220 protein-coding genes and 1 pseudogene (1 of these 221 cut by a window edge) are annotated in these 227911 nt (G+C 59.1%); 104 read left to right on the top strand and 117 right to left on the bottom strand.

Annotated elements, in window-relative coordinates:
• The 10 genes from HNQ50_RS18015 to HNQ50_RS17970 form a co-directional block, all read right to left on the bottom strand.
• A protein-coding gene (locus tag HNQ50_RS18015; RefSeq protein ID WP_184102589.1) for a pseudouridine synthase crosses the window boundary here: on the bottom strand, positions 1-817 show its 5' portion. 89 nt of this gene lie to the left of the window's left edge; 817 of the gene's 906 nt are visible here — the first part of the coding sequence; the start codon lies at positions 815-817; the stop codon falls past the left edge of the window.
• Positions 814-1041 (bottom strand): hypothetical protein, encoded by a 228-nt coding sequence (locus tag HNQ50_RS18010; RefSeq protein ID WP_184102588.1) that lies wholly within the window; start codon positions 1039-1041, stop codon positions 814-816. Before HNQ50_RS18010 ends, HNQ50_RS18015 begins: the two co-directional genes overlap by 4 nt.
• Before the next feature lie 28 nt (positions 1042-1069).
• Positions 1070-1858 carry a flagellar biosynthetic protein FliR gene (gene fliR, locus HNQ50_RS18005; protein ID WP_184102587.1) on the bottom strand — a complete coding sequence of 263 codons (789 nt, stop codon included), beginning with the start codon at positions 1856-1858 and terminating at the stop codon, positions 1070-1072.
• A gap of 9 nt (positions 1859-1867) precedes the next feature.
• Entirely contained in the window at positions 1868-2137 is a 270-nt protein-coding gene (gene fliQ, locus HNQ50_RS18000; RefSeq protein WP_184102586.1) for a flagellar biosynthesis protein FliQ, read from the bottom strand.
• Between the two features lie 183 nt (positions 2138-2320).
• Positions 2321-2983, bottom strand: coding sequence for a flagellar type III secretion system pore protein FliP (gene fliP, locus HNQ50_RS17995; RefSeq protein WP_281386220.1), 663 nt, complete (start codon positions 2981-2983; stop codon positions 2321-2323).
• A gap of 95 nt (positions 2984-3078) precedes the next feature.
• The gene (gene fliO / locus HNQ50_RS17990; protein ID WP_246428775.1) at positions 3079-3525 is read right to left on the bottom strand and encodes a flagellar biosynthetic protein FliO; all 447 of its coding nucleotides are present in this window, start codon (positions 3523-3525) and stop codon (positions 3079-3081) included.
• Positions 3526-3610: 85 nt separating this feature from the next.
• Positions 3611-4039: a flagellar motor switch protein FliN gene (gene fliN, locus HNQ50_RS17985; RefSeq protein ID WP_184102584.1), complete on the bottom strand. Its 429-nt coding sequence runs from the start codon at positions 4037-4039 to the stop codon at positions 3611-3613.
• Positions 4032-5045 carry a flagellar motor switch protein FliM gene (fliM, locus tag HNQ50_RS17980; protein WP_184102583.1) on the bottom strand — a complete coding sequence of 338 codons (1014 nt, stop codon included), beginning with the start codon at positions 5043-5045 and terminating at the stop codon, positions 4032-4034. The genes fliN and fliM overlap by 8 nt, the downstream gene beginning before the upstream one ends.
• A gap of 78 nt (positions 5046-5123) precedes the next feature.
• Positions 5124-5636, bottom strand: coding sequence for a flagellar basal body-associated FliL family protein (locus tag HNQ50_RS17975; protein WP_184102582.1), 513 nt, complete (start codon positions 5634-5636; stop codon positions 5124-5126).
• 496 nt (positions 5637-6132) lie between these two features.
• Positions 6133-7320: a flagellar hook-length control protein FliK gene (locus tag HNQ50_RS17970; RefSeq protein WP_184102581.1), complete on the bottom strand. Its 1188-nt coding sequence runs from the start codon at positions 7318-7320 to the stop codon at positions 6133-6135.
• Positions 7321-7444: 124 nt separating this feature from the next.
• Between HNQ50_RS17970 and flhB the strand changes: the two genes are divergently transcribed.
• Both flhB and flhA read left to right on the top strand, forming a co-directional pair.
• Entirely contained in the window at positions 7445-8605 is a 1161-nt protein-coding gene (gene flhB, locus HNQ50_RS17965; protein WP_184102580.1) for a flagellar biosynthesis protein FlhB, read from the top strand.
• A gap of 33 nt (positions 8606-8638) precedes the next feature.
• Positions 8639-10723 (top strand): flagellar biosynthesis protein FlhA, encoded by a 2085-nt coding sequence (gene flhA / locus HNQ50_RS17960; protein WP_184102579.1) that lies wholly within the window; start codon positions 8639-8641, stop codon positions 10721-10723.
• 77 nt (positions 10724-10800) lie between these two features.
• Here the strand turns inward: flhA and HNQ50_RS17955 are convergent, their stop codons facing one another.
• The 3 genes from HNQ50_RS17955 to aroA form a co-directional block, all read right to left on the bottom strand.
• Positions 10801-11451 (bottom strand): HAD family hydrolase, encoded by a 651-nt coding sequence (locus tag HNQ50_RS17955; RefSeq protein WP_184102578.1) that lies wholly within the window; start codon positions 11449-11451, stop codon positions 10801-10803.
• 147 nt (positions 11452-11598) lie between these two features.
• Positions 11599-13488 (bottom strand): molecular chaperone HtpG, encoded by a 1890-nt coding sequence (htpG, locus tag HNQ50_RS17950; protein ID WP_184102577.1) that lies wholly within the window; start codon positions 13486-13488, stop codon positions 11599-11601.
• A gap of 683 nt (positions 13489-14171) precedes the next feature.
• Positions 14172-15476: a 3-phosphoshikimate 1-carboxyvinyltransferase gene (gene aroA / locus HNQ50_RS17945; RefSeq protein WP_184102576.1), complete on the bottom strand. Its 1305-nt coding sequence runs from the start codon at positions 15474-15476 to the stop codon at positions 14172-14174.
• Positions 15477-15591: 115 nt separating this feature from the next.
• Here aroA and HNQ50_RS17940 point away from each other — a divergent pair, with 115 nt between their 5' ends.
• Complete coding sequence (locus HNQ50_RS17940; protein ID WP_184102610.1) at positions 15592-16446, top strand: 23S rRNA (adenine(2030)-N(6))-methyltransferase RlmJ; 855 nt, start codon at positions 15592-15594, stop codon at positions 16444-16446.
• Between the two features lie 6 nt (positions 16447-16452).
• On the opposite strand, the gene HNQ50_RS17935 is transcribed toward HNQ50_RS17940, so the two are convergent.
• The 3 genes from HNQ50_RS17935 to HNQ50_RS17925 all read right to left on the bottom strand — a co-directional run bounded on the left by HNQ50_RS17935 (position 16453) and on the right by HNQ50_RS17925 (position 17868).
• Positions 16453-16869: a carboxymuconolactone decarboxylase family protein gene (locus tag HNQ50_RS17935; RefSeq protein WP_184102575.1), complete on the bottom strand. Its 417-nt coding sequence runs from the start codon at positions 16867-16869 to the stop codon at positions 16453-16455.
• The gene (locus HNQ50_RS17930) at positions 16829-17263 is read right to left on the bottom strand and encodes a MerR family transcriptional regulator (protein WP_184102574.1); all 435 of its coding nucleotides are present in this window, start codon (positions 17261-17263) and stop codon (positions 16829-16831) included. Before HNQ50_RS17930 ends, HNQ50_RS17935 begins: the two co-directional genes overlap by 41 nt.
• Before the next feature lie 203 nt (positions 17264-17466).
• Positions 17467-17868 (bottom strand): DUF1398 domain-containing protein, encoded by a 402-nt coding sequence (locus tag HNQ50_RS17925; protein ID WP_184102573.1) that lies wholly within the window; start codon positions 17866-17868, stop codon positions 17467-17469.
• Positions 17869-18123: 255 nt separating this feature from the next.
• Between HNQ50_RS17925 and HNQ50_RS17920 the strand changes: the two genes are divergently transcribed.
• The 9 genes from HNQ50_RS17920 to HNQ50_RS17880 all read left to right on the top strand — a co-directional run bounded on the left by HNQ50_RS17920 (position 18124) and on the right by HNQ50_RS17880 (position 25165).
• On the top strand, positions 18124-18693 hold the full coding sequence (locus HNQ50_RS17920; protein WP_184102572.1) for a cysteine dioxygenase family protein: 570 nt from the start codon (positions 18124-18126) through the stop codon (positions 18691-18693).
• A 42-nt stretch (positions 18694-18735) separates the two neighbouring features.
• Positions 18736-19401 carry a Crp/Fnr family transcriptional regulator gene (locus HNQ50_RS17915; protein WP_184102571.1) on the top strand — a complete coding sequence of 222 codons (666 nt, stop codon included), beginning with the start codon at positions 18736-18738 and terminating at the stop codon, positions 19399-19401.
• A gap of 112 nt (positions 19402-19513) precedes the next feature.
• A complete protein-coding gene (locus tag HNQ50_RS17910) occupies positions 19514-20170 on the top strand; it encodes a peroxiredoxin (protein WP_184102570.1) in 657 nt (218 codons plus the stop codon).
• Between the two features lie 80 nt (positions 20171-20250).
• Complete coding sequence (locus HNQ50_RS17905; protein ID WP_184102569.1) at positions 20251-21315, top strand: MBL fold metallo-hydrolase; 1065 nt, start codon at positions 20251-20253, stop codon at positions 21313-21315.
• Positions 21316-22159: 844 nt separating this feature from the next.
• Positions 22160-22438: a translation initiation factor IF-1 gene (gene infA, locus HNQ50_RS17900; protein ID WP_184102568.1), complete on the top strand. Its 279-nt coding sequence runs from the start codon at positions 22160-22162 to the stop codon at positions 22436-22438.
• 268 nt (positions 22439-22706) lie between these two features.
• Complete coding sequence (locus HNQ50_RS17895; RefSeq protein ID WP_184102567.1) at positions 22707-23096, top strand: TOBE domain-containing protein; 390 nt, start codon at positions 22707-22709, stop codon at positions 23094-23096.
• Entirely contained in the window at positions 23090-23758 is a 669-nt protein-coding gene (modB, locus tag HNQ50_RS17890) for a molybdate ABC transporter permease subunit (RefSeq protein WP_308419181.1), read from the top strand. The genes HNQ50_RS17895 and modB overlap by 7 nt, the downstream gene beginning before the upstream one ends.
• Complete coding sequence (locus HNQ50_RS17885; RefSeq protein ID WP_184102566.1) at positions 23755-24615, top strand: sulfate/molybdate ABC transporter ATP-binding protein; 861 nt, start codon at positions 23755-23757, stop codon at positions 24613-24615. The genes modB and HNQ50_RS17885 overlap by 4 nt, the downstream gene beginning before the upstream one ends.
• 58 nt (positions 24616-24673) lie before the next feature.
• The gene (locus HNQ50_RS17880; RefSeq protein WP_184102565.1) at positions 24674-25165 is read left to right on the top strand and encodes an MgtC/SapB family protein; all 492 of its coding nucleotides are present in this window, start codon (positions 24674-24676) and stop codon (positions 25163-25165) included.
• Between the two features lie 15 nt (positions 25166-25180).
• Here HNQ50_RS17880 and HNQ50_RS17875 read toward each other — a convergent pair whose 3' ends face one another.
• Together HNQ50_RS17875 and HNQ50_RS17870 are read right to left on the bottom strand one after the other, a co-directional pair.
• Positions 25181-25627 carry a MarR family winged helix-turn-helix transcriptional regulator gene (locus HNQ50_RS17875; protein ID WP_184102564.1) on the bottom strand — a complete coding sequence of 149 codons (447 nt, stop codon included), beginning with the start codon at positions 25625-25627 and terminating at the stop codon, positions 25181-25183.
• Positions 25620-27221, bottom strand: coding sequence for an MDR family MFS transporter (locus tag HNQ50_RS17870; protein ID WP_246428774.1), 1602 nt, complete (start codon positions 27219-27221; stop codon positions 25620-25622). Before HNQ50_RS17870 ends, HNQ50_RS17875 begins: the two co-directional genes overlap by 8 nt.
• A gap of 205 nt (positions 27222-27426) precedes the next feature.
• On the opposite strand from HNQ50_RS17870, the gene HNQ50_RS17865 reads away from it, so the two are divergent.
• From HNQ50_RS17865 to HNQ50_RS17825, 9 genes are all read left to right on the top strand, one after another.
• Positions 27427-27744 carry a hypothetical protein gene (locus HNQ50_RS17865; RefSeq protein WP_184102563.1) on the top strand — a complete coding sequence of 106 codons (318 nt, stop codon included), beginning with the start codon at positions 27427-27429 and terminating at the stop codon, positions 27742-27744.
• A 292-nt stretch (positions 27745-28036) separates the two neighbouring features.
• Positions 28037-28549 carry an RDD family protein gene (locus HNQ50_RS17860; protein ID WP_184102562.1) on the top strand — a complete coding sequence of 171 codons (513 nt, stop codon included), beginning with the start codon at positions 28037-28039 and terminating at the stop codon, positions 28547-28549.
• Between the two features lie 79 nt (positions 28550-28628).
• A complete protein-coding gene (locus tag HNQ50_RS17855) occupies positions 28629-29192 on the top strand; it encodes an RDD family protein (protein ID WP_184102561.1) in 564 nt (187 codons plus the stop codon).
• A complete protein-coding gene (locus HNQ50_RS17850; protein ID WP_184102560.1) occupies positions 29192-29890 on the top strand; it encodes an RDD family protein in 699 nt (232 codons plus the stop codon). The genes HNQ50_RS17855 and HNQ50_RS17850 overlap by 1 nt, the downstream gene beginning before the upstream one ends.
• The gene (locus HNQ50_RS17845; RefSeq protein WP_184102559.1) at positions 29887-30840 is read left to right on the top strand and encodes a stage II sporulation protein M; all 954 of its coding nucleotides are present in this window, start codon (positions 29887-29889) and stop codon (positions 30838-30840) included. The genes HNQ50_RS17850 and HNQ50_RS17845 overlap by 4 nt, the downstream gene beginning before the upstream one ends.
• Entirely contained in the window at positions 30830-32362 is a 1533-nt protein-coding gene (locus tag HNQ50_RS17840; protein WP_184102558.1) for a hypothetical protein, read from the top strand. The genes HNQ50_RS17845 and HNQ50_RS17840 overlap by 11 nt, the downstream gene beginning before the upstream one ends.
• On the top strand, positions 32359-33552 hold the full coding sequence (locus tag HNQ50_RS17835; protein ID WP_184102557.1) for a DUF4350 domain-containing protein: 1194 nt from the start codon (positions 32359-32361) through the stop codon (positions 33550-33552). The genes HNQ50_RS17840 and HNQ50_RS17835 overlap by 4 nt, the downstream gene beginning before the upstream one ends.
• A complete protein-coding gene (locus tag HNQ50_RS17830) occupies positions 33536-34528 on the top strand; it encodes an AAA family ATPase (protein ID WP_184102556.1) in 993 nt (330 codons plus the stop codon). The genes HNQ50_RS17835 and HNQ50_RS17830 overlap by 17 nt, the downstream gene beginning before the upstream one ends.
• Positions 34525-35838, top strand: coding sequence for a DUF58 domain-containing protein (locus tag HNQ50_RS17825; RefSeq protein WP_184102555.1), 1314 nt, complete (start codon positions 34525-34527; stop codon positions 35836-35838). The genes HNQ50_RS17830 and HNQ50_RS17825 overlap by 4 nt, the downstream gene beginning before the upstream one ends.
• Before the next feature lie 351 nt (positions 35839-36189).
• On the opposite strand, the gene HNQ50_RS17820 is transcribed toward HNQ50_RS17825, so the two are convergent.
• Together HNQ50_RS17820 and HNQ50_RS17815 are read right to left on the bottom strand one after the other, a co-directional pair.
• A complete protein-coding gene (locus HNQ50_RS17820; RefSeq protein ID WP_184102554.1) occupies positions 36190-36702 on the bottom strand; it encodes a DUF934 domain-containing protein in 513 nt (170 codons plus the stop codon).
• Positions 36699-38375 (bottom strand): nitrite/sulfite reductase, encoded by a 1677-nt coding sequence (locus HNQ50_RS17815; protein WP_184102553.1) that lies wholly within the window; start codon positions 38373-38375, stop codon positions 36699-36701. The genes HNQ50_RS17820 and HNQ50_RS17815 overlap by 4 nt, the downstream gene beginning before the upstream one ends.
• Before the next feature lie 917 nt (positions 38376-39292).
• Here HNQ50_RS17815 and pepN point away from each other — a divergent pair.
• The 5 genes from pepN to HNQ50_RS17790 all read left to right on the top strand — a co-directional run bounded on the left by pepN (position 39293) and on the right by HNQ50_RS17790 (position 45265).
• Positions 39293-41935: an aminopeptidase N gene (gene pepN / locus HNQ50_RS17810; RefSeq protein ID WP_184102552.1), complete on the top strand. Its 2643-nt coding sequence runs from the start codon at positions 39293-39295 to the stop codon at positions 41933-41935.
• A 255-nt stretch (positions 41936-42190) separates the two neighbouring features.
• Positions 42191-42775, top strand: coding sequence for a TetR/AcrR family transcriptional regulator (locus HNQ50_RS17805; RefSeq protein WP_184102551.1), 585 nt, complete (start codon positions 42191-42193; stop codon positions 42773-42775).
• An 89-nt stretch (positions 42776-42864) separates the two neighbouring features.
• Positions 42865-43026 (top strand): hypothetical protein, encoded by a 162-nt coding sequence (locus tag HNQ50_RS17800; protein WP_184102550.1) that lies wholly within the window; start codon positions 42865-42867, stop codon positions 43024-43026.
• Positions 43027-43132: 106 nt separating this feature from the next.
• Positions 43133-44233 carry an alkene reductase gene (locus HNQ50_RS17795; protein WP_184102549.1) on the top strand — a complete coding sequence of 367 codons (1101 nt, stop codon included), beginning with the start codon at positions 43133-43135 and terminating at the stop codon, positions 44231-44233.
• 222 nt (positions 44234-44455) lie between these two features.
• Positions 44456-45265: a Cof-type HAD-IIB family hydrolase gene (locus tag HNQ50_RS17790; protein ID WP_184102548.1), complete on the top strand. Its 810-nt coding sequence runs from the start codon at positions 44456-44458 to the stop codon at positions 45263-45265.
• 78 nt (positions 45266-45343) lie between these two features.
• Here the strand turns inward: HNQ50_RS17790 and HNQ50_RS17785 are convergent, their stop codons facing one another.
• Complete coding sequence (locus HNQ50_RS17785) at positions 45344-45991, bottom strand: carbonic anhydrase (RefSeq protein WP_184102547.1); 648 nt, start codon at positions 45989-45991, stop codon at positions 45344-45346.
• Positions 45992-46329: 338 nt separating this feature from the next.
• Between HNQ50_RS17785 and HNQ50_RS17780 the strand changes: the two genes are divergently transcribed.
• The 3 genes from HNQ50_RS17780 to HNQ50_RS17770 all read left to right on the top strand — a co-directional run bounded on the left by HNQ50_RS17780 (position 46330) and on the right by HNQ50_RS17770 (position 48165).
• Positions 46330-46866: a cytochrome b gene (locus HNQ50_RS17780; protein ID WP_184102546.1), complete on the top strand. Its 537-nt coding sequence runs from the start codon at positions 46330-46332 to the stop codon at positions 46864-46866.
• 75 nt (positions 46867-46941) lie between these two features.
• Positions 46942-47511, top strand: a complete 570-nt coding sequence (locus HNQ50_RS17775) for a YceI family protein (RefSeq protein ID WP_184102545.1) — start codon at positions 46942-46944, stop codon at positions 47509-47511.
• Positions 47512-47598: 87 nt separating this feature from the next.
• The gene (locus HNQ50_RS17770; RefSeq protein WP_184102544.1) at positions 47599-48165 is read left to right on the top strand and encodes a YceI family protein; all 567 of its coding nucleotides are present in this window, start codon (positions 47599-47601) and stop codon (positions 48163-48165) included.
• Positions 48166-48272: 107 nt separating this feature from the next.
• Here HNQ50_RS17770 and HNQ50_RS17765 read toward each other — a convergent pair whose 3' ends face one another.
• Positions 48273-49193: a LysR family transcriptional regulator gene (locus HNQ50_RS17765; RefSeq protein ID WP_221303243.1), complete on the bottom strand. Its 921-nt coding sequence runs from the start codon at positions 49191-49193 to the stop codon at positions 48273-48275.
• Positions 49194-49302: 109 nt separating this feature from the next.
• Between HNQ50_RS17765 and HNQ50_RS17760 the strand changes: the two genes are divergently transcribed.
• Positions 49303-50007 (top strand): pirin family protein, encoded by a 705-nt coding sequence (locus HNQ50_RS17760; RefSeq protein WP_184102543.1) that lies wholly within the window; start codon positions 49303-49305, stop codon positions 50005-50007.
• Between the two features lie 208 nt (positions 50008-50215).
• The gene (locus HNQ50_RS17755; RefSeq protein WP_308419182.1) at positions 50216-50827 is read left to right on the top strand and encodes an HdeD family acid-resistance protein; all 612 of its coding nucleotides are present in this window, start codon (positions 50216-50218) and stop codon (positions 50825-50827) included.
• A gap of 82 nt (positions 50828-50909) precedes the next feature.
• Here the strand turns inward: HNQ50_RS17755 and HNQ50_RS17750 are convergent, their stop codons facing one another.
• The gene (locus tag HNQ50_RS17750; RefSeq protein WP_184102541.1) at positions 50910-53585 is read right to left on the bottom strand and encodes a bifunctional acetate--CoA ligase family protein/GNAT family N-acetyltransferase; all 2676 of its coding nucleotides are present in this window, start codon (positions 53583-53585) and stop codon (positions 50910-50912) included.
• A 268-nt stretch (positions 53586-53853) separates the two neighbouring features.
• Here HNQ50_RS17750 and ppa point away from each other — a divergent pair, with 268 nt between their 5' ends.
• The 3 genes from ppa (at position 53854) to HNQ50_RS17735 (ending at position 55975) form a co-directional block, all read left to right on the top strand.
• Positions 53854-54381, top strand: coding sequence for an inorganic diphosphatase (gene ppa / locus HNQ50_RS17745; protein WP_184102540.1), 528 nt, complete (start codon positions 53854-53856; stop codon positions 54379-54381).
• Positions 54382-54608: 227 nt separating this feature from the next.
• Positions 54609-55208 (top strand): hypothetical protein, encoded by a 600-nt coding sequence (locus tag HNQ50_RS17740; RefSeq protein ID WP_184102539.1) that lies wholly within the window; start codon positions 54609-54611, stop codon positions 55206-55208.
• 119 nt (positions 55209-55327) lie between these two features.
• On the top strand, positions 55328-55975 hold the full coding sequence (locus HNQ50_RS17735) for a DsbA family oxidoreductase (RefSeq protein WP_184102538.1): 648 nt from the start codon (positions 55328-55330) through the stop codon (positions 55973-55975).
• Between the two features lie 611 nt (positions 55976-56586).
• Here the strand turns inward: HNQ50_RS17735 and HNQ50_RS17730 are convergent.
• Entirely contained in the window at positions 56587-57219 is a 633-nt protein-coding gene (locus HNQ50_RS17730; RefSeq protein ID WP_184102537.1) for a flavin reductase family protein, read from the bottom strand.
• 280 nt (positions 57220-57499) lie between these two features.
• On the opposite strand from HNQ50_RS17730, the gene HNQ50_RS17725 reads away from it, so the two are divergent.
• Positions 57500-59092: an EAL domain-containing protein gene (locus HNQ50_RS17725; RefSeq protein ID WP_184102536.1), complete on the top strand. Its 1593-nt coding sequence runs from the start codon at positions 57500-57502 to the stop codon at positions 59090-59092.
• Positions 59093-59099: 7 nt separating this feature from the next.
• Here HNQ50_RS17725 and HNQ50_RS17720 read toward each other — a convergent pair whose 3' ends face one another.
• The 9 genes from HNQ50_RS17720 to HNQ50_RS17680 all read right to left on the bottom strand — a co-directional run bounded on the left by HNQ50_RS17720 (position 59100) and on the right by HNQ50_RS17680 (position 66127).
• Complete coding sequence (locus tag HNQ50_RS17720; protein ID WP_184102535.1) at positions 59100-59834, bottom strand: substrate-binding periplasmic protein; 735 nt, start codon at positions 59832-59834, stop codon at positions 59100-59102.
• 173 nt (positions 59835-60007) lie between these two features.
• Positions 60008-60385 (bottom strand): DUF3597 domain-containing protein, encoded by a 378-nt coding sequence (locus HNQ50_RS17715; protein ID WP_184102534.1) that lies wholly within the window; start codon positions 60383-60385, stop codon positions 60008-60010.
• A gap of 58 nt (positions 60386-60443) precedes the next feature.
• Entirely contained in the window at positions 60444-60908 is a 465-nt protein-coding gene (locus HNQ50_RS17710; RefSeq protein ID WP_184102533.1) for a hypothetical protein, read from the bottom strand.
• Positions 60909-61065: 157 nt separating this feature from the next.
• The gene (locus HNQ50_RS17705) at positions 61066-61908 is read right to left on the bottom strand and encodes an AraC family transcriptional regulator (protein ID WP_221303242.1); all 843 of its coding nucleotides are present in this window, start codon (positions 61906-61908) and stop codon (positions 61066-61068) included.
• 449 nt (positions 61909-62357) lie between these two features.
• Entirely contained in the window at positions 62358-62516 is a 159-nt protein-coding gene (gene cydX, locus HNQ50_RS22565) for a cytochrome bd-I oxidase subunit CydX (RefSeq protein WP_184102532.1), read from the bottom strand.
• A 29-nt stretch (positions 62517-62545) separates the two neighbouring features.
• Positions 62546-63685: a cytochrome d ubiquinol oxidase subunit II gene (gene cydB / locus HNQ50_RS17695; RefSeq protein WP_184102531.1), complete on the bottom strand. Its 1140-nt coding sequence runs from the start codon at positions 63683-63685 to the stop codon at positions 62546-62548.
• Complete coding sequence (locus HNQ50_RS17690; RefSeq protein ID WP_184102530.1) at positions 63678-65255, bottom strand: cytochrome ubiquinol oxidase subunit I; 1578 nt, start codon at positions 65253-65255, stop codon at positions 63678-63680. The genes cydB and HNQ50_RS17690 overlap by 8 nt, the downstream gene beginning before the upstream one ends.
• A complete protein-coding gene (cydP, locus tag HNQ50_RS17685) occupies positions 65252-65464 on the bottom strand; it encodes a cytochrome oxidase putative small subunit CydP (protein ID WP_184102529.1) in 213 nt (70 codons plus the stop codon). The genes HNQ50_RS17690 and cydP overlap by 4 nt, the downstream gene beginning before the upstream one ends.
• A gap of 108 nt (positions 65465-65572) precedes the next feature.
• The gene (locus tag HNQ50_RS17680; RefSeq protein ID WP_184102528.1) at positions 65573-66127 is read right to left on the bottom strand and encodes a GbsR/MarR family transcriptional regulator; all 555 of its coding nucleotides are present in this window, start codon (positions 66125-66127) and stop codon (positions 65573-65575) included.
• Between the two features lie 201 nt (positions 66128-66328).
• Between HNQ50_RS17680 and HNQ50_RS17675 the strand changes: the two genes are divergently transcribed.
• The 4 genes from HNQ50_RS17675 (at position 66329) to HNQ50_RS17665 (ending at position 68526) form a co-directional block, all read left to right on the top strand.
• The gene (locus tag HNQ50_RS17675; RefSeq protein ID WP_184102527.1) at positions 66329-66598 is read left to right on the top strand and encodes a metal-sensing transcriptional repressor; all 270 of its coding nucleotides are present in this window, start codon (positions 66329-66331) and stop codon (positions 66596-66598) included.
• A gap of 49 nt (positions 66599-66647) precedes the next feature.
• Positions 66648-66782, top strand: coding sequence for a hypothetical protein (locus HNQ50_RS22405; protein WP_281386219.1), 135 nt, complete (start codon positions 66648-66650; stop codon positions 66780-66782).
• Positions 66779-67666, top strand: a complete 888-nt coding sequence (locus tag HNQ50_RS17670; protein WP_221303241.1) for a cation diffusion facilitator family transporter — start codon at positions 66779-66781, stop codon at positions 67664-67666. Before HNQ50_RS22405 ends, HNQ50_RS17670 begins: the two co-directional genes overlap by 4 nt.
• Before the next feature lie 107 nt (positions 67667-67773).
• On the top strand, positions 67774-68526 hold the full coding sequence (locus HNQ50_RS17665) for an SDR family oxidoreductase (RefSeq protein ID WP_184102525.1): 753 nt from the start codon (positions 67774-67776) through the stop codon (positions 68524-68526).
• Between the two features lie 735 nt (positions 68527-69261).
• Here HNQ50_RS17665 and HNQ50_RS17660 read toward each other — a convergent pair.
• Both HNQ50_RS17660 and HNQ50_RS17655 read right to left on the bottom strand, forming a co-directional pair.
• Entirely contained in the window at positions 69262-70134 is an 873-nt protein-coding gene (locus tag HNQ50_RS17660) for a hypothetical protein (protein ID WP_184102524.1), read from the bottom strand.
• Between the two features lie 235 nt (positions 70135-70369).
• Positions 70370-71737 carry a cell envelope integrity TolA family protein gene (locus tag HNQ50_RS17655; protein ID WP_184102523.1) on the bottom strand — a complete coding sequence of 456 codons (1368 nt, stop codon included), beginning with the start codon at positions 71735-71737 and terminating at the stop codon, positions 70370-70372.
• 142 nt (positions 71738-71879) lie between these two features.
• Here HNQ50_RS17655 and HNQ50_RS17650 point away from each other — a divergent pair, with 142 nt between their 5' ends.
• Positions 71880-72293 (top strand): YybH family protein, encoded by a 414-nt coding sequence (locus HNQ50_RS17650; RefSeq protein WP_221303240.1) that lies wholly within the window; start codon positions 71880-71882, stop codon positions 72291-72293.
• A gap of 77 nt (positions 72294-72370) precedes the next feature.
• On the opposite strand, the gene HNQ50_RS17645 is transcribed toward HNQ50_RS17650, so the two are convergent.
• The 3 genes from HNQ50_RS17645 to HNQ50_RS17635 form a co-directional block, all read right to left on the bottom strand.
• On the bottom strand, positions 72371-73072 hold the full coding sequence (locus HNQ50_RS17645) for a dienelactone hydrolase family protein (RefSeq protein WP_184102522.1): 702 nt from the start codon (positions 73070-73072) through the stop codon (positions 72371-72373).
• Positions 73073-73144: 72 nt separating this feature from the next.
• Complete coding sequence (locus HNQ50_RS17640; RefSeq protein ID WP_184102521.1) at positions 73145-73654, bottom strand: YaiI/YqxD family protein; 510 nt, start codon at positions 73652-73654, stop codon at positions 73145-73147.
• A gap of 104 nt (positions 73655-73758) precedes the next feature.
• Entirely contained in the window at positions 73759-74004 is a 246-nt protein-coding gene (locus HNQ50_RS17635; protein ID WP_184102520.1) for a hypothetical protein, read from the bottom strand.
• Between the two features lie 495 nt (positions 74005-74499).
• On the opposite strand from HNQ50_RS17635, the gene HNQ50_RS17630 reads away from it, so the two are divergent.
• From HNQ50_RS17630 to HNQ50_RS17620, 3 genes are all read left to right on the top strand, one after another.
• Positions 74500-74967, top strand: coding sequence for a DUF2844 domain-containing protein (locus HNQ50_RS17630; RefSeq protein WP_184102519.1), 468 nt, complete (start codon positions 74500-74502; stop codon positions 74965-74967).
• A gap of 14 nt (positions 74968-74981) precedes the next feature.
• Complete coding sequence (locus tag HNQ50_RS17625) at positions 74982-76250, top strand: DUF3443 family protein (RefSeq protein WP_184102518.1); 1269 nt, start codon at positions 74982-74984, stop codon at positions 76248-76250.
• A gap of 281 nt (positions 76251-76531) precedes the next feature.
• Positions 76532-77659, top strand: coding sequence for an ABC transporter substrate-binding protein (locus tag HNQ50_RS17620; RefSeq protein WP_184102517.1), 1128 nt, complete (start codon positions 76532-76534; stop codon positions 77657-77659).
• A gap of 616 nt (positions 77660-78275) precedes the next feature.
• Here the strand turns inward: HNQ50_RS17620 and HNQ50_RS17615 are convergent.
• Entirely contained in the window at positions 78276-78599 is a 324-nt protein-coding gene (locus tag HNQ50_RS17615; protein ID WP_184102516.1) for a hypothetical protein, read from the bottom strand.
• Positions 78600-79922: 1323 nt separating this feature from the next.
• Between HNQ50_RS17615 and HNQ50_RS17610 the strand changes: the two genes are divergently transcribed.
• Complete coding sequence (locus HNQ50_RS17610; RefSeq protein WP_184102515.1) at positions 79923-80465, top strand: hemerythrin domain-containing protein; 543 nt, start codon at positions 79923-79925, stop codon at positions 80463-80465.
• Here the strand turns inward: HNQ50_RS17610 and HNQ50_RS17605 are convergent.
• The 5 genes and pseudogenes from HNQ50_RS17605 to HNQ50_RS17580 form a co-directional block, all read right to left on the bottom strand.
• The gene (locus HNQ50_RS17605; protein ID WP_184102514.1) at positions 80462-80848 is read right to left on the bottom strand and encodes a DUF488 domain-containing protein; all 387 of its coding nucleotides are present in this window, start codon (positions 80846-80848) and stop codon (positions 80462-80464) included. The genes HNQ50_RS17610 and HNQ50_RS17605 overlap by 4 nt on opposite strands.
• A 149-nt stretch (positions 80849-80997) precedes the next feature.
• Positions 80998-81813 (bottom strand): formate dehydrogenase accessory sulfurtransferase FdhD, encoded by an 816-nt coding sequence (gene fdhD / locus HNQ50_RS17600; RefSeq protein ID WP_308419180.1) that lies wholly within the window; start codon positions 81811-81813, stop codon positions 80998-81000.
• Positions 81804-82031, bottom strand: coding sequence for a hypothetical protein (locus HNQ50_RS17595; protein ID WP_184102513.1), 228 nt, complete (start codon positions 82029-82031; stop codon positions 81804-81806). The genes fdhD and HNQ50_RS17595 overlap by 10 nt, the downstream gene beginning before the upstream one ends.
• Positions 82032-82048: 17 nt before the next feature.
• Entirely contained in the window at positions 82049-84322 is a 2274-nt protein-coding gene (locus HNQ50_RS17590) for an FdhF/YdeP family oxidoreductase (RefSeq protein WP_184102512.1), read from the bottom strand.
• A gap of 171 nt (positions 84323-84493) precedes the next feature.
• Positions 84494-85927, bottom strand: a pseudogene (locus HNQ50_RS17580) (L-lactate MFS transporter).
• 646 nt (positions 85928-86573) lie between these two features.
• On the opposite strand from HNQ50_RS17580, the gene HNQ50_RS17575 reads away from it, so the two are divergent.
• The 6 genes from HNQ50_RS17575 (at position 86574) to HNQ50_RS17550 (ending at position 90766) form a co-directional block, all read left to right on the top strand.
• The gene (locus HNQ50_RS17575) at positions 86574-87089 is read left to right on the top strand and encodes a lipocalin family protein (RefSeq protein ID WP_184102509.1); all 516 of its coding nucleotides are present in this window, start codon (positions 86574-86576) and stop codon (positions 87087-87089) included.
• A gap of 31 nt (positions 87090-87120) precedes the next feature.
• Positions 87121-87402, top strand: a complete 282-nt coding sequence (locus HNQ50_RS17570; RefSeq protein ID WP_184102508.1) for a DUF427 domain-containing protein — start codon at positions 87121-87123, stop codon at positions 87400-87402.
• 361 nt (positions 87403-87763) lie between these two features.
• Positions 87764-88582, top strand: coding sequence for a class I SAM-dependent methyltransferase (locus HNQ50_RS17565; protein WP_184102507.1), 819 nt, complete (start codon positions 87764-87766; stop codon positions 88580-88582).
• 117 nt (positions 88583-88699) lie between these two features.
• Positions 88700-89230: an ester cyclase gene (locus HNQ50_RS17560; protein WP_184102506.1), complete on the top strand. Its 531-nt coding sequence runs from the start codon at positions 88700-88702 to the stop codon at positions 89228-89230.
• A 20-nt stretch (positions 89231-89250) separates the two neighbouring features.
• Complete coding sequence (locus HNQ50_RS17555) at positions 89251-89646, top strand: VOC family protein (RefSeq protein ID WP_184102505.1); 396 nt, start codon at positions 89251-89253, stop codon at positions 89644-89646.
• A gap of 22 nt (positions 89647-89668) precedes the next feature.
• The gene (locus HNQ50_RS17550; RefSeq protein WP_184102504.1) at positions 89669-90766 is read left to right on the top strand and encodes an alkene reductase; all 1098 of its coding nucleotides are present in this window, start codon (positions 89669-89671) and stop codon (positions 90764-90766) included.
• 16 nt (positions 90767-90782) lie between these two features.
• On the opposite strand, the gene HNQ50_RS17545 is transcribed toward HNQ50_RS17550, so the two are convergent.
• Complete coding sequence (locus tag HNQ50_RS17545) at positions 90783-91661, bottom strand: LysR family transcriptional regulator (protein WP_184102503.1); 879 nt, start codon at positions 91659-91661, stop codon at positions 90783-90785.
• A gap of 139 nt (positions 91662-91800) precedes the next feature.
• Entirely contained in the window at positions 91801-93003 is a 1203-nt protein-coding gene (locus HNQ50_RS17540; RefSeq protein ID WP_184102502.1) for an MFS transporter, read from the bottom strand.
• 294 nt (positions 93004-93297) lie between these two features.
• Between HNQ50_RS17540 and HNQ50_RS17535 the strand changes: the two genes are divergently transcribed.
• Positions 93298-95127, top strand: a complete 1830-nt coding sequence (locus HNQ50_RS17535; RefSeq protein ID WP_184102501.1) for a carbohydrate-binding protein — start codon at positions 93298-93300, stop codon at positions 95125-95127.
• Between the two features lie 561 nt (positions 95128-95688).
• Here the strand turns inward: HNQ50_RS17535 and HNQ50_RS17530 are convergent.
• Together HNQ50_RS17530 and HNQ50_RS17525 are read right to left on the bottom strand one after the other, a co-directional pair.
• Complete coding sequence (locus tag HNQ50_RS17530) at positions 95689-96756, bottom strand: Gfo/Idh/MocA family protein (RefSeq protein ID WP_184102500.1); 1068 nt, start codon at positions 96754-96756, stop codon at positions 95689-95691.
• The gene (locus HNQ50_RS17525) at positions 96756-97562 is read right to left on the bottom strand and encodes a ThuA domain-containing protein (RefSeq protein ID WP_184102499.1); all 807 of its coding nucleotides are present in this window, start codon (positions 97560-97562) and stop codon (positions 96756-96758) included. Before HNQ50_RS17525 ends, HNQ50_RS17530 begins: the two co-directional genes overlap by 1 nt.
• A 162-nt stretch (positions 97563-97724) precedes the next feature.
• Here HNQ50_RS17525 and HNQ50_RS17520 point away from each other — a divergent pair, with 162 nt between their 5' ends.
• On the top strand, positions 97725-98666 hold the full coding sequence (locus HNQ50_RS17520) for a helix-turn-helix domain-containing protein (protein WP_246428773.1): 942 nt from the start codon (positions 97725-97727) through the stop codon (positions 98664-98666).
• A gap of 18 nt (positions 98667-98684) precedes the next feature.
• On the opposite strand, the gene HNQ50_RS17515 is transcribed toward HNQ50_RS17520, so the two are convergent.
• Positions 98685-100034: an ATP-binding protein gene (locus HNQ50_RS17515; RefSeq protein ID WP_184102498.1), complete on the bottom strand. Its 1350-nt coding sequence runs from the start codon at positions 100032-100034 to the stop codon at positions 98685-98687.
• 258 nt (positions 100035-100292) lie between these two features.
• Between HNQ50_RS17515 and HNQ50_RS17510 the strand changes: the two genes are divergently transcribed.
• From HNQ50_RS17510 to HNQ50_RS17500, 3 genes are all read left to right on the top strand, one after another.
• Entirely contained in the window at positions 100293-101045 is a 753-nt protein-coding gene (locus tag HNQ50_RS17510; protein ID WP_184102497.1) for a glycosyltransferase family 2 protein, read from the top strand.
• Complete coding sequence (locus tag HNQ50_RS17505) at positions 101042-102148, top strand: glycosyltransferase family 4 protein (RefSeq protein WP_184102496.1); 1107 nt, start codon at positions 101042-101044, stop codon at positions 102146-102148. Before HNQ50_RS17510 ends, HNQ50_RS17505 begins: the two co-directional genes overlap by 4 nt.
• Positions 102149-102800: 652 nt before the next feature.
• Positions 102801-105359, top strand: a complete 2559-nt coding sequence (locus tag HNQ50_RS17500) for a pectate lyase-like domain-containing protein (RefSeq protein ID WP_184102495.1) — start codon at positions 102801-102803, stop codon at positions 105357-105359.
• Between the two features lie 167 nt (positions 105360-105526).
• On the opposite strand, the gene HNQ50_RS17495 is transcribed toward HNQ50_RS17500, so the two are convergent.
• Positions 105527-107152 carry an EAL domain-containing protein gene (locus HNQ50_RS17495; RefSeq protein ID WP_184102494.1) on the bottom strand — a complete coding sequence of 542 codons (1626 nt, stop codon included), beginning with the start codon at positions 107150-107152 and terminating at the stop codon, positions 105527-105529.
• Positions 107153-107665: 513 nt separating this feature from the next.
• On the opposite strand from HNQ50_RS17495, the gene HNQ50_RS17490 reads away from it, so the two are divergent.
• Both HNQ50_RS17490 and HNQ50_RS17485 read left to right on the top strand, forming a co-directional pair.
• A complete protein-coding gene (locus HNQ50_RS17490) occupies positions 107666-108370 on the top strand; it encodes a glutathione S-transferase N-terminal domain-containing protein (RefSeq protein ID WP_184102493.1) in 705 nt (234 codons plus the stop codon).
• A gap of 914 nt (positions 108371-109284) precedes the next feature.
• On the top strand, positions 109285-110655 hold the full coding sequence (locus tag HNQ50_RS17485; protein ID WP_184102492.1) for a GGDEF domain-containing protein: 1371 nt from the start codon (positions 109285-109287) through the stop codon (positions 110653-110655).
• Positions 110656-110699: 44 nt separating this feature from the next.
• Here HNQ50_RS17485 and HNQ50_RS17480 read toward each other — a convergent pair whose 3' ends face one another.
• Both HNQ50_RS17480 and HNQ50_RS17475 read right to left on the bottom strand, forming a co-directional pair.
• Positions 110700-111314 carry a peptidylprolyl isomerase gene (locus HNQ50_RS17480; protein ID WP_184102491.1) on the bottom strand — a complete coding sequence of 205 codons (615 nt, stop codon included), beginning with the start codon at positions 111312-111314 and terminating at the stop codon, positions 110700-110702.
• 127 nt (positions 111315-111441) lie between these two features.
• Positions 111442-111813 carry a hypothetical protein gene (locus tag HNQ50_RS17475; RefSeq protein WP_184102490.1) on the bottom strand — a complete coding sequence of 124 codons (372 nt, stop codon included), beginning with the start codon at positions 111811-111813 and terminating at the stop codon, positions 111442-111444.
• A gap of 434 nt (positions 111814-112247) precedes the next feature.
• On the opposite strand from HNQ50_RS17475, the gene HNQ50_RS17470 reads away from it, so the two are divergent.
• From HNQ50_RS17470 to HNQ50_RS17460, 3 genes are all read left to right on the top strand, one after another.
• Entirely contained in the window at positions 112248-113606 is a 1359-nt protein-coding gene (locus tag HNQ50_RS17470) for a DUF2252 domain-containing protein (protein ID WP_184102489.1), read from the top strand.
• A gap of 148 nt (positions 113607-113754) precedes the next feature.
• Complete coding sequence (locus HNQ50_RS17465) at positions 113755-114372, top strand: TetR/AcrR family transcriptional regulator (RefSeq protein WP_184102488.1); 618 nt, start codon at positions 113755-113757, stop codon at positions 114370-114372.
• Between the two features lie 101 nt (positions 114373-114473).
• On the top strand, positions 114474-115190 hold the full coding sequence (locus tag HNQ50_RS17460) for an SDR family oxidoreductase (protein WP_184102487.1): 717 nt from the start codon (positions 114474-114476) through the stop codon (positions 115188-115190).
• Between the two features lie 629 nt (positions 115191-115819).
• On the opposite strand, the gene HNQ50_RS17455 is transcribed toward HNQ50_RS17460, so the two are convergent.
• From HNQ50_RS17455 to HNQ50_RS17390, 14 genes are all read right to left on the bottom strand, one after another.
• Positions 115820-117439 carry a methyl-accepting chemotaxis protein gene (locus HNQ50_RS17455; RefSeq protein ID WP_184102486.1) on the bottom strand — a complete coding sequence of 540 codons (1620 nt, stop codon included), beginning with the start codon at positions 117437-117439 and terminating at the stop codon, positions 115820-115822.
• Between the two features lie 177 nt (positions 117440-117616).
• Positions 117617-118840: an HD-GYP domain-containing protein gene (locus HNQ50_RS17450; protein ID WP_184102485.1), complete on the bottom strand. Its 1224-nt coding sequence runs from the start codon at positions 118838-118840 to the stop codon at positions 117617-117619.
• A 114-nt stretch (positions 118841-118954) separates the two neighbouring features.
• Positions 118955-119362 carry a nuclear transport factor 2 family protein gene (locus HNQ50_RS17445; protein WP_184102484.1) on the bottom strand — a complete coding sequence of 136 codons (408 nt, stop codon included), beginning with the start codon at positions 119360-119362 and terminating at the stop codon, positions 118955-118957.
• 38 nt (positions 119363-119400) lie between these two features.
• Positions 119401-119841, bottom strand: coding sequence for a flagellar export protein FliJ (gene fliJ, locus HNQ50_RS17440; RefSeq protein WP_184102483.1), 441 nt, complete (start codon positions 119839-119841; stop codon positions 119401-119403).
• Positions 119842-119893: 52 nt separating this feature from the next.
• Positions 119894-121306 (bottom strand): flagellar protein export ATPase FliI, encoded by a 1413-nt coding sequence (gene fliI / locus HNQ50_RS17435; RefSeq protein ID WP_184102482.1) that lies wholly within the window; start codon positions 121304-121306, stop codon positions 119894-119896.
• Positions 121290-122195, bottom strand: coding sequence for a flagellar assembly protein FliH (locus tag HNQ50_RS17430; protein ID WP_184102481.1), 906 nt, complete (start codon positions 122193-122195; stop codon positions 121290-121292). The genes fliI and HNQ50_RS17430 overlap by 17 nt, the downstream gene beginning before the upstream one ends.
• A gap of 15 nt (positions 122196-122210) precedes the next feature.
• A complete protein-coding gene (gene fliG, locus HNQ50_RS17425; RefSeq protein ID WP_246428772.1) occupies positions 122211-123218 on the bottom strand; it encodes a flagellar motor switch protein FliG in 1008 nt (335 codons plus the stop codon).
• 113 nt (positions 123219-123331) lie between these two features.
• A complete protein-coding gene (gene fliF / locus HNQ50_RS17420; RefSeq protein ID WP_184102480.1) occupies positions 123332-125053 on the bottom strand; it encodes a flagellar basal-body MS-ring/collar protein FliF in 1722 nt (573 codons plus the stop codon).
• A 37-nt stretch (positions 125054-125090) separates the two neighbouring features.
• Complete coding sequence (fliE, locus tag HNQ50_RS17415) at positions 125091-125414, bottom strand: flagellar hook-basal body complex protein FliE (protein ID WP_184102479.1); 324 nt, start codon at positions 125412-125414, stop codon at positions 125091-125093.
• Between the two features lie 168 nt (positions 125415-125582).
• Positions 125583-126926 (bottom strand): sigma-54-dependent transcriptional regulator, encoded by a 1344-nt coding sequence (locus tag HNQ50_RS17410; protein WP_184102478.1) that lies wholly within the window; start codon positions 126924-126926, stop codon positions 125583-125585.
• A 51-nt stretch (positions 126927-126977) separates the two neighbouring features.
• A complete protein-coding gene (locus HNQ50_RS17405; protein ID WP_281386218.1) occupies positions 126978-127655 on the bottom strand; it encodes a chemotaxis protein CheB in 678 nt (225 codons plus the stop codon).
• A gap of 127 nt (positions 127656-127782) precedes the next feature.
• On the bottom strand, positions 127783-129498 hold the full coding sequence (locus HNQ50_RS17400; RefSeq protein WP_184102477.1) for an ATP-binding SpoIIE family protein phosphatase: 1716 nt from the start codon (positions 129496-129498) through the stop codon (positions 127783-127785).
• An 18-nt stretch (positions 129499-129516) separates the two neighbouring features.
• Positions 129517-129843: an STAS domain-containing protein gene (locus tag HNQ50_RS17395; protein ID WP_246428771.1), complete on the bottom strand. Its 327-nt coding sequence runs from the start codon at positions 129841-129843 to the stop codon at positions 129517-129519.
• Between the two features lie 58 nt (positions 129844-129901).
• Positions 129902-131086, bottom strand: a complete 1185-nt coding sequence (locus HNQ50_RS17390) for a sensor histidine kinase (RefSeq protein ID WP_184102476.1) — start codon at positions 131084-131086, stop codon at positions 129902-129904.
• A gap of 220 nt (positions 131087-131306) precedes the next feature.
• On the opposite strand from HNQ50_RS17390, the gene HNQ50_RS17385 reads away from it, so the two are divergent.
• From HNQ50_RS17385 to HNQ50_RS17360, 6 genes are all read left to right on the top strand, one after another.
• The gene (locus HNQ50_RS17385; protein WP_184102475.1) at positions 131307-132266 is read left to right on the top strand and encodes a chemotaxis protein; all 960 of its coding nucleotides are present in this window, start codon (positions 131307-131309) and stop codon (positions 132264-132266) included.
• Positions 132267-132295: 29 nt separating this feature from the next.
• On the top strand, positions 132296-133240 hold the full coding sequence (locus HNQ50_RS17380; RefSeq protein WP_373282240.1) for a chemotaxis protein: 945 nt from the start codon (positions 132296-132298) through the stop codon (positions 133238-133240).
• A 164-nt stretch (positions 133241-133404) separates the two neighbouring features.
• Positions 133405-133791 (top strand): chemotaxis response regulator CheY, encoded by a 387-nt coding sequence (cheY, locus tag HNQ50_RS17375; protein ID WP_184102599.1) that lies wholly within the window; start codon positions 133405-133407, stop codon positions 133789-133791.
• A 60-nt stretch (positions 133792-133851) separates the two neighbouring features.
• Entirely contained in the window at positions 133852-134619 is a 768-nt protein-coding gene (gene cheZ, locus HNQ50_RS17370; protein ID WP_184102473.1) for a protein phosphatase CheZ, read from the top strand.
• 189 nt (positions 134620-134808) lie between these two features.
• Entirely contained in the window at positions 134809-136743 is a 1935-nt protein-coding gene (locus tag HNQ50_RS17365; protein ID WP_184102472.1) for a chemotaxis protein CheA, read from the top strand.
• A 104-nt stretch (positions 136744-136847) separates the two neighbouring features.
• The gene (locus tag HNQ50_RS17360) at positions 136848-138068 is read left to right on the top strand and encodes an EAL and HDOD domain-containing protein (protein WP_184102471.1); all 1221 of its coding nucleotides are present in this window, start codon (positions 136848-136850) and stop codon (positions 138066-138068) included.
• Between the two features lie 98 nt (positions 138069-138166).
• On the opposite strand, the gene HNQ50_RS17355 is transcribed toward HNQ50_RS17360, so the two are convergent.
• The 10 genes from HNQ50_RS17355 to HNQ50_RS17310 form a co-directional block, all read right to left on the bottom strand.
• A complete protein-coding gene (locus HNQ50_RS17355; protein ID WP_184102470.1) occupies positions 138167-138787 on the bottom strand; it encodes an SEN1982 family lipoprotein in 621 nt (206 codons plus the stop codon).
• An 849-nt stretch (positions 138788-139636) separates the two neighbouring features.
• Positions 139637-140035 carry a peptide-methionine (R)-S-oxide reductase MsrB gene (msrB, locus tag HNQ50_RS17350; RefSeq protein ID WP_184102469.1) on the bottom strand — a complete coding sequence of 133 codons (399 nt, stop codon included), beginning with the start codon at positions 140033-140035 and terminating at the stop codon, positions 139637-139639.
• A gap of 117 nt (positions 140036-140152) precedes the next feature.
• Positions 140153-143560: an ImcF-related family protein gene (locus HNQ50_RS17345; protein WP_184102468.1), complete on the bottom strand. Its 3408-nt coding sequence runs from the start codon at positions 143558-143560 to the stop codon at positions 140153-140155.
• A gap of 27 nt (positions 143561-143587) precedes the next feature.
• On the bottom strand, positions 143588-144115 hold the full coding sequence (locus HNQ50_RS17340; protein WP_184102467.1) for a KPHS_23130 family T6SS system protein: 528 nt from the start codon (positions 144113-144115) through the stop codon (positions 143588-143590).
• Positions 144103-144858: a hypothetical protein gene (locus HNQ50_RS17335; protein ID WP_184102466.1), complete on the bottom strand. Its 756-nt coding sequence runs from the start codon at positions 144856-144858 to the stop codon at positions 144103-144105. The genes HNQ50_RS17340 and HNQ50_RS17335 overlap by 13 nt, the downstream gene beginning before the upstream one ends.
• A gap of 3 nt (positions 144859-144861) precedes the next feature.
• Positions 144862-145119: a PAAR domain-containing protein gene (locus HNQ50_RS17330; RefSeq protein WP_184102465.1), complete on the bottom strand. Its 258-nt coding sequence runs from the start codon at positions 145117-145119 to the stop codon at positions 144862-144864.
• 56 nt (positions 145120-145175) lie between these two features.
• A complete protein-coding gene (locus tag HNQ50_RS17325) occupies positions 145176-146549 on the bottom strand; it encodes a hypothetical protein (RefSeq protein ID WP_184102464.1) in 1374 nt (457 codons plus the stop codon).
• A 63-nt stretch (positions 146550-146612) separates the two neighbouring features.
• Positions 146613-146759, bottom strand: coding sequence for a hypothetical protein (locus HNQ50_RS17320; protein ID WP_184102463.1), 147 nt, complete (start codon positions 146757-146759; stop codon positions 146613-146615).
• 46 nt (positions 146760-146805) lie between these two features.
• On the bottom strand, positions 146806-147480 hold the full coding sequence (locus tag HNQ50_RS17315; RefSeq protein WP_184102462.1) for a contractile injection system protein, VgrG/Pvc8 family: 675 nt from the start codon (positions 147478-147480) through the stop codon (positions 146806-146808).
• Between the two features lie 180 nt (positions 147481-147660).
• A complete protein-coding gene (locus tag HNQ50_RS17310; RefSeq protein ID WP_184102461.1) occupies positions 147661-148479 on the bottom strand; it encodes an alpha/beta hydrolase in 819 nt (272 codons plus the stop codon).
• Positions 148480-148580: 101 nt separating this feature from the next.
• On the opposite strand from HNQ50_RS17310, the gene HNQ50_RS17305 reads away from it, so the two are divergent.
• Both HNQ50_RS17305 and HNQ50_RS17300 read left to right on the top strand, forming a co-directional pair.
• Positions 148581-149096, top strand: coding sequence for a TIGR00645 family protein (locus HNQ50_RS17305; protein ID WP_184102460.1), 516 nt, complete (start codon positions 148581-148583; stop codon positions 149094-149096).
• A 166-nt stretch (positions 149097-149262) separates the two neighbouring features.
• Positions 149263-150192, top strand: a complete 930-nt coding sequence (locus HNQ50_RS17300; protein ID WP_184102459.1) for a TraB/GumN family protein — start codon at positions 149263-149265, stop codon at positions 150190-150192.
• Positions 150193-150279: 87 nt separating this feature from the next.
• Here HNQ50_RS17300 and HNQ50_RS17295 read toward each other — a convergent pair whose 3' ends face one another.
• Both HNQ50_RS17295 and HNQ50_RS17290 read right to left on the bottom strand, forming a co-directional pair.
• Positions 150280-151032 carry a DsbC family protein gene (locus HNQ50_RS17295; RefSeq protein WP_184102458.1) on the bottom strand — a complete coding sequence of 251 codons (753 nt, stop codon included), beginning with the start codon at positions 151030-151032 and terminating at the stop codon, positions 150280-150282.
• A 9-nt stretch (positions 151033-151041) separates the two neighbouring features.
• The gene (locus tag HNQ50_RS17290; protein WP_184102457.1) at positions 151042-152217 is read right to left on the bottom strand and encodes a UbiH/UbiF family hydroxylase; all 1176 of its coding nucleotides are present in this window, start codon (positions 152215-152217) and stop codon (positions 151042-151044) included.
• 128 nt (positions 152218-152345) lie between these two features.
• Between HNQ50_RS17290 and HNQ50_RS17285 the strand changes: the two genes are divergently transcribed.
• A complete protein-coding gene (locus HNQ50_RS17285) occupies positions 152346-154628 on the top strand; it encodes a DNA internalization-related competence protein ComEC/Rec2 (protein ID WP_184102456.1) in 2283 nt (760 codons plus the stop codon).
• A 49-nt stretch (positions 154629-154677) separates the two neighbouring features.
• Positions 154678-155463: an MOSC domain-containing protein gene (locus tag HNQ50_RS17280; RefSeq protein ID WP_184102455.1), complete on the top strand. Its 786-nt coding sequence runs from the start codon at positions 154678-154680 to the stop codon at positions 155461-155463.
• 21 nt (positions 155464-155484) lie between these two features.
• On the opposite strand, the gene HNQ50_RS17275 is transcribed toward HNQ50_RS17280, so the two are convergent.
• Positions 155485-156399 (bottom strand): response regulator, encoded by a 915-nt coding sequence (locus HNQ50_RS17275; RefSeq protein WP_184102454.1) that lies wholly within the window; start codon positions 156397-156399, stop codon positions 155485-155487.
• A 37-nt stretch (positions 156400-156436) separates the two neighbouring features.
• Positions 156437-157207: a ParA family protein gene (locus tag HNQ50_RS17270; protein WP_184102453.1), complete on the bottom strand. Its 771-nt coding sequence runs from the start codon at positions 157205-157207 to the stop codon at positions 156437-156439.
• Between the two features lie 209 nt (positions 157208-157416).
• Between HNQ50_RS17270 and HNQ50_RS17265 the strand changes: the two genes are divergently transcribed.
• Complete coding sequence (locus HNQ50_RS17265; protein WP_184102452.1) at positions 157417-158475, top strand: porin; 1059 nt, start codon at positions 157417-157419, stop codon at positions 158473-158475.
• Positions 158476-158580: 105 nt separating this feature from the next.
• Here HNQ50_RS17265 and HNQ50_RS17260 read toward each other — a convergent pair whose 3' ends face one another.
• The gene (locus HNQ50_RS17260) at positions 158581-159438 is read right to left on the bottom strand and encodes a helix-turn-helix domain-containing protein (protein ID WP_184102451.1); all 858 of its coding nucleotides are present in this window, start codon (positions 159436-159438) and stop codon (positions 158581-158583) included.
• 115 nt (positions 159439-159553) lie between these two features.
• On the opposite strand from HNQ50_RS17260, the gene HNQ50_RS17255 reads away from it, so the two are divergent.
• On the top strand, positions 159554-160552 hold the full coding sequence (locus tag HNQ50_RS17255) for a phytanoyl-CoA dioxygenase family protein (RefSeq protein ID WP_184102450.1): 999 nt from the start codon (positions 159554-159556) through the stop codon (positions 160550-160552).
• 129 nt (positions 160553-160681) lie between these two features.
• Here HNQ50_RS17255 and HNQ50_RS17250 read toward each other — a convergent pair whose 3' ends face one another.
• Positions 160682-161716: a CDP-6-deoxy-delta-3,4-glucoseen reductase gene (locus tag HNQ50_RS17250; protein ID WP_184102449.1), complete on the bottom strand. Its 1035-nt coding sequence runs from the start codon at positions 161714-161716 to the stop codon at positions 160682-160684.
• On the opposite strand from HNQ50_RS17250, the gene HNQ50_RS17245 reads away from it, so the two are divergent.
• Entirely contained in the window at positions 161709-162677 is a 969-nt protein-coding gene (locus HNQ50_RS17245) for an NAD-dependent epimerase/dehydratase family protein (protein WP_246428770.1), read from the top strand. The two genes, HNQ50_RS17250 and HNQ50_RS17245, sit on opposite strands and share 8 nt — an antisense overlap.
• Positions 162678-162826: 149 nt before the next feature.
• Entirely contained in the window at positions 162827-163849 is a 1023-nt protein-coding gene (gene adhP, locus HNQ50_RS17240; protein WP_184102448.1) for an alcohol dehydrogenase AdhP, read from the top strand.
• A gap of 81 nt (positions 163850-163930) precedes the next feature.
• Here adhP and HNQ50_RS17235 read toward each other — a convergent pair whose 3' ends face one another.
• From HNQ50_RS17235 to queA, 10 genes are all read right to left on the bottom strand, one after another.
• On the bottom strand, positions 163931-164701 hold the full coding sequence (locus tag HNQ50_RS17235) for a flagellar brake protein (protein WP_184102447.1): 771 nt from the start codon (positions 164699-164701) through the stop codon (positions 163931-163933).
• 6 nt (positions 164702-164707) lie between these two features.
• Positions 164708-165295 carry an SCO family protein gene (locus HNQ50_RS17230; RefSeq protein WP_184102446.1) on the bottom strand — a complete coding sequence of 196 codons (588 nt, stop codon included), beginning with the start codon at positions 165293-165295 and terminating at the stop codon, positions 164708-164710.
• A gap of 60 nt (positions 165296-165355) precedes the next feature.
• Positions 165356-166042, bottom strand: coding sequence for a dethiobiotin synthase (gene bioD, locus HNQ50_RS17225; RefSeq protein WP_184102445.1), 687 nt, complete (start codon positions 166040-166042; stop codon positions 165356-165358).
• A complete protein-coding gene (gene bioC, locus HNQ50_RS17220) occupies positions 166042-166929 on the bottom strand; it encodes a malonyl-ACP O-methyltransferase BioC (RefSeq protein ID WP_184102444.1) in 888 nt (295 codons plus the stop codon). The genes bioD and bioC overlap by 1 nt, the downstream gene beginning before the upstream one ends.
• Positions 166926-167561, bottom strand: a complete 636-nt coding sequence (locus HNQ50_RS17215; protein WP_184102443.1) for a DedA family protein — start codon at positions 167559-167561, stop codon at positions 166926-166928. The genes bioC and HNQ50_RS17215 overlap by 4 nt, the downstream gene beginning before the upstream one ends.
• A gap of 198 nt (positions 167562-167759) precedes the next feature.
• A complete protein-coding gene (secF, locus tag HNQ50_RS17210) occupies positions 167760-168695 on the bottom strand; it encodes a protein translocase subunit SecF (RefSeq protein WP_184102597.1) in 936 nt (311 codons plus the stop codon).
• Positions 168696-168716: 21 nt separating this feature from the next.
• Positions 168717-170543, bottom strand: a complete 1827-nt coding sequence (gene secD, locus HNQ50_RS17205) for a protein translocase subunit SecD (protein WP_184102442.1) — start codon at positions 170541-170543, stop codon at positions 168717-168719.
• Positions 170544-170601: 58 nt separating this feature from the next.
• A complete protein-coding gene (gene yajC / locus HNQ50_RS17200; RefSeq protein ID WP_184102441.1) occupies positions 170602-170943 on the bottom strand; it encodes a preprotein translocase subunit YajC in 342 nt (113 codons plus the stop codon).
• A gap of 144 nt (positions 170944-171087) precedes the next feature.
• Entirely contained in the window at positions 171088-172233 is a 1146-nt protein-coding gene (tgt, locus tag HNQ50_RS17195) for a tRNA guanosine(34) transglycosylase Tgt (RefSeq protein WP_184102440.1), read from the bottom strand.
• Between the two features lie 115 nt (positions 172234-172348).
• Positions 172349-173374, bottom strand: a complete 1026-nt coding sequence (gene queA / locus HNQ50_RS17190) for a tRNA preQ1(34) S-adenosylmethionine ribosyltransferase-isomerase QueA (protein ID WP_184102439.1) — start codon at positions 173372-173374, stop codon at positions 172349-172351.
• A gap of 207 nt (positions 173375-173581) precedes the next feature.
• On the opposite strand from queA, the gene aroQ reads away from it, so the two are divergent.
• From aroQ to HNQ50_RS17155, 9 genes are all read left to right on the top strand, one after another.
• Complete coding sequence (gene aroQ / locus HNQ50_RS17185; protein ID WP_221303236.1) at positions 173582-174037, top strand: type II 3-dehydroquinate dehydratase; 456 nt, start codon at positions 173582-173584, stop codon at positions 174035-174037.
• Positions 174038-174089: 52 nt separating this feature from the next.
• On the top strand, positions 174090-174551 hold the full coding sequence (gene accB, locus HNQ50_RS17180; protein WP_184102437.1) for an acetyl-CoA carboxylase biotin carboxyl carrier protein: 462 nt from the start codon (positions 174090-174092) through the stop codon (positions 174549-174551).
• Between the two features lie 79 nt (positions 174552-174630).
• Positions 174631-174759: a hypothetical protein gene (locus HNQ50_RS22400; RefSeq protein WP_281386217.1), complete on the top strand. Its 129-nt coding sequence runs from the start codon at positions 174631-174633 to the stop codon at positions 174757-174759.
• The gene (accC, locus tag HNQ50_RS17175) at positions 174752-176122 is read left to right on the top strand and encodes an acetyl-CoA carboxylase biotin carboxylase subunit (RefSeq protein ID WP_184102436.1); all 1371 of its coding nucleotides are present in this window, start codon (positions 174752-174754) and stop codon (positions 176120-176122) included. Before HNQ50_RS22400 ends, accC begins: the two co-directional genes overlap by 8 nt.
• Before the next feature lie 147 nt (positions 176123-176269).
• Entirely contained in the window at positions 176270-177163 is an 894-nt protein-coding gene (gene prmA, locus HNQ50_RS17170; RefSeq protein ID WP_184102435.1) for a 50S ribosomal protein L11 methyltransferase, read from the top strand.
• A 180-nt stretch (positions 177164-177343) separates the two neighbouring features.
• The gene (nirK, locus tag HNQ50_RS17165) at positions 177344-178363 is read left to right on the top strand and encodes a copper-containing nitrite reductase (RefSeq protein ID WP_246428769.1); all 1020 of its coding nucleotides are present in this window, start codon (positions 177344-177346) and stop codon (positions 178361-178363) included.
• 10 nt (positions 178364-178373) lie between these two features.
• Positions 178374-178763 carry a c-type cytochrome gene (locus HNQ50_RS21975; RefSeq protein WP_221303234.1) on the top strand — a complete coding sequence of 130 codons (390 nt, stop codon included), beginning with the start codon at positions 178374-178376 and terminating at the stop codon, positions 178761-178763.
• A gap of 1 nt (position 178764) precedes the next feature.
• On the top strand, positions 178765-179556 hold the full coding sequence (locus HNQ50_RS17160; protein ID WP_184102434.1) for a formylglycine-generating enzyme family protein: 792 nt from the start codon (positions 178765-178767) through the stop codon (positions 179554-179556).
• Entirely contained in the window at positions 179543-180172 is a 630-nt protein-coding gene (locus tag HNQ50_RS17155; RefSeq protein WP_184102433.1) for an SCO family protein, read from the top strand. The genes HNQ50_RS17160 and HNQ50_RS17155 overlap by 14 nt, the downstream gene beginning before the upstream one ends.
• Positions 180173-180249: 77 nt before the next feature.
• On the opposite strand, the gene HNQ50_RS17150 is transcribed toward HNQ50_RS17155, so the two are convergent.
• From HNQ50_RS17150 to HNQ50_RS17140, 3 genes are all read right to left on the bottom strand, one after another.
• Positions 180250-180516, bottom strand: a complete 267-nt coding sequence (locus HNQ50_RS17150) for a DUF2249 domain-containing protein (RefSeq protein ID WP_184102432.1) — start codon at positions 180514-180516, stop codon at positions 180250-180252.
• 71 nt (positions 180517-180587) lie between these two features.
• Positions 180588-182852, bottom strand: coding sequence for a nitric-oxide reductase large subunit (locus HNQ50_RS17145; RefSeq protein ID WP_184102431.1), 2265 nt, complete (start codon positions 182850-182852; stop codon positions 180588-180590).
• Between the two features lie 145 nt (positions 182853-182997).
• Positions 182998-183465 carry an Rrf2 family transcriptional regulator gene (locus HNQ50_RS17140; RefSeq protein ID WP_184102430.1) on the bottom strand — a complete coding sequence of 156 codons (468 nt, stop codon included), beginning with the start codon at positions 183463-183465 and terminating at the stop codon, positions 182998-183000.
• Between the two features lie 87 nt (positions 183466-183552).
• Here HNQ50_RS17140 and HNQ50_RS17135 point away from each other — a divergent pair, with 87 nt between their 5' ends.
• Entirely contained in the window at positions 183553-183864 is a 312-nt protein-coding gene (locus tag HNQ50_RS17135) for a metal-sulfur cluster assembly factor (RefSeq protein WP_184102429.1), read from the top strand.
• 1 nt (position 183865) lies between these two features.
• Positions 183866-184981 carry a DUF8744 domain-containing protein gene (locus HNQ50_RS17130; RefSeq protein ID WP_184102428.1) on the top strand — a complete coding sequence of 372 codons (1116 nt, stop codon included), beginning with the start codon at positions 183866-183868 and terminating at the stop codon, positions 184979-184981.
• Here HNQ50_RS17130 and HNQ50_RS17125 read toward each other — a convergent pair.
• The gene (locus HNQ50_RS17125) at positions 184902-186236 is read right to left on the bottom strand and encodes an MATE family efflux transporter (protein WP_221303233.1); all 1335 of its coding nucleotides are present in this window, start codon (positions 186234-186236) and stop codon (positions 184902-184904) included. The genes HNQ50_RS17130 and HNQ50_RS17125 overlap by 80 nt on opposite strands.
• A gap of 139 nt (positions 186237-186375) precedes the next feature.
• Here HNQ50_RS17125 and HNQ50_RS17120 point away from each other — a divergent pair, with 139 nt between their 5' ends.
• Positions 186376-187635 (top strand): DUF3426 domain-containing protein, encoded by a 1260-nt coding sequence (locus HNQ50_RS17120; protein WP_184102596.1) that lies wholly within the window; start codon positions 186376-186378, stop codon positions 187633-187635.
• A 172-nt stretch (positions 187636-187807) separates the two neighbouring features.
• Positions 187808-188308: a thiol peroxidase gene (gene tpx / locus HNQ50_RS17115; protein ID WP_184102426.1), complete on the top strand. Its 501-nt coding sequence runs from the start codon at positions 187808-187810 to the stop codon at positions 188306-188308.
• Positions 188309-188365: 57 nt separating this feature from the next.
• On the opposite strand, the gene nudK is transcribed toward tpx, so the two are convergent.
• The gene (nudK, locus tag HNQ50_RS17110) at positions 188366-188959 is read right to left on the bottom strand and encodes a GDP-mannose pyrophosphatase NudK (protein WP_184102425.1); all 594 of its coding nucleotides are present in this window, start codon (positions 188957-188959) and stop codon (positions 188366-188368) included.
• A 96-nt stretch (positions 188960-189055) separates the two neighbouring features.
• Here nudK and HNQ50_RS17105 point away from each other — a divergent pair, with 96 nt between their 5' ends.
• The gene (locus HNQ50_RS17105) at positions 189056-189811 is read left to right on the top strand and encodes a DeoR/GlpR family DNA-binding transcription regulator (protein WP_184102424.1); all 756 of its coding nucleotides are present in this window, start codon (positions 189056-189058) and stop codon (positions 189809-189811) included.
• Between the two features lie 696 nt (positions 189812-190507).
• Here HNQ50_RS17105 and kdpE read toward each other — a convergent pair.
• The 6 genes from kdpE to kdpF form a co-directional block, all read right to left on the bottom strand.
• Positions 190508-191206: a two-component system response regulator KdpE gene (gene kdpE / locus HNQ50_RS17100; RefSeq protein ID WP_184102423.1), complete on the bottom strand. Its 699-nt coding sequence runs from the start codon at positions 191204-191206 to the stop codon at positions 190508-190510.
• A complete protein-coding gene (locus HNQ50_RS17095) occupies positions 191203-193851 on the bottom strand; it encodes a DUF4118 domain-containing protein (protein ID WP_184102422.1) in 2649 nt (882 codons plus the stop codon). Before HNQ50_RS17095 ends, kdpE begins: the two co-directional genes overlap by 4 nt.
• A 645-nt stretch (positions 193852-194496) precedes the next feature.
• Positions 194497-195087 (bottom strand): potassium-transporting ATPase subunit KdpC, encoded by a 591-nt coding sequence (gene kdpC / locus HNQ50_RS17090; protein WP_281386216.1) that lies wholly within the window; start codon positions 195085-195087, stop codon positions 194497-194499.
• 67 nt (positions 195088-195154) lie between these two features.
• Positions 195155-197269: a potassium-transporting ATPase subunit KdpB gene (gene kdpB / locus HNQ50_RS17085; RefSeq protein ID WP_184102421.1), complete on the bottom strand. Its 2115-nt coding sequence runs from the start codon at positions 197267-197269 to the stop codon at positions 195155-195157.
• 196 nt (positions 197270-197465) lie between these two features.
• Positions 197466-199253 carry a potassium-transporting ATPase subunit KdpA gene (gene kdpA / locus HNQ50_RS17080; protein ID WP_184102420.1) on the bottom strand — a complete coding sequence of 596 codons (1788 nt, stop codon included), beginning with the start codon at positions 199251-199253 and terminating at the stop codon, positions 197466-197468.
• A complete protein-coding gene (gene kdpF, locus HNQ50_RS17075; protein ID WP_184102419.1) occupies positions 199250-199342 on the bottom strand; it encodes a K(+)-transporting ATPase subunit F in 93 nt (30 codons plus the stop codon). The genes kdpA and kdpF overlap by 4 nt, the downstream gene beginning before the upstream one ends.
• Before the next feature lie 775 nt (positions 199343-200117).
• Between kdpF and HNQ50_RS17070 the strand changes: the two genes are divergently transcribed.
• The gene (locus HNQ50_RS17070) at positions 200118-200960 is read left to right on the top strand and encodes a hypothetical protein (RefSeq protein WP_184102418.1); all 843 of its coding nucleotides are present in this window, start codon (positions 200118-200120) and stop codon (positions 200958-200960) included.
• Between the two features lie 97 nt (positions 200961-201057).
• Here HNQ50_RS17070 and HNQ50_RS17065 read toward each other — a convergent pair whose 3' ends face one another.
• A complete protein-coding gene (locus HNQ50_RS17065; protein ID WP_184102417.1) occupies positions 201058-201621 on the bottom strand; it encodes a gamma carbonic anhydrase family protein in 564 nt (187 codons plus the stop codon).
• 144 nt (positions 201622-201765) lie between these two features.
• Here HNQ50_RS17065 and HNQ50_RS17060 point away from each other — a divergent pair, with 144 nt between their 5' ends.
• On the top strand, positions 201766-203793 hold the full coding sequence (locus tag HNQ50_RS17060; protein ID WP_184102416.1) for a M3 family metallopeptidase: 2028 nt from the start codon (positions 201766-201768) through the stop codon (positions 203791-203793).
• An 82-nt stretch (positions 203794-203875) separates the two neighbouring features.
• Here the strand turns inward: HNQ50_RS17060 and HNQ50_RS17055 are convergent, their stop codons facing one another.
• From HNQ50_RS17055 to fur, 3 genes are read right to left on the bottom strand one after another with little or no spacing between them, the layout of a single operon-like run.
• Positions 203876-204649 carry an arginyltransferase gene (locus tag HNQ50_RS17055; RefSeq protein ID WP_184102415.1) on the bottom strand — a complete coding sequence of 258 codons (774 nt, stop codon included), beginning with the start codon at positions 204647-204649 and terminating at the stop codon, positions 203876-203878.
• Position 204650: 1 nt separating this feature from the next.
• On the bottom strand, positions 204651-205352 hold the full coding sequence (gene aat / locus HNQ50_RS17050; RefSeq protein WP_184102414.1) for a leucyl/phenylalanyl-tRNA--protein transferase: 702 nt from the start codon (positions 205350-205352) through the stop codon (positions 204651-204653).
• A 30-nt stretch (positions 205353-205382) separates the two neighbouring features.
• Positions 205383-205799 carry a ferric iron uptake transcriptional regulator gene (gene fur / locus HNQ50_RS17045; protein ID WP_184102413.1) on the bottom strand — a complete coding sequence of 139 codons (417 nt, stop codon included), beginning with the start codon at positions 205797-205799 and terminating at the stop codon, positions 205383-205385.
• Positions 205800-205968: 169 nt separating this feature from the next.
• On the opposite strand from fur, the gene HNQ50_RS17040 reads away from it, so the two are divergent.
• The 3 genes from HNQ50_RS17040 (at position 205969) to HNQ50_RS17030 (ending at position 207930) form a co-directional block, all read left to right on the top strand.
• Positions 205969-206433: an outer membrane protein assembly factor BamE gene (locus HNQ50_RS17040; RefSeq protein WP_184102412.1), complete on the top strand. Its 465-nt coding sequence runs from the start codon at positions 205969-205971 to the stop codon at positions 206431-206433.
• A 30-nt stretch (positions 206434-206463) separates the two neighbouring features.
• Complete coding sequence (dapB, locus tag HNQ50_RS17035; protein WP_184102411.1) at positions 206464-207264, top strand: 4-hydroxy-tetrahydrodipicolinate reductase; 801 nt, start codon at positions 206464-206466, stop codon at positions 207262-207264.
• A 138-nt stretch (positions 207265-207402) separates the two neighbouring features.
• The gene (locus tag HNQ50_RS17030; protein ID WP_184102410.1) at positions 207403-207930 is read left to right on the top strand and encodes a cytochrome b; all 528 of its coding nucleotides are present in this window, start codon (positions 207403-207405) and stop codon (positions 207928-207930) included.
• Between the two features lie 67 nt (positions 207931-207997).
• Here the strand turns inward: HNQ50_RS17030 and HNQ50_RS17025 are convergent, their stop codons facing one another.
• Positions 207998-209212, bottom strand: coding sequence for a BaiN/RdsA family NAD(P)/FAD-dependent oxidoreductase (locus HNQ50_RS17025; RefSeq protein ID WP_308419179.1), 1215 nt, complete (start codon positions 209210-209212; stop codon positions 207998-208000).
• Positions 209213-209316: 104 nt separating this feature from the next.
• On the bottom strand, positions 209317-210339 hold the full coding sequence (trpS, locus tag HNQ50_RS17020) for a tryptophan--tRNA ligase (protein WP_184102409.1): 1023 nt from the start codon (positions 210337-210339) through the stop codon (positions 209317-209319).
• 301 nt (positions 210340-210640) lie between these two features.
• On the opposite strand from trpS, the gene HNQ50_RS17015 reads away from it, so the two are divergent.
• A complete protein-coding gene (locus tag HNQ50_RS17015) occupies positions 210641-211285 on the top strand; it encodes a DUF924 family protein (protein ID WP_184102408.1) in 645 nt (214 codons plus the stop codon).
• A gap of 28 nt (positions 211286-211313) precedes the next feature.
• Here HNQ50_RS17015 and HNQ50_RS17010 read toward each other — a convergent pair whose 3' ends face one another.
• Genes HNQ50_RS17010 through HNQ50_RS16995 form a run of 4 tightly spaced genes read right to left on the bottom strand, consistent with a single transcriptional unit; the run spans position 211314 to position 214570 of the window.
• On the bottom strand, positions 211314-211916 hold the full coding sequence (locus tag HNQ50_RS17010) for a hypothetical protein (RefSeq protein WP_184102407.1): 603 nt from the start codon (positions 211914-211916) through the stop codon (positions 211314-211316).
• A gap of 58 nt (positions 211917-211974) precedes the next feature.
• Positions 211975-212772 (bottom strand): ABC transporter ATP-binding protein, encoded by a 798-nt coding sequence (locus HNQ50_RS17005; protein WP_308419178.1) that lies wholly within the window; start codon positions 212770-212772, stop codon positions 211975-211977.
• Positions 212765-213595 (bottom strand): ABC transporter permease, encoded by an 831-nt coding sequence (locus HNQ50_RS17000; RefSeq protein WP_184102406.1) that lies wholly within the window; start codon positions 213593-213595, stop codon positions 212765-212767. The genes HNQ50_RS17005 and HNQ50_RS17000 overlap by 8 nt, the downstream gene beginning before the upstream one ends.
• 6 nt (positions 213596-213601) lie before the next feature.
• Positions 213602-214570, bottom strand: a complete 969-nt coding sequence (locus tag HNQ50_RS16995; protein ID WP_184102405.1) for an ABC transporter substrate-binding protein — start codon at positions 214568-214570, stop codon at positions 213602-213604.
• Positions 214571-214647: 77 nt separating this feature from the next.
• Here HNQ50_RS16995 and HNQ50_RS16990 point away from each other — a divergent pair, with 77 nt between their 5' ends.
• Positions 214648-214794, top strand: a complete 147-nt coding sequence (locus HNQ50_RS16990) for a hypothetical protein (protein ID WP_184102404.1) — start codon at positions 214648-214650, stop codon at positions 214792-214794.
• 56 nt (positions 214795-214850) lie between these two features.
• Here HNQ50_RS16990 and hslO read toward each other — a convergent pair whose 3' ends face one another.
• The 4 genes from hslO to orn form a co-directional block, all read right to left on the bottom strand.
• Positions 214851-215717 carry an Hsp33 family molecular chaperone HslO gene (hslO, locus tag HNQ50_RS16985; protein ID WP_184102403.1) on the bottom strand — a complete coding sequence of 289 codons (867 nt, stop codon included), beginning with the start codon at positions 215715-215717 and terminating at the stop codon, positions 214851-214853.
• A gap of 50 nt (positions 215718-215767) precedes the next feature.
• Positions 215768-216343 (bottom strand): MFS transporter, encoded by a 576-nt coding sequence (locus HNQ50_RS16980; protein ID WP_184102402.1) that lies wholly within the window; start codon positions 216341-216343, stop codon positions 215768-215770.
• A complete protein-coding gene (locus HNQ50_RS16975; protein ID WP_184102401.1) occupies positions 216340-216843 on the bottom strand; it encodes a CinA family protein in 504 nt (167 codons plus the stop codon). The genes HNQ50_RS16980 and HNQ50_RS16975 overlap by 4 nt, the downstream gene beginning before the upstream one ends.
• Positions 216844-217480: 637 nt before the next feature.
• Positions 217481-218050 (bottom strand): oligoribonuclease, encoded by a 570-nt coding sequence (gene orn, locus HNQ50_RS16970; protein ID WP_184102400.1) that lies wholly within the window; start codon positions 218048-218050, stop codon positions 217481-217483.
• A gap of 84 nt (positions 218051-218134) precedes the next feature.
• Between orn and HNQ50_RS16965 the strand changes: the two genes are divergently transcribed.
• The 9 genes from HNQ50_RS16965 to HNQ50_RS22395 form a co-directional block, all read left to right on the top strand.
• On the top strand, positions 218135-218617 hold the full coding sequence (locus HNQ50_RS16965) for a DoxX family protein (RefSeq protein ID WP_221303232.1): 483 nt from the start codon (positions 218135-218137) through the stop codon (positions 218615-218617).
• Between the two features lie 134 nt (positions 218618-218751).
• On the top strand, positions 218752-219291 hold the full coding sequence (locus HNQ50_RS16960; protein WP_184102399.1) for a sugar dehydrogenase complex small subunit: 540 nt from the start codon (positions 218752-218754) through the stop codon (positions 219289-219291).
• A gap of 14 nt (positions 219292-219305) precedes the next feature.
• On the top strand, positions 219306-220928 hold the full coding sequence (locus tag HNQ50_RS16955) for a GMC family oxidoreductase (protein WP_184102398.1): 1623 nt from the start codon (positions 219306-219308) through the stop codon (positions 220926-220928).
• Between the two features lie 15 nt (positions 220929-220943).
• The gene (locus tag HNQ50_RS16950) at positions 220944-222389 is read left to right on the top strand and encodes a cytochrome c (protein WP_184102397.1); all 1446 of its coding nucleotides are present in this window, start codon (positions 220944-220946) and stop codon (positions 222387-222389) included.
• A gap of 81 nt (positions 222390-222470) precedes the next feature.
• Positions 222471-223718, top strand: a complete 1248-nt coding sequence (locus HNQ50_RS16945; RefSeq protein ID WP_184102396.1) for a M48 family metallopeptidase — start codon at positions 222471-222473, stop codon at positions 223716-223718.
• A gap of 3 nt (positions 223719-223721) precedes the next feature.
• The gene (gene rsgA, locus HNQ50_RS16940) at positions 223722-224600 is read left to right on the top strand and encodes a ribosome small subunit-dependent GTPase A (RefSeq protein ID WP_184102395.1); all 879 of its coding nucleotides are present in this window, start codon (positions 223722-223724) and stop codon (positions 224598-224600) included.
• 155 nt (positions 224601-224755) lie between these two features.
• Entirely contained in the window at positions 224756-225502 is a 747-nt protein-coding gene (locus HNQ50_RS16935; RefSeq protein ID WP_184102394.1) for an RNA polymerase sigma factor FliA, read from the top strand.
• A gap of 84 nt (positions 225503-225586) precedes the next feature.
• A complete protein-coding gene (locus HNQ50_RS16930; protein WP_184102393.1) occupies positions 225587-226324 on the top strand; it encodes a flagellar motor protein in 738 nt (245 codons plus the stop codon).
• Between the two features lie 157 nt (positions 226325-226481).
• Positions 226482-227911, top strand: a 1430-nt coding sequence (locus HNQ50_RS22395; RefSeq protein WP_184102392.1) for a DNA translocase FtsK, incomplete at its 3' end; no start/stop codon positions are given.

Raw genomic sequence — 227911 nt, 5'->3', positions numbered from 1 at the left:
GTTGCAGCGGCCGAGTGAAGTCATCCGGCGCATCGGCCTGGACCTGCGGGTACCAGGGGTCGTTACAGATGGGAATGCCCAGTGCAGACATATGCGCCCGCAGTTGATGCTTCTTGCCGGTATGCGGTTCCAGCTGGTACCAGCCCAACTGGCCGTCATCCTGCAGCAGCGAGAGTCGCGTTTCGCTATTGGGCGCTCCCGCGACCTCTTGCGAGGTAAAGAAATGGCTCCCCTGCTCCAGCCGGCTGCGATGTACCAAAGGCAAAACCAGCGCGGGATTGAGCGGCGCCACGGCTTCATACACCTTGCTCACCTGGCGGGATTCAAACAGGGATTGATACAAGCCCCGGCTGGGCGGGTGCAGACAAAACATGACGAGGCCAGCCGTTTCCCGGTCCAGCCGGTGTACCGGGGTCAATTCCGGTAAATCCAGATCCCGGCGCAGGCGGTTGAGCAAGGTTTCCCGCAGACGCCGCCCGGAAGGCACGGTAGCCAGAAAATGAGGTTTGTCCGCCACCAGAATACGTTCATCCCGGTACAACACCTGGGCTTGAAACGGGACAGGCTCTTCATCCGGGACTTCGCGGAAATACCATAATCTTGAACCGGGCTGGTAGGGGTCGCCACCGGACACCGGCAAACCCGCGTCGTCCATGATTTCGCCGGTGGCCAGGCGCGTGGCGATAACGTCTGCCGGCAGGTGTGGAAACCGGTGCAACAAAAAGGATTGCAAGTCTGGCCAGTTGCCCTGCTCAGGCAGCAGAACAAAACTGGGGGCGACGCCATCGCGCCAGGGAATGGAGGGCTTGGGCTTCATAACGCCTCGGGCGGTTGGGCACCCGGCGTTGGGTCAGGTTGTGACTGAGCGAGTTCTGCCTGGCGCTCGGCACGTTTGATCTGCCCTGCCCGTTTGAGCCACAGGATCAACCAGGTGGGCAATACGCCCAGCACCACCACAAAGAACCCACCCAAAGCCACGCTGCCGGAACACACCGCCAGCATGCCAATCACGTAGAGATAGCCAATCAACAGAATGTACATGTTCTTATATATATAAGTGCTGCGCCGTTCACTGGGGCGCCAGCGTCTGCATCAGGCTATTCACGAAGCGGGTGAACTCGTTGATCATGCCGCCAACAAACTGCGGCAGATACGGCAGCAACATATACAGTGCGGCAGCACCAATCGACAACATGATGGGAAAGCCAATCGCAAAGACGTTCAATTGCGGCGCCGCACGTGTCATCACGCCCACGGCCAGGTTGGTCACTAGCAAGGCGCCCACCACCGGCATCGCCAGTTGCAGCCCGGTGCTAAATACCATGCTGCCGTGTTCGGCGATCATGCGAAACGCGCCGCTGGCCAGCGGGGCATCGGTAGGTGGCAATTGGGCAAAACTTTCGATCAGCGCCCGCAGCACAATCAAATGACCATTCATGGCCAGAAACAGCAGCAGTGTGGCGGCGCTTAAAAACTGGGCAACCAGCGGCACGTTGCCGGCGCTTTGCGGGTCGTAAAACGAGGCAAAACCCAGGCCCATCTGCAGACCGGCAATGTTGCCCCCCATTTCTACAGTACTGAAAATGAGCTGCATGCACATGCCGATCATCCAGCCAATCAGCAACTGGTTAATGCCAATCATGATGCCCTGAGCCGAGAGCACCGGGACATTGGGCATGGCGGGCAGAACAGGGGCGATCAGGAGGGTAAGCAGCAGGGCCAACCCCACCCGCACCGTCGTGTTGATTGCGGCGTTGGAGAAAAACGGGTCTGCCATCAGCACGCCGAAAATACGCAAGAACGGCCAGAGAAACAGCGCTAGCCAGCCGTTGATTTGCGCATCGGTAATCGTGAACATAGGGCGGCTTTAGCCAATCAGGGTCGGAATACTTTGAAACAGGCGCGTGGTGTAGTCCGTGATGATGCCGATCATCCACGGCCCCGCCAGCACAAACACCAGAAAAGCCACCAGCAGCTTGGGGATGAACGATAACGTGGCTTCGTTGATCTGGGTGGCCGCCTGGAATACCGACACAATCAGACCTGCCGCCAGCACTGACAACAGAATCGGTCCGGCCAGCAGCACCAGGACTTCCATGGCGCGCTGGATCAGGGTGATGACGGTTTCAGGAGTCATTGGGCTGCGCCTGTGAGGAGTAAGGGGTGAGGCGTGAGGGGAAAAACCGCACATGGCTGTTTTGCCACGCACTCAGTCCTGTTCACCCATTATATAAATACAAGAATGCCGATGTCGGCAGCAAAGCAAGAGGCTGCAGGCAGGCGTGGTTTTTCACCTCACCCCCTCACACCTCACCCCGGATCATCCGGTATAAAAGCTCTGCACCAGTGAGCCCATCAAGAGCGTCCAGCCATCCACCAGCACAAACAGCATCAGCTTGAAGGGAAGCGAGATCGTCACTGGCGAGACCATCATCATCCCCATGGCCATCAGAATACTGGCCACCACAAGGTCAATAATCAGGAACGGGATGAACACCATGAAGCCGATCTGGAACGCCGTCTTCAGTTCACTGGTGACAAAGGCTGGCACCAGCACACGCAGGCTGACGTCTTCCGGACCGTTGGGTTTTTGCGAACCGGATACATCAATGAAGAACGCCAGATCGCGCTGGCGTGTCTGCTTCATCATGAAGTCTTTGAGCGGCACCGATGCCTTGTCCAGCGCATCGTTGAAGGTCATTTTTTGCTGGGAATACGGGGTGTAGGCCTCGGTATAGATCTTGTCGAACACCGGTGACATCACAAAAAACGTCAGGAACAACGAAAGACCAATGATGACCTGATTCGGCGGAGTCTGCAGCGTACCCAGTGCCTGGCGCAGCAAGGACAGCACAATCACGATGCGGGTAAACGCCGTCATCATCAACAGCACCGCCGGTAAAAAGGTCAGCGCGGTCAGAAACAGCAGGGTCTGGATCGGCAAGGAATACGCCGTACCACCAGCACCTGATGTGGCGGTCATGAACGGAATGCCGGCAGCATCTGCCGCCTGTGCAGCTACAGGCACCGCCAGCAATATCAAAGCGCCAGCCCCACGAGCAAGAGACAACCGGAATTTCATGCTTGAGGCCTCTTGCCAGCCAGAATCTGTGCCAGTTTCGAGGCAAATTGCGGCGGCGCCGGTGGCGCGGGCGCATCAGCCGGTCGCGGTTGGGTATGCAGGAGATTCACATTCTGCGGCGTAACGCCGACCACCAGCCAGGTGTCATCCAGCTCCACGATGACCACGCGTTCTTTGGGGCCCACCATCGCGCCCGAGACCACGCGCAGGCGGTTGCCGGCAGCCATGCCCGGCAGCAGCGAAAAACGCCGCATCAGCATGGCGGACACAAAAATCAAACCCAGCACGAACACCAGCGCAATGACCACCTGCGCCAGTTGGGCAAACGACCCGGCCGAGGTTGCGGCCGGCACGATGGCAGACTGGGGAGACGAGGCGGCAGCCAGCGCACTGGCCGCACTATTCATGAGCAGCACGCCCAAGGCAAAACGTCTGGACCACATGGAAGAAATACACCTGGGCACGTCTGCCCCGTCTGGAGTGGTTGGGATGCGCGGACGGTATCAACACCGTCCGCCAGCCGGCTGTTTACTTGTGCAGCCGGCGAATGCGTTCTGCCGGGGTGATGATATCGGTGAGACGGATACCAAACTTGTCATTCACCACCACCACTTCGCCTTGCGCAATCAGACAACCGTTGACGAGCACATCCATAGGCTCGCCCGCCAGGCCGTCCAGCTCAACCACCGACCCTTGCGCCAGTTGCAGCAGGCTGCGAATGGCAATCTTGGTCCGCCCCAGCTCCACGGTCAAGGCGACCGGGATATCCAGGATCATGTCGATGTTGTTGGGCGCACCAGCCGGTACGGTCTGCGGCGCATCAAAGCGTTCAAACATATCGGCGGCGCTTTTGACGTCGGCCTGATTGTCGGTCGCTTTGCTGTCGGCTTCGGCCTGTTCGGCCATGGCGGCCGCCCAGTCGTCCAGCGCTTCTTCCGGGGCGCTATCCTCAGCCATTGGTCTCTCCCTGGTCTAGCTCGCCGCCTTTGAGTGCGTCGGCGTTACTGAGTATTTTATTGACTTTGAGTGCGTACTGGCCGTTGAGAATACCATAGTTGCATTCCAGCAACGGCACCCCATCCACGTCGGCCACAATGGCCTGCGGGATCTCCAGCGAGATCACATCGCCCGACTTGAGATTCAGAATGTCACCCAGCGTGACCTGGGTGTTGCCCAGCGTGGCCACAAGATCCACCTCCGCGTTTTGCACCTGTTTCTGCAACAGTTTCAACCAGCGATTGTCTGCCTCGATCCGGTCCGCCTGCATGGAGCTATACAAGAGATCACGGATCGGCTCGATCATGGAATACGGCAAACAGACGTGGAAATCACCGCCGCCCGCACCCAGTTCGATCTTGAACGTATAGGCCACCACCACTTCGGTGGGGGTGGCGATATTGGCAAACTGTGTGTTCATTTCCGAGCGCACATAACCAAATTCGCACTCAAACACGGGCTTCCAGGCCTTCTGGTATTCCTCGAACACCACGTCCAGCAGGCGCTGGATAATACGTTGTTCGGTTGGCGTGAAATCACGGCCTTCCACGCGGACGTGATAACGACCATCCGAGCCAAACAGATTGTCGACCACCAGGAACACAAAATCCGGATCAAAGATAAAGAGGCCGGTGCCACGCAGCGGCTTCATCTGGATCAGGTTCAGGTTGGTCGGCACCACCAGGTTGCGGATGAACTCGCTGTACTTTTGTACGCGCACCGGACCCACGCTGATTTCAGCGTTGCGGCGCATGAAATTAAACAGGGCAATACGCAGGTTACGGGCAAAACGCTCATTGATGATTTCCAGCGTGGGCATACGCCCGCGCACAATGCGTTCCTGCCGGCCAATGTCGTAGGCGCGCACCGATCCCGCGTCAAGGTTCTCCTCTTCGGAGTCCTCCTCGCCGGTCACACCGCGCAGTAGCGCGTCGACCTCTTCCTGGGAAAGGATATCGTCTGCCATTGATACTTGTCGTTTGCCTGTGGCGGCCTGATTGCGCCGTTATGCCCTGATCTGACTGTTTTCTGGTTTATTTCTGGTTTATTGCACGATGAAGGTGGTGAAGTTCACCGACAGTACACCTTCATCATCGGAACTTACGCCCAGAACTTTATTGATGGCGGCACGAATTTCGCTCGCCAGCTTGTCGGTGCTGTTGGGCGCACGCATGTAATCCGGTGATTTGCTGCGCAAGAGCTTGTTCACTTCATTCTGGATTTTGGGCAGCATGTTCTTGAGTGTTTCTTCGGTTTCAGCGTCAGCGACTTCTACCGTGATATCCGTCTGCAGCATGGTCTCCTGATCCGGCGAATTGAGATTCACCGTGAACTGGGACAATTTTTCGAAGATAGGCGGATGCTCGTCCTTCTTCTTGGCTTTCTTTTTGGTTTGATGCGCAGGCGCTTCAGCGCTGTCGCCACCACTATCGTCACTGCTGCTATGCACGAGCAGGAACCCCACTACCCCACCGGCAATGAGCAGGACCAAAACCACGCCCAGAATGATGAACAGCAACAACTTGGATTTCTTTTTGGGCGCAGCTTCTTCGGCCATGGTGTTCCTCGAGTTTTGGTACTTGTTGCGGCCGGACCGATCCGGCGACGTATCCAGTGATGGGCCAGTGCCTCAGCGCGATGGCCTCATGTCTCATTTATGCATTATCGCGTGTGATTCTTACAGAATCCAGGCGAAATCAAATGCATACGACATTTACATCTGCGGCGCTGATCTCCAGCCCCATCGCCAGACCGGCGACCTGCGCGCCTTGCGTTGCAAGGAGGCAAGCGGCATTGACCCAGCCTGCGCGGGTTATACCCATAATCGGCGCAGAAAACAAGCTCAAGCTTACGCGATTGCGGCGCAATGATCCCAACCGGATTGATTCGTGTCGCTTTTAGGCTGATCACCAGGCCAGGCCCCCGCCCCGCCGGATAGAACAAAGCCACCGGTGCCCCAGACAGGGAACAGCCGATGGCTATTATTCATGTCATATTCATGTCGATGAAAGCGCGGCCTGCGACACCGGCCGGCCAGCATCAATCACACCCGCTCACGCCCAGAGATTAAGCCCCGAACGCGCTACCGGAATACGCATGGTGGTCGATACCTGAGTCACACCAGAAACACTGTTATCGGCATCCCCCGACCAGTTGCCGTTGCGCGCCTGGTTACCATCAAACTGGCGTTGGGCTTGTTGTTGTGCTTGCTGGTTCAGGGAATCCGATGCCACCTGCACATTGGTCAGCGTAATGCCCTGATCGGCCAGCAGCGCGGTCAGGCGCGGTGTCGCGGCGGCCAACGCTTCACGCACATTGGCGTGCTGCGAGGTAAAGATCACGCTGGCCTGATCCTGCGCCATGGACAAACGCACTTCCATCGGGCCCAGATGGGGCGGGTTCAATTGCATGTCCAGTTGTTGTTCCTGCTTGCCGACCATCAGCGATACACGCTGGGCCACGGCGTCACTCCACTTATTGTCGGTCACTGGCAGATCAATCTGGTGGGATGGCACCACTTGCTTGCTGGCATCCGCCTGGTTGCTGGCCTGGCTGGCATGTTGCTGAGTGGCGGACAGTTGTGCGATTGCCGCAGCGTCAGTGTTCTTGTCATCGCTGGTTTGGTTATCCGTGATGGCGGTTTGCAGCAGCGGCAAAAAATTGCCGTCGTCAGCGGCAATATCCGCCGTGTCTTTGCCGTTTTTACCGTTGGCCGCTTGCAAGGCCTGGGCCAGCGTCTGGACATCATTGCCTTGCGTGGTGTCGGCGTCGCCGTTCTGATGGGCAGACAACCAGGCGCTAAGTGACGACAACGCAGAGGTCGCATCTTGCGAACTCGTACTACTGGTATCGGTGGTGGTGGTCGGTTGCACCTGGGTCTGGGTCTGACCGAGCATGGATTGCAGCATGGCCAGCCAGGCCGCCGTGCCGCTATCGGGCTCGGCATCCTGCTTGTCTTGTGCGGCAGCCACGCGGGCCGCGGCTTTGCTGGCGGCGGTAGCGCTATCTGTGCTGTTGTCCGAGTCCTGGTTGCTGCTTTTCTGGGTCTGGCTTTGCGCCTGCTGCGTCTGGTTCTGACTGCTCTTTTGTGTGGACTGGTTGCTACTGCTATTGCTGGCAGACTGTCGCGCGTCGGACAGGGTCGCGCCAAAGTCGACACCGCTGCCATTATTGTTCTGCTGGGACGTGCCAGACGTACTATTGGCAGACATCTGGAATGGATTAATGGCGCTGGCTGGCATGGTGCAGTCTCTGGTTTTGAAGCAATTGATATACAGTCTGAGACCATAAAAGCAAAAGCAGTGCCAGCCTGGCTGATGGCGCTGTTAAACTCTGCAAACAGCGCACCTCATCACGCAGACAGACATGGCAGAAGATTCAGATCTCGAAAAAACCGAACCAGCCACGTCCAAACGGCTGGAAGAAGCCCGCAAGCGTGGGCAAGTACCGCGCTCCCAGGAACTGGGCTCGTTTGCCATCATGATGACCGGGCTGCTGGCCACGGTCTCGATGGGCCCGGCGCTGGCGCAGGTGCTGGTGCATATCTTCACCCAGGCACTGAGTTTCGATCATGCCTCGGTCCAGGATGCGACCCGGTTGTTTCCCCTGCTGGTCGATGCGCTGCACAGCGCGTTATTTGCCGGCCTGCCCATTGCCGCAGCCTGCGCGGTAGCCGGTTTGCTTAGCCCCATGGTGTTGGGGGGCTGGCTATTCACCACTGAAACGCTCGCCCCCAATTTTGGCCGGCTTAATCCAGGTTCTGGCCTGGGACGGCTGGTCTCGGTCCGTGCGCTGGTCGATATGAGCAAAGCCATTCTCAAATCGGGCCTGATTGGCGGGGTGGCCTGTGTGGTTCTCTGGCGGGAACGGGGCGAGATGGTGCAACTGGCCGTCATGCCCGAGCGGGTCAGTTATATCTATCTGTGGGAAATGACCCGCCATACCTTGCTGCTGGTGATCGGCGGCATGGGCTTTATTGCCGCCATTGATGTGCCCTACCAGCTGTGGGACTACTACAAGAACCTGCGCATGACCAAAGAAGAGGTCAAGCAGGAGCACAAAGAGTCTGAAGGCGATCCGCACGTGAAGGGGCGTATCCGCCAACTGCAACGTGAAGCCGCCCGCCGGCGCATGATGTCGCGCATTCCCAAGGCGGATGTGGTGGTGACCAATCCGACCCATTACGCCGTGGCATTGCAATACAACGAGCGCATGCGCGCGCCGCAGGTCGTCGCCAAGGGGGCTTACCTGCTGGCCGAGCGCATTATTGATATTGCCAAAGAGAACAAGGTGATTGTGGTACGCACGCCACCATTTGCCCGCGCGCTCTACCATCACACGGAATTGGATCAGGAGATTCCAGCCGCGCTGTATACTGCGGCTGCCGAGGTTCTGGCGTATATCTACCAGTTGAAAAACTGGCAGAGCCACGGCGGCCACCAGCCGAAACTCAATAACGATCTGCCAGTGCCCACCGAGCTAGACCCTGAACACGATCGCGGTAACGAAGACGGAAGCACCTTCTGACTATGAACACCCTGGTAAAAGCCACCTGTCATCATGTGGCGTAAAATCAATCTGAACCTGCTGGCGGTGCCGGTCCTTGTCCTGATGATTCTGGGCATGATGATCCTGCCCCTGCCACCCCTGGTGCTGGACTTCTTCTTTACCTTCAACATTGCCATGTCCATCGTTGTCTTGATGGTGGGCCTGTATACGCGCGAGCCGCTGGAATTCTCGGCCTTCCCGACCGTGCTGCTGTTCACCACCTTGCTGCGCCTGGCGCTGAACGTGGCGTCAACCAAACTGGTGCTGACCGAGGGGCACACCGGCGCAGATGCCGCCGGCAAAGTGATTGAAGCGTTTGGTCACGTGCTGATTGGTGACAACCTCACCGTGGGTATCGTCGCCTTCGTGATTCTCACCATCATCAACTTTGTGGTGATTACCAAAGGTGCCGGCCGGATCGCCGAAGTGAGCGCGCGCTTCACCCTGGATGCCATGCCCGGCAAACAGATGGCCATTGATGCGGACTTGAACGCCGGCCTGATTGGCGAAGACGAAGCACGCCGCCGCCGCCGCAACATTGCAGATGAAGCCGACTTCTTCGGCTCTATGGATGGTGCGTCCAAATTCGTTCGCGGCGATGCCGTGGCCGGTATCCTGATCATGGTCATCAACATTGTCGGCGGCCTGATCGTGGGCATGGTCCAGCATGACATGGCCTTTGCCGACGCTGGCCGCACTTATACCTTGTTGACGATCGGTGATGGCCTGGTCGCGCAGATTCCGTCGCTGATCATTTCCATGGCGGCCGGTATTGTCGTCTCGCGCGTCGGGTCAGACACAGACCTCTCGCAACAGTTGCTGGGTCAATTGTTCTCGCGCCCGCAGGTCATGTACATCACCGCTGGCGTGTTGGGATTGATGGGGATTGTCCCCGGCATGCCTCACGTGGCCTTTTTGACCCTGGCCGGTTTGCTGGCCGGGGTGGCGTACTCGCTGGAAAACCGCACCAAAAAGAGCGCGCAGGCCGAAAAAGCCGCAGAGATTGCCCGCGCCAATGCCGCAGCCGCTCCGGCGGGCCCGGCCGCAGAGCAACCCTTGCAGGAAGTCAGTTGGGCCGACGTGCAACCGGTCGATCCGATTGGCCTGGAAGTGGGCTACCGGTTGATTCCGCTGGTCGACCGCAATCAGGATGGCGAGTTGTTGCGGCGGATTCGCGGCATTCGCAAAAAGATTGCGCAGGACCTGGGTTTCCTCGTCCCGGCAGTGCATATCCGCGATAACCTGGAACTCAAACCGAACCAGTACCGCATTCAGCTCAAGGGTGTGGATGTAGGCGCAGGCGAAGCGTTTGTCGGGCAATGGCTGGCCATCAACCCAGGTAGCGCCAGCGGGCAACTGGCCGGCACGCCGACCAAAGACCCGACCTTTGGGCTGCCTGCGGTATGGATTGAAGGCAGCCTGCGTGACCCGGCGCAAGCCATGGGTTATACCGTGGTCGATGCTTCTACCGTAGTCGGCACACATATCTCCAATGTGTTGCAAAGCCACGCGGCAGAATTGCTGGGTCGCGAGGAAGTCCAGCAACTGGTAGACCACTTTGCCAAAGAGGCCCCCAAGCTGGTGGAAGACCTGGTGCCCAAGCTCGTACCTGTGGGTACGGTGCAAAAAGTGCTGCAAAACCTGCTGGACGAAGGCATGCACGTGCGTGACCTGCGGACCATTCTGGAAACGCTGGGTGAGCATATCGGCCGCACCCAGGATATCGACGATCTGACCGCCGCCGTGCGCGTGGCGCTGGGCCGCGCCATCATCCACCAGTTGTTCCCTGGCGAAACCGAGTTACCGGTGATTACGCTGGAACCGCATCTGGAAAACATCCTGGTCAACGCCGCCTCTGGCAAGTCGCAAGGCGGGCTGGAGCCAGGCCTGGCAGAACGTTTGCTCAAGCAGGCCTCCAACGTGACCGAAGAACTGGAAGCGCAAGGTTTCAATCCGGTCCTGATCACGCCAGGCAACCTGCGTCCGATGCTGAGCCGTTTTTTGCGCCGCTCCATCCCCAATCTGCGGGTGATCGCCCACAACGAGATTCCGGACACCAAGTCCATCCGTATTGTCGGTGTGCTGGGCGGCGCCTGAACAAGCAGGTGATCGGGCAGGCAACAAAAAGGCCGGCGTGCAATGCACCCCGGCCTTTTTAACGGGCTAACCCCGGCTTAGACGGTTTCGGTCTGGCGCAAAGCCGCCAGCAATTGCCCGGGCTGATCAAACAGGAAACGCGGCTTGTGCGCGGCCAGTTCATCCAGCGAACCATAGCCCCACAACACGCCGGCCGCGGTCAGCCCGTTGCGATGCGCCGCGATCATGTCCACACCCCGGTCGCCGACCATCAGCGTGTTCTCTGGCACTTTGTTGGCGGCACGCATGGCAGCAATCTGTTGCCACTTCTGTACGCCAATGTCTCCGCCGTCGACAAACTGGAAGTAATCTTGCAGGTCAAAATGCACCAGGATTTTCTCGGCAAAATCCCGGCGTTTGGAGGTACATACCGCCATGGGAATGCCCTCCTCTGCCAGCCCCGCCAGCATGGCAGGTACTTCGCCGTACAAGCGGTTTTCCAGATGCCCGTAAATGGCATAACGCTCGCGGTAACGCTCAATCAGCGCAGCAATATGCGCCGGGTCTTTGCTACCGGTTTCTTTGGCAAAGTTGATGTCGATCGGCGGACCAACGTAACGCGATAACTCAGACTGACTGCGCGCCGGATAACCAAAGTGGACCAGTGCATGGTTCATGCAATTGGCAATGCCTTCGAGCGGATCACTCAAGGTGCCGTCGAGGTCAAACAGGATGAAATCGGGTCGCATGGCGGGCTCTTTACAGTCAGGAGCCACTATTATCAGGAATATCCGATTGTTTGAGGCATGAAAAAGAGCACGCCTCAGCGTGCTCTTTTTACCTGGCAATATGACATCGTATTTGCGAGGGGTGGTGGCACGCGGCCACCCGCCCCATTACAAGCCGGCCATCAAGCCATTCAGGCGCTTCACAAACCCGGCCGGATCTTCCAGTTGTGCCCCTTCCGCCAGCACTGCCTGGTCGTACAAGAGATGCGTCCAGTCCTCAAAGCGCTCACCACCCATCTGTGCCTTGAGCTTTTTCACCAGCACGTGTTCCGGGTTCACTTCCAGAATCGGGCGCGTGGCTTTGACATCCTGGCCAGCCGATTTCAGCAGACGTTCCAGATTGGCGCTCATGTCAAAGTTCTCCACCACCAGACACGCCGGGCTGTCGGTCAGACGGTGCGTGACACGCACGTCTTTAACCTTGTCGCCCAGCGTGCTCTTGAGCTGTTCGATCACGTCCTTGAACTCTTCCACCGCAGCTTGTTGCTGCTGCTTTTCTGCCTCATCTTCAAACGCGGTCAGATCAAGCTCACCCTTGGCGACCGATTGCAGTGGCTTGCCTTCAAACTCGGTCAGGCTGGAGGTCAGCCACTCGTCCACGCGATCAGACAGCAACAGGACTTCAATGCCCTTCTTGCGGAAGATTTCCAGATGCGGGCTGTGCTGCGCGCCGGCAAAGGTATCGGCCGTGATGTAGTAAATCTTGTCCTGACCTGCTTTCAGACGGCCCACATAATCGGCCAGCGAGACATTTTGCTCGGTGCTATCGTCGTGGGTCGAGGCAAAGCGCAGCAACTTGGCAATGCGTTCCTTGTTGGCGAAGTCTTCGCCCGCGCCTTCCTTGAGTACCTTGCCAAACTCGGTCCAGAAGGTCTTGTAATCCTCAGGCTTGTTTTCGGCCAGGTCTTCCAGCACGCCCAGTACTTTCTTCACGCAACCGGACTTGATGGTTTCCACTTCACGGCTGGCTTGCAGAATCTCACGCGAGACGTTAAGCGGCAGATCAGCAGAATCAATCACCCCACGCACAAAGCGCAGATATTGCGGCATCAGCTTTTCCGCATCTTCCATGATGAATACGCGCTTCACATACAGCTTCACGCCGTGGCGACGGTCGCGCTCATACAGGTCAAACGGCGCGCGTTTGGGGATGTACAAGAGTTCGGTGTATTCCTGACGACCTTCAATGCGGGCGTGGCTCCAGGCCAGCGGCTCATCAAAGTCGTGCGAGACGTGCTTGTAGAATTCCTGGTACTGCTCGTCGGTGATTTCAGACTTGTTACGGGTCCACAGCGCGTTGGCCTGGTTGACCGCTTCTTCGCCCTCGGCCGGTTCGATATTGCCGTCCTTGTCGTAGCCCGGCTGTTTGGCCATCAGGATGGGCAGGCTGATGTGATCCGAGTATTTGCGGATGATGCTGCGCAGGCGCCAGTCGTCCAGAAACTCGTCTTCGCCTTCTTTCAGGTGCAACACAATCTCGGTACCACGACCGGCCTTGGTGACGTCTTCCAGCGTGAAATCGCCCTCGCCGCCAGACTCCCAACGCACGGCTTGATCGGCTGCCACACCAGCGCGGCGGGTGGTCAGAGTGACCTTGTCTGCCACGATAAAGGCCGAGTAAAAACCTACGCCAAACTGGCCGATCAGGTGGCTGTCTTTAGCGGCATCGCCAGACAGTTTGCTGAAGAATTCTTTGGTGCCGGAGCGGGCAATGGTCCCGATATTGGCAATGACTTCATCGCGCGTCATGCCAATGCCATTGTCAGCAATGGTGACGGTACGGGCGTCTTTATCAAAGGACAGGCGGATATTGAGATCACCGTCGCCTTCGTACAGATCGCCATGATTGATGGCCTCAAAGCGCAGCTTGTCGCACGCGTCGGAGGCATTGGAGATCAACTCGCGCAGGAAAATCTCTTTGTTGGAGTACAGGGAGTGAATCATCAACTGCAAGAGTTGTTTGACTTCGGCCTGAAAGCCCAGTGTTTCTTTACTCATGGATCTAAAGCTCCGGTGTCGATCTGATGTGTCGATGCCGCGTGCGGCGGATGGGCGTTGAGATGGGGACGGGGAAAACCGCTTTCAAGGTGGGGGTATTTGTTATTTGCTGCGCGGGAGAGGAGTGACTTGTTCTTCACAAACTCTTCGTTTCCGCGGGGGCAGGAATCCAGCGTGGCCATTGCGGGCGGCCTTTGCGGCCAAGAACCACGCGTAGCCCGGATGAAGCCGAAGGCGGGAGTCCGGGGTCGCAACCTTTGCCGGAGCGGATTCTTCTCCGGCATTGCCACCCCGGATTCTCGGCCGTTAGCCTTCATCCGGGCTACGTTTCTATCGATTACAACAGCCAGTAGGCCCCTATTCCCCAAATGCTTCCAGCGAGGACCAGGAAGAAAGCCTGTTCCAGTCCGGTCAATGACCCAGCCTCGATATACCAGCGAACCAACCAGGGCGAAGCGGATGCGTTGCTAGTCGCGTCAAGTTCCACAATGCCTGTACCGCGACTTGCGCCGAGGGCGATAAGGCAGCCCAAGGCAAAGCACCCAAACCCAACCCACGGGCCCTGCGCTACGAACTCGCCAAGGGCACGGCCGTGCCTGAACAGGCCTACCGCAATGGTTGCCAACAATTCAAGACCAAGCAGCCCAAGCAGTAGACGTAAAAACGATCGCAGCCCCATAGCGTCAAGCCTGGCTAATCCCTGCCAGCACCTCAAAATAGGTCGGGAACGTCTTCGCCGTGCATTTCGGATCATTGATCCGGACCGGCACGCCGCCCAGCGCCACCAGCGAAAAACACATCGCCATGCGGTGATCGTCATAGGTGTCGATTGCCGCATGCGGGATCAGATCGGCCGGCGGGGTGACGCGGATGTAATCCTGGCCTTCTTCCACCGCTGCGCCCACTTTGCGCAATTCGGTCGCCATGGCTGAGAGGCGATCGGTTTCTTTCACGCGCCAACTCTCGATATTGCGGATGGTGGTGGTGCCTTCGGCAAACAGCGCAGCAACGGCAATGGTCATGGCGGCATCCGGAATGTGATTCAGATCGACATCCAGCGCTTTGAGTTTGCCGGTCGCAGGTGGCGCAGCTTCAATGTGGTTGGCCGCCCAGGTGATCTGCGCGCCCATTTGTTCCAGTACCTCGGCAAAGCGCTTGTCACCCTGAATGCTCTCGCTGCCCACGCCTTCCACCCGCACCAGGCCACCGCCAATCGCACCAGCGGCAAGGAAGTAAGATGCGCTCGAGGCATCACCTTCCACGTGCACCACACCGGGGCTTTGGTAAATCTGGCCGCCACGAATCACAAACTCGTTCCAGCCATTGCGTTCTACCTTCACGCCAAAGCGCGCCATCAGGTTCAGCGTGATTTCAATGTACGGCTTGGAGATCAGTTCGCCGATCACTTCAATGGTTACGTCTTCGCCCGTCAAAGGCAGCGCCATCAACAAGGCCGTGAGGAACTGGCTGGAGACATTGCCCTTCACCGGCACGCGGCGACCCGCACTGATGCTGGCCGGGCGCAATTGCAGCGGCGGGAAACCTTCATTACCCAGATATTCAATATCCGCACCAACCACACGCAGGGCGTCCACCAGATCGCCAATCGGGCGCTCGTGCATGCGCGGCACGCCGTGCAGTTTGTAGCTGCCGCCAGCCAGCGCCAGCGCGGCGGTCAGCGGGCGAAACGCGGTACCCGCATTACCCAGAAAGAGGTCAGCCTGTTTCACCGCAAACTGGCCACCCACGCCCTCCACCACAAAATCACGTGTGCCGGGTGTTTGCGTCCACTTCACACCCAGGGTCGTCATGGCTTCCAGCATGCGTTCGATATCGTCGCTGGCCAGCAGGCCTTTGACCTCGGTTTTGCCGCCTGCCAGCGCGGCCAGCAAGAGGATGCGGTTGGAAATGCTTTTGGAACCGGGCAGCACCACGGTGCCATTCACGCGGGAGATGGGGGCTAAGTCGAGGTATTCGGCAGTGGTCATAGTCTGGACGGCTACGTGCGGGAAAACCCCCATGATAACAGCCCTGGCGCCAGCGGCACGCGATTCTGCCGTCACCATCCGGTACAATGGCGAATTGACCTTTGCTGCGCCTGCCATGCTGAGCTATCGCCACGCCTTTCACGCCGGTAACCATGCCGACGTACTCAAACACACCATCCAGATTGCGTTGCTGCGCTATCTGAACCAGAAAGACAAACCGTATACCTACGTGGATACCCACGCTGGCGCGGGGATGTATTCGCTGGTGGAAGGCTATGCCACCAAAAATGCCGAGTTCACGGGCGGCATTGAACGTTTGTGGCAGGACACCGATTTGCCCGACGCGCTGGCCGATTACGTAGACGTGATCCGCCAGTTCAACCCCAATGGCCAGTTGCAGTTCTATCCGGGCTCTCCGGCTTGCGCGCTGCAAGTACTGCGCGAACAAGACAAGGCGCGGCTGTTTGAACTGCATTCCAGTGACAGCAAATTGCTGATCGGCAATATGGAACATTACGGCCGGCAAGCCCAGGTGGACGTCGGTGACGGTTTCGCCGGCATCAAGGCCGTGCTGCCGCCACCCTCCCGCCGCGGCCTCACGCTGATTGACCCGCCGTATGAGGACAAGGGCGACTACCAGCGCGTGATTGATGCCCTGCAAGACGCCCTCAAGCGCTTTGCCACTGGCACATACGCCATCTGGTATCCGCAATTGCAGCGTGAAGAAGTGCGCACCCTGCCGGCCAGGCTCAAAGCTTTGCCGGCCAAGTCCTGGCTGCATGCCAGCCTGACCGTGCAATCTCCTTCTGCCGATGGTTTCGGCATGCATGGCAGCGGCATGTTCATCCTCAACCCGCCGTGGACGCTGAAAGAGGCGCTGACCCCGGTGATGCCGTTACTGGTCAAGAAGCTGGGGCTGGATACCGGCGCGCGTTATGTACTCGATTACCACGAAAACGCCGCCGGCTGATCCGGGTTACGCTGCCGCATCCCGGGTGGCAAAGACCTCCTGCGCCGCAAACAAGCCATTGAGCGCGGCGGGGAAACCGGCGTAGACGGACATCATCATCAGCACCTCCAGGATTTCATCCCGCGTCACGCCCACGTTAAGGGCCGCATTCAGATGCACCTTGAGTTGCGGCGTGGCATTGCCCAGCGCGGTCAGCGCGGCGACCACGGCGATTTCCCGGTCCCGCAGATTCAGGCCGGAACGGCTATAGATGTCGCCAAAACCGTACTCCACCAGATAGCGCGCAAAATCCGGCGCAATGGCACCCACGCGGGCCACAACGGCCTCGCCCGCGTCGCCATCAATCTGGGTCAGTTTAACGAGGCCGCGGGCAAAACGGTCGTCACGGGTTTCGGTCAGACCGGGTTGGGTTGGGCTGTTCATGGCGGGTTTCCTCACAAGATGGTGGCTGGAGGGAGACCTGCTCGTCATAGATGGCAATCTTCTGGCGCAAATAACCGGCGGTTTGCGCCAGCTCGGCCAGTTGCTTTTCCACCTCTTCCAGATGCGCTTGCAACAGCGCATGCCGGGCAACGAGCGTACTCTCCCCTACGCTGCGCATGTGTGCGTAAACCTGCATTTGCCGGATCGGCATGCCGGTATTGCGCAAGCGCAGCAGGAACTCGATCCATGTCAGATCAGCCGGCGCGTAGCGACGCTGCCCGCCCGGTGCGCGCTGCACCGGAGCGATCAGGCCAATCCGCTCGTAATAGCGCAAGGTATGAGCGGTGAGGCCCGTGCGTTGCGCCATGTCTTCGATCTGCATGAAAGGGTCCATGTCGACATCCTGCAAGTTAGAGTGCGCTCCAGGTCAAGCACCCTGCATGATATTTTTTGCGGGCAATCAAGTCCAGGTCAGCGGGGTGCGTTGGGCAAACGGCAGGCGGCAATCCCGGGGGCTGCGCAGACCATCAGCAAGATATGCGCGCTGCCAGAGCAGAGGCACCGGCGACGTCGGGACAGCCTGCCTGTTGGGCAGACTCAATCCGAGCCCAGAAACGGATCAACGTAGGCCACACCTTTGCGGCCCAGATAGCTGACGTGCTGACCGACCAGCCAGACCAGATAACCGACGCACCCTGCGGCCATCGACCTGGCCACAAACTCCGGGTATTTCACCGCCCCACTCCGTGCGCTGCGAATGGCGGCGATCAGGGCAGGCTGGTCGAACAGGCGTGAGATGGGTTGCGCCGGGACAACCATGGTCAAGGTACAGGTTTCATCGTCAGGCATGTAATAGGTCACGGTCCGCAGACGATAATCAACAAAATACGATTCGACGCCAACCAGCATCAGGCTGCCCACCTCCGCACCAAAGCCAGACTGGCCGGTGAAGGCATTGTGGTTACTCTGCTCAATGACTTGCCGGACTGCGCCATCCATGACGAACTCCTTGCCTCAACCCCGTTTCAGTTTATTGATAGCCGGAATCCATCCGCAGTAAATGGAAAGGAAAGAAATCTTGACGTCGGCAGCACGGCCAGGCCTGTGCGGTTGTTGCACGGTCGTCTTTTTTGTAAGAATGCGCCGACAACACCGTTGACCCCTATCAACACGCAAGCGGGTTTGCCAGTCTTGCGCCAAGGCACTAGTCTGAGCGCAGCAATACCGTGGCCCCACTTTTTGCCGGACATATCCATGACTTCTACCGCCCTGGCTGCGTTCATCAACGCAGCGTCCGCCTGTAGCCATGATGTACCCGAACCCGCCGACTGCGTGCTGGCCCTGGCGCCACTCATGCTGGATCTGATCGAACACGCCGGCACCTTTCTGGAGCCGCAGCATTTTCGCAGCGATGCAAGCAGCTATACGCGCAACCTGGTCTACAACGCGCCAGATGCCGGCTTATCGCTGTACGCGCTGGTCTGGCTGCCCGGGCAATGGACGCCCGTGCATGACCACGGCAGCTGGGGCGTGGTCGGCGTGGTGGAAGGCGTGCTGGAAGAGCGCAGCTACGTGCGCTTGTCTCCCGATCGCAGCGCCGACTCAGACATTGAACTGGCCCGCGGCGGCACGCTATTGCTGGGTCGCGGTGCGGTAACCAGTTTTGTGCCTAACCCGGACCACATCCACGTCACCGGCGTGCCGGTCAATCGGGAGCGCGCCGTCAGTCTGCATTTGTATGGCCGCACCATGAACAGTTTCAATATCTACGATGTCGCCACCCGCACACGCCAGCGCATCGATGTGTCGCACAACGAGAGTTAACCCACGTCGCCTGCCGGCGTGTCACCCGGAAAAGGTACTCCCTTGCTTGATCCTGCTATCCAGTCCCGCGTACTGAGCCTCTACCCTTTGCTGGGCGAGTTGCCCGAGGCCGAACGCCATACGCTGTTTGCCAATGCCACGTATATGAAAGTGCCGGCCGGGGCGCTGATGTTTGACGAAAACCAGCCCTGCATGGGCTTTCCGCTCTTGCTCTCGGGCAGCGCGCGGGTGATCAAGTCCTCCCCCAGCGGGCGGGATCTGTACCTGTATCAGGTGCTACCGGGCGAGACCTGTATTTTGACCAGCAGTTGCCTGCTGGCCAATGCGCCCTATCAGGCGCGGGGCGTGGTGCAAGACGAGCTGGAACTGGTGGTCCTGCCACCGGGCAGTTTCAAGCAGTTGTTCGGACAACTGGAGCAATTTCGCGGTCAGGTCTTCAACCGCTTTTCAGAGCGTCTGACCGAGTTGATGAATCTGGTCACCGCCGTCGCTTTCCAGAAGCTGGATCAACGCCTGGCGGCCTTGCTGGTCGCCAAGCCCAACCCGGTGGAGATGACCCACCAGGCCATTGCCGACGAGCTGGGGAGCTTTCGGGAACTGGTCAGCCGCTTGCTCAAAGATTTTGAGCACAAAGGCTGGGTGCGGCTGGAACGGGGCCAGGTTTTGGTGCTGGATGTCCCCGCCCTGAAAAAATTTGTCATTTTGTGAAAGCCCGGTGATTTTTATCACCAAGTTTTTTCATATGCATACGGGATACTTGCCGCCAGATCAGGTTCAAGTCGTCCCTTTGCCAACCTCTGTCTTTTCACTGGAGAACGTCATGTCTTTGCGCATCAACGATATTGCCCCCAATTTCACGGCACGCACCACGCACGGCATCCTGGATTTTCATAGCTGGATTGGCGAGCAGTGGGCCATCTTGTTCTCGCACCCCAAGGATTTCACCCCGGTGTGTACTACTGAACTGGGCTACATGGCCAAAATCGAGCCCGAGTTCACCAAGCGCAATGCCAAGCTGATCGGCCTGTCGGTGGACGCCGTGGAAAACCACGAAAAATGGGCCGCTGATATTGAAGAAACCCAGGGTGCCGCCGTCAAATACCCGATGATTGGCGATACCGATCTGGCCGTAGCCAAGCTGTACAACATGCTGCCTGCCGAAGAAGAAGGTACTGCTGAAGGCCGTACCGCCGCCACCAACGCCACCGTGCGTTCCGTCTTCATTATCGGCCCGGACAAGCGCATCAAGCTGATGCTCACCTACCCGATGACCACTGGCCGCAACTTTGATGAAATCCTGCGCGTGCTCGATTCCATGCAACTGACTGCCAAACACAAAGTGGCAACGCCGGTGAACTGGAAGCAAGGCGACGACGTGATCATCACCCCGGCCGTGAGCAATGAAGAAGCCCAGGAAAAATTCCCCGGCTTTACCACCATCAAGCCGTACCTGCGTACGACCAAACAGCCGCAGTAAACCGAGCCGACGCTGGCGCGGTCACCTGTTACAGCGGCCGCGCCAGCCTGCACACCAGACCTTTTTCGGGGGAGCGCAGCATGATCTTCCGCCAGCTTTTCGATGCCACCTCCTCCACGTACAGCTATCTGCTGGGCGACAGTGGTGAAGCGCTGCTGATAGACCCTGTCTACGAACAAGCGCCACGTGATATGGCGCTGCTCAAGGAACTGGGCCTGTGGCTGGTCGCCACGCTGGATACCCATGTGCATGCTGACCACGTCACCGGCGCCTGGCGCCTGCGCCAGCGCTGCGGTAGCCGCATTGCACTCTCTGCCGCGACCGAAGCCGTAGGGGTTGACCAGCCACTACGTCATGGTGACCCCATCAAATTTGGTCAGCGCTCGCTGAACGTGCGCGCCACCCCCGGTCATACCAGCGGTTGCCTGACCTATGTCCTGGATGATGAAAGCATGGCCTTTACCGGCGACAGCCTGTTGATCCGGGGCTGCGGTCGTACCGACTTTCAGGGCGGCAGCCCGGAGCAATTGTTTACCTCGGTGCGTGAACAGATCCTCACCCTGCCCACGCATTGCTTGTTGTATCCCGCCCATGACTACCGTGGTATCACGGTGAGTACGGTGGCGGAAGAAAAACGCTTCAACCCGCGCCTGGGCGGCGATGCCGACATTGGCGATTTTGTCGGCCACATGAACAACCTGAACCTGCCGCACCCCAAGCTGATGGCGGTTGCCGTGCCCGCCAACCTGCGTTGCGGTCAGCCCGAGGGTGATACGCCACTACCGGAAACCCCGGACTGGGCCCCGCTGACCTTGCGCTTTAGCGGCGTTTGGGAGATCGAGCCCATTGCCTTGTTTGAACACGCGGCTGATGTGCAGATCGTGGACGTGCGGGAAGCCCCGGAATTCATCGACAAACTGGGGCACCTGCCGGATGCCAGACTGATCCCGCTGTCACAACTGATGGCGCGGCAGACTGAGCTGGACCCTGCGCGGCCGGTGGTGGCGGTATGCCGCTCGGGGATACGCTCCGCCCAGGCCTGTGTACTTTTGTCCAAGGCAGGGTTTGAAAAAGTGGCGAATCTGGCGGGGGGCATGTTGCGGTGGAAGATTGAGGCGTTGCCGGTGGCACCAGGGAGTGTTTGATTTCCGGGCAGGCAGGTGGGCGTGCAAGCATGTGGATACAGCATCCGGGCCACGGATTCGTCATTCCGGCGAACGCCGGAATCCAGCCGGCCACCGCAGGTGGCCTTTGTTGGCAGGCGCCACTGTGTAGCCCGGATGGAGCGATAGCGGGAATCCGGGGTAGCTGGCCTGGCTAATATTGTTGTGGGTTGTTAGCGCCTGACGGCGCGAGTTTAAAAGGCATTTCATACCCGGGGTGCCGGGCCCACGTTACTTTCTTTGGGGCCGCCGAGGTGCTTCGCCAAAGAAAGTAACCAAAGAAAGGCGACCCCAGCCGGGCGGCCCTCCGGGCTGCCCTCAGTCGGTCGGGAGCCTGAGGTCTCCCTCCACTCCTTCGGCGCTGGGCTTTAACGGGGAGGGAAAGTCAAAAACAACCCCAACTGCAACAGCAACGGCAACAACGACAACAGCAACAGCAACAGCAACAGCAACAGCAACAGCAACAGCAACAGCCTCCAGAATCATCACCAGCGCCGTTTTCAGGTTACTACTTGTATCGCCCGCCCCTTTTGCCCGCCACTTTCTTTTAACATCTGACCCGCAAACGACCGCGCCAATGCCCCAAAACCGGATTTACCGTCAACCGGTCAGGAGCAATGCAGCAAAAAGGCGTATAATTATCAAGGTTTAATGTCCGTTTCGGGCATCAATCCTTTTTTGCCGCTCGTATGACCCCAGTGTTCTGGACCGTTCCGGGTGGCCTTTAAAGCAGCAAACCCGAGCAAAACCGGCGTGTGCGCACCAGTCTGGCCAAGGGCTGGCGGGCGGCATTGCGGTTTTTTGTATAGCCCTGACTGGAGCAACAATGGCTAAAGAAGATTTGATTGAAATGGAAGGTACCGTAGCAGAAGTTTTCCCGGAATCGCGTTTCAAAGTGGTTCTGACCAATGGTGTAGAAGTAATTGCCTACGCATCGGGCAAAATGCAGAAAAATCGTATCCGCGTGCTGGAAGGCGATCGCGTCACGGTTGAAATGTCGCCGTACGATCTGACCAAGGGCCGTGTGAGCTTCCGTCACAAGGATGAACGTGCACCCGGACCGACTGGTGGCCAGGGTAACCGTCCGCAGTTCCGCCGCCGCTAAGCGCGCACTCATCAAAACCGGCTGGCGTCTTGCCAGCATGGTTGTATCAGGCTGAGTCTTTTTACCTGGTATAGAGCTCAACTACTCCGTAATGATTATCGTTTTGTCATTTTTGCCTCGGTTATACTGGCGGCGACCGACAACCCGACAAGACGGAGTAGTTGATGTTCACCTCCCCCCGCTTCACCCCCATCTCCCCGTTTTCTATCGTTGTTGTCGCGCCCCCACTGCAATCCCCGTTGATTGAACAAAATGGTCATTGCGCACCATGAACCGCATTCCCGCCCGGCTGTTGACGCTGGAACATGAACACGGCGTTACGCTGATTGAGGCCGAAGCGCAGGGACAGGTGTTTTCCGCCATGCTGGTTGGAGACCCGCCCGACCTTGCATCTGGCGCGCCCGTCACGCTGGCTTTCAAGGAAACCGAAGTGGCCATTGCCCGCAATCTGGGCGGCGAAATCAGCTTGCGTAACCGGATTCCCGGCACCGTGCTGGCGCTGGAAGAAGGCAACTTGCTGACCCGCGTGCGCTTTGCTTTTGCCGGCCAGGATGTCCATGCAGTCATCACCACCGGCTCTGCCTGCCGCCTTGCACTTGCACCGGGCGTGGCGGTGGAGTGGTTGGTCAAAGCCAACGAAATGGGGATCGAGTGCTGAACAATATCGACCCGCAACCGCTGTTGCTGACGCTTAAACTTGCCACGCTGACCACGCTTATCCTGCTGATCCTGGCCGTGCCCTTGTGCGCCTGGCTGGCGCGCGGACGCAGCCGTGGCCGCACGCTGGCAGAAGTGCTGATCAGTCTGCCGCTGGTGCTGCCCCCCACGGCTCTGGGCTTTTATCTGCTGATTACCTTGAGTCCAACCTCGCTGATCGGTGGCTGGCTGCTCAATCATTTTTCGCTACGGTTGGTGTTCAGCTTTAACGGGCTGGTGCTGGGCTCTGTCTTGTTCAGTTTGCCGTTCATGGTGCAACCGCTGCTGGCGGCCTTGCGCCAGACCCCCATCAATCTGCTGGATGCTGCCCGCACGCTGGGCAAGCGGGAAGCGGTGATTTTGTGGCGTGTCTGGCTGCCGCATGCGCGCCACGGCCTGTTTGCCGGGGCCATTCTGGCCTTCGCCCACACAGTGGGTGAGTTCGGGGTGGTGCTGATGTTGGGGGGCAATATTCCGGATCAGACGCGGGTGGCGTCCATTGCGCTGTACCAGGAAATGGAGGCACTCAATTACCCGGCTGCCCACACCTATGCTGCTATCCTGGTGGTGTTCTCATTCCTGGTTCTGTTAACGCTGCAACGCGTGCAAAGGCGAGCCGCATGAGTCTGCAGATTGAAATTTCGCTGGCTTTGCCCGGCCGTATTCTGGACATCCATACCGACTTGCCCAAGGGCGGTTGCCTGGCGCTGTATGGGCCCTCTGGCGTGGGCAAGACCACCTTGTTGCGGGTCCTGGCGGGTCTGCAACAACCGCAGCGCGGCAGTGTGCTGTTTGATGGCAAACCCTGGCTGGATACCGACCAGCGCCTGCTGGTTCCGCCACGGAGCCGCCGGGTGGGTTTTGTGTTCCAGGACTTTGCGTTGTTTCCCAACATGACGGTAGAGGGCAACCTGGCCTTTGCCCAACCCAGACCTGATGCCGCCCGCCGCGCGTATTGGCTGGCCTTGACCGGCATGACCGCTTACGCGCAGCGCTCCCCGCGTGAACTCTCTGGCGGTCAGATGCAGCGCGTCGCGCTGGCGCGGGCGCTGGCCAGCGAACCGCAATTACTGCTGCTTGATGAGGCCCTCTCTGCGCTGGACAGCCGTCTGCGGGCAGATCTGCAAGACGCGCTGGCGGACATCCTGGCCGAAACGCATCTGACCACGGTGCTGGTCAGCCATGATCCGGGCGAAGTATTCCGCCTGGCCACCCAGGTTGCCCATTTGCAACCAGATGCCCCTACCCGCTACGGCACCCCGCGTGAGGTGCTGCTCAAGACCAATACCCTGGGGCGCTATGCCCTGGCCGGCCAGGTGCTATTGATTGAACCGGCAGGCGTACAGGCGCGCGTGGTCATCGCCATCGGAATTGAAACGCTGACCACGCTGCTGAACCATGACGAGGCCGCCGCCCTGAAGGTCGGCCAGCGGGTGAGTGTTGCGCTCAATGGTGCCAGCGCCATGGTCAGCGCAGCCTGACTTGAGTTGCCCGCCTTGCCCACGCACAATGCTGGCACACTGCATATCCAGGACGACCATGTCTGCCGTATTGATCCCGTTACCTGATGCCCTGACCAACCTGGTCGCCGCTGCACTGTGTGGCGCGTTGCTGGGGTTGAACCGGCAATTTCATCGCAAACCCGCGGGGTTGCGCACGCACGCCATGGTGGCGCTGGGCGCGGCGCTGGCGGTACTCACCATCAGCCGTGTGGCCGGCGCAGATTCGGGCGATGTCAGCCGCATCATGCAAGGCACAGTCACCGGGATCGGGTTTATCGGGGCGGGCGTGATCATCCATCACACCGAGAAAGACCGGGTTGAAGGGCTGACCACGGCGGCCTCCATCTGGCTGGCCGCCATGCTGGGGCTGGCCTGTGGTGCGGGCCAGTGGCAGTTGGCGGGCGGCGCGCTGGTTCTGGCGCTGGTGATCCTGATGTTTGGCGGGCGGCTGGAAAAAACCCTCACCCGCAAACTGGTCAGCACCGAAGAGCGTGGCGGTGCCGCCAACGATCCGGGACACACGCCCTGATGGCCGGCGTCGACCTCAGTCTGAGGTGGCGCCCCGGCCACTACTCATGGCGCGCAAGCGTTCTTCCACCTCTTTGAGCACGGTCTGGGCAATCGCCACCCGTTCCGGGTCAAGCCCGGCGAGCGCTTTCTCAAAAAACGCATGACGCTGCGGTTGTGCCGCCATGATCATGGCCGTGCCAGCGTCAGTGAGCTTGACCCGGGTCAGGCGGTTATCTTGCGGGTCGGTATGACGGCTGATCAGTAACTCGGCCTCCATCTGCTTCATGTGCCGGGTCAACGCGCCCGGATCAATCAACAAGCGGTGTGCCAGTTCTTTCTGTGTGGCCTCTTGCATATCCATCAGCGCTTGCAGCACGCGCCAGCGCGGCATGGCATGGCCGACCTCGGCCTCAAAGGCAGCGTACAAGGCACGGCTGGTCGGGCCGATCTGCTGCAGCAAATTGCGTTCGCCCTCAATCATGGCTGGCCTCCACTTTCACCGTGCGGCGCTTGAGTTGCAGCGGCGGCACACGGTGCACCATATACAGTGCGAATACCATCAACACCACCACCACCCATTGGCCGGAGTGAATGGCGCTGACCAGTTGCTCACGCGCGGCAATCAGCATCTGGGCGGCATTGGCACCCGTCGCCGTCACGGCACTGGTGAACTGCTGCGCCACAGTGTGATTCACCAGAATTTGCGGGTCGGCCAGGGTGGTGGTCCACTGGCTTTGTGCAGGCGTCTGCGCGGCCAGGTAATCGGCCACGCCGGCGCTGTAATGATGGCTGACAAAGGTGCCGATCAACGCCGTGCCCAGCATGCCCCCAACCATACGCATCGATTGCAGCATGGCGGTGGATACGCCCAGTTGCGTGCGGGGCGCGGTTTCCTGCGCAAAGATGGTCAGGTTGGGCAGCAATAAGCCCAGCCCCAGGCCACCCAGCATCATGATGATCACAATCAGCCAGTGCGGTGTCGCCAGCGTGGTCTGGGTCAGGCCAAAAGCCGCTACCCAGAAAAAACCGAAACCCACATACAAAATGACATTGGGTCGCGGCAGGCGGGTGACCACGCGCCCGTTCACAATGCTGCCCACGGTAATGAACACCACCAGCGGCGTAATCAGCAAACCCGCCTGGTTGGGCGAAAGCCCAAAGCCGCCCTGGAACATCAATGGGGCGTAGTACATCACTGCAAACATGCAAAAACCCATGACCAGCGAGAGTACAAACAAGGGCTGCAGGCTGCGGTGTGTAAACATGTCCAGCGGCAAGATCGGGTTGGCGCAACGCCGCTCCCACCACAGCAAGACAATCAGCGCGCCAATTGCCACCGCCGCAATCAGGGCCAGCAAACCGGGGGCTTTGTGCTGGGGCAACCATTCCACCAGCAATTGCATACCCCCCAGAAACAGCGCAATCAGCAAGGCGCCCGGCCAATCCAGGCGTGAGGGCTTGTGTTCTGCATGCCGAATGCGGGGCAGATAGCGCCAGACAAACCATACGCTCAACAGACCCACCGGCAGGTTCACAAAAAACACCCAGCGCCAGCCGCAGTATTCGGTCAGAAATCCCCCCAGCGACGGCCCGATGGCGTTGGCCAGACCAAATGCGCTACTGAACAAAACCTGCCAGCGCAGGCGCTCGTGCGGGTCCGGGAACAGATCCGGCACCGAGGCAAACGATGTTGCCACCAGCATGCCGCCGCCAACGCCCTGCAGGGCGCGCGCCAGCACCAGCTCAATCATGCTGTGCGCCATGCCGCACAGCATGGAGGCCACGGTAAACAGAATGATGGCGGCAATCACAAACGGCTTGCGACCGTGATCGTCCCCCAGCCGGCCAAAAATCGGCACGGTAATCACGGAGGTCAACAGATAACTGGTCCCCACCCAGGCGTACAGACTAAAGCCCTTGAGCTCCGCCACCACGGTGGGCAAAGCGGTGCCGACCACGGTCTGGTCCAGCGCCACCATGACCAGCACAAAACACAGACCCAGCATGGCCATCAACCGCTGGCGGAAAGTCTGTACGGGCAGCGCACCGGGCGCGGCAGATGGGGTAGCGACCATATCTATTGCTTTATCAATCGTTGACAAGTCAATTATTATGCAAAATTGCGCCGGAAATGTCCAGTCTGCCTGTCGTCGCCCGGCGGCTTATCTGCTCACCCTGCGGCAGGCAGACCTGCCAGGATGGTCATATGCCAGCCCGGCGGCGGCGTAAAAAATGGTAAGATCGCCGCCCTTTTTGCGTCTTGAATACAGGAACACCGCCATGATCGACCCTCTGCGCCCTACGGCACCGGATGACGAGACCCAACTTTCCGAAGGCGAAGCGCAAGCCGCCATCAATCATCTTGAGTCGGTATCCGGCGTGGTACTTAGCCCGGCCCAGTTGACCGATCTGCTGGCAGACTGGACCCACGTTCGCGAGAACATCATTGATTGGGGTATTGATGATCCGGCTGCGGCAGAAGACCTGAACAACACCCTGGCTTCTGAGTTGCTGGATGAACCCTGGCAAGAAGGGGATGACGATTTCCTGGCGCGCCTGAAGGCCGCTGCCGGGCAGCGCGGATATATCGTGCGCTGACGGGTTGCACTGGCCCGATGCAAAAAAACCGCCCTTGAGGCGGTTTTTTTATGCGTGCCCCGGTTCTGGCGGGCATGTCAGGAATATGAAACATTGTAAGAATTTGACCCAATCCCGCCCCTGAGACTTACCTGTTGTTACCAAAACACAGTATCACCGCGCATTAAGCTGTCCTTGTACGTCAGATGTATCTGGATGAATTATTATCATGCGCGCAGAACCATGATTCTTTTCTAATGGATCAGTCTGCACCGCTCTGGCGGACACATAACCAAAAGCAAGGAATCAGGGAATGACTCAGGTGAATCCGTATCAAGCCCCGGTTGCCAGTCTGGAACTGGGTGTCGAAGAATCTGGTGAACTGGCCACACGTGGCCAGCGCTTCAAAGCCGTACTGGTCGATCTGTTGACGTTTGTGGGTTGCGGTCTGATCGCCGGGATTGGTGTGCCATTGCAGAAAAACGGCTCAACCATGGCGGGAACGCTGTTCGTGAGCCTTGCCGTGCTGGCTGGCGTTGCCATTCTGATTTACAACCTGGTCCTGATGAGCCGTAACGGCCAGACCATTGGCAAGCGCTCAATCGGCATCCGTATCGTGCGCCAGAACGGCGATGACTGCGGCGCCTTGCGCATTATCTTCATGCGCGCACTGCCTATTGCGTTGCTGGCCGGCCTGGCTAACATCGTTACCCACACCCAGGGTGCCGGGCAACTGGTGAACCTGATCGATGTGCTGCTGATTTTCCGCGCCTCGCACCTGTGCCTGCACGACAATATTGCCGACACCATGGTGGTCGTGGCCTGAGTCACCACCGCACGCCAATCTGCAGCATGTGATGTGCAGCAGATTGGCGCCTTCTTCCCGCTCTTGATCCACAAAAAGCATGGACTTGCACAATCCTTATCAGGCACCGGGTGCCAGCCTGGACATTCCCACAGCTGGGCACGCCACTGATCTGGCTCCGCGCAGCAAACGTTTGTATGCCGCGTTAGTGGATCGGTTGCTGGTGATCGGGGGGGCTGTGATTGGCCTGACCACAGGCACATCCATTGCCCTCTCCAAAGGTGAGTTCAATCTGCCCAATTTTCTGCCCTTTCTGCTCTCACTCAGCGTCGGGCTCATCAATTTGGTGTTGCTATCCAGATCGGGGCAAACCATAGGCAAATGGCTGTTTCGTATCAAGATCGTACGTCAGTCCGGCGAGCGTTGCGGCCTGCGACGCTACCTGTTTCTACGGGCATTGCCGCTGGGGATACTGGTCGCAATCTTCAATTACGCTTTATCTCACCGCTACAATTCCTATCCGGCAGTCTCAGTGACGGCGGTGCTTAGCTTTCCCCAACTGAGTAAATGCGCAGCAGACATACTGGACGCGTCCTTTATTTTCCGCGCCTCCCGCAAGTGCCTGCACGACAACATTGCCGACACCAAAGTCGTGCTTGCCTGATGCTTGATCCCTATTACCGCGTCACCACCCCTGAGGGCGTCGAGCTGACCTTCACGCCGGCTGGCCCGGTGCGCCGCGCACAGGCCTGGCTGGCGGATGCCGCCATTTGCGGCGTCCTGCAAATCGTCCTGGGCATTTTCTGTACCTCGCTACCAGGCGGCGCCGGCACCGGGGTATTTCTGATCGGATTTTTTCTGATCAATTCATTTTACAAAGTGCTCTATGAAGTACGCGGCAAAGGCATGACCCCCGGCAAGCGCTGGATGGGCCTGAAGGTGATCCAGGACGATGGCACACCGTTGTTGTGGCGCGCCGGCATGATCCGCAACATTGTCCGCTTTGCCGACCTGTTGCCGGCCTGCTATGGCGTCGGCCTGATCAGCATGCTGGCAGATGGGCGCTTTCGCCGCCTTGGAGATATCGCCGCTGGCACCATCGTGGTTTACCGCCCGGAACTCACCCGCGCTTCACCCGCCCTGGATGACGTTACCCCGCTGGCCCCGCCGACCGCACTGAGCCACAGCGAACAACGCTTGCTGCTCAATCTGGCCGAACGCGCACCGCAATTGCCGCCAGCACGGCTGATAGAACTGTCAGACCTGGCCCGCCCGTTAACGGGCCGCACCGGCGAATCCGGCTGGGAACGCTTGCGCGCCATGATCGCGTGGCTTGCCGGCAACAGAGGCGCAGAACCATGAAGCAACTCCAGTTTGAAGCCGAAAACCAGGCCACCTGGAAAATGCTGGAGCGTGAGCTCAAAGGCCGGCCATCCCGCGCGTTACCGGGTTTATACCGCACCGCTTGCCTGCATCTGGCTCTGGCCAGAGACCGCCATTACGCCGTGACACTGCAGGACCGTCTGCATGATCTGGTCGTGCGCACGCACGAGGCCATGTATGGCGAACGCCCCTCACGCATGAGCGTGGCCGAATTCCTGCTGCGCGTATTCCCGCGCACAGTACGGGCGCAGTGGCGCGTGGTGGCCTTGTCCATGTTGCTGTTGTTTGGTCCCTTTTTCTTGCTGAACTGGCTGGTCTCCCACAATCCGGACCTGGCCGCATCGTTCTTGAGCCGCGCCAAACTGAACCAGATGTCCGCCATGTACAGCCACGATGCCGCCCACTGGGGCCGCCAGCGCGGGGCAGATAGCGACGTACAGATGTTCGGCTATTACATCTACAACAACATCAGCATCAACTTTCGCACCTTTGCCAGCGGCATTTTCTTTGGTCTGGGGTCGGTGTTCTTCATGGTGTTCAACGGTATTACCGCTGGCGTGATTGCCGGCTACCTGAGTGCGACCGGCAGCGGTGATGTGTTCTGGCCCTTTGTCTGCGGCCATAGCGCGCCAGAGGCGACGGCGGCAGCGCTGGCCGGGGCATCCGGCCTGCATCTGGGCGCGGCCTTGCTCTGGCCGGGCCGTTTGCCGCGCCTGCAAGCCTTGCGGGTGGCTGCGCAAACCGCGTTTATCTTGCTGGGTGGTGCGGCGCTGATGACCTTCTTTGCCGCCTTCATTGAAGCGTTCTGGTCATCTCGCGTGGATATCCCGGCACAAGCCCGGTTTGTGGCTGGCGCGGTCTTGTGGTCTGGCATCTGGCTCTGGTTGCTGGTGGGTGGACGGCGCAAGGGGAAACCCGATGCGTCTTGACCGGCTTAATGTTGATCTGCGGCCACGCGGATCCGGGCAGGCTGCCGATACCGGCATCCATATGCTGCGCGCGCATTGGCGCACCACATTTGCAGCCTGGTGGTGCATCTGGCTACCGCTGGCGGTGCTGTGCGGCATCTGGCCGGGAGCCGTCAGCAATGGCTGGGGCGCCTTGGCACTCTGGCTTTGCAAACCGCTGGCCGAGCGCATGCCGGTGTTTGTACTCAGCCGCGCCATTTTTTCCGAACCGCCTACCCTGCCCGAATGCCTGCGCGCCTGGCCCGGACAAATCCGCCCGGGTTTGATCGCCAATCTGACGATCTGGCGCGTGATCAGTATCGGCCGGGCTTTCATGCTGCCGATCTGGCAACTGGAGGGGTTGACCGGACGGGATGCCGCGCAACGCCGCAAAGACCTGGGCGGCAAAGGCACGGAACGCGCGGCCTCCTGGTTAGGCGCCTGGTGCGCGCAGTTTGAAACCTTGCTGGCGATCAACCTGATGGCACTCTACGCCTTGCTCAACCCGGTACTGCAAGGTGCCGGGCTGGATGGGCGCGGATTTCTGGGCTGGTTTACCTTCAACACCTGGCCGGGGTACCTGTCTATCGTGATTGCCGGCGGCATCATTGGCCCGGTGTATGTCTCGGGTTGCTTTGCGCTTTACCTTAACCGTCGCAGCACGCTGGAAGGCTGGGACCTGGAACTGGGGCTGCGCCGGCTGGCCGACCGCTTGCAATCTCACGGGCAAACCGGGGCTGACCCGCGCGGCGCCCGCAAACACACCGTCACCATGCTGTTGCTGGGTGCCGTGCTGGCCAGTACCTTTCTCATTACGCCGCGCCCGGTTTTGGCAGCGGCCCCTGCTGCGGATGCGCGTGCGGCGCAAGCCTACATCCGGCAGACGGCGTCGGCCGTGGTGCATGCGCCCCCGTTCGAGGTCTATCGCACCACCACCCACTGGGCCCTCAACGACACGGGCACTCATCCCAAGCCCACACCAGCCCCAACCCCGCACTTTGGCGCACCGGAAATCAATGAATCCCAGGCGGCGCTCATCAAATACATGCTGATTGGCCTGTTGGTGGTCGGGCTGCTGTACCTGCTGTACCGCACACGTCATTTGTGGCCAGATCGGTTCGACACCCCGCAGGTGGCGTTTGAACCGGCGCGCCGGATCGGCGGGCTGGATGTACGACCGGAATCCCTCCCGGCCGATCTAGCGCGGGAAGTAGAAACCCTCTGGCAGCAACAGCGCCAGCGCGAAGCCATGGCCTTGCTGTATCGCGGCACGCTCACCGGTGCCATCAATCGCTATGCCCTGCCCTTGCGGGAAAGCGACACCGAAAGCGATTGTCTGCTGCAGGCCCGCCGCACGCTGGCCAGCCCGGTATTCACGGGCTTTGACACCATCACCCGGGCCTGGCAGCAATCGGCATGGGGCGGGATCTGGCCGTCAAGCCAGGAGGTCAGCCGGCTGTGTCAGACCTGGCAACAGCACTTTGCATTGCGAGGCGACGCATGATGGATCGCCGCACCTTGTTCGTATTGGCATTGGTTGGCGCTGTGCTGGGCCTTGGCACATGGTGGTTCCTCACCAATATGCACGAGGTCACGCAGCAGGTACGGGCACCGCAGGGCGCTGCCGCCCAGAACAACCGCTGGCTGGCCGCCGGCACCCTCTTGCAACGCACCGGCCTGACCGTGCGTTATGTCGAAGATGCCACATTGGCCATGCCTGCCGCCCATGACGTACTGATTGTGCCAGTCGAAGACGAGAGCGTGACGGTAGAGGTGTTTAATCAGCAAATGAACTGGTTGCGCCTGCAGGGCGGCACGCTGATTCTGGGCGTGCAAGGCAACGAATTTGTGTACCGTTCCCTGCTGCGTGATGCCGGTATCACCCTGTCCAGCAGCAAGCAGCCCACGCAAGACGCCCCAACTTTGGCGGGCAGCGTTTTGCCCCCCGGCAAAGTAGACCGGGCGCAACTCCAGCTCAAAGGTCTGGATTACCCGCTGAGCCTGACCCGCTTGCCGGCCAAAAGCCTGCATGTTGAACATAATGCCATGGTGATCGGAAGCGACGGGCCAGATGGCCAGACCATGATCATGCAGACCCGCAATAGCGTGTTCGCCTTTGTGGCCTCGGGCCAGCTTTTCAGCAACAGCCTGCTCAACCAGGAAGATCACGCGGAACTGCTCTGGCGACTGATGTATGCCAATGGGCAGCCTGGTACGATCTGGATTGTCACCGGTGGCCGCGCCCCCCCCTGGTACGTGCTGCTCTGGCGCAATCTGCCCGGCACGCTGATCCTCTCTGCCCTCGCCTTGATCTTGCTGATTGTCCGCAGCTTGCCGCGCTTTGGCCCGCTGGCACCCGAGGTACAAACCGTGCGGCGCGGGCTGGTAGAGCACCTGGCCGCCAGTGGCCGCTGGTTGTTCCGGCATGATGAAGCCAACCTGATCGCCGCATGCCAGGCCAGTTTGCGCGCCGCCCTCAAGCGGCATCAGCCCCGCCTTGCCTTACTGCCGACCCCCAGGCTGGCCACCATGCTGGCCCGGCTTTCCGGCAAAGATGAAAAAGACATTGCCCTGGCACTCAGCCAGGGTGCGGGTCATGACCCGCGTGCATTCACCCAGTGTATTGCCTTGCTGCAATCGCTGACCCTGATGATTGAAAACCCGGCAGGCCCCGCTTATGACCACGCAGATTGAATCCCAGACCGCTGACGCCCGTTTCAAGCAGGGCGTGGATATCCTGTTGCGCATTCGCGCAGAAATCGGCAAGGCCGTGATTGGCCAGCAACAAGCCATCGACCAGACCCTGATCTGCTTGCTGGCAGGTGGTCATGTGTTGCTGGAAGGCGTACCCGGCCTGGGCAAAACGCTGCTGGTCAAAGCACTGGCGCGGACGTTCTCCGGCGACTTTGCCCGTATCCAGTTCACACCAGACCTGATGCCAGCCGACGTCATGGGGCACGCCCTGTTCAATATGTCCACGCAGAGCTTCACCATCCGCAAGGGGCCGATCTTTACCCACTTGCTGCTGGCCGATGAAATCAACCGGGCGCCCGCCAAAACCCAATCGGCCCTGCTGGAAGTCATGCAGGAACGCCAGGTCACCATTGAAGGCGAAGCGCACGAACTGGCCGCCCCCTTCATGACGCTGGCCACCCAGAACCCGCTGGAGCAAGAAGGCACGTACCCGTTGCCGGAAGCGCAACTGGACCGTTTCTTGCTCAAGGTGGTGATTGGGTATCCATCCGAATCGGAAGAAATCCGCATGCTGACCGAGATCACCAGCGGCAAGCTGGCCGATCAGCTGGATGTGATGAATGTGCAAGCCGTGGTGCGCCCGGTCGCGGTGCAGACCCTGCAGCAAATGGCCGCCAGTGTGCGGGTAGACCCGCAAATTGTAGAGTACGCGCTCAAGGTAGTTCGCGCCACGCGCAACTCGCCGTCCCTGACGGTGGGTGCCGGCCCGCGTGGCGGCATTGCGCTGATCCGTGCGGCCCGCGCCCATGCCATGCTGCAAGGCCGCGCCTGGGTCACGCCAGACGACGTCAAAGCCATGATTGTCCCGGCACTGCGGCACCGTATTACCCTCACCCCGGACATGCAGATTGAGGGCCGCGATGAAGCCGACGTGCTGCGGGAAATCACCGGTCAGATCGCGGCACCGCGCCAATGATGATTCCTGGCAAGCGGCTGGTGCTGCTGGTGGCCTTGCTGGCCGCCCTCAGCCTGCCCCTCCCCTGGCTGATCGCAGACGATCTGGCCTTTGCGCTGAGTGGCGCGGCATTGCTGGGCGTGCTGCTGGCCTCGCTGGTCGACCTGGCCCGGCTGCGCCGCATCAGCGCGCCCAGGCTGGAACGCCAGACCGCCGGGACCTGGCCGCATGGTCGCTGGCAGCAAGTGGTGCTCAGATTCAGTGCAGCGCAGACCGGACTAAAACTAAGCGTGTTTGATCACTACCCGGCCGATTGCCAATTACGCGGCTTGCCCCAGGCGCTGACGTTGCAACCCGGCCACTGGCAAGAACTGGTGTACGAGGTCAACCCTGGCCGCCGTGGGGATCATGATTTCGGCCAGGCGGACGTGCGCGTAGAAGGCCCGCAGGGACTATGGCAGCGCCGTTTCTGGTGTGGCGAGCCGCAACAGGTCCGCGTCTACCCGGATTACGCCCGCGTCGCCGGTTACGCGCTGCTGGCGGCCGACCAGGGCCTGCAACGCAGCGGCGTGATCCAGAAACGGCAGCGCGGCGAAGGCACGGATTTTCACCAGTTGCGTGAATACCGCGCGGGCGACGCCATGCGCGCCGTGGACTGGAAAGCCACCGCACGCTCTGGCCGCGTCATCAGTCGCGACTATCAAGAAGAACGTGACCAGCAACTGGTTTTGCTGCTCGACTGCGGCCGCCGCATGAACGCCCAGGATGAAGGTCTGGCGCATTTCGACCATGCCCTCAACGCCGCCATTGTCCTGGCCTGGGCCGCCCAGCGCCAGGGTGACGCGGTGGGCCTGCTGACCTTTGCCGGCCCCACGCGCTGGTTACCGCCCAAGCGCCAGGGCACCGACCTGAGCGTGCTGCTCAATACCATTTACGATCTGCAACCCACCCTGCAACCCTCAGACTACCTGGCGGCGGCCGAGCAACTCATGCACCGCGTACCGCGCCGCGCGCTGGTGGTGTTGATCACCAACCTGAGGGACGAGGACAGCGAGACATTGCTGCCGGCCATCCAGCTTTTGCGCACCCGCCACCAGGTCATGTGCGCCAGTTTGCGCGAACATGTGCTGGATGATCTGCACACGCGCCCGGTTGAAACGCTGGACGACGCGCTGGTGTATGCCGCCGGGCAGGAGTACCTGGGCCTGCGCAAAGTGCATTTCAGCCGCCTGCGCGCCAACCGGGTGGATGCGCTGGATGTCACGCCACGGCAGTTGCCGTTGCACCTGGTGAACCATTATCTGGCGCTCAAGCGGAGCGGGAAGTTGTGACGGGGTTTGTGGCCAGGCCTGGCAGATGCATGCATTGGCCTGCGGTGGCGGGGGCCACTACGTAGCCAGGCCACCAGGCCGGGAATCCGGGGTGGCGGCACTGATTCACATCGTTGATAGATTTTTGTTGTGCTGGCGAGTGGGCCTGTAGGGTGGATTCGGAACGAAGCGACAATCCACCATGGCTGCCACGAAACCTTGAACCCCTGTTAGCGCCTTTGGCGCGGGTTTGAAAAGCATTTGATACCGGCGGTGGCCGGAGCACGTCACTTTCCTTGTTCAGCTTGTTCCTCAGCACCAACAAAAAAAACCGCCCTCTCAGGCGGTTTTTTGTTGACCTACTCAGCACACTTAATGCGCCGCGCTGCTCCGCCGACGGAACAGCGGCAGCGGCTGGTCGGTCGCGCCCTGGTAGTACTCGGTAAAGTCATCCAGGCCTTTCAGCGCCTCATTGATGTCTTTATCGGCACGCACCGCAAACGCGTCAAAGCCGCAACGCTTCATGAACAAGAGTACATCCTTGAACACGTCGCCAATCGCGCGCAGTTCGCCCTTGTAGGCAAAACGGTCGCGCAGCAGGCGCGCATTGGAGTAGCTGCGGCCGTCGGTAAAGGCCGGGAATTCCAGAGCGATCAAGGCAAAGTGCGCCAGGTCGCCCGCAATGTCTTCGGCTTCTTCATCTGTCGCCAGCCACACGCCCACATGACCACGGGCAATCAGCGTATCCCGCTGGGCTTGCCATTGCCTGAGCGGCACCAGCACGGTGCCACTGGCCGGCACGTCGGCAAAGCTGCCGTCTTCGTTCACGCGTAGCAGGGTGGCGTTGTCTTCAACAATGGCACGACCTTTAATGATCTGGCTCATTGTGCGGCCTCCGCACGGGTTCTGCCGGCATAGACACGTTGTTTGAACGGGTCGATACCCAGGCGGTCCACCACATCAATAAAGTGTTCGTCATCCTGCCGCGCTTCGACATACACCTTGATGATCTGCTCAATCACACCTGGTACATCGTCTTGTGCAAACGACGGGCCAATCACTTTACCCAGGCTTGCGCCAGCACCCTGACGACCACCCAGTGAAATCTGGTACCACTCGCTCCCGCTCTTGTCGACACCCAGGATACCAATGTGGCCCACATGATGGTGACCACAGGAGTTCATACAGCCCGAAATATTGATATCCAGTGCGCCCAGATCAAACAGGTAATCCAGGTCTTCAAACTGCTGCTGGATGCTTTCGGCAATGGGGATGGACTTGGCATTGGCCAGCGAACAGAAATCGCCACCGGGGCAGCACACGATATCGGTCAAGAGGCCGATGTTCGGCGTCGCAAAGCCAATGGCCTTGGCCTTTTCCCACAGTGCAAACAGATCGCTCTGCTTCACGTAGGGCAGGATCAGGTTCTGTTCGTGCGAAACGCGGATTTCACCCAGGCTGTATTCATCCGCCAGATCTGCCACGGCGTCCAGTTGGGCGTCCGTTGCATCGCCCGGCGGCACGCCGGTTTTCTTCAGCGACAGCGTCACGGCAGCGTAGCCCGGCTTCTTGTGGCCGAACACATTGCGCTCTGCCCAGCGGGCAAAGGCCGGATGGCTAGCCTTGGCTGCCAGATAAGCCGCGTCGTCACCCGGCAGGGTTTCATAAGCCGGATCGACAAAGAACCTGGAAACACGGTTGATTTCCGCATCGGTCAGCGTCATCGGGCCGTTTTTGGAGTGTTGCCACTCTTGTTCCACCTTGGCGCCAAAGGCTTCCGGCGTCATGGCCTTGACCAGAATCTTGATCCGCGCCTTGTATTTGTTGTCGCGGCGACCGTAGCGGTTGTACACACGCAGTACGGCATCCAGATAGGACAACAGGTGGTGTTTTTCCAGCCACGGCTTGATCAGTGCGCCAATGATCGGGGTGCGGCCCAAGCCGCCGCCCACGTACACGGCAAAGCCAACCTCGCCTGCTTCGTTCTTGAGCGCTGTAATGCCAATGTCGTGAACCAGAATGGCCGCACGATCTTCTGCTGCGCCATTGACGGCAATCTTGAACTTGCGCGGCAGATGGGCGAATTCTGGATGAAAGGTCGACCACTGACGGATGATTTCGCACCACGGGCGCGGATCCACGATCTCGTCATGCGCCACGCCCGCAAACTGGTCGCTGGTGGTATTGCGGATGCAATTGCCGGAGGTCTGGATTGCGTGCATCTGCACCGTAGCCAGATCGGCCAGGATATCCGGCACGTTTTCCAGCGCGGGCCAGTTGTACTGGATGTTCTGGCGCGTGGTGAAATGGCCGTAACCACGGTCGTACTTGCGGGCAATGTGCGCCAGCATGCGTACGCGCTGGCTGGTTAACTCGCCATACGGCACCGCCACACGCAGCATGGGCGCATGGCGCTGGATATACAGACCGTTCTGCAACCGCAGCGGACGGAATTCGTCTTCGGTCAATTCTCCGGCCAGAAAGCGGCGGGTTTGATCGCGGAACTGCGCAACGCGCTGATCCACGATTTTCTGGTCAAAATCGTCGTAAACGTACATGCAAGCCACTGCCATTGTGTATTTAGCGTAATCGCCAATCATACCAGTGCGGGTTTTGCAGGCGAAGATTGTTTTAAGCTATTGAAATCGTAGGGTGGAATATAAAAAAGGCTTATCGGTTTTATGGATAAGGGCGGCGTGACGGCCAGGTGGGATTCGGTCGGGGTTCGGTGATTTTGGTTGGGTGATGAGTGAGGCCAGTGTCGCCGCTGGATTCCCGCCTTCGCGGGAATGACGAAGTGGTGTGCAGGGTAAATCACTTCTTGCGAGCAGATGGTTTACAGGATTGGGCTTGGGCTTTTTGATGTTGCCGTTGCTTTTGACTTGCCTCCCCTCCGGCAGCGCCGAGCATCGCAGTGAGGGCCGGGGTTTCGGCGCAAGGGTGTTTGAGCGTAGCGAGTTCCCTGGAGCCAGCCGGCCCTCACGAGAAGCGTAGGGAACCCCGAAAGGGGCGCTGTCGCAGGGTCGCCTTTCTTTTGGTTACTTTTCTTTGGCGAAGCAAAGAAAAGTAACGTGCTCCGGCCACCGCCGGAATCCAAACATCCGCGCCGCAAGGCGCTAATACGCCCACAACAATATTAACCAGCCCCGCCACCCCGGATTCCCGCCTGGCGGCTCCATCCGGGCTACACGGTGGTTCTTGCCAGCAAAGGCCATCTGCGACGTCCGCCGGAATGACAAGATGGTGGACACGCTAGCGAGCAGCCAGTGCCGCCTCTCCCCCCAAAAGGCCCCCCCTTATGCGTAACACCCCTGATGCCTGAAAATCTTGATTTTCAGTACCATCGCGCCCATATAAGGCAAAACCTAATCCGCGCGTGGTCACAAGCCGCTGCGTGGGCCCGATTCCAACAAAGCGTCCGCCGTGAATACCCCGGCAGTGATGCCCGAGCCACCCGTTCAGGTAAGCATCTGTCATGCAAGAACAACGTCAAGCCATTCAACGTCTGGATTACACCCCGCCCGCCTTTCTGATCGACCGCGTCGATCTGACTTTTGAGCTGGAAGAAACCAATACCCGCGTGCTGTCACGCCTGGTACTCAAGCGCAATCCAGCACACCCCAATGCCAGCGCGCCGCTGGTGCTCGATGGTGAAGAACTCACGCTGGAGAGCATCAAACTGGATGGCAAGGCGCTGGATGCCAGCGCGTTTGTGCTGGCTGATACCAGCCTGACCATCCCGACCCTGCCGGATGAGTGCATTCTGGAAATCGCCACGCGCGTCAATCCGCTGGCCAATACCGCGCTCTCCGGCTTGTATGTGTCCAACGGCAACTTCTTTACGCAGTGCGAAGCCGAAGGTTTCCGCCGCATCACCTGGTATCTGGATCGCCCGGATGTCATGGCCAAGTTCACCACCACCATCATTGCGGACAAAACCCGCTACCCGGTGCTGCTGGGCAACGGCAACCGCGTGGATCAAGGCCAGATGGACCGCAATCGCCATTGGGTGAAATGGGTTGATCCGTTCAAAAAGCCGGCGTACCTGTTTGCGCTGGTGGCCGGCAAGCTGGTAGTGCTGGCGGATCGCCACACCACGGCCAGCGGCAAGAATGTGAACGTGGAAGTCTGGGTTGAGCCGGGCGATGTCGAAAAATGCCACCACGCACTGGCGTCCGCCAAGGCGGCCATGCAGTGGGACGAAGAACGGTTTGGCCTTGAATACGATCTGGATACCTACATGATCGTGGCCGTGAGCGACTTCAATATGGGCGCCATGGAAAACAAGGGGTTGAACATTTTCAACACCAAGTACGTGCTGGCCCGGCCCGAAACCGCCACCGACGTGGACTTTGACGGCATTGAAGCCGTAGTCGGCCACGAGTATTTCCATAACTGGACCGGCAACCGTGTCACCTGCCGTGACTGGTTCCAGTTGTCCTTGAAAGAAGGCCTGACCGTGTTCCGCGATCAGGAATTCTCCAGCGATATTGGCAGCCGCGCCGTGCAACGGATCGGCAATGTGCGCACGCTGCGTGAGTACCAGTTCCCGGAAGATGCGGGCCCGCAAGCGCATCCGGTGCGGCCTGATTCTTACCTTGAAATCAACAACTTCTATACAGCCACGGTGTACGAGAAAGGCTCTGAAGTGGTGCGTATGATCCAGACCCTGGTGGGCCGTGAAGGCTTTCGCAAAGGCATGGATTTGTACTTCAAGCGCCACGATGGTCAAGCCGTCACCTGCGACGACTTTGTCGCAGCCATGGCGGATGCCAACAACGCGGACCTCTCCCAGTTCAAGCGCTGGTACAGCCAGTCCGGCACACCCCGGCTGGATGTCGAAGGCGTCTACGATGCCGCAGCCCGCACCTTTACGTTGACCGTGAATCAAAGCTGCCCGGCCACGCCTGGTCAGCCGGAAAAGCAACCGTATCTGATCCCGTTTGCCCTGGGCCTGATCGATCGCACCACCGGCGCAGAACTGCCGCTGACGCTGCAAGGCGAAACCGGGCCAGGCGCCACCAGCCGTGTACTGCAACTGAAAGACGCCACCGAACGCCTGGTGTTCGTGAATGTCGCCAGCCACCCGGTACCGTCTTTGCTGCGTGACTTCTCTGCCCCGGTCAAACTGGATTACCCCTACACGGACGAGGATCTGGTCTTCCTGATCGCCAACGACACCGATCCGTTTGCCCGCTGGGAAGCCGCCAATACCTACCTGACACGCCTGTTGCTGCAGCGTTACCAGCAAGAAGGCGGCAACACCGCCGCCCCGGCGCAACTGGTCTCGGCTTTCGAAAAACTGCTGACGCAGGATCGGCTTGATCCGGCGCTGGTGGCGCTGATGCTGCAATTGCCGAGCGAGCAATTCCTGTTCGAGTCCCTCTCTGACGTGGACCCGAGCCGCCTGCATGCCGTGCGCCTCTCGCTCAAGCAATCTTTGGCCCGTGAACTGCGCGGCCCGTTGCTGGCGACGTATCAGCGCCTGCACAGCACCGCGCCGTATGTGTACAACGCCGCCGAAGCCGGTCGTCGCAGCCTGCAGAACGTGGCGCTGGATTATCTTGCCGAACTGGACGAACCGCGCATTACCGAACTCTTGACCAACCAGTATCGCCATGCGGACAACATGACCGACAAACTGGCCGCGCTCTCTGCGTTCAGCCAGCGCGAAGGCGGCGATCAATACCTGGCCGACTTTGCCACCATGTGGCAAGACGACCCGCTGGTGATGGACAAGTGGTTCACCCTGCAAGCGTTGTCTGACCGCCCCGGCGCGCTGACTCGCGTGCAGCAGTTGATGAACCATCCGGCCTTCGCACTGACCAACCCGAACAAGGTGCGCTCGCTGATTACCGCGTTCTGCAACCGCAACCTGGCGCATTTTCATGCTGCGGACGGTTACGGTTATGCCTTTGCCGCAGACCGCGTGCTGGACCTGGACAAGATCAACCCGCAAATTGCAGCCCGCCTGGCCGCGTGTTTCAACCGCTGGACCCGGGTTGAGCCGCAACGCCGCGCCATGATGAAGGCGGAACTGGAACGTGTTGCCAGCCAGCAAGGTTTGTCGCCAGATACTTACGAGATTGTATCCAAGGCGCTGCAAGCCGGCGCGTAAGGGGTGAACGGCCAGCCTGTCAGGCTGGCCGCACCAGCATGGCTCACCCAGGCATACAAACAACACCGTCGTCTGGCTGTACGTGGATTTGATTCACAGCGGCCAGCAAAACGGCTATTTTGCACTTGCATAAAACTGCAAGAACGGTGCTTCAACGATGGCGCCGGTCAACTGCATTTTTTGCGTTTTTCCATAAACATCAACAAGATAAAGTTGTGGTTACGTCGTTGAACTTACCCGGAATCCTGCCACGTCATGGTCAAGAAGCGTTTTGAAGACACGCGTGAGCATTTGCTCGCAATTGGTGAACACATCATCCTCGGCAAAGGCTTTGCCGCGGTGGGTCTTGCTGAAATCCTGGCTACGGCAGATGTGCCCAAGGGTTCGTTCTACCACTACTTTGCCTCGAAAGAAGCGTACGGCGTAGCCTTGCTGGAACGCTATTTCGCCAACTATCTGGAAGACGCCAAGCTGCGCCTGAATGCGCCCAACGGCACGGCGCACGACCATCTGCTCGAATTCTTTGACGCCTGGCAGGGCAAATCCTGCGGCAATACCGTGCCCTGTCTGGTGGTGAAACTGGCGGCCGAAGTGGCCGACCTGTCTGACACCATGCGCGCTGCGCTGCAAAGCGGCTGTAATCACATTGTGGCCGCGCTGGAACGCACGGTAGTCCGTGGGCAGGAAGCAGGCGACATCAACAAGCAGCAACCCGCCGCCGTGCTTGCGCTGGCCATTTACGAAATGTGGCTGGGCGCCAGCCTGATGACCAAGCTACGCCGCGACCGCGTGGCGCTGGAAACGGCCATGGCGGTGACCCGGCAGCTGATTGCAGTGTGAGCTCGTGCCCGATTTGGCGTGCAAGAACACCCTGTTCTCTGGCACACCACCATTTCGTCATTCCTGCGAACGCAGGAATCCAGGTTGTAATGACTGTGCTGAAGGCACTGAAAATGGTTTGCCGCCCACCCACGGTGGGCGTCGCCTCGGCGGCCCCCAGCCTGCCCGCCTGCGCGGGCATGACGAGTCAAAGAGACATCACCCTCAATCTGCTTTCTGCTTTTTCCCGCTATCGTTATTCCAAAAAATAATTGACCGGTCTAATTGAAAACACATGATGCCGCGCGCATCTAAAACCGCGCATAGATACCCCACCCCGGTTTCTTTACCCTTACCCCTTCTACCAAAGGAAGTCTCATGTCTCTGGATAAACTGCTCACGCCGGTCAAGGTCGGCCATGTTGAACTGGCTAACCGCCTGGCCATGGCCCCGCTGACCCGCTCGCGCGCCAGCAAGCCGGGCGAGAACCCGACAGAACTGAACGCCACGTACTACGCCCAGCGTGCCAGCGCCGGCCTGATCGTGACCGAAGCCACCCAGATTTCGCAGCAAGGCCAGGGCTATGCCTGGACGCCAGGCATCTATACCGATGCACAAGAAGCTGGCTGGAAAAGCGTGGTAGACGGCGTGCATGCCAAGGGTGGCAAGCTGTCCCTGCAACTGTGGCACGTGGGCCGCATCTCTCACCGTCTGCTGCAACCTGACGGCCAGGCGCCGGTCTCGGCCAGCGCGATCCAGGCCTCAAACTCCACTTGCTTTGTCGTGCAAGAAGACGGTACCCCGGCCACCGTACCGTGCGATGCCCCGCGCGCGCTGGAAACCGCGGAACTGCCGGGAATTGTTGCCTCTTACGTGGCCGCGACCCAGCGTGCCCAACGCGCTGGCTTTGATTTTGTAGAAATCCATTCCGCCAATGGCTATCTGTTGCACCAGTTCCTGGCAACGGGCACCAACCAGCGTACCGACCAATACGGTGGCAACCTGGAAAACCGCGCCCGCCTGCTGCTGGAAGTGCTGGACGCGGTTGTTGCCGAGATCGGTGCAGATCACGTTGGCGTGCGCCTCTCTCCGGCTTTCCCCGGTCACGACATTATCGATACCGAATCCGAAGCCATGACGCTCTATCTGGCGACCGAATTCAGCAAGCGCGGCATTGCCTACCTGCATATTGCCGAGCCGGACTGGGTCGGCGGCAAGCCGCTGTCTGATGAGTTCCGCCGTGGTATCCGCCAGAACTTCACCGGTGCCATCATCACTTGCGGCGGTTACACCGCCGAAAGCGGCGAAGCCCGCCTGGCGCAAGGTGTAGCCGACGTCATCGGTTACGGTCGCCCTTACATTGCCAACCCGGATCTGGTCGAACGTTTCCGTCTTGGCGCGGCACTCAATACACCAGATCAATCCACCTTCTACGGTGGCGCAGAAAAGGGTTACACCGACTACCCGTTCCTGGGCTAATTCACCCTCTCCTCCTGGCCGGCCGCTGTTCACACGGCCGGAAACACCGTCCAGTGTCGGCTTTTCCATCCCCGGAAAAGCACGGCCTGGCGGTGTTTTTTTTGGCGATTGACCAGCGTTCATCCGGTTTTTGAGCAAAAGACCGCAAGCCAGGCACTATCCCCAATCGAAACGAGGGGTCCAGTTCGCGTAGAATCCGCTTTTACGCTCAAGGAATGCTTCATGTACCAGGTTATTGCTTCCGATCTCGACGGCACCTTGCTCAATGCCGATCACATGGTCGATGCCTACACGGCAGAAACCCTGCGTCTCTTGCAAGCGCAAGGCGTGCATTTTGTGATCGCCACCGGCCGTCATTACCTGGATGTGCGCGGCATTCGTGACGTACTGGGCGTGCGGGCGTATCTGATTACCTCCAACGGCGCGCGCGTGCACGATTGGGATAACCGCCTCGTCTACGCAGAAAACCTGGAGCCGGAAGTCGCCCGCCAGTTGCTGCAACCCGAATTCTCTGAGGGCACTCATCTGAACGTGTATCTGGATGAGCAATGGCTGGCCGGTTCCCAAGCGCAATGGCTGGCCGACCTGCACCAGGACTCGGGCTTTAGCTATGAACTGGCCGATCTGCCCAATCACTCCGGCGAAGGCATCGCCAAGGTGCTGTACATTGCTGAGCACGAACACCTGCTGACCGTTGAAGAAAAACTGATCGAACGCTTTGGGGATGAGTTGTACGTCACCTTCTCCATGCCCGATTGCCTGGAAGTGATGGCGCCTACCGTCTCCAAGGGCCACGCGCTGACCGCCGTGCTGGCGGAGTTGGGCATCCCGGCCGCAGACTGCGTGGCTTTCGGCGATGGCCCCAACGATATCCAGTTGCTGCAAACCGCCGGCCACCCGTTTGTCATGGGCAACGCCAACCCGCGCCTGACCGATGCCCTGCCGCACGTGCCGCAAATTGGTTTGAACACCGACGCCGGTGTGGCCCATCAGTTGCGCAAGCTGTTTCATATGGCAGAACCCAAGAACTAAGAACGGGTAACCGCCAGACGCAAAAAAGGCGCGGAAAATTCCGCGCCTTTTTGTTTGCCGCCCTGACAGGTGATGGATTTACTCCGCCAGCGAACCCACCAGCGAGCGGAAATTACCCGTAGCAGCGTCATACTGATATAACTCGCCACGTTCAATATCAAAGTACCAGCCGACCAGGAACAGCTTGCCCTGGGCGACGGCTTCGGCAATGAACGGAAAGCTCATCAGATTATCCAGCGAGACCACGATCGCCGCCATTTCGCAGGCACGAACCTGTTCGGCCAGCGGTTTGTCGCCGTAGTTGTCCAGCACGTACTGGCGAGCGCTTTCGGCCATGCGCACCCAGCGACCGACAAAATTGGCTTCCGTCTTCGGGTTGTAACCCTTGAGCAACGCGCCAATACCGCCGCAGGACGAATGCCCCAGCACGATGATGCGTTTGACTTGCAGATCACACACGGCAAATTCAATCGCCGAGGACACACCATGATAGGTGCCGTCTTTTTCGTACGGCGGCACCAGGTTGGCCACGTTGCGCACCACGAACATGTCGCCCGGGTTGCAATCGGTCAAAAGGGCCGGGTCCACGCGGGAGTCCGAACAGCCAATCACCAGCGAAGTGGGGCTCTGGCCACGCTTGAGTTGTTCAAAAAGATTGGTGTCCTGCCCAAAATATTTGCCCTGGAAGCGGTGAAACCCGTCTACCAGTTTTTTTAGTTCGTCCATGCCATCTCCCGGGTCTGGTACAGCGCGCCCGCAGGCGCAGCACATTTTGCGGGTCGATTCTAACTGAGTAGTGTTTGAAACATGGCTACAGCTCGCGCAAAAAATCGAAACATTCGTTCTTTTCTTATAGCCGGAATGGAATAAAACAGACCCTTTGAACGTTCCCTTCACGGGCGACCAAAGGCTTGTAAACTGCCTTCAGCGGCGCATTCGGCTCATATTCAAAATTATTGAACAAATTGGCCTGAACTTTTCGCTGGCATCAGGTACCAACCCGCCGATATAGTGCAACTCGATTCGATTTTTGATAACCACTCACGCATTGAGGTATCCGGACAATGAAACGCACGCGTTACGACGGCTTTCATATCGCCTTGCACTGGCTGATCGCCGCACTGATCGTGGCCGCGTTTGGTCTGGCGCTCTATATCGACACGCTGCCACTGTCGCCACTCAAGTTCCGCCTGTACTCGTATCACAAGTGGATGGGCATTTCGGTACTGATCCTGGTGGCTGTACGCGTGATCTGGCGGCACACCAAGGGCGTACCGGCGCCGCTACCCAACCAGCCGCGCTGGCAGGTGGTCGTGGCCAATGCCACGCATCATTCGCTCTATCTGCTGATGTTTGTCCTGCCTCTGGTGGGCTGGGCCATGAGCTCGGCCAAGGGTATCCCGGTGGTATTGTTCGGCGTGCTGCCGCTGCCCAACTGGGTGCCGGTGGATCACGATCTGGGCGAGATTCTGGAAACCGCACATAAAACCCTGGCCTGGATTCTGGCCGCGCTGGTGGCCATGCATGCTGCCGCTGCCATCAAGCACCATGTCATCGACAAGGACGACACCCTGCGCCGTATGTTGCCGGGTAAGTCCTGAAGCCCGTATTCCCGCTGTTACATCCAGTCCGACGACTGATTTGACTGATCGATTTGATTTATGTGGAACCCGACAATGAAAAAACGTTTTCTGACCTCCGTGATCCTGGCTGCCGGCCTTGGCCTTGCCAGCGTGTCTGCTCTGGCAGCGCAAACACTGGTGCCGGCACAAAGCAAAATCGGCTTTGCCTTCAAGCAAATGAACGTGCCGGTAGAAGGCAGCTTCAAGCGCTTTGATGCCAACGTGAACTTTGATCTGGCCAAGCCGGAAAAAACCCAGGCTACCATCAATGTCGATCTGACCAGCATTGACGTGGGCAGCGCCGACGGCAACAAGACCACCCAGGGCAAAGACTGGTTCAACACCACTGCCACCCCTAAAGCCACCTTTGTCGCCAGCAGCGTCAAGGCGCTGGGCGGCGGCAAGTTTGAGGCGCGTGGCAAGCTTACGATCAAAGGCGTCAGCAAGGACATCGTGGCCCAGCTGACCGCCAAACAGGACGGCGCCAATCTGGATGTGGAAGGCAGCTTCCCCATGATGCGCCTGCAATACAAGATCGGTGATGGCGAATGGGCTGACACCGGCACCGTGGCCGACGAAGTCACAGTGAAGTTCAAGCTGGTTCTGGCGGGCAAGCCCAACTGAACCAGACTTCAACCCGGCCAGCCTCACCGGCCGGGTTAAAACAAACCATCAACACGTAGTTTATTTACTCTCTACTCAGGAAAAACCATGAAACTGAAACTTGCTGCCATCGCCCTGGCTTGCGTTGCCTCTGCAGCTTTTGCTGCCCCGCAAACCCTGGAACTGGATTCCTCCCACACCCAGCCGTACTTTGAAATTGGTCACTTTGGTTACTCCAACCAGATGGGTCGTTTCGACAAGGCCACCGGTACGGTTGTGGTTGATCTGGAAAAGAAAACCGGTTCGCTCGATGTCTCCATCGACGTGAGCAGCCTGTCCACCGGCTGGGCCGCACGCGACAAGCACCTGAAGAGCCCGGATTTCTTCAACGCCGAGAAATTCCCGGCCATGACCTTCAAGTCGACCGATTTCAAGTTTGACGGCGACAAGCTGGTGGCCGTGAACGGTAACTTCACCCTGCTGGGCGTGACCAAGCCGCTGACCCTGAACATCGCCAACTTCCATTGCGGCGATCATCCGATGATGAAGAAGTACTGGTGCGGCGCTGAAGCCACCGCCACCATCAAGCGTAGCGACTTTGGCATGACCACCTTCGTCCCGGCCGTGTCGGACGAAGTGAAGCTGACTATTCCGGTTGAAGCTGGCGCCAAGTAATTTGCACGGCGAAGAGGGCCCCCCTTCACCACGCACTTTCGCCACGCATTGGTCGCAAAAAAGCCCACGCAAACACGTGGGCTTTTTTCATCATGCCTGCGCCGCCGTCAGCACTCCAGCCGTCCAGCCAGCCAGTCAGAGATGCGCGTATCCGTGCGCAGCCGGTCTATCCACCAGGCCAGCGCCCTGCCCGGCTGGTTGTTGCGCCAGACGGCGTGAAAACGCGGCACATGCTGCGGCCCAGCCGGGGTTTTCTCGATCAAGCGCCCTGCTGCCAGCTCCTGCCGGATCATGCAGCGCGGCAAATAACCGCAGCCCAGACCCGCCAACTGGGCCTGCAATTTGGTGCGGGCATCATGCACCGTGAGCGTTTCTTGCCCTTGCAGAATATTGACCGTCCGCGGCACCAGCGAGCGCGAGCTATCGGCCACGGCAATCACCCGGTATTGCTGGATCAGATCGGCCGGCAAGGGATCAGGCACTTGCGCCAACGGGTGCGTGGGCGCCACCGCAAACACAAATTCGACGTCGCCAATATCATGATTGGTAAAGCCGCTGCCGTGCGCCGTATCCATAGAGACACCAATGGCCAGGTCAGCGCGGTGATCAATCAGGGCGTCCCACATACCGGCCAGGGCTTCGTGCAAAAACCGCAGCCGCGTACCAGAATTGCATTGGTCAAATGCCTGAATCCACGGCGTGATGACGGAGAACGGCACCATGGTATCGATGGCGATACGCAGCTCTGGCTCCCAGCCGGTCGCCACCCGTTTGACGCGGTACTCCAGGTCCGATGCTGCCCGCAGCAAATGGCGGCCTTGTTCCAGCAGGGTTTCCCCGGCCGGGGTCAGCCGCGCGCGGTGGCCGGAACGGTCAAACAGTTGCACGCCCATCTCATCTTCAAGTTTTTTGATGATATAGGTAACGGCCGAGGGGACGCGGTGCACCTCTTCCGCCGCAGCGGCAAAGCTGCCTTTGCGGGCAATGGCATCGAGTATTTCAAGGGCTTCCAGATTCAGGCGCAACATGAATAATTATCCCGAATTACGCAATAGAGTTATGCAGATCGGCGCTTATCTTTGCCAATATCTTGAATATAATACATCACATGTTCAACGCAACTGAAGGAGCTACACCATGATCACGCTACGCAAAGCCCAAGACCGCGGCCACGCCAACCACGGCTGGCTGGATAGCTGGCACAGCTTCTCGTTTGCCGGTTACCAGGATAACAACCACGTGCACTTTGGCCCCTTGCGCGTTATTAACGAAGACCGTGTCGCCGCCGGCCAGGGCTTTGGCTCTCACCCGCACCGCGATATGGAAATCATCAGCTACGTACTGGAAGGCGAGCTGGAGCATAAGGACAACATGGGCAATGGTTCGATCATCAAGCCGGGCAACGTGCAGCGCATGAGCGCCGGAACTGGCGTGGTGCACTCGGAATACAACCCGTCCAAAACCAACGGGGTGCATTTTTTGCAAATCTGGATCATCCCGAACAAGGCTGCACCGGCTTCTTACGAGGAAAAAACCTTCCCGGAAGAAGACAAGCGGGGCAAGTTGCGATTGGTAGCCAGCGAGACTGGCGAGAATGGCTCAGTCACGATCAATCAGGATGCAAAGCTGTACATTGGCCTGTTTGACGGCGCAGAAACCACCACGCTGCCGGTGAACCCGGAACGCCTTGTGTACGTGCATGTGGCGCGCGGGTCAGTGACGGTGAACGGCCAGGCGCTGACGACCGGAGACGCCGCCAAGCTGCGTGCGGAAAGCGCGGTAACGCTGAGCCAGGGGACCGATGCTGAAGTGCTGGTGTTTGATTTGCCGCAATTGCAATAAGCCTGAACACGCAGAGTTGCAACTCAAAACCGACCGTTCCTGATGGAACGGCCGGTTTTTTTATGGTCGTATTCCACCCTCCAAATACCGCATTGGTATTCCCTGGCTCCGGGGTTCGAGACATCGCAACGTCAGCCCCGTCTTGCCTGCTTGCCCTCACACCCAATCCACAACAGGCATGGGGCGGGCGGCAAAAACGCACTTGCTGGTGCCGGTTGTGCTTTTCCCTTTTGAAATAGCGAACGCGGCGCTGAAAACCATTTTATGGAAAGGATATTCAATGACCCAATGGCATCAGGCAAAACGCTCCTGGTGGCTGTTTGTCGTTTTTGGCGTGATTTCAGTCTTGTTTGGCCTCAGCACGCTCTCCTGGCCGCTGGAATCCGGCATCGACCTGGCTTGGGCTTTCGGCTTTGTAGCAATGGCAGAAGGCATTGCGGGTATGTTTGCCCTCTATGATAACGAGGCGCACGCGTGCAACGGCTGGTTGCTGATTTACTCGGTCATTTCCATGCTGTTTGGCATTATCGCGATCACGCAACCCGAGGCAACCGCCGGTATTTTGTTCATATGCCTGTCAGTGTGGCTACTGGCAGCCGGTATTTACCGCCTGGCATTTGCGCTTGCGGTGCGCAAAGATATCAACGGGAAATGGCTCGTTATCCTCAGCGGCATTCTCTGCATCGCCCTGGCAATCTTGATGCTGACCTCGTCCACGGCCAGTTTGCTGACAGTCACACCCTGGATTGGGGGGGCCACCATTGCGTATGGCCTTATCCAGATCACTGCCGGCCATTGTCTACACAGATGGCGCCTCTGACATCGTTGTGAACTACCCGGCCCCGGCGTTTAACGCCGGGGAACTGGAAAGGCGACACAACCCGGATGTGCGGTGGTCCAATCTACAAGGGTTTGACCACCCACTTCAACCCGTCATCCTCGGGATGTTTGTGGATCTCAAAACCCAGACGCCGCATGAAGGTCAGCATATTGCTGTTGCTGCTCAGCACTTCGCCTTCTACCGTCGATAAACGCATATCCCGCGCGGCATTGAACAGCACTTCCATCAGCCGTCCGCCCAGGCCCTTACCCTGCCACTGATCGTCAATCACGATGGCAAATTCGCAGCTATCGTTATCCACATTCACCACAAAGCGCGCCACGGCGACAATCATCTCGCCCTTGTCACCTTGTACGGTGGAGACCAACGCCATTTCGCGGGCGTAATCAATCTGGGTAAAGCGCACCAGTTGCGATTGGGAGAGCGCCTTGAGCGTGCTCATATAGCGGTTGTAACGGGTTTCTTCCGATAGCCCGTCCACAAAGCGCACGATCATTTCCGCGTCTTCCGGGCGGATGGGGCGGATAGTCATCGGCATGCCGGTTTTCAGTTGCGTGACCTGAACCAGATGCGAGGGGTACGGGTGGATGGCCATATGGCCGTAGCGGCGCGCTTCAGATGAGACGGGGGCCAGCAAAATGCGGGCATCCAGCGCAATGGCGCCGTTTTCGTCGGCAATCAGCGGATTGATATCCAGGTGCTGTACCTGCGGGAACTCGCACAGCATCTCAGAGATACGCAGCAGGATATCCTTCACGCTTTCCACGTCGGCGGGTGGCCGGTTACGGAATTCGCCCAGCATGTTCTTCACGCGGGTGCGGCGGATCAGGTTATCGGCCAGGTAATCATTGAGCGGCGGCAGTGCCACGGCCACATCGTTAAAGACTTCTACGCCCACGCCGCCCGCCCCAAAGCTGATGACCGGACCAAAGGCCGGATCATGCGTGGCCCCGACCATCAGCTCCCTGCCGTTTTTGCGGCTGATCATGGGTTGCACGGTCAGGCCGCGCACCCGGTCGCCAAAACGCTCTCGGGCGCGGGCCAACATGCGCGTGGCTTCGGTCGAGACGGCCATCAGCGTGGTCAGATTCAGCACCACGCCATCAAAATCAGTTTTGTGGGTCAGGCCCACCACATCGAGCTTGAGTACCACCGGCAGACCCACGCCCATGGCGGCAGTCACGGCGGCTTCTGCGGTGGCGGCGCGCACGGTGGTGGTGACGGGGATATGAAACGCGCGCAACAAGGCTTTGGATTCAAGTTCATCGAGCATATCCCGGCCGTTGCCAATGGCCGCGTCGACGATCATGCGGGCGGACTCCATATCCGGCGCGTCCCACTCACCCAGCGGGCCTGGGGTTTGCAGCAAGAGTTGCTGGCTGTATTGCCAGGATGCCAAAGACCAAAAGACTTCGACCGCGTGTTCTGGCGTGCTGAAAAACGCCATATTATGTTTGGCCAGCAATTTGCGGCTGGCCTGCACTTTCTTGCCGCCAATCCACGCCAGCAACAGCGGTTTGTCGGTGGCTTTGGCCAGGGTAATCATGGCCTCCGCCGTGGCCATATGGTCGGTGCCCATTTGCGGCGTGAACACGACCAGCACGCCATCGATGTTTTCGTCTTCCAGCGCGGCTTCGGTCGCGGAATGAAAACGGGCAGCAGAGGCATTACCCAGAATGTCGATCGGGTTGTCGTGGCTGGATTGCGCCGGTAAAAAGCCATCCAGCCGGGTGATGGTGGCCGGGCTCAGGCGCGGTAGCGGAATATGCAGATCGCCCGCCCGGTCCACCGCCATCATGCCGGCGCCAATGCCGTTGGTAATGACCGCCAGCCGACGGCCGCGCGTGCGGTAGTTGCGTGGCAACACGCGCGCAGCAATGAACAATTGATTGATGGAGCGCAAACGCAGCACGCCAGCACGGCGCAAGGCGTTGTCGAACACCTCATCGCTGCCGATCAGCCGCTCTGAATGAGTGCGCCCCAGTTTCTCGCCACCATCGTAGCGCCCCACTTTGAGCACCATCACCGGTTTGGTCCGCGCCGCCGCCCGCAAGGCAGACATGAATGTGCGTGCGTCGCTGACATCTTCGACATACAGCAAAATGCTGCGGGTTTTGGGATCAGAGACGAGGTAATCCAGCGTCTCGCCCACATCCATATCCACAGCCGAACCCAGCGAGATGACCGACGAGAACCCCACATCCTGGGACTCGGCCCAATCCAGAATGGCCGAAGCCACGGAAGAAGATTGGGACACCAGCGCCATGCTGCCCGGCTTGATGGCACCGGCGTAATTGCCACTATTGAGCTTGCTGACGGGCCGCGCCTGACCAAACACGGTCGGGCCCAGCAAACGCACGTTGTATTGGCGGCAAATGACCAGAATCTTGTCGAGCAGATCACGGGATTTATCCGCCGTACCAACAAAGTCACACGACATGATGACAATGCCCTTGACGCCATGGCGGCAGCTCTCGGTCACCATGTCGATCAAGGTACGCTGCGGCGTGGTGATGATCACCAGATCTACCGGCTTGGCAATCTTGCTGATGCTCTTGTGCGCTTTGTGGCCCTGGACTTCCGGGTGTTTGAGGTTCACCGGGTACAGCAAGCCCGGATAACCGCCCTCCAGCAGGTTGGCGAACACCGTAGTGCCCACCGCGCCCTCGGTGGCCGACGCGCCAATGACGGCAATCGAGGCAGGTTCAAACAGCGGCGTGAGATAGTGTTGTTTCATGGGGTCTGGGCCTGGGCATGCATATACTGACGCGCCGCGAGCAAGGGGTCGCACTCACTCGTCATGATATGCGAAAAACCCCACCCGCCTGCGCCGTCGGGGATCAGGTAAAACGGCTACTTGAAGCATATTCCATGCCCATTTCTGCCCCATGACCCTGCGCAAATGGTCGGACTGACCTGCACAGTTGGGCGCACGCCGTTATAATCACGCGGTTTGTATTTATTCTTTCATTACTCCACCCACTGAACATTCAGGATTGTTACTCATGGATATCAGCAAGATTCCCGTCGGCAAAGACGTGCCGAACGATTTCAACGTCATCATCGAAATCCCGGCCAACGCAGCGCCGATCAAGTACGAGCACGACAAGGAATCGGGCGCCGTGTTTGTGGACCGTTTCATGGGCACCTGCATGTTCTACCCGATGAACTACGGCTACATTCCGCACACCCTGGCCGAAGATGGTGATCCGGTAGACGCCCTGGTGTACACCCCGTTCCCGCTGATCCCGGCGGCCGTGATCCGTTGCCGCGCCATTGGCATGCTCAAGATGGAAGACGAATCCGGTATCGATGCCAAGCTGGTGGTGGTTCCGGTCGACAAGCTCTGTCAGATGACCAAGGGCATCCAGAAGCTGGAAGACCTGCCGGCCCTGTTGCTGGAACAGATCAAGCACTTCTTTGAGCACTACAAAGATCTGGAACCGGGCAAGTGGGTCAAGGTACAAGGCTGGGGCAACAAGGAAGACGCTCACGCCGAGATCGTGGCCGGTATCAAGCGCGCCGAAGGCTGATTACCCACGCCTTTGTGTGCTGATGCGATTTAGCCGCACAGTCAAAAGCCAGTCACCCGACTGGCTTTTTTCATGCCCGCCGCCAGGCCAAACCCGCACCTGGTCGGAAACGGCCCTTCCTGACGACCAAATAAGTATTTCTTAATATAACGGTAAAATAAATCGCCTACCCTCTTCGCCAGCCGACTACCCCATATTGCAACGCACCATAGGACCGGGAGAGGAAGATGATGACTGCTACCGCCTCCAGAAGTGTCTTTACCAAGACAAACAAAGGTTCGCTTGAAATCACCGAGCGCGCCCACGGCCTGCCCGCGCGTTTGCGCCGTGCGTTGATCCTGGTGGATGGTGCGCGTGATACCTCGGCCATCAGCGCCATGATGCCCGGTGAGGATATGGAACGCATGCTGGGAGAGTTGCACAGCATGGGGTTTATCCAGGGGGGCAGCAACGCGGCAGCGCGTGCCCCGCAAAGTGCACCTGCAGCGCGCCCCACACCCGTCGCAGCGCCCGCCCCTGCCCCGGTTGCCGCCCCGGTAGTGGATGCTGCGCCGGCCGCCGAACCCGTCGCTGCGACACCCGCGCCAGCCGGCCACGCACTGGATACCGCGCTCATTCATCAGGTCAAAGTATTGATGATTGAAAGCGCCCAGCAGTTTCTGGGCTTGATGGCCAAGCCGCTGATTGCGGAAATCGAATCTGTGCACGATGCCGTTTCACTGAAAACGGCCATTGCCCGCTGGAACATCAGCCTGCGCCAGTCGCACAAAGCTGCGCAACACGCGGACCAATACGTATTGGCCGTCAAGACCCTGGTCGGCATCTAGGCTGGCGTATTCACACGCCGCGGTTCGGGCAGGCTTGAAGCGCGCGCCCCTGGCACTCATCTAACAACGATAAGCGGCATGCCGGCGCGTGGCCGGGACCGCCAACCGGGGCAATGACGATGACTTCCAGACTGAAAATTGATTTTGTATCCGATGTGTCTTGCCCATGGTGCGCCATTGGGCTGAACGCGCTGGAGCGCGCGCTAGCGCAGATCGGGCCTGAGATTGAAACCGATCTCTATTTCCAGCCGTTTGAGCTGAACCCGCAAATGGTGCCGGAAGGCCAGGACATTGGCGAGCATCTGGCGCAGAAGTACGGTTCAACACCAGAGCAATCGGCCAAAAACCGCGAAGGCATTCGTGCCCGGGGTGAAGAAGTGGGCTTTGTGTTCAACATGGATAAGCGCGGCCGGATCTACAACACCTTTGATGCGCACCGCCTGTTGCACTGGGCGGGTGAAGAGGGCAAACAGCGCGAACTCAAGCACGCGCTGTTCAAGGCGTATTTCACCGACGGCCAGAACCCTGGCGATCACGCCTTGCTATTGCGCGTAGCCGGTGAAGTGGGCCTGGATACCGAACGCGCCCGGGCTATCCTGGCATCTGATGAATTTGCCAGCGATGTGCGCCAGGCGGAGTTGTTTTATCAGCAAAACGGTATTCATGCCGTGCCTGCGGTGATCATTAATGATCGACATCTGATTCAGGGCGGGCAACCGGTAGAGGTGTTTGAACAGGCTTTGCGGCAGATTGCGGCAGGGGCGTGAGGCTGCTTGGGCAGCCGGCTTTGTTCCACTGTCTTGTCATTCCTGCGGAGGCGAGAATCCAGCTACGCCACAGGCTAAGGCCCTGACCGCTTATCCTGCTCCACTGACTCTTCTCTGCTGACTCGTCATTCCTGCGGAAGCAGGAATCCAGTCCGGCCACCGCAGGTGGCCTTTGCGGAAAGGAGCCACTTCGTAGCCCGGATGAAGGGCGCGCCCCTCGGTGGGTGCCCCCACAAAGCCACTTGATGTACCAAATGGCGGTTGCAGCGGGGTGGCCGGGAATCCGGGGTAGCTGGCCTGGTTAAGATTGTGATGGGTGTTAGCGCCTGACGGCGCGGTGTTTTGATACCGGCGGTAGCCGGAGCACGTTACTTTCTTTGGGGCCGCCGAGGTGCTTCGCCAGCCTCGGCGGCCCCAAAGAAAGTAACCAAAGAAAAGGCGACCCTGCGACAGCGCCCTTCGGGTTCCCTACGCTTCTCGCAAGGCGCGGCGCTGCCAAAAGGGAGGCACGTCAAAAACAACAGCAACTTCAAAAACACCCCCAACCCCGCTGCCTGCAAGAAGCAGCAGACTCTGCTTCTCTCTCCTCTCTCGCAACGGAACAACCAAACCTACCGCGGCTCTTGCCCCGGTCGGTACATCCGGAACAGCATCTCTGGCTTGATCTCAAAATAATCCGCCGGGCCACCCCCACGTAAAACAGGGCTGGCCGCCGCCGTGTCGTACACCCCGTCTCGCAGCAGATGGCGGGCAATGTAAACGCCCACCACCTCCCCCAATACCAGCCAGGTATTGGTCTCGACCCCGCCGGCCGAGGCCAGCCGGATAATCTGGCTCACCCGGCATTCAAACGACACCGGGCTTTCGGCCACGCGGGGTACTTGCACCAGCTTTGAGGGTGCGGCGGTCAGCCCGGCCAGTTCAAATTCGTTCACCTCTGGTGGCACGGCAGCGCAGCTTTGGTTCATCTGTTCCGCCAGTTCACGCGTGGCCAGGTTCCAGCAGAACTCACCCGTCTGCTGGATATTGGCCAGCGTGTCTTTGGCGCCCACGCTGGCAAAGCCAATGATAGGTGGTGTGTAGTTGAAGGCGTTGAAAAAACTGTAGGGCGCCAGATTCAGCGTGCCATTGGCCGCGCGGGAAGAAATCCAGCCGATCGGGCGCGGGCCGACAATGGCATTGAAAGGGTCATGGGCCAGGCCGTGCCCGTCTTTCGGTTCGTAAAAATGACTATCCGCCTGCATGCGGCCTCCGACGGGCAAAGTGGGCGTTAACGATACACCTCCAACCCGCATATTGTGGTGTCCTGACGGCTTTTCCTGCGCCTGTCAGGGCAAAACAACACCCGCCTGCCGTGGCAGATTCCATATGAGTCGATTGTCATATACTCGTTGGAAAACAGGCGACCGGCGGTCAAGCCGGCATTCATCGCTCAGAGATAAATATCGTCCGCACTCGCTGCGAGACGATAAGGGGTCAGGGTTTCTGCGAGCAACGACTCCGCAGGAAACCAAAGGGGGAGTTTTGCATAAGCGTCTGGCTTTCAGCTTGATCACGCTGATCGCCATCATTGCCGTGGTCGGCCCGATCTTTGCCGCGCTCAGCATTGCCCGTTCACGCGGGCTGGAGGCGCAACAGGCCGAGGCCCTGAAACTGGCAACCAATGTACAAGTGCGGGCCGACAGCGTGGCAAAGCAGTTCTTTGACATGCACGATGCGCTCGTCAAAGCGCATGCCGACAATCCTTGCTCTGAAAACAGCATTGACCTGATGCGGCAACTGGCCTTCAGTTCCAGCTATCTGCGGGCGGTGGGTTTTGTGGCCGGCAACAGCCTGGTGTGCTCGTCGCTGGGCATTCAGGGCAACGGGTTGTCGATTGGCGAGCCGGATATGATCACCCCCAAGGGTGTGTCGATCCGCAAGGCGGTGCGCTTGCCCATTGCCACCGGCTTTGATGTGCGGATTTCCGAAAAAGACGGTTTTGCCGCCATCATGGCGCGCGACGTCGCCCTGGATATCGATACCCACACCGATGGCATGCTCAAGGGCGTGTTTTATCTCGGCGCCACCGAGCTTGTCACTTCCAACGGCAATATCAACCCGGCATGGCTGGAGCGGCTGGGTAGCGCGCAAAGCGCGTCCTTTCTGGATGGCGATTATGTGGTGGCCATGCGCCGGTCCGCGCAGTACAACCTGGTGGCGGTGGTGGCGACGCCGGTGGTGTATCTGACGCAAAACGTGCGCAAACTGGCGCTGGTGATGGTGCCGCTGGGTGCCGTGACCGCGCTGTTGCTCATCACGGTGCTGGCGTGGATTGCCCGACATCAGACCACCATGCAGACCATGATACGCACGGCGCTCAAGCGACATGAGTTTCATCTGGTCTATCAACCGGTGGTGGATTTGCATACCGGCCGCTGGGTGGGTGCGGAGGCGTTGATCCGCTGGCGGCGTATCAATGGGGAGATGATCCCGCCCGATATTTTCATCCCGGAGGCCGAGCGTGCCGGGCTGATCACCCAGATCACCGAGCGCGTGGTGGAACTGGTGACATACGACATCAATCACCATTTCAAAGCCTTCAAGGATTTTCACGTCGCCATCAACTTGTCAGCGGCGGATTTTGGCAGCGACCAGATTGTGGGGCTGTTGTACCGCTTGCTGCGCACCACCGGGCTCAAACCCGGTCAGTTGATCATTGAGGCCACTGAACGCGGACTGATCAATGCAGAAGAAGCCCGCCGCATTATCCGGGACATCCGCTCGCTGGACATCGGCGTCGCCATTGATGATTTTGGCACCGGTTACTCCAGCCTGTCTTACTTGACGACCCTGCAACTGGATTACCTGAAGATCGACAAATCCTTTACCGATACCATCGGCAAAGATGCCGCCGCCAGCCACGTGCCGGCGCATATCATCGCCATGGCGCGCTCGCTGCGCCTGCAGTGCATTGCGGAAGGGGTAGAAACAACCGAACAGGCCGAATTCTTGCGCATGCACGGCGTGCAATACGCCCAGGGCTGGCTGTTCTCACGCGCCATTCCCCCCGCAGAAATGGCCCAAAAACTGCGGTCGATGAAGTCGGTCATCCGCAAGATGGAAGACCTGGTCTAAGTGCGTCTTAGCGCCAACTCGCCAGGATATCGCGATACGTGCCGTTGGCCTGAATGGTGGCAAAGCCACGATCAAACAGTGCCAGACCGGTAGCGGCGTCCGGAAACTTGCGGGAAAACACGCAATAAAGCTGGGTTTCTGCACTGAGCCCCACCACTTTGACCTTGCCAGAGAATTCTTGCGGGTGTGTATCGATCAGATAGCGGGCCACTTTTTCAAACGCCAGTGCGTACTGCACGCGGCCTAGCGCCAGCATGCGAAAACTGTAGATGGTTTGATTGGTGACTTCGCGGGTGACTGTGACGTCACCATCAAAATCGCTGCCATATTCATAGCCGTTGGTCACGGCCACATGCTTGCCATGCAAGGCGGTGGGTCCAAGATCATGGTCCAGCGAGTCTGCGCGGGCATAAATCAGGGCCTTGCTGGTAAACATGGGGCGAGCTGGCCACAGAAAATCGCCTTCGTTTTCCCGGGTGCGGGAGGTATCAAAACACGCCTCCAGTTCACCGGTACGCACCATATGGACACAGCGCGCATAGGGCAAAGACACAAAGCGCACATCGACGCCACTGGCTGCAAACGCGGCCCGCACAATGTCTTCGGCCATGCCTTGCGCCTCACCCCCTACTTTGCCGGAATACGGATACCAGTCATCCTCCGCACCGACGACAATCGTCTGTGCCTGCGCGGGCAACAGGTAAAACGGTGATAGCAGCGCCAGCAGCAGCAACTCCCGCATGGCCAACATCCTTTCCAGTATTCTGCGGCTATGACAACAACATACCCATCAATATCAGACAAGACCTTGCTTGCGGCAAATGCTTGCGTGCGGCGCCATACATCAAAGAGACACCCATAAAAAAACCCGCTGGCGTCATGCCAGCGGGTTTGTCGAGCCCAACGACCCAATGATCAGGCCAGTTCAGGCGGGAGCTTGCCGCCGTTGGCAGCCAGCGCGCGGATCACGGCCTTGTGCAGCCAGATATTCATCGCTGCAGAATCAGCTTTGTCGCCGGTAAAACCCAGTTCATCGGCCAGCTGCTTGCGGTGTTCCAGGCTGCTATCCACGCCCAGCGCTTTCATCAGGTCGACAATCGATGTGCGCCAGTTCAGCGTCTGACCGCTTTCAGCCACGAGACGATCCATGACGGCGGCCACATCGACCACGACTGCGGGTGCAGCCGGTGCCGCTGGTGCGGCCACTTGCGCATCAGCCGCTGCGGCCGGGGCTTGTTCTTCTGGTTTGGCCTTGCCAAACAGTTTGCCAACGATATCGCTGAAAATGCCCATGGTTTGATCCTTTGATGATTTTGACGGTGAAAATTGCAGAGAAAAACTGCGGGAAAATTTAACCGGCGCGGGATGACGCCAGCTTGCTCATGGCAAACGCCAGCGCGGCGCTGCCCAGGGTCTGCACGAGTTCCGGGTGCTGGGCGTAAAAGCCGCTGACCATTTCAAGTACATTGGGCTGTGCCGCATGTGCTTCGGCCGCGATGGCCTGAGCGTCTTGTTCACTGAGCTGACCGGCTTGCTCTGGTGTGATCTGATTGGCACCCGCAGGCAGAATGCGCCCCAGCGCGCCGCCGGCAGCCTGGCTCAACAATTGCGGGCCCACTGCCGCCAGCAACTGGTTCATGAGACCGGCGCGCTGGACATTGCTGGACTGGCCGAATAACTGGCCAACCATATTGGCAAACGGCGGGGTTTGATCAGAACTGAACATGGCGGCCAGCCCCTGCCCCAGCAAACCCTGATCGGGCTGGGATTGCGAGCCACCCGCGACTTGTTTGATGACTTCATCCAGAAAACCCATTGCAACTCCTTATGCCATGGCAAAAATGGCGTCAGGGTAGCAAGCGCGTATCGGGGGACCTATCAGGTAAGTCTTGAAAGCACGGCCGGTTTTGTACAAACAAAAACCCGCCAGCGGACGCAGGCGGGTGATGGGCAAACAGGTGAGGCAAAGCGGTTTATTCCACCGGCACCCAGATTTCAAAACCGCCGTTTCCAGTGGCCGGATCAAATGACTGGCCGTACTTTTCAAAGTCTGGCGCTGCTGCATGACGCTCGCCCGATTCCGGCAGCCATTTGTTCCAGATGGTGTTGCACATGGTGTGGATGGCAGAGATATGCCCGCGCCAGGTAAACACGGCATAACGCCGCGCCGGAATATCCACTTGTACAAAGTCTTTGGGCAAGCCACTGGCGGCTTTGACCTCTACCCCGGCAATGTAATCAAACTGCTCGGCGTCTGCGGCCACGCATACACCATAGGCCGCCCCTTTGACTTCATGCGGCAAGGTGCCAATGAACTCGCCAAAGCGTCGCCACAATTCCGGAATATTGCCGACCGTTTCATAACTGAAACGCCCACCCAGACCGGCAATGGTCATGGCTTTGCTGGTTTCAAACCGGGGCGGCTCAAGTTCGAGATACTGCTGTTGCTGATCCATGCGCAAAGGCTCCGTCAGGTTAAGCCCAGAGAGGCTTGATCGCGCGCGCAAGGCCTCGGGGGTGATCCCGAATTCTTCATGAAACGCGCGGGTAAATGCCTCGTGAGATTGATAACCGGCACTCAGAGCGACATCCAGAATATTGTCCGCGCCCGCACTCAACTGCCGCGCCGCTTCTGACAAACGCCGCTCTCGCACGTAACGCATGACCGTATGCCCGGTCACCACGCCAAATACCCGGATCAGGCTGAAGCGGGACATCCCGCAGGCCTGGGCGAGGTAATCCAGCGTGAGGGTCGAGCCCAGGGCGGACTCTATCAGCCAGAGTGTTTTGCCGACCGGATTCATGGTTTCTCTCACGTTGCATGACCTCAATCTACCCAGGTTGGCGGGGGTGTATTTGATTGAAATTGCGGGCGCGGCGGTTGTTGCGCTGATTTATGTTAGCGCCTTGCGGCGTGGGGTTGGAAACGTTTGATAGCCGGGCTACCGGGAGCACGCCCCTTCCCCGGCAAGAGAAATAGCCAGGCTGTAGCCCGGATGGAGGCCGCCAGGCCGGGAATCCGGGGTAGCTGGCCTGGTTCATATTGTTGTCAGGTTTAGCGCCTTCGGCACGGGTTTGAAAAACATGTCATACCGGGGTGGCCGGTATCAAAACACCCGCGCCGTCAGGCGCTAACACACATTGCAATGGTGGATTGTCGCTGCCGCTCCGAATCCATCCGACAGCAAGCATCGCCACCCCGGATTCCCGCTATCGCTTCATCCGGGCTACGGCGTGGCACCGACCCACCGCGACAGCCCCGCCATCACCCCTTGCGCCGCTTCTTCCGGTAATGCTCAAACCGCTCTTTGGTCTTCTCATCCCCATGCTGACCAAAAGCATTATGACTCTCCAGCCACATCACATTGATGATGCCCGCTGCCAACGCCAGACCAAGGCCCAGAACCCAGGTGAAATACCACATGTTTGTTATTCCTTGTTCCGCTAATCCGGTTAATAGCTGGTGTGGGTTTCGGCGCGGATGCGCTCAACCGTGACCGGGCCGCGCATCACGCGGTAAACCCAGCTGGTGTACAGCATGATCAACGGCATGAAGATCACCGCCACGCCCAGCATGATGCCCAGCGTTTTATGGCTGGAGACCGCATCCCACACCGTCAGGCTGGAATGGGCATCCAGCGAAGACGGCAGCACAAACGGGAACAACGACCAGCCAGCGGTCAGGATGATGCCGATCAGGCTGAGCGAACTGCCCAGCAGCGTCAGCCAGCCCAGGTTGGCGCTCACGCACAGGATGGCGATGATGGCACCAATGACACCCAGCGCCGGCAACAGCCAGGTCAGCGGGTATTGCGCGTAGTTGGCCATCCAGCCGCCAGCCACCCACTCCACGGTTTTATCCAGTGGGCGCAATACATCATTGGGTGAACCCATGTGGGTCAGTTGCAAGCCGTTGCGTTGTGCCACCCAGACCCCACCAAGAATGAACAGGATGGCGGTCACCAGACCGGCCAGTTGCACGGCACGACGGGCCCGGGCGCGGATGATGCCTTCCGTTTTCAGATGCACATACGCACCGCCATGCAGGGTCAGCATGGCCACCGACACCAGCCCACAAAACACCGCAAACGGGTTCAACAGCGTGAAGAAGCCAGCATTGCCGTACAGCACGCGCATGGTTTCATCAAACTTGAAGTCCACACCGACAAACAGGTTGCCAAAGGCCACGCCAAAAATCAGGGACGGCACCAGACCACCGACAAACAAACCCCAGTCCCAGTTGTTGCGCCAGCGACGGCTGGGCAGTTTGCTGCGGTAATCAAAGCCGACCGGCCGCAGAAAGAGCGCAAACAAGGTCAGCATGAGCGCGATATACAGGACGGAAAATGCCGCCGCGTACACCAGCGGCCACGCGGCAAACAACGCGCCGCCGGCGGTGATTAGCCACGTCTGGTTGCCTTCCCATGTCGGGCCGATGGTGTTGATGACGACCCGGCGCTCGTCATCATTCTTGCCAATAAACGGCAGCAAAATGGCAGTGCCCAGATCCCAGCCACCCGTCAGGGCGAAGCCGATCAGCAGCACCCCCACCAGCGCCCACCAGATCAGTTTGAGTGTTTCGTAATCAAGCATGCTGGTTCCCCTGGGTCAGTTTCTTTTCACTGTGATAGCGGCCGGTATGCAGCGACGATGGGCCCAGCTTGATGTACTTGAGCATCAGGTACATCTCGATCACAAACAGCGCGCTGTAGATACCCACCAGACCAATCAGGCTGAAGTGCAACTGACCGGGTTCCAGTGCGGATGCAGACAGCATGGTCGGCAACACGCCCGAGATCGTCCACGGCTGGCGACCGTACTCCGCCACAAACCAGCCCAGTTCAATCGCCACCCACGGCAGCGGGATCGAGAACACGATCAACTTGAGCAGCCAGCGTTGCGGCGCCAGATTGCGCCGGGCCAGGAAATAGAACGACGCGGCAAAGATAAACAGGAACAGGAAGCCCAATCCGACCATGATGCGGAAAGAGAAGAACAACGGCAGCACTTGCGGAATGGTGTCATTGGCTGCCAGTTTGATCTGCTCCGGCGTGGCGTCAGTCACCTTGTCCGTGTACTTCTTGAGTAGCAGCCCAAAACCCAGGTCCAGCTTGTGCGCTTCAAATTGCTGTTTGACGGCGTCACTCTTGTCGCCCGCCAGCAATTTTTGCAGCGCGTCATACGCCACCATGCCGCTACGGATACGGCCTTCGTATTGCACCTTGAGGTCTTTCAGGCCGGTGACCTGTTTATCCACCGAGCGCGTGGCAATCAGCCCCAGTACGTACGGGATACGGATGGCGTAATCGGTACGCTCTTCTTTCTGGTTAGGAATGCCGATGGCCGTGAATGTGGCCGGCGCGGGCATGGTGTCCCATTCCGCCTCGATGGCCGCCAGTTTCACCTTTTGCACTTCACCAGACGTATAACCCGATTCATCCCCCAGCACGATCACCGACAAGACGGACGCCAGGCCAAAACCCGCCGCCACCGCAAACGAGCGGATGGCAAAACCGGTATCGCGTGCTTTCAACAGATACCAGGACGACACGCCCAGCACAAACATGGAGGCCGCGACATAACCCGCCGCCACCGTATGCACAAACTTGACCTGCGCCACCGGGTTGAAGAACACATCGACAATGCTGGTCAGCTCCATACGCATGGTTTCGTAGTTGAACTCTGCGCCTACCGGATTCTGCATCCAGCCATTGGCGATGAGGATCCACAGCGCCGACAGGTTGGAGCCGAGCGCCACCAGGAAGGTCACACCCAGATGCTGCACGCGGGAGAGCCGATCCCAGCCAAAGAAAAACAGGCCGACAAAGGTGGATTCCAGAAAGAACGCCATCATGCCTTCAATGGCCAGCGGCACGCCGAAGATATCGCCCACATAATGCGAGTAATACGCCCAGTTGGTGCCGAACTGGAATTCCATGGTGATCCCGGTGGTCACCCCCATGGCAAAGTTGATCCCGAAGAGCTTGCCCCAGAAGCGGGTCATGTCCTTGTAGACCTGCTGGTTGGTCATGACATACATGGATTCACAGATCACCAGAATCCAGCTCAGACCCAGCGTGAGCGGTACAAACAGAAAGTGGAACATGGCGGTTGAGCCGAACTGCAACCGTGACAGTGTCACCACGTCTTCGGCGAATATCATTTGGGGGTTTCTCCGGGAGTACGCAAAGCGGGGCTGGACGCGGCAACGCCCAGTATTTGTTGCCGCACCATGTCGGTGGGCATATTCATGTCTTTGGCGGCCGGATGCGCAAACCACGCATTCCAGGCCAGCCACAACAACGCGCACTTGACGATCAGCACGCCGGTGATTTCCAGCGCCAGACGCCGGTCAAAAGATGGCAACTGCATACTGCCGCTCCATGGCAGGTAGCACCTCGTGCTACCAGGGTATTGTCAGTCTAGACAGGCAAACGAGGATTTGCGGGCCGGAACGCGGCGCAAAGGCCGTCAGGCAGGTCAGCTCTCGGTGCGATCACCGCGTAGCCGGTCCGCCAAACCCAGTACCTTTTGCACCTTGCTGCCCAGACGCATCAGGTTCTCCAGCGTTTGCGGAGACAGCCGGTGAATCTCGTCGAACCAGCCTGTAGCCAGATCAATCAGCTCATGCATTTGCTGCATGCGCTCCTGGGCGTAGCGTTCCTGGTCATTGGTGGGGCTGACCAGCATGGCGTCGCGCAGCATGGAGAGCGTGGGGTCGATTTCGCGCTTTTTCTTTTCTTCCGCCAGGGTGCGGAAAATCTCCCACACGTCTTTGGGCGCTTCAAAGTATTCGCGCCGATCGCCCGGCAGGTGGCTCATGCGGCACAGGCGCCAGGATTGCAACTCCTTGAGGCCCATACTGACGTTGGAGCGGGAAAAACCCAGGGTCTCGCCGATCTCGTCGGCGTTGAGCGGGCGTTCTGAAATAAACAGGACGGCGTAGATCTGGCCGACGGTGCGATTCACGCCCCAGCGGCTGCCCATCTCGCCAAAATGCAGGATGAAGCGCTCGGTAAGCTCGGTAAGTTGCATGTTCTGGTCTGCCAGTGGGGCGCGGCACGTCTGCACCGTCGCTGTTTTTGGTTTTATATTGATTTGGTGTTTCTGGTATTTCTGAATTTTCACTAATTACTGAAAATTGTAAAACCAGGTTTGCGCAAGCGCAATATGTGTTTGGTATTTTTTCGGGAACTCTGGATTGCCATATCCCCCCCGGGGGGATACCATGCAAACATGAAACATACCGATCACCCGGAAATCCTCAACCGCTTGCGCCGCGCCGAAGGCCATCTGAAAACCATCATGCGCATGCTGGAAGAAGAACGTGCTTGCCTGGATATCGCCCAGCAACTGCAAGCGGTAGAGAAAGCCATTGCCAGTGCCAAGCGGCAACTGGTGCAAGACCATATCGATCATTGCCTTGAACACGCGGTGGATGCCGCCGGTGAAGCGGGCCAGCGCGAAGCACTGGACGAGTTCAAACAAATCGTCCGCTATCTTTGAGACCGACTGATGACATCCTCCTACCGCCCAGCCAGCCCCCCGCACCAGCATGGCGCCTCTTGCGGACATGACCACGCCGATCATGGCCACGCGCACGACAACCATGATCACGCGGGTCATGACCATCAAGGTCACGGCCATCATCACGATCATGACCACACCTTTGGCCATGCCCACGGTGTGACCGACCAGCGCCGGATTGCGGCGGCCTTTGTCATCATCGCCGCATTCATGGTGGTGGAAATTGTTGGCGGTATCTGGTCTGGTTCGCTCGCCCTCCTGGCGGATGCCGGGCATATGGTGTCCGACGCCGCAGCGCTGGGCTTTTCCTGGCTGGCTTTGCACATTGGCAAGCGCCCGGCCAACGCGCGGCTGACCTTTGGCTATAAACGCCTGGAAATCCTGGCGGCATTTGTGAACGGCTGCGCGCTGTTTGTCGTGGCGGCGTGGATTTTGTATGAAGCCATCGTGCGTTTCGCCCAACCGGTACCCATCTTGTCCGGCCCGATGTTATGGGTTGCCGGGATCGGGCTGGCCGCCAACATTGCCGCGTTCTATGTGCTCAACGGGGGCAACCAGGAAAACCTGAACATGCGCAGCGCCTGGCTGCACGTGCTGGGCGACATGCTGGGTTCTGTGGCGGCCATTATTGCGGCGCTGGTCATCCGCTTTACCGGCTGGACGCCGATCGACCCTTTGTTGTCCGTGCTGGTCGCCCTGCTGATCCTGAAAAGCGCCTGGCAGATTGTCAAAGCCACCACGCATATCCTGCTGGAAGGCACACCGCCCAATCTGCAACTGACCGACATCAAGGCCGATCTGGAACAGCATATTGAGGGCGTGACCGATATCCACCACATCCACGCCTGGGCCATGACGGCGGAACAACTGGTGGTAACACTGCACGCCGTCGCTGAACCGGGTGCGGATCAGGCGGCCATTGTCACGCGCATTCAGCAACGGCTGGCGCAAGAATTCAACGTGGGGCACGTCACCGTGCAAATGGAAACCGCAGATTGCGTTGATCAATTCCACCAGTTTGAGTCAGACAAGGCCCAGTGCCACTGACCTTGCCCGGGACTGTGCTGCCCTATCAGCCATGACACTGCGCTAGCCAGCACTGCTGCGCTGCGGCAAGATCACGGCATGGATCGTATCAACGCTGGAGAAACCCAATGATCGTACTCGTAACCGGCGCCAGCATCGGCATCGGCGAAGCCACCGCTCGCCGCTTCCTGGATGAAGGCCACAAGGTCATTGCTGCCGCCCGCAGCACCGACGCCCTGGCTGTTCTGGCCAGCCAATACCCCGGCAAAGTGCATGCGCTGACCCTGGACGTGACCGACAACGCCGCCGTCATTACCGCGCTGGCTGGCTTGCCGGCAGAATTTGCCGATATTGATGTGCTGGTCAACAACGCCGGCCTGGCGCTGGGTCTGGAACCGGCGCAACGCGCTGACCTGACCGACTGGGAACGCATGATCGACACCAACATCAAGGGTCTGATGTATGTCACCCGCGCGGTGCTGCCGGGGATGGTAGCGCGTGATCGTGGCGCCATCGTCAACCTGGGTTCTGTGGCCGGCCGCTGGCCCTATCCGGGTGGCAACGTCTACGGGGCCACCAAGGCGTTTGTGCGCCAGTTCTCGCTGAACCTGCGCGCCGACCTGCTGGGCACGCGCGTACGGGTGACGGATGTAGAGCCGGGCATGGTCGGCGGCACGACATTCTCCAATGTGCGGTTTCATGGCGATGATGAACGCGCAGCAACGGTCTACAACGGCACTGAACCGCTGACCCCGCACGATATTGCGGATGCCATTTACTGGATTGCCTCGCGGCCGGATCGCGTGAACATCAACACGATCGAGATCATGCCGGTGCGGCAGTCGTTTGGCGGGCTGGTGATTGATCGGGATCGCCGTTGAGGTTGGCTTTGTCAGTGGAGTAACAAAAAACCGGCCTTGCGCCGGTTTTTTGTTGAGGTGCAGGATTGAGCGTTGCTGCCAAAGCAGGGTGAGGCGACGCCATATGGGCAAGAGCCCGCCTGCAATGCTTGCAAAGAAATGGGCACTCATCGTGCTCCACTGACTCGTCATTCCCGCGGAGGCGGGAATCCAGCCGTGCTGCGGGCCGGAGCCTCAAATGCTGTCCTTCCCCACTGACTCGTCATTCCGGCCTTGAGCCGGAATCCAGCGGGCCGCCGCAGGTGGCCTTTGCAATGCGGGCAGTAGGGTGGATTCGGAGCGAAGCGACAATCCACCATTGCGATGTGTTAGCGCCTTCGGCGCGGATGTGAAAAGCATTTTGATACCGGCGGTGGCCGGAGCACCCTACTTTCTTTGCTTCGCCAAAGAAAGTAGGCAAAGAAAGGCGACCCCAGCCCTGCGGCCCTCCGGGCTGCCCTCAGTCGGTCGGGAGCCTAAGGTCTCCCTCCACTCCCTCGGCGCTGGGCTTTGATGGGGAAGGAAAGTCAAAAACAACCCCAACTTCCACTTCAACAGCAACGGCAACAACCACAGCCACAGCCACAGCCACAGCCACAGCCACAGCCACAGCCACAGCCACAGCCACAGCCAAATGTAACTCCCGCTGGCTCGATCCATTCGCTTGCTTCCAACAAAAAACCCGGCCTGGTGCCGGGTTTTTTGTTCAAACAAACATCACCAGTTATACCTGGTCATCTGCGAGCTGTTCACAAAGTAGTAATCGCCCACAAACACATACTGCTGGTTTTTGTCGAGGAAGTCTTTGGGCGGCGGCGGCAAGGGCACGGAGCGCTGCAGAATCAGTTTGCATTTGGGGCCGAGTGCTGCGGGGCCGTCGACGTCCAGCACGGTGATGTTAAACGTCTTGCCATCCGCGCTCAGAGCGCCACGGAAATGCACGCGACCAAACATGGGGTTGTCGTGTTCGTCATGCGGGAAATTCATCTGCCCCACACGTTCTACCTTGCGCTTGATGGCATCAAACCACCAGCCGTACTGGAAGCGCTTGACCGGGTCAGTGGTCTGCTCGGTTTGCGCGCCCAGTTCAGGCCCGGAGTCATCCGGGCTGACTTGTTGTGGCGGCAAATCAGACAGGTGATGCAGCAACTGGCCGGGTTTGGGTGGCGGCCCGGAGCGGTGGTTGAGTGCGTCATCCAGCCCGCCACCCATGGTGATTTCACGTGGCGGCGTCTGATCCGGCGCGGTTTTGGGGGCCGGGGCAGAGGCCACACGGGGGGCTTCTTTGCGGCGCGGCTTGGGCGGGGGGGCGACGTAATCCGGCTTTTCTGTAGCCGGCACCGTGCGTGTAAGCACCGGCGGCTGCTTTTGCACCTCGGCCTGGGCGACCTTGGGCGTGGGGCGTGGCAAGAGCTGCATCTGGAACGGCGCTTCCTGTTTGGCAGCAGCGGCGTTCACTTGTTTGGGCGGCATTTTCGGGATCAGCAAGACCGAGACATGCAGCAAGATGGCCAGTAAAAAGGCCAGTGCCAGCACATCAAGGTTGATGGTCAGAATGCCGTCTTTATATGAGAGGTACTTGACTGACAAGAATCTTCAACTTGAACAAAAGTTAATCCCCGCCCCATTAACGGGGAACCGGCAGCGCCTGGACGCCCTCTTGGGCTGCCGGCAAGCCGCACAGTTTTACCCTGAGGCGCGGCGACAATCAAACAGTTTATGTATCGACCATGTAGCCGGCCGATCACGAGGGTCTTCGCGTGTAACGCAGTACTGGCGCGCCGCGACGACAGACCAGGGGTTTTCTTTTACCAAAACGCGCTGGTCAGCGGCTCCACACTGTTTGGTCTTTCTGGAAGTTGGCGTACATCAGCAAGAGAATCTGGCCGTTTTCGTCCCAGATATCGTGGCTGGCCGGCCCGAACGGCGCGGCGCGGCGCACCAGCAGCAGCACAGCGTCGTCCAGCTCCGGGTTACCGGAAGACATGATGACTTCACTCTCGGCCAGTGAACCATCCCTGCCGTTGATCAACAGGCGCAATCGCACGCGGCCATACAGGGCGTCGCCATTGCTGTTGCGCGGGAAGCTCATCTTGCCGTACTGCTCAATGCGCCGGCGAACCTGCGTGCCTTCCCAGAAGTTGTAGATCGCCCGCGTGACCGAATCGCGCTGGGCGCGCACGTAGCCTTCTTCCTGCGGATTCTTGCCCCCTGTGGGTGGGCGCATCACTGGCATGTTGATGGAGGGCAAACGCAGATCCAGCGGCGGTTTGACCACCTGACCCGGGCCATTGCCGCTGCCGCTAGCGCTGCTATTGCTCTTGGCTCCCGCCCCGCCGTTGTTCTTGCCGCCGCCCACATTCGGACCAGGCAAGGCAGGCAGTGCACTCTTGCCGCCCTGATTGCCGGCCAGCCCCGTTGTCGGCAGCGGGGTAACGGGCATGTTGAGCACCGGCACCGCCGTGGGCACGGGCGTCAGTGCCGCTACGGGCGCTGGCGCGTGGGTGGGCGGTACCACCGTAGGCCGGGCGGTGGGGATTGCGGTCGGTGCGGGTGTCGCTGTCGGCGCAGTTGTCGGCACCGCGGTGGGTGCCGGTGTTGGCTGCGGTGTTGCGACCGGTGTCGGCAGCGGGGTCGCCACGGGCGTGGGTACTGGTGTTGGTGCGGGCGTTGGCGCGGTGGTTGGCACCGGCGTTGGATGCGGTGTCGGCGTCGCCACCGGTGTGGGCACAGGCGTGGGCGTCGGCGTTGGCGTTGGCGCCTGCGTCGGGACAGGCGTCGGTTCTGGCGTCACCTCGGGTGTCGGTGTCGGGCTGGCCTCGGCGGCCGGGGCCGAAGCCGGCGCTACGGCAGAAGCTTTGGCGTGACGCTCACGATGCCGCCCCACACGGGTTACTGGCGGCGGGGCCACGACCGGTTTTTCCTGCGCGCGGGTTGGCACGCTGATCACGGCCTGGGTATCGGCTTCCTCGGGCGCGGTTTCGCCTTGCGGATTGGGGGTTTCGGCTTGCGGTGGCGGGGTGACTTCAACAGGCGGCGGCGGTGCGGGTTGCAACTGGACTTGCAACGGCATGATGCTGGCAAAAAAACGGGCACCACCCCCCGAAAACGTGAACGGGATCAACAAGGTTGCCAGATGCAACAGGACAGACAGTACCAGTGCAAACCAGGTCAGCCGCCGCTGTGATCTCAATTGGTCCTCGCTGTGTCAGGCCGGGGCACGGGCCGGCTCTCGTTCCGGTGGTTATAGTGGATTGATACAGGATGTGGAAAGGTACACTAGTCTGGCACTTTGCGCGCGCCTGGCGCGCCTGCATCAAACCCGGAGTTTACCCATGATTGAGGCTGACGAAACCGCAATCCGCAACTTATGTGCCCGCTGGCTCAGTGCTACTGCAGCGGGCGATCACGCCGCCGTGCTCGAATTGATGACCGATGATGTGGTATTCATCACGCCCGGCCGGCCACCCATGATGGGCAAGGCCGCGTTTGCAGCCTTGCAGCCGCCCGCCGGCGTTCGCATCGCGGCCGTGCAGGAAATCGCCGAGGTGGTGATCTGTGCCGATCTGGCCTTTAGCCGCAGCCACCTGCAAGTGACTGTCAGCAGCCCGCAACTGGCACAGCCAGTGAGCCGTAGCGGACATACACTGACGGTTTATCAACGCCAGGCCGATGGCCAATGGCGTGTGTTGCGGGACGCCAACACGCTCCTGCTGGATGCCGCCAGCGGCGCGCCATTGCAGGCCTGAGCACACGTAACAACGCCACCGGCCTGGGGCACGGTGGCGTTGGGTAGAACAACGATCATCCAGCCATCAGGCCATGATCAGGCCAGATGTTCCGCCAGGAACTCCAGCACGCGGCCGTGGGCCAGCAATGCGGCATTCTGGTGGTACATCGGGCGGCCCCAGCAGTTAAAGCCGTGATCTGCGTTCTCGTAGATATAGACTTCGGTCTCTTCGCGATCGCCCAACTCATCAATCACGGCCTGGCGCACGTCTTTACCGATGTGCGTATCCAGCCCGCCAAAGTGGAACTGCATGGGTGCCTTGAGCTTGGCGGCATCGCCCATGACGGTGTTAATGGCACCTGGGTAATACGCCACGCCAGCGGCAACATCCGGGCTGTTGGCGGCGGTCAGGAAAGACAAACGCCCGCCCATGCAGTACCCCACCGTTGCGATCTTGCCGGTGACTTCCGGCTGCGCCTTGAGCGTGCTGACTGCACCAACCAGATCTTTCACTGCGGCAGGTTGATCCAGACCCTGCATCAGGCCGTAAGCCTGCTTGGTGCCCGGCTCATCGTAATTGAGATCAACGCGCGGGGTCTGGCGCCAGAACACATCCGGCGCCAGCACCACAAAGCCGTCTGCGGCGTATTGGTCCGCCACTTTGCGGATATGGTCGTTCACACCCCAGATTTCCTGAATCAGCACCAGACCGGGGCCCTTGCCGGTGGGCGGCAGCGAAAGATAGCCACCAAAGGTTTCACCTGTCGAACTTGTAATATCGATCCAGCGAGAGGTCATGTTGTACTCCGTTACTTGAAGGTTCTGAGGGATGCAACTGCGCTGGCGCAGACATTGGGCCGACCGGTCGGTTTACAAGGGCGCAGGCCGCCGTTTTTTTGCCAGCCAGCCATCCAGCGCCCGGCCAAAGGATTGCTTGTCTGCGGCCGAGAAACTCGCCGGCCCGCCGGTTTGCACGCCAGAATCCCGCAGACCCTGCATGAAATCACGCATGGATAAACGCTCTGCAATATTGGCCAGACTCAAGGTCTCGCCGCGCGGATCGATCACGTCTGCACCGTTGGGGATCACTGCAGCGGCCAGCGGAATATCCGCCGTGATCACCAGATCACCCGCCTGCGCACGGGCAGCAATTTCATTATCGGCCACATCAAAGCCAGCCGGCACTTGCACGGCATTGATCCAGGGGGACGGTGGCACGCTTAATAGTTGATTGGCGACCAGGGTCACCTGGATTTGCGCGCGATCTGCCGCACGGAACAGCATTTCTTTAACCGGTCTGGGGCAGGCATCCGCATCGACCCAGATGCGCGAGCCCGTGGCGGAAGAAGTGGGGGAAGAATGGGTGGAAGATGTCGTCATCGGCGGAGCATATAAAATAAAAGGGCGGCCAGCCAGCAGGTTATTCCCTGCCGCAGGCCGCCTTGTCCGTGTCGCGATACAACGATGAAGCGCGTCGGGATGCCTTACGCTGATCCCATATGGGCCAGATTAATGGCATCCAGCAATTTGTGGCGGGCGGCTTCAATTTCACCGTCATCGCCAGAATCACACGCTTGCGCCAGGGCGTTGTAGGTATCCGCCCAGACTTCCCTGATTTGCGCGTGATGCGTTTCAAATTGCTCGTAGACGTAATCGAGCGCCGCTTCCACGGTGTCGATCGCCTGCCCGCCTGCTTCTGACGTGGTCACTGGTTGTTGCAATCTGGTCATTTCAAAAACCCCCCAGGCATTTGCCATCATTGCTGACCGGCCCATGCAAACGCCCCTGTGTTGTAAGCTCTGACACGGCTGACCGGCGAGCCCTTTTTGTGCTACTGCGCTACACAAACTAATCAGGACATTTGCATGAATCAAGTATCCGCCAGCGCCAGACGGCAGGCCGCCCGGCCTGCAATCGATACCATTTGTGCGGTATGCCCCTTCCCGCCGGTCAACGCAGGCGTCAGCATCGCGTTTTTCCTGCGTTGCCGGAAGATTTGTGCGTTCGTCGTCTGACAACGGCAGGCCCCCGGATAACCGATCAACGGCAGGCCAGAATGTTGCGCAACGACGACGCGCTACAGATGGGATACAAAACCGCCGCCTGACGTTCATCTTCAGGTGGCATAGTAAGCAAAGCGGCTAATAATGAGAGATGTGATCCGATTACCGCTGCAATCAAGCTCCTGTTTTCCAGACTGCAAGCACACTGCATTGAGGATTTTCATGAACACCAGATCCGGTTACATCAAGCGCCTTGGCGTTGTGTTACTGGCCGTACCCTGCCTTGCGCACGCCGTTCTGGGTGGCGCACCGACGTCCGCCAGTACCGCACAAAGCAAGTTCAAGGCTTCCGTCAAAGCTGGCGCCAGCGTGAGCAGCAACGCGGCGTTTACCGTCAACACGCTGGAAACCAGTCAGGGCACCACCATTACCGAGTACATCGGCACCGACGGCAACGTGTTTGCCGTGAGCTGGCAAGGCCCGCAATTACCTGATCTGAATGCGCTGCTGGGCAGCTATTTTCCGCAACTGGTCAGCAATAACACCACGCGCCATGCCGGTCATACGCCCAATCTCGTCAACAACAGTGATCTGGTCGTGCAATCGGGTGGCCGACCCCTGGCGTATCGTGGCCGGGCCTGGGTGCCAGCCATGCTGCCAGCCGGCGTAACCACCGATCAAATCCAGTAATTCAGGAGCACACAATGCGGTACTTCTTGCTGGCTTGTCTGACCAGCCTTTATTTGCTGCTGGTGGGTTGCAACGGTGCGGCTGATGGCTCGAACCTGATCAACCCGACCTCGACCCCCACCCCAACCTCCGCGCCGATCTCTGGCACCAACGTGGCAGCACTGGTGGTAGATAGCGGCCCTGCGGGCGCCACAGGCGTGGTCAATATTCCTTATGTCACGGTCAAGGTTTGCGTACCGGGTAGCACCACCTGCGTGACGGTCGATCATGTGCTGGTCGATACCGGCTCTACCGGTTTGCGCTTGATGTCCAGCGCACTGGGCGGCCTGGCATTGCCGGTGCAGAACACCCCGACTGGCGCCAGTATTCCGGGTGTCCCAACGGCAGAGTGCTACAAGTTTGCCGATGGCTTTATCTGGGGTTCGGTCGCCAAGGCAGACCTGACCATTGGGGGCGAGAGTGCCAGCGGCGTGCAACTGCAGGTGATTGGCGATAGCAATTTCCCGACCGTTCCGACCGGTTGCAGCAGTGGCGGCACCAACGAAGGCACGGTGGCTGATTTTGGCGCTAACGGGGTCATCGGCGTCGCCAATATCGTGCACGATTGCGGTGACACCAGTAACGTCTGCGCCACAACGGCCAACCCTGATTTCTACTACGCCTGCGCCAGCGGCAGCACCTGCCAGCCGACGAGTATGCCGACGGCCAACCAGGTGGTGAATCCGGTGACCTTGTTTGCCACCGACAACAACGGCGTGATGATTGTCATGCCGGCGGTAGGTTCATCCGGCGCAGTGACGGCAACGGGTTCGCTGGTGTTTGGTATTGGCACGCAAAGCAACAACGCGTTGAGCGGTGTGACCCAATACCCGACCAGCATCGTGGGTGATGTGTATATAGGCGTGAACACCGTCAGCGGCATGGGTTTCTTTGATACGGGCTCCAATTTGCTTTTCCTGCCCTCTTCCGTGGCGGCTGCTTGCCCGTCTGGCACCAACTCGGCCGGGCCGGATTTCTTCTGCCCGACCACCACCGTCAATCCGGTCATTGCCATTGCGGGCTACAACAGCAGCATGTCACCCTCTTCGAGCATCACGTTGAGCATTGCCAGCGCCAACACGCTGTTTGCCAGCAACAACAGAGCCTTTAGCAATGTGGGCGGCCCTAATTCCTTGTCTGAAATCGATCTGGGCTTCCCGTTCAACTACGGCCGCAGCTTCTATCTGGGCTTTAACACGAACACCAGCACCAACACCGCCACACCAGGTTATGTGGCGTTCTAGGCTTGCTGGCTGATTGATCGCCACAAAAATGCCGCCCCTTCGTTGGGCGGCATTTTCTTTTGGGCACCGTGGCGTCGATCCCACACTTGTAAGCTGACGACCGTCGCGACTTTCCCGCCGTCCGGGTTGCGCTGCGCCCCCTGACCACTTATGCCGATATAATAGCGTGCCTGTTAACGTTACCGGCCGCGGGCGCCGGTAATAACGCAGGTGAAAGCCGCACAACGACCCGCCAGCACCGGGCGTGGCCGTCGAATCAAAGCTTCCAAGGATAAATAAATATGAAGGCGCTGTGGTTGGGTCTGCTGGCCCTGATTTCCCTGTCGGCACTTGCCGCCGAACCGGGTATCACTGAGAACGAAATCGTACTGGGCCAATCGGCCGCCCTCTCCGGCCCGGCGGCCGAACTGGGCAAAGGCGTGAACCGTGGCGCCAAAGCGTATTTTGACTATGTGAACGCCCACGGCGGCGTGAACGGTCGCAAGATCAAACTGATTGCGCTGGACGACGGCTATGAGCCGGATCGGGCCGCCGCCAATACCCAAAAGCTCATCAAGGAACAGCAAGTCTTTGCGCTGTTCGGTTATGTGGGCACCCCGACGTCCAATGCCTCGCTGCCGCTGATCAATCAGAACAGCGTGCCATTCATTGCCCCGTTTACCGGCGCTGACAGCCTGCGCAACCCGCTGAACAAGAACATTTTCAACGTGCGCGCCGGTTACCGGGACGAAGCCGCTGAAATTGCCGAAGGCATGAAGAAGATGGGCATGTCGACCATCAACATCTTCTACCAGAACGACGCCTACGGTCAGGCCGGCCTGAAAGCCATGCAAGAGGCCTCGCTCAAATACGGCATCAAGATCAACGCCACCGCCACCGTGCAACGTAACAGTGTTGACGTCGCCAAAGCGGTCGATGAACTGGTGGTCAAGAGCCCGGCCAACGCCGTGTTCATGGTCACCGCGTATAAATCCAGCGCCGCCTTCATTACCGCCGCGCGCAGCCGCAACTACATCGGCCCGTTCTACAACGTGTCTTTTGTGGGGACCGAAGCGCTGGTGCATGAACTCAAGAACGACGGCTCTGGCGTGATCGTCTCCCAAGTGATGCCGACCCCGTACAACCCCACCCGCCCGATCACCATTGATTATGTGAAAGCGCTGAGCGCCGCCGGGATCAACGATGTGGATTACCCCAGCCTGGAAGGCTACATCGGCGCCCGCGTGCTGGTAGAAGGCCTCAAACGTGCCGGCAAGGGCCTGACCCGTGAAAAACTGGTCAGCGCACTGGAAAGCCTGGGCGACTACGACCTGGGCGGCTACCGCGTGAAGTTCTCCCCCACCAATCACAATGGTTCCACCTATGTGGATTTGACCGTGGTGGATCATGACGGGCGGATTCATAGCTGAGGCTGTGAGATGCTGGTTGATGAATAAAAAGCCGCCCTTTGGGGCGGTTTTTTATTGGACACATCTTATGGACAATGCTTTATCGGATGCCGCCTATCCCGATTAAAAGATAGTGAAGGTTTGATGCAGATTGAGTTATGTGCAGCTAGCAATAACATCCGCAGCACCGTAGCCCGGATGAAGGCCCATCGGGCCGGGAATCCGGGGCAATGCAAGCAAGTACGCACATAGATGCACTGCCACCCCGGATTCTCGCTACGCTTCATCCGGGCTACGACGCCGAAACAGTCCTCACTTTGACGAGGCCCCCTCACTTGCTAATGCAGCACCGTAGCCCGGATGAAGGCCCGTCGGGCCGGGAATCCGGGGGCAATGCAAGCAAGTACGCACATAGATGCACTGCCACCCCGGATTCTCGCTACGCTTCATCCGGGCTACGACACTGAAACAGTCCTCACTTTGGCGAGGCCCCCTCAATTGCTAATGCAGCACCGTAGCCCGGATGAAGGCCCGTCGGGCCGGGAATCCGGGGGCAATGCAAGCAAGTACGCACATAGGCGCACTGCCACCCCGGATTCTCGCTACGCTTCATCCGGGCTACGACACCAAAGCGGCATTAATGCAGCGCATCCAGACCGTTATGCACGTTCTGAATCTGGTGCCGGATTGGTTCCAGCAAATGCCGCACTGCCTCAATCGATAGCGATGACGGTATGGCTTGATCCAGTGCCGTAAACAGCATGTCCATGGCCTCGATCAGTTGATTCAGGTGATGGGTTTGCTGCATCACCGCCGCATCCATCCCGTCGCAATGTTCATCCAGTGCCAGCAAGGTGCTAACGAGCGTAGTCTGGCCGCTGTCTGCCGCTTGTTGCATGGCTTCCAGCGTCAGCGCTTTGCGCAGGGCGAAGGTAAACGGGGCGAGTGGGAAGGCGTTCATGATCGGCCTCCGCGTAGGTCTGCGGCCCTGAAACCGCCATGCATGGCGCGGCTGGCATCCAGACTGGCGGCAAAGCAGAGTACGGCGTGGCCGAAAAGCGGGTGGCGGAAGGATCGGGTACGGCGGAGCGGATTGCGGATACACCGGGGTGGCGCGGGAATTCCTTGGGGAGCGTGCATGATGTGGACTCCTACTTGGTCGTTAGAGCCCCGCACCCCATCGTCAAATGAGGTGGCGGAACCGGACGAGGTTGACGAACCGGCAAGTAGGCAACCGGTAGACCCGAAGGTCTCCCCGCCCGGCCCGCCGTAGATACGGACGTGCCAAAGCGAACCAATGAGCGCAAAAAAAGCCACATCAAGTGTGATTGCAGTCATCGGCCTACTAGAACCGGGTCGTCAAACCCGACCGCGTTGTTACACGCGGCGCAGCCATCTTGCCTAGCGCTGGCGTTGTGCCACATCGGGTTGATCCGATTTAGGAGTGGGCCTTACGCAATCACCCTGGTATTTGATCATGATCAACCGGGCTTGCCTAAGTAAATATGCCGTCGGGGTCGAAGGGGAGCTCTATAAAAAGCGCCTATGCCAGCGCGGCAACCCCGGATTCTCGCTTTGCTTCATCCGGGCTACGGCGTGGTATTTGCGGATGGCGTAGCTGGATTCCGGCGGTCGCCGGAATGACGTAGTGGTTGGCGGGGTGAACCGTTCTTGCGGGCAGATGGTTTGCGGGGTTGGGGTTGGTTTTGATTTTCCTCCCCCGTTAAAGCCAAGCGCCGAGGGAGTGGAGGGTGCCCTTAGGCTCCCGACCGACTGAGGGAAGCCCGGAGGGCCGCCCGGCTGGGGTCGCCTTTCTTTGGTTACTTTCTTTGGGGCCGCCGAGGTGGCGACGCAAAGAAAGTGACGTGCTCCGGCCACCGCCGGTATCAAATGCTTTTCACATCCGCGCCGAAGGCGCTAACACATCGCAATGGTGGATTGTCGCTTCGCTCCGAATCCACCCTACTGCCCGCATTGCAAAGGCCACCTACGGCGGCCCGCTGGATTCCGGCTCAAGGCCGGAATGACGAGTCAGTGGAACAAAACAGGCAGTCATATCCTCGCAAATACCGTAGCTGAACTCCCCCCAAGGCCGGCCGCTGCGGTCGGGAATAACAAAGCAGCAAGCAAGGTCAAACGCCCCGCCCAGCCAGCCCCCTGACACCCACACCTGTAGGACGACCGTCGCAAAACCCTGCAGCCAAATGCGCCCCACACCGACAACAATCGCCAGCAGTGGTGATTACCATCAATCAGGACTTCCGCCATCTGCCCGGAGAACGCCATGCCGTCCTTTCCCCAGCTCAACCACCGGAACGCCAGTGGCGCTGCGGTGACTACGGGCGCAGCGTTGACGCATGACCGCGCGACCTTTTTGCTGACCGCCGAACATGCCACCATCCTGCAAATGTTTACGGAGTACAAGCGGCGCAAGTATCTGTTTTCAAATGCCCAGAAAAAGTCGCTGGTACAGCAAACCTGCCGCCTGCTAGCCTGGCATTCGCAAGTCGAGGAACAGTTGTTCTACCCCGCCGCCAGAGCCGCGTTACACAAACGCGGCCATCTGATTGATGAGGCGCTGGTAGAGCATGCCAGTTGCAATGCGCTGATTGCGCATCTGGATGTCACGCCAGCCGATCATCCGTTGTTTGAAGCGCGCTTCAAGGTACTGGCCGATTATGTGGCGCTGCACTTTGCGGAAGAAGAAGACAACCTGTTTCCGCTGATCCGTGCACTGGGCACGCTGAATCTGAACGCTTTGGGCGATCAGATACTGGCTTTGCAACATGCGCTGCGGGATGAAGCCATAACCAATCCCACACACTAAGCCAGATCCGCGCCGCGCTCGGCCAGCAATTGGCGCAGCACGCTGCGGTGGCAGTGGGCTTCGTCTTCGCAATAGCAGCCAATGGCAAAGTGGCTTTGATGGGATAGCGCGGCCAGCAAGTCCAGCGTGCGGCTGGGTTCGGCCTCGCTCATTTGTTTGCGAAAGTGCTTCACAAACCGGTCCCATCCCGCCTGATCATGGGCGGCCTGGGCTTCCTGCACCAGTTCGGGTGCCGGAGAGAGCATGGGGTACCAGATGTCGTAAAAATCCCGGCTGGCAAATTCGGCCTTGGGTACGCCGCGTGGTGGTCGGCGGACGGTGCCAATACGCACGCCTTCATCTTTGGCGCGCGGGGAGCCCAGTCTGACAATGCGAATGGTCATCAGATCGCCTTGCAATGCGTAAGAAAACAGACCCCGTAGCCCGGATGAAGGCCCTCAGGCCGGGAATCCGGGGTGGCACTGTGAACAAGAACCTGCCAACGGTACAACCCCGGATTCTCGCCTTCGGCTTCATCCGGGCTACGTAGGGATTACGTGATAATCCGTTCCGGGTGACTGTAGACGGTGAGACGCTCGCCGCGCACAAAACCGGCCAGCGTTACGCCGGTATCTTGCGCCAGTCGCACCGCCAGTGCGGTGGGGGCGGAGATGGCCGCCAGGATGCCGAAACCGGCTGCGGCGGCCTTGTGGACCATCTCGTAAGAGGCGCGTGAGCTGATCACCAGTACGCCATCCCGCACGGGTTGGCGGGCGACGGCACCAATCACTTTATCCAGCGCGTTATGCCGGCCAATGTCTTCCCGCACCACAATGCTACCTGCATGCCACCAGCCAGCGGCATGTGCCGCACCGGTGGCCAGATTCAACGGTTGCAGCGCGCCCAATTGATCCATGGCGGTCAGCACATCGGTAAACGGCATGGGCGTGGCGCGCGGCAGGGCGGCAATCGGCCGGATGACGTTTTCCAGAGAATCCTGCCCGCACAGACCACAACCCGTGCGGCCGGTCAGGTTGCGGCGGTGTTCCTTGAGTGCGGCAAAACGTTGCTCCGGAATGCGGATTTCTACCTGCACGCCATCCGCCACCGGCACGACGTCCAGATCCAGCAATTCGCCGGGACGGGCGATAATACCTTCGGTCAGGGCAAAGCCCAGCGCAAAGTCTTCCAGGTCCAGCGGGCTGGCCATCATGACGGCATGAGAGATGCCATTGAACACCAGCGCCACCGGCGTTTCTTCGGCCAGGGTTTCCGGGCGCAGCTCAGTCTGGCCCCGATCAATACGCAGCGCCTCTACGCGGGTGGATTCTGCGGGCAGCGGCAAATCAAGCAGCGCGGTTATGGACACAGTGCCCTCCCCGCTTCGGTCAGCCAAAGTGTGCGGCGTTTGCCGTCTTGCTGGGTGCGCACCAGTGCCTGACCGTCTGCCTGGGTGGCGGCGGTCAGTACGGTCAGGGCGCGGTTAAGCTGGCTCATGCCCAGCTCCAGTTTCTTGCCGACCTGGTGGTCTGACAAGCCATCTTGCCCGGCCAGCAAGGCCATGATGGCAATCAGCGTTTCTTCCATGATTCATGCACCTGGGCTCAAGCGGCCTGGTCTGCCGACAGGGTCAGCACCACCGGCACGGATTTGGAGGCCGGCGTGCGGGCACGATCGGCCATGCTGTCCAGCGGCACCAGGTTATTGGTTTCCGGGTAGTAACTGGCCAGGCAGCCCGGCGGGATATCGTATTCCACCAGTTTGAAGCGCGGCGCTACGCGTTCACCATCGTGCCAGACAGAGGTCATATCCACCCACTGGCCGGCGGTGAAGCCCATTTTTTCCAGATCGTGCTTGTTGATGAAACACACGCGGCGCTGACCAAACACGCCCCGATAGCGGTCATCCAGACCGTAGATGGTGGTGTTGTACTGGTCGTGGCTACGCACGGTCATCAGGTTGAAAATCTGTTTGTCCGTATGCTGGCGGCGCAGCGTGGTAATCGGCATGTCGCCCGGCACCGGGTTGGTGGCAAACAGGGCCTTGCCAGTCGCCGTCACCCATTTGCGATCCCGTGCGGAGTTACCCAGATAGAAACCGCCCGGCACGTGCACGCGGTGGTTGAAGTCGGCAAAGCCGTCGATGACCTCGCCAATCTTGTCGCGGATACGGTCGTAGTCTTCGATCATCCACAGCCATGGTGTCTTGCTGTGTTTGAGCGTGGCGGCGGCCATGCGCGCCACAATGGCGGGCTCCGACAGCAGGTGTTCGGACGCCGGCGCGTTCATGCCGGCCGAGATATGCACCATGCTCATGGAGTCTTCCACCGTCACACCTTGCGCGCCGCCCGCTTGCTGGTCCACTTCGGTACGGCCCAGGCACGGCATGATCAGCGCGTCCTTGCCGTGCTCCAGATGAGAGCGGTTGAGCTTGGTGGTGACATGCACGGTCAGTTCGCACTGGCGCAAGCCGGCGCGGGTGCGGTCAGAATCCGGCGTGGCAGCGGCAAAGTTGCCGCCCATGCCGATAAACACCTTGGCCTCGCCCTTGAGCATGGCTTCAATGCCCCCCACGACATCGTGGCCGTGTTCTTGCGGCGGGACAAAATCAAAGGCCTTGCCCAGTTTGTTCAAAAAATCCACCGAGGGCTTTTCGTAGATACCCATGGTGCGGTCGCCCTGCACATTGGAATGCCCGCGCACCGGGCACGCACCCGCGCCTGGCTTGCCGATATTGCCCTTGAGCAGCAGCAGATTGATGATGGCCTGGATCGTCGCCACCGAGTGCTTGTGCTGGGTGATGCCCATCCCCCAGGTACAAATGGTGGCGTTGCTGGCCATATAGATATCGGCAATGTCGCGAATCTGCGCTTCCGAGAGGCCAGACTGTTCTTCGATGTGCTCCCACATCTGCGCATCCAGCATGGCCAGAAAATCTTCAAAACCAGCGGTGTGCTCTTCAATAAAATCGGCATCGATCACGCCGGATTCCACCACGGCTTTGGCCAGGCCAATGGCCACCGCCATATCGCCACCAATGCGCACCTGGTAATAGCTGGAGGCAATTTTCGAGCCGTTGCTGGACAACATATCCAGCGGGCTTTGTGGATCGGCAAAGCGTTCCAGACCGCGTTCACGCAGCGGATTGAACACCACAATGCGGCAGCCGCGCTTGGCGGCTTCCCGCAGCGTACCCAGCATGCGCGGGTGATTGGTGCCGGGATTCTGACCAAAAATGAAGATGGCTTCGGCGTGGTCAAAGTCTTCCAGCGTGACGGTGCCCTTGCCAATGCCAATCTGCTCTTTCATGGCCGTGCCAGAGGGCTCGTGGCACATATTGGAGCAATCGGGCAGATTGTTGGTGCCGAATTCACGGATAAACAACTGGTAGAGGAAGGCGGCTTCGTTAGAGGTGCGGCCGGAGGTGTAAAACAGCGCCTCATGCGGGCTGGCCAAAGCATTCAGGTGCTTGGCAGTCAGTTCAAACGCCTCATCCCAGGATACGGCCACATAGCGGTCGGTGGCGGCGTCATAACGCATGGGTTCGGTCAGGCGGCCTTGCGCTTCCAGCCAGTAATCATCCTGCGCGTTCAGTTCGGCAACGGTGTGCTGGGCAAAGAACGCACGGTCGATGCGGCGCTCGGTGGCTTCTGCCGCGACGGCTTTGGCGCCGTTTTCACAGAACTCAAAGGTGGAGTGATGGTTTTTGTCCGGCCAGGCGCAACCAGGGCAATCAAACCCGTCAGGCTGGTTTTGTTTAAGCAGCGTGTGAATCCCGCGCACCATGACGCCTTGCTCACGAATACTGTGCAACACGCTTTTGAGTGCGCCCCAGCCTCCGGCCGGTCGGTTATAAAACTTGATCGCTTGCTTGCTCATTCAAAACCACCTCAGATAAACCGCTTGTCACAACATACTCAGGCCGCGGCGCTTATTCAATAAGCGTTTGACGCAGGACAACAGCAAAATGTTCTGGCAAAAGGTTTGCCGCCCCGCCGCAATGAAGCGGACGGGGCGGAGAGTCATGCAGGTTGGTCCACCCGCATCCACTTAGCCAAACAGGGCTGCTGTTTTCTTGATGGTCTGGATCACGCCCCAGGCCAGCGGAATCAGCACATAGGCCCACAGCAACAGACCTTTGATCTTGGCGGTCATGTCTTAGTCCTCACGAGAGATGAATTTTTCGTCGACGTTGGTGATCAGCGCATTGCAGATAAAACCCACGATCAACAGGCCGGCCATCACATACATGGTGGTGCTATAGGCCGAAGCCTTGGCGACACCCTGGCTGATCTGGTAATCACGCATGTAGTTCACGATCACCGGGCCCAGCACGCCGGCAGCAGACCATGCGGTCAGCAAACGGCCGTGGATGGCGCCCACGTAACGCGTACCAAACTTGTCGGACAGATAAGCCGGGATGGTGGCAAAGCCGCCGCCATACATCGACAGGATCACGGCATACAGGCCCACAAACAGCGCTACGCTACCCGCGCCGACGGTCGGCACCAGCGCGTACAGCACGGCACCCAGCAGCAGGAACACCAGGTAGGTGGTCTTGCGGCCGATCAGGTCAGACACGCTGGACCAGAAGAAGCGGCCACCCATGTTGAAGATGGACAGCAGGCCAACGAAACCGGCGGCAGCAGCGGCCGTCACGGAACCCTTGAACACTTCCTGAATCATCAACGAGGCCTGACCCAGCACGCCAATACCGGCCGTCACGTTCAGGCACAGCACAGCCCACATCAGCCAGAACTGCGGGGTTTTCAGGGCGGTGTCGGCATCCACGTAAACGTGGCTGGCCAGTTTCTTCGGGTCTTCTTTTTCAACGAAACCTTCCGGCTTCCAGCCCGGTGCCGGCAGACGCACGGTGAACGCGCCAATCAGCATCGACACCGTATAGATCAGGCCCATGAACACAAAGGTCTCGGCAATGCCAGGACCGGCGTCAGACTTGAATTTGTCCATCAGGTACACGGCCAGCGGCGCGCCAATCATGGCACCACCGCCAAAACCCATAATGGCCAGACCGGTGGCCATGCCACGACGATCCGGGAACCACTTGATCAGCGTGGACACGGGCGAGACATAACCCAGACCCAGACCCACACCACCCAGCACGCCGTAACCCAGATACAGCAACCACAGTTGCTGCGTAGAGATGCCAAGTGCCGAGACCAGGAAACCACCGCCAAAGCACAGCGCAGCGGTAAACATGGTGGCGCGCGGGCCAACACGTTCCAGCCACTTGCCGCCAAATGCGGCAGACAGCCCCAGAAAAACGATGGCCAGAGAGAAAATCCAGCCCAGCGAAGGAATGCTCCAGCCGTAAGCTTTGTTCAGCGGTGCATTGAACACCGAAAACGCGTACGCCTGACCGATCGACAAGTGAATCGCCAGTGCGGCCGGTGGAATCAACCAACGGTTGAATTCCGGCTTGGCAATACTGAGGTTCTTGTCCAGTGTTGCGGCAAAACCCATCTATTTCCCCTTTTTATTCAAAACCTTTGCGTAAAGGAAGCGTGCAAACCCGTGCGTTGACGTGCAGTTCGATCAGCTCCGGCCAGTGGTCCAAAAAGCGCACTACCACAAACCCGACCCTGAGATGATGCGCCATATCATAGCGCTCTTATATGCGAAATGCGTTATATATGCGCCCGTTCCGTTAGTCGGATACAAGCGGCCGTCACCACGCAGGAAGAGTCTTACAAAACGAGGGTCAGACAGGCGGCTTTGTAAGGCGGCTTTCCAGCCGGAATGCGCCTTGCAGCACAACGCACCCGCTTTGCGGCCGTTCATCAGCCAATGCTGATTTTTGTACGTCAGACACTACGTGATGGGGATTTTTTACGTTTCATTCGGCTCTACCCCATCTGTTGTATCGCAATAAAGCAAGACGCTGCCCTCTGTTGAACGGCACAGGCCCGATGGGCCGATCGCGTAGCAAACTGCTGCATAAAGCCGTTATGGGCTGGTTCACACCGGCAGAGGTCTTGCTCACCTGCCATAGTGATCTGATGACGTAGGCATAGTCCGACACCCATATCAGTCTGCCCTGCGCGCCTTGCCCGGCGGGAGGTGGGACACTGGATGCGGCTTGTCTGGCCCTTGATCGACAGGAAGACGCATGAGATGCATCCGATACGTTTGCTGGCTGATGCTGCTGGCGCCAGGTGCTTTTGCCGATCCGGTACAAAGCGTGCCGCTGCTGGAAGTAGACCGCTATCTGGGCACCTGGTATGAAATCGGTCATCTGCCCATGTTCTTTCAGCGCAACTGCGTATCAGACACCACCGCCCAGTACAGCAAGAATGCCGATGGCACCATTGCCGTGACCAATACCTGCCGCCATGAAGACCGCCAACTGGATACCGCGCATGGCACGGCCTCGGTCATGCCCAACTCAGGCAATGCCCGGCTCAAAGTCCAATTCTTCTGGCCTTTTAATGGCGATTACTGGGTGATTGGCCTGGCACCGGATTATCACTGGGCGCTGGTGGGCTCACCCAACAACAAATATCTGTGGCTGCTCTCCCGCAGCCCCACCCTGGCGCAGACGGATGTAGACACCGCCCTGCAAATAGCGCGGCGGCAAGGATACGACCTGGACAAGTTTATCTACACCCCGCACAGCGATCGATAACGCGACCTCTGACGCGGGGCAGGAGCAAACCATGAAAGCAATCTGGAATGGTGTGGTGCTGGCCGATAGCGACGATACCGTGGTGGTGGAAGGCAACCATTATTTCCCGCGTGCGGCGCTGGACGACACCTTGATCGAACCCTCCCGCACCCACACCACCTGCCCATGGAAAGGCGAAGCCAGCTATTACACACTGAACGTCGGCGGCCAGCGCAATCCGGATGCCGTCTGGTACTACCCGGAGCCGAAAGACGCCGCCAAACAGATCAAGGACCGGGTAGCGTTCTGGCGTGGGGTGACGGTGGAGCCTTGATGGGTGGAAAAGGCCACCTGCGGCGGCGGCGCTGGATTCCGGCGTGCGCCGGAATGACGAGGTGGTAACCACCCCAAGGGGCTGCTTGCGGCGGCAGGTCACGTTGCCCGGCACAAACCCATCCGGCACGTAATCCCCCACCACGCCGTATTGATGCGGGAAGGCCCGGGTGGATTTCACTCAGTGCCAAACGGTCATCAATAAAGCCCAAGTGCGGCGCGTGGTTGCAGCATTTGCAACAGTTCTTGCCAGGCACTGTGGGGTTTGCCGCATTCTGCCGCTCTGCCCCGCGCTTTGATCCGGCCCGGCGCTGGCACGGATCATGCGTTATACCGGTTTTGTACCTTGTCGGAGTTCCCCCATGAGCCTGCCCCGTTTTCTCGCCCGCGCCGGCCTTGCGCTGGCCGTTGCCCTGCCACTGCTGGCCCAGGCCGATGCCACGCTCACCCTGGATCAGGTCATCGCCGGGCCCCAACGCACACCGGCCCGCCAGCAACGGGATGTATATCGTCACCCCGCGCAAACGCTGGACTTTTTTGGCCTCCGGCCCAATCAGACCGTAGTGGAAGTCTGGCCAGGTGGGGGCTGGTATACGGAGATTCTTGGGCCGTATCTGAACGGGCACGGTCGCTATTACGCCGCGCAAGTGTCTGCGGATGTCGATAAGGAACGCGCTGATGAAGTCACCGGCTTTGATAAAACGCTGGGCACTCATCCGGAACTCTATGACCACGTGGCCGTGCTGACCTTTGAACCGCCGCAACAGGTGGATATCCGCCCTGCCGGCGGTGCAGATCTGGTGCTGACTTTCCGCAATGTTCACAACTGGCTCAAAGACGGTAGTGCGCCGGCCGCGTTTGCGGCGTTCTACCGCGCGCTCAAACCGGGTGGCGTGCTGGGTGTGGAAGAACACCGCGCCGCGCCGGGCACCAGCTTGCAGCAGATGATTGATACCGGTTACGTCACCGAAGAAGCCGTGATCAAGCTGGCGCAAAGCGCCGGGTTCAAACTGGCGGCGCGCGCAGAGATCAATGCCAACCCCAATGACACCAAAGATTACCCGAACGGGGTCTGGTCATTGCCACCCTCCTACAAAGGCGGCGATCAAGATCGCGCGCGCTTTGCTGCGATTGGGGAGTCTGACCGGATGACACTCAAGTTCATCAAACCAGCCCCTTGAGGCGGGCTATTTTCAAACCAGACAAGAAGATCATTCCACAACCAGGCCAATTATCAGAGTTGGCAAGCAAGACCAGAATGCAGCCATCGACAACACACGCGGCTTCTGGAGATCACCATGCGCTTGCCCACCCTGATTCTGGCCTCTGCTTTACTCACCGCGACCCTGAGTCCTTTTGCGGGGGCCGACACGGACGTGTTGCCCCAGCCGCATCACCTTGCGGCGACCAATACCCCTGACAGCGCCAGCGTAATTCTGGCAGCCCGCCGCTATGCCGCATTCTGGAATACCGGCGACACCCGGTACGCCGACCAGGCGCTCTCCCCCGATTTCATCGACCGCACCTTGCCTGCTGGCCGCGTACAAGGCCCGCAAGGCCCGCGCCAGGCGTCCACCGCCTTTCGGACTGCCGTGCCTGATCTGACCGCAGAGATGGAGGACGTCATCGTCAGCCAGGATCGGGTAGCGGTACATCTGCATTTCAAAGGCCACTTCACCGGGCACTTTGGCAACGTGCAAGGCACCGGCCAGAGCATCGACTTCCAGGCTTTTGATCTGTACCGCGTGGCCGATGGCCGCATTGCCGAAAACTGGCATCTGGAAGACAACCTGACCCTGCTGCAGCAAATGGGCATCGTCCAGCCATAACGCCCCACCGGAGGATCACCATGACCTGGACTTTTGATCACGTCAGCCTGAACGCCAGCGGCCAGCAGGAGATCGCCCGTTTCTTTGGCGATGTCCTGGGCTGGCAGCCAGGTTACCGGCCGGATTTCGGCTTTGACGGCCAATGGCTTTACAACGGCGAGCAAGCCGCAGTGCACCTGCTGGCCCGGCCGGGCACTACGCCACACGTCACGTTTGCCCACCTGGCATTTCGCACCGATGAAGCGGCCGAGGCCGTGATTGAGCGGGTTCGCGACAGTGGCTATCGCTGGCAGGCCGGCCGCCATCCGGACAAGCCGGCGGCACAGATTTTTGTTGAATTACCCGGTGGCGTCGTGCTGGAGCTGGAAGCGCCGCTGACCACGCCAACCGGCTCCCCCAACGAACCGACCAAGTAACCAAGTGACCAAGGAAATCATCATGACAAGCACAACGCTTTTTGACCCGCTGCAATTGGGCGCCACCACCTTGCGCAACCGCGTGGTCATGGCCCCCATGACCCGCGCCCGCACCACCCAGCCGGGTGATATTCCCAATGACCTGATGGCCGAGTACTACGCCCAGCGCGCCGGTGCGGGCTTGCTGGTGACAGAGGCGACCCAGATCTCCCCACAAGGCCAGGGCTACTCGTTCACGCCGGGGATTTTCTCCGCCGAGCAAGTGGCAGGCTGGCGCACTGTGACAGAACGGGTCCACGCCCTGGGGGCCAAGATTTTCCTGCAACTGTGGCATGTGGGCCGGGTATCGCACAGCGTGTTCCATCATGGCCAGCCGCCCGTGGCCCCCTCGGCCATTCAACCCAAAGACACGCAGGTATGGATCGTGGGTGAGGATGGTGTTGGCCGCATGACCGATTGCCCCATGCCGCGCGCGCTTAGTGTGGATGAGATTGGCGGCATCATTGCCGATTTCCGCCGGGGCGCAGCCAACGCCATTGCCGCCGGTTTTGATGGTGTGGAAGTGCATGGCGGCAACGGCTATCTGGTGGACCAGTTCTTGCGCGGCGTCTCTAACCAGCGTACCGATCAATACGGCGGTTCCTGCGATAATCGCACGCGCTTTCTGGTGGAGTTGATGAGTGCGCTGGCCGATGAAATTGGCGCGGACAAAGTGGGTGTACGGCTGGCCCCGTACATCACCTTCAAGGACATGGCAGACCCGGATATTGTCCCGACCATTTTGCGCGCGGCCGAACAACTGGACCCACTGGGGCTGGCGTATATCCACCTGTCTGAAGCGGATTGGGATGACGCGCCGATCATTCCGGTCGATTTCCGTCATGCGCTGCGCCGGGTGTTTCACGGCAAGATCATTGTGGCGGGCGGTTACGATAAACAGCGGGCGGAGGCGATCCTGGCGACGGGCCTGGCCGACCTGGTGGCCTTTGGCCGGCCATTTGTAGCCAATCCGGATTTGCCGCAGCGGCTGGCGCATAACCTGCCGCTGGCACAGCCCGATGGCGCAACGCTATTTGGCGGCAATCAGCAGGGCTACACGGACTATCCGGCCTACGCCTGAGGCCGTACCGGGCAGATCAGACGGTCTGCCCGGCAAAGTGCGCCAACAGAAACTCAATCAGCAATTTAAGCCGCAAGGGTTGCAGCCGGTTCGCGTGGTACAGCAGATTGAGCGGTGCGCTGTCGGTAAAGTAATCATCCAGCACCGTCACCAACCGGCCAGCGGCCAGGTCTGCCGTGATATCCGGGCGGGATTTCCAGGCGTAACCATAGCCTTGTAGCGCCCATTTGCGGATCACTTCGCCATCGTTGCTGTGGCGAATACCGTTAACGCGCACGCTGGCTTGCTGGCCGTGCTGTCGGTAGCGCCATTCGTTCATCGGGCCTGATCCGGTCACCAGCACCAGGGCGGGCAGGTTTTGCAGATCAGCCGGTGTCCGGGGTGCGCCCGTCAGCGCCACGCGTGCTGGCGCAGCACATACCACCCGCTGGCTGGGCAGCAAGGGGCGCGCCACCATACTGCTATCTGTCGGCTGACCGTAACGCACGGCCAGGTCGATATCGTCCCCGACCAGATTGGCGGTGGAGTCCGTCAAAGACAGCGCAAAATGCACTTCCGGATACTGCGCAGAAAACGCATCGAGCGCCGTCAGCAAGAGGTTGCGACCCAGATCAGAGGGCGCGGAAATGCGCACCACCCCTTGCACCTCGGTCCGGCCGGCTTGCAGCGCGTGCTCAGCCTCCAGCAATAAATCCAGCACTTGCTGGCTATAGGCACGGTAAATCTGGCCTTCATCGGTCAGGCGTAACTGGCGCGTGGTGCGTTCAAACAAGCGCACCTTGAGCGTGGTTTCCAGTCGCTGAATGCACGCGCTGGACGCGGCAGGCGATAGTCCATGCTTGCGCCCGGCCGCAGAAAAACTGCCCAGGCTGGCTGCATCCAGAAACAAACGCATATCGTTAAGCCGGTCCACGTTTTCCTCTCTGATTTGAAAATACGTCAGGAACTGAACGCATTATTCAGCAGGAATGAAAAATCCCCAATACATGAGTAATGCATTGGGGATAGGCGGAGACAGCCACGTTCTGTGCCGATCAGTGTCCGGCCACCACGACTGGTCTGCCATTTCGGGGTAAGGGGTTGGCCTCATCCAGCCGGCCAGAGAGCACGGTCAGCCCCAGCGCGCCCAGTGCCAGCACCGCGCCGATCCACGGCGTATGCATCAGACCAAAGTGCGCCACCACCAAACCCCCGGCCCATGCGCCAAAGGCAATCCCGACATTGAATGCCGCAATGTTCAGGCCCGATGCCACATCCACCGCACCGGGGGTGAAGTGTTCGGCCTGCTGCACCACATAAACCTGCAAGCCCGCCACGTTGCCAAAGGCTACGGCGCCCCACACCAGCACGGTCATGATCAGCAAAACCGGATGCGGCGCGGTAAAGGTCAGTGCCAGCAAGACCAGCGCCAGCAGTGTGAAAATCCGCTTGAGTGCGCCTACCGGGCCACGCTGATCCGCCAGTTTGCCGCCCCAGATATTGCCAACGGCAACCGAGACGCCATAAACCAGCAGCACCAGGCTGACGGCATTGGGGCCAAAGCCGGTTACATCACGCAGCATGGGTGCAAGAAAGGTAAATGCGATAAACGAGCCGCCATAACCCAACGCCGTGATGGCGTACACCAGCAACAACCGCGGTTGGCGCAGCACATCCAGCTGCTTGAGCAAGGAGACCGGCGTATTGCGGGGAATCTCTTTGGGCACAAACGCCAGGCTACCGGCCACCGCCAGCGCACCAAGACCGGCAACCACAAGAAAGGTCTCGCGCCAGCCAAAGTGCTGACCAATGAATGTCCCCAGCGGCACGCCGGTAACCAGCGCCACGGTCAGCCCGGTGAACATGATGGCAATGGCGCTGGCGGCCTTTTCACGCGGCACCAGGCCGGTGGCAATGGTCGAGCCAATCGAGAAAAACACTCCGTGCGTCATGCCGGTGAGCACCCGCGCCACGATCAGCGAGCCATACCCCGGTGCATGCCAGGCCAGCAGGTTGCCCAGCGTAAACAACACCATGAGCGAGACCAGCAACGTTTTGCGTGGCAACTGACCGGTGAGCGCCGTCAGCACCGGCGCCCCTACGGCCACGCCCAGCGCATACAAGCTGACCAGCAAACCGGCACTAGGCAAAGAAACGCCAAGGTTGGCGGCAATGTCAGGAATCAGTCCAACGATCACGAATTCGGTGGTCCCGATGGCAAATGCGCTGATGGTCAGCGCCAATAAAGCAATGGGCATGATGGGTTTACTCCGGCAAACAGAACATGAGCGCAGTGTGCGCAAAGCCGTCGTGCGGAAAAACCATGCCCAAGGCATAACATTGTTGATTATTGATCATCAATAAATCATATATATCCGCCTTTTTCGCAATCTGTTGGGGGCCTCGCCGCCGGCCGCACCACACAGCAGATTGACCCTTCCGCTCATCCCGGTCAGGGCTGCAATCCCCAAAGCAGCGGATAAACTGACGCCAGCCTTGCCCATGCGAGGCTCTACAAAACCAACGAGCACCACCAAAGAGGAATGGAACCGATGAACAAACCGCAATTGCGCCGTTTGACGCAGCTGTGCGCACTGACGTTTGGCGCGCCACTGCTGTTCGCCAGCCAACTGGCCCACGCCGATGTGGCGACCTGGGTTGATGGCAGCACCTATACCGCCGGCACCGTGGTCTATTACAACGGGCACGACTATCAGGCACTGGTGACGCAGACCGACTATGTCGGGGCGAACTGGAACCCGGCTTCGACGCCGAGTCTGTGGAAAGACCTGGGCGCGGCAACTCAATCTGCAACGCCGACCCCGACACCCACGCCAGTTCCAACCCCGGCTCCGACACCAGCCCCCGCACCGACGCCAACGCCAGTCGCAGCGCCCACCCCGGTCGCCACACCGGCCCCGACGCCATCGGGCTGCGCGGCGGCCTGGAACGCCAGTACCGCGTATAGCGCGGGCGCGACAGTCAGCGTAAACGGCGTGAACTACAAGGCCAATTGGTGGACCCAGGGAGTGAACCCCAGTACCAACAACGGTGGCGATGGCAGTGGCCAGCCGTGGACGGTGGTGAGCAACTGCAGCGGCGGCACGCCAACACCCACGCCGACCCCGGTGCCAACGCCGACCCCGACACCCACACCGGTTCCCACACCGACACCCACGCCGGTGCCGACCCCAACGCCAACCCCCACGCCGGCTCCGACACCCTCCGGCGCAGTGACGACCACCGGCAAGATCAACTTCCACCTGTTGCTGGGAGCCGGTACGGCGCAAGACAGCCTGACACTGGATGGCGATAACTACACCGATCTGATCATGTCCAACATGATCGCCGGCGTGATGTACGGCCACCTGGTGCAGCAGTACTACCCGGGCCTGCAGTTTGAAAAAGACTATCTGTACGGTTCGGTGCTGGGCCAGTTGTTGCAGGAAAACCTGGAAACCCAGGTCTACCAGGCCAGCAGCAACCTGATCGACCCGTCCAGCGACCAGCAAGCGGTCATGGGCGCAGGCCAGGGCGGCCCGTATCAGATCAACAACTACGCCGCAGATATGGTCTCTGGCAGCTACACGCCGGCCGGCCACTCGCTGATCAACTTTATCGCGCTGCAAAAGAACATTGGCTACACCCTGGCCGATGCCCCGACGCAGTACACCAAGGTCACACCACCCTCGTTCAACAACAAGTACTACGGCCCGATGCTGACCGCGTACTTCCATTACAACGACATGGTGGCACTGGTTGAGATTGGCACCGGCACCGGCGGCTGGACCACGCCGTGGCAACCGGCGTTCGACAACGCACTCACCAACTTCAAAACGTTGCCGAACAACTTCTTCGATGTGCTCTTGAACGTGGCCTACAACCAGGGTTACTACGGCACGCTGATGTCCAGCTACAGCCAGTTGGGCGCGACAGCCACCGCAGCCACGGTGGCCCAGGTGAATGACTGGAGCAGCGTCTGGGGCAAGTCGGATACCTATCAGCAGTATCCGTATCAGGTGCGTTACTACCTGAACCAGTTCTACGACCTGCCGATCCCGACCACCAGCGCCACCACGCTGACCACGCCGACCAACCATGTGGCATTCAACATGACCACGCTGGGTACGGTGTTCAGCAACGTGTTCACCACGCTGTCTTATGTGAACAGCAGCGGCCAGGGCGCGTTTATCCCGGCGGCATCGGCGCAAGCGGCGTACACCACGGCGTTGCAACAGCACAGCGTGGTAGCGACCAGCACGCTGGATCTGTCTAACGCCACCGACCGCGCGACGATCTTTGCCGTGCTGGAGGACGCCATCAAGAACCTGGAAACCAGTCTGGGTGTGCAGTTCAACGCTACGACCAACTCACAGATCTGATTGGTTGCTGGTTGTTGGGTGTAAAAACGAAACGCGCTGGCCTGAGGGTCAGCGCGTTTTTTCTGGATTTGGAGGTGCGAAGGGCTGGAATGGCCAGGTGGTGGTCTGGGGAATAGCGCTTTCATCCTTGTCAATATTGCAGCTGGATTCCCGCCTCCGCGGGAATGACGAAGTGGTGGGCAAGGTGAACCATTCTTGCACGCAGATGATTTGTGGGGTTGGGGTTGCTTTTGATGTTGCCGTCGCTTTTGACTTGCCTCCCCTCCGGCAGCGCCGAGCATCGCAGGGAGGGCCGGGGTTTCGGCGTAAGGGTGTTTGAGGGCGCAGCCCGAGTTCCCTGGAGCCAGCCGGACTTTGCGAGAAGCACAGGGAACCCCGAAGGGGCGCTGTCGCAGGGGTCGCCTTTTCTTTGGTGCCTTTCTTTTGGCGACCCAAAAGAAAGGCACTTGCTGTCGGGCAACCCCCGACATGTAAAACACCCGCGCCGCAGGCGCTTAAACCCACGTCAATATGAACCAGCTCCGCCACCCCGGATTCCCGGCCTGGCGGCCTCCATCCGGGCTACGCAGTGGCTCCCCCAATCCTCACCGGCCCTCCACTCGCCGCGCTCGCATACACCGCATCCAGAATCTCCATCACAATCAAGCCCTCCTCCCCCGATGCCGGGTGGGGCCGGTCCGCCAGGATCGCCGCGGCCAGTTCATACATGGCCGGCAGGCCTTCCTCTTTGGGCGGGTGGACATGGATATCCAGCGCCGCGCCATGCTGCTCGGTGAAGATATGCGCATCAAACGTATAGCCTTCATCCAGATTGTGCTGCAGCAAGCCGGCTTTAGTGCCGAGGAGGCGCGTTTCCATCAGATCAGCCTCTTTGATATTGGCCGCCCAGGAGGCTTCCAGCGACAAGGTCGCGCCGTTGTCAAAACGGATAAAGGCACTGGCCAGGTCTTCCACATCAAACGTCTTGCCAGACTGCCGCGCCAGTTCGCTGGCGATGGGGTTCCAGGTATTACCCAGCACCCACACAGGCTTGGGATAACCCATCAGCCAGAGCGCCAGGTCCAGCCGGTGCACGCCCAGATCAATCAAGGGGCCGCCGCCAGAAAGCGCTTTGGTGCCAAACCAGCCGCCAAAGCCTGGCATGCCCCGGCGGCGGTGCCATACCGTGCGGCCCATGTAGAAATCGCCAAACACGCCAGCGTCCACTTGCGCTTTCAGGGCGCGGGATTGCGCGCTGAAACGGTAAGAGAAATTGATCATCAGCCGCTTGCCGGCGCGCTTTGCGGCGGCGAGCATTTCACGCCCTTCGTCCGCGTTCATTGCCATGGGCTTTTCACACAGCACATGACAACCTGCCGCCAGCGCCGCCAGTGTCAGCACTTTGTGAAACTTGTTGGGCGTACAGATGCTGATGACGTCCAGTTTTTCTGCCGCCAGCATGGCTTCCAGGCTGTCGTAACGGCCCGGCACGGTGAACTCATCGCCCACTTTGGCCAGCCGTGTGGCATCTGGGTCGGCAATGGCAACCACATCCACTTGCGGATGCAACTGCCAGCCCTGGATATGTTTGCGGCCGATACCCAGCCCGACCACGCCGATGCGTAACCGTGTTGTTGGTGATGCGCTCATCAGATATCCCCCTTGCCTTGTACGAAGCCGACTTTGGAAAACGTCACCTCCTTTTTGGCGATGGGTTCCAGTGCAGGCGCATTCGGGCAAATGTCCACGATCTGGACGCGCGGCGCGGCCCACTGCACGGCATTGGCCAGGACCTGCTGGACATTGCGGTCGTAATAGGTCGGATAGGCCTCATGCCCCGGGCGGAAGTAGAACACGCGGCCGTGGCCACGTTGCCAGCAACAGCCAGAACGGAACACCTCCCCACCTTCAAACCAGGACAGGAACACCAGTTCATCCGGCTGCGGAATATCAAAGCGCTCACCGTACATTTCTTCGTAGGGCAGCTCAAAGTATTCACCCAGCCCAGCGGCGATGGGGTGGGATGGCTCGACCACCCACAGCCGTTCTTTCTCGTCGGCTTCACGCCATTTGAGCGAGCAGTTGGTGCCCATCAGGCGGCGGAAGATTTTGGAAAAATGGCCGGAGTGCAGCACGATCAAACCCATGCCCTCCAGCACGCGTTTTTGCACACGGGCCACGATCTCATCGCTGACCTGCGCATGCGCCTTATGCCCCCACCAGATCAGCACATCGCAATCGGCCAGGCGCGCCTCGGTCAGGCCATGTTCTGGCTGGTCCTGGGTCGCGGTACTGATCTCTAGTGGCAACGCGCCCTGGCTGGCTGCCGGTACTTCTTTGAGTGCGCTGGCAATGGCGGCATGCAGGCCATCCGGGTAAATGGCGGCGACCGCCGGGTTCTGCCGTTCATGCTGAAATTCATTCCAGACAATGACAGAAATACGGGATTTCGACACAATAACTCTCCAGAAAAAAACCGGAATGCGGGTGGGCAAGAACGATGCTGCAAGCGCACATAAAAGCGGATACTGTCTGCATCCTGCGCCATCAGGTGCAGCAAGATTAGCCCTGCCCGATCCCTCGCCTCAATCTGAATCACTGCGACAAAACTGCAAAGAATGTCAAAAAACCCGGATAGCCGACTCAAGCTGGCCAAAGCCGCCAGTCCGCTTAAAAGCGTGCGTACCAGCTCTCCTGGTCAGGGCCGGGTCATGCGTGAGCATCTGGCGGCATTCGGGCAGCGGCTGGCCAGCGCCAGCCAGCCTGTTGTGCTGCCACCGCCGCAAACCGGCTTGCTGGCGCGCGGCGATGGCCATTTTCATCTGGCCCCCGAGTTGTTCTTGCAGGTTTCCGGCACAACCACCTTCCGGTTTGTGCGTGGCGAACTCACCGTCAGAGCCGGAGAACTCTTGCTGATGCCGCCCCGTTTGCTACACGCGGAACACGTCGAGGCCGCCGGGGACGAACCCTTTTGCAATGTGGTCATTTATGCCGAAGGCCCCGCGCTGACCTGCCATCTGGCACGCGAGGTTGCGCCCGGCAAACCGGGGATTGAGCATCTGGAAGCGCACAATCATGCCGAGGCACCCCACATCCACGGCTGGCTGGCCGATGCGGCCAGGCTGGCGCGCAATGGCGCGGGGCTGATGCAAACGCGGGCCCTGCTCACTGCGGCGACCCTGGGCGTATTGCAGGCGCTCGACGACGAGGAACAAGCCGCAGTCCGCGCCGAGCCGCCGCTGGTCGCACATGCGCGGGTGCTGATCCAGAACCGCCTGGGTGATCAGGCGCTCAGCGTGCAAACGCTGGCGGCCGACGCCGGTTGCACGGCGGACTATCTCTCGCATCTGTTCCGGCAGAGTACCGGTGAGCATCTGGCAGGCTTTATCAACCGTCTGCGCATGGAGCGCGCCACGCATTTGCTACAAGACCCCGCACTGGCCGGGAAAGAGATTGCGTGGGCTTGCGGGTTTGCCACGGCCAGTTATTTTACCCGCACGTTCCGGCTGCATTTCGGCATGACACCCCAGGCATGGCGTCAGGCCAGAGTGCCGGGTTAATCTTCCCGGACAACCCGATCAGACGGCGACATTCAAAGGGGCATGCGGCAAAGTCACCCGCACTTGCAAGCCGGGCTGCTGCGGGGTGTCTTCCAGCGTCAGCGTGCCGCCATGCAACGTCACCGCCTGTGCCACCAGTGACAGGCCCAGCCCACAACCGTCTTCCGCGCCACCCGGCGGCCGATAGAAACGGTCCAGCACCCGTTCCCGCAGTGCAGGCTCAATACCCGGGCCGTTATCCTGCACCACCAGTTCAATCCCTTGCTGGCTGCTTTGCAAGGTGACGTTGATCTGCGCCGCATGCGGCGTATAGCGGATGGCGTTTTCCACCAGGTTACGCAGGGCGGTTGATATGGCCACGGCGTGACCAATGAACAGCAAGCGCTCCGGCGCATTCAGGCTCAGTTGCTGATCCTTGTCGGCGGCCCGGCCGGCCAGTTCGGCCAGGGTGTTGCGGCTCAGGCTGGCCAGATCAAAGACTTCACGCGGCAGGCGTTCGGCGCGGTCCAGCCTGGCCAGCGCCAGTAGTTGTTCTACCAGGTGTCCCCCGCGGCGCGCCGCTTCTTCTACCGCAAACAGCGCATGTTCACGCCGGGCGTCATCCCGCGTGGTCCGGGCAACTTCGGCCTGGACCAGCAAGGCGGCAAAGGGGGTTCGCAATTCGTGGGCCGCGTCAGAGGTGAAATGGCGCTCCCGCTCCAGCATGGCATCTACCCGGTCTAGCAGCGCGTTGAGCGCAATTGCCGGTTTTTGCAGTTCTTCGACCAGCGCGTCCGTCGCAAAGCGCTCGGGGTCATTAGGGTCGAAGTTATCCAGTTGCTGTGACAGGTCATGCAAAGGCCGCAAACCGCGCCGGACACTGTAAAACAAGGCGGCAGAAACGACCGGTAACACCAGCAACAGTGTGACGAGCTGACGGCGGGCCAGCAAATGCAGAAACTGGTCATGGTCCGCATAGTCTTCCAGCACCCGCACCTGGAAATCGCCATCAGAATCCCACTCGGTATACGAGCGCCAGGTTTTGTCGCCGATCTCCCGATTGCTAAAGCCGGGTTGTTGCTCAAACGGCCAGACTGGCGCATTGGGCGAGGCAAACAGTTGTTTGCCATCCGGGCCAAAAATCTGCACGGCAAACGGCCCGGTGGGGAGTTGCGCGGCATGCGGCCCTACCCGGTTGGGGCTGGCCTGGTCCAGCTCAAACGCCAGCAATAGCTGTGCGCTTTCCTTGAGGCGGTTATCAAACCAGCGCTCGCTACGTTGCCGCGCCATGGCGTAACCACCACCCAGCACAATGGCCGTGATCAGCACCAGACTGATCAGGCAGTAAGTCATCAAGCGACCACCCAGCGAGCGGGGAAAACGGAGCATGGCAGATCCGGGAAACGAAGGAACAAGGAGCGAGCGCGAACTATAACGCGGCCCCGCTACGGCCCGCTGACCACCCGTAAGAAATCAATGGTTACGGCATGTTTTTCTGCAAATTTGCCAAAATCAACTATTTCTCCGTTTCCTTCAGATTTCCTTAAGGAACGGTGTCTATCTTTCCTGCACGTTAGGCATGCGCCGTTTTTGTGCCTGTCTTTGTATCCGGTTTTCTTCTATCTGCTTACGGTTTCAGTCTGTTTCATGCGCCTTTCCGTCATTCTGATCACACATAACGAAATCGCCAATCTGCGCGATTGTCTTGCCTCTGTGGCGTTTGCCGACGAGATCATCGTGGTCGATTCGGGCAGTACTGACGGCACTGTCGAAGCTGCGCGGGCCCTGGGTGCACGCGTGATCGAAACCGACTGGCCCGGCTTTGGCCCGCAAAAGAACCGGGCACTGGATCTGGCACAGGGCGACTGGGTGTTGTCCATCGACGCGGATGAACGCGTACCGGAAGGCCTGCAGGAAGAAATCCTGCAAACCCTGTCGGCCCCGGCGTTTGATTGCTACGAACTACCCCGCTTATCCAGCTTTTGTGGCCGCTTTATCCGGCACAGCGGCTGGTGGCCGGACCCTGTGCTGCGGCTGTTCCGGCGCGGCAAGGCGCGTTTTACCGACGTGGCCGTGCATGAACGCCTGCTCACTCAGGGCGTCACTGGCCGTTTGCGTCATCACTTGTTGCATTACAGCTACCCGGATCTGGAAAGCGTGCTTGCCAAGATCAACCGCTATTCCAGCGATGCCGCGCAAGAAAAATTTGCCGCCGGCAAACGTGCCACGCTGCTGGGGGCCTGTTTCCGTGGTTTCTGGACTTTTGTACGCCATTACACCTTTCAGCGCGGTTTTCTGGATGGCCGTGAGGGCTTCTTGCTGGCCGTGACCGCCGGCATCGGTAATTTCTGTCGCTACGCCAAGCTGGCGCAGCTAGGACGAAATGAGGCGAAATCGTGAATATTCTGCAACTGAATTTCGAAAATGGCTGGCGTGGCGGCGAACGGCAAACGTTCCTGTCCATGCTGCAATTCCGTGAAGATGGGCACACGGTACATCTGTTGTCCCGCGCGGGCAGCGAGATGGGGCGCCGGGCGCGTGATGCCGGCTTTGTGGTGCATGAGTGTGGTGGCGCTGGCGGCGTCATGGGTTTTCTGATCCGCCATGGCCGGGCCTACGACATCTTGCACGTGCAAACCGGTCACATGCTGACCTGGGCCGTATTGACCCGCTGGCTGCATGCCGCGCCGGTGGTGTATTCGCGCCGCGTGGCTTTTCGCCTGAAAGGGGCGTTGACCCGTTTCAAATACCGCCATACCGATCTGGTAGTGGCCATCAGCGATGCTTGCGCCAACAGTGTCAAGGCGGTGGGTGTAGACGATGTGCCGGTGATTGCGGACGCCACCTTGCCGGTTGTGACCGACCATGCCCGCATGGCCCTCATGGCAGAGAAACTGGGGCTGGCAGGCCGCAAGGTGGTCGCCACCACCTCTGCCCTGGCCGCCGACAAAGACCCGCTGATGCTGGTCGATGCCATCTCTGCACTCAAGAAACAGCGTGACGACTTTGTGTTTGTCCACTTTGGCACTGGTGCCTTGCAAGAAGAAGTGCGCGCCCGCGTGGCTGCCCTGCAATTGCAGGATCATTTCCTGTTTGCCGGTTATCAGCAGAACGTGGAAGCGTTGTTCGGCCTGTTTGACGTCTTTGTCATGAGCTCACGTGAGGAAGGTCTGGGTAGCAGCGTGCTGGATGCCTTCAGCGCGCGGATTCCCGTCGCATCGACCAGTGCCGGTGGCCTTAAGGAATTGCTGGCCGAAGAGCGTGGTCTGTTGAGCCCCCCGGGTGATGCCACCGCGCTGGCACAACACATCAGCGCGTTGCTGGATAAACCCGAGTGGGCAGCCGGCATGGTTGAACGCGCCGCCAATTACTACGAGCAGCATCATCGCCTGGATACCATGGGGCGCGGTTATCTCGCCTTGTTCGACCAGTTGCTCAATGGCCGCCGCCGTCCGCATATCAATCCAGGCAGCCCGTTGGCCTCCCCGCCTGTTCCGGCCTGACCTGCGCCTTGCCGCGTTGCCTGCACCCCGCAGGCAACGCAGTTTACCTGCCCGCCCCCTTGCCTGACCTTGTGCCCTTAAGAGGCGCAACTCATGACGTTCGCATGTTTAAAATCCATCATGAAAGCACGTTGAAAGGCCATCACCTGGGCTTTGGCATACCCTTGTGCGCCGCTTGCTGCGCCACAACGGCGCAAGCTGACCCAATACGGTGAAACCGTTTTCAGGAAACACCCCTTCCTCCTCCAGCATTGGCATCAATACGCGCTACTCTCAGGCATTCATCAAACCGGCATAAACGCTGGTATATCAAGCATTTGATCTCAATAAACCGGCTGCCATACCCGGTTTTTCAAGATACCCAAAAACGGCCTTTTCCTGATGCAACGCAGCAAATGCGGGTGGGCGAAAAACGCGCCAGAAGCGGGCACACGGCAGCCGGTAACGCACTAAGTTGCTACGTTCATCGGCTGTACACGTGTCAGAAAATCCAGAGTCAAATCCGGTTTGGATGGCGAATTTACTTGTCAGGAGCTAGTAACAAACAAGACATGTAGGGTAAAGCATTTACTTGTCGGAATGCGAGTCGGCACTGAGTATGAAATGGATTTCAAGCCGTCGATTCGCAGTCGAACGTTGGAGGAGACAATAAATGCAAAGTAACTGGCAGCAAGGGACCAGCAAAAAGCGCATTATCGCGCTCGCGCTGGCAACATTGAGCATGGCGCCTGGGCCGCTCGTAGTGGGCGGTTCGCTCGCCATTGCGCCCGTGGTGCAAGCCGCCACGATCAGCACCGGCTATACGCAGCAAAGTGGCGGCACGGTGCAGTTCTACGCCAATGGTGGCACATGGGCGGACATTCACTACACCGTCGCTGGGGGTGGACAGTTGAATGTCCGCATGACCAACAGCGGGACCAACAACACCTATACGGTGACCGGTATTCCGGCTGGCGCAGTGGTGAGGTATTCGTTCACGGTCGGCCAGGCAGATGGTTCGGCGCAAGATACGGCCTGGGCGCAGTTTACCTATTCCGGTGCAGCCACCCCGACACCCACACCGGCACCCACGCCAGCGCCGACTCCGGCCCCCACACCGGTTCCCACTCCAGCCCCGACCCCCACACCGGCGCCAACGCCAGCAGCCAGTTACGGGGCAACGCAGTTGTCTGGGGGTGTGGTGGCGTTCTACGCCAATGGCGGCACCTGGGCTGACATTCACTACACGGTCAATGGCGGTGGTCAGCTTAACGTGCGCATGACCAATAGCGGCACCAACAACACCTACCAGATTTCCGGTTTGGCCAACGGTGCGGTGGTGGCCTATTCCTTCACCATCGGCCAGGCCAATGGCTCTGCCACAGATACAGCGCAGCAAACGCTGACCTATGCCGGCGCGACACCGACGCCTGCTCCGACACCGGCACCCACACCGGCCCCGACGCCAGCACCCACCCCGGCGCCAACGCCAGCACCAACTCCCGCCCCCACGCCGGCCCCAACGCCAGCCCCGACTCCCGCACCTACGCCAGCACCCACGCCGACCCCGGCACCGACCCCAAGCGGCCCGGTTGATTTTGGCCCGAATGTGCTGATTTTTGATCCGGGCATGCCGGCCGCAACCATCCAGAGCCAGGTCGACACGGTCTTCAACAACCAGGTCACCAACCAGTTCGGGACGCAGCGTTATGCCTTCCTGTTCAAGCCAGGCAATTACGGCGTGAGCGTGAATGTTGGCTTCTATACCGAAGTGCTGGGCCTGGGGGCATCGCCAGATTCGACCAATCTGCAAGACGTCCACGTAGAAGCGGACTGGCTGGCCAATGGCAATGCCACGCAGAACTTCTGGCGTGCCGCCGCCAACCTGGCCGTCACACCGGTCAGTGGCACGGATCGCTGGGCGGTGTCGCAAGCAGCGCCGTTGCGCCGCATGCACATCAAAGGTGGCGTGACCCTGTGCTCACCATATTGCGGCTGGAGCAGCGGCGGGTTTATCTCTGACACGGTCATTGATGGCCAGATCAGTTCCGGCTCGCAGCAACAGTGGATCAGCCGTAACAGTCAGTGGGGTAGCTGGGTGGGTGGCGTGTGGAACATGGTGTTTGTTGGCGATGTGAATCCGCCGGCAGGTGCATGGCCCAATCCACCGTACACCGTGGTACCACAGACCCCGGTGGTGCGTGAGAAACCGTTCCTGCAGATTGATGCCAATGGCAACTACAGCGTCTTTGTGCCGGCGCTGACCAGCAATACCCAAGGGACGACCTGGTACAATAAGACACCGGCTGGCACCGCTGTGCCGATCAGCCAGTTCTACGTGGCCAAAGAGACGGTCGATACCGCACAGACCCTCAACGCGGCACTGGCAGCAGGCAAGCACATTCTGTTTACCCCTGGCGTCTATCACCTGAACGACACCCTGCGCGTCAACAACCCGAACACCATCATTCTGGGCTTGGGTATTGCCACGCTGGAAGCCGATTCTGGTCAGGACATCATGGATGTGGCAGATGTGGATGGCGTGAAGGTGGCCGGCCTGCTGTTTGATGCCGGTGCACAAACCTCGCCAGCCCTGTTGAAGATTGGTCAGAGCGTCACCGGGGTCAGCCATGCGGCCAACCCGGTCTCGCTGCATGATCTGTATTTCCGCATTGGCGGCGTGCAAGCGGCCTCGGCCACGCAAACGCTAGTGGTCAACAGCAACAACGTGATCGGCGACAACTTCTGGCTCTGGCGTGCCGACCACGGCAACGGCGTGGGCTGGACGGTGAACCCGGCCACCAACGGGCTGGTCGTCAACGGCGACAACGCCACCATGTATGGCCTGGCGGTGGAACACTACGAGCAGTTCCAGACCTTGTGGAACGGTAACGGGGGTCGCGTGTACTTCTATCAGAGCGAAGCGCCGTATGACGTCGCCCAGCAGTCTGACTGGATGTACAACGGCGAAAACGGTTATGCCTCGTACAAGGTGTCCAACAACGTGACGACGCACCAGGCATGGGGTGTGGGGGTGTACTGCTTCTTCAACACCAACAACGCCATCATCCTGAACAACGGCTTTGAAGCCCCACAAACGGCCGGCGTGAAGTTCACGGATCTGACCACCGTATCACTGGGTGGCGTGGGCACCATTACGCACGTGATCAACAACACCGGGGCGACGGCCAATACCGCGTCGCAAATTTCCACCCTGAACACTTACCCCTGATGCGTTGATGTAAAAGCGGGCCGGCGTCATGCCGGCCTGTGCATGTTCATCGACACCGGCATGGCAGTGCCGGTCGCTCCTTAAGGCCCGCCCATGCGGGCCTTTTTTTTCACGCTGATCTTCCGGGGAAAAACCACGCTGGGGGAACCCGTTCCGGGTGGAGGGGCCTACACCGGCTGGATGCGCCCGCGGTTCAAGGCAAACGGGGCCAGCCCGGTGCTTTGCCGATGCCAGGGGATCACCTCTGCCGCCGGCAAGGCCGCTGCAAACAGGTAACCCTGAAAACTGCCGATCCCGGCGTTGGCCACGGCGGCCAGTTCTTCCCGGCTTTCTACGCCCTCTGCGGTCACAGATAAACCCAGTTCACCCGCCAGCGCGGCAATATGCCGCAACATGGCCTGGCGACGCGGGTCATGCTGCAGATCGCGCACAAACAAGCGGTCGCATTTGATGCCTTCAATCGGCAAAGCGGCCAGTACACCCAAGGACGAATAGCCGGCGCCAAAGTCATCCATGATCACGCCAATACCGCGCATGCGCAGCGCGGTCATGGCACTGACCATGCTTTCGCCGGAGGCAATGATGGCGTGTTCGGTCAGTTCCAGTTTCAGATAGTGCGGGGCGAGTCCATGCTGGCGCAAAGCGGCCTGCAGCCAGTCGGCAAAGTCGGCAGCGGCCAGCGTCACCGGCGCCACGTTCACGGCCACCGTCAATACACTGCCTTGCTGCTGCCAGCGTTGCATATGGCCCATGACAATCTGCAGAATCATCCGGTCCAGCACCGTGGTTTTGCCCTGAAGTTCTGCCGCCAGAAAAAACGGCTCCGGGCTGATTGAGCCCATGACCGGATCGGCAATGCGCAGCAAGGCCTCTTGCTGCCAGACTGTTCCGCCCGTGGTGACAATGGGCTGGAAATACATCTGCAAATGCGCAGGGGAGATCAGCTCTGGCAGGCGGTCAGCAATCAAGGACAACTGGATATCCGCCGCCTTGCCCACCCGGCGTGGTGAGGAACGCACCAGAGAAAGGGCCCGGTTCAACAAAGACTGCCGGGATTGCTCATGCCGCAGGTTCTGCAGTTGATCCATACCTACCGCCAGGCCAAACACCAGCAGCGTAACCAGCAGCGTGACGCTTTCCGCATTGTGGATACCCTGATTGGTACGGATGGGGAAAATATTGATCAGGCACCAGTGCAACGGCACGATGGCCGCCCCGGCCAGCGTGGCTTCTTGCCAGCTCAAAGAGCGGAAATCTGCCCGCACGGCACGTAAACGGGCCAGGCGGTGACGCAACGCAATGGCCACCGCAATGGCCACTGCCAGCAAAATCGATGTCCCCACCGCCAGGAGATTGATCCTGATCTGCCCGTGCACATAATCGGCCACCAGCGTCAGATGCGCGACCACCATGCCAATAGCCAGCCCCAGGCCGGCCACCACGACCTTGCGGGCATCGCTGGCCCGACTCAGGTGGGGCACGGTCAAGCGGGCACTCCCGGTCATGATCAGCAGAGCGCCCAGCGCGGGCGTCAGCTGCAGGCCTTCTCTGGCCAGCCCGGGGTACATGAAGAAACCGACAACATCCAGCGCCCACACCAGGCAACCAATGCACATGGCCGATTGCGATACGCTCAAACGGCGGCTGGGCAAATCGACCACGGTGCCGGCCTGTTCTACCAGGCGCTGACAGATATGAACGACAAAGCTGGCAAAGACCCAGAACAGCACACTTTGCTGACTCAGCGGAAAGCTCACTGTAAAACGCGTCGCGTTTTCGACCAGGAAATTCATCCAGCATGCCTTTTCTACGGCCCGCAGCCCGGCCACACCCGTAGCCGCACGCCATAGCTTGATTTACCACATTGATTAATCAGGATAAAACAGAAAACTGCCAGACTGCTGCACAACGGCCAGAATCGGTCAGGGCATAGACCCGTACTGGTTAGATTTACTGCTGATCACGTTATCAAAACGGGGGAAATGCTGATTTCGGCAAAATATTAGCATTTAATAATCGTGCAAGTGCTGACAGTTTGATGACGATTAGGGAAAACACGTAGCAAATTTGACGAGTTTCCTGACAATCAGCAAATCTGTCCATATCCTGGCACGGAAGCAAAACAACACCTGGCCCATCCAAACCGGATTGAGATTTCCAACCCCTACTTTGCGATGGCCAGCCCGCAGATTGTCTGCATAGATGGTTGTAATGCGTCATGCCGCGCCCATCTAGCCACCACATGACTCTGCGCACGTCAGCCGCTGGCTGCGTTTTTCCCGCTACTCTCCTGTCAAGGAATCAGCATGACCGATCTGTCTTCTTTTCCCATCAGCCAGAAATGGCCCGCGCAAAACCCGGATGTCCTGCAACTGTATTCACTGCCAACGCCCAATGGCGTCAAGGTATCGATCATGCTGGAAGAAACCGGGCTGGCGTATGAGCCGCACCTGGTACGCTTTGACACCAACGACCAGCTCTCGCCCGAATTTCTCTCGCTGAACCCCAACAACAAGATTCCGGCCATCATTGATCCGCACGGCCCAGGCGACCAACCGCTGCCGCTGTTTGAATCTGGCGCCATCCTGATTTACCTGGCCGAAAAAACCGGCAAGCTGCTGCCCGCTGACGCAGCCGCCCGCTATCAGACCATTCAGTGGGTCATGTTCCAGATGGGTGGCGTGGGCCCGATGTTTGGTCAGGTGGGGTTCTTTCACAAATTTGCCGGTAAGGAGTTTGAAGACAAGCGCCCACGTGATCGTTATGTAGCCGAATCCCGCCGTTTGCTGAGTGTGCTCGACCAGCACCTGGCCGGCCGGGACTGGATTATGGGCGACGAGTACACGATTGCCGACATTGCCACTTGGCCGTGGGTAAACAATCTGATCAATTTCTATGAAGCGGGCGAGCTGGTGGGGATTGAGGACTTTGCCAATGTGAAGCGTGTGCTCAAGGCGTTTGTGGCGCGGCCGGCGGTGGTGAAGGGGTTGGGGATTCCGAAGCGGGGCTAGTTTTTGAGGGGCGGCCTGGGTCATGGCAATGAGTCCAGGCACTCCGCTTCGTCATTGCGGCCCTCGGCGATCCTCTTGCGCCGGAATCCAGACTTGTAGGGTGGATTCGGAGCGAAGCGACAATCCACCATTGCAATGTTGTTAGCGCCTGACGGCGCGGGGTTGAAAGGCATTTGATACCCGCGGTGGCGGGAGCACGTTACTTTCTTTGCTTCGCCACCTCGGCGGCCCCAAAGAAAGTAACCAAAGAAAGGCGACCCCGCCCTGCGGCCCTCCGGGCTTCCCTCGGTTGGTCGGGAGCCTGGGTCTCCCTCCACGCCCTCGGCGCTGGGCTTTGACGGGGGCGAAAGTCAAAAACAACCCCAACGGCAACATCCACTGCCACTGCCACTTCAACACGCACCCCACTGACTCGTCATTCCGGCCTTGAGCCGGAATCCAGCGACGACACATGCACACTCTTTACGGTGAATTCGGAGCGCAGCACCGTAGCCCGGATGGAGGCCGATAGGCCGGGAATCCGGGGTGGCCATGCCGGCAAGAATGCTGTTGTGCGGAGGGGGTGGGTTTTCAGGCGCGCGGGGGTCGCGATATGGCCCGCATTGCAACCCCGGATTCCCGGACCTTCGGTCCTTCATCCGGGCTACGATGTGGTTTTCCCCAGATCGCGGGCGGCGAGCCGCCCGCGCTGTGCCCCGGTGGCCGGGGTCTCTCCTTCCCTCAAAAAAAACGGCCGCAAAGGGCCGTTTTTTGTTTTCAGGTCCGGTTCCATGCAGACATGATTAACAACCGGAATGTCACCTTCCCTCTCCCCGTACTTGTCAGGTTGCAACCAAATGATCAAGAGTTAGCTTATAAACACCAAGTGGCCGGCGCACGCCAGGCTGACCCGATCAGGGGGAGGAAGGACATTCATGTCACTATCCGCTTTTCATCGCCTGGGCATGCTGGTCATGCTGCTCTTGTCGGTAGGGTTGCTGGCCTGGCAAACGTGGGGCATGGATCGGGTGTTGTATATCGATGCCCGCAGCGGTTATCCCATCAGCGTGGTCAGCGATGGTGATGGTCAGAAAGACCCAACCGGTTATTCGCGGGCGAGCTATCACCCGGATGGTCACCGCATGCGCATGAATTGCACGCTGACCACACGCTACGACTGGCCGTATTGCGAGCTGGATGTCACGCTTGCCAAAGCTCCGGATGGCATTGATCTGGCCGACTACGACCGGGTGGAGATCAAGCTGGATTACCAGGGCCCGGGCCGGCGCCAGGTGCGGTTTGTGGCCCGTAATTTTGACCCGGCGTATAGCAAGGTCGAGACCCCGGAGACCTGGAAAAACAACCTGGTCAGCTTTACGCCCAAAGCTGGCGGTGAAGAAGTTTCCATCCCGTTTGATCTCTTTAGCGTGGCCGAATGGTGGCTGGATGATCACCATATTCCGCTCTTGCAAAGCGCGGTAGACCTGCACCGCGTGCCCATGATCAGCCTGACGACCGCCGGGTTCAAAGAGCCGGGCGAACACCAGATCAGCATTGATTACATTGCGTTCCACGGCAAATGGATCAGCCGCGAAAAACTGGCGACCTTGCTGGTGCTGTGCTGGATTTTACTCAGCGCCATTGCCCTGATTCAGGATCAGGCGCGGCTGAACCAGAGCCTGAGCGAGAGTCGTCAGCGCGAACACGCACTGCGGGACCTGGCCGATACGCTACATCTGGAGAAAATCCAGATTTCCGAGCAGGCGCAACGTGATCCGCTGACGGGCATCCGCAACCGCGCCGGCGTGCTGGAAGAGTTGTTACGCGCATCTGAACATGCCCGGCACAGCGGCAAACCCCTGGCGATGGTGTTTGTGGATATCGACCACTTCAAAGAAGTGAACGACACCCATGGGCATGAGGTGGGCGACATGGTGCTCAAGCAATTTGCGCAATTGCTGGGGACGCAAATCCGCTCCGGGGATTATCTGGTGCGTTGGGGTGGTGAAGAGCTGGTGCTGTTCTTCCCCAATGCCGCGCTGGATACCGCCACCAGCCGTGCCGAACGTATGCGCCAGTCCGTCACGGAGGTCATCTGGCCGGCCGGCATGCGTATTACCGCCAGTTTTGGCGTCACGGTCATGGGTATGGACGAGCAAATCAGCCAGTTCATCCGCCGCGCTGACGATGCGCTGTACGAAGCCAAACGCACAGGGCGTAACCGGGTGGTGAGTAAAGCGCCGGGAGACTCTATGTCCGTCGGCAGAACGCCAAAGACAACCGATGGAGAAGATCAGGAGACGTGATGGGTAGCCCGCCTTACCGTTCACGGTCGGGCTGGCACCTCACCTTACCGCCGTGCACAACTCTTGATGTAATCCAGCTGCGGGTAGTTCTGCGTCAGATAGGTCGCCCCATCCATTGCTGCAATTTTTTGCGGATCGGGGCCCTTCCCCCACGGTGGCATATCGCCATAACTGGTGTTCAGGTGGGCCACCGTGCTTTGCAGGCTGGCCGGGGTGATCTGCGCAAACGGGGTTTCCCAGGCTTGTTCGCCCAGGCCGCCGATATTGTCGCCCAAAGTGATGAACATCTGGGTGGAGCGGGTGTTGGGGCCGGCACCGGCAAAACTCAGATAGCCCCGTTTGAACGCGCGCAGGGCCGGCTGTTTGGGATCGTCGGGAATGTTGGCGTAGGTTTTGGCGCTGGCATGCGGCGGCATGGCGCCAAACTGGCAGATAAAGTTGTTTACGCAGCGGAACAAAGGCACGTTGGTGAAGAAACCGTCATCCACCAGTTGCAGAAAACGGGCAGCACCCAATGGTGACCAGGCGGGCTGAACGGCGATCTCCAGATCACCCTTGGTGGTTTTGCAGACCACGCTGACCGGTTTGGGGTCCGCCGCGTGGGCCAGTGTCAGGCTCAGGCAGGCCAGCACACTCAACAGCAGGTGACTACGCTTCATGTCATTCTCCGGCGGGGCTTTGTCGTTTTGTAATGCTGTGCCCGGAGCATGCCACAGGTGGCGATTTGCCCAAATAACGCCCAATAAAAAACCCGCCAGCGGCGGGTTTTTGTGGAATAACGGTCGATCAGGCTGAGGTATTCACCAGGCTACCTACGCGTTGACCCAGCGTGTTGTACGTAGGGTTGTTGTTCTGCGCTGTCGCAGCCGCATTTTGCTGCGCCTGGGCAGCTTGATGCGCCGCGTTGTTGGCGGCGATCTGGTTAATCTGGTTGACCGAGTGCGTGGTGTTGACCGTGGTACTGCCGTTGGCGGTGGTCACACCATTATTGACCGGCGTGGCAGACGTAGGGCCTGGCGCGGTTGCGGCACGCACTTCATCGTGCGTGTTGTTGTCTTGCGCGCGCCCCAGCGTCTGATTATCGTTTGCTTGCGGCGCACGCTGCAGCGCAGACGACGCTTGGGTCGAGGCAATGGGGCTGTTCAAACCAACGTTCATGATGACTCCTGATACACGTGCGGCAACCGCTATGCGGCTGGCATGTCGTAATTATCTGCCGTTTTCTGCCGGATGCCAGTCACCGATCGTCAGATTGACCAACTCTACCCGTCATTGATCGCCCTAAAGCCGTTCCGGCTTACGCACAGTGCGGTGCCAGCACGGCACAAAACGCTGACATTGCTTGTGCACCGGATTTTGTTGCGCACACGATTGCGGACTTGCATACAAGCGACTGACAGCCGTATTCAGTAAAAAAGAGACGAATGGTCGTTCTGAGCGTGCAGGCTTGCTATGGCGGCCATGTACTTGCCTTGGCAATATTTGTATGTAAAACGACACAGGCTGCATGGGTGTCTTCGGCTTGTCACGGAGGCCCGGCGTAATACGCCGCGATCCGCACCCGCCAGAGGTGCATTACCTGGAGCACTCCGATGTCAAAACGCTTGTCCTGCCTTGCGCTGTTGCTGTCCTTCGCTTCTGCGGCCACGTTTGCCGCCACTTCCCGCGCCAGTTGGGTGGTCAACGATATCTATAACTACAACCATCCTTATGCCGCGACCGACAGTGCGGATCTGGCCACCAAGATGTCGACCATGAATGGCAGCGCGTTCTATTTTTATCGTGGCACGGCAGACATCTTCTATCACGACATGACCACCCTGCCCGCTTCGGCTTATACCAGCGCCTCGACGGCTTTTACCTGGTTGGGCGGCGATGCGCATCTTGCCAATTTTGGGGCCTGGCAAGACAGCAGCGGCAAGGCCGTATTCACCGTAGATGATTTTGACCAGGGCTATCTGGGTCAGTACGTGTGGGATCTGCGCCGCGCGGCGGTCAGCATGGTGCTGGCAGGCCGTGAAAACGGGCTGGCCGACAAGGACATCACCACCAGTATCAATACCTTTGTCAACGCTTACCTGGCGCAATTGGGCAAATTCAACGGCACGACCGCAGAAAAGAGCTTTCAACTGACCACCAGCAACACCAGCAGCGTGATCAAGGATGTGATCTCTGACGCGGCTGGCGACAAGCGTTCAGACTTGCTGTCCAAATACACCACCACGAGTGGCAGCAAGCGCGTGTTCCAGACCACCTCGGCGCTGGTCACGGTGAACAGCAGCACCTACTCCGCCATCACGGCCGCCGTCGCCAGCTATGTGCAGACGATTTCGTCCGGCAAGCAATATGCGGCCAGTTTCTACACGGTGAAGGATATCCGCCAGAAACTGGGTTCCGGCACCGGCAGCCTTGGGCGTTATCGCTATTACGTGCTGGTGGAGGGCGCCTCGACCTCGACCTCGGATGACGTGATTCTGGAACTCAAACAAGAAGCGCTGAGCGATGTGGCCATTGCCGCCCCGGCGCAACTGAGCACGGGTGATTACGCCAATAACGAAGGCGATCGGGTGGCCCGCACCGCCAAAGCCCAAGTCCTGAATGCAGATGTACTGGTGGGCTACACCACCATCAACGGCATTCCGTTTTATGTGCACGAGAAATCCCCGTTTGCGGAAGACTTTGACTACACGCAACTGACCAGCAGCAGCAAATTCAACACCGCCATGACCTATGTCGGTCAGGCGCTGGCTTCCGCCCACGCCCTGGCGGATCAGGACTATGACAGCACTGTTGTGCCCTACCAGATCGAAACCGAGATTCTGAACGCAGTGACCAGCCAGAGCGGTCTGCAAAGCGAAATTTCCGCCTTTGCTTTCAGCTATGCCGATCAGGTGAATCTGGACTGGCAAGCCTTCCAGGCGGCCTACAAGGCCGGTACACCGCTGTATTGATTCAGTCCGGTCTGATAAACCGCCCCACAGCAACGGCCGCCTGAATGCGGCCGTTTTGTTTTTAATGACCGCTGGTCGCCTGTGCCGTTGACAGGCCCATGCATTTGCTTAAATATGACGAACATCATATATCGATTGGTGAACGGTCATGCAAGCCAAGCCCAGCCGCAAGGAACTCAGCCATCAGCGCATTGTTGATGTGGCGGCCCGCGCCATCCGCCGGGCCGGGTATAACGGGGTGGGCGTGGCCGACATCATGAAAGAAGCCGGACTGACCCATGGCGGCTTCTACGCCCACTTTGCCTCACGCGATGCCTTGCTGGTCGAAGCCATGGACCAGGCGGCACGCCAAAGCACGGCCAATATCACGCAGGGGCTGGAACAAGCACGGCAGCAGGGGCTGAGCCCGCTGGCGGCACTGGTGGAGGCTTATCTGTCTGATGCCCACCTGGCGGATGCCGAGTGTGGTTGCCCGGTGGCTGCTCTGGGTTCAGACATGCCACGCCAGTCCGATATGGTGCTGGATGCCGCCCGCAACCGGGTACAGGCCTTTATTGAAGGCATCCGCAAGTTTCTGCCCGATGAACATGCAGCTCAGGCGCCCGTGCTGGCCGGCGCCCTGGTCGGCACCTTGCAACTGGCGCGCACGCTGGGTGATAACGAGGCCGGCAAGGCCATCCTGGCCAATGCCCGCACCACCTTGCGCGCGCAGTACGATGCAGCATCCGCCATTTCCATGCCAGCGTCAGACGCACTCCCCCACTGACTCTGGTCTGTTCTTTGGTAGCACCCGGCCTGGCCGGTTTTGGTTTGATTTAAAATATGATGATCGTAATATTAAATGAGTAAAACCTCAGGAGAAACATCATGAAACTCGAAAACGCAGTTGTATTGATTACCGGCGCCAACCGTGGTCTGGGCCTGGCCTTTGCCAAAGCAGCACTCGCCCGGGGTGCGCGCAAAGTTTATGCCGCCGCCCGTGACCCGGCCACGGTCACGCTGCCCGGTGTCATCCCGGTCAAACTGGATGTCACCAGCGATACCGACGTTGCCGCACTGGCCGCCGAATTCAAAGACGTGACCGTACTGGTCAACAACGCCGGCATCGCGCAGATGACCGGGTTTCTGGACGATAACGGCGTAGAGTCGGCCCGCCAGCAAATGGAAACCAACTACTACGGCCCGCTGCGACTGACCCGCGCCTTTGCCGGCACCCTGGCCGCCAACGGCGGTGGCGCCATCCTGAATGTGCTGTCTGTCGTGTCCTGGATCAACTCGCCCATGATGGCGGGTTACAGCGCCAGCAAATCCGCAGCCTGGAGCCTGACCAACGGCCTGCGCCACGCCCTGCGCGCGCAAGGCACACAGGTGCTGGGACTGCATATGGGTTTTGTGGATACGGACCTGACCCAAGGCATTGACGCCCCCAAGACCGCCCCGGAGGTCATCGTCGCGCGTGCCTATGACGCGCTGGAAGCCGGCGCGGATGAAGTGCTGGGTGACGAGATCACCGAGCAGGTCAAGGCCGGGCTTTCGGCCACGCCTGGTGTTTATACAACTGACCTGCGGGCGCGGGCGGAGTAAGGCGGAGATGGCGACGGCAGGATGATGCTTGCCGTTGCCGTTGCCGTTGCCGTTGCCGTTGCCGTTGCCGTTGCCGTTGCCGTTGCCGTTGCCGTTGCCGTTGGGGTTGCTGTTGCTTTTGAATTACCTCCCCTCCGGCAGCGCCGAGCATCGCAGCGAAGTCCGGGGTTTCGGCGTAAGGGTGTTTGAGCCCGTAGGGCGAGTTCCCTGGAGCCAGCCGGACTTCGCGAGAAGCGCAGGGAACCCCAAAGGGGCGCTGTCGCAGGGGTCGCCTTTCTTTGGTTACTTTCTTTGGGGCCGCCGAGGTGGCGACGCAAAGAAAGTAACGTGCTCCGGCCACCGCCGGTATCAAATGCTTTTAAAACCCACGCCGTCAGGCGCTAAAAACCACAGCAATATGAACCAGAAAGCCACCCCGGATTCCCGCTTCGCTTCATCCGGGCTACGAGTGGCATCTGCCAGCAAAGGCCGCCTGCGGTGGCCGAACTGGTTTCCGGGGCAAGGGGGCCGCCGAGGACCGGAACAACGAGTCAGTGGAACAGCCCTGGCCCCCATGCCCATAGCGCAGTCACCACTCACACTCCGGCGAACCACCTCCCCGCCCGAGGCAGGAACAGCGTCCCGCTATCTCAAATCCGGAACTCCGCCACAATCTCCCGCAACCGCCCAGCCAGCCCATTCACCGTCGTGGCCTGATCCGCGGCAGTGCGGGTGGCGGCCCCGTTGTGTTCGCTGCTTTGAGCCAAATGCTCCACGTTTTGCGAGATCGATTCATTGGCGATGCTTTGCTCACGCACCGCCAGCGCGACCTCACCCATGGCGGATTCAATCCGGCTGCTGGCATCACGCAGTTGCTGCACCACGTCGGCGGCGTTACCAGCTTGCGTGCGGCATTCGTCCACCCGCCCGACGACCAGTTCCATCTGTGAGACCACGCGGCCCACGCTGTGCTGGATGCCGGTAATGGTGGTCTGAATCTGGTTGGTCGAGTTGGAGGTATGTTCAGCCAGTTTGCGCACTTCATCCGCGACCACGGCAAAGCCACGGCCCTGCTCCCCTGCGCGGGCGGCTTCAATGGCTGCGTTCAGCGCCAGCAGATTGGTCTGCGAGGCCAGGCTCTTGATCACGTCCAGCACGCCGGAAATCTCGCTGGAGGCATTACCCAGTTGATCCACGTCGCGCGCGGCTTCTTCAATCAAAGAGGCAATGGAGGTAATGCTGGTCTGGGTGCGCCCGAATTCCTCGGCGCTCTGCCCGCTTTTGCCACCGGCTTCTTTGGATAAACCATGGGCCTCCTGGGCCTCGGTCGAGGTATGCGCCAGGCTGACCGCAATCTCCTCTACCGCTGCGGCAATGCTGCCGGTATTCTGGTTTTGCAACTCGGTACTGTTGGCCAACTGGCGCGAGGCCCCATCCAGCGCAGTGGCGCTAGCGGAGAGTTCATTGGACACCGTGTTCATGCGCTGCAGGGCTTTCTGGACATGGCTGAGACAGGTATTGAGCGCCGTCCCCAGGGCGCCAATCTCGTCGTCGGATGTCACGTTGATGCGTGAGGTGAAGTCGTTTTCCCGCGTCAGCACCTGGACCTTGTTGGCGACTTCTCCCAGCGGGCCGGTGACCGTCCGCGTGGCCAGCCAGTAAAAGCCGGACAAACCAGCCACAATAGCCACAATCATGCCCACCATACTCAGCATGAACTGGCGTTCTGCCATGTTGTGGGCTTGCGCTTCAATCTGGGTGGAGTCATCACTGATCCGGGCGACGGCGTCGGTCAGCATGCGGGTGGGCTCGCGGTCGATTCCGGCCACGGCGGCATCTCCGGCGGCAGATTGAAAGCCGGCGGCCTTGAAGGCTTCCAGGCCTTTGCGATACCCCTCGCCCAGCTTTTGGTGGGCGTCCCGGAACTGGCGGACCAGATCGGCACTGGGGCCAGGCGGCAGGCTTTGTTGCAGATGGTCTGCGGTCTGTTGTACTGCGGCCTCGTCTTTCAGGAAGGCACTCCAGTACTGATCCAGTTTTTCTGGCTTGCTGCCGCGCAGCAGGGTGTCTTTCCACTCCTGCACCTGGATTTTGAAGGTCACTTGCATGGACAGCACTTGTACGCGTGCGTCTTGCAACTGTTTGACGTCGTTTTCGTAGCGGCGCACGCTCGATTGCATGCCGGCAATGCCGACAAACGCCGCCGCTGCCACGAGGCTGGCGGCAACCAGATAGCACACCAGAATCTTGCCTCGAACGCTTCGCAACATGGCGGCTCTCCCTTCCGACAATGTCATGCCTTGATCATAAGTCAGGCTTACATTTTTTGCTTACGGGATGGCGCCGGTGTCAGTTTCCTTGCACACATGCTTGCATAAGCAATTGAATTTTTGCGAAAACCGCGGAGGCATGCGCAATCTTTGCTGGCAAGTGTTGCAAAGATTGGGCTAGTGCGTCAGTAGATAGCGGCTGATATCAATGCCATAACGCTCTGCGGATTCCACCCCCACAATGCGATCCGCGCCCCGCTGTGCCTGCCGCGCCATGTCAAACTCCTCTGGCGGGATATAACTGTTGCTGCGCAGTGAAAACACCACCTTCAGCCGGGGCAACAAAGGGGCCTTTGCGTTGGCTTCAATCACCACCGCCAGCCGCCCGGATTCCAGCCGCACCACAGACCCCACCGGGTAGATGCCCACCGTGCGGATAAAGTGCTGCACCAGTTGCGGGTCAAAGTGATCCGGACTCCATTCCCACAGCTTGCGCAGCACCTGCGCGGCTGGCAGGCCCTTGTGATAGACGCGGTCAGAGGTAATGGCGTCGTAGACATCCACAATCGAGGCCATGCGCGTGATCTGGCTGATTTGATCCCCTTTGAGCTTGTGCGGGTAACCCGTGCCATCCAGCCGCTCGTGATGATGCAGGGTGACTTCCAGCGCAATCGGGTCAATGCCATCCAGTTGCCGCAGCACTTCCCAGCCTTCCAGCGGGTGGCTTTTGATGACGTTGAATTCTTCTTCGGTCAGCCGGCCGGGTTTGTCCAGAATGTGATCGGGCACGCACATCTTGCCCGTGTCATGCAGCAAACCGGCCACGCCGGCACTGCGCACGGTGTCTGCGTCCATGCCCATGCTTTTGGCAAACGCAATCATCAGGGTGCCGACGGCGACCGAATGCAAAAAGGTGTATTCGTTCTTGTTGCGAATGCACAAGATGCCCAGCATGGCGCTCGGGTTGCGCTCAATGGTGCCGGCAATGGCATCAACCACGTCTTCCACTTCGGCAATTTCGACCATGCGCCCAAGGCGGACATCCTGCATGACCTTGCGCACGGCCCTGTCGGCCTGCTTGTGAATACTGACCGCACGATGAGCTTCATCCCGCAGTGAAGTCGGTTTGTGGCCGGCCCCATCGGGTTTGAGCAATGCTTCAAGCAAGGTGGCTTCGGTCCTGGCCTGGACTTCTTCCAGGCTTGGTGCTTCCGCCACATCCCGCCCTTTGGCGGAGTCGATGTACAACTCTTTCAGGCCGATAGCGCGAATCTGCGCCAGATCTTCGGCCGAATCGAGCATGAACTGGTTACGCACAAACGGGTGATCGAACCACGCCAGGTTCAGATCATGGATATACATACCCACCGTTAGCTGGTCGATTGTTATTTTACGGATCATGCACGGGCTCTACAGGGTGTGGAATGCGGCACGTTGGCCCGACTGACCTGGCCGATTCAACCGGTCAGTCAGTTTCCACTGTAACAGCGCTCTGCTTCGGCGGGTGGGCCGGGCTTATCCGGCAGGCAGATTTGCCACAAACGGGGCCGTTGGCGTGCCCTGGTGGAACACCATCTGCCAACCCAGGCCGGCCTGACGCCAGACCGAACTGCGCAAGGCATGCAAAGAGAGCGTGCCATCGCTAGCGAGTGCGGCAGAGCGATAGGTCAGCAAGGCAATCGCCGGGGCCAGGCGCTTGAAGCGGAACTCATCGGCATACACCGTGGGGGCATCGCGCTGGGCCATCAACTCGTGCAGCATGGCGGCTTTGTCCCAGGTCCGCCCGGACCGGCCGATCTCGGTAAAGCCGTCGTCCAGTAATGCCCCCACCTTGACCGCATCCTGCCGCACCACTGGCCGGTGCAAGGTGGTTTCAAGCTCAATCAGATGGGCATACAAAGCGGCGTCGGACAAGTCAGGCATGGCGTGGCGCAACATCCGGCAAGGTTTGATGGATGGGTTTACATGGCACGGTCGCCACGGGGACGGCTGTTGAATTCATCCACCAGCTTTTGTTCCTGGCGCGCTTCGCGCTTGAGTTCATTGGCATTGTGGCGCGTTTCCAGCGTCTCGAAGGCCTTGACCTTCTTTTCGCACTCTTGCCATGCCGCCTTGAACTTATCGTACTCACGTTGCAGGCGTTCGACCTCAGTCATCTGCTGCGTGGCCGCTTCATCCAGTCGGCCCAGAAAGAGTTGAAAATCCCGCCATTGGGTGACCGTCATGCCGCCCTGCCCGGACTGGGTCAGCCGGGCCCGGTATTCCGAGCGGTACGATTCAACCTGAAACAATTTTTGCCGGGCCGTTTCTGTTTTGGCAGCGGCACTTTGCATGATTCTGGCGGCGTCTTCGCGTTGTTCGCGGCTAAGCGACAACAGAAAGGCAAAACGAAACTGAGCCACGTTGTTATATCCGTAAAACGGTCATCACCCTGCAAACCACGCCCAGCGCGGCTTACTGCGGCGGTGCCACGCCAAAGAGTTCAGCCAGTCTGGTGCGTGCACCGGCATAGCTTTCCCGTTCTTCGATGGCCTGCTGCAGAAAATGCTCAAACGAGGGGAAGCGGCGGATGGCGTCATCCAGGGTTGGATCACTGCCCGCCACATACGCCCCCACACTGAGCAGATCGCGACTGCGTTGGTAACGCGACCACAAATGCTTGAAACGACGAACCAGCTCGTACTCCTGGGGAGACACGATATCGGTCATCACCCGGCTGATCGATGCTTCGATATCAATCGCCGGATAATGGCCAGATTCAGCCAGATTACGCGACAGGACAAAGTGGCCGTCCAGAATGGCCCGCGCGTTATCCGCAATCGGGTCTTGCTGGTCATCGCCTTCCGACAACACGGTATAGAACGCCGTGATGGAGCCCCCGCCCTCTTTGCCGTTCCCTGCACGCTCCACCAACTGGGGCAAACGTGCAAAGACCGACGCCGGATATCCCTTGGTAGCAGGTGGTTCGCCCACTGCCAAGGCAATCTCGCGTTGGGCCATGGCGTAACGGGTCAGCGAGTCCATGATCAGCAAGACGTTCTTGCCTTCATTGCGGAAATACTCGGCAATGCTGGTGGCGTAGGCCGCGCCGTACAGGCGCAGCAAGGGCGAGGTATCTGCCGGCGCAGCCACCACGACCGAACGTTGCAAGCCGGATTCACCCAGAATGTTTTCGATGAAATCCTTGACCTCACGGCCACGTTCACCGATCAAGCCCACCACCACCACATCAGCCGTGGTATAGCGGGCCATCATGCCCAGCAGCACGGATTTACCCACGCCTGAGCCGGCAAACAGGCCCAGCCGTTGCCCACGCCCCACCGTCAACAGGGCGTTGATGGCGCGCACGCCGACGTCCATGACATCCCGCACCGGTTCGCGGTACATCGGGTTGAACGGACGCGCGAACAGCGGCATCCAGTCTTCGCTTTCCACCCGGCCTTTGCCATCCAGCGGGCGACCCAGGGCATCCACCACCCGGCCCAGCATGCCCCAGCCCACCGGCACCTGGCGGCCGTGATCTTCGATACGCCGTTGCGGCGCACGCGGCTTGCCATACTCGGGAACCCACGCTGCGACATCTTCATGCGGCACGACTTCGGCGCCAGGCTCGACCCCATAGATTTCGGTCAGCGGCATCAAAAACAGTTTTTCGTCCTGGAACCCCACCACCACGGCTTCGACCGCCAGGTTGCCCGGCGTCATCACTTCACACGACGCCCCAATGGACAAGCGCAGGCCGGTGGCCTCCAGCACGAGGCCGGACACGCGCACCAGCTTGCCGCGCGGCAGCCAGGGGCGGATGCGCTTGCTGGCCGCAGCGGCTTCTTCCAGGTACAACCGGGTGGTATCAAACAGATTCGTCATCGGCCGGCGCATCCAGATCCAGCGAAACCGATTCGATCTCGGGCGGCACGATCGGCACCGGCGTGGCAGCCGGTGGCGGGACGGGATCGGGTGCTGACAAGGCGGGTTCCGGCACCAGCGGCACTTCCGCATTCCAGGCCAGATCGGCCCGATTGGCACGTTGCAATACGCGCAATTGGGACGCCCAGCGAGACGCCAGCGTCAAATCAGCCCGCAAGGTCGGGGTTTCTACCTTGCAACCGCCCGGCGTCTGGTTGGGATCGACCACAATGCGCCAGACATCACGCGGCAATTCCACGCCCAGCAAGGCTTCCAGCGCGTCAACATCATCCGGATGCGCAATGATGCGGGCCGGCGCACGCACCACCGGCATGGAGTCAATCAGTTCACGGATCACCGGCAGCACACGGTTGCGGTCGGCATCGATTTCCACCCGCGCCAGTTCACGCGCCACCACGAGCGAGAGGTCCAGCACGGACTCGGCCAGTTCTGCCTGGGCGCGTTCAGAATAATTGGCAAGCTGATCCAGCAAGACCTTGAGCCGGCTGATTTCGTCCTCAGCCTGCGCCCGGCCGGCAGCCAGGCCTTCGGCCTGACCGGCGTTAAAACCTTCTTCATGCGCTTGCTGGTGAATGGCTTCCAGTTCTTCTGCCGTGGGCAGGGGCACACGTGGCAAGACCGGTTGATCCGGCACAGCGGGCACGACAGGCTCTGCTACCGGCGCGGCCTGCGGCGTGGGCGCGGGCTCTGCCACAGGCGTCGGAACGGGGGCCGGGGCATGCCCTGGCCGCACACGCGGCGGCGTGGGGTCGTCGATCGTACCCAGTTCCCAGCGCTCCCAGGCGGTGAGTTCTTCACGCGGGATGACGCGACGCGGGGGGTTAGCCATGAGGTGACATCCTCATTATTCGACGAGCCCTTCTTCACCCTTGCCGGACAACACAATCTGGCCTTCGTCAGCAAGGCGGCGCACGATTTTGAGAATTTCTTTCTGCTCGGATTCCACTTCGGAGAGTTTGACCGGGCCTTTGGCCTCCAGATCATCGCGCAACATTTCTGCGGCGCGCTGGGACATGTTCTTGAAGATTTTGTCCCGCAACTGCGGCGTGGTGCCCTTGAGTGCAATGACCAGCGAGTCAGACTGCACTTCACGCAACAACAACTGGATACCGCGGTCGTCGATATCGAGCACGTTGTCGAAAGTAAACATCTTGTCCTGGATGCGTTGTGCCAGTTCCGGATCGTACTCCCGCACGCTGGAAATGGCCGACGCCTCGACCACGCCACCCATAAAGTTGAGGATGTCGGCCGCCATCTGCACGCCGCCCATGGCACTCTTCTTGAGCTTGTCCGAGCCGGACAACAATTGCGTCAGCACGTCGTTCAGTTCTTTCAGTGCAGCCGGTTGTACGCCTTCCAGCGTGGCAATCCGCAGCAGCACGTCGTTGCGGTTACGCTCAACAAAGTTAGCCAGCACTTCAGACGCCTGATCCGGCTCCAGGTGCACCAGGATGGTGGCAATAATCTGCGGGTGTTCGTTCTTGATCAGTTCAGCCACGGCGGCAGAATCCATCCACTTGAGGGACTCGATACCGTTGTTGTCATTGCCCTGCAAGATGCGGTCCAGCAGGTTGGCGGCTTTGTCCGAGCCCAGTGCCTTGGTCAGCACAGAGCGGATATATTCGTCGGCCGCGCCCAGGTTGGCACGGTTTTGCGTGGAATCCATGAAGTCGCCCAGCACCCCGTCGACTTCTTCGCGCTTGACGTTGTCCATGGCGGCCATGGTAAAGCCCAGCTTCTGGACTTCCTTGGGGCCAAGGTAGCGGAACACCTCGACGGCGGCTTCTTCGCCCAGCGTCATCAACAAGATGGCGGCTTTGCGTACGCCTTCTTCGTTCAGTGTGGCGGGCATGGTCTGCACTCCAGGAAAAGGGGTTGCCGGGCAGCGGCCACCCGCAATCAAACAAGCAATCGGGCAAGCGGTCAAACAGATGAGGCCCGGTCTCGCCGGGCCCCGTCACCAGATCAACCCACCTTGTTGGAATTCGGCGAGGCGTCTTCCTCGTTCGACATCCATTCGCGCAAGATGGTTGCCACCATGCGCGGGTCGTTCTTGGCCATTTCGCGGGCTTGACCCAGGAGGTCGGCCTGCGCGGCAATCCTGGCGGCGGCTTCCTGTTCTTCGTCTTCGCGCGCGGCGGCTTCTTCGTCGGTCAGGGTGACGCCATCGCCAAAATCGATTTCCACGGTTTTGGGCTCTTCGCGCGCTTTGGAAAGATCGCGCATCAGCGGGCGCACCACAAACAGCAACAGATACAACACCACCAGCGCAATCAGGCCCAGCTTGATCAGGTTGGCCAGGTTCGCTTTGATAAACGACATGGCCTGGTCCTGGAAGCCTTGTTCGGCTTCCGGCAGTGGCGCCCCAGCAAAGGTCGCGTTGACGACGTTGATCGAATCGCCCCGATCCTTGTTATAACCGATCGACTCCTGCACCAGATTGTTGATCTGGGTCATTTCCTGCGGCGTATAGGGGGCCCAGGTCAGCTTGCCATCTTTGTCACGGTTGGGCTTGTAGTTGATGACTACCCCGGCAGACAGGCGCTTGACGGTGCCCACCGGCTGTTTGACGTGCTGAACCGTCTTGTCCACTTCGTAATTGGTGGTGGATTCACGGCGCGAATTAGACCCGCCAGCGGGCGCGGCAGCGGCCGGACCAGAGGCGCTGGTGACGGTGATCGGCGCAGCCGCAGCCCCCGGCGGCTGGTTAGACAGCGCGCCAGGCACGCCAGCAGCACCTGCGCCGGCATCCTTGCCGTCCTGGCTCATGGTTTGCTGGCTACGAATCGAAGCGGTATCAGACGCGGTATTGGGCTTATAGGCTTCGGAAGTCTGCTCCACTTCGGCAAAGTCCACCTGGGCGGTGACTTCGGCGTGGACATTTTCCTTGCCGACCAGCGGCTCCAGAATGGACTGGATGCGATCAACGTAGCCTTTCTCGATCTGCTGCACGTACACCAGTTGGCGTGCGTCCAGATTGGCGTGATTGGCCGAATTGTTGTTGGACAACAAATTGCCGTCCTGATCCACCACGCTGATGTTTGATACCGTCAGTTCAGGCACGCTGGAAGACACCAGGTGCACAATACCCGCTACCTGGCCCGGATCCAGCGCCCGGCCTGGGCGCATGGTCAGAATCACGGAGGCCGACGGCTTTTGCTGATCCCGCAAAAAGACGGTCTGCCGCGGCATGGCAAGGTGCACGCGCGCTTTGTCGACGGACTGGATGGTTTCGATGGAGCGCGCCAGTTCACCTTCCACCGCGCGTTGATAGTTCACTTGCTCCGCAAATTGTGAAACACCGAACTTCTGGTTATCCATCAATTCGAAGCCGACATCGCCAGATTTGGGCAGGCCACGCGCGGCCAGTTGCAGGCGCACGTCATAGACGCGATTGGCCGGCACAGAAATGGTGCCACCCTGGTCGGTCTTGTAGGGGATGTTGAGTTGTTGCAAGGACTGGAGGATTTCGCCGCCGTCCTTGTCTGCAATATTAGTGTAGAGAATGCGGTAATCGGGTTCGCGGCTCCACAGGGCCACGCCGATCAAGACGGCGATCAACGCCGCCAGCCCGATCATGAACAGGGCTTTGCGCGAATTCGGGAGATCCAGAAAGCGCTGACGGGCTGACTCCAGGGCATTACCCTGTGCACGCCCGCCCTCAACTGCTACGTCCGCTTCCGCCATAACAAACTTGTAAGTGCCCGGTTATACCGCCAGATCATCAGACCTGGAGGTTCATGATTTCCTGGTACGCGCTAACCAGTTTGTTGCGCACCTGCACCATGGTCTGGAAAGAGAGGCTCGCTTTTTGCAGCGAGACCATCACATCTTGCAGGTCTGCATTGGGGTCCCCGGATTGAAAAGCCGTTTGCTGTGCTTCAGCGCTGTTCTGAACTTGCGCAACCTGGTCGATCGACGACTTGAGCATATCCGCAAAATTGGCGGCGCCCGTGTCGCTGGCAGCGGGCGCAGCACTCTGGCCTGCTGCTTGCGCAGACATGGCTTTCAGTTCGCCCAGCAATTGATCGATGCCTTGCACGCTCATGGCTTGTTTGGTCCGTTTGGGGCCGTTGAAAATGGATGAGACATAAAAAGACGCAGTATGCCCAGATTGTAGGGGGCCGGGGCCCTGCCGGGCAAGCAATTCATGCATTTGTACTTGCTGCGGCACATCCGCAACACCCAGGCAAGACCGGCTGTCCGTCGGCCCGGCTTACGCGTCAAGGCCGCCATCTTCTTCGCGGTACTGCTGCAGCTTGTAACGCAGCGTGCGCTCGCTCATTCCCAGCCGTTCAGCGGCCTGTTTACGCACGCCGCCACTGGCCCGCAGCGCGTCCAGAATGTGTTGTTTTTCCAGCGCCTTGAGGTCGGTTGGCGCCGCTGCCACGACATGGGCAACAACCGCCGCCGTACTCATCACCGGGGCAGGTGCTCCGGGGCGTTGCGGCAGGTATAAATGTGCCGCCTCGATCACGTCACCCGGGGCCAGAATCAAGGCCCGCTGCACCACGTTGTCCAGTTCGCGGATATTGCCTTCCCAGCCGTGGGCGGCCAGTTGCCGGATGGCCTCTGGCGTCAGCGCCGGAGCACGGCGGTTCATGCGGGCAGCATGACGGGCCAGCATGGCGCGGGCCAGCGGCACCACGTCATCCGGCCGCTCGCGCAATGCCGGCAGCGCCAGCGGGAACACATTGAGCCGGTAATACAGGTCTTCCCGGAAATGGCCATTGGCCACCGCGTTGGGCAGATCCCGGTTGGAGGTCGCCAGAACACGCAAATCCACTTTCAGCGGTTTGGTGCCACCTACCCGCTCCACCTCACGCTCTTGCAACACGCGCAGCAGCTTGGCCTGCAGCGAGAGGGGCATTTCGGTAATTTCATCAAGCAACAGCGTGCCGCCATCTGCCTGTTCAAACTTGCCGATATGCTGCACGGCCGCGCCCGTGAATGCGCCGCGTTCGTGCCCAAACAGGGTGGACTCCAGCAATTGTTCCGGAATCGCCGCACAGTTGATCGCAACGAAAGGTTTGTCTGCCCGCGGGCTGTTGCGGTGGATAAAGCGGGCCAATACTTCCTTGCCGGTGCCCGATTCACCAGTGATGAGCACCGAGGCATCCGATTGCGCCACCCGGCGCGCGACATCCAGCAAGGCGCGCATGGCCGGGTCTTCGGCAATCACGTGCTCCTCGCTGCCATCGGGCAGCAGATAACGCGCCACCTCTTGCAACAACGCATCAGGCTCAAAGGGTTTGGGCAGGTAATGCGCGGCGCCGGCATGCAGGGCCGCCACCGCTTTTTCGACCACGCCATAGGCGGTCATCAAAATGACCGGCACCCACGGGTAACGCCGTTTGATTTCGCCCAGCAGGGTTTCACCATCCATGGGACGCATCTGCACGTCTGACAACACCAGACCCACACGCTGGTGTTCCAGCAGTTTGAGCGCGGCCTGGCCATCTGACGCCTCGACCACATCGTGGCCGCCCAGGGTCAGTGTATCCACCAGCGCTTCGCGCAATGCATCGTCATCTTCAACGATCAAAACCGGTAATGCCATGGTTTACCCGTACAACTTGGTGATTGAGCAATCGAGCGCAGCGGCGGGCGCTCAGCGCGCCGGAATGCGGCTTAACTGCAGCATGCGCGCAGCCATATCCTTGAGTGGCAACACTTCTTGTACCCCACCGGCGGCGATGGCTTCTTTGGGCATGCCAAAGACCACGCAACTGGCTTCATCCTGCGCCAGGGTCTGCGCCCCCGCTTCACGCATTTCCAGCATGCCGGCCGCCCCATCGCGCCCCATCCCGGTCAGGATGACCCCGACCACGTTAGCGCCGCCCAGGTTGGCTGCGGAACGGAACAGCACATCCACTGACGGCCGGTGCCGGTTAACCGGCTGGGCCTGGGATAAAGCGCAGGTCCAGGCCGGACCGTTACTGGTCAGCAACAAGTGCGAATGGCCTGGCGCAATATAAGCGCAGCCCGTTTGCAAGCGCTCGCCATCTTCGGCCTGTTTGACGCGGATGCGACAGATCGAGTCAAGTCTCTGGGCAAAAGACTGGGTGAAGCTTTCCGGCATGTGCTGGGTGATGAGGATGGGTGGCGTATCTGGCGGCAAGGGCTCAAGCAATACCTTGAGCGCCTCGGTGCCACCGGTGGATGCACCCACCACAATGACACGGGCAGAGGTCACCGGCGGGCGCACCTTGCGGGGCAGCACGACATCAGCGGTGTAACTGGGGACATTCAGCATGGTCGGTTTTTCGCCGTATTCTGGCCGCGACATCGACATCCTCCTGCGGGGTGGCGGACCCGGACCGGGGATCGCTTTATATCACTTCATTATGGTGTAGTCAGCACACCGTTGCGAGATGACCTGCCGTGGAACACCTGTCAGCCTTGCCGGGGCGGTCTCAGACTCTGGCCGGTCCAGGCAGATAATGCACGACCACCTCATTGCCGCTGCCCGGAAACTGGATCGCCGCGCACATGGAGCGTACCAGCATCAGGCCGCGTCCGTGCAGCCGGGCCGGATCATCTTCCGGCAAGTTGAAACGCGGCCAGTCAAAACCCGGGCCGGTGTCCTTGATGCGAATGCGCAACACATCGCGGCCGTTGATCCGCAGGCCATTCAGGTCAATTTCGATGTGCCCTTGCTTGAGTGCGGCCAAACGCTGTCCGCGCACCAGCAGATACCGATCCATACCCTGCTCGCCTTGCTTGAGGGTGGAATCCATATTCAACAGGCCATGATCCAGCGCATTGACGAAGAGTTCGCTCAGGATCAGGAACACCTCAGACTGGTACGGCTTGAGCACCTTGATCTCGTTCACAAACGACATCATGAACGGCACGGTGTTGATGTACTGGAGTTCTTCCGCGCCCAGGGTCAGGCTGTAATGCCACATGCTTTGACCGGTACCGACCAGCGCCATGGTGGCCATAGCCTCGGCACTTTGCTGCGCGGCCAATGGGCGCTCGCCCAGCATGTGCTGCCCAAACCGCATCATCACCAGCGAGATATCGTCGTGATGCGGATGACCGGCCAGATGATCAGCCAGCGCGCCCTGCAAGGCAGAGAGGCGTACTTCTTCGGGTTGTTGGCGCACCAGTTGCAACAAGCGCGCCTCGCTGAATGCTTCACCATCTGGTGCACGTGCTTCGGTCAAACCATCAGAACAGGCCAGCACCGTACCCGGCTCGCTATAGAAATAGCGGGCGGTGATGGTTTCCATGTCCTGGGTGGGCACAATACCCAGCGGCAGATTGGAGGACTTGAACTGATGTACCACCGCACCCTTGCTATCGAGCATATGGACGGTCGGCATACCGCCGTTCCAGACTTCAATACAGTGCGTGGTTTCATCGATGGCAATCAGTACCGTAGCGACAAACCGCCCCACCGGCAGCACCTGACGCACCTTGTTGTTCATTTCCACCAGAATGTCAGAGAGCGAATAGCCCTTCTCTGCCATGCTGTAAAACGGCTGGGTCAGCGGCAGCACATTCAGCGCCGCCGTCAGGCCATGGCCGATGCCGTCGGCCAACAGCACATACAACACCTGACCGGGCGTGCGCGCAGCCGCAATCAAGTCGCCAGACAAGGATTCAGCCGGTGACAGCCAGTAATCAAGCAAGGGGTCGTTCAGACGTTCGGCATTGACCATCTGGTCCATCAAATGCCGTACCACGCGTTTTTCTTCTTCGGCCGCGTCGTAATAACTGGCAAGGCGGGCAGACTGCTCGCGCACCTTGCGATTGAGTTCCAGCGTACGGTTGAAGGCCTTGAGTTTGGCCTCCAGCACCCGGAAATTGACGGGTTTGCTGATGTAATCGTCGGCGCCGCGCTCAATGGCGTCGGCCAGCCGGTTTTCTTCACCCACCCCGGTGACGAAAACGATAGGCACCCAGGATTGCCCGGCCTCTTCCTTGATGGCGACCGCAGCTTCCGGGCCAGACATGACCGGCATCATCATGTCCATCAGCACCAGATCAGGCTGATGCTGGCGCCATTTTTGGACAGCCTCGCTCCCATCACGCGCCTGGATCACACTATGACCCAGGGCCTCTATAAAACGGGAAATCAGAAGGAGGACTGCCTCGGTGTCATCGACAACGAGGATTTTCATGCCGGGGGGACCGCCGGATTACCGGATGGTGAAAATTTTGCCGAAACACGCAATCTCAAGCACCTGCTTGACCGTATCGCGGCAGTTGACCAGCGCCATGCTTTTACTCGCGGCGCCGATTTTTTCTTTCAATAGCAACAACATACCCAGGGCAGAACTGTCCAGATAATTGACGTTCTGGAAATCAACAAGCACTTCCTTGATTTCCGGATTGGCAATCAGTGATTCACAAACCTGGCGAAATTCGCGATGGGCACTGAAATCAAACTGTCCCGAGAGAATGACACGACCTGCATCCCCTTCGATCTGAACAGTGGGCGTCATGGGATCTTCAACCTTTTGCAAGTTACTTAACAGCAAACCAATACAATGATTGTCAGCAACAACGAAGTGCTGTCGTCAATTATCGTACCTGAACATTAGTTGCGTCGCGACAAGCTGGCAACCGAATCGTAAACACACTGCCCTGACTTGTCGCAGATTGCACCTCGATTTCACCGTGCCAGTAATTGACAAGATTACGCACGATGGCAAGGCCAAGGCCGGTTCCCTCTTTACGGGTGGTAAAAAACGGCTCGAACAACCGGGCTTGCACCTGGGGCGACATACCGCAACCCTGGTCAATCACTCTTAAAATGGCGGTCCCGCCGGCAACTTCAAGAGTCAACCCGATTTCGGCACTGTCTTGTGACGCGAGCATCGCATTGTCCAGAAGATTGAGAACCACGCCAAGTAATTCCTTGCGATTGGCCAGAATGAGAATTTCATCCTCTGGCAGCATTAGCGAAAGCCGAAGCCCCCGTATCTCCATCTGTGGCTGCAAGGTCTGGGCCGCCTCTTGCGCTGTGGCCACCAGATCAACGGCCTCCAGCGACATGTCCTGGCCGCGTACAAAACGCAACATGTTCTGGATCAGGGTTTCCAGATGGCGCAAACGGGCCGTGGTTTTCTCACTGAATTTGATCCGGTCGGCGTCGGCCAGTTCCGCCCGGGACAAATGGCCGGCGTACAGCAATGCCGTCGCCAGGGGGGTGCGTAACTGGTGCGCCAGCCCGGCGGCCATCTCGCCCATGGAGGCCAAACGCTTGTGCTGCATGAGCGATTGCTCCATTTCCCAGCTTTCTGTCAGGTCATGCACCAGTAAAATGCGGGTTGATTCTTCTGGCATGTCACTTTCGACTATGCTGAGTCTCAGCGCACCCTGGGGGCGGGGATAGACCCAGATATCGGTCATGGGTGCGAGTTGTAAATGATCACCCTGAAACTTTAACCAGCTTTCGCCCGCCGCCAATGGTGCTAATAATTGAGAAGCGGCCGGATTAAGCGCAGCAACAAGCCCTTGGGCGTCCAGTTCCACGACGCCAGCGGGCAATCTGGCCAGCAAATGGGCTAACCGACGGGACAAAGCGGCCTTTTCTTCTAGCTCACGCCGCAGATTGCCGTTGGCAATTTCGAGTTGCGTTGTAAGAAACTCAACCTGTTGTTGCAAATCGGCATAAGCGTCAGTCAATTGCCTTGACGCTGCAGTGAAAAGAGAAAAAGCCTCCTCCAGCTCACGTGGATTCATGCTGGCACTTTCATCCGGCATTGCTGCCACTCCTTGTTGAATGCTGGCGTTTCTATTATAAATGTCATCAGCATGCGCTACTTTAGTAATGCGTTTTCGCAACTAAAGTTTTTTAGTGCTTTACCGATATGGGGGAAGCGCTACACTTCCCTTTATCAAAAGCAAACCGCACAGACTTTCTTTAATCTGTGGTTTTACTTACAAATTTTGGCAGAATTTATGCTTTATCCTGGAGTCCACTGTGTCTGACTTATTCAAGAATATCGACGCGCGCACCAAGCTGGCCGGGACCAACAAGCTGGAAATTCTGCTGTTCACGCTGGGCGAAGACCAGCGCTCCGGCCGCCGCGAACACTTTGGTATCAACGTGTTCAAGGTGCGCGAGGTTATGCGCACGCCGGAAATCACCCATGCGCCGGAAACCCCGGCCAATGTTGAAGGCATGGTCAGTTTGCGTGGCGTGCTGGTGCCGGTGATTGATCTGGCCAAGTACGCCGGCATTGTCACCAATAATCGCCCGGAAATCATGATCGTATCGGAATACAACGGTCATACCCAAGGTTTCCTTGTCGAAGCGGTCGACACCATTTTGCGCCTCGACTGGACATCCATGCGGGTTCCGCCCGATATGCTGAGCCATCAGATGAGCGGTCTGGTGACCGCCGTGACTGAACTCGACAGCGGCAAGCTGGTGATGATGCTGGATGTGGAAAAGGTGCTGGCCGAAGCCCTGCAGACCGACCTGACGATTGATTCCGAGACCGTGATCCGCGACACCAAGTTTGCTGAAAAGCGCGTGTTCTACGCCGATGATTCGGCCGTGGCACGGCGGCAAATTGAACTGACGCTGGACGCCATGGGGCTCAAACACCAAAGCGCGGTGAATGGTCGCCGCGCCTGGGACGAACTGCAACGTATCGCCCGTTCGGCCGAAATTCAGGGCCGACCGGTGCGTGATTTCATCCAGCTGATCCTCACCGACGTGGAAATGCCGGAGATGGACGGTTACATGCTCACCCGCATGGTAAAAACAGATATCCGCTTTGCCGGTATTCCCGTTTTGATGCACTCGTCGTTGTCCGGCACCTCCAACCAGAAGCTCGGCCAGTCGGTCGGGGTCGATGGTTATGTGTCCAAGTTCGAAGCACACAAGCTGTCGCAGGCAATTGCCAATTATCTGCTTGAAGCACAAACGGCCTGAACCACCGGCAGAGGTACAACACAGTGAATATTATCGAAGCGCAGGCTAACCTGCTGGACAACATTGACGCCCGCACACGCCTGGCGGGCTCGAACAAGATGGAAATCCTCTTGTTCTCGCTGGGCACGCGGGAAATCTTCGGCATCAACGTGTTCAAGGTGCGCGAGGTTTCGCAAACCCCCAAGATCACCCGCACGCCCAACATGCCAGCAGGTGTGGAAGGTGTAATTTCCCTGCGTGGCAATATCATTCCGGTGATTGCGCTCTCGCAATTCATGGCGGGTAGCCAGCCCAAACTGGACATCAAGAACTCGACCATGATCGTCACCGAGTTCTCCAAACATACCCAGGCTTTTCTGGTGCATGACGTGGATCGCATTATCCGCGTGGACTGGGATAAGGTCCGCGCGCCGGAATCCATGTTGTCTGGCAGCCAGGCGTTGATCACAGCGCTGACCGAACTGCCGGACGGCAAGCTGGTGTCTATCCTGGACGTGGAACAAATCCTGTCAGGTGTGCTAGGCGAGCCGGAAATTCCGGACCTGCCCTCCACCGTGGTCAGCCCTGACGCTTACACCTTCTTTGCCGATGATTCGGTGGTGGCGCGCAAAGAAATTGTGGGTGTGCTCGATAAATTGGGCATCAAGTATCACCAGGCCAATAACGGTAAAGAAGCGTGGGACAAATTGCAGAATCTGGCCCAGCGTGCCTCACACGATAATGAGCCTTTGAGCACCAAGCTCAAACTGATTCTGGTCGATGCAGAAATGCCGGAAATGGATGGCTATGTGCTGACCCGCCATATCAAATCGGATCGCCGCTTTGAAGGTATTCCGGTGGTCATGCACTCGTCACTGTCATCCCATGCCAATCGCGCCATGGGTGCCAGCGTGGGCGTCGATGCCTACGTGGCCAAGTTTGATCCGGTGGTGCTGGCAGATACGGTGATGCCGTACATCACCGATCGTGGGTAATACCAGGTTGTTGCTGGATTGATCAACATGGCAGGCGCAATCCGCTCACCTGCCCTGTGCGTGTTTGCAATATTGATTTGCTAGCCTGGCGGATTGCTGAACCAGGTTTTGATTTGTACAACTGGATTGGCGCTATCCAAATGCGCCCCGACGGAGTGAACTGTATGCCGGATAACAATATGCGCTTTCTGGTCGTGGATGATTTTTCCACGATGCGCCGGATCGTGCGCAATCTGCTCAAGGAGCTCGGCTTTTCCAACGTGGAAGAAGCAGAGGACGGGCAAATCGCTTTGCACAAACTGCAAAACTCGACTTACGACTTTGTCGTAACCGACTGGAACATGCCCAACATGACGGGTCTGGAACTGTTGCAGCAAGTGCGCGCCAACGCACAACTGAAGCATCTGCCGGTGCTGATGGTGACTGCGGAGGCCAAGAAGGAAAATATTATCGCCGCCGCCTCCGCCGGGGCATCAGGTTATATCGTCAAACCCTTCACTGCTGCCACGCTGGACGAAAAGCTCAAGAAAATTTTCGCCAACATGGCCTGACTTGATACCCGATTACAACCGATAAACCGGCCTTTTTAGCCGGAAGAAAGGAGGCTCGCCGTGAGCGATCAAGCCCTCAATAGCTCAGATTCGCCGGACCTGGAAGCGCTGTTCGACAGTATTGTCAGCGCGAATCGCGCGGCGGAAACCGTCGCCGAAGCAGCCCCCGCCGCAGCGGTGCATACCGCGGCAGAGGCTGTGCCCAATGGCCTGCCCTCAGATATGGCTGAACCCGCGCGCACCATGTTCACGCAAATTGGCCAGTTGACGCGCCATTTGCATGACACCTTGCGTGAACTGGGTCTGGACAAATCGCTGGAAAAAGCCGCGCACCAGATTCCGGACGCGCGAGACCGCCTGTCTTATATCGCGACGATGACGGAACAGGCGGCCGACCGCACGCTCAACGCGCTGGACGATGCCAAGCCGCTGCAGGACGAAATTTCCGGCACTGCGCGTCAGCTCTCCAATCGCTGGAACCAGCTGTTTGCGCATGAATTGACGGTGGAAGAGTTCAAACAACTGGTGTACGCCACCCGCGCGCATCTGGAACAAACCACGACCAATTCAGAAAAAATCAGCAGCCAGATGCTGGAAATCATGATGGCGCAAGACTTCCAGGATTTGACCGGTCAGGTGATCAAGAAAGTGCTGGTCATGGTCAAGGAAATGGAAAGCCAGTTGCTGGAGTTCCTGGTGACGTTCTCACCGCAGACACCGCGCGACGAAGGTCTGTTGGCCGGCCCGGTGATCAGCAGCGATGGTCGCACGGACGTCGTCACCGATCAGGCTCAGGTGGACGATCTGCTGGAAAGCCTGGGCTTTTAAGCAGATGGCATACCCTCGCCGGCGAAAACACCCGCCGGTGAGCGCAAGATTGCAGCTAGTACGGGCAATACCCGCCTGACCCGACGCCAATTACAGGCTAAGGTGACAATGAAATACCCGATATTCCGGGTGTTTCTGGCGCAATGTAATGTAAATGCAATAGAACTTGACTGAAAAAATGGGGCCGAAATGAGCGAATTCTCGGGTATGGACGATCTGTTGCAGGATTTCCTCACCGAATCCACCGAGCTGTTGTCTGATGTGGACAGCAAGCTGGTCGAGCTGGAAAAGCGGCCCGATGACAAGCACTTGCTGAACGACATCTTCCGCGGCTTTCACACGATCAAGGGTGGAGCGGGCTTTCTGAATGTCGAAGCCATGGTGAGTTTGTGCCACCGCACGGAAAACCTGTTCGACAAGCTGCGCAATGGTGAAATGACCCTGAATCCTGAATTCATGGATGTCATTCTTTCCGCCACCGCCACCGTGCAGGATATGTTCGTGGTGATGCAGCAAGGCCGCATGCCACTGCCGGCCAATGCCGGCTTGCTGGCCGCGCTGGATGCCGTACTGCAAGGCCAGGAATTGCATACGCACGCCGCACACGCCCCGGCCCATGCGCCCGCCGCGCCGGCACCAGTACCGGTACCCGCGCCAGCACCCACCACATCCAGCATTACCCCTGCCGCCACCAACGGTGAGCCGCAGTGGGAAGCCCTTTACAACGCCTTGCTGGACACCGATGCCGCACCAGCGGCAGCACCGGCACAAGGCACTTACGTTCCGCAGCAAGAAGTCGTGATTAATGATCTCCCCGTTGTTCCAGCCGTATCCCACCCTGCTGTGCCCGTTGCGGCCACCAAGGCCCCGTCGGTACAACAGTCTGCTGTTGCGCCTGTGACGCAAGAAACCACCATCCGGATCGATACCGTCCGCCTCGATCAGGTATTAAACCTGTCTGGCGAAATCGGCCTGACCAAGAACCGCCTGACCACGCTGCGTACCGACATCATGGCCGGCAAGATGGATAACGCCACGCTGAAAGCGCTGGATGAAGCCATTAGCCAGTTGGACCTTCTGGTGGGCGACTTGCAGAATGCGGTGATGAAAACCCGCATGCAGCCCATCGGCCGCCTGTTCCAGAAGTACCCGCGACTGGCGCGCGATCTGGCCCGCCAACTGGGCAAGGAAGTGGATCTGGTGCTGACGGGCGAGGAAACCGAACTCGACAAGACCATGCTGGAAGACCTGAACGACCCGCTGGTCCACCTGGTGCGCAACGCCGTCGATCATGGCGTGGAAACCGTGGCCGAGCGTCTGGCCGCAGGCAAGTCTGCCCAGGCCCAGGTCGAGCTGTCGGCCGTGCAGGTCGGCGATCATATCCAGATCGAGATTACCGATGATGGCCGTGGCATGCGCCCGGATGTCATCCGCAAGAAGGCACTGGAAAAAGGTTTGATTGACGTTGAAACCGCCAACAGCCTTGATGACAAACAGTGTTTGCAGCTGATTTTCATGCCGGGCTTCTCCACCAAGGATCAGATTTCCAGTATCTCTGGCCGTGGCGTGGGTATGGATGTGGTGAAAACCAATATCCAGAAACTCAATGGCCGTATCGACATTCAGTCCATCGTTGGCGAAGGCTCGCGGTTCACCATTACCCTGCCGCTGACCCTGGCAATCCTGCCAGTGCTGGTGGTCCGTGTCTGTGACCAGCCGTTTGCCGTACCGCTGGCCATGGTGCGCGAGATCATCCCGATCCGTGGCGATCAGGTCCAGGAAGTCTCTGGCCGCGCGACCATTGTGGTACGCGACGAAATCCTGCCGGTGAAGTCGCTGGCGCGTCTCCTGGGCTGGCAAGAAACCGAAGTGCCGTCTTTCGGTGTCTTGATGACCTCGGCCGAGCATTCGTTCATTCTTGCGGTAGATAGTTTCGTTGGCCGTGATGACGTGGTCATCAAACCACTGCAGAATATCCACCCGCATGGTGTAGCAGGTGCTACCTTGTCAGGAGATGGTTCTGTGGTGCTGGTACTGGACATGGAAGATTTGCTGCAAGCATCCGCATCGTCGGATGGTGCGGCGGTCAGAAGCGCGCATTTCATTGAACAACTTGCCGCCTGATCCCGTTTTCGTGCAGCCTGTCAGACACTGGCCCTAATCACTGCCAAATCAGACTTTACTGATATACTTCACTGTGCCCTCGAAGCACAGCCAGAGACCCAGAAATGACGCAAGATCACGCCTTTATCGGCCGCCAACCTATCCTGAACCGACAGCAGCAGATCATCGGTTATGAACTGCTGTTCCGGTTGAACAAGGAAGCCCTGACGGCCGAGTTCTCCAGCGATATGCAAGCGGGCACCAACGTACTGGTCAACACCATCTCCAACATGGGGACGGACTGGCTGGTGGGCAGCAAGCTGGCGTTCATCAACGTGGCTGAGTCCATGCTGGAGAGTAACTTCCTGGAACTCCTGCAACCGCAGCGCGTGGTGCTGGAAGTGCTGGAAACCACCACGGCCACGCCGGAACTGCTGGCCCGCGTGAAAGAACTGCGTAGCCAGGGCTTTGGTATTGCGCTGGATGACTTTGAACTCTCGCCGCAAACCGCGCCTTTCCTGGAATTTGCCAACTACATCAAGCTGGATGTACAGGCACTGGGCATGGATCGCCTGCCGGCCATTTCCAAGGCACTGCGCAAGTATCCCGTGTTGCAGATTGCAGAAAAGGTCGAGACCAAGGAAGAGTTCCGCAAATGCATGGACATTGGTTTTGATGCATTCCAGGGCTATTACTTTGCCCACCCGGAAACGCTGTCGGCCAAGGTCATCAACCCCAACTACGCCAACATCCTCAATCTGTTGAACATGTTGCGCAACAACGCGGAAATCCGTGACATCGAGAACGCGCTCAAGCGTGATGTGGCGCTCTCGTTCAAGTTGCTGCGTTACATCAACAGCGTGGGTTTTGGCCTGTCGTGCGAAATCCAGTCGTTCCGCCATGCGGTGACCATTCTGGGTTACCAGAAGCTGTACCGCTGGCTGACCCTGTTGCTGGTCACCGCCAGCACAGAAGCCGGCTCGCCCCCTGCCCTGCTGAAGACCGCCGTGACGCGTGGTCGTCTGGTGGAACTGTTGGGCAGCCACTTGCTGGATGGTCAGGACCGCGACAACCTGTTCATTGTCGGCATTTTCTCTTTGCTGGACGTGTTGCTGGATATGCCGATGGACCGCGTGCTGGAAACGCTGATCCTGCCAGAGAGCATTGCCGACGCACTGACGGAACGCTCGGGCATTTACGGGCCATTCCTGGAACTGGCCGAAGCCTGCGAAGACCCGGACATGTCGGAAGTGCCACGTCTGTGCGATCAGTTGCAACTGACACCAGACATGCTCAACCGTGCGCATGGTCAGTCGTTGCTGTGGGTGGAAGAACTGGGTCTGTAAGCCGCTGGTTTGACCATCAGACGCACATTGCAGGCAACAAAAAACCCGTCATCTGACGGGTTTTTTGTTTTACGGCGCAACGCGCCCGCCATCTACACTTAGTTGGCGACCGGGCTCGGCTCCAGCACGCGCCAGCCCTGGCCACGGCTTTCGATTTCCAGCGAATGCTGTTCTTTCCCCTGGTTGTCGATCAACGTGGCGAACTTGGGGTATTGCTGGCGGATTGCATCATCTTTGGCCCAGTCAGCCACACCGTCGAGCTTGGTGGTAAACACCACCTTGTCGCGACTGTAGTTGTCTGCGGTTTCTTCGACCGTATTGCTCACCACCTTGTCGACTTCCGGCGTGCCACTGCAAAAGCCCGGAGGCGTATTGCCGTCATAGGCATCCTTGCCCTTGTCGGTCGCCGTAAACTGCACCTGGCCGCCATCTGCCGGCGCTTCGGCAATCAAGCCCACCTTGACCAGCGCGGCCAGTTGCGCGCCGTTGGGATCGGTGAGCCTGGCGTAATCCTTGGCGACGGCGGTATTGAACGCAATGGGCATCGCCACGCAATTTTGCTGATCGGCCTGAATGAAATTGTTCAGGGTATTGATCAGATCCTTGTCATCCAGTGCCACTTTGGGCGCTTCACTGCTCTTGCCACACGCGGTCAGCGCAAATACAGCGGCCAGTGCCACCACCGATGCCACAAGGCGTTTACCGTTTACCCGTTCCATTGGGACGCTCCTGAATATCAATATTGATTTGATTAATGTTGTTTTGTGCGGTTGCAAACGCAGCCCTTGCACCTGGTCTGCCCCGGTTCCACCACAAATACTGCGTTCGGGGAAATAGATACCGTAAAAGTGACGTCAGGACAATGCCCACATGCCACATGCGGGATTTATGCAGCATGCATGAGGCAGGAATATGCAGGGGATTTTTTGGGAAAAACCGGGGTTTGGGGAGGGAATCGGGGAGTGTTGATGTTGAGGGTGGCAAGCATGGGGAGATTTCTCCCTGCCGCTTCGTCGTTCCCGCGAAAGCGGGAATCCAGTACGGCCACTAGAGGTGGCCTTGGCAATGCGTGTTGTAGCGTCGTAGCCCGGATGAAGGCCGAATGGCCGGGAATTCTGGGTTGAGATATTGGCAAGAATAAGATGTGTACCTCGCTACTACCTCGTCATTCCGGCCTTGAGCCGGAATCCAGTCGGCCACCGCAGGTGGCCTTTGCAGAACGGGGCCAGAAAAGCTTGAACACCGTGTTAGCACCTTCGGCGCGGGGTTGAAAGGCGTTCGATACCCGGGGTGCCGGGCCCACGTTACTTTCTTTGCTTCGCCAAAGAAAGTAACCAAAGAAAGGCGACCCCAGCCTGGCGGCCCTCCGGGCTGCCCTCGGTTGGTCGGGAGCCTAAGGTCTCCCTCCACGCCCTCGGCGCTGGGCTTTAACGGGGAGGGAAAGTCAAAAACAACCCCAACACCAACCCCAACGGCAACCCCAACGGCAATCCTCTTGGTTGAGTCTAGAGCGCACCCATAAAAAACGGCGCCAGTGCGCCGCTTTTTATGGATCAACACGTCCCGTCTCAGCTTTCCGGCTTGAACGTCATAGATACCGAGTTAATGCAATAACGCTCGCCAGTCGGTTCCGGGCCGTCCGGGAAAACGTGCCCCAGATGCGCGTCGCATTGCGCGCAACGCACTTCCGTGCGGACCATACCGTGCGTGTAGTCCTCAATACGCTTGATGGCGCCGGGCACGGCTTCTTCCCAAAAACTGGGCCAGCCGCAATGGGCATCAAACTTGGTGCCAGAGTGAAACAGCAAGGCGTTACAGCAGACACAGTGATAGTCACCGTCTTCATTGCGGTAATACAAATCGCCACTGAACGGGCGCTCGGTGCCCGCCTGACGCGTCACGCGGTATTGCTCCGGGCTGAGTTGTTCGCGCCATTGCGCATCTGTTTTGACAACTTTGTCTGTCATGGTGCTCTCCAGTAAAGCAGGCCGGTTCTGTTTGCATCCGGATCACCAGTCTAAATGGGGCTGATACGTGCAGCTTGCAACTGCCATGCCACTTGGGGATCGAGGAGATGCCCTCTATCAGCTCGCTGGATCAGCATGCGCCCCAGAGCTACCTGATACTGCACTGGCCCGCGTCGCCACCGGCTTGGTATTGCTGGCCCCAAACAACCGCTGTGGCAGCTTGAAATGATCCAGTTGCAACAGCGCCAGCGGGCCGCTGCCTGATTGCGTGCGTAGCAGGTAATGCAAGGTCACGCCGTCGTCCAGGGCCCAGTTGATGCGCCAGTCACTCTTGTTGATCTGTTCGGTTTTTGCCTTGGCCAGCAGTCGGATAAACCCCCATGGGCCGGCAAAGTCATTCTGTTTTCTGAGACCGGTGGCCAACGCATCCCACGTGAGCAGACCGCGCTGGGTGAGCGGGTTGCCCGGCCAGGTCACGTCTTGCCACTTTGGTTTCTGGTTAAAGTAATGGAGCATCTGGCCATCGATATTGAGCTGGCTGTCCGTGACTTGCGGGTCGCCCAGGGCCATGAGGCTGAAACGGGTCTTGAGGTCTCCCTCCGCATAAAGCTGGCCGGAAAGCCAGGTGAGCTTGTTCAGTGCATTGAGAAACTCTGGATCAAAGCGCATGGCCTGGGCGTAGAGCGGGTTGGGCACCCATTGGTCGCCCTGCTTTTCCAGAATGCCGGCCAGCTGCGTGCTCGCGAACTGGGCGACATTGCCTTGCGGTCCAAGGAACCGGGCCAGGTCCGCCAGGCTGGCATCGGCATCACTATCGTTAAAGGGATAGCGACCAGAGAAAGTGCTGTTGAACGGGAGGACAATGCTGGTTTGCCAGAGCGAGTCAAGGCTGGCCGCCGCCGGCCGGATAAGGGTACGCCAGCCCTGGTCGAGCGGTTCCAGGAACAGGTTCTGGCCCATACCGGCGTAACCACTGCCAAGGCTGGCGGCAACCAGTTGGGCGTAATCCCGCGCGTCCACCAGATCACTGGCACGGCCCTGAAACAGGTTCTGCGCCAGTTGCCGGGCAAATGCGTCCGGATCAGCGGCCGCACTGACCTGGTCCAGCTTGAGGCGGGTGGCGCTCACGCGATCCAGATAGCGTTGCAGACTCAAGGTGTTGTCGGTGGCCTGAGTGCCATTGCCTTCACTGACCAGACGCAAGAGCGGACCAAAGGCGTCTGCCAGTGGCACACTGTCTTTGGGCGTGGTCTGGGCGGGGGGCTGGGCCGGGTTATCTTCCTTGCCCTTGAACACACTCCGCGCTTTGTCGACCAGTGAATCAGCCAGGCTATGCGCCTGTGCACCGGTCTGCGCTTGCCAGGCAATGGTTTTCATCAGACCGGCCAGCGGGGACTGTTGGGCATCAGCATAGACACGCAGTTGTTCCGCGTTGCCGGAGAGGTTACTGGCAGGCACCCAGACGATACGATTGAGGAAGGCCTGCCAGGCATGACCGAAGTCGGCAAAGTAACGCCGGTTCAGTGCAGCAGCAATGTCCTCCGGTTTTTCTTCAGTGCGCGCAGTTTGCTGACCCAGCACCCAATCACCCGATGTGGCGGTCTGTTTTGACAATCGCTCGATATTGTCTTTGACATAGCCTTCATACGCCTGGCGGGTGAAGGTGCCAGGAAGGCGTCCCTGTACGGACCACAGGCCGCGCGAATCCCGGCCACCCAACAAGGCGCTCATGGTCGGGTCCGGATAACGGGCTTTGGTTTCGTCCAGCAACTGGTGGTAAAGCGTGTCTTCGGCCTGTTTGACGTCGATCAGCCCGGACAGGGTTTGTCTTGCCGAGAACAACAGGGACTCGTCTCCTGCCAGTCGCCACTGCGGGTGGGCGGCCAGGTGTTTGGCGTAGAAGGCGGCGATTTGCTCGATACGGTCTCCCGGCTGGGCCGGCCAGACCACCTTGCCGACCCCGGCCAGACGGGGACTCAGGAAGCCACTGTCCGCATGGCCAGGTTGCACCAGCATCAGCCAGGTTTTGAGGGTGTCGTACCCTGCCTGGCCCACCGCATCTGCGCCAGATGTGCCAGAGTCCGGATCTGCAGCCCCATCCAGCGGCACCGCGTCCAGGGCTTTCAATTGCCGGGCCAGCTGGAATTGCACCGGCTGCATCAGCCACTTGTTGGCAGCAAGACCATAGGGTTGCCACAGGGTATTCAACAAGGCGGCATCATGCTGCAAGCCCAACTGCGACCACCACGATGAACGGGCAATGCGGCTTTCCAGCAAGGTCATGTCGTTTTGCAGCACCACCAGCGCAGGCAGGCCCTCTGCAAGGATTCTGGCATTGTGCAGGGCTGTGACATCTGTTCGCACTTGCTGAACCAGGATGCGGTTGGCTTGCCATACCATCAACAACCACACCATGACCGCCAGCGCACAGCCAGTCAGCATGAACCAGAATATATCCAGTCTGGAGAAGCGGACGCGCGGTTGGCGCACGCGACCAAACAGGCCCAGCCAGGACGGCGGCAACACCACCGCCCGGCCGGCTTCGCGCGCCCGGTAGCCGGCCGGATCATCGGCCAGTTCCGCCCCACCCTCCTGGCTTGGCGACGACACCGCCGCACGCGTCGGTGCAAACCACACCCCGTGCAGCCGCTGCCGGCGGTGCAACTGGTCCGTCATCCGCGTAAACCAGCGGCCCAGCGGGGTGTGTTCCGCCTCTAACCAACGGGACAACCGCGCATCAAACGAGGCCTCCCGTGCTTGCAACACGGCGGCAATACCAGACTGTGCCAGCGGCCTCACCAGGCGTTGCAACAAGCCCGGCACAACCCCGCCCCGCAGGCCCGATCCGGAGGCCAACACCACCGGCGCGGCCTCCTCCGCCCGGTGACCCGGCAAGGGCGGGGCCAGCAAGAGCTGCACCGGCAAGGCGAACCCGCAAGCCTGCGCCAGTTGTGCCGGTTCATCCCCAGCGGCTGTGATGCCATCGGCCACCAGCACAATGCCGGCCGCCGGCCGCCGCCACCAACCCCGTAACCGGCTCCAACCGCCCTTCGGCGCGACGGAACCCACACCCGCCCAGACCAGCACGGCCTGCGGTGTATCCAGCCACTGCTGTTCGATCAGGTACGGGAACTGGTTGCGCACCAGGCGCTGATCGCCCAGGACGAACAACCAGGTTTTACGGCGGCGTTCCAGCCAGCTGTATTGGGTGGAGAGGTATTGGTGCAGTTGGGTGTGCCAGGCCTGGCGTGCTTTTTCTGCTTCTGCCTGTTTCCGTTCTGTTTCCTTGTCACCGACTTTGGCTGTACCCGTAGCCCTGATCGCCTGCGTACGGCGCGAGTAAAACCGTCCCGCCTGCAGACACATCATGACCACCGTTACCCCAGCGACCAGGATAGCTGCTGCACTTTTCTTCTGGTCGGGCGTATCCAGCCCGATATAGCTGCCAAAAATATAAATTGCCCCGACCAGCCCCACCAGTAACAACGCCAGGCCGAGATATTTGAAGTTCAGTTTTGTAAGCATGTGCAGTATCGTTTTTTAGTGGGGACATCAAAAAGGGGTGAGCACCGCCAGCGTGAGCTGGCCCTTGGTCTCGGGGGAAATCAGTTGAGGGGTGCCCGTGACTGCCAGATGTTCGGCAGCCAAGGCCACCGTCAACCACTCACTGGCCAGCCCGGTGTTGCCGATCGCCCGATCCAGGTCATGCTGACCGGCCAACTCTGGCGTTTTAGCCACACCAACCGGGTCATCTTCGTAAGCACTCAATAGCGCTTGCTGCGCCGCAGACTCCGCACCGCCAGTGAGCCACTGGTCCACGATGGTTTCGCCAGTCAACGCACTCCAGCTCAGGGCATGCCGTAACCCATGCGGTATCCGGTCGGTTGAACGGCGCTCAGGCCGGTGCAGTGCGCCAAGGGGGCGCAAACCAAAGCGTTGCACGGCTGTAGTCCCGGCCAGCAGTAGCATCACTGCGGCTTCTGCACTGCCCTCGGGGGGCAACTCATTCAGAAGGCGGTGCAACTGGACCGCACAGATCAGCATGACCGGCACCTGCTGCGGGTCTTCTACGGACTCCACAGCCAGCGCTCCACAGCGGCCAGGTCTGGCAACTCAGCAGACACCACGGGCAAAGCCAGATGCAGATGGCGGGCATATTCAGCGCCAGCCTCCTGCCACAAGGTCTGCACAGATTCATCAGAAACCCGCGTGTCGGCGTGCAGATGGATCTGGACCGGTGTTCCTTCCGGCAATGCAGCCAGTGCAGGTTGAAGCTGCCTGAACAAATCCTGGAGCACCCAAGCCAGCACGGCTTCATGGCGGGCTTGCTCCGGCATCTCCGGCAACCAGACCCTGCCGGGCGCCTCCAGCCAGCGTGCATCCACGGTTTGGGCATCTTTGCTGTAGCGCAATTGAGGCATGCGCCGAATCTGCCGAGCCGCTATGGTTCCGCTGGAAATCTTTACTGCTGCAGCATCAACCCGGTAGGCGGCAGCCAGTACCGCCAGCGGTATCCCCGCCACGTTAACGGTATTGGCCATTTCAATCTGGCGTTGCAGATTGGCGTCTTTGACGTCCGTCTGCAGTGACTGCTGATGACCGATGGCAAAGCACAACAATATGAGCCAGAGCAGCGCAGGCACGCCCACAATGGCCAGCCACAGCAACACGGGCGCGGTAGGTAACAGCTTGGGGGCACCCAATAGTAGCGCCGCTGCCCCTGCCCCCATCATCAACACCAGCAACAACAGCCACTTGCCCCAGCCAATCCGGATAGGGGGCACCGCTTCTACCGGGCTAATCTGGTCCAGATCAAAAGGCATGATTTACGCCGACCCTGTATTGCTGGTTGATGCAATCAGCGTAGCACCACAGGCGGTTTTGTAACCATGAAACGCCAGCGGCAGATCCCCGTCGCGAATCTTGTCGTCGCCCTGCACAATCATGTTCTCACCGCACTTGGGGCACGACACCCGGTCGGTTTTACGGGCCGCACCACGGCCATCTTTGGTGACACGGGCAGAACCACTGAGCACTACGCCGCCATGGCTGGTTTTATCGCCAACATACACAAGAGAAGGCATCTTTGCTGCACCCCAAATTTATATTCGTTCATAGAGAATCTGCTTGCCATACGCTTTCAGAAGAAAAGCCAGAGTGCAAACAAAACCACAACTAAAATTTGTAACGCCAATTTCAAATTTAGCTTTTTTATTTCCTTTTTTTGAAGCTCCGTTATTCTGGATTCAAATAAAGCAGGATTTATAGATTTAAGTTGTGACAAAAGCAAAATTTGCTGATTAGAGTTAGTTTTGTCATCTTTCAGTAAAATATTTGTTGCATATTCAATATGGGCGCTCGTTGTCAGATTTTCATTTAACAGCCAATCAATGATCTCGCTTATATCTACATCACCAAATTCCAGGGTTGGCCCGTATCTTTCCATTGCTAAAATCGCTGTATCCAGGTTTTCATCTGGGATGTATTTATAAACATTCAACAATAACAACAATCCTCTTATTGCAACATATTTAATGCGCGTTTCAAATTTTTTCCTATCCAGACTTTTTAATTCCATTAAAACTTCAATAGGAGCTTCGTCGTTTTCAAGTAATTTACAAATGGCGTCCTCAACTTGCACTGGTTCCGCCATGCCTTCGGCAAACAACCAGGCAAGCAAGGGCTGAAGATCTGTATTACCAGACAAGCGCCCCATAATATTTACCGAAAGATCTGCGGGCAAAAGACGTGGACCATTTTCAACGAGACGAGAAAATGATGCATCATCAAGTGCTTGATGCAAAATATTGTTGTCCACCAACAAGTGTAAATACCTTTGCGCCAGTAATGTCTGAATCCGGAAATTACAACGCTCCCGGTCTATGCTCCGCATATTGACCAGCATTGAAATATATACTTCAAACTGCTCAACGTCCTGGGGTTGCTTTTTGAGGAGTTCAGCAATAATTCTCTCTTTCTTTTCTACTGACGTATACTGGTTTTCTATTAGCCATTCCAGAAAATAATGACAACGCTCCTCTGTGTTTCGTAAACAGGAGAAATCATCATTTTTCAGTTTATGCAGAATATTTTCTTTGATGTCGGATTCAAAAAAACCCGCGACTTCAAAAGTATTGACAATATCCAGGCAGTGTATTTCTTTGAGTTTCTGATCGAACAATTCAGGATCAATAGACCGATACACATTAAGAAACATGACATGCTCATGCGTAGGCTCATTGCACAGGTCAAGTAACTGTTGCTTATGCTGTGCCACTGTTGCTGCGTCTGTATATTGATAATCTTCAAGCCAGCGCAGTGTCGCTGCAAAATCATCATTGTCAAATGTTACTTCCGGGTGAGTCTTCAGAAAGGCACTTGCTTCCTCATATTTCTCTACCGTTACAAAGCCAAAAGCGGCCAGCATGGCAACAGCACCGGCCCGGCTGATGGCTTGATCGATAATCTCTTGCGGATTCTGCACTTCGAGTGCCGCATTTGTAATGTTCGACATTCATTTCCCCTGGTTATTTATTGGCTATTGCGTAGTCCGGACCCCCGAATAACGTCCCGGAACTCACATATCGGTCGGATACCGTTTTTGTGCGGCATCTTCCACCGGCTGGTAGAGCGGTTGCCATTGGGCGAGTTTGTCCGGGGCGTATTGCCGGGCACTGCTGATCCAGCCCCAGTCCCGCTTGTGGCGTTCTACGCCATAGGCCAAGCCGACCGGTTCTGCGGGCAGGGGGCGGGCAAATGCATCATCTGGATCAACCAGGCAGGCGTCTGCAATGGCTTGGGGCCATACCGGCTCTTTGCAGGTCCACAGGCTGAGCATCCGCAAAGACAACCACTTCCCGGTCGTCTTGCTGGATGAAGTAGTAAAACAGGCCACAGCTCTCTGCCTGGCGCTTGAGGAAATCCAGCCCGGATTCTTTCCAGCGCATGGCATGCTCAAACACCGGGTAAGCGCGGGTGGTTTTGATCTGGAAGTCCTGACCGGTAAAACCGATGTCTTCACGCAGGACCTTGTCGATCAGGCCGGGGACATCCAGGTTCTGGTACAGGCGGGTATCGCTCACTTCGGCCAATCTGGCCAGGCGCGGGGCCATGATCAGTTCGTAGAGGGTTTCATCAGCGCTGAAACTCACACGGGTGGCGCTGCGGATTACCCCGGCCCAGGTGCGCACGGGTTGGCCAGTGGCTTCGGTCAGCGACAGGCCATCTGCCAGAGCGGCCTCATCGACCGGGCAGACGGTAAACACGGCGGAGCGGTCCAGCACCTGCAGCATGTCCAGCGAGGACGGCGTGGTGACGGTCAGCGTCAGTTGATAAGGCTGCCCCAGGGTTTCTTCAATGCTGAGGGAGTGGACAGAAACCTGGATTGCATTGCCTTGCTCTGATTTGAGCCCCGGCAGGGAGAGGTGATACGCCTGAACGGCCATGATTTCCTCGCACGCATATGGATCGGCCGATCCTATGCTGGCAAAAAACCGTCAGGAAGCCGGAATAATCACGCAAGGAAACACTGGATGAATCAGAAAAGCGGCAAGAATGAACTGCAAATCATGACTTACGAGAAAATACTTCTGGGACAAGCATCGGGTTGCGCGCGGTTGCAACCATCAACCGGTTGGCGCGTATTGCTGGCGCAGCCAGGTGTGTACACGTTGTGCGGCGTGTTCCCACAAGGTGTCGCACATCAGCGCGTGGCCAAGGCCAGGCAGGAATTCGGCCTCGACACGCCAGGCCCGCGCCGTGGCGCGGACGTCTGCCGCCGGGATAATCCGGTCTTCTCCGGCCCCCAGAACCAGCACCGGAATGTCTGGCATGCCCCAGGACAACCAGGGCTGCGGCATCATCAGTTCTGCCAGCGCCAGGGCGGATTCCGGCTGCACCCTTGCGGCAAAGGCATTCAGACCCACGCGCGGGGTCTCTTTGGAGAACAGCAATTGCTTGAGTACGGCCGGGTCGATATCAATGGCGCCGGTATGCCACTGAAACTGGTTCAGGCCCAGCAATAAGTGCGGCGAGGCCACCATCATGTGGCCCAGCGAGTTCATCAGCCCCCATGGCGCCACACTGGCCAGCAGCGCCAGCCCGGCCACGGGGTGCTTGCGCGCGTAGCGTTGCGCCAGATAGCCGCCCAGGGAATGCCCGATGATCACCGGGGACTGCCGCAAAGGGGCGGCCACGCGGGCGATATCCGACAAAAATTCACCCAGGCCAAAGTGATCCAGCTTCTCGCGCCCGCCGCTGCCCGCGTGACCAGACAGGCTTAGTGCGTAGCAGTCGTAACCCAGATCTGCAAACCAGGACAGAAAGTGGTCTTCCCAGCACCAGGCCCCCACATATGCCCCATGCACAAACAGCAGCGGTGGCATGTCTGCCAGCGGCCTGGCTGGCGGGTAATGCAGGATTTCCAGGTGACGGCGTGAACTCATTGTTTGCTCTGGCAAATATTGCGGGAACTGGCGGGATTTTTGCGGGTCTGCATGAGCCGGGCCGGACAAACCAGCCCTGATTACACCATAAAAGGTCAACGATGCATTCGCGAATTGAAACCGCACTGGAGAAAACCATTTTTTACAGCCGCTGGCTGCTGGCGCCGTTCTATCTGGCGCTGGTCTTCGGCTTGATTGCGCTGTTTGCCAAAATGCTCAAAGAGCTTTGGGCGCTGGGCCAGACGCTGCTGACTGGGGATGGCAATGTCATCATCGGCATTCTGTCGATGGTGGATGTCACGCTGGTCGCCAACCTGTTGCTGATTGTCATGTTCAGCGGTTACGAGAACTTTATCTCGCGCATGGATGTGGCGCATGCCTCGGAAGACAAGCCGTACTGGATGGGCAAAGTGAGCTATGCCGACCTCAAGCTCAAGCTGATTGGTTCTATTGTGGCGATTTCGGCCATTGATCTGTTGAAGGCATTTGTGAATATCGATTCGATGGATAGCCAGAAGCTGGGCTGGCTGATCGCCATCCACGTGACGTTTGTTATTTCCGGGGTGCTGTTTGCGGTCATGGATCGGGTTGCGGCGGTTGGCAAGCAGCCGCATTAAGCCGCCCGCCCGCAGGCAAAACTGTCTGCAACGCGCACGCCATCGTCCCTGCCCTGCCAGCAGTGCAGGGACTTCGTTATACTGGCCTGCGCTCAAGAACCGGTGCGCACAACCGGTCACGCATCACACCAGATAACATCAGTTCCCGAGGAAAGAGGAAACCACCATGTTCGCCCGCTCTTGCATGCGGTTTTTTGCCGCTGCGTTGACTCTGGCTGCCTTGCTGCCACAAATGGCACAGGCCGCCACCGATAAAGCCCAGGCTGCGCCCCGCGCCATTTTCTGGCGTATCGACAAACCCGGTACGCCATCGTCTTGGCTGTTTGGCACCGCGCACGTGGCCGACCCGCGCGTGACCACGCTGTCTGAACCGGTTCAGAAAGCCTTTGATTCATCGGACCAGGTGTATACCGAGATCCGCATCGACCTGAACATGATGATGGATATGGCCAAAGCGGTGCTGCGCCCGGAAGGTGATCTGTTGTCGGCGCATATTGACGATGCCCATTACCAGAAGCTGCTGCCGGAACTGGCCGCGCGGGAATACCCGGAAGTCGCCACGCGCCGTTTGTATATCTGGGCGGCCGCCATGCTGATGATGGAACCCAAAAAACAGCCCGGCCAGATTCCACTGGATTTGTTGCTGGCCAAAATGTCGGTTGAAGGGGGCAAAAACTATGGCGGCCTTGAAACCATTCAGGAACAGTTGTCCTTGTTCCAGAACATGCCGGAAGACAAGCAGCGCGCCATGCTCTACAGCATGATCGACCACCCGGATGAATACGCCAAACAGACGCGCCAGATTGTCGACGCTTATGTGGCGCGCGATCTGAACCACATCATGGATTTGTCCGGCGAGGATGACCCGAACATGTCGGCCGGCGATCAGGCCTGGTTCCGCAACTGGACCCGCAAAGATCTGCTGACCGATCGCAACCAGCGTTTTGCCGATCGCCTGCAAGCGCCGCTGAGCAAGGGCAATGCTTTTATCGCTGTAGGCGCCATGCATTTGCCGGGACCGCAGGGTTTGGTGGCCTTGTTGAAGAAGGCGGGCTATACGCTGACGCCGATCTACGACACGCCCAAGGCTCAGTGAGACCTAACCGGCGGCAGACCGGATGTACACAACCAACAAAAAAGCAGCCTGATGGCTGCTTTTTTGTTGTCCAGACGCTGATGCGCCTTACTGCATGGATTGATCCGGGCCACCCTTGGCCAGCAACTGTTCCAGTTGCTCTTTCGGGATCGCGCCAGACACCAGACGGCCGTTGGCAAAGATCAGCGCCGGGGTGCCGGTAATGCCCAGTTTGTCGCCCAGCGCCAGGTTACGCTCGATCGGGGTATCGCAATCGCCTTTGTTGTCCGGCAGCTTGCCGTGGTCCATCCAGTCACGCCATGCGCCATCACGATCGGCCGCGCACCACATCAGTTTGGACTTGCGCTCTGCATCCGGGTGGATGTTGAGCGGGAACAGGAAGGTGTAAATGGTCACGTTGGTGACACCGGCCAGGCTATCGTTCTCCAGCCGTTTGCAGAACGGGCAATCCGGATCAGAGAACACGGCCAGCTTGCGGCTGCCATCGCCACGCACTTCCTTGAACGACTGGTCAAACGGCAGCTTGGAGAAATCCGTGCGGGAGAGTTCTGCCGCGCGGGCCTGGGTCAGGCTGACCTTGTTTTTCATGTCGATCATTTCACCAATCAACACGTAGTCGCCCTTCAGATCCGTATAAATAATCTGATGGCCGCCCACGACGACCTCATACACCCCTTTCATGGGCGATGGGCTCACGCTGGTGATATCACGGCCCGGCAACAATTGCTGCAGTTTGTCGTGCAATTGCTTGGCATTGGGGGTTTCTGCTTCTGCACTGCAGGCAACAAGGGTCAACAGGCCACTGATGGCCAGGGTACGGACGATTGCGGAAAACTTCATGCTCTACCTTTAAGCGTTCATGGCATGCTGGATCAGCCGGTGCTTCAGCCATGCCCATTGGTCAGTCAGCCCCAGCCCGGTGTTGCGCAACACCCGCAGTACCGGATTGGCGTTGTTGAAAAGCTTTTGCAGACCGTGCGTAACGCCCTGCATCAGCAATACGTTTTCGCGCCGCGCGCGCTCGTACCGCCGCAGCACCAGATATTCGCCGCAGCGACTTGCCGGTTCGGCCACCAGAATACGCGCCAGTTCCATCACATCGCCAAATCCCAGGTTCACACCCTGCCCGGCGAGCGGATGGACCGCATGGGCGGCATCTCCGATCAGCGCCAGACCTGGTCTGACCAGGTCGGCCACGTGCATCAAGCGCAGCGGAAACGCAGCGGCGGCAGAAATCGGCTTGAGTGCGCCCAGGCGATGTTGCCCGGCACGCGCCACTTCCTGGCAGAGCGCCTCTGGGGAGAGGGCCATGAGTTCTTTCTTGCGCAACTCACCACACGACCACACCATGGACATGCGCTGCCCCGCCAGCGGCAGGAAAGCCAGAATGCCGTCTTCAAAGAACCATTGGCTGGCCGTGGCCAGGTGTGGCTTCTCACATTCAAAATTGGCGACCACGCCCCACTGCTGATAGGGGGTGGTTTTTTCTTCAATACCAGCCTGCGTGCGTACCCAGGATTGTACGCCGTCCGCGCCGACAATCAGCCGGGCTGACAGGCGCGGACCGTGTGCCAGCGCCAGCAGTTTTCCATCTGCCTCATCATGCAAGGCCGTCGGCTGGGCCGGGGCCAGCAAGGTGACATTGGGTGCTTCAGATGCGGCTTGCCACAGGGAGCGCTGCAGCTCTCGTGATTCTACAATCCGCGCCAGTTCATCCGTACCGGCATCCATGGCCGTGAACCCTAGCTCGGCGCGGCCATCGTCGCCGGCAATCCGCATCCGGGCTACTGTTTGCAGGCGGTTGGCGTTCATGCGTTCCCATACGCCAATCTGCGTCAGAAAACGCCGGCTGGCCGGGCTGATGGCGTAAATACGGCTGTCCCAGGTTGCGTCATCCCAGCTTTGCGCCGGCGGATGGCTATCGACCAGGGTGACCTGCAGGGCGGTGTTTCTGAGCGCGCAAGCCAGCGCACAGCCTACCAGGCCGCCGCCAACAATCAGCACATCTGCATCATGAAATTTCATGGGGCCGAGTTTAGCAGATGCCCCGGCGCATCGGGATGTCAGCATGCATCATCCCGCGTGCTTGATGCAGCACAAGCAAGCGCTATTCGCGTGTCGCAAGCAACCGGTCTGCCTGCCAGGGTTTGGCCATGCTGATTTCTTATCTGGGCGCGCTGGTCGCGTTTGTCTTCGGTGTTTGCCTCTTGCAGCTGCAACCTGCCCTGCCGCCAGCTTATGCGCCGATACCGCTGCTGTTGCTCGGCGCAGTCATGGCCTGGCGTTGCCAGCGCGGCAGCAGAAGTCTGGCGATTTTCGGCCTGATGCTGGTGACCGGTTTTGCCTGGGCCAACTTGCGGGCGCACTGGCGTATGGCAGACCGGCTGGATCGGACGCAAGAGCAACACCAGGTGGTGGCGGAGGGTTATGTGGGTGGGCTGCCGCAAACCAGCGAGTTCGGCGTGCGGTTTGTGTTCGTCCCCACCCGTGTCATGACACCCGGTGCGACATTGCCCACCCGTTTGTCACTGTCCTGGTGGGGCGAGCATCCGGAGGTATCCGCCGGCACCCGCTGGCAATTCACCCTTCAGCCCAAGCGCGTACACGGCCAGCAAAATCCGGGTGGATTTGATAGTGAAGCCTGGATGCTGCAACAAGGCATCGGCGCTACCGGCAATGTGAAGCACGGCCAGCGGCAACCCGGTCATGCCTGGCAAGCGGGCATCGACCGGGTCCGGGAGGCCGTAATCCAGCGCATATTGCGCACACTGGGCGATGCGCCCTGGGCGGGGGTGATCGTAGCAACGGCGACTGGTGATCGCAGTCATATCGGCCGGGATCAATGGTTGGACTTTGCGCAAACGGGCACCACACATCTGACTGTTATCTCCGGTTTGCATGTGTCCATGATCGCCGCGCTGACTGGCTGGCTAACCGGCTGGATCGGGCGGCGGATGCCCCGCCTGTTACGCCATGGCAATCTTTACCGGTGGCAGTTGTGGAGCGGACTTTGCGCCGCCTTGCTCTACAGTCTGCTGGCTGGCCTGGGCATTCCCACCCAGCGCGCGGTACTGATGCTGGCGACCGGCATTGTGTGCCTGTTGTGCGGGCGCCCCATGCATAAAAGCGTGATCTGGATGCTGGCGTTGTTTGTGGTGGTGGTCATTGACCCGTTTGCGGTGATTTCGGCCGGTTTCTGGTTATCGTTCCTGGCGGTGGGTGCGCTACTTTGGTTAAGCACCAACCGGGTCGGGGGCATCAGAGGGTTGCACGGCTGGCTGCGGACCGAACTTGCCGTCACGCTGGGCACACTCCCCGTGTTGCTGGTGGTCTTTGGCCGGTTGCCGCTGGTCTCTCCGCTGGCCAATGCGTTGGCCATTCCGGTGGTCAGTATGCTGGTCACACCACTGACCCTCGCCGGGCTGGCCGACCCCAGCGGCTTACTCTGGCACGCCGCAGAACGCACCTTTGCCGCCACCCACTGGGTGCTGGCCTGGTTGGCCGCGCATGTGCCATCGCCCGATTTTGCCCCGCCGCCGGCCTGGACCATCATTCCGGCCATGCTCGGCATCTGGTTTTTGATGTTGCCGCGGGGCTTGCCGGGCCGCTGGCTGGGGCTCTTGCTGGCAGCGCCATTATTGGTGGTGCCAGCGCCGGTGATTGCGCCCGGCGAATTTGTGGCGACCGTGATCGATGTTGATCAAGGGTTGTCAGTGCTGGTGCAAACCCGCCAGCACGCACTGGTGTTCGATACCGGCAAGCCCGGTCAGGCGGACCGTGCCATTCTGCCGGTGTTGCGTAGCCGGCAAATACGCCGCCTTGATACGCTGGTGGTATCCCACAAAGACAATGATCACTCCGGGAGCGCGCAGACCCTCTTGCAAGCGTTACCCGTCAAGACCTTGTTGGCGCAATTACCGGCAGAGCATCCGGCCTGGGGCCTGGCACAGCATGATGAATTGTGCGAAGCCGGGCAGAGCTGGGATTGGGACGGCGTGAGTTTTACGGTGCTCTGGCCCGTGCCGGATGCCCTCATGCCGGACGAAAATGCGCGGGGTTGCGTGCTGGAGATCGAAACCGCGCACCAGCGCATGCTGATCCCGGCCGATGTCGGCATTACCCAGGAGGCGGAGATGCTCAGCCGCAACTGGCTTGGGCATTTTGACGTGGTCGTGGCCGGGCATCACGGCAGCATCACATCGTCTTCTGCCTCGTTTGTCACCGACACGCACCCGGCCTGGGTGGTGTTCTCATCGGGTTATCTGAACCGGTTTCGCCACCCGCGGCCAGAAGTGGTGGCCCGCTACGCCGCCGCGGGCGCAGAAGATGTGCGCACGGACCGCGATGGGGCCATCACCCTCTCAACCCAGGGCGCGGCGCTTTCGGTCAGCCGCTGGCGGGTACAACACCCGCATTACTGGTACGAGCAGTGGTGATAAGCTTGGCTGGTTATTCACGCCTTCAACCCTGCTTGACGAGACTGCCATGCCCGCACTGAGCGCCATCTATCGTTACCCCATCAAGTCCGTGAAAGGGCTGGCCATGTCGCATAGCGAGGTCACCCCGCTGGGTTTACCGGATGATCGGGCATGGATGGTGACCTCTGCAGAAGGCGTCATGATGACCGGGCGTGATTGCCCAAGCATGGTCAAAATCGAAACCCGCGTAGACGAACACAGCCTGACGCTCTCTGCGCCGGGTATGCCCATGCTGAGTGTAGAACGCCGCCAGTTCACCACCGCCTGCGATGCCCAGGTCTGGAAAGACCACTTTGGCGCCTGGACCGGCGCGCATGAGGCGGATCAGTGGATCAGCGACTATCTGGGCCGTCAGGCGCGCTTGTTATATACCGGTGATACGCAGCGCCGGGTCAGACAGCATCCGGACATTCCGCTTTCATTTGCAGATGGTTACCCGCTGCTGTTGATTGGCGAGTCGTCACGGCTGCAACTCAATGACTGGGTTGGCCGGGATATGGAGATGGCCCGTTTCAGGCCCAATCTGGTGGTGACTGGCGCGGATGCCTTTGCAGAAGACGGCTGGAAGGCCATTCGGATCGGCAACGTGGTGTTCCAGATCGACAAGCCGTGCGGGCGCTGCGTGTTCACCACGGTAGACCCGCATACGGCTGAAAAATCAGACGATCAGGAGCCGCTGCGCACCATTGCCAAGCGTCGGAAAGGGGCGGAGGGGGCAGAGTTCGGCCAGAACGTGCTGGCGCGCAATGCGGGCCGGATCGAAATCGGGATGCCGGTGGAAATCCTGGAGTGACCCCGCGTGCGGCCAGGCAGATCAGCCCACTGCCAGCCGCACCTGTGCCATCACGGTATTGCCATTGCCCCGATATTCGATCTGGTCAAACGACAACATGCGCGCCATGGAAATGCCACGCCCATGCGGATCAAACGCACGCTCGGGCGAAAACTCCAGAAAGGGCCGCCAGTCAAAACCATTGCCTTCATCGGTAATGATGATGGTGATGGTTTCTTTGGTGCGACTGAAATTCACCCGCACCCGCCGGCCCGCGTAGTCCGGGCTGGCCAGTCGGGCTTCCACCTCATCCTGCCAGCGCCCCAGTTGCAGCAAGCGGGTTTTTTCGCCATAACGAATGCCCAGGTTGCCGTGTTCGACCGCATTGACCAGGAGCTCGGACAAACCCAGTGCGACGCGTTGGGGTTCCGGGCAAGCATGAGATAACACCAGGGTTAGTTGGCGGGCTTCTTCCAGCGAGCAGAACTCGAACTCTGCGCTCACCAGTTGGCCGTAGTTGCCGGCCTGCGCCACCAACTGCTGTTCCAGCTGGCGTTTTTCGCGATAGAAATCGACTGCGGCACTGACAATGGCCAGCAGCATGTCGCGCTGGAACGGCTTGATCAGATAGTAGTAAGCGCCTGCCGTCAGCCCTTCCCGCACGTTCTCCGCCGCACCCACGGCGGTTTGCATGATCACCGGCACTTGCATCAGTTCTGGTTGCTGTTTCAGCCGCGCCAGCAAGGCCATGCCGTCCATGCGTGGCATCATGCGGTCCAGCAAGATGGCGTCAAACGCATGATCACGGGATAACAGATCCCACGCGGCCTCGCCGTCATCGGCGGTGACCACGTCGTAGTCTGCATCTTGCAAATGTTCGCTCAGGATTTCCAGATTGAACGGCTCGTCATCGACGATCAGCAATCGCGGCTTTTTATCCAGACTACCCACACTCATGAATGTTTACCCCTGGCACGGGTTGCGCCCGAAACACTCATTTTGCCAGCGATTGGTACAGGGCGCTAAATGCCTGTGCCAGTTTGTGGCGCGGTTCAAGCTGGACCAGCGGCAACGCACGTTCGTGCGATTCTCGCACCTTCACGGAACTGGTCAAAAATGGCTCCAGCACAGGCAAGCCGCGCGCCTTGAGTTCATCCACCATGCGCACCGGTAAGCTGGCGCGCGGCTGGAACTGGTTAACGATAATCCCTTCCACCTCGAGCGCCGGATTATGGTCAGCCCGAATCTCTGCCACGCGGTCCAGCAAACCGACCAGTGCATCGCGGGAGAATGCATCGCAATCAAACGGGATCAGGCAGCGATCTGCCGCAATCAGCGCAGACAGCGTAAAAAAGTTGAGTGCAGGCGGGGTATCGAGCCAGATTTCATCAAAGCGCGTGCCCAGCTCTTGCAAAGACTCCCGCAATTTGAAAATCTTGTAACGGGACTCCAGTTTGGCTTGCTGCTCCGCCAGCCCCAAACCCGCCGGCAACACGGATAATCCAGGACACGGCGTGGAATGAATGAAGTCTTCGACTCCATTGGCATACAAGCTGAAATTGAGCGTCTGCTCAAAGAACTGGGTCAAGGTAGGGGTGGTTTGAGCAGCGCCTTCACCCAGAAGATAACGGCTGGCATTGCCCTGGTGATCCAGGTCCACCACAAGGACAGAACGACCGGCGAGTGCGGCGGCAGCGGCAAGATTGACGGTGATGGTCGACTTGCCTACACCCCCTTTCTGGTTGAACACAACACGTCGGACCATGCGTAAATTCCGTTTAGCGTATATGCGCCAGGTCAATATAGCACGCGTAGTTGTAGCGACTTTAATCAAAAAAATTCCGTAAAAATTCACAATATGCTGTTGGAAATAGTTACGGGTGTATGAAAAGCCCCCTCCTTAAACTGCATCCAAGTTTGCGGCACTGCCGTCAAGCCAAACAAGACGTGGATTCAGACAAAGGAGAACTACAAATGAAAATCAAATACACAACCCTGGCTGTAGCACTGGCACTCGGTACCGGCGCAGCAATGGCTGACGTCACCATCGACGGTAACATCACCGGTGGTGTTGATTACATGAAGGCCGGCAATACCAAGTCCGGCGGTGTTTCCTACGACGCGATCATCGGCGTATCCGGCAGCGACAAGCTTGATGCCGGCGGCAAGGTGATCTGGCGTGTCGAACAAGAAATCCAGAACCAGCCGGGCAACCGTACTCAAGGCGGCGATGCCAACTGGGGTAACCGCCAAGCCTACATCGGCCTGACCGGTGACTACGGTACTTTCCGCGCCGGTAACATGCTGAGCCCGACTTACGACGCCCTGAATCGCCTGTACGGTGATACCGGTGCAGAGTGGCTGGTGCGCGACTATGGCTTCGGTCAGTCCAACTACGCCAAGAACGTGCTGCGTTACGACATGCCGAGCGTGTACGGCTTTAATGCTTCCGCCGCTTACTTCCTGGAAGACCAAAGCCGTCAAGGCAGCAAGGGCTACGACCTGACCGCCAACTACAAGTGGCAAGGTCTGGGTATCGATGGTACCTACCAGCATCGTGACAACATCAGCGCTGAAGATATCTCTGGCCAACCTGCCCTGCTGGACGGCACCGACAGCAAGAACTGGTACGCTGGCGCCAACTACAAGTTTGATAGCGGCTTTGGTGTGAAGGGCGGCTTCAAGCGCGTTCAACAAACCTACACCGGCGACGAAACCAAGCAAGACATGTGGGTTGCCCAAGGCTCCTACGAGCAAGGCAAGCACGGTGTTTACCTGAGCTACATCAACCTGCGTGACGCCAAGCTGAACGGCGCCACCCAGAACGATAGCGGCGCGCAAGCCATCGATGCCCGTTACAACTACAGCCTGTCCAAGCACAGCCTGGCGTTCGTTGACGCCCGTTACGTGAAGAACGGCGACAACGCATCGTACAGCGCTGCTGACGACGCGCTGTACTATGGCAACGACAGCACTGCAGCCGCAGGTGAAAGCAGCTACCGCGTGATGACTGGCCTGAAGACCTGGTTCTAATCGACTCAGGCACTACAGTCTGGCCAGCCTCTCTCTGGCCGAGTGTAAAAGTAAAAACCGGACCTTCGGGTCCGGTTTTTTCATGTCTGCGCGCTGGGGCCACGTTCATGGCGCACGATAGCGCTGCCGGAATTGCCGGGGCGTCATCCCCTTGGCCGCCAGAAACTGCCGGTTAAAGTGGGCCAGATTCCGGTATCCGGCGGCTTCCGCCACCATGCCCACCGGTTTATCGCTCTGGATCAGCCACTGGCAGGCATGCCCTACGCGCAGTTGGGCCAGATAAGCCGTCACGGTTTTGCCGGTTTGCCGTTTGAAAAAACGGTGAAAGGCCCCGACTGATAGCGCTGCACGCGCGGCCAGTTCGTCCACCGTCAGGGATTCGGCAAAACGCTGGTGCATCAGGTCCAGTACGCGAGCCAGCCGATCTTGCCCACCCTGGGTATCAGGCGTGACGGCACCGGCAGAGAGCGGCTCTGCAGCAGCATCCCCCGCCAGTGCCAGCAACACCGCCAGCAACACGGGCAAGCGCCGCGCGGCGTCCAGCGCCTCCAGTTGCAACAGTTGCGGGCGCACCTGCGCCGCCACGACATCGGAAAACCGCAGTGCGCGGGCAGCCTGACCGGCAAGGCGGCGGATTGGCGCCAGCTCCGGCAAGCCAGTCACCAGTTTCTCTACCCACTCCCGGCTGAACCACACTACCACCGCCAGCACCGGCCGGGTTTCATCCAGCGCGTGCGGGGCCGACCAGGTATGCGGCAGATTGGGGCCGACCAGCACCAGATCACCGTCGGCAAAGTCGCCCAGATGATCACCCACATAGCGCTGTCCGGCCGCATTCACGGTCAGCGTCAGTTCAAACTCAGGGTGGTAGTGCCATTCAAATGGCAGATTGGGCAATTCCCGCCAGAGCAAGGTCCAGGAAGCGCCATCGGGCACGGTCACGTGTTCGCGTTGCGGTTTCAAACTCTCACCTGCACTGCACAATCAGACGTCACAATAGTATCAGTTTGCGCTATATCAAGCGTAAACGGCGGCCAGTTGGCAGCGCAAAATCAGCGCATCCACCCTGGAGTACACCATGAACGATCGCTACCAATATGGCGACAACCGCCCCGGTAACCCCTCTGTTGCCTATCTGGATCAAGTGCAGTTGCGTGATCTGAAAAAAGCGCTGCCGCTGCGCGTATTGTCGGAAGCCGATTTTGCCCACTGGCAACGTTATGGCTACGTGATCATCAAGAACGCCGTCCCGACGGAGGCGGTCAAGCGCACGACAGACTTTCTGTGGGAATTCCAGGAACTGACCCCGCAAGACCCCGCCAACTGGACCAAGCCGCAACTGCGCGACCATGAGATGAAAGAACTCAACGGCTCCGGCATGGTGGAGGCCTACCAGAACCAGACGATGTGGGATAACCGCCAGTCCGAGCGCATCTACAACGCATTTGTTGATATCTGGGACCGGGAAGACCTGTGGGTAACTATTGACCGCGCCAACCTGAACCCGCCCAACCAGGGCGCGCGCAAGTTCGGCGGCTTTATCCACTGGGATGCCGATACCACGCTGAACCCGTTGCCGGTCAACGTACAAGGCGTGCTGGCCTTGTCGGATACCACCGAAGAAGGCGGTGGCTTCCAGTGCATTCCCCAATTGTTTGAGCAGTTTGCCGAATGGCGCAAAACCGCCCCGGCAGACCGCAACCCGTGGCAGCCCGATCTGGCCAGCGTGCCATGGCCAGTACAGTTCATCCCGATGCAGGCCGGCGACTTGCTGATCTTCAACAGCCTGCTGGCCCATGGCATCCGGCCCAATACTTCGACCAACAAGGTACGGCTGGCCCAGTACATCTCGTTCACCCCGGCCGATGAAGCCAACACCGAACTGCGGGACTGGCGTGTAGGGAGTTGGTATCGGCGCGAACCAGCGCGCGGGTACGCCTTTCCGGGTGATCCACGCAACTGGGAGCAAACCCGTTATCCGCGTGCCGCACTCAGCCCACTGGGCGAGAAAGTGCTTGGCCTGCGCCGCTGGTCTGACGACCTTCTGGCAGTAGACCCTGCCGCCCTGCCCGGCTGAATATGGCCGACTTTCAACACTGATTTGCCCTTCGGCCCTGCTTATCTTGCGGGGCTTTTTTTCATGAACCCGCCAACAAAAAAGCCACCTGCTGCGGTGGCTTTTTTGTTGGCGGGCTGGCACGCGTGATCAGACAGCCGGCTTGGTCGTATCTTTGGAGCTAAAGAAGGCATCAGAAAAGAACTCATCTTCTGGCAGACCGCGCGCCACAAAGTTTTTGTATGCGGCCTCGACCATCACCGGCGCGCCGCAGGCGTACACCTGCCATGCCGCCATGGTGCCAAAGTCATCCATCACGGTTTCATGCACAAAGCCTGTGCGGCCAGTCCAGTTGTCTTCCGGCGCCGGCTCAGACAACACCGGAATGTACTTGAAGTTGGGGTGATCCTTGGCCCACTGCTCTGGCAGTTCTGGCATGTACAGATCACGCAGGCTACGTGCCCCCCAGTACAACACCATCTGCCGGTCGATGCCCTTGTTGAAGGCATGCTCCAGAATGCCCTTGATCGGTGCAAAACCCGTGCCGGTCGCGACAAAGATAATCGGCTTGTTGCTGTCTTCACGCAGGAAGAATGAACCCAGCGGACCGGTAAAGCGCATGATTTCGCGCTCTTTCATCTCGTTCCAGACATAGTTGGCAAACTCGCCACCGGGCATGCAGCGGATGTGCAATTGCAGGTATTCATCATCATGCGGGGCGTTGGCAATGCTGAAGCTTCGCTTCTTGCCGCCTTTGGTGTGCAGGTCAATATACTGGCCTGCCAGAAACTGCATGCGCTCTGTCGTCGGCAGTTTGAAGGACAACACCGCCACATCGTGCGAGACTTTTTCGATCTTTTGCACGCGGCAGGGTAGCGTCTTGATCTGGATATCCTTGGTGGCGCTCACCTCACGGCATTCCACCGTGATATCGCCCTCTGGCACGGCACAGCAATACAACGCCAAACCACGCTCACGCTCCATATGCGGCAAAGCAGATTCAGCATAACCGTCCGGGTAGCTCACCTGACCATTGACCACCTGGCCCTTGCAGGCACCGCAGGCGCCGTTCTTGCAGCCGTACGGCATGCTAAAGCCCGCGCCAATGGCGGCATCCAGAATGGTCTGCCCTTCTTGCATGCTGATTTGCTGGCCGGAAGGCAGAATGGTAAGTTGCTTGGACATCGTCAAATCTTTCCAGATCAATCAAGTGTTGCCAATTAACAAGAATCGTTCGCGTCAGCGGATTAAACCGCGGCTGCTGATTGCCGGCTGCGGCGACGTGGTGACGCGCGCCTTGCCATGGCTGTTACAACGTTTCAGGGTATTTGTACTGTGTCGGCGACCTGAAGTGGCCGATCGCCTGCGCGCGCTGGGCGCGGTGCCCGTTCTGGCGGATCTGGATCATCCTGCCACCCTGACCCGCCTGGCTGGCCTGGGTGCAGCACTGATTCACAGCGTACCGCCAGATGCATCAGGTGAGGTCGATTCGCGCACGCGCAAGTTGCTGAACGCGTTGCAAAAACGGCCCCCCCGAAGCAACAGGGCATCAATTCTAACATACCCACCCCGACCCGCCGTCTACATTAGCACGACCGGCGTGTACGGCAATGCGGCCGGCCAGTGGCTGGATGAAAGCAGCGGTGCCCGGCCAGACAGCGCCAGAGCCCGCCGGCGCGCCAGCGCAGAACAGCAACTACGGGGCTGGGCGCGGCGTACGCAACGACCGCTCGCTATTTTGCGTGCGCCGGGTATTTATGCTGCCGGCCGCCTGCCAACCGAACGCATCAGCCGGGGAGACCCGGTCTTGCACCAGGAAGAAGACAGCTGGTCCAACCATATCCATGCCGATGATCTGGCCCGCGCCATTGGCATCGCCCTGTTCCGTGGCCGGCCTTTGCGCACCTACAACGTGGTGGATGACGCGCCCTCCCGCATGGGCGACTGGTTTGATGAAGTGGCCGATGCCTGCCACCTGCCCCGTCCGCCCCGCATCACGCGCGAACAGGCACAAGTGAAACTTTCTCCGGCAATACTGTCCTATCTGGGCGAATCCAGACGCTTGCGCAATACCCGGCTCAAGCAAGAATTGCGGGTTCGTCTGCGCTGGCCCACCACTGCCAGTTTTTTCGCCTCTTCTTTTTGATTCATATTTACAAAACTCCCAAGCAACGCCAAAAAAATTGCTTCAGGTCAACAGAACCTTGAGAAGAAAGACTTAACCTGCTCAGATACAGTCGGCACCAAACCCGGTACCGGCCTTGTTCCTTCCACCATCAAGGCAAGGAGTCAGCAATGTCAGTCTCCGCACGTGCAGCAGTGGTTCGCGAATTCCAGAAACCACTTGAAATCACCCAAGTAGAAATCCCCTCCCCCGGTCCTGGTCAGGTTTTGATCCGTGTGATCGCCTGCGGCGTATGCCATACCGATTTGCATGCCGCCCACGGCGACTGGCCGGTCAAGCCCACCCCACCGTTCATTCCCGGCCACGAAGGCGTAGGGGAAGTGGTGGAAGTCGGCCCCGGCGTTACCCGCATCAAGAAAGGCGACATTGTCGGTTCACCCTGGCTGCATGAAGCCTGCGGTTGCTGCACCTATTGCGTTACCGGTTGGGAAACCCTGTGCGAAACCCAGACCAACACGGGGTATTCCGTGAATGGTGGTTTTGCCGAATACATGCTGGCCCCGGCTGACTATGTGGCCCAGATCCCCAAAGGCCTTGACCCACTGGACGTCGCGCCGATCCTGTGCGCGGGTGTGACCACCTACAAAGGGCTGAAAGAAACAGACGCCAAGCCCGGCGACTGGGTCGCCATTTCCGGCATTGGCGGATTGGGCCACGTGGCGGTGCAATATGCCAAGGCGATGGGTTTCAAGGTGGTTGCCATTGACCACGGCGCGGAAAAGCTCGCGCTGGCCAAAGAACTGGGTGCCGATCTGGCCTACGACTATGCCGACAAAGATATGGTCGCCAAGGTGCAGAAAGATACGGGTGGTGTTCATGGTGCACTGGTGACTGCGGTATCGCCTGCAGCCTTCAAGCAAGGGATTGATCTGTTGCGCCGTGGCGGTACGATTTCGCTGGTCGGTTTGCCACCGGGCACGTTTGAAACCCCGATCTTTGACGTCGTGCTCAAGCGCATTACCGTGCGCGGCTCCATTGTCGGCACCCGGGAAGACTTGCGTGAGTCTTTGCAGTTTGCCGCGGATGGCAAGATCAAGGTGCATTACAGCAAAGCCAGGCTGGACGACATCAACAGTATCTTCGACAAAATGCTGGCAGGTGAGCTGCTGGGTCGGGTGGTCCTGGAGTTCTGAGGTCGCCCTGCCCCCCCCAACAAAAAAGCCCCTACCGGGGCTTTTTGTTTTTTTGGTGGAGGCGCGCGAAAACCGGGCGGGTCAGCGCCCAACCAGCGATTTGCGTTCGCGCTCCAGTTGCGCCAGCAGCTTTTGCAGCGTGGCCTCGGCTTGCCGGGTCAGATTCAAAAAACGACAGCCGATGTGATGCACTTCCTGCCCGGTCCGGTTCGTCATCACCCGGCGGGAGCGCACTTCCAATGCGACCGGCATGGTACCCCACTGCCCCAGTTCCAGTTCGGTCTTGGCCAGTTGTTCACCCGCCTGCAACTGCGCAGCCTGGGCTGGCGACGCCCACAACCCTACCCCACCCAGCGAGATGTCGTGGATTTCCAGTGTGGCGCGCTGGCGGTCTGCCAGCGTGGTGCTGCACAGCCACGGTCGGACCAGTGGGGTTTCGATACGGAAAAACTCGCGTCGCTGCAGTTTGATCAAATCAGAGGGAAAGGGCACCGTAAACGCTGGCGAACCTTCAAACTTGATCAGTTTGGGACGGCCGATCACAAACTGGATTTTTACGCCGTCGGGCAAGGCCACCACCACATTGCGGTCGGATTGCGACAGCGCTTCGTTGGTGGGCTCATGACCACCCACGTCAAGCACGATTTCGCGCTTGGGGACATCCACAGCCAGAATCCGGGATAGCATCAGCTTCTGGCCGTGCGAAAAATAGACGGTCACAAAGTCGCCGCGCTGCACCAACTGGCGCAAAATCGCACCGATTTCCAGCGGGTTGGTCAACAGGTACTGCGCAACGTCCTCACCATCGGTGATGGGCGCTTGCCGTTCCTGGGTGTTCTCAGGCTCGCTCATGCAAGCTTATTCCTCAATCAGGGTATTGATGTCTTTCGTCAGCACAGTGGGTGCGGCACCGTAATTTTCCAGCACTCGCAGGCGCCCTTTCCGGTCCAGCAGATAACTGCCGGCACTATGATCGAGTGTGTAGTTGGCACCCGTGCCCTGCTTCTGGTAAATCACTTTGTACTGTTTGGCCACCGCATCCACCTGTTGTGGCGTGCCGGTCAGGCCGACAAAGGTCGGGTTGAACGCAGGCACATATTGCGACAACAAGGCGGGCGTATCGCGTTCCGGGTCCAGCGAGACGAACAACACTTGCACGTCTTTGGCCCTGTCACCCAGACTTTTCATGACGGCCGCGTATTCTGCCATGGTCACCGGACAAACATCCGGACAATGTGTGTAGCCAAAGAACAATGCAACGACTTTGCCTTGAAAATCCGCCAGGCGTCGCGCTTTGCCATGATGATCGACCAGGGTGAAGTCACCGCCAAAGTTGGCACCCGTTATATCGGTACCTTCAAAGGCCACTTTAGAACATCCGGTAGTCAGTACCGCCAGCAAAATGACACATAGCCACGGCATCAGCCGCTTCACAAACAGGTTCATGGATTGATCCGGTCGGTTTAGTTCGCCAGTTTGCGCCAGCCGCAACCCTGACACAAGTATTCAGACTAGAAAAGCAACAGCCTCGGCCGGCAGGCTGCCTTTTTCCGCCTCTGGGTGATGGGCAATCTGCCCGATCAGGGGGGCATTCAGGGTAGATTGCAGCGTAGCCAGATTGTCTTCATAGCGGGCCATGGCCGGATCCACCCGGTTGGCCACCCAGCCGGCCAGGATCAACCCGCGCGCGCGTATGGCCTGTGCGGTGAGCAGCGCATGATTAATACACCCCAACCGCATCCCCACGACCAGGATCACCGGCAAACCCAGCGTCACCGCCAGATCGGCCATAAATGCCTGATCATTGAGTGGGGCCAGCCAGCCACCTGCGCCTTCCACCAGCACCACATCCGCTTGCTGTTGCAGTTGCGCATGGCATGCCGCGATATGCGTCAGCGACACCGTTACCCCCACCTCTCGGGCGGCCAGGTGCGGGGCAATCGGCGGCATGAAGTGGTAAGGATTGACGAGTGCAGGATCAGCCTTGAGCGAGGAAGCTGCGGCATGCCCGGCAACGTCAGCATTCCAGACTTCCTGCTGCCCATTCTGACCTGCGCGCCACTCACAACCTGACGCCACGGGCTTCATTCCAACCGTTTTAAGACCATGGGCAGCAAAGGCCCGCAACAGTTGGCAGGTGGCCACGGTTTTACCGACTTCGGTATCCGTTCCTGTTACAAAGAAACCGGCCATCAGCGTCCCCGCGACCGGAATTCGATGACCTGACTGCCATCAGCCAGTTTCCTGGCTGGTGCGGTATCCGGCTTCCAGGCGTGGCCGTAAACCACTTCATAGGTGGCCGGCAGATCGCCATCACGGCGAAATGCTTCATAAGCCTCGGTCACTTGTCGCCAGGCCGTCTTGCCCATCATGCCGTCGCGGCGACCCTGCGTCGCATTGCGCGCACCAATAGCCTTAAGATCAGCCAGAATGGGTTTGAGTTCCGGATAGGTCAAGGTGATGTGTTCCATATCCATGACCGGCGTGGCAAAACCATTGTTGACGAGGGCATCACCCAGATCATGCATGTCGATGAACTGGTTCACGTGCGTGTAGCCATCGACTTTGGCAAACGCGCTGCGCAACTCCCGCAGCGTATCGGGGCCCAACGTGGAGAACATCAACAGGCCGCCCGGTTTGAGTACCCGCAGCATCTCGGCAAAAGCGGTATCAGGCTCATTGCACCACTGCAGCGCCAGGCTGGACCAGATCAGGTCAACCGAATTGCTGGCCAGCGGCAACGCTTCAAGATCACCGCAGACTTGTACAGGTTTACGCCGGTCAAACAAGGCACGCAGGCCACCAGCGCGACCGTCGCGGGCCACGCGCAGCATGGATGGGGCCAGATCCAGTTCAATCAGCCGGCTTTCCGGGTAACGCTCACGCAACACCGGACAGCCGAAACCGGTGCCACTTCCCGCATCCAGCACGCGCTCTGGTTTGATGCGGATGAACTCTAGCCGCTCGGCCATGCGCTGTACGACTTCACGCTGCAAGACCGCTGCGGCGTCGTAGGTGTTGGCGGCCTTGTCGAATGCCGCCCTGACGGCGGCCTTGTCCGTGTAAAACGCTTCGCTCATGCCTTGCTCAGTCTCGCCTTCAATGCACTGATCATGACGGGCAGCACCGAGAGGAACACGATGCCAATCACCATCACCGACAGGTTTTTCTTGATAAAAGGAATGTTGCCAAAGAAGTAGCCCAAGGCCACCAGCCCACCCACCCATACCAGCGTACCGGCCACGCTGAATGCCAGGAAACGCAGGTAAGGCATCTTGCCGACGCCCGCAACAAACGGTGCAAAGGTCCGCACGATGGGTACAAAGCGCGCCAGCGTCACGGTTTTGCCACCATGACGATCGTAAAACGCGTGCGTACGCAACAGGTAGTCCCGGCGGAAGATTTTTGAATCTGCATTGTTGAACAGCTTCTCGCCCACCGTCCGGCCAATCAGATAATTGGTGCTGTCCCCCAGAATGGCTGCAATCATCAAGGTAGCGGCCAATACATAGGGGTCCATATTGCCCAGCGCTGCCACTGTACCGCCGACAAACAGCAGTGAATCACCGGGCAAGAACGGAAACACCACAAGACCGGTTTCACAAAACACCACAGCAAACAGCAGGGCGTAAATGCCCGTGCCATACGACTGTGCCAGTTGCTGGAGGTACACGTCCAGGTGCAGGAAAATCTGGATCGGATTGAAGTCCATGAGGCAAGGAACCCTTGTCTGGTTGGAAAGGACGCGGCGTTATCCGCACGGATGGTACGGAATAAACCCGGAGTTGTTCAATATTTTCTAGAAAAAAAATGACAACGCCGGCGCAGTACGCCGGCGTTGAGATGAGACGGCATACCGGCACAAGCATGAATCGTACCGGTAAAACCTTTATGAATACTTAGTGACCACTTAAACCACGGCTTCTTGCTTGACCTTCACGGGCTTGATCATGTTCTCACGCGTGACACCAAACATCAGCAGCAGCGGCGAAGCCACCAGCACGGAAGAATAGATACCAAACAAGATACCAATGGTCAGCGCGGTCGCAAAACCGTGCAGCGCTGCGCCACCAAAGATCAGCATGGACAGCACCATCACTTCGGTCGAACCGTGGGTGATGATGGTCCGGCTCATGGTAGCGGTAATGGCGTTGTCGATGATCTGCGGTACGTCGCGGCCACGCATGTTGGGCTTGCGGAAGTTCTCACGAATCCGGTCAAACACCACCACCGATTCGTTCACCGAATAGCCCAGCACGGCCAGCACCGCTGCCAGCACGGTCAGGGTGAATTCCCACTGGAAGAACGCAAAGAACCCCAGAATGATGATCACGTCGTGCATGTTGGCAATGATCGCTGACACCGCAAAGCGCCATTCAAAGCGCACCGACAGGTACACGATGATGCCCAGACACACGAGGGTAATCGCGGTCAGACCATGCGAGACCAGTTCATCACCCACCGACGGGCCAATGAACTCGACCTTGCGGATTTGCACATCCGGACGTTCTTGCTTGAGGGTATCGAGCACGTCGTTGGACAACTGGGCGGACGTTTTACCCTTGATGTTGGGCAGACGCACCATGATGTCCCGCGTAGTACCCAATGCCTGCACCTGGGCATCGCCATACTTCAGCGCGTCAACCTTGGTTCGCACCTGGTTGAGGTCGACCGACTGGCTGTACTGGAGTTCCACCACCGTACCGCCGGTGAACTCCACACCCAGATTCAGACCCTTGTGGACCAGGAAAAACACGGCCAGCAGAAAGGTCACCAGCGAAATCGCGGTGGTGATCTTCCCGTAGCTCATGAACGGGATGTCGCGCTTTACATGAAAAAATTCAATCATTTTTTTACCCCTCCGCCCTTACACAGCCAGCGAAGACAAGCGGCGACGATAGCCGTAGAACAGATTGATCAGACCGCGCGAAACAAACACAGCGCTGTACATGGAGGTGATGATCCCGATGCAATGCACCCAGGCAAAGCCGCGAATCGCACCTGAACCAAAGATCAGCAAGGCCAGACCGGCAATCAGCGTGGTCACGTTGGAATCCAGAATCGTGGCAAATGCGTGTGCATAACCATTCTGGATAGACATGTGCGGCGTCATCCCGTTGCGCAGTTCTTCCCGCACGCGCTCGTTGATCAGCACGTTGGAGTCAATCGCCATGCCCAGTGTCAGCGCAATAGCGGCGATACCCGGCAAAGTCAGCGTGACACCCAGCATGGACAACAAGGCCAGCAAGAACATCAGGTTGGCAATCAGCGCAATCGCGGAGGACACGCCGAACACGCGGTAATAGATCATCATGAACACGGCGATGGCGAGGAAACCATACATGGTCGACTCAAAACCGCGCTCAATGTTTTCTTTACCCAGGCTTGGACCAACGGTGCGTTCTTCCACGATGTTCATTGGTGCAGCCAGCGAACCGGCACGCAGCAGCAGCGCAGTATCACGTGCTTGATCGGGAGTCATGGCACCAGAAATCTGCACACGGCCACCACCGATTTCGCCACGGATGACCGGTGCAGTCACCACTTCGCCCTTGCCTTTTTCCACCAGGATCATGGCCATGCGCTTGTTGACGTTATCATGGGTGAGTTGGCGGAAAATGGTGGCGCCCGGGGAATCCAGCGTGATCGACACGGCCGGTTGACCTTGCTCATCAAATGCCGGTTGCGCGTCGTTGATGTTGTCGCCAGTCAGCTCCACATCCTTGCGCACCAGAATCGGCGAGGACTGACCATTACGGCCACGGTCACTCATCAGCACGGTGTCGTCTGGCGGGTTACCTGCCAGCGCAGCCTGGATATGAGACTGGTCGTCATCCACCAGACGCACTTCCAGGGTCGCGGTGCGGCCCAGAATGTCCTTGGCTTTAGACGTATCCTGCACACCTGGCAGTTCCACCACAATGCGGCCTTCGCCTTGCTGCTGGATCACAGGTTCGGCCACGCCCAGCTCGTTCACCCGGTTATGCAGTGTGGTGACGTTCTGTTTGACAGCATCAGACTTCAACTGCGCCAGCGACGCCGGTGTGAACGTCAGGGACACGCTGTAATTGTTGGCGTCTTTGCTTGGCGTGACTGCCAGGTTGGGGAAGCCCTTGCGCAGCGCGTTGGCGGCATCATCCACCGTCTGGGCATCACGCAGTTGCACCACCACGCTGTCACGCTGACGATCAATCTTGCCATAGCGAATGGCCTTGTCGCGCAATTGGCGGCGCACTTCACCCGCCGTTTTGTCCAGCGACTTGGACACTGCGGCGTCCATGTCCACTTCCAGCAAGAAGTGAACGCCACCGCGCAAGTCCAGACCCAAGGCCATGGGTTTGCCACCAAGGCGAACCAGCCAGGCCGGGGTTTGCGGCACCAGGTTCAGCGCGACAGAGTAATCATCACCCAAGGCGGTCTGGACAGCGTCCTTGACCTTGAGCTGGGTATCGGTGTCCTTGAAGCGCAGCTTGACCGAGTTTTCATCAGTCAGCACGGCGTCCGGCGCAAAACCGGCTTTGGTGGCGATATCCACCACGCGCTCTTGCAAGGCAGGGTCCACCTTGACGGTAGCGCGTGCGCTGGAAATCTGCACCGCCGGGCTTTCACCAAACAGGTTCGGCAAGGTGTAAAGCACCGCCACCACGACGGTGACGATGATCAGCAGGTACTTCCACAACGGATAACGGTTCATGTTCAGAGCCGGTAATGACAAGCGGCAGCCAGTGAGCTGCCGCTTCTCGGGTTACATTTTATTTGTTGTTCTTGATGGTGCCTTTTTCCAGGCGCTGCGCAACGGCAGAACGCTGGATTTGCACTTCAACACCGTCGGCCACTTCAATGGTCAGGTAGGTGTCGGTGGCTTTGGACACACGACCCAGGATACCACCCGTGGTGACAATTTCATCACCCTTGGTCACGGCCTGCAGCATGGCTTGCTGTTCCTTGGCGCGCTTTTGTTGCGGGCGCATCAACAAGAAGTAGAACAGCACAAAGATGACAACCATCGGCAGGAAGGACAGCAGGCCACCGGCAGCACCGGCGGCGCCTGCGCCAGCATCGGCAGCGAAGGCAGAAGGAATCAGTTGCAGCATGACGGTTGATTTTCCGTTTTAGAGTAAGACATGGTAAAGCCGCCCATTTTAGCCCGCACCCTGTTTGAAATCCACAGCGGACGGTCTGGGCGGGAATGCTGCCAGAATGATTGTATCTGGCAGCGACATGGGACACAGCCGCGCTCAGTCGGTTCCGCGCGCCCGCCCGGCATGAAATTGCGCCACAAAAGCGGGGAACGTATCCGCTTCAATGGCCGCACGCATGTCCGCCATCAGGATCTGGTAATAGCGCAGGTTGTGGATGGTATTGAGTTGTGCGGCCAGAATCTCGCCAGCCCGGAACAAATGATGCAGATAGGCACGGCTGAAATTGCGGCAAGTGTAGCAGTCGCAGGTTTCATCCAGAGGACGTTTGTCCTGTCGATGTTTGGCGTTCTTGATCTTGATATCACCGTAGCGCGTAAACAACATACCGTTACGCGCATTACGGGTCGGCATCACGCAATCGAACATATCAATGCCCTGCGACACGCCATACACCAGGTCTTCCGGTGTGCCCACGCCCATCAGATAGCGTGGTTTATCCACCGGCAAATGCGGCGCGGTAAAGGCCAGCACACGGTAGAACTCTTCACGCGGTTCACCGACAGAGAGGCCGCCAATGGCCATGCCATGAAAACCGATATCGTTCAGTGCGCCCAAAGACTCCATGCGCAGGTCTTCATGCATGCCGCCCTGCACAATCCCGAACAGCGCATTGGGGTTTTCCAGCCGGTCAAACTCGCTACGCGAACGGCGCGCCCAGCGGGCTGAAAGCCGCATGGAGTCGGCGGCCTGTTTGTGGTCAGCCGGGTACGGCGTGCATTCATCAAAGATCATGACGATGTCGGAGTTCAGCACGCGCTGAATACGCATGGATTCTTCTGGCGTCAAAAAGAGCTTGTCGCCATTGACCGGGCTCTGGAATTTGACGCCCTCCTCCGTGATCTTTCTAAGGTCACCCAGGCTGAACACCTGGAAACCACCCGAATCGGTCAGGATGGGTTTCTCCCAGCCCATGAACTCATGCAAGCCACCAAACTGGTTCACGACCTCCAGGCCCGGGCGCAGCCACAGGTGGAACGTGTTGCCCAGAATGATCTGTGCCGAAATCTCATTGAGATCGCGCGGGGTCATGGCCTTGACCGTACCGTACGTACCCACCGGCATGAACACGGGGGTTTGCACTACGCCATGGTTGAGGGTGACTTGACCGCGACGGGCGCCACCGCTGGTGGTTTTCAGTTCAAATTGCAGGCCGCCAGGCACTGCCTGATTTGGAGTCGACATATTATTAGATACCTTTCGCAACCGGAAAACAGTCCAGCGCGGATGGGTTGAACAATGGACAACGCCAGACAAGCGGTATTTCACCGGTCTGCGGGCATTGCCGAAAGGCGTGATTCTACCGGGTTTGTTTCTCTAACAGCATGGCATCGCCGTAGCTGAAGAAGCGGTACTCGTTGGCAACCGCATGCTTGTATGCATCCATCATGACGTCGTAACCGGCAAACGCCGCCACCAGCATCAGGAGCGTGGACTTGGGCAGGTGAAAGTTGGTCACCAGCCGGTCAACCACTTTGAACTCGTAGCCTGGCGTGATGAAGATATCGGTGTCCCCCTGCGGTTGAGCCAGCAAGCCGTGCTGGCTAGCCGCTTCCAGTGCCCGCAAAGAAGTGGTCCCGACCGCAATGATGCGCCCGCCAGCAGCTTTGGCCGCTTTGAGTTGCGCCACGGTTTCGTCGGCGATCACATAACGCTCAAAATGCATTTTATGTTCAGCGATATTATCGACGCGGACCGGCTGGAAGGTGCCCGCGCCCACATGCAGCGTGAGAAACGCGGTCTGGATGCCCTTGGCGCGCAAATCTTCCAGTACGGCCTCGGTAAAATGCAGGCCGGCGGTTGGCGCAGCCACTGCACCAGGATCACGCGCATAGACTGTTTGATAACGCTTGGCGTCTTCTTCATCCGGCACGTGGGTAATGTACGGCGGCAGCGGCAACTGGCCAGCCGCATCCAGAATATCCAGCACCGGCGTATCTGCTTCGAACTCCAGCAAGAACAGATCTCCCTGCCGCTCGACCATGCGCGCGCGCCAGCCGCCGTTAAAGATCAGCGTGCTGCCCGGCTTGGGCGATTTGGAAGAACGCACGTGCGCCAGCGCGCGATGGGCATCCAGAACCCGTTCAATCAATGCCTCAATCTGGCCACCACTCTCTTTCTGGCCAAACATGCGGGCCTTGATCACCTTGGTGTCGTTGAACACCAGCACGTCACCCGAGCGCAAAAAACGGCCAAGTTCTGCGAACGTGCAATCTTCCCGTGTCATGCCGTCTACATGCAGCAAACGGCTGCCGCCACGCGTTTGTGGGGGGAATTGCGCGATCAGATGCTCGGGCAAGTCATAGTCAAAATCAGATAACTGCATGAAAAACACTCATTCATCGCTGTAATAAAGTTACGGGATTATATCAGCATCAACCGGGCGCAAGCCGCGCCGTGCTTCATTGAAACCGCTTTTCAAACAACTGTTTTACCGCAAAAATGCGGCTAATTTCGTCGAATTTGCTGGACAACACCCATGTAGCTCGGCAAACTCCCGCCGATGACAGGGAACACTCGATCCGGGGCGACCATGACGCAAGGCCGAAAGATACTGGTTCTGCACGGTCCCAACCTCAATCTGCTCGGGGTGCGCGAACCGCAACATTATGGTGCCGATACACTGGCTACCATCAATGCCCGTTTAGTTGAACAAGGCACCCTCGCCGGTGCCACGGTCGAGACATTCCAGTCCAATCGCGAGTTCGAGTTGATCGAGCGCATTCACGCAACGCTGGACGATGGCACTGACTTTATCGTCATCAATCCCGCCGCGTTCACGCATACCAGCGTGGCGCTGCGTGACGCACTTTCCGGCGTCAAGAAGCCATTTGTGGAAGTGCATCTTTCCAACGTTCACGCCCGTGAATCGTTTCGGCATCACTCGTACTTTTCCGATCTCGCTGTCGGCGTGATCTGCGGGCTCGGCGCCAGGGGTTATGAATACGCCCTGACGTTCGCGCTCTCCCATACCGTCAAGACGTCGTAGCGCGACGTCTTTCGTTCCAGACACCATTTAATTTCAAGAAGGGTTGCCATCAATGGACTTGCGCAAACTCAAAAAGCTGATCGATCTCGTCGAGGAATCCGGCATTGCCGAACTTGAAGTGACCGAAGGCGAAGAAAAAGTTCGCATCACCCGTGTTAATCAGGCAATTGCCCCGACTTACCTCGCTCAAGCGCCGCAAATCCAGTTGCCGGCCGCTGCTGCCGCTGCACCTGCTGCTGCTGCCGGCGATGCCGCACCGGCTGCCGCCCCTGTACAGGAAGGCACCCCGGTCAAGTCGCCAATGGTTGGCACGTTCTATCGTGCACCGAGCCCGGGCGCCAAGAATTTCATCGAAGTGGGCCAGCAAGTGAACGCCGGCGACACGCTGTGCATCATTGAAGCCATGAAGCTTCTGAACGAAATTGAAGCAGAAGTCAGCGGCACCGTGAAGGCTGTGCTGGTTGAAAACGGCCAGCCGGTTGAATTCGGCGAACCGCTGTTCATCATTGGATAATTCTGTGAGGTGTGCGGTCGCTGACCTGGCCACGAGCCGGTTTGCGACCAAAATCTCTCACTTCTCACGGAGTTGAGCCATGTTTGACAAGATTCTGATCGCCAACCGCGGCGACCAGCAGCCGCAAGGCTGCGCAGCGGCGAAGCCAGATTGCGCGGCGGCCGCAGGCCGTAAGAGCGATTTTACCGCGGGAGGCACCCATGTTTGACAAGATTCTGATCGCTAACCGCGGTGAAATCGCTCTGCGTATCTTGCGCGCCTGCCGCGAGATGGGCATCAAAACCGTGGTCGTCCATTCCGAGATCGACCGCGAAGCCAAATACGTAAAGCTGGCCGATGAATCGGTATGTATCGGCCCGAACCCGTCCGCCCTGAGTTACCTGAATGTGCCGTCGCTGATTGCGGCTGCCGAGGTCACAGAAGCGCAAGCCATTCACCCGGGTTACGGCTTTTTGTCTGAAAACGCCGACTTTGCCCAGCGCGTGGAAGAGTCCGGCTTTGTGTTCATTGGCCCCAAGCCTGAATCCATCCGTTTGATGGGTGACAAGGTATCGGCCAAGAACGCCATGAAGGCCGCCAAGGTCCCTTGCGTACCCGGCTCTGATGGCGCCCTGCCGGACGACAACACCGAGGTCATGAAGATTGCCCGCAAGATCGGCTATCCAGTGATCATCAAGGCCGCTGGCGGCGGTGGTGGTCGTGGCATGCGCGTGGTGCATGACGAAAACGAACTGTTGCGCTCGGTCGAAATGACCAAGTCCGAAGCAGGCGCGGCCTTCGGCAACCCCACCGTGTACATGGAAAAGTTTCTGGAAAACCCGCGTCACGTGGAAATCCAGATTCTGGCCGACACCCACGGCAATGCCATCTATCTGGGCGAACGCGATTGCTCCATGCAGCGTCGCCACCAGAAAGTGATCGAAGAAGCGCCGGCGCCTGGTATCACCGAAGCCCAGCGCAAAAAGATCGGTGAAGCGTGTGCCGATGCGTGCCGCAAGATTGGTTACCGTGGCGCTGGTACATTCGAATTCCTGTTTGAAAACGGCGAGTTCTATTTCATTGAAATGAACACCCGCGTGCAGGTGGAACACCCGGTGACCGAAATGATCACTGGTGTGGACATCGTGCAGGAACAGATTCGCGTGGCAGCCGGCCTCAAGCTCAACTACACGCAAAAAGATATCAAGCTCAAGGGCCACGCCATTGAGTGCCGTATCAATGCCGAAGACCCGCTCAAGTTTGTACCGAGCCCAGGCCGCATCACCACCTGGCATACGCCGGGCGGGCCCGGCGTGCGCGTGGATTCGCACGTGTATCAAGGCTACTTTGTACCGCCGAACTACGACTCCATGATCGGCAAGATCATCACCTACGGTGACACGCGTGAGCAGGCCATGGCCCGCATGCGCATTGCACTGTCGGAAATGGTGGTACAGGGCATCAACACCAACATTCCGCTGCATCAGCAGTTGTTGGTCGATGCCAACTTTGCCAAGGGTGGCACCAGCATTCACTATCTGGAACACAAGATGCCGGAAATCCGCGCCTTGCTGGAAAACCAGGTGGGTTGACCGGTCTGATATAGACCCCCAAAAAACGGAGCTTCGGCTCCGTTTTTTGTTTTGGGCAATGCCACACTCGACAAGGAAAAACCCGGATAGCGTTGCAGATCAGCGTGCTGCAGTGAGAAAATGGTCATTTGGTCCTAAGGCAGCATCATGTCCTGGCAAGAACTTCGTATCGAAACCGATTCCCGGCATGCCGAGGCGTTATCTGACGCCCTGTTTGATCTCGGTGCGCTCTCCGTATCGATCGAGGACGCCACCGCCGGCACCGCTGAAGAAAAACCTATTTTTGGCGAACCGGGCGAGCCGCTCGAACAATTGTGGGAAAAGAGCATTGTCGTCGCCCTGCTGGAAGACGGCGCTGCGCCCGAATTCCTGGTCGCAGCGGCCGCTAACGCCGTCGGTATCGCCAATCCGCTGTATGTGGTGCAGATTGTGGAAGAACAAGACTGGGTGCGCCTGACGCAATCCCAGTTTGATCCGATCCATATCTCGGATCGGCTCTGGATCACCCCCACCTGGCATGAATCGCCTGATCCGCGCGCCATCAATATCGTGCTGGATCCGGGTCTGGCCTTTGGCACCGGTAGTCACCCCACCACCCGCTTGTGCCTGCGCTGGCTGGACAACAACATCCAGCAAGGCGAAACCGTACTCGACTATGGTTGTGGTTCCGGCATCCTGGCCATTGCTGCGCAAAAACTGGGCGCGGGCGAAACCCATGGCGTGGATATCGACGCACAAGCCATGGTGGCATCACGCCAGAACGCCGAGCAAAACAATGTGCAGATCAGCTTCTATCTGCCGGATGCCGCCCCGCAACGCCAGTACGATGTGGTGATTGCCAATATCCTGACCAATCCGCTCAAGACCCTGGCCCCGCTACTGGCCGGCCGCGTGCGTGCTGGCGGGCATATTGCGTTGTCCGGCATTCTGGTAGAGCAAACCGAAGAGATCATCGCCATCTACGGCGTGTGGTTCAACTTCTTGCCAGCCTCGGCAGACGATGGTTGGGTGTGCCTGTCCGGCACGCGCAAGGCAGACTAAGCCCTACGCGCTTCACAAAAAACAGGCAACCACGGTTGCCTGTTTTGTTTTCCGGGGACTGTTGTCGCTTTAAACATACATTTAATATGCAATTATCATCCGGTTTGTCTGGCGTCAACCCAGCCGAGCCAGGCGGCTCGCACCATGATCTGGTCAACCCACAGTTCAGGAGCGGTTCTTATGTCTCGACCTACCTTGTTGTCTTGTCTGGTTATTGGCGCATTGACTCTTTCTGGCGCGGCCCTGGCGGCCGACGCCGACAACCTGCCCGTAGAACACCTCAAGCTGGTACCTCCGCCCCAGGTGCCGGCACCGATCACACGCACCACCCCTGCCAAAGTGGTGATCGACCTGACGGTAGAAGAACTCGAGAAAGAAATCGCTCCCGGTACGCGCTACACCTTCTGGACCTTTGGCGGCACTGTCCCTGGCAATATGTTGCGCGTGCGCGAAGGCGATACGGTGGAGCTGCACCTGAAAAACCTCGCCAGCAACAAACTGCCACATAACATTGATCTGCATGCCGTCAGCGGTCCGGGCGGTGGTGCAGCGCAAACACTGATTGCCCCGGGTAATCAGGCCAGTTTCAGCTTCAAGGCGCTCAATCCCGGTCTGTATGTCTATCACTGCGCCACCGCGCCGGTGGGCATGCATGTCGCCAACGGCATGTACGGCATGATCCTCGTCGAGCCCAAAGCCGGCATGGACAAGGTGGATCGTGAGTACTACGTGATGCAGGGCGATTTCTACACAACCGGGGCTTATCGTGCCGGCGGCCTGCAACCGTTTGACATGATGAAAGCCATTGATGAGAAACCCACCTACGTTGTGTTCAACGGCATGGATGGCGCGCTCACCGGCAAGAACGCGCTGACCGCCCATACCGGCGAGAAAGTGCGGCTGTACTTTGGCGCAGGCGGCCCCAACCTGGCCTCAAGCTTTCATATCATCGGCACCGTCTTCGACAAGGTCTACACCGAAGGCGGCGTGCATGCCCAGGAACAGGTGCAAACCACCGCCGTACCCGCGGGCGGTTCAACCATTGTCGAATTCACGCCACGCGTGCCGGGCAATCTGACCCTGGTGGATCACTCGCTCACCCGCGCCTTCAACAAGGGAGCGATCGGTATTCTGAGTGTGACCGGTGAAGATGATCCATCCATCTATGGCAAAGGCGTGATCACGCCGCTGGCCAGGTAAGGAGCCCCTCATGAAAACCCTCACATTGTTCATGCTGATCGCCCTTGGAACAGCAACCGCTACACCTGCGGCGGATATCCAGGCCGGCAAGGCAGTCTACGACCAGATCTGCGTGACCTGTCACATGGCCAAGGGCGAAGGTTTGCCCGGCGCCTTCCCGCCGCTGGCGCAATCGGACTACTTCAAGAAGGCCACCGACAAACAACTGGTCCACATTGTGAGTCAGGGCATCACCGGCGAGGTCGTGGTCAATGGTACGACGTTCAACTCCGTCATGCCCCCGCAAACGCTGACTGACCAGGAGACGGCGGATGTGCTGAACTACGTTTCTGTCCAGTTCAACGCGGGCAAACCACGCCTGACCGCCGCCAGGGTCCAGGCGTTGCGCGCCGGCAAATAGCATGGCTGCCCCGCAACTGACCCGCTGGCTGTCCGCTTGCCTGGTCAGCCTGACGGGGCTGGCCCAGGCCGCCGGGTACGTCGATTTGCCCGGCGGCGTCTTGCGCACAGCGTTACCCACCGACGGGCCCACGGTCACCGTCGCCACGTTTTCCTTGCGGCAGCAACCCGTCACCAATGCCCAGTTTGCCCTCTTTCTGGCCCGGCATCCGCAATGGCGGCGCGATCAAGTGGCCCGTCTGTTTGCAGGCGAACGTTATCTGGCCAACTGGCCCGATCCGGCACACTACCCCGCCGGTGCGGCACAAGCCCCGGTCATCGACGTGAGCTGGTATGCCGCCCGCGCCTACTGCGCCAGCGAGAATGCCCGCCTGCCCAGCTGGTACGAGTGGGAATTCGCCGCTGCGGCCAACGCGACCCGCCCAGACGCACGGGATGACCCTGCATGGCGCGCACATATCCTTGAATGGTACGCGCACCCGGCCAATGCCCCACTCGCCAACGTCGGTCAGGATCAGCCTGATGTGTATGGCGTGTATGACCTGCACGGACTGATTTGGGAATGGGTGGAGGATTACAACGGCTTGTTTGTCACTGCGGACAGCCGCAGCCAGGGCCAGCAAGGCTTGCTGGAAGCCTGCGGTGCGGCCGCATTGTCTTTGGGTGATCGCGACAACTACGCGGTACTGATGCGCATTGCCCTGCTTTCCTCACTCAAAGGCCCGGATGCGCTCCCCTCACTGGGGTTTCGGTGCGCCCGGGACATCAAGGAACCCCCTCATGACCTGCCTTAAAACCTGCTGCGCCCTGCTATTTGCTGCCACGCTCTTGCCCGCACTGGCCGACGACATGGTGAACATGCCCGATATGCCGGCTCACCACCACCCGGTAGACAACGCACCGGCGGTCTTGCCTGGGGACTCGGTATTTCAAGTCCCTGCGCCGCTGACTGATCAAGGTGGTCAACCCTTCAATCCCGCCCACGCGGCACCACCGGCTACGCTATTCACCGTGTTTTATGGCGACTGCCAATACGCCTGCCCGATCATTGTGGAAAATCTCAAGCAAACGGTCGCCGCACTTTCCACGACTGAGCGCAGCCGGTTACGGGTGGTGATGATCAGCCTTAACCCCGGCATTGATACGCCGGAAAAGCTGGCACAACTGGCGCAAAAGAACGCACTGGCCCCTGGACTTTTTTCCCTGGTGGTTGCCAAAGATGATGCGGATACGCGCTTGTGGGCCGCGGCACTGGGTGTGAAGTACCGGCGCGCGACCAACGGCGATATCAACCACTCGACCCGGCTCGTCATCACCAACCGGGCGGGCGTGCCAGTGGCCGATAACAGCACGCTGGCACCACGGCCAGACCCGGACTTCATGCAGGCATTGCATACGGCGTTGCAGTGATGTGCACCCGCTCAGGCATTTACTCGATGAAAAAAAAACCGGCCTGGGCCGGTTTTTTCTTGTCCCGCAAAGGTGGCTTAACCTTGCTGCACCTTGAAATCAATCACGATCTCACCGGGCTGGCGCGATACATAGCGGATATCGACCTGCTCGCCAAAATGCATCTCGATTTGCGAGAGCAAAGGCAATGGGTCATGGTCATTGCAAAAGCGCATGGTCTCACCGGGCTGCAAAGCGCTTAACGCACCAAAGATGGCCGCATGGCGAAAACGCTTGGCAATGCCCCGCGCATCAAACGGATAAACCCCTTCCGCAATCACGGGGATAGAACAATCATGAGACATGGCAAAACTCCCTGATAAAACGCTTCATACATAAAAAAACCGGGCATGCGCGCACGCCCGGTTACGGGGGATCAAGCTTTCTGGGGCACAACCTGCACCGCCGCACGGGGGCGGCTCAACAGGCGCAAGGCAAAGACGGCCAGGCAGAGCATGCCCAAGGTGAACACAATGTCCCCCGGCACCCGCATCCAGACCATGGCCTGCATGAAGCTGGAGTGGACAACCTCGGGCGAGCGGGCAAACCACAGCCCGTACTCCACGCTCTGCCAGGCTTGATAGATGCCGGATGGCAGCAACGCGAGGAACACCATCATCGCCAGACCGATGTTCAGCAGCCAGAACATGGGCTTGAGCCAGACATCCGACCAGTTGGCACGCGGCGCCAGGCCGCGCAGGCAGAACAGCATCAGCCCGATACCCAGCATGCCGTACACCCCAAAGAGGGCGGCGTGACCGTGTGCCGGGGTCATATTCAAGCCCTGCACGTAGTACAGCGAAATGGGCGGGTTGATGGCAAAGCCCAGCAAACCGGCGCCAACCGTGTTCCAGAAGCCCACGGCAACAAAGCACAGAATCGGCCAGCGCCAGGCAGCAACCCACGGTGCGGCTTTACTGCGCTGGTAATTGCGGTAACCCTCAAAACCCAGTAATGCCAGTGGCACCACTTCCAGCGCGGAGAACATGGCCCCCACTGCAATCACCGATGTCGGTGTACCGGTGAAATACAGATGATGCAGCGTACCCAGAATGCCCCCGAACAAGAACACGATGGTTTCCAGCACGATGGCGATGTTGGCAGTGCTGGTCCGGATCAACCCCAGGCGGGAGAAAATCAGCGCAATCACGGCGGTGGCAAAGACTTCAAAAAAACCTTCTACCCACAGATGTACCAGCCACCAGCGCCAGTATTCAATCATCGAGTAATGGGTACGTTGCCCCCACATCAGCGACGAGGCGTAAAAAAGCCCGATGCAGGTTGCCGCCACAAACACCATGGCAATCAATCCCCGGCTTTCCGAGGGTTTGCGTAGCGCCGGCCACAAAGCACGGCCCATCAACAGCAGCCAGAACAGCAGTCCGATAAACAACAGGATCTGCCAGAAACGACCCATGCTGGTGTAGGCCAGGCCCTGGTTGCCAAACCAGAAACTGAAATTGATCCCAAGGCGCTGCAAAGTCCCTAACCAGCCAAAGATCGTGGAACCGGCCACGACAAAGACCAGCGCGGCCAACAAAATATTTACGCCCAGCCGCTGGTATTTGGGCTCCTGCCCGGACAAAGCCGGCCCGATATACAAACCGGTGGCCAGCCAGGCCGTCGCAATCCATAACACCGCCAATTGGGTATGGATGGTCCGGCTCACCGTAAACGGCAGCACTTCTGCCAGCGGTATCCCAAAGAAACTGTGCCCTTCTACTGCATAGTGCGCGGTGATGACGCCCATCAGAACTTGCGTGATCATCAAGGCGATCACCACATAGAAATACTTCATGGTGGCGCGCATGGATGGGGTTGGCTTCAGATCAAACAACGGGTCTGATCCGGGCGGTGTGGGGTCCGCACCTTCGTGATGGGCGACATGAAACCACACCATGGCCGCAATGCTGGCAATCAGGCCGATCATGCTGGCAATGGACCAGATGCCGTTGCCGGTGGTGGGTACGTTGTCGATCAGCGGCTCATGCGGCCAGTTACTGGTGTAAGAGATATGCGTTTCTCCCGGTCGGTCTGTGGCACAAGCCCAGGCAGACCAGAAAAAGAAGGCCGGAATCGCTTGCAGGTCTTGTGGCTCCTTGAGCGAGCCCGCTGTCATGGCATATTGGTCCCGCAATTTGTCCAGCGCGGGGTCTGTACCAAACAAAGCGGTGTAATGCGCACTGATCTGGCGGATAACCGCGGCGCGATCGGCACTGACCCGTAGCGTCTTTGTCGCCGCATCCCAGGTATTGGTCCGCAAGGTGGACTTCATGCGGACATCAAGCGCACCCCGCGTTTGGGCATCCAGTTGGGCATAAGGCTTGTGGTACTGCCGTTGCGCCCAGTAGTCGCGCAGCGCCACGGCCTCGCGGTGCAGCCAGTCCGCCGACCAGTCCGGCGCAATGTAACTGCCATGTCCCCACACGGTGCCCAGTTGCTGGCCCCCCGCCGCCAGCCAGGCTTGTTGCCCGCGCTGGATTTGTTCGGCGGTGAAAACCACCTGCCCGTCAGTGGACAGGACCCGGTCCGGAATGGGGGGCGCGGCCAGGTAGATATCCCGCCCCAGCCAGCCCAGCGCGGCAAAAGACAAGAAAAACATGATGGCCAGCCAGCGCCATAACTTTTTCGACGACTGCATGAAGGTCTCCTGAATCAGCAAGGCGGGTGCCTTGTTTTATGCATTTTAAATACTTGTTTTTATAAGATGCAAATAAAATACATATTAACGGGCGTAAAAGAGCACCGCATTGAACGGTGCTTTGATATTGCTCAAACAACCTTGATCAAGTTGCCGGCTGCCTGACCGGAATCTCCGCCGGAACCACATGCAGCACCTTTGCCAGCGGCTTGGGATCGGTCAAAAGCGCGGCCAGGGTGTACTGATCCAGCACCTTGTACAAAGCCTCCAGCGCTTCTGCCAGGACAAATTTCAGGCGACAGACAGAGTCGATCCGGCATTCAGAATGCTCCCGGTCAAAGCACTCCACCAGCGGGCTGTCTGATTCGCTGGCCCGCACCAGTTCACCGATGTTGATGCGCTCCGTCGCCCGCGCCAGCCGCATACCGCCTCCTTTGCCCCGCACAGTCTCGATATATCCCTGGCGCGCCAGCCAGTTCACCACCTTCATCAGATGGTTGTCAGAGATTCCGTACGCTGTGGCGATATCGCTGCGCGTGGCCAGACCGTCGTCATTCACGCCCAGGTACAACAAGGTGCGCAAACAGTAATCGGTGAATACGTTCAGGCGCATGACGCTTCCTTAATATGCATTTTATATATTGATTATAGCGTTTCACGGTGCTAAGGTCAGGCTCATCTTCCCGACGGTAAAACCATCATGTCCAGCATCACTGTCGACGCCGTGCGTGACGCACTCAAAACGGTGATCGACCCGGAAATCGGCATCAATATTGTGGACCTGGGCCTGGTGTACCACGTTGATATCACCCCAGACACCATCAAGGTCATGATGACCATGACCACGCCCGCCTGCCCCATGGGCAACATGTTGCAAGAAGACGTGCACGATACGCTAGGCGCCCACTTTGGCACAACGCGCGCGGTAGAGATTGAACTGGTGTGGGAACCCTTGTGGTCGCCCGAACGGATGAGCGAATCTGCCCGCAGCCATTTCGGTTGGGATGGCTGACATGAAACGCGCTGCCCTGCCTCTGTTGCTGCTCGCCATTGGCAGCTTGCTGGCCGGCTTGTACGGTGGTCTGGCGCGCCTTGGGTTTGCGTTGCCAGTGGGTAATGGCGCGCTGGTCATTGACCATGGCAGCCTGATGGTCTGCGGCTTCTTTGGCAGTTTGATTGCGCTGGAACGCGCCATGGCGCTGCAGCGCGCCTGGGCCATGCTGGCCCCGGCACTGACTGCCAGTGGCGCACTGGTTTCACTGTTCTGGCCGGGCCCCGGCATGGCGCTGATGACTGCGGGTGCGCTGATACTGGCCCTGGCCAGTGTCAGGGTCTACCGCATGCAGCCGGCCCCGTTCAATGCCTTTCTGGTGCTGGCCGTTTCAGGCTTGCTGGGTGGCGACCTGGTGCTCTGGATCAGTCATGCACCGTGGTTGGCAGCACCGGGCTGGATGGTGTTTCTGGTACTCACCATTGCCGCAGAGCGGCTGGAACTGACCCGTTTACTGCCGCAAGCCGCACAGATTGCCCGGCGCGCCTGGTTGCCCCTCAGCCTGTTACTTGTCGGCGCCACGCTGGCGGTGTTCTGGTTTGCCGGCATTCTGGGGATGGGTTTGTTTTATGTGGCCTGCTGGCTGATCCAGAACGACATTGCCCGGCGCAATATCCGCCAGGTGGGCTTAACCCGTTACATTGCCGCTTGTTTGCTGAGCGGGTATGTCTGGCTGGCCCTGGCCGGTGCAATGCTGGCCGGGTATGGCACCCAGCCGTTCGTGCCGGGCCTGCCACATTACGATGCCGTGTTGCACATGGTGTTTCTGGGATTTGTGGTGGGCATGGTGTTTGGTCATGCCCCCATCATTATTCCGGCACTGACCGGCTGCCGCCTGCGCTACCGGCCGGTGTTTTATATCCCGCTTGCCGCATTACAAGTCACTTTGTTACTACGGGTAGCCGGGGACTTGGGACACTGGCCCGGTTTGCGCCAGGCCGGTGGTCTGCTCAATGCGGTCACCCTGCTCTTGTTTGCAGCGCTGATCCTGTTGAGCATTACCCGACGGGTGCCGGCTGGACCGCGCGCAGCAACTTCGGCAAACGCCAGCCCAGTGTCACCCCGCGCAAACCCATAAACAAGGTCATGGCCAACCACAGGCCGTGATTACCCCAAGCCTCTTGCAACAGCACGGCCAGCAACAAAAAACAGGCCGTGCAGACAAACATGCACAGCCTCAGGTCACGCGTGCGCGTTGCGCCGATATACACGCCATCCATCAAAAAGCCCCAGACCGACACCACCGGCATCAGCACCGCCCACGGCAGAAATTGGGCGGCGGCCGTACGAATGGGCTCCTGGTTGGTCAGCAGCACCACAATGTCATTCCCCGCTATGGCATAAACCAGCGTGAACACCAGCGCCAGCATGCCGGACCAAAGCGCACTGATGCGTATGGCCCGGATCAGCATGTCGCGCTGACGCGCACCGATGGCTTCCCCCGTGAGCGCTTCCACCGCGTGCGCCAGGCCATCCAGGCCGTAAGCCATGAAAGTCTGGAAGTTCATCAACAGCGCGTTGGCGGCCAGAATCACGTCTCCCTGACGCGCACCGGCATGGGCAAACCAGCCAAAACTGCCCAGCAGCAGCATGGTCCGCAAGAAGATATCGCGGTTGATCAGCGCCAGCCGCTTGAGTGGGGCGGCGTGCAGTAAATGCGCCAGCCGCAGTGGCGGCAAACCGCGCGGCAGCAAGCGCGCCAGGACCGCCAGACCAGCCAGAAAACCGGCCAGGTCAGCGCAGGCCGTCGCATAGCCAATGCCGGCAATCCCCCACTGCCACTGCCGCACAAACAACAGCACGGCCACCACGTTGACCAGATTGACCCACAGTTGCAGCGCCAGCGCCTGACGCACCCGTTGTACACCCAGCAGATAGCCCAATACCACAAAGTTGGCCAGCACCAGCGGTGCCGACCAGATACGGGCGTGCGTGTAAGTGATGGCATCCGCCTGGACGGTATACGTGCCCCCCAGCAACTGGATAGTGAAACCAATCAATGGCCCGCGCAGCAACAAGATGGCGACCCCAATCGCCAGCGCCAGCAACATGGCGCGCCACAGATTGTCACGCAAATCCTCAAGTTTTCTCGCCCCCCACGCTTGTGCCACCAGGCCGGTGGTGCCCATGCGCAGAAAACCGAAACCCCAGAACACAAAATTGAAAAACACCCCGCCGAGCGCTACACCGCCGATGGCCGAGGTGTCTGCCATATGCCCGGCCATGGCGGTATCTACCGCAGCCAGCAAGGGTTGTGTGAGGTTGGCCAGCGCAATGGGAATCGCCAGGCCGAGCACCCGGGCATGGGTTACCGGGCGGGTGGAAACAGTCATGACCATCAAGTTCCGCAGCAAAGTCAGGGCACACGATCATCGCATATTCCCCGGGTTACATCGCCTTGTTGCGTAATACGAGTGACAACCTGCCTGAGCCACCGTGACCAGTGCAACGTTACCAGCTAGAATCCCGCCCATGAGCTATATCACGCGCTGCCCCAACTGTCGCACCGCTTTCAAGGTGACCGAACCGCAACTGGCTGCCCACGGCGGCAAAGTGCGTTGCGGCAAATGTGCATTCATCTTTAATGCGCGCGATAGTCTGGAGGAACGTGTGGCGGAGAGCCCGGCACCGCAGGCTGCGCCGGTCAGCCCGGCAACACCGCCTCGCACGCCCGCGCCGGCTCCCGTTGCCGTGCCGGCACCTGCAGTGGAAACACCACGCCCGGCCCCTGTCGTCGCGCCAGAGCCCGCACCGCAACCGGCCCCTGTGCCGGCGCCGGTCTTCACACCGGTGGCTGCGCCAGCTCCGGTCTTTGTCCCGCAGCCGGCACCGGCTGTACCGGCTCCAGCACCCACGCCAATCGCCCCGGCGCCCGCGCCGTCCCTGCCCGCGCCAGAACCCGCCCCGGCGCCAGCCCCTGCGGAGACCATGCAGGAATGGCTGCAGAACGATTACGTGCAAGCCATTGCTGCTGTAGCCGCCGAGGCAGAAGCCAAAGATTACGATGACTACGTGGCAACACCGGAGCCCGCACCGGCCCCGGCGGCACTCGAACCCGCTCCGGCCCCGGCGGCACTCGAACCCGCTCCGGCGCCAGCTGTCCACCCTGAGCCCGCCTTCACGCCAGAGCAAGAAGACCCGGTATTTAGCGTGCCTTTGCAAACCTGGTCTGCAGAAGAACAGGAACGTGAGGGCTACCGGCCGATTCGCACGGCAGAAGACGAGGCCCTGCTGGCCTTGCCGCCAGACAAATCAAAGTGGCGTTATGCCGCGGTTCCGCTCGCCCTGTTACTGGTGATTGCGCTGATTGTGCAAGCGGGCATCCGTTACCGGAACGAACTGTCGGTCAATTTTCCGTGGTTGCGGCCGTCGCTGGCTTCACTCTGTCAGGTCACCGGGTGCGATCTGCCGTTGCCGCGCAACGCCGGCCTGCTGCGTTCTGACTATTCGGAACTGATTTTTGTGCCGGATCACCCGGAGCTGATCCAGCTATCTGCTTCGTTGCGCAATCTGGCGCCCTACGATCAGGCACTGCCGTCGCTGGAATTGACCCTGACCAATGCCCAGGAAGAAGTGGTCGCCAAGAAAGTATTTTCTGCGCGCGACTACCTGGTGACCAACGAGAAAAAGCGCAGCAGCCTGACGGTCAACGATGAGTTGCATGTCTTCTTGCAACTGGACGCGCACGGTCTGGGTGCCAGCGGCTATTCGCTGTACTGGTTCTACCCTTGACCGTGTATTGCCATGCTCTTGAAATGCGCGTCTGGTAGCCTCATTTGACAGGCTGTCCGCTTGCAACTTGCAGCAGGGCAACTACAAAAAATACATCAGCATCATCTACAAAGTGCCCCCGGCCGGCTTGCCCGGTCGGGACTCCCCTACTGCATGTTCCCTGGAGATTTTCATGTCCCAAGTGACCCTCGGCGGCAATCCTGTTCCCGTCAATGGCGCGCTGCCTGCTGTTGGTAGCCAGGCCAAGGCTTTTACCCTGGTGGGTAAGGATCTGGCTGATGTCTCGCTCGCCAGCTTTGCCGGCAAGCAAAAAGTGCTGAATATTTTCCCGAGCATTGATACCCCGACCTGCGCCACCAGCGTGCGCAAGTTCAACGAACAAGCCAGCAAGCTGCATAACACCGTCGTGCTGTGCATCTCTGCCGATCTGCCGTTTGCCCAAAGCCGCTTCTGCGGTGCCGAAGGCCTGGACAACGTGCAAACCCTGTCGCTGATGCGCGGCCGTGACTTCCTCAACGATTACGGCGTGGAAATCGCCGGTGGTCCGCTGGTTGGTGTGGCTGCCCGTGCCGTGGTGGTACTGGATGCCAACGACAAGGTATTGCACACCGAACTCGTACCGGAAATCGCCAACGAACCTGATTACGACGCTGCCCTGGCTGTGCTCAAGTAACCCAGTCATCGCCGTCCGGCATAGCTAAAAACGCCCGCAGAACGCGGGCGTTTTTCTTTATGGCGCCGTGTTGAAGAGGTTCAGCGCTGCGTATTGCAGCAGCATGATGGTCTTGCCATCCACAATCTCGCCAGTCTTGATCATGCGCATGGCCCGCTCAAACGGCAGTTCCAGCACCTCGATATCTTCACCCTCTTCTGCAATACCGCCACCGCCGGCAATACGGTTTGAGTCATCGTACTGCGCCACAAAAAAATAGAGCTTCTCGGTCACTGAGCCGGGGCTCATGAAGGCCTCAAACACCTTCTGCACTTCATGCACCTGATAGCCGGTTTCTTCTGCCACCTCCGCACGGATGCGCTCTTCCGGCGAGGCTTGATCCAGCAAGCCGGCGGCGGTTTCGATCAGCATGCCGTGATAACCGTTCACAAACGTCGGCAGGCGGAACTGCCGGATCAGCACCACGGTGTGTTTTTCCAGGTTGTACAACAGCAAGGTCGCGCCATTACCCCGGTCATAGGTTTCCCGACTCTGCCGCTGCCATTCGCCATTGGCGCGCTGGTAATCGAACGTGGTTTTTCTGAGGACGTACCAGTCATCTGACAAAACTTTCACATCGACAATCCGTACACGGTCTGCGGTATTGCTCATGAACATCTCCTGGTTTGCTTTAGCCTTTTTTCACGCTATCATGCAGTTTCGTGAAATAACAAGAAATTTCGTGCAAACGAAAATATTGAGGACACTATGCTGACCAGTCAGCGCAAGCAATACCTGCTGGATATCCTGCAACGTGATGGCCAGATTCAGGCCAAAGCGGTCAGCCAGGAACTGGCCTTGTCAGAAGACACCATCCGCCGGGATCTGCGTGAACTGGCGGCAGAGGGCAAATTACAACGGGTTCATGGTGGCGCCTTGCCAGCATCTCCTGCGGTGGGCGACTTTACCCAGCGCCAGAACGTGGCTACCAGCGGTAAAGCCGCCATCGCCCAGGTGGCCGCACACATGATCGAGCCAGGCCAGATTGTGTTGCTGGATGGGGGCACAACGGCGGTACAAATCGCCCGTAGCCTGCCACCAGGTTTGCACTGCACCGTGGTCACCCACAGCCCCAGCGTGGCCGTGGAGCTGGTCCATCATGCGGGCGTTGAGGTGGTCATGATTGGCGGGAGACTGTTCAAGCATTCCGTGGTGAATGTCGGTGCCTCTGCCATCGAGGCTATGGCCCACATCCGGGCGGATCTGTTCTTCATGGGCGTCACCGGCGTGCATGCCGAAGCCGGCCTGTCCACGGGTGACCTGGAAGAAACCTACATCAAACGGGCGCTGATGGCGCGGGCGGCAGAAACTTATGTGCTGGCGTCCGAGGAAAAGCTTAACGCCGCCTCCGCGTATGTGATTGCCAAGGTGCGCGATGTGGCGGGCGTGATTGTGAACAAGGAAGCAAACGGCGCGGCGCTGGCAGGGTTACGGGCGGCGGGGGTGAATCTGCTGGTGGCGTGAGAGGCCTGCCAGCAAAGGGGCCGGCGAAGCCACGAATGGCAAGCCGACACCGTAGCCCGGATGAAGCCGGGGGCGGGAGCCCGGGATTGCGCCACTCGCAAAATCGATGCCCCGCCATGGCGCTCATCCCTCCTGCACCGCAAAACCGTTCCTGCAAATATCGCCACCCCGGATTCCCGCCTGGCGGCTCCATTCGGGCTACAACACTGGTGACGTGAGAGGCGGCCGGCCGCTAGAGAGGCTTGCCAGCAAAGGGGCGGTGAAGCCACGAATGGCAAGCCGGCACCGTAGCCCGGATGAAGCCGGAGGCGGGAATCCGGGATTGCGCCACTCGCAAAATCGATGCCTCGCCATGGCGCTCATCCCTCCTGCACCGCAAAACCGTTCCCGCAAATATCGCCACCCCGGATTCCCGCCTGGCGGCTCCATCCGGGCTACAACACTGGTGACGTGAGAGGCGGCCGGCCGCTAGAGAGGCTTGCCAGCAAAGGGGCGGCGAAGCCACGAATGGCAAGCCGACACCGTAGCCCGGATGAAGCCGGAGGCGGGAATCCGGGATTGCGCCACTCGCAAAATCGATGCCCCGCCATGGCGCTCATCCCTCCTGCACCGCAAAACCGTTCCCGCAAATATTGCCACCCCGGATTCCCGCCTGGCGGCTCCATCCGGGCTACGACGCGGCAAGGTGAACCGCCATCAATTGTGCTGCAACAACAAGCGATACCCCACGCCTGACTCCGTCAACAAATGCCTCGGCTGTGCCGGTTCATCTTCCAGCTTCTGCCGCAAATGCCCCATGTAAATCCGCAGGTAATGACTGTGCTCCACGTAGGCCGGCCCCCACACTTCCAGCAATAGCTGACGGTGGGTAATCACTTTGCCGGCATGCCGAATCATGGTGGCCAGCAATCGGTATTCAATTGGCGTCAAGTGGACGGCGTCGCCAGCTTTACTCACGGTACGGGCGACGAGGTTGATCTCAACATCACCCAATGTCACCTGCCCGTCACCCGGACTATCTTTGGCGTGGCGGCGCAACAGCACGCGCAGGCGGGCCAAAAGTTCGTTCACGCCAAAGGGCTTGGTCAAATAGTCATCAGCCCCCGCATCCAGCGCGGCCACCTTGTCGGTTTCCTGGCTGCGGGCCGACAACACCAGAATGGGCACTTCACTGAAAGCGCGGATTTCCCGGATCAAATCCAGACCATCCCCATCAGGCAGGCCCAGATCCAGGATCAGCAAATCGGGCTGACGGGTGCCAGCTTCCACCAAGCCTTGCCGTGCCGTGGTGGCGTGCCAGGTCTGCATGCCGGCGCTTTCTGCGGTCATGCTCACAAAGCGGGCAATTTGCGGTTCATCTTCAATGATGACCAGGACAGGTTTCTGGGCGTTCATGGCGCAATATCGGGTAAAAGGTGTTCAGGCTCAGGCATGGCGGGCGGTGTATGGCGCGGCAGCGTCACGGTAAACAGCGCGCCCCCTTCTGGACGGTTGCCGGCAGTGATCGTACCACCGTGCGCGGTCACAATGGCGCGACACAGCGCCAGGCCCAGCCCGACCCCCGTGGTGGCCGATTCATTCTGGCCACGAGTGAATTTGTTGAATATGGTTTCTTCCTGCCCCGGCGGGATACCCGGGCCGGTATCGGCCACCGTCATCTGCAAGGTCTGCGGCAAGGCGCGCGCGGCGATGATCACCGGTGTACCGGCAGGCGTGTATTTGATGGCGTTGTCGATCAGGTTGACCAGCACGCGCTCCATCAATACGGCATCGAATTCCACCAGTGGCAGATCAGCCGGAATATCCAGTTCCACTGGATGACGCGCAAGCCGCAACTCCAGCGCACGCAGACTGCTCCCCACCACTTCTTCCACCGCCTGCCAATCCCGGCGCAGACGTACTTCGCCCGCTTGCAGACGCGCCATGTCCAGCAGGTTGTTCACCAGATCATTCATGCGGCGGATTTCACCCACCAGTTGCTGGGCGATCTCCCGCGCCGGTGGCGCAGCATAGGGGCTTTCGGAGAGCGTGCTCGCCAGGCCCAGCAAAACGGTAATCGGCGTGCGCAAATCGTGAGAGATCGCAGAGAGCAAATGATTGCGCAGACGCTCTCCTTCCATGGAGACCAGCGCGTTCTGGGCCACCTCCACAAAGTGCACGCGCTCCAGCGCCAGACCAATCTGCGCCGCGCAGGTTTGCAGGAAACGTTTTTCTTCCCGATCGGCCAGCCAATCGCCCTTGGGCACCAGTGCCAGTACACCGCGCACGCGCATTGGCGCGGTCAGCGGCAGATAAAATGCATGCGCCGCCGCGAGCGTGCCGGTGCCCTGCCCGGCTTCTTCGCCATGCCGATAAACCCAGTCGGCCACGGCCAGATCCAGCGCCATGCCTCCTTCCTGATGCAGATGTTCACCCAGATCAGGCAGTGCCAGACCGAGGTCTGTTTTGAAACGCGGCGCCAGCTGCGCCAGGGCGATTTCAACGACCTGTTCTTTCATCAGCGCACCAGACAGCGCTTCTGAGAGTTCGTACAGCGCCGCCGTCCGCCGTTCCCGGCGTGAGGCAATCTGCGCCTGAAAACGCAAACGGGCAGAGAGCTGGCTGAGCGTTAATGCCACCGTCAACATGATGCCGAAGGTCAGCAAATATTGGGTGTCGGCCACCGTAAACGACATACGCGGCGGCACAAAGAAAAAATCGAACGCCGCCACCGATAACAGCGAAGACAAAGCCCCCGCCACCCGACCAAAGCGCACCGACACCAGCAAGACCGACAGCAGATACAGCATAATGACGTTGGCAAGATCGAAAATCTGGGTCAGCCGTGCCGCCAGAATGGTGGTCATGCCACACCCCAGCAGCGCCCACACCGCGCCCTGCCAGCGTTGGCCAATCATCGCCCAGGGATCCAGCCGTTCTGCCGGGGCGGCAGAGACCCCCACAATCTGCACGGTCAGGCTGGGTGCCAGCCGCGCCACGCGGGCCGCCTGGCTTTCCACGATGTTGAAACGGCGCGGCGGCTTGCCAATAACGACCGTACCCAGATCGTGATCGAGCGCGTACTCCGCCAACACCTGTGCCACATGTGGACCCGGCAACAAAGCCGTGCGCGCACCCAGGCTTTCTGCCAGCTCCAGATTGCGCCGGGCGCTGGCGAGCTTGTATTTGCTGCGCAACAGCGCCGGGGTTTCCACCGTCACCGCCCGCCAGTCCACCTTCAGCCGCCCCGCCAGACGTGCCGTATGGCGTACCAGCGTTTCGCCCGCCGGGCCGGGCGCAATGGCGGCCAGCAAGGTTTCGCCCGGCTTGCTCCCTGCGGGCTGGTCACGCCGCAGTTCGGCATCCACCCGCTCTGCCGCCCGGCGCATGGCCAGTTCCCGCAGGGCAATCAAATTGCCTTTGCGGAAAAACGACTCTTTGGCGCGCGCGATATTGCCGGGCAAATAGACCTTGCCCTCTTGCAGGCGTTTGAGGAGTTCGTCTGGCGGCAAATCGACCAGGGTAATGTCATCGGCCGAATCAAACACGTGGTCCGGCACTGTCTCGCGCACGCGCACGCCGGTAATGCCGCCCACCACATCGTTCAGGCTTTCCAGATGCTGCACATTGACGGTGGTGTAGACGTCAATGCCAGCGGCCAGCAGTTCTTCAATATCCTGCCAGCGCTTGGGGTGGCGGCTGCCGGCCACGTTGCTGTGCGCCAGTTCATCCACCAGGATCAACTGCGGCTTGCGCGCCAGTGCGGCATCCAGATCAAACTCGGCCAGCGCTTTGTCACGGTAGTGGATTTCTTTGCGCGGCAGCACCGTCAGGCCGCCCAGCATGGCGGCGGTCTCCTCGCGCGAATGTGTTTCCACGAGGCCGACCAGCACATCCACGCCATCACGCTGGCGGGTATGCGCCTGCGCCAGCATGGCCCAGGTTTTGCCAACGCCGGCATTGGCGCCAAAGAACACCTTCAGCCGGCCCCGGTGGGCATCGGCTTCATCGGCTTTGAGTTCAGCCAGTAACTGGTCGGGATCGGGGCGGGTGTCGGTCATTGGAGTATGGTAGCGCCTGTGCGGCGGGGTTTATATATGCCGGATGGGATGCTGCGCGCAAGACTTGTGGACGGCGGAGGGGGATTGTTGCTGACCCCACGGGGTAACGCTGAATCTACCTCACGGTTTTTAAACCCTGTTAGCGCCTGCGGCGCAGGTGTTTGGAACTGGATTCCGGCTCAAGGCCGGAATGACGAGTCAGTGGGATGCGTGGTGCTGTTGTTTTTGCTGTTGCCGTTGGTGTTGCATTTGACTTGTCTCCCCTCCGGCAGCGCCGAGCATCGCAGCAAGGCGCGCCTTGCGAGAAGCGCAGGGAACCCGTAGGGCGCTGTCGCAGGGGTCGCCTTTCTTTGGTTACTTTCTTTGGGGCCGCCGAGGTGGCGAAGCACCTCGGCGGCCCCAAAGAAAGTAACGTGCTCCGGCCACCGCCGGTATCAAAAACAACCGCACCGCAAGGCGCTAACACGCACAGCATCGGCGGATTGTCGCTAACGCTCTGAATCCACCCTACGAACCCTCGCATTCCGGCCTGCAAAGGCCACTTGCGGTGGCCCTACTGGATTCCCGCCTTCGCGGGAATGGCGAGTCAGTGGGCAAGGAAGGGCTCACGTTCAAATACCACCTGGCCCCTCCCCCCCAAAGAAATCACTTCTTCACCTCATCCAGCGCCAGATTCAACTTCACCACATTCACCACCGGCTCCCCAAACAGCCCCCACTGCGGGCCATCCGTATTGGCGCCAACCAGCAAGCGGACCTGCTCATCGCTCAATCCGCGCGCTTTCGCCACGCGATGAATCTGATACGCCGCCGCCGCTGGCGAGATATGCGGATCCAGCCCGCTGGCCGAGGTGGTCACCAGATCAGCCGGCACCGGGCCGGTTTGGTCCGGGTGGGCTGCGCGGATCAGGTCAATCCGCCCTTTAACGGCATCTTTGAGGGCCGGATTGGTCGGGCCCAGATTGCTGCCGCCAGAGGCCAGCGCGTTATCCGGCTGAGGGCTGGTGGCAGAGGGGCGGCTCCAGAAGTAAGTCGGGCCACTGAAACTCTGGCCAATCAAGCCGGAGGCCACCGTCTGGCCGTGCTGTTCGATCAGGCTGCCTGCGGCCTCTTTGGGGAACAGTGCCTTGCCAATGCCAGTCACCGCCAACGGGTAAGCCAGGCCGGTCACCACCGTCAGCAACACAAACAAGGACAGTGCGGGGCGAATCAGGCCGGGGTTCTTCAAGGTATTCATGATGTTTTCTCCTTGCAAGCCAGGTTGAACACCTGGCCTGCCGTGTTCTGAGTGTTCTGAAAAGGGCTTAAACCCAGCCGGCGGCACCCAGCAGCATGTCGATCAGCTTGATCCCGGCAAACGGCACCAGAATGCCGCCCAGGCCGTAGACCAGCAGATTGCGCCGCAACAGCGGCCCCGCGCCCAGCGCCCGGTATTTCACGCCTTTGAGCGCCAGCGGAATCAGCGCGACGATAATCAGTGCGTTGAAAATCACCGCCGACATAATGGCGGAGGCCGGGCTGTTCAGATGCATCACATCCAGCGCTTTCAATTGCGGGTAGGTCACGGCAAAGGCGGCCGGGATGATGGCGAAATACTTGGCAACGTCATTGGCCACACTGAACGTAGTCAGGGAACCGCGCGTCATCAGCATCTGCTTGCCGATCTCCACAATCTCGATCAGCTTGGTCGGGTTACTGTCCAGGTCGACCATATTGCCGGCCTCTTTGGCGGCCTGTGTGCCGGAGTTCATGGCGACGGCCACGTCGGCCTGGGCCAGCGCTGGCGCATCGTTGGTGCCGTCACCCGTCATGGCCACAAGCCGGCCAGCCGCCTGGTGCTCCCGGATCAAAGCCAGTTTGTCTTCCGGGCGTGCTTCGGCCAGGAAATCATCCACACCGGCTTCTGCGGCAATGGCCGCAGCGGTCAGGCGGTTATCGCCCGTGATCATGACGGTTTTGATGCCCATCTGGCGCAGTTCGGCAAAGCGCTCCTTGATGCCGCCCTTCACGATATCTTTGAGTTCCACCACGCCCAGCACCTTCGTCCCGTCGGCCACCACCAGCGGGGTGGCGCCACGGCGGGCCACATCGTCCACCGCATCACCTACGGCTTTGGGGAAGTCCCCGCCCACCGTTTGCATATGTTTGCGGATGGCATCGGCCGAGCCCTTGCGGATTTGCCGGGTAGCAGGCGCAGCCACAGCGATATCACCCTCATGTGCTTTGTGCGCAGCCTGCACGCCAAGGTCAACACCAGACATGCGGGTTTGCGCGGTAAACGGGATGAACAGTGCGTCTTTCAATTCCCGGCCACGCAGGTTGAAGCGTTCCTTGGCCAGCACGACGATGGAACGGCCTTCCGGCGTTTCGTCTGCCAAGGAAGCCAGTTGCGCGACATCCGCCAGTTCCTGCTCCGTCACGCCCGGTGCCGGAATAAACGCCGAAGCCTGCCGGTTACCCAGCGTGATGGTGCCGGTTTTGTCCAGCAGCAGCACATCAACATCCCCCGCAGCTTCGACCGCGCGGCCAGAGGTAGCGATGACATTGGCCTGCATCATGCGGCTCATGCCCGCGACGCCGATGGCGGAGAGCAAACCGCCGATGGTGGTCGGGATCAGACACACCAGCAGCGCAATCAACACCGTAATGCTGACTGGCGATCCGGCGCCCGCCGCGCCCACGCTGTAAATGGAGAACGGCAACAGCGAAGCGCACACCACCAGGAACGTCAGCGTGAGCGAGACCAGCAGAATGGTCAGCGCGACTTCGTTCGGCGTCTTTTTGCGCTTGGCGCCTTCTACCATGGCGATCATGCGATCCAGAAATGCCTCGCCCGGGTTGGCCGTGACCCGCACCACCAGCCAGTCTGACAATACGCGGGTGCCACCAGTGACGGCAGAGAAATCCCCGCCCGACTCACGGATGACTGGCGCAGATTCACCGGTAATGGCCGATTCATCCACCGACGCCACACCTTCCAGCACTTCGCCATCGGCCGGGACGATGTCGCCGGCCTCGATCAGCACGTAGTCATCCTTGCGCAGCGAGTTGGAGTCCAACACTTGCACTTTGGCATTGCGTGCGGCGCTCGCCAGTTTTTTGGCCACGCCATTTTTGCGGGTGGCACGCAGGGCATCGGCTTGCGCCTTGCCGCGGCCTTCGGCCAGTGCCTCGGCAAAATTGGCGAACAGCACGGTAAACCATAACCACGCGGCCACCGCCAGGATAAACGCGGCCGGGGCCTCACCGTGACCACCCAGGGCATGGACACCAAGCACCGTGGTCACCACGCTGCCTACCCACACCACAAACATCACCGGGTTGCGCCATTGCACCACCGGCGACAGCTTGCGGAACGATTCAAAGATCGCCGGTATGGCGAGCCTGGTATCGAATAATGACAATCCAGCTTTACTCATCTTGATTCTCCAGAGGTGAAACAGAGGCATGTCCACTGCTTCACCACATCTCTCTCATAGGGTGGATTCGGGGCTGCCCCTTGGTGGGTACCCCCACAAAGCAGCCGAAATCCACTGCTAGCGGTTGCAGCGGGGCTAGCGACAATCCACCATGGCGAAGGTGGATTGCTGCACAAATCCACCCCACGAAGCCGGCTTACCGGCCAAATAATTGCAGGTGTTCAATCACCGGCCCCAGGGCCAGCGCCGGGATATACGTCAGCGCACCGACAATCACCACCGTACCCACCAGCAACATCACAAACAGCGGACCGTGCGTGGGCAAGGTGCCGGAGGTCTGCGCCAGGCGCGGCTTGGCGGCCAGCTTGCCGGCAATGGCCAGTACCGGAATGATCACGGTGAAGCGGCCAAACCACATGGCAATGCCCAGCATCACGTTGTAGAACGGCGTGTTGGCAGACAAACCGGCAAAGGCCGAACCGTTGTTATTGGCGGACGAGGCAAACGCATACAACACCTCAGAAAAACCGTGCGCGCCGGGGTTGGCCATACCGGCCTTGCCCACATCCAGCATCACAGAGAGCGCGGTGCCGCCCAGAATCAGGCACGGCGTCGCCAGAATGGCAATGGCCACCATCTTCATCTCGAACGCTTCGATTTTCTTGCCCAGGTATTCCGGTGTACGGCCAATCATCAGGCCCGACAGGAACACGGCCAGGATGGCGTAAATCAACATGCCATACAGACCCGCACCGACGCCGCCAAACACCACCTCACCCAGCTTGATCAGCCACATCGGCACCAGACCACCCAGCGGCATCAGCGAGTCATGCATGGTGTTCACCGCCCCGCACGATGCCGCCGTGGTAATCACGGTAAAGAGGCTGGAGGCCACAATGCCAAAGCGGGTTTCCTTGCCTTCCATATTGCCTGGCAAGCCCGACATGCCCAGGTGGGTCAGGATCGGGTTGGCGTGGATTTCCGCCCAGTACTCCACCCCGACCATGGTCACAAACAGCAAGGTCATGGCACCCAGCACGGTCAGCCCCTGCCGGGCATCCCCCACCCAGCGGCCAAACATGAACACCAGCGCCGCCGGGATCAAAAAGATGCTGAGCATCTGCACAAAATTGGAGAGTGGCGTGGGGTTCTCAAACGGATGGGCTGAGTTGGCATTGAAGAAGCCTCCCCCATTGGTACCCAGCATCTTGATGGCTTCTTGCGAGGCCACCGGGCCCATCGGCAAAGTCTGGATGGCGGTTTTGGTATCGACCAGCACCGGATTGCCCTTGGCGTCTTTGACGGGCTGACCATCCGCACCGGTTTTCGGCACTTGATAGGTGACGGTTTCGGAGAGCTTTACGTCCTTGTAGCCAGCAAAGTTCTGGATCACGCCCTGCCCCACCAGGAACACCGCCACCACCAATGACAGCGGCAGCAGGATGTACACGGTAGAACGGTAGATATCCAGCCAGGCATTACCCACGCCCGCAGCTTTACGCCGTACAAAACCCCGGATCAGCGCCACGGCCACCGCCAGACCGGTTGCCGCCGACATGAAGTTATGCGCAGCCAGCGACAGCATCTGCGTGAAATAACTCATGGTCGATTCGCCGGAATAACCCTGCCAGTTGGTATTGGTCAGGAAGGAAATCGAGGTGTTGAACGACGAATCCGGGCTGACCGCGCCCATATTGGCCGGGTTGAACGGCAGGCTGCCTTGCAGACGTTGCTGCGCGTATACAAACACCGCACCAATCAGATGGAACACCAGCAGCGCCAGCGCATACCGCCACCAGGGCATGTCTTCATCGGCGTTAATGCCCATGAGCCTGCACAGCGCCCGTTCAGACCGCCCCAGAAAAGCAAAGCGACTGGAGAGCGAACCATCCAGCGCCGTAGCCAGCAAGCGGCTCAACGGCCAGGCCAGCACAAACAGCACCACCAGATACATGACGGTCTGGAACACGATGGACGAGTTCATGCCACGTCCTCCGCGTTAAACAGCGCATAGACCAGATACACCAGCAGCAGCACGAATACGGCTGCCGCCATGACATACAGCCAGCTCATTTGCGTGCCTCCAGAAACCTGCAGAAAACCACCAGCCCCTGAATGGCCGCGCAGCAAGCCAGAATCAAGAGCAGATACACGACGTCCATGACGTTCTCCTTGTAATGGAATGCCCGGCTCAATGCGGGCTCTGGCGCCTCTGAACGGGTCTTGCCGGACTGCGTTCAGAGGCGCCTTGGGACACCGTGAATTGTGGGAAAGAAGAGATAAAGGGCGGGTAAAGCCTGGAGGGCGGGATATAAAAATTGCGTAAAGACCAGGAATAGTCGGGAGCGCAGCAACAGGATGTGTTGCCTGTTTGACACATTGAGATACAAGCCCCTGCCGTTTGTCGGCAGATCATTCATTCATAATTATTTCATTAAATTCAAATATTTATCTCATTATTCGACAAAGTACTTACAAGAGTAGAAATGTTTCAAACTGACATAGTGTGATGTATCCAGGCGGCCGAAACCTATCTGGACACATAACACCACTTGCGTTCCGGCAATGGATTTCCGGCCTACCCCGGCGCACGGAAAAATAAAACTAATCAAATAAAATCAATATATTAAATACTAAAAATCCGTCACACAGCTCATCAGCGGCTCCGGTCATATAGCCATACCACTGGCGTAGACAGCCATCATGTCCCGCTCAAGCCCTCCACCCGTTTTCTTACAGACAGAGTTGGATAATTGCTTACGGCAATCTTGGATTTATTCATCAGGACCTGCTTATACTCGCCCCCACACAACACCAAAACTCAGTCGATCCTCAGGGAATTTTCGTTATGAAACAGGTTTTTGCATTTAGCGCTGTCGCACTCTCTCTCGCTCTGGCCGCATGTGGCGGCGGTGGCGGCGATAGCACCTCTACCTCGGCGCCGGTCGCGACACCAACCCCAGTACCGACACCGACACCCACCCCAATCCCGACTGTACAGAACCCGCAAGCCGGCTCTACCGCAGCAGTGGGCAACGGCATTGAAGGTTACTGGACCACGGCCTTGTCCTTGCTCTCACCGACCAGCAGCGTCAAGAGCATTGCCATTGTTGCTCCGGATGGTCAGTTGCAAGCGTTCTCTTATGGGGCCAACAGCTACTACACCGGCACGTTGAGTTTCTCTGGCACATCCTGGTCTGCGGCAGGTGAATCCATCATCAACAGCACGGACGGTGCCTATTCGGATAGCGGCACGTTTGTAGCCAAGACGTCGATCACCGACCCAAGCAACAGCGCGCTGACCTTCGATACCTATGCCAATGCCAATGGCCTGGCTGTCACGCAGGGCGATCTGATCGGGACCTGGGGCTCTGCGCTCAACAAGATCACTGTCAATGGCAGCGGCAGCTTCACCGGCACCAGCAATGTTTCTGGCACATGTAACGTGACTGGCTCCATCACTCAGTACGACGCCAGCAGCAGCAAAAACATCTTCCGTGTGGCCTTCACGACCAGTCAGGGGGTTGGCACCACATGTAACGCCCCGGCCGGCCAAACCTATACCGGTCTGGCAGTCATTGATCTGATCAATGCCGGCAGCACCGCATCGCCCAACTATGTCCGCACGCTTGAAGTCATTGCCAGCGTGCCGCACGCGTCTTACCTGTGGCTGCAACTGCCAAAAAACTGATCTGACGTATTCAAAGATCAGTTGAAAAACAAAAGGGCCATATTGGCCCTTTTGTTTTTTTGGAGAACACCCAGGAACAAAGCGCCAGGACCTTGCCTCAGCCGTGTTCCGCATCCCGCGCCGCTGCGGCATCCCGGTCCCGGTATTTCTTCATCAGCTTCACATAGTGCTGGGCCGAGTACGCAAAGTGGGCGATCTCGGCCGGGGTGAGCGCGCGCACCTGCTGGGCCGGGCGGCCCACGTACAGAAAACCGGATTTCAGCACCTTGCCTGGCGGCACCAGTGAGCCCGCACCCAGCATCACATGGTCCTCAATCACCACGCGGTCCAGCACAATGCTGCCCATACCGATCAGGCACTCGTTGCCGATGGTGCAGCCGTGCAGCATGACACCGTGCCCGACCGTGACCCGTTCACCAATCACCAGCGGGGCGCCGTTGGGGTCTTCCGGGCGGCGGTGCGTAGTATGCAAAACGCTGCAATCCTGGATATTGCTGTCGTCACCCACGCGGATAAAATTCACATCACCGCGCAAGACTGCGCCCGGCCAGATCGAGACATCCTGCCCCAGCGTGGTTTCACCGATCACCTGCGCGGAAGGGTGGACCCACGCGGTGGCCGGGACGACAGGCCAGTGCCCTTCAAAAGTTTCAACAGCCATGCATTTCTCGCTTGATAATTGTGAACAGCGCTTGCATCTAGACAGATGATAGAGATGATAGTTGGTTTCGCCAGGCAACATACCTGACGCGGACCCCAGCGACACCAGCCCAACCGGGCGTCCGACATATTAAACGAGTCCCTTATGACCCAAGCCAATCCTTTGCTCGATTTTTCCGGCCTGCCCCGCTATGCCCAGATTCGCCCGGAACACGTCTCCCCCGCGCTGGACGAATTGCTGGCCAGCGCCGCTGCAGCGGTGGCCCATGCAGAAAAACTGCAAAACCCCACGTGGGAAAGCTTTGTCGTGCCACTGGACGAAGTGCTGGAAAATCTCGGCCGCGCCTGGGGTACCGTGGGCCACCTGGAAAGCGTGGTCAATACACCGGAGCTGCGTGAGGCGTACAACAGCAATATTCCGCGTATCTCCAATTTCTTTACCGAGCTGGGCCAGAACGAAGCGCTGTATGCCCACTACAAGGCCATTGCAGCTAGCCCGGCTTACGCCGCGTTTGCCCCGGCCCGCCGCGTGGTGATCGATCATGCATTGCGGGGTTTCCGTCTTTCTGGCGCGGAATTGCCCGCCGCCGAAAAACAACGCTTCAAGGAAATTGCCGAAGAACTCTCTGAGCTGACCACGCGTTTCTCGCAAAACGTGCTGGACGCCACGGATGACTTTGCACTGTATATCGAGGATGTGACCGAACTGGATGGCCTGCCGCAAGACAATCTGGCGGCCGCACGCGCCCAGGCAGAAGCGGATGGCAAGACGGGCTACAAACTCACCCTGAAAATGCCGAGTTATTTCCCGGTCATGCAATACGCCACCAGCCGCAAGCTGCGTGAACAGCTTTACCATGCCTACGCCACGCGCGCGGCCGAGTTTGGCAAAAGCGACTGGAACAACTCGCCGCTGATCGACCGGATTCATGCCCTGCGTCAGCAAGGTGCGCAACTGCTGGGCTTTGGCAGCTTTGGCCAGGAGTCACTGGAAACCAAAATGGCCAATACCCCGGCCGAAGTGCTGGGTTTCTTGCGGGATCTGGGTCACCGTGCCAAGCCGTATATGCAGGCCGATCGCACCGAGTTGCTGCGTTTTGCCCAGGACGAACTGGGTATCACTACGCTGGAACCGTGGGATCAGACCTATGTCTCCGAGAAACTGCGCGAGGCGCGTTATGCGTTCTCTGAACAAGAAGTAAAACAGTATTTCACTGAGCCGACCGTCATCCAGGGGCTGTTCCATCTGGTCGAAACACTCTACGGCCTGCAGTTTGTGCCAGCCGAGGCCCCGGTCTGGCATGCGGACGTGCGGTACTTTGAGCTGCGCAACAAAGATGGCAGCCTGGTCGGCGGCCTTTACATGGATATGTATGCGCGCGAAGGCAAGCAAGGCGGCGCATGGATGAACGAAGTCCGCAGTCGCCACAAGCAGCCGGATGGCACGGTGCAAACTCCGGTCGCGCTGATCATCTGCAACTTTGCCAAGGGTGTTGAAGGCAAACCGGCGCTGCTGCCGCACGATGACGTGATCACGTTGTTCCATGAAACCGGCCACGCCCTGCATCACTTGCTGACCGAAGTGGATGAACGCGATGTCTCCGGCATCAATGGCGTGGAGTGGGATGCCGTCGAACTGCCTAGCCAGTTTATGGAAAACTTCTGCTGGGAATGGCAGCTCTTGCCGCAACTGACCCACCATGTGAACACCGGCGAAGCATTGCCGCGCGCGCTGTTCGACAAGATGCTGGCTGCCCGTAATTTCATGTCAGGCTCGGCCATGATCCGGCAGATTGTGTTCAGCGTGTTCGATATGGAATTGCACGTAGATGCCACCGGCCCGCGCGCACTGCAACGGTATTTCCAGTTGCTGGAAGAGTTCGACGCCCCGCGTGTGCCGGATTACCACCGTTTCCCCAATAGCTTCAGCCATATCTTTGCCGGCGGCTACGCGGCGGGGTATTACAGCTACAAATGGGCGGAAGTATTGTCAGCGGATGCGTATGCCGCGTTTGAAGAAAGTGGCGTGCTCAATCCGCAAACCGGGGCACGGTTCCGCAAGGAAATCCTCGCCCGTGGCGGTAGCCGGCCGGCGCTGGAGTCGTTCATCGCCTTCCGGGGTCGCGCACCACAAACGGATGCCTTGCTGCGCCACAATGGCCTGGCGGCCTGATCGCAGTAGACCGCCGCACAGCAAAAAGCCGGATCATGGATCCGGCTTTTTATTTGCCTGGGCTACCTGAACGCGGCCAGCTTTACTTCTGCTGCAGCGTAATGATCCGGCGGTGATCGTCTGCCGCCTTGGGCGGAGTAGCCGGCAAGCGCTGCCATTCCCCATTCACCAGCCCTTCCATGGGCTGATAACGGGTTTTGTAGGCCATCTTGCGGCAATCTTCGATCCAGTACCCCAGATAGAGATACGGCAAGCCCAGTTGCCGCGCCAATCCCACCTGCCAGAGGATGTTGAATACGCCATAGCTGGCGCCTTCGACATCCGGGTCATAAAACGTGTACACGGATGACAAACCATCGTCTAACTGGTCGATCAGGCTGACCATGCGCACACCGGTATCGTCGCGGAACTCCGCCAGAAAGCTGGCGACATTGCTCTTGAGAATGAAGTTCTCGTACTGCTCACGGTTGTCCTGATCCATGCCGCCGCCAGCGTGGCGGATTAACTGATACCGCTGGTAGAGCTGAAAATGCGCCTCGGAGTACTCCAGCCCAAGGAGGCGTGTGCGCAAATTGCCGTGCTGTTTTTGCGCACGCCGTTGCGAGCGGTCTGCCACAAACTCGGCCGCCGGAATACGCACCGGCACACAGGCCTGGCAGTGATCGCAATGCGGCCGATACACAAACTGCCCGCTACGCCGAAAGCCGTGCAACACCAATTGGCTGTACGTGCGGGCGTCGATCAGCTCGGAAGGCACAGCCACTTGCGAGCGCGCCATCCGCTCAGGCAAATAGCTGCAGGGGTAAGACGTCGTCGCGTAAAACTGAAGTTGTAGCGTGTGACCACGCGGATTCATATCAGCTTCCCGGATTATGGAAATCGTATTGCCAGCGTTCGGGCGCTCTGGGGGCCGTCACCAGTTGCGCCAGTTGGCGGGCAAACTGGTCCCGATCAATTTCATTTGCACCAAATCGAGCCAGATGTTCAGTATGCATCTGACAATCGATCATGCCAAACCCCTGTTGCTGCAAATACCGGACAAGATGCACAAACGCCAGTTTGGAGGCATCCGGGCGCCGTGCAAACATGGATTCGCCGTAAAACATATTGCCAATAGCCACACCGTACAAGCCACCGACCAGTTCGCCGTCCATCCAGCATTCTGCGCTGTGGGCGTAGCCCAGTTGATGCAACTGGCCATAACCGTCGCGGATTTCCTGGCTGATCCAGGTCAGGTCCTCTCCCCGGCGCGGTGCGGCGCAACCGGCCATGACCTCATCAAAGGCCAGATCAAAGCTCACACGATAAGGTTTGTTGCGCAGGGTTTTTTCCAGCGATCCGGGCACGTGCAGCGCCTGCGGCAGCAGCACCATGCGCGGGTTGGGGCTCCACCACAAAATGGGCTCGCCCGGCATGTACCACGGAAAAATCCCCTGGTGATAGGCCGCCAGCAGTCGGGCGGCAGACAGATCGCCCCCAGCGGCCAGGAGGCCGTTAGGTTCGACCATGGCGTGCTGCAGCGGCGGAAACCGGTTGCTGTCATCCAGCCATGCAATCACCCGTGCCTCCTGTCGCGCGGCGATAGCGTGTTACTTGATACGGCAGTTTGCGCACAACCCGTACAAATACATTTCATGATCCTGGATTTCAAAGCCATGTTTGGCCGCAATGGCATCCTGGCGTTTTTCGATTTCCGGATCGCAGAATTCTTCCACTTTGCCGCACTTCATACACACCAGGTGATCATGGTGGCCGCCCTGATTCATCTCAAACACGGCTTTGCCGGTTTCGAAGTGATGGCGAACCAGAATGCCGGCTTGCTCAAACTGGGTCAGCACCCGGTATACGGTGGCCAGGCCAATGTCGATGTTCTCAGACAACAACAACCGGTATACATCTTCAGCCGTCATATGCCGCTGTTCGCTGGTTTCGAACAGGTTCATGATGCGCAGGCGGGGGCCGGTGGCCTTCAGGCCCATTTCTTTCAGATCAGCAGCAGAACTCATTGCTTACCCCGTCATACAGGTCGATGGTTGGTCAACACTTGGGCTTGCCCAGACACGATCTGGCCAACAACTTGTGCCACGTGGCTGCGGCAAGCCGCAAGAACAGGTTATGATATAGCGTTTGCACCCTACGCTCCAACCGATCCACGTTGTGAAACAGCCCAGACGCATGCACATCAAATCATTTTTGCTGGCCCTTGCCGCCGCCACCGTACTGGCCGGCTGCAACGTTGCCAATGTTCTTACCCCGTACAAACTCGCCATTCCACAGGGCAATGAAGTCACCCAGGATCAGGTCGCCCAACTGAAAGAAGGCATGACCCGCAGCCAGGTCCGCTTTGTACTGGGCACCCCGCTGCTGACCGACCCGTTCCACGCGGATCGCTGGGACTATATCTATACCGATGCCAAGGGTGGTTCGCTGCGCGAGAAGCACACCTTCCACGTGGTGTTCGAGAGCGACAAACTCAAGAGCTGGACCGGCGATGTACTGCCAGCCAGCAAGCTGATCAAACTGGGCGCTGACGATGCCAGTGCGCCATCGCTGACTGACCCGGCCACCGCCGCTGCGGTGGCCTCTGCCACGCCGGTTGCCCGTGCGTCGGATGCTTCTGCCGCCGCCGTCGCGCAATAAGCCAGGTTTGACCTCACGGAACTATCGAACATGTCTTTGAAGATTGCCATTGCCGGCAGCAGCGGCCGCATGGGCCGCATGCTGATCGAAGCCGTTGCCGACAGCACGGACTGCCAACTGGCCGTTGCGCTGGACCGCGCCGGCAGCCCCGCGCTGGGCCTGGACGCTACTGCGTTCCTGGGCAAGGAGAGCGGCGTACTGATTACAGATGACATCAGCACCCTGGCCAACGCCGATGTACTGATCGACTTCACCCGTCCTGAAGGGACGCTGGCGCACCTTGCGGTGTGCCGCAAGCACGGTGTGAACATCGTGATTGGCACCACGGGGATGAGTGAGGCCGACAAAGCGGTCATTACCGCTGCTGCGACAGATATCGGGGTGGTCTACGCGCAAAACATGAGCGTGGGCGTGAACCTGGTGTTCAAGCTGCTGGAAGTCGCCGCCAGGTCGCTGGCGACCGGCTATGACATTGAAATTCTGGAAATGCATCACCGCATGAAGGTGGATGCCCCTTCCGGCACGGCGCTACGCATGGGCGAAGTGGTCGCTGAAGCACAAGGCCGCCAGCTCAAGGATGTCGCCGTCTATGACCGCGAAGGCATTACCGGGGAACGGGCGCCGTCTACGATCGGCTTTGCCACTTTGCGTGGCGGCGATGTGGTAGGCGATCACACCGTGATCTTTGCCGGTATGGGAGAACGGGTGGAAGTCAGCCACAAGGCATCCAGCCGGCTGATCTACTCGGCCGGTTCGCTGCGCGCTGCGCGCTTTCTCTCTGACAAAAAGAACGGCCTGTTTGATATGCAGGATGTGCTGGGTTTGCGTTGATCGCATAGCCACGCCACATCAGGAAACTCAATTGCGCCCCGTCAAACCGGGGCGCAATTGATTTGTGTTAAGCGTTGATTAAGTGCCGCCAGCCAGAATGGTGGTTTCCGTGAGTTTCATAGATGGGGATACGGCTTCATGCAACAAAACCGTTACGCACCTTCGCTGGTGCTGCTGCACTGGCTGATGTTTCTGCTGTTTGTGGTGGCGCTGGCCGCCATTGAGTACCGTGGTTTCATCCCCAAAACCGACCCGTCGCGTCCGTTCATCACCATGATCCACATGACAGCGGGGGTGTTGGTGGTGTTGCTGGCCTGTGTGCGAGTGCTGGTACGCGTCACCCGCCCTGCCCCGCGTGAATTGCCCGGCCCGCTATGGCAAACCGCGGCCGCCAAACTGATGTATTTGCTGATGTACGTGGTGATGTTTGCGCTGCCGCTGGCCGGCATCTACTTTGTGCAAGCGGGCGGCCGCGAAGTCGCTTTCTTTGGCACGACACTCCCGCATCTCTTTGCGGCCAACCCGGACCTGCGCGGGCCGGTGAAAGACTTCCACGAGTTTGTCGGCAACGCCGTGTACTACATTGTTGGTCTGCATATTCTGGCGGCACTGTTCCACCAGTTTGTGCTCAAGGATGGGGTGATGAGCCGTATGCGCATGCGCTGATCCGGTACGTCACCAAAAAAAAACGGCGTCCTTGCGACGCCGTTTTTTGTTGCCACGGCTGCCCCGCTCAAGCCGCGCTACCGGCCGCATAACCCGACGACCACGCCCACTGGAAGTTATACCCACCCAGCCAGCCGGTCACGTCGACCACCTCGCCGATAAAATACAAGCCAGGCACCGCCCTGGCCGCCATGGTTTTTGAATCCAGCCCGCGCGTATCCACCCCGCCGCGTGTGACTTCCGCCTTTTTGTAGCCCACGGTTCCGGAAGGCACCATCTGCCATTGCTGCAATGCGGGTGTGAGGCTGGCCAATTGCTTGGGGCTGTACTGTTTGAGCGGCAGATTCTGCCCCCAGCGCGTGATCAACGCCTGGGCGAAACTACGCGGCAGCTTTTCAGAGAGAACCGTCAAAAGGTGGGCTTCCCTGCTGCTGTTGGCCAGCCACTCGGCCACATCGACATCCGGCAGAAGGTTGATGGTGATCGGCTGACCGGGTTGCCAGTACGATGAAATCTGCAAAATGGCCGGGCCGGACACGCCACGGTGGGTGAGCAAGATGGCCTCACGGAAACGGCCCTTGCCGCTGCTCACCTCGACATCGTCGAGTGCCACACCCGCCAGTTCTGTCCACAGGTCTTGCGGCTGGAATGTCAGCGGCACCAACGCGGCCGAGGTCGGCAACACGCTCAGGCCAAATTGCTTTGCCAGTTCATACCCCCACGCCGTCGCACCAATTTGTGGAATGGATAAACCGCCGCTGGCCACCACCAGTGACTGACATTGCCAGGTCTCTGCCGCTGTTTCTACCTCAAAGCCGCCTTCACACTGACGCACCGCCAGGACCGCAGTGCCCATGCGCCAGAGGGTGCCACCCGCGTCCACCTCCGCCTTGAGCATGTCGATAATGGCTTGCGAGCCATCATCACAGAACAACTGGCCCAGGGTTTTCTCATGAAACCCGAGGCCGTGTTTTTGCATCAGTTTGATGAAGTCGTGCTGCGTATAGCGCGCCAGGGCCGATTTGACGTAATGCGGGTTGTCAGACAGATAACACTCCGGCCGGGCATCCAGATTGGTGAAGTTGCAGCGACCGCCACCAGAAATACGGATTTTCTCGGCCAGTTTGGTGGCATGGTCGATCAGCACCACCTTGCGGCCGCGCTGGCCGGCAGTGGCCGCGCACATCATGCCCGCCGCACCGGCGCCTACGATTACAACATCACATACCGGCATGGCGTGGTTCACTTTCTGGAAAAACCCGATTTTACCGGGTTTAGCCAACAGGGTGGATTTGCGTCTTGCCGTAATAAAAAAAGACAGCCAAAGCTGCCTTTTTCCAGCGCCGCGCCGAAGCGGCCACGCTCAGCAAAACCCATCAGAAATCATCAGAAATAAACAATCCCCATGGCCCGCTTCACTTCATCCAGCGTCTTTGAGGTTTGCTCGCGCGCCTTGTCAGTCCCGGCCTTCAGCAGCGCCATCACGTGATCCGGATTGGCCGCCAGTTCTTCACGTCGGGCGCGGATCGGGGCCAGCAGGGCTTGCAGTTTTTCTTCCAGGTAACGCTTGATCACACTGTCACCCAGGCCGCCGCGCTGATAGTGCGCCTTGAACTCGGCAACCTTCTCCAGATCCGTATCAAATACATCCAGATAAGTGAATACCACGTTGCCTTCTACCTGGCCCGGGTCAGCCACACGCAGGTGGTTCGGGTCCGTGTACATCATCTTCACCGCTTTGGTGATGTCGTCGCTTGAAGCGCCCAGCGTGAGCGAGTTGCCCAACGACTTGGACATCTTGGCCTTGCCATCAATCCCCGGCAGACGTGCGCCGTTTTCCGGCACCAGCGCACGGCATTCCACCAGAATCTCCTGGTTCACACTGGCGTTGAACTTGCGTACCACTTCGTTGGTTTGTTCAATCATCGGAATCTGATCCGCGCCCACCGGCACCACGGTGGCCTTGAATGCGCTGATATCCGCCGCCTGCGCTACCGGGTACGTCATGAAACCGGCCGGGATATCCCGCTCAAAACCACGCAGTTTGATCTCATCCTTGATGGTCGGATTGCGTTCCAGGCGGGATACGGTGACCAGGTTCAGATAATACGAGAACAGTTCCGGCAGTTCCGGCACCAGGCTCTGGATAAAGATGGTGCTCTTGGCCGGATCAATCCCCACCGCCAGGTAATCCAGTGCCACTTGCAGCACGTTGTCACTCACCTTGGTGTAATTACCCATGTTGTCGGTCAGCGCCTGGGTATCGGCCAGCAAGAGGTATTGCTTGCAGACATCCTGCAGCACCACGCGGTTACGCAAGGAGCCGACAAAGTGGCCAAGGTGCAGCGGGCCGGTGGTGCGGTCGCCGGTCAGGATGATGTCGCTGGACGTGACGGTATTGGTAGACATGACGTTCTCGCCTCAAATCTCAATTCGGTTGCCGAGTGCCCTGCCGGCACGCCGCGCATAAAAAAAACCCGGCTTGCCAGCTTGAGCAGAATCCGGGTTTTACAGACGAAACCACGCACTGCTCTTATGAGCAGCGCCACCAATGGGCCAAAGCGGGTTTCGATTCTGGTGTAAAAATCATGGCAGGCAGTCTGCCCGCTCAAGCCAGCCCGGTCAAGCCTGGCGACCGGCGCTGTGGTGCGGTTTGGCGCTGCGAGCGCGCACGCGTTATCCTGAAACATTGTCCTTGTATGCATTGATCATGTCCGATACGCCACTCATTCACCGCGCCAGCCCGGAAGGCAAGGTTAAATCCGGCCGCCGCCCGCACAAAGTCACGCCAGACACCGTCCTGGCGTTCTGGTTTGGCTGCCCGGATGACCCGGACTTTAACCAGCCGCGCACAGTGTGGTTTGAGAAAGACGATGCGTTTGATCATGTGATCCGCCGCCACTTTGAAGGCGCGCTGCACGATGCCGCCAAAGGCAAACTGGATGGCTGGGCCAAAGACGCACAAGGCACGCTGGCCCTGGTGATCTTGCTGGACCAGTTCAGCCGCAACCTGTACCGGGACTCCGCCCAGGCCTTTGCTCAGGATGAACGTGCCCGGCATTGGGCCAGTGTGGCCCTGGAGCACGGCTGGGATCAGCAGGTTGCGCCAGTACAGCGGGTGTTTTTCTATCTACCGCTGGAGCACTCGGAAGACCTGGACCATCAGCACCGCTGCGTGTCGCTCATGGCGCAATTCAAGGGCAATCCGGAAATGGAAAGCTATTACGATTACGCCGTGAAGCACCATGCCGTGATCGAAGAGTTTGGACGGTTCCCGCATCGTAATGCGGTGCTGGGGCGGGAGAATACGGCAGCGGAAGAAGAACATCTGGCGCTGCCGGGGAGCGGGTTCTAGCTCCGTGCAAGAAAAGGGATATCCGCCATCAGGCCCTCACGTCCAGGATACGTTTGTGGGCATGATGATAGGCAACCAGACTGTCTACGGTGACCTGAAAAACTTTCTTCACGTCATATTCAAACAGGCTCAAATCCAGGACCAATGTAGTCTCATAGGCCCCGCCAACGCGCTTTAGCAATCTGGTGGACGCATTGGCCCGTTCATAGGCCAACGCCCTTGCGCTTCTTTCAACCACGCCTTCACAGTAAATGGCAATGTGCGTCCGGGGATATCTTGCGTTGCTCGCAGGAACCCATTTCCATTCTCGAATGCCGCCAAGTTCAACCTTATAGATGTCCAGATAGGTCAGCACCCGCCCATCTACACCAAGGAAATGATTTTCCGACCTACTAATAAACCGGTAATAACGAGACAACGACAACGCGGTCTTGCAGCCATATAAAAACACACAAAACATCAGCAAGCTGGCGAATACCAGAAATTTACCGGCCTTTTGTGCAGGATCCATCCACAGAATACATACCCACGTTGTCGATACGCCTAGCGCTACAAGACATGCTGCAAGCCAGCCAAGCCCGTCGAAGAATAATGATCTCTTGTTCAGTTTGATTGAAAATTCTGATGCCATCTATTCGTTCTTGTTGGGTAGTTCGCTAATGATTTCAGGGTAAAAAAAGATGACGCGTTCAATCGACCGTCAACCCACGTACCTCCGCCTCCTGATGCCGTTGCTGCTCATGCATCACCACTTCCGACAACTGCCGTTTCAGCGCATTGAACTCTGCCGAACTGGCATCACGCGGGCGGGGCAAATCCACGGCAATATCCAGCTTCACCGTCCCCGGCCGGTAAGACAGCGCAATGATGCGGTCGGCCAGGTAAATGGACTCCTCAATGCTGTGCGTGACAAACAGTACCGTCTTTTTTAGCGCGGCCTGAATCTTCAACAGTTCATCTTGCAGGCTGCGGCGAGTCAGCGCATCCAGCGCGCCGAAGGGTTCATCCATCAGCATAATGGGGGAATCGAGCGCCAGAATCCGCGCAATCGCCACGCGCTGGCGCATGCCGCCGGATAAATCCTTGGGGAAGCGGTCTTTGAATTCAGTCAGCCGCAGCGTCTCCAGCAACCCTTCCACCGTTTGCTTGATCGTCGCGGCGGGCGTTTTGCGTATCTGCAAACCAAAGCCGATGTTCTGCGCCACGGTCATCCACGGGAACAGCGCGTATTCCTGAAACACCATGCCGCGATCCGGGCCGGTGTCGGTCACCGGTTTGCCATCGACCAGCACTTGCCCCGAACTCGCCAGAGAAAACCCGGCTACCGCGTTCAATAGCGTGGATTTACCGCAGCCAGAGGGCCCCAGCAGACAGACAAACTGGCCGGCCGGGATATCCATATTAATATCGCGCAGGGCTTCAACATCGCCCCCGGCAGACGTAAACACCTTGCCGGCATGGGCAATGCGGATTTGCGGTTCAGCCACGGTCACGCTCCAGACCACGATGCCAGCGCAGCAAGTGGTTGTTGATCCGCGCCATGATCAGATCAATGGCTAGCCCAATCAGACCAATACTGAGCATGCCGGCAATGATCTTGTCGGACCAGAAATACTCCCGCGCTTCCAGAATGCGGAAACCCAAACCATTGTTCACGGCGATCATCTCCGCCACGATCACCACAATAAACGCCGTACCCATGCCAATGCGCGCGCCAGAGAGGATATACGGCGTAGCGGCGGGCATGATCACCCGCGTAAACAGCGTGAACCGGTCTGCCCCCAGGTTACGGGCGGCGCGCAGGTAAATGACATCTACATGCTGCACACCGGCGATGGTGTTCATCAGGATCGGAAAGAACGCGCCCAGCGCAATCAGGAAGATGGCCGGCGGGTTACCCAGGCCAAACCACAGGATGGACAGCGGAATAAATGCAATCGGCGGGATCGGCCGGATCAGTTGAACCAGCGGATTAAACCAGTCATTCACGCGGGAACTGGCGCCCATAGCCAGCCCCAGGGGCAGCGCCAGCACGGCGCCAATGGCAAAGCCGGACACCACGCGGGTCAGGCTGCCGATGGCGTCGTGCACCAGTTCGCCAGAGAACAACCAGGCCAGTTTGCTGCCCGTCGCCGGATCGTACGGGTCTGCCGGGGTCAGATACGCCCACCAGCGCACGACTACCTGCACGGGCGATGGCAACACCTGCGGGTTCACCCATTTGAGGGTAGACGCCAACTGCCACAGGATCAGCAGCGTCAGCGGCACCCACACACCGCGCAGGGCCGCTTTAAAACGGAAATCTGCCACGCTGCCTCACTTCACATTGAGCGACTTTTTGGCCTGATCCAGCAGATCAAGCTTGACCCAGTCTTTGGCCACCGGGGGTTTGGCCATGCGCCCTACCCCGTACTTGACCATGAAGTCTGTCGTGGTTTGAATGTGTTCGGTGGTCAGTTCGTAGGCAAATGGCGAGTTCTCGATGGCATCTTTGTAGTCATCCGCCGAGATCTGGCCCTTGAACATGCTGTTGACGACATAGTTCTGCGCCAACTTGGGGTCATCCATAAAAGTGCGGGTGGATTGCACAAAACACTTCATGAATTTGGCCGCCAGCGGCTTGTTGTTGTAGAGCTTTTCCGTCATCACCAGGGTGCGGATCGGCTCGCCCATCGGCGTGTCATACGGCTTGAGCAGTTCAGTACCAAAGCCTTTGTTGATGGCTTGTGAAGCTTGCGGTTCAGACTGCGCCATGGCGTCGATCTGTTTTTGCATCAGCGCCTGGTTCAGGTCGGCAAACGGCAAGTAGACAATCTGCACGTCTTTGCCCGGCTGGTCAGACCAGCTCAGCCCAACCTTGGCCAGTTCCGCCAACAGCAAGAGCTCCTGTGCGCCGCCGCGTGCCACGCCGACCTTCTTGCCTTTCATGTCGGCTACTTTTTTGATGGGCGACCCCGTCGCCACCACAATGCGCGCGCCACCTTTGGCAAAGCCCGCCACGGCGTAGATCGGCGCCCCGCCCGCACGGCCGGCAATGGCGGCATCGGCCGCGCTGGCGGCGACATCGATATCCCCCGCGACAATGGCCGGCATGATATCCAGACCCTTGGCAAACATGCGTTCTTCAATCTTGATACCGCATTTGGGCGCCAGTTCTTTCATGTAAGAGATGGCGCCGTAATGGGCGAACTTGAGGTTGCCAAGGCGGATGACATCGTCGTCACAGAACGCCTGGCTGGCCGTTGCAGCCAGCACCACACCTGCCAGAAACCAGCGAGCTTGCATGCTTTACTCCTGAAATCACAATCCGGTTTGCCTGAAGGCCGGAGGTAACACCGGCCATACAAAAACGCATCTATTTCATGAACTTGCGTGACATCACCTGCTTGAAACAGGCCATATCACCAATGCATAAGCTGTTGTCATTGTGGCGCAAGCGCCGGAAATTGGCAGAAGATGCGGGAATTTTTGTAGTGCCGCTGTGGTATATCCGGCGCGGCGACCAATAAAAAAGGCGCCGGTTGGCGCCTTTTTTGCGATCACAACAAACCGACCTGGTCCGTTATCAATGCACTTGCGGCCCCGGTGGCACCGGTGCAGCACCGGTGAAAAGCTGCGCGACGTCGACAGCATCAAACTCGTATTCTTTGCCGCAGAATTCGCAAGTGACATCAACCTTCTTGCGCTCTTCAATCACGCTTTCCACTTCTTCACGGCCCACCATCTTGAGCATGCCACCAACGCGTTCGCGTGAGCAGGTACATGCAAAGCGCGGGGTTTGCGGGTCGAAGACGCGGACGATTTCCTGGTTGAACAACCGGTACAGCACGTCACGCGGGGTCAGGCCCAGCAACTCATCGTCAGTAATGGTTTCGGCCAGTTTCTGCACCCGCTCCCAAGCGTCTGCATCGCCTTTGCCGGCGGGCATTTTCTGGACCAGCAAACCTGCCGCGCCGCCGTTCTGGCTGGTCAGCCACATGCGGGTTTCCAGTTGCTCGGAGTGCTGCATGTAGTGCTCGATAATCTGCGCCACACTTTGGCCCGGCTCGTAGGCAACGATGCCTTGATAGGTTTCGCCTTCGTCCGGGTCCAGCGTGATGATGAAACGGCCCTTGCCCAGCAGATCGCCCAGTTCGCCATCGGGTACGTCGCCGTCCCAACGGGCGGTGGCGCGCAGCGTCATGTCACTGGTGCATTCCACCACAATCAGTTTGACCGGGCCGGAGCCATGCAATTGCATGATCATGGTGCCTTCAAACTTGAGCGTGGCCGACAGTAGCGTGGCGGCGGCCATCAGTTCACCAATGCGCTTTTGCAGCACTGGCGGGTAGTTGTGACGGCTCATCACTTCATGCACGGTATCGTGCAATTGCACAACTTCGCCGCGCACGGGGGCTTCTTCAAATACAAATCGTTCCAGAATGTCTTGCATGATGTGTTCCTGATGGCCTTTGCGGGCTGATTCCGGGGTCAAACCGGCATTTACTGTTTTGCCAGTTCGAGGGTATAGCTGGTCATGGGCAGCGACGAGTTCACGTCAAACGCGCAACCGGCTTCAACGCCGATGCGGGCAATATCTGCCGCAGTCATTTTCGGGTTGTCGTAATGGGCATGCATGGCGCCCAGCGCGTAATCCGCACCGCTGCCAATGGCCCAGAAACGACTGTATTCGTAGACCTCACGCAGGCTGAAAATGCCATAGATGCCATGCGGGTTAGCCAGCAGTACGGTCATCTGGCTGGATTCATACGGGTCGTTGTCTTCTTCTTCGGTTTTAAGGAAGAAGTCGTCTTTCAGTTTAACGTGCAGTTTGCGAAAGCTCTCAAAAATGGCCGGACGGCTGCTGAAGTCCAGTTTCTTGGGTTTCTTGAGGGCGGCCTGCAAGACGAGGTCATGCGCAGCACTGCCAGAGATTGCAAAATGCCCGCCGTGGGCTTCAAAAATCTTGTTCCATTGTGCATCCAGCGTGGACCCCAGGCGGGTTTCGCCAAAGGTGGACTGACTGTCTGCCGCAATGGCAACCTGGTTTCCTTTACGGACTACCACTACCGTGGTCATTGATTATCCTTGATGAATGCGATGAGCTTGCGCAATGCATGTTGTACGGTGGCCGCGCGCACGGCGTGACGATCACCGCTGAAAATCTTGCGTTCTGTTTCTATGCCCATGGGCGTGGCCCAGGCAAACCAGACCAGACCCACCGGCTTTTCCGCAGAGCCGCCACCCGGCCCGGCCACGCCAGACACCGCCACCGCCCATTGCGCGCGCGCTGCATCTGCCGCGCCTTGCGCCATGGCAGCGACCACGGGCTCGCTGACTGCGCCGACGGTATCGAGGAACATGGGCGGCACGCCCAGCATGTCCATCTTGGCCGTGTTGGCATAGGTGACAAAACCGCGCTCGAACCAGCTACTGGAACCGGGTACGTCGGTGATCGCGCCGGCGATCAGGCCGCCTGTGCAGGATTCTGCCGTCGTCACGCTTTGACCGCGTGCGAGCAGGAGGTGGCCGAGTTCTTCGGCCAATACGTAAGTGGGGTAGGTGGCGTCTTGCGGCATATTTTCAATATGTAGGGTGGATTTGGAGCGTTAGCGACAATCCACCATTGCGATGTGTTGAGCACCTTGCGGTGCGGGGTTTATGTCTGTCTGGTTCAACATGGTGTGATGTCGAATACTTTCAACTACCACTTCGTCATTCCCGACGTCGGCGGCCCCTTTGGCGGGAATCCAGTTGCAGTGTTTGCCAGCAGGCAAGCGCTTATGTGTTCAACTACTTCGTCATTCCGGCCTTGAGCCGGAATCCAGTGGGGCCGCTGAAGGTGGCCTTTGCTGGCCAGAGCGTAAACGGCAAAACCTTCAAACCCGTGTTAGCGCCTGCGGCGCAAGTACAAGCATTTTAGATACCCGGGGTGCCGGGCCCACGTCACTTTCTTTGCTTCGCCAAAGAAAGTAACCAAAGAAAGGCGACCCCAGCCGGGCGGCCCTCCGGGCTTCCCTCAGTCGGTCGGGAGCCTAAGGTCTCCCTCCACTCCTTCGGCGCTGGGCTTTAATGGGGAGGAAAGTCAAAAGCAGCGGCAACCCCAACAGCAACCGCAACCGCAACCGCAACCGCAACCGCAACCGCCCATTGTGCCCGCACTACTACCTGCCAAAAGCACTGGCCCGCAATTGCGGGCCAGTTGCGTTGGACCAATCAATCCACAATCAGTGGTGTGGCCGGTACGCGCAGGAAGTGTTCGCGGTAGAACTTGAGTTCTTCAATAGACTCGTGAATGTCTGCCAGCGCGGTGTGCTTGCCCTGCTTTTTGAACTGGCGGGCAATCTCGGGCTGCCAGCGCTTGCACAGTTCCTTGAGGGTGGACACGTCCAGGTTGCGGTAGTGAAACCAGGTTTCCAGTTCCGGCATGCCGCGCGCCATAAAGCGGCGGTCCTGGCAAATGGAGTTGCCACACATGGGCGAGGTGCGCTGCGGCACGTATTGCTGCACAAAGGCCAGCGCCTCACGCTCCACATCGGCCACGCTCAGGGTGGATGCCTTGATGCGGTCGATCAGACCAGAGCGGCCGTGCGTGCCCTTGTTCCAGTCATCCATGGCGTCCAGCACGCTATCGGGCTGGTGCACGGCCCAGGAGGGGCTTTCGGCGAGGATATTCAACTGGCCGTCGGTCACCACGATCGCCAGTTCAATAATGCGATCATTGTCCGGGTCCAGTCCGGTCATTTCCATGTCCAGCCAGAGCAGATTGTTCTGGTCTTGTGCCATTTGCGTGTCCTTAGCTTGCCTGATTGCAGAATGGCCAGATTATAGCGCATCCCCCGGTTGGCCCGCGCTCGGCTTGACATTGGCATGGCGCTCAACAAGAAAGAAATGACAGGTGCGCCGGGCAACGCCAGCGCCTGCGTCTACCAGGAGAGCACCATGGCCGCGCCGTTACCCAATCGTGATATCAGTTTGCTGGCGGCGCGCGTTCTGCTCGCCGCGCTTTATCTGTTGAGCGGTTTTTCCAAATTGACCGCGTTTGATGGCAGCGTGCAATACGCCGCCGCCCACGATCTGCCGTTTCCGGTGATCGGCATCATCATCGCCATCCTGGTAGAACTGCCGCTGGCCATCTTGCTGGTGCTGGGTTGGCAGACCCGCCTGCTGGCCTGGGTATTTGCGATCTATACCGTGGCGGCGGCGTTGTTTTTCCATAATTTCTGGGCGGTGGCCGATGCCGCCCAGCACGGCAACCAGTTCATCCACTTCTGGAAGAACATCGCCATTGCTGGCGGCTATCTGGCGCTGGCCGGCGCGGGTAGCGGGCGCTTTGCGCTGCGGCCGGATTAAGCCCGGATGAGCATCGTGTCGGCGGATTCTCACAACGTTTGGCGCATGGTTGACCTTGCCCTTCGCCCGCTGGCTGCCGACACTCAATAGACCCGGCTGGCACTGCCTGCCCCGACCCCTGGAGCGCCTGAACCATGAATGATCGTGATTCGCCCATTCACGCCGATGCGCTACTCCCCCAGCCCACCCGCCGCCGTCTGTTGCTGGCATCTGGCTTGCTGCTGGGGACGCTGGCCGTTTCCGGGCGACTGGTCTCGGTGGTCTTTGCCGATACGCCTGCGCAAGACAGCCAGTTTTTGCAGCTCTCGCAATTACTGACCGGGCGGGCGCAACTGGATACCGCCGTCGCACACCGTTTTTATTCAGCGCTGAGCACCAAAGACAATCAGCTGGACAGCAAGCTGCGGCAGATTGCGGGCGAAGCGCAAACCAACAGCCTGACCAATGCCGAAGAATTGCTCACCGCGCTGGATGCCAACCAGCCAGAACTGGCCAAGACCGCGCGCAACATCATTGCCGCGTGGTATTCCGGTGTGGTGGGTGACGGCCCGGATGCCATTGTGATTACTTATGCCAGCGCCTTGATGTTCGATCTGGTCAAAGACGCCACCATGCCGCCCTCTTACTGCCAGGCCGCACCGCTGTACTGGTCGGCCAAACCACCGCTGAACTGACCCGGACCCTCTTCATGAGCGCAAACAATCAATCTGCGGATGTCATTGTCATTGGTTCAGGGGTAGCCGGTGCGCTGGTGGCGCATGATCTCTCTGCCGCCGGGGCGTCAGTGCTGATGCTGGAAGCCGGCCCCCGGCTGGAACGCTGGCGCATTGTCGAAAACTACCGCAATGGCGCCGCCAAAGATGATAACCAGCGCCCCTACCCGGCCGCCAGACACGCGCCGCACCCGGAATACGGGCCCGACAACAACTATCTGATCCTCAAAGGCCCGGATGCGCAGTCTTATGCCTCGCAATATCTGCGGGTCGTTGGCGGCACCACCTGGCACTGGGCCGCGTCCTGTTGGCGCTTTCTGCCCAATGATTTTCATATGAAGCAGGTCTACGGCGTGGGCCGGGACTGGGGGATCAGCTATGCCGATCTGGAACCCTGGTACTACAAGGCCGAGCTGGAACTCGGGGTTTCCGGGCCCAACGACGGCACAGACCTGGGCTCACCGCGCAAGCAGCCCTACCCGATGGATCACCTGCCGCTGTCTTACAACGACCAGCGGTTCCACGATGTCCTCAACGCCAACGGGTTCAATCTGGTGGCCGAACCGGTGGCCCGCAACAGCCGGCCCTACGACGAGCGCCCGACGTGCTGTGGCAACAACAACTGCATGCCCATCTGCCCGATTGCCGCCATGTACAGCGGCATCATCCATGTGCTCAAAGCCGAACGCGCGGGTACGCGATTGCTGACCAATGCGGTGGTGTACCGGCTGGAAGTAGACGCTCACGACAACATCATTGCTGCGCTCTACAAAGACCCGGACGGCAACAGTCATCGGGTCACCGGCAAGTATTTCGTGCTGGCGGCCAATGCCCTGGAATCAGCCAAAATCCTGTTGATGTCGACCACCGACAAATTTGCCAGTGGCCTGGCCAACAGTTCAGACCAGGTAGGCCGTAATCTGATGGATCACCCCGGCACTGGCATAACCTTTCTGGCCAATGAGCCGCTCTGGCCGGGCCGCGGGCCGATGGAGCTGACCTCGATTGTCGATCACCGCGACGGGGATTTCCGGCGGGAGTGGGCCAGCAAGAAGTTGCACCTCAATAACCAGTCCCAGACGCGCAAGGCCACAGAAAAAGCCTTGTCGATGGGGCTGGTGGGCAAGAAGCTGGATGAAGAAATCCGCTACCGGGCCGCGCATACGGTCAACATCAACAGTTTTCATGACATTTTGCCGGAGCCGGACAACCGCCTCGTCCTGTCAGACCAGAAAGACCCGCTGGGCCTGCCCCGCATGGAAATCACCTACAAGATTGGGGATTACACCAAGCGCAGCGCCGAACATACGCATGAGTCCTACGCAAAAATTGCCCAGTTGTTTGGCGGGACCGAGGTGACGTTTGATGACAAATTTGCCCCCAACAATCACCTGATGGGCTCGGTCATCATGGGACAAAACCCCAAAGACTCGGTGGTCGATGGCGATTGTCGCGCGCACGACCACGCCAATCTGTATCTGGCTACCAGCGGGGTGATGGCGTCGGCCGGCAGTGTGAACTGCACGCTGACCATCGCCGCGCTGTCCTTGCGTATTGCCGACACGCTCAAGCGCCAGCTTGGGCGCACCACCAGTTAAGACGGGAGCGCTACCATGACCTGCCGTCTTCTTCGCCCCTTTGCCCTTGCGGCCCTGATGCTTGTTTCTGCGCTGGCGCAGGCTGCTGAGGTCAGCCCGGAACAGATCAAGCGCGGCGAGTATCTGGCCCGCGCCGCCGACTGTATTGCCTGTCATACCGTGCCGCGTACCGGCCAGCCGTTTGCGGGTGGTTACGGCATTGCCTCGCCGTTGGGCACTATTTATTCGTCCAACATCACGCCGTCCACTTCGGCCGGGATTGGCAACTACACGCTACAAGATTTCGACAACGCCTTGCGCCGGGGCATCCGCAAAGATGGCGCGCACCTCTACCCGGCCATGCCCTACACCGCCTACGCCAAGCTGCAGCCAGAAGACGTCGAGGCGCTCTATGCCTATCTGATGCATGGCGTGAAACCGGTAGATGCCCAGCCACGTCGCACGCGGTTGCCGTTTCCGTTCAACATCCGGCTCTCCATGGCCGTCTGGAACAGCTTGTTTCTGGACCCACGGGTTTTCCAGCCAGAACAAGGCAAGAGTGAGGACTTCAATCGCGGCAAGTATCTGGTAGAAGCACTGGAACATTGCAGCGCCTGCCACACGCCCCGCAACATGCTGATGGCAGAAAACCCGGACGCGCCATTTGCCGGCGGGCAACTGGGTGCATGGTATGCGCCCAATATCACCGCCGACCCCGTCAGCGGCGTTGGCGGCTGGACCCAGGCGGAACTGGTGCAATACCTCAAAACCGGCCATGTCGCGGGCAAAGCTGCGGCCGCCGGCCCGATGGCCGAAGCGGTCTCTGACAGCTTAAGCCATCTGACCGACCCAGACCTGCAGGCCATGGCGACCTACCTCAAAACCATCGCCCCCATCCGCAATACCGCCGACAGCAAACCCGCCTGGGCATGGGGTAGCCCGGCCAATGACGACGATAGCTTGCGCGGTACGGCGGGCGTCACCCAAAGTAACCGCCCAACCAGCGCGGCCGAATTGTTCAGCGCCAATTGCGCCAGTTGCCATCAAGCCAATGGCATGGGCACGACCGACACCGCCTACCCATCGCTCACCAACAACACGGCGTTGGGACACCTTAACCCCAGCAACCTGATCGCCGTAATCCTGAACGGGGTAGACCGGCCACTGCCGGACGGCCACCACGCCTTCATGCCTGGTTTTGGCCCCGGCAGCCTGATCAACCCCTTGTCGGATGCGGATATCGCCACGCTGGCCAATTACACGTTGCAACGGTTCGGCAACACCAACGTCCACGTCACGCCCGAGGAGGTCGCTGCCTCGCGAAAAGGCGGTGAGCCGCCACTGCTCGCCAAATTGCCCCGTGTATTGCCGGTCGTGCTGATGCTGTTTGCGCTGTTGCTGATTCTGGGCGGCTGGCGCAGTGCGCGACAGCGCAAATTGCGCCATGTAGCGCGCCCCTCTCCCACGCCACGCACGCCTTGAGCCAGCGCGGGTAGCGGGCAAAACTGTGGCATACTGACAAGCCACGTATTGCCCCGCAAACCCGCGCATCAGTGATCCTGAATGACACCCACCCAGTTTTCCGCCCTTTTCGTTTTCGCCCTGGCCGCCAGCGTGCTGCTGCAACTGTGGCTGGCCGCACGCCAGATCAACCACGTGCGCCGGCATCGCAACGTTGTGCCAGAGGCTTTTGTCGGCAGCATCATGCTGACATCGCACCAGCGCGCAGCCGGCTATACGGTTGAGAAAACGCGCTTTGGTATGGTGCATACCGTCTTTGAAGCCATGGTGCTGGCCGCCTTCACGCTGGGTGGTGGCATTGAATGGCTGATGCAACTGGCGCAGCACTGGTTTGGCACAGGCATCGGTGCGGGCGTCGCGATGATTGCCATGGTGGCGATCATCCAGACGCTGCTGAGCTTGCCGTTTTCCTGGCACAGTACCTTTGGTATCGAGGCCAAATATGGTTTCAACCAGAGTACGCCGGGCATTTTCTGGGGCGACCTGCTCAAAACCGCCGGGATCGCCGCTGTTCTGGGCCTGCCGCTGGTGACCTTTGTATTGTGGCTGATGCAGCAAATGGGCGCGCATTGGTGGGTTTGGGTCTGGGTCACCTGGATGGGCTTCAGCCTGTTTGTAATGTGGGTGTTCCCCACCTGGATCGCGCCGCTATTCAACAAGTTTGAACCGCTGCCCGACGAAAGCCTGCGGTTGCGCATTGAAGCGCTGTTGACCCGTTGCGGCTTTATTGCCAGTGGCATTTTCATGATGGATGGCTCCAAACGCTCCAGCCATGGCAACGCTTATTTCACCGGGCTGGGCAAATCCAAGCGCATCGTATTTTTTGACACCTTGCTCAAGCAACTGGACGGCGACGAAATTGAAGCCGTGCTGGCGCATGAGTTGGGACATTTCAAGCGCCGCCACATCATCAAGCGCATCGGCTTTACTTTTGTGTTGATGCTGGGGCTGTTGTGGTTGTTAGGCCAATTGATGCAAACACCCTGGTTCTACCATGGCCTTGGCGTGCAGACCCAGGCGACCGCCAGCGCGCTGATCCTGTTTTTCATGGTGCTGCCGGTGTTTACCTTTCTGTTTGCGCCACTGGGCTCCTGGTTGTCGCGCAAACATGAGTTTGAGGCCGATGCCTACGCGGCAGAACAGGCCTCGGCCAGTGATCTGATCAACGCGCTGGTCAAGCTGTACCGTGACAACGCCTCCACACTCACGCCAGACCCGTTGCATAGCGTGTATTACGACAGCCATCCGCCAGCCAGTCTGCGCGTTGCCGCCCTCAAACGGCTGGCCTGACGCATGACAGACAGCGCTCGCATCGTCGCCAGTCATGGCCGTGTTTATATCGTCGAAACCGCCACCGGCCAGCGTCTTTCTGCCAGTGCCCGCGGCAAGAAATCTGACTTTGCCTGCGGTGACCTTGTCGATATTCAGGTCCTCAATGGCGAGCAGGCGGTCATCGAGAAAGTCCAGCCGCGCCAGTCGCTGCTGTACCGTTCGGACCAATGGCGCTCCAAACTGATTGCGGCCAATGTCACCCAGATTGTGATCGTCGTGGCGCCAGTGCCCAGTTATCTGGACGAGTTGATCGGCCGCACGCTGATTGCCGCAGAATCGCAGGACATCTCACCGCTGATCCTCTTGAACAAGTGTGATCTACCCGAAGCCGCTGCGGCCCGGGACGCACTCGCTTATTACGAAAAGCTGGGTTACCCGCTGCTGGCACTCTCTGCCAAAGAAGATGCCTCGCCGCTACGCGAGCGTTTGCAAGGACATATTTCGGTACTGGTGGGGCAATCGGGCATGGGTAAATCCACCCTGCTCAACGCGCTGATTCCGGAAGCGGGTGCGCGGGTCAACGACATTTCCACCGCGCTCGATAGCGGCAAGCACACCACCACCCATGCCACGCTGTACCACCTGGATAGCCAGTCAGACCTGATTGATTCTCCTGGCGTACAGTCTTTTGGTCTGGCCCACATCAAGGCAGAAGCCCTGCCGGGCTTGATGCCGGATCTAAGCCCCTTTGTGGGCCAATGCCGTTTTCACAATTGCCGACATCGTCAGGAGCCCGACTGCGCCATGCGCCAGGGCGTGACCGACGGTGCGATCGCACCCTCCCGGCTTGCTTTGCTACAACGCCTGCAAGATGAGCTTGCGCAAGGAAATGCCTGGTAAAAACTCCAAAAGCTTACGAGCGGGTTGCCGAGTACGGGTCATTGATATGACAATCAGGTAGCGAAAGCGCCTGCCCATACGCCCGCTACACGTCTGTCGCTGCATGACGCACCCGATTTGTTATATTGATATTGCCGTAATCTGCAGCCCTGCCAATGCCCGCACAACGCGCTATGCATCTTTACAAACAGACCCAGAACGCCGGCGACGACGATCGGGTTACCAGGCATGCGCCGCTGGTCAAGCGGATCGCTTACCACATGGTGTCGCGCCTGCCGGCCAGCGTGGATGTGGAAGACCTGATCCAGGTCGGTCTGATGGGGCTGATGGAAGCCGCCCGCAATTTCGACCCCGGGGCTGGGGTACAGTTTGAAACCTTTGCCTCGCAGCGCATTCGCGGGGCAATGCTGGATGAATTGCGCAATGCCGACTGGGCCTCACGCCAGACGCGGCGCAATATGCGGGAAATTGAAAACGCACTGTCCACCCTGGAACACCAGTTAGGCCGCGCCCCGTCTGAAAGCGAAATCGCCCGTTCCATGGGGCTGCCGCTGGATGAATACCAACGCATGCTGGCCGATGCGCGCGGGCACCAGCTGGTGTACTACGAAGATTTTGAAGATGAAGACGAGCACAACAATTATCTGGATCAGGTCGCCGCAGATCACTCTGCCAACCCGTTTAACCAGATTGCGGATGCCGGCTTCAAAAGCATGCTGGTCGAGGGCATCAAGAAATTGCCGGAGCGGGAACAACTCGTCATGGCGCTGTACTACGATGAAGAACTGAATCTGAAAGAAATTGGCGCCGTACTGGGTGTCACTGAATCAAGAGTCTCACAACTGCACAGCCAGGCCATCGGCCGGTTGCGCGCCCAGCTCAAAGACTGGCTGCATCGCTGATTTTCTGACCATTGAACATTAAAACAATTAAAGAAAACGCTTTTTCAGCCGAAATAAACTGAACAACAAAGACCTTCCAGGCGCATGGATAAAATCAGTGTCATCGGCCTCTTGCTTGGCCTTGTTGCCATTACTCTTGGCCAATGGCTGGAAGGCGGTCATATCGCCTCCCTGCTGCAATTCACCGCCTTTTTGATCGTCATTGGCGGCACCGCGGGCGCCGTCATGCTGCAAAGCCGCGTGGTGGACTTTGTCGCCGGGATGCGCATGGTCAAATGGGTCTTCGTACCCCCTGTTCACGATTTCCGCCGCATTCTCAACACGCTGACGACCTGGAGCCAGCAAGCCCGCCGCACGGGTCTTTTGGGGCTGGAACAGTTTGTCCAGAGCGAAAAAGACCCCTTCGTCAAACGCGGTTTGCAAATGCTGGTCGATGGCGCCGAGCCAGACACCATCCGTCACGCCATGGAACTGGACATTGACGCGTGGGAGTTACACGCCCGCGCTGCGGCCAAAATCTGGGAAGCCGCTGGCGGCTATGCCCCTACCATCGGCATTCTGGGTGCGGTACTAGGTCTGATCCACGTGATGGAAAACCTCTCGGACCCCTCTCGCCTCGGGGCCGGCATTGCGGTGGCCTTTGTGGCCACCATTTACGGTGTGGGGTCGGCCAACCTGATCCTGCTGCCGATCGCCAACAAGCTCAAATTTCATATCGGTACGGAAGTACGCCGCCGCGAGATGCTCACCGAAGGCCTGATCACCATCGCCAACGGTGAAAACCCGCGCATGATGGAAAGCAAGCTGGCTGCCTATCTGTAATCCCGCCACGCAGGTGTCTTAACCGTGCGACACCCGCCTGCCACCTGACCGGTGGCTTGCCACAATATCAACGATTTACAGCCGGCGACGCCTGTCGCTGCCAGCTTGTCGTTATAATCCCCAAGTCTGAATATTCCAGTCCACTGCTCCAGGAAACATGGCTTTCTTTCGCAAGAAAAATGTCTCTAACGCCTCTTCGCGTTCGGCCTTGCCGCCGCAACTGGCGAACGTACTGCGCGAGTCGTGGTGGCTGCTGCTGGTTGCAGCCGTGCTGTATCTGGTGCTGGCACTGGCCACCTACCACAACGCCGACCCTGGCTGGTCACACAGTGCCACCCGGGCAGATATCCACAACCGTGGCGGCGCATTTGGCGCGTATCTCTCTGATATTTTGCTGGCGGTCTTCGGCTTTTCGGCCTGGTGGTGGGTCGCGTTTCTGTTTGCGGCGATCTGGTGGGGCTATCGCCGGCTGGATCGCGTGAGTGAATCCTCCCGCCCGGTGGTGTTTCTGGCCTGCGTGGGTTTTCTGGCCATCGTGTTGTCCAGTTGCAGCATGGAAGCACTGCGGCTGCACTCCATCCATTTCAACCTGCCGCTCTCTCCTGGCGGTGCACTGGGGCTGGCACTGGGCGGCTGGTTGTATCACGGACTGGGTTTTACCGGTGCCACTGTGCTGCTCGCCGCTTTATGGGCTGTCGGCGTTTCCCTGTTTACTGGCTTGTCCTGGCTGGATTTGATGGAACGCATCGGAGCCATCGTTGAATGGGCCGTCCTCAAAGTCATTGATACCTGGCAGGCAGCACAAGACCGGCGCATTGGCCGGCAAGCCTCTGTCGCGCGTGAAGAACGCGTGAGCGTTCAAAAGAAGAAGAAAGACGAAGCGCCGCCACTGGTCATTTCCGAACCGGTTATGGAAATCCCGGTGGCCAAGGCCGTGGTCAAGGCAGAAGAAAAGAAAGCCGCGCAAGAACTGAAAAAAGCTGCCCAGCCCTCACTGTTTGAATTTACCGATTTGCCGCCCGGCGAAGCCAGCCTGCCCGCACTGAGTCTGCTGGCCGCACCCATCGCCGCGCAGGAAACCATCAGCCATGAAACGCTGGAGTTCACCAGCCGTTTGATTGAACGCAAGCTGGCTGACTTCAACGTGGAAGTCAAAGTCATCGCCGCCTACCCTGGCCCGGTGATTACCCGCTACGAAATCGACCCGGCCACGGGCGTGAAGGGTTCGCAGATTGTGAACCTGATGAAAGACCTCTCCCGCGCTTTGGGTCTGGTCTCTATCCGCGTGGTCGAAACCATTCCCGGCAAGACCTGCATGGGTCTGGAACTGCCGAACCCGACGCGCCAGATGATTCGCCTCTCGGAAATCCTCAGTTCCGAACCGTTCCATGCGCAGAGTTCCAAACTCACCATGGCCCTGGGCAAGGACATCACCGGCAAACCGGTGGTCACCGACCTCGCCAAAGCCCCGCACATGCTGGTCGCCGGTACCACCGGCTCGGGCAAGTCGGTCGGCGTGAACGCCATGATCCTGTCCTTGCTGTACAAGGCCACGCCGGACGAAGTGCGCTTCATCATGGTCGACCC

The sequence above is a fragment of the Silvimonas terrae genome (genome assembly GCF_014202765.1).
GTDB lineage: Bacteria > Pseudomonadota > Gammaproteobacteria > Burkholderiales > Chitinibacteraceae > Silvimonas > Silvimonas terrae.
The sequence above is the reverse complement of the archived record's forward strand: the minus strand, read 5'-3'. Positions and strand labels throughout refer to the sequence as shown.

What these genes read in the sequence shown, in the direction of transcription:
- HNQ50_RS17480 (WP_184102491.1), bottom strand. Translation starts at nt 111,314, where the DNA reads ATGAAGCGTAGTCACCTGCTGTTGAGTGTGCTGGCCTGCCTGAGCCTG.
- fliN (WP_184102584.1), bottom strand. Translation starts at nt 4,039, where the DNA reads ATGGCTGAGGATAGCGCCCCGGAAGAAGCGCTGGACGACTGGGCGGCC.
- dapB (WP_184102411.1), top strand. Translation starts at nt 206,464, where the DNA reads ATGTCTTTGAAGATTGCCATTGCCGGCAGCAGCGGCCGCATGGGCCGC.
- HNQ50_RS17835 (WP_184102557.1), top strand. Translation starts at nt 32,359, where the DNA reads ATGATGGATCGCCGCACCTTGTTCGTATTGGCATTGGTTGGCGCTGTG.
- fur (WP_184102413.1), bottom strand. Translation starts at nt 205,799, where the DNA reads ATGAGTTCTGCTGCTGATCTGAAAGAAATGGGCCTGAAGGCCACCGGC.
- HNQ50_RS17105 (WP_184102424.1), top strand. Translation starts at nt 189,056, where the DNA reads ATGCTGACCAGTCAGCGCAAGCAATACCTGCTGGATATCCTGCAACGT.
- HNQ50_RS16945 (WP_184102396.1), top strand. Translation starts at nt 222,471, where the DNA reads ATGACACCCACCCAGTTTTCCGCCCTTTTCGTTTTCGCCCTGGCCGCC.
- HNQ50_RS17855 (WP_184102561.1), top strand. Translation starts at nt 28,629, where the DNA reads ATGGACTTGCACAATCCTTATCAGGCACCGGGTGCCAGCCTGGACATT.
- HNQ50_RS17740 (WP_184102539.1), top strand. Translation starts at nt 54,609, where the DNA reads ATGATGACTGCTACCGCCTCCAGAAGTGTCTTTACCAAGACAAACAAA.
- HNQ50_RS17490 (WP_184102493.1), top strand. Translation starts at nt 107,666, where the DNA reads ATGACCGATCTGTCTTCTTTTCCCATCAGCCAGAAATGGCCCGCGCAA.
- HNQ50_RS17465 (WP_184102488.1), top strand. Translation starts at nt 113,755, where the DNA reads ATGCAAGCCAAGCCCAGCCGCAAGGAACTCAGCCATCAGCGCATTGTT.
- aroA (WP_184102576.1), bottom strand. Translation starts at nt 15,476, where the DNA reads ATGACCACTGCCGAATACCTCGACTTAGCCCCCATCTCCCGCGTGAAT.
- HNQ50_RS17355 (WP_184102470.1), bottom strand. Translation starts at nt 138,787, where the DNA reads ATGGAACGGGTAAACGGTAAACGCCTTGTGGCATCGGTGGTGGCACTG.
- HNQ50_RS17785 (WP_184102547.1), bottom strand. Translation starts at nt 45,991, where the DNA reads ATGGACGAACTAAAAAAACTGGTAGACGGGTTTCACCGCTTCCAGGGC.
- HNQ50_RS17485 (WP_184102492.1), top strand. Translation starts at nt 109,285, where the DNA reads ATGTCACTATCCGCTTTTCATCGCCTGGGCATGCTGGTCATGCTGCTC.
- HNQ50_RS17360 (WP_184102471.1), top strand. Translation starts at nt 136,848, where the DNA reads ATGACGCAAGATCACGCCTTTATCGGCCGCCAACCTATCCTGAACCGA.
- HNQ50_RS17460 (WP_184102487.1), top strand. Translation starts at nt 114,474, where the DNA reads ATGAAACTCGAAAACGCAGTTGTATTGATTACCGGCGCCAACCGTGGT.
- HNQ50_RS17095 (WP_184102422.1), bottom strand. Translation starts at nt 193,851, where the DNA reads ATGACCGACACCCGCCCCGATCCCGACCAGTTACTGGCTGAACTCAAA.
- HNQ50_RS17555 (WP_184102505.1), top strand. Translation starts at nt 89,251, where the DNA reads ATGACCTGGACTTTTGATCACGTCAGCCTGAACGCCAGCGGCCAGCAG.
- HNQ50_RS16935 (WP_184102394.1), top strand. Translation starts at nt 224,756, where the DNA reads ATGCCCGCACAACGCGCTATGCATCTTTACAAACAGACCCAGAACGCC.
- HNQ50_RS16975 (WP_184102401.1), bottom strand. Translation starts at nt 216,843, where the DNA reads ATGCCGCAAGACGCCACCTACCCCACTTACGTATTGGCCGAAGAACTC.
- HNQ50_RS17595 (WP_184102513.1), bottom strand. Translation starts at nt 82,031, where the DNA reads ATGGAAGAAACGCTGATTGCCATCATGGCCTTGCTGGCCGGGCAAGAT.
- HNQ50_RS17645 (WP_184102522.1), bottom strand. Translation starts at nt 73,072, where the DNA reads ATGACCTCTCGCTGGATCGATATTACAAGTTCGACAGGTGAAACCTTT.
- HNQ50_RS17575 (WP_184102509.1), top strand. Translation starts at nt 86,574, where the DNA reads ATGAGATGCATCCGATACGTTTGCTGGCTGATGCTGCTGGCGCCAGGT.
- HNQ50_RS17940 (WP_184102610.1), top strand. Translation starts at nt 15,592, where the DNA reads ATGCTGAGCTATCGCCACGCCTTTCACGCCGGTAACCATGCCGACGTA.
- HNQ50_RS17015 (WP_184102408.1), top strand. Translation starts at nt 210,641, where the DNA reads ATGTCCGATACGCCACTCATTCACCGCGCCAGCCCGGAAGGCAAGGTT.
- HNQ50_RS17605 (WP_184102514.1), bottom strand. Translation starts at nt 80,848, where the DNA reads ATGACCATTCGCATTGTCAGACTGGGCTCCCCGCGCGCCAAAGATGAA.
- HNQ50_RS22405 (WP_281386219.1), top strand. Translation starts at nt 66,648, where the DNA reads ATGGCGCCTCTTGCGGACATGACCACGCCGATCATGGCCACGCGCACG.
- HNQ50_RS17650 (WP_221303240.1), top strand. Translation starts at nt 71,880, where the DNA reads ATGATTGAGGCTGACGAAACCGCAATCCGCAACTTATGTGCCCGCTGG.
- HNQ50_RS17880 (WP_184102565.1), top strand. Translation starts at nt 24,674, where the DNA reads ATGTCTGCCGTATTGATCCCGTTACCTGATGCCCTGACCAACCTGGTC.
- flhA (WP_184102579.1), top strand. Translation starts at nt 8,639, where the DNA reads ATGTGGCGTAAAATCAATCTGAACCTGCTGGCGGTGCCGGTCCTTGTC.
- HNQ50_RS17815 (WP_184102553.1), bottom strand. Translation starts at nt 38,375, where the DNA reads ATGTACGTTTACGACGATTTTGACCAGAAAATCGTGGATCAGCGCGTT.
- HNQ50_RS17410 (WP_184102478.1), bottom strand. Translation starts at nt 126,926, where the DNA reads ATGGCATTACCGGTTTTGATCGTTGAAGATGACGATGCATTGCGCGAA.
- HNQ50_RS17715 (WP_184102534.1), bottom strand. Translation starts at nt 60,385, where the DNA reads ATGGGCATTTTCAGCGATATCGTTGGCAAACTGTTTGGCAAGGCCAAA.
- HNQ50_RS17545 (WP_184102503.1), bottom strand. Translation starts at nt 91,661, where the DNA reads ATGCGTTTGTTTCTGGATGCAGCCAGCCTGGGCAGTTTTTCTGCGGCC.
- secD (WP_184102442.1), bottom strand. Translation starts at nt 170,543, where the DNA reads ATGAACCGTTATCCGTTGTGGAAGTACCTGCTGATCATCGTCACCGTC.
- HNQ50_RS17315 (WP_184102462.1), bottom strand. Translation starts at nt 147,480, where the DNA reads ATGGCCGTTCAGGCGTATCACCTCTCCCTGCCGGGGCTCAAATCAGAG.
- HNQ50_RS17280 (WP_184102455.1), top strand. Translation starts at nt 154,678, where the DNA reads ATGCCCGCACTGAGCGCCATCTATCGTTACCCCATCAAGTCCGTGAAA.
- HNQ50_RS17390 (WP_184102476.1), bottom strand. Translation starts at nt 131,086, where the DNA reads ATGCCGGATGAAAGTGCCAGCATGAATCCACGTGAGCTGGAGGAGGCT.
- HNQ50_RS17300 (WP_184102459.1), top strand. Translation starts at nt 149,263, where the DNA reads ATGTTCGCCCGCTCTTGCATGCGGTTTTTTGCCGCTGCGTTGACTCTG.
- fliM (WP_184102583.1), bottom strand. Translation starts at nt 5,045, where the DNA reads ATGGCAGACGATATCCTTTCCCAGGAAGAGGTCGACGCGCTACTGCGC.
- HNQ50_RS17870 (WP_246428774.1), bottom strand. Translation starts at nt 27,221, where the DNA reads ATGGTCGCTACCCCATCTGCCGCGCCCGGTGCGCTGCCCGTACAGACT.
- HNQ50_RS17630 (WP_184102519.1), top strand. Translation starts at nt 74,500, where the DNA reads ATGAACACCAGATCCGGTTACATCAAGCGCCTTGGCGTTGTGTTACTG.
- HNQ50_RS17470 (WP_184102489.1), top strand. Translation starts at nt 112,248, where the DNA reads ATGTCAAAACGCTTGTCCTGCCTTGCGCTGTTGCTGTCCTTCGCTTCT.
- HNQ50_RS17910 (WP_184102570.1), top strand. Translation starts at nt 19,514, where the DNA reads ATGTCTTTGCGCATCAACGATATTGCCCCCAATTTCACGGCACGCACC.
- HNQ50_RS17265 (WP_184102452.1), top strand. Translation starts at nt 157,417, where the DNA reads ATGAAAATCAAATACACAACCCTGGCTGTAGCACTGGCACTCGGTACC.
- HNQ50_RS17860 (WP_184102562.1), top strand. Translation starts at nt 28,037, where the DNA reads ATGACTCAGGTGAATCCGTATCAAGCCCCGGTTGCCAGTCTGGAACTG.
- HNQ50_RS17625 (WP_184102518.1), top strand. Translation starts at nt 74,982, where the DNA reads ATGCGGTACTTCTTGCTGGCTTGTCTGACCAGCCTTTATTTGCTGCTG.
- HNQ50_RS17640 (WP_184102521.1), bottom strand. Translation starts at nt 73,654, where the DNA reads ATGACGACATCTTCCACCCATTCTTCCCCCACTTCTTCCGCCACGGGC.
- trpS (WP_184102409.1), bottom strand. Translation starts at nt 210,339, where the DNA reads ATGTCTACCAATACCGTCACGTCCAGCGACATCATCCTGACCGGCGAC.
- kdpF (WP_184102419.1), bottom strand. Translation starts at nt 199,342, where the DNA reads ATGAGCTGGCTGTATGTCATGGCGGCAGCCGTATTCGTGCTGCTGCTG.
- HNQ50_RS17055 (WP_184102415.1), bottom strand. Translation starts at nt 204,649, where the DNA reads ATGAATCCGCGTGGTCACACGCTACAACTTCAGTTTTACGCGACGACG.
- HNQ50_RS17335 (WP_184102466.1), bottom strand. Translation starts at nt 144,858, where the DNA reads ATGCCTTTTGATCTGGACCAGATTAGCCCGGTAGAAGCGGTGCCCCCT.
- HNQ50_RS17590 (WP_184102512.1), bottom strand. Translation starts at nt 84,322, where the DNA reads ATGAGCAAGCAAGCGATCAAGTTTTATAACCGACCGGCCGGAGGCTGG.
- HNQ50_RS17155 (WP_184102433.1), top strand. Translation starts at nt 179,543, where the DNA reads ATGACCTGCCTTAAAACCTGCTGCGCCCTGCTATTTGCTGCCACGCTC.
- HNQ50_RS17215 (WP_184102443.1), bottom strand. Translation starts at nt 167,561, where the DNA reads ATGGACTTCAATCCGATCCAGATTTTCCTGCACCTGGACGTGTACCTC.
- tgt (WP_184102440.1), bottom strand. Translation starts at nt 172,233, where the DNA reads ATGTCGACTCCAAATCAGGCAGTGCCTGGCGGCCTGCAATTTGAACTG.
- fliI (WP_184102482.1), bottom strand. Translation starts at nt 121,306, where the DNA reads ATGACGAATCTGTTTGATACCACCCGGTTGTACCTGGAAGAAGCCGCT.
- HNQ50_RS17805 (WP_184102551.1), top strand. Translation starts at nt 42,191, where the DNA reads ATGGTCAAGAAGCGTTTTGAAGACACGCGTGAGCATTTGCTCGCAATT.
- HNQ50_RS17920 (WP_184102572.1), top strand. Translation starts at nt 18,124, where the DNA reads ATGACTTCTACCGCCCTGGCTGCGTTCATCAACGCAGCGTCCGCCTGT.
- HNQ50_RS22400 (WP_281386217.1), top strand. Translation starts at nt 174,631, where the DNA reads ATGTTTGACAAGATTCTGATCGCCAACCGCGGCGACCAGCAGCCGCAA.
- HNQ50_RS16960 (WP_184102399.1), top strand. Translation starts at nt 218,752, where the DNA reads ATGAATGATCGTGATTCGCCCATTCACGCCGATGCGCTACTCCCCCAG.
- accC (WP_184102436.1), top strand. Translation starts at nt 174,752, where the DNA reads ATGTTTGACAAGATTCTGATCGCTAACCGCGGTGAAATCGCTCTGCGT.
- msrB (WP_184102469.1), bottom strand. Translation starts at nt 140,035, where the DNA reads ATGACAGACAAAGTTGTCAAAACAGATGCGCAATGGCGCGAACAACTC.
- HNQ50_RS17145 (WP_184102431.1), bottom strand. Translation starts at nt 182,852, where the DNA reads ATGCAGTCGTCGAAAAAGTTATGGCGCTGGCTGGCCATCATGTTTTTC.
- pepN (WP_184102552.1), top strand. Translation starts at nt 39,293, where the DNA reads ATGCAAGAACAACGTCAAGCCATTCAACGTCTGGATTACACCCCGCCC.
- HNQ50_RS17710 (WP_184102533.1), bottom strand. Translation starts at nt 60,908, where the DNA reads ATGGGTTTTCTGGATGAAGTCATCAAACAAGTCGCGGGTGGCTCGCAA.
- bioC (WP_184102444.1), bottom strand. Translation starts at nt 166,929, where the DNA reads ATGAGCGAAGCGTTTTACACGGACAAGGCCGCCGTCAGGGCGGCATTC.
- HNQ50_RS17450 (WP_184102485.1), bottom strand. Translation starts at nt 118,840, where the DNA reads ATGATCCGTAAAATAACAATCGACCAGCTAACGGTGGGTATGTATATC.
- nudK (WP_184102425.1), bottom strand. Translation starts at nt 188,959, where the DNA reads ATGAGCAATACCGCAGACCGTGTACGGATTGTCGATGTGAAAGTTTTG.
- HNQ50_RS17310 (WP_184102461.1), bottom strand. Translation starts at nt 148,479, where the DNA reads ATGAGTTCACGCCGTCACCTGGAAATCCTGCATTACCCGCCAGCCAGG.
- cydX (WP_184102532.1), bottom strand. Translation starts at nt 62,516, where the DNA reads ATGTGGTATTTCACCTGGGTTCTGGGCCTTGGTCTGGCGTTGGCAGCG.
- HNQ50_RS17840 (WP_184102558.1), top strand. Translation starts at nt 30,830, where the DNA reads ATGCGTCTTGACCGGCTTAATGTTGATCTGCGGCCACGCGGATCCGGG.
- HNQ50_RS17735 (WP_184102538.1), top strand. Translation starts at nt 55,328, where the DNA reads ATGACTTCCAGACTGAAAATTGATTTTGTATCCGATGTGTCTTGCCCA.
- HNQ50_RS17780 (WP_184102546.1), top strand. Translation starts at nt 46,330, where the DNA reads ATGAAACGCACGCGTTACGACGGCTTTCATATCGCCTTGCACTGGCTG.
- HNQ50_RS17955 (WP_184102578.1), bottom strand. Translation starts at nt 11,451, where the DNA reads ATGCGACCCGATTTCATCCTGTTTGACCTCGACGGCACCTTGAGTGAT.
- adhP (WP_184102448.1), top strand. Translation starts at nt 162,827, where the DNA reads ATGTCAGTCTCCGCACGTGCAGCAGTGGTTCGCGAATTCCAGAAACCA.
- HNQ50_RS17160 (WP_184102434.1), top strand. Translation starts at nt 178,765, where the DNA reads ATGGCTGCCCCGCAACTGACCCGCTGGCTGTCCGCTTGCCTGGTCAGC.
- HNQ50_RS17935 (WP_184102575.1), bottom strand. Translation starts at nt 16,869, where the DNA reads ATGAACAGCCCAACCCAACCCGGTCTGACCGAAACCCGTGACGACCGT.
- HNQ50_RS17065 (WP_184102417.1), bottom strand. Translation starts at nt 201,621, where the DNA reads ATGGCTGTTGAAACTTTTGAAGGGCACTGGCCTGTCGTCCCGGCCACC.
- HNQ50_RS17120 (WP_184102596.1), top strand. Translation starts at nt 186,376, where the DNA reads ATGAGCTATATCACGCGCTGCCCCAACTGTCGCACCGCTTTCAAGGTG.
- HNQ50_RS17325 (WP_184102464.1), bottom strand. Translation starts at nt 146,549, where the DNA reads ATGTCGAACATTACAAATGCGGCACTCGAAGTGCAGAATCCGCAAGAG.
- HNQ50_RS17365 (WP_184102472.1), top strand. Translation starts at nt 134,809, where the DNA reads ATGAGCGAATTCTCGGGTATGGACGATCTGTTGCAGGATTTCCTCACC.
- HNQ50_RS17455 (WP_184102486.1), bottom strand. Translation starts at nt 117,439, where the DNA reads ATGTTGCGAAGCGTTCGAGGCAAGATTCTGGTGTGCTATCTGGTTGCC.
- HNQ50_RS17975 (WP_184102582.1), bottom strand. Translation starts at nt 5,636, where the DNA reads ATGGCCGAAGAAGCTGCGCCCAAAAAGAAATCCAAGTTGTTGCTGTTC.
- HNQ50_RS17970 (WP_184102581.1), bottom strand. Translation starts at nt 7,320, where the DNA reads ATGCCAGCCAGCGCCATTAATCCATTCCAGATGTCTGCCAATAGTACG.
- HNQ50_RS16995 (WP_184102405.1), bottom strand. Translation starts at nt 214,570, where the DNA reads ATGCAAGCTCGCTGGTTTCTGGCAGGTGTGGTGCTGGCTGCAACGGCC.
- HNQ50_RS17290 (WP_184102457.1), bottom strand. Translation starts at nt 152,217, where the DNA reads ATGAAATTTCATGATGCAGATGTGCTGATTGTTGGCGGCGGCCTGGTA.
- accB (WP_184102437.1), top strand. Translation starts at nt 174,090, where the DNA reads ATGGACTTGCGCAAACTCAAAAAGCTGATCGATCTCGTCGAGGAATCC.
- HNQ50_RS17530 (WP_184102500.1), bottom strand. Translation starts at nt 96,756, where the DNA reads ATGAGCGCATCACCAACAACACGGTTACGCATCGGCGTGGTCGGGCTG.
- HNQ50_RS17010 (WP_184102407.1), bottom strand. Translation starts at nt 211,916, where the DNA reads ATGGCATCAGAATTTTCAATCAAACTGAACAAGAGATCATTATTCTTC.
- HNQ50_RS17690 (WP_184102530.1), bottom strand. Translation starts at nt 65,255, where the DNA reads ATGATATTCGCCGAAGACGTGGTGACACTGTCACGGTTGCAGTTCGGC.
- HNQ50_RS17620 (WP_184102517.1), top strand. Translation starts at nt 76,532, where the DNA reads ATGAAGGCGCTGTGGTTGGGTCTGCTGGCCCTGATTTCCCTGTCGGCA.
- HNQ50_RS17850 (WP_184102560.1), top strand. Translation starts at nt 29,192, where the DNA reads ATGCTTGATCCCTATTACCGCGTCACCACCCCTGAGGGCGTCGAGCTG.
- HNQ50_RS17510 (WP_184102497.1), top strand. Translation starts at nt 100,293, where the DNA reads ATGCGCCTTTCCGTCATTCTGATCACACATAACGAAATCGCCAATCTG.
- flhB (WP_184102580.1), top strand. Translation starts at nt 7,445, where the DNA reads ATGGCAGAAGATTCAGATCTCGAAAAAACCGAACCAGCCACGTCCAAA.
- HNQ50_RS17895 (WP_184102567.1), top strand. Translation starts at nt 22,707, where the DNA reads ATGAACCGCATTCCCGCCCGGCTGTTGACGCTGGAACATGAACACGGC.
- HNQ50_RS17800 (WP_184102550.1), top strand. Translation starts at nt 42,865, where the DNA reads ATGACTGTGCTGAAGGCACTGAAAATGGTTTGCCGCCCACCCACGGTG.
- HNQ50_RS17305 (WP_184102460.1), top strand. Translation starts at nt 148,581, where the DNA reads ATGCATTCGCGAATTGAAACCGCACTGGAGAAAACCATTTTTTACAGC.
- HNQ50_RS17130 (WP_184102428.1), top strand. Translation starts at nt 183,866, where the DNA reads ATGAAACGCGCTGCCCTGCCTCTGTTGCTGCTCGCCATTGGCAGCTTG.
- kdpB (WP_184102421.1), bottom strand. Translation starts at nt 197,269, where the DNA reads ATGAGTAAAGCTGGATTGTCATTATTCGATACCAGGCTCGCCATACCG.
- HNQ50_RS17875 (WP_184102564.1), bottom strand. Translation starts at nt 25,627, where the DNA reads ATGATTGAGGGCGAACGCAATTTGCTGCAGCAGATCGGCCCGACCAGC.
- HNQ50_RS17520 (WP_246428773.1), top strand. Translation starts at nt 97,725, where the DNA reads ATGTCAAAAAACCCGGATAGCCGACTCAAGCTGGCCAAAGCCGCCAGT.
- HNQ50_RS17500 (WP_184102495.1), top strand. Translation starts at nt 102,801, where the DNA reads ATGCAAAGTAACTGGCAGCAAGGGACCAGCAAAAAGCGCATTATCGCG.
- fliO (WP_246428775.1), bottom strand. Translation starts at nt 3,525, where the DNA reads ATGTGGTCCAGACGTTTTGCCTTGGGCGTGCTGCTCATGAATAGTGCG.
- HNQ50_RS17125 (WP_221303233.1), bottom strand. Translation starts at nt 186,236, where the DNA reads ATGACTGTTTCCACCCGCCCGGTAACCCATGCCCGGGTGCTCGGCCTG.
- HNQ50_RS21975 (WP_221303234.1), top strand. Translation starts at nt 178,374, where the DNA reads ATGAAAACCCTCACATTGTTCATGCTGATCGCCCTTGGAACAGCAACC.
- HNQ50_RS17775 (WP_184102545.1), top strand. Translation starts at nt 46,942, where the DNA reads ATGAAAAAACGTTTTCTGACCTCCGTGATCCTGGCTGCCGGCCTTGGC.
- HNQ50_RS17235 (WP_184102447.1), bottom strand. Translation starts at nt 164,701, where the DNA reads ATGAGCGAGCCTGAGAACACCCAGGAACGGCAAGCGCCCATCACCGAT.
- prmA (WP_184102435.1), top strand. Translation starts at nt 176,270, where the DNA reads ATGTCCTGGCAAGAACTTCGTATCGAAACCGATTCCCGGCATGCCGAG.
- HNQ50_RS17760 (WP_184102543.1), top strand. Translation starts at nt 49,303, where the DNA reads ATGATCACGCTACGCAAAGCCCAAGACCGCGGCCACGCCAACCACGGC.
- HNQ50_RS17845 (WP_184102559.1), top strand. Translation starts at nt 29,887, where the DNA reads ATGAAGCAACTCCAGTTTGAAGCCGAAAACCAGGCCACCTGGAAAATG.
- HNQ50_RS17400 (WP_184102477.1), bottom strand. Translation starts at nt 129,498, where the DNA reads ATGAAAATCCTCGTTGTCGATGACACCGAGGCAGTCCTCCTTCTGATT.
- HNQ50_RS17675 (WP_184102527.1), top strand. Translation starts at nt 66,329, where the DNA reads ATGAAACATACCGATCACCCGGAAATCCTCAACCGCTTGCGCCGCGCC.
- queA (WP_184102439.1), bottom strand. Translation starts at nt 173,374, where the DNA reads ATGCAGTTATCTGATTTTGACTATGACTTGCCCGAGCATCTGATCGCG.
- HNQ50_RS17730 (WP_184102537.1), bottom strand. Translation starts at nt 57,219, where the DNA reads ATGCAGGCGGATAGTCATTTTTACGAACCGAAAGACGGGCACGGCCTG.
- HNQ50_RS17030 (WP_184102410.1), top strand. Translation starts at nt 207,403, where the DNA reads ATGCAACAAAACCGTTACGCACCTTCGCTGGTGCTGCTGCACTGGCTG.
- fliQ (WP_184102586.1), bottom strand. Translation starts at nt 2,137, where the DNA reads ATGACTCCTGAAACCGTCATCACCCTGATCCAGCGCGCCATGGAAGTC.
- fliG (WP_246428772.1), bottom strand. Translation starts at nt 123,218, where the DNA reads ATGCCCGCCACACTGAACGAAGAAGGCGTACGCAAAGCCGCCATCTTG.
- HNQ50_RS17345 (WP_184102468.1), bottom strand. Translation starts at nt 143,560, where the DNA reads ATGCTTACAAAACTGAACTTCAAATATCTCGGCCTGGCGTTGTTACTG.
- fliF (WP_184102480.1), bottom strand. Translation starts at nt 125,053, where the DNA reads ATGGCGGAAGCGGACGTAGCAGTTGAGGGCGGGCGTGCACAGGGTAAT.
- HNQ50_RS17885 (WP_184102566.1), top strand. Translation starts at nt 23,755, where the DNA reads ATGAGTCTGCAGATTGAAATTTCGCTGGCTTTGCCCGGCCGTATTCTG.
- HNQ50_RS17720 (WP_184102535.1), bottom strand. Translation starts at nt 59,834, where the DNA reads ATGCGGGAGTTGCTGCTGCTGGCGCTGCTATCACCGTTTTACCTGTTG.
- HNQ50_RS17570 (WP_184102508.1), top strand. Translation starts at nt 87,121, where the DNA reads ATGAAAGCAATCTGGAATGGTGTGGTGCTGGCCGATAGCGACGATACC.
- cheY (WP_184102599.1), top strand. Translation starts at nt 133,405, where the DNA reads ATGCCGGATAACAATATGCGCTTTCTGGTCGTGGATGATTTTTCCACG.
- kdpC (WP_281386216.1), bottom strand. Translation starts at nt 195,087, where the DNA reads ATGAATACCTTGAAGAACCCCGGCCTGATTCGCCCCGCACTGTCCTTG.
- HNQ50_RS17430 (WP_184102481.1), bottom strand. Translation starts at nt 122,195, where the DNA reads ATGGCTAACCCCCCGCGTCGCGTCATCCCGCGTGAAGAACTCACCGCC.
- HNQ50_RS17615 (WP_184102516.1), bottom strand. Translation starts at nt 78,599, where the DNA reads ATGAACGCCTTCCCACTCGCCCCGTTTACCTTCGCCCTGCGCAAAGCG.
- kdpE (WP_184102423.1), bottom strand. Translation starts at nt 191,206, where the DNA reads ATGAACGCCCAGAAACCTGTCCTGGTCATCATTGAAGATGAACCGCAA.
- HNQ50_RS17680 (WP_184102528.1), bottom strand. Translation starts at nt 66,127, where the DNA reads ATGCAACTTACCGAGCTTACCGAGCGCTTCATCCTGCATTTTGGCGAG.
- HNQ50_RS17865 (WP_184102563.1), top strand. Translation starts at nt 27,427, where the DNA reads ATGATCGACCCTCTGCGCCCTACGGCACCGGATGACGAGACCCAACTT.
- HNQ50_RS17770 (WP_184102544.1), top strand. Translation starts at nt 47,599, where the DNA reads ATGAAACTGAAACTTGCTGCCATCGCCCTGGCTTGCGTTGCCTCTGCA.
- HNQ50_RS17750 (WP_184102541.1), bottom strand. Translation starts at nt 53,585, where the DNA reads ATGAAACAACACTATCTCACGCCGCTGTTTGAACCTGCCTCGATTGCC.
- HNQ50_RS17665 (WP_184102525.1), top strand. Translation starts at nt 67,774, where the DNA reads ATGATCGTACTCGTAACCGGCGCCAGCATCGGCATCGGCGAAGCCACC.
- HNQ50_RS17560 (WP_184102506.1), top strand. Translation starts at nt 88,700, where the DNA reads ATGCGCTTGCCCACCCTGATTCTGGCCTCTGCTTTACTCACCGCGACC.
- HNQ50_RS17140 (WP_184102430.1), bottom strand. Translation starts at nt 183,465, where the DNA reads ATGCGCCTGAACGTATTCACCGATTACTGTTTGCGCACCTTGTTGTAC.
- HNQ50_RS17150 (WP_184102432.1), bottom strand. Translation starts at nt 180,516, where the DNA reads ATGTCTCATGATTGTTCTATCCCCGTGATTGCGGAAGGGGTTTATCCG.
- HNQ50_RS17550 (WP_184102504.1), top strand. Translation starts at nt 89,669, where the DNA reads ATGACAAGCACAACGCTTTTTGACCCGCTGCAATTGGGCGCCACCACC.
- HNQ50_RS16980 (WP_184102402.1), bottom strand. Translation starts at nt 216,343, where the DNA reads ATGACCACGGTAGTGGTAGTCCGTAAAGGAAACCAGGTTGCCATTGCG.
- cydP (WP_184102529.1), bottom strand. Translation starts at nt 65,464, where the DNA reads ATGCAGTTGCCATCTTTTGACCGGCGTCTGGCGCTGGAAATCACCGGC.
- HNQ50_RS17275 (WP_184102454.1), bottom strand. Translation starts at nt 156,399, where the DNA reads ATGAGTGTGGGTAGTCTGGATAAAAAGCCGCGATTGCTGATCGTCGAT.
- tpx (WP_184102426.1), top strand. Translation starts at nt 187,808, where the DNA reads ATGTCCCAAGTGACCCTCGGCGGCAATCCTGTTCCCGTCAATGGCGCG.
- bioD (WP_184102445.1), bottom strand. Translation starts at nt 166,042, where the DNA reads ATGGCCGGTTTCTTTGTAACAGGAACGGATACCGAAGTCGGTAAAACC.
- HNQ50_RS17825 (WP_184102555.1), top strand. Translation starts at nt 34,525, where the DNA reads ATGATGATTCCTGGCAAGCGGCTGGTGCTGCTGGTGGCCTTGCTGGCC.
- aroQ (WP_221303236.1), top strand. Translation starts at nt 173,582, where the DNA reads ATGACGCAAGGCCGAAAGATACTGGTTCTGCACGGTCCCAACCTCAAT.
- HNQ50_RS17445 (WP_184102484.1), bottom strand. Translation starts at nt 119,362, where the DNA reads ATGCCTGACTTGTCCGACGCCGCTTTGTATGCCCATCTGATTGAGCTT.
- HNQ50_RS17565 (WP_184102507.1), top strand. Translation starts at nt 87,764, where the DNA reads ATGAGCCTGCCCCGTTTTCTCGCCCGCGCCGGCCTTGCGCTGGCCGTT.
- HNQ50_RS17795 (WP_184102549.1), top strand. Translation starts at nt 43,133, where the DNA reads ATGTCTCTGGATAAACTGCTCACGCCGGTCAAGGTCGGCCATGTTGAA.
- HNQ50_RS17765 (WP_221303243.1), bottom strand. Translation starts at nt 49,193, where the DNA reads ATGTTGCGCCTGAATCTGGAAGCCCTTGAAATACTCGATGCCATTGCC.
- rsgA (WP_184102395.1), top strand. Translation starts at nt 223,722, where the DNA reads ATGACAGACAGCGCTCGCATCGTCGCCAGTCATGGCCGTGTTTATATC.
- HNQ50_RS17060 (WP_184102416.1), top strand. Translation starts at nt 201,766, where the DNA reads ATGACCCAAGCCAATCCTTTGCTCGATTTTTCCGGCCTGCCCCGCTAT.
- HNQ50_RS17405 (WP_281386218.1), bottom strand. Translation starts at nt 127,655, where the DNA reads ATGTCGCGGCCAGAATACGGCGAAAAACCGACCATGCTGAATGTCCCC.
- HNQ50_RS17295 (WP_184102458.1), bottom strand. Translation starts at nt 151,032, where the DNA reads ATGAAGTTTTCCGCAATCGTCCGTACCCTGGCCATCAGTGGCCTGTTG.
- kdpA (WP_184102420.1), bottom strand. Translation starts at nt 199,253, where the DNA reads ATGAACTCGTCCATCGTGTTCCAGACCGTCATGTATCTGGTGGTGCTG.
- fliE (WP_184102479.1), bottom strand. Translation starts at nt 125,414, where the DNA reads ATGAGCGTGCAAGGCATCGATCAATTGCTGGGCGAACTGAAAGCCATG.
- fliR (WP_184102587.1), bottom strand. Translation starts at nt 1,858, where the DNA reads ATGTTCACGATTACCGATGCGCAAATCAACGGCTGGCTAGCGCTGTTT.
- yajC (WP_184102441.1), bottom strand. Translation starts at nt 170,943, where the DNA reads ATGCTGCAACTGATTCCTTCTGCCTTCGCTGCCGATGCTGGCGCAGGC.
- HNQ50_RS16950 (WP_184102397.1), top strand. Translation starts at nt 220,944, where the DNA reads ATGACCTGCCGTCTTCTTCGCCCCTTTGCCCTTGCGGCCCTGATGCTT.
- infA (WP_184102568.1), top strand. Translation starts at nt 22,160, where the DNA reads ATGGCTAAAGAAGATTTGATTGAAATGGAAGGTACCGTAGCAGAAGTT.
- HNQ50_RS17255 (WP_184102450.1), top strand. Translation starts at nt 159,554, where the DNA reads ATGAACGATCGCTACCAATATGGCGACAACCGCCCCGGTAACCCCTCT.
- HNQ50_RS17830 (WP_184102556.1), top strand. Translation starts at nt 33,536, where the DNA reads ATGACCACGCAGATTGAATCCCAGACCGCTGACGCCCGTTTCAAGCAG.
- HNQ50_RS16930 (WP_184102393.1), top strand. Translation starts at nt 225,587, where the DNA reads ATGGATAAAATCAGTGTCATCGGCCTCTTGCTTGGCCTTGTTGCCATT.
- HNQ50_RS17330 (WP_184102465.1), bottom strand. Translation starts at nt 145,119, where the DNA reads ATGCCTTCTCTTGTGTATGTTGGCGATAAAACCAGCCATGGCGGCGTA.
- htpG (WP_184102577.1), bottom strand. Translation starts at nt 13,488, where the DNA reads ATGAGTAAAGAAACACTGGGCTTTCAGGCCGAAGTCAAACAACTCTTG.
- HNQ50_RS17925 (WP_184102573.1), bottom strand. Translation starts at nt 17,868, where the DNA reads ATGGATGGCGCAGTCCGGCAAGTCATTGAGCAGAGTAACCACAATGCC.
- HNQ50_RS17515 (WP_184102498.1), bottom strand. Translation starts at nt 100,034, where the DNA reads ATGCTCCGTTTTCCCCGCTCGCTGGGTGGTCGCTTGATGACTTACTGC.
- HNQ50_RS17135 (WP_184102429.1), top strand. Translation starts at nt 183,553, where the DNA reads ATGTCCAGCATCACTGTCGACGCCGTGCGTGACGCACTCAAAACGGTG.
- HNQ50_RS16965 (WP_221303232.1), top strand. Translation starts at nt 218,135, where the DNA reads ATGGCGCTCAACAAGAAAGAAATGACAGGTGCGCCGGGCAACGCCAGC.
- nirK (WP_246428769.1), top strand. Translation starts at nt 177,344, where the DNA reads ATGTCTCGACCTACCTTGTTGTCTTGTCTGGTTATTGGCGCATTGACT.
- HNQ50_RS17285 (WP_184102456.1), top strand. Translation starts at nt 152,346, where the DNA reads ATGCTGATTTCTTATCTGGGCGCGCTGGTCGCGTTTGTCTTCGGTGTT.
- HNQ50_RS17070 (WP_184102418.1), top strand. Translation starts at nt 200,118, where the DNA reads ATGAAACAGGTTTTTGCATTTAGCGCTGTCGCACTCTCTCTCGCTCTG.
- HNQ50_RS17905 (WP_184102569.1), top strand. Translation starts at nt 20,251, where the DNA reads ATGATCTTCCGCCAGCTTTTCGATGCCACCTCCTCCACGTACAGCTAT.
- HNQ50_RS17270 (WP_184102453.1), bottom strand. Translation starts at nt 157,207, where the DNA reads ATGGTCCGACGTGTTGTGTTCAACCAGAAAGGGGGTGTAGGCAAGTCG.
- HNQ50_RS16955 (WP_184102398.1), top strand. Translation starts at nt 219,306, where the DNA reads ATGAGCGCAAACAATCAATCTGCGGATGTCATTGTCATTGGTTCAGGG.
- ppa (WP_184102540.1), top strand. Translation starts at nt 53,854, where the DNA reads ATGGATATCAGCAAGATTCCCGTCGGCAAAGACGTGCCGAACGATTTC.
- HNQ50_RS17230 (WP_184102446.1), bottom strand. Translation starts at nt 165,295, where the DNA reads ATGAACCTGTTTGTGAAGCGGCTGATGCCGTGGCTATGTGTCATTTTG.
- HNQ50_RS17495 (WP_184102494.1), bottom strand. Translation starts at nt 107,152, where the DNA reads ATGAATTTCCTGGTCGAAAACGCGACGCGTTTTACAGTGAGCTTTCCG.
- fliP (WP_281386220.1), bottom strand. Translation starts at nt 2,983, where the DNA reads ATGACCGCCACATCAGGTGCTGGTGGTACGGCGTATTCCTTGCCGATC.
- HNQ50_RS17475 (WP_184102490.1), bottom strand. Translation starts at nt 111,813, where the DNA reads ATGAACGTTGGTTTGAACAGCCCCATTGCCTCGACCCAAGCGTCGTCT.
- hslO (WP_184102403.1), bottom strand. Translation starts at nt 215,717, where the DNA reads ATGCAAGACATTCTGGAACGATTTGTATTTGAAGAAGCCCCCGTGCGC.
- HNQ50_RS17040 (WP_184102412.1), top strand. Translation starts at nt 205,969, where the DNA reads ATGCACATCAAATCATTTTTGCTGGCCCTTGCCGCCGCCACCGTACTG.
- HNQ50_RS17535 (WP_184102501.1), top strand. Translation starts at nt 93,298, where the DNA reads ATGAACAAACCGCAATTGCGCCGTTTGACGCAGCTGTGCGCACTGACG.
- HNQ50_RS17610 (WP_184102515.1), top strand. Translation starts at nt 79,923, where the DNA reads ATGCCGTCCTTTCCCCAGCTCAACCACCGGAACGCCAGTGGCGCTGCG.
- HNQ50_RS17820 (WP_184102554.1), bottom strand. Translation starts at nt 36,702, where the DNA reads ATGAGCCAGATCATTAAAGGTCGTGCCATTGTTGAAGACAACGCCACC.
- HNQ50_RS17635 (WP_184102520.1), bottom strand. Translation starts at nt 74,004, where the DNA reads ATGACCAGATTGCAACAACCAGTGACCACGTCAGAAGCAGGCGGGCAG.
- HNQ50_RS17790 (WP_184102548.1), top strand. Translation starts at nt 44,456, where the DNA reads ATGTACCAGGTTATTGCTTCCGATCTCGACGGCACCTTGCTCAATGCC.
- HNQ50_RS16990 (WP_184102404.1), top strand. Translation starts at nt 214,648, where the DNA reads ATGAACTTGCGTGACATCACCTGCTTGAAACAGGCCATATCACCAATG.
- HNQ50_RS17930 (WP_184102574.1), bottom strand. Translation starts at nt 17,263, where the DNA reads ATGGACCCTTTCATGCAGATCGAAGACATGGCGCAACGCACGGGCCTC.
- HNQ50_RS17540 (WP_184102502.1), bottom strand. Translation starts at nt 93,003, where the DNA reads ATGCCCATTGCTTTATTGGCGCTGACCATCAGCGCATTTGCCATCGGG.
- orn (WP_184102400.1), bottom strand. Translation starts at nt 218,050, where the DNA reads ATGGCACAAGACCAGAACAATCTGCTCTGGCTGGACATGGAAATGACC.
- HNQ50_RS18010 (WP_184102588.1), bottom strand. Translation starts at nt 1,041, where the DNA reads ATGTACATTCTGTTGATTGGCTATCTCTACGTGATTGGCATGCTGGCG.
- cydB (WP_184102531.1), bottom strand. Translation starts at nt 63,685, where the DNA reads ATGCTTGATTACGAAACACTCAAACTGATCTGGTGGGCGCTGGTGGGG.
- HNQ50_RS17250 (WP_184102449.1), bottom strand. Translation starts at nt 161,716, where the DNA reads ATGTCCAAGCAACTTACCATTCTGCCTTCCGGCCAGCAAATCAGCATG.